219 protein-coding genes, 4 tRNA genes and 1 riboswitch (2 of these 224 running past the window's edge) are annotated in these 227306 nt (G+C 63.1%); of the genes, 118 read left to right on the plus strand and 105 right to left on the minus strand.

What is annotated here, in order from left to right; translation table 11 throughout:
- From OEG81_RS13055 to OEG81_RS13090, 8 genes are all read right to left on the minus strand, one after another.
- Positions 1 to 2143, minus strand: partial view of an SbcC/MukB-like Walker B domain-containing protein gene (locus OEG81_RS13055; RefSeq protein ID WP_264129687.1) — the 5' portion only. 1313 nt of this gene lie to the left of the window's left edge; only the first 2143 of its 3456 coding nucleotides appear in the window; the start codon lies at positions 2141 to 2143; its stop codon lies beyond the left edge, outside the window.
- A complete protein-coding gene (locus OEG81_RS13060) occupies positions 2140 to 2805 on the minus strand; it encodes a DUF4194 domain-containing protein (protein WP_264129688.1) in 666 nt (221 codons plus the stop codon). Before OEG81_RS13060 ends, OEG81_RS13055 begins: the two co-directional genes overlap by 4 nt.
- A complete protein-coding gene (locus OEG81_RS13065) occupies positions 2805 to 4286 on the minus strand; it encodes a Wadjet anti-phage system protein JetA family protein (RefSeq protein ID WP_264129689.1) in 1482 nt (493 codons plus the stop codon). Before OEG81_RS13065 ends, OEG81_RS13060 begins: the two co-directional genes overlap by 1 nt.
- Entirely contained in the window at positions 4268 to 5098 is an 831-nt protein-coding gene (locus OEG81_RS13070; protein WP_264129690.1) for a helix-turn-helix transcriptional regulator, read from the minus strand. Before OEG81_RS13070 ends, OEG81_RS13065 begins: the two co-directional genes overlap by 19 nt.
- A gap of 856 nt (positions 5099 to 5954) precedes the next feature.
- Positions 5955 to 6317, minus strand: a complete 363-nt coding sequence (locus OEG81_RS13075) for a DUF2149 domain-containing protein (RefSeq protein WP_264129691.1) — start codon at positions 6315 to 6317, stop codon at positions 5955 to 5957.
- Positions 6314 to 6916, minus strand: coding sequence for a MotA/TolQ/ExbB proton channel family protein (locus OEG81_RS13080; protein ID WP_264129692.1), 603 nt, complete (start codon positions 6914 to 6916; stop codon positions 6314 to 6316). The genes OEG81_RS13075 and OEG81_RS13080 overlap by 4 nt, the downstream gene beginning before the upstream one ends.
- A gap of 1 nt (position 6917) precedes the next feature.
- Positions 6918 to 7586 carry a hypothetical protein gene (locus OEG81_RS13085; protein ID WP_264129693.1) on the minus strand — a complete coding sequence of 223 codons (669 nt, stop codon included), beginning with the start codon at positions 7584 to 7586 and terminating at the stop codon, positions 6918 to 6920.
- Complete coding sequence (locus OEG81_RS13090) at positions 7583 to 12379, minus strand: cobaltochelatase subunit CobN (protein WP_264129694.1); 4797 nt, start codon at positions 12377 to 12379, stop codon at positions 7583 to 7585. The genes OEG81_RS13085 and OEG81_RS13090 overlap by 4 nt, the downstream gene beginning before the upstream one ends.
- Before the next feature lie 71 nt (positions 12380 to 12450).
- Here OEG81_RS13090 and OEG81_RS13095 point away from each other — a divergent pair, with 71 nt between their 5' ends.
- The 8 genes from OEG81_RS13095 (at position 12451) to sodC (ending at position 20685) form a co-directional block, all read left to right on the plus strand.
- Positions 12451 to 14730 carry a TonB-dependent hemoglobin/transferrin/lactoferrin family receptor gene (locus tag OEG81_RS13095; RefSeq protein WP_264129695.1) on the plus strand — a complete coding sequence of 760 codons (2280 nt, stop codon included), beginning with the start codon at positions 12451 to 12453 and terminating at the stop codon, positions 14728 to 14730.
- Positions 14731 to 14876: 146 nt separating this feature from the next.
- Positions 14877 to 15920: a metal ABC transporter solute-binding protein, Zn/Mn family gene (locus OEG81_RS13100; protein WP_264129696.1), complete on the plus strand. Its 1044-nt coding sequence runs from the start codon at positions 14877 to 14879 to the stop codon at positions 15918 to 15920.
- Positions 15921 to 15984: 64 nt separating this feature from the next.
- Positions 15985 to 16611, plus strand: coding sequence for a DUF1007 family protein (locus tag OEG81_RS13105; RefSeq protein WP_264129698.1), 627 nt, complete (start codon positions 15985 to 15987; stop codon positions 16609 to 16611).
- Entirely contained in the window at positions 16611 to 17585 is a 975-nt protein-coding gene (locus OEG81_RS13110) for a nickel/cobalt transporter (RefSeq protein ID WP_264129699.1), read from the plus strand. Before OEG81_RS13105 ends, OEG81_RS13110 begins: the two co-directional genes overlap by 1 nt.
- 303 nt (positions 17586 to 17888) lie before the next feature.
- Positions 17889 to 18506 (plus strand): hypothetical protein, encoded by a 618-nt coding sequence (locus tag OEG81_RS13115; protein WP_264129701.1) that lies wholly within the window; start codon positions 17889 to 17891, stop codon positions 18504 to 18506.
- Between the two features lie 112 nt (positions 18507 to 18618).
- Positions 18619 to 19287, plus strand: coding sequence for a 7-cyano-7-deazaguanine/7-aminomethyl-7-deazaguanine transporter (locus tag OEG81_RS13120; RefSeq protein ID WP_264129702.1), 669 nt, complete (start codon positions 18619 to 18621; stop codon positions 19285 to 19287).
- Positions 19284 to 20012, plus strand: a complete 729-nt coding sequence (queC, locus tag OEG81_RS13125; RefSeq protein ID WP_264129703.1) for a 7-cyano-7-deazaguanine synthase QueC — start codon at positions 19284 to 19286, stop codon at positions 20010 to 20012. The genes OEG81_RS13120 and queC overlap by 4 nt, the downstream gene beginning before the upstream one ends.
- Positions 20013 to 20163: 151 nt before the next feature.
- The gene (sodC, locus tag OEG81_RS13130; RefSeq protein WP_317135382.1) at positions 20164 to 20685 is read left to right on the plus strand and encodes a superoxide dismutase [Cu-Zn] SodC; all 522 of its coding nucleotides are present in this window, start codon (positions 20164 to 20166) and stop codon (positions 20683 to 20685) included.
- 24 nt (positions 20686 to 20709) lie between these two features.
- Here sodC and OEG81_RS13135 read toward each other — a convergent pair whose 3' ends face one another.
- A complete protein-coding gene (locus OEG81_RS13135) occupies positions 20710 to 21189 on the minus strand; it encodes a VOC family protein (protein ID WP_264129706.1) in 480 nt (159 codons plus the stop codon).
- A 228-nt stretch (positions 21190 to 21417) separates the two neighbouring features.
- On the opposite strand from OEG81_RS13135, the gene OEG81_RS13140 reads away from it, so the two are divergent.
- On the plus strand, positions 21418 to 21828 hold the full coding sequence (locus tag OEG81_RS13140; protein ID WP_264129707.1) for a RidA family protein: 411 nt from the start codon (positions 21418 to 21420) through the stop codon (positions 21826 to 21828).
- 42 nt (positions 21829 to 21870) lie between these two features.
- Here the strand turns inward: OEG81_RS13140 and OEG81_RS13145 are convergent, their stop codons facing one another.
- Entirely contained in the window at positions 21871 to 22821 is a 951-nt protein-coding gene (locus OEG81_RS13145) for a LysR substrate-binding domain-containing protein (RefSeq protein WP_264129708.1), read from the minus strand.
- Between the two features lie 116 nt (positions 22822 to 22937).
- Between OEG81_RS13145 and OEG81_RS13150 the strand changes: the two genes are divergently transcribed.
- The 4 genes from OEG81_RS13150 (at position 22938) to OEG81_RS13165 (ending at position 27540) form a co-directional block, all read left to right on the plus strand.
- On the plus strand, positions 22938 to 23717 hold the full coding sequence (locus OEG81_RS13150; RefSeq protein ID WP_264129709.1) for an enoyl-CoA hydratase/isomerase family protein: 780 nt from the start codon (positions 22938 to 22940) through the stop codon (positions 23715 to 23717).
- A 3-nt stretch (positions 23718 to 23720) separates the two neighbouring features.
- Positions 23721 to 24944: a CaiB/BaiF CoA transferase family protein gene (locus tag OEG81_RS13155; RefSeq protein WP_264129710.1), complete on the plus strand. Its 1224-nt coding sequence runs from the start codon at positions 23721 to 23723 to the stop codon at positions 24942 to 24944.
- Positions 24945 to 24985: 41 nt separating this feature from the next.
- Positions 24986 to 25975, plus strand: coding sequence for a tripartite tricarboxylate transporter substrate binding protein (locus OEG81_RS13160; protein WP_264129711.1), 990 nt, complete (start codon positions 24986 to 24988; stop codon positions 25973 to 25975).
- 188 nt (positions 25976 to 26163) lie between these two features.
- Positions 26164 to 27540, plus strand: a complete 1377-nt coding sequence (locus OEG81_RS13165; RefSeq protein WP_264129712.1) for an amidase — start codon at positions 26164 to 26166, stop codon at positions 27538 to 27540.
- Between the two features lie 120 nt (positions 27541 to 27660).
- On the opposite strand, the gene OEG81_RS13170 is transcribed toward OEG81_RS13165, so the two are convergent.
- The 5 genes from OEG81_RS13170 to OEG81_RS13190 form a co-directional block, all read right to left on the minus strand.
- Positions 27661 to 28227 (minus strand): ureidoglycolate lyase, encoded by a 567-nt coding sequence (locus OEG81_RS13170; protein WP_264129713.1) that lies wholly within the window; start codon positions 28225 to 28227, stop codon positions 27661 to 27663.
- A 73-nt stretch (positions 28228 to 28300) separates the two neighbouring features.
- Positions 28301 to 29590 (minus strand): TRAP transporter large permease, encoded by a 1290-nt coding sequence (locus OEG81_RS13175; RefSeq protein ID WP_264129715.1) that lies wholly within the window; start codon positions 29588 to 29590, stop codon positions 28301 to 28303.
- Positions 29591 to 29593: 3 nt separating this feature from the next.
- Positions 29594 to 30217 carry a TRAP transporter small permease subunit gene (locus tag OEG81_RS13180; protein ID WP_264129716.1) on the minus strand — a complete coding sequence of 208 codons (624 nt, stop codon included), beginning with the start codon at positions 30215 to 30217 and terminating at the stop codon, positions 29594 to 29596.
- A gap of 32 nt (positions 30218 to 30249) precedes the next feature.
- Entirely contained in the window at positions 30250 to 31284 is a 1035-nt protein-coding gene (locus tag OEG81_RS13185) for a TRAP transporter substrate-binding protein (RefSeq protein ID WP_264129717.1), read from the minus strand.
- 83 nt (positions 31285 to 31367) lie between these two features.
- Positions 31368 to 32048: an RraA family protein gene (locus tag OEG81_RS13190; protein WP_264129718.1), complete on the minus strand. Its 681-nt coding sequence runs from the start codon at positions 32046 to 32048 to the stop codon at positions 31368 to 31370.
- A 123-nt stretch (positions 32049 to 32171) separates the two neighbouring features.
- Here OEG81_RS13190 and OEG81_RS13195 point away from each other — a divergent pair, with 123 nt between their 5' ends.
- Positions 32172 to 33077: a LysR family transcriptional regulator gene (locus tag OEG81_RS13195; protein ID WP_264129719.1), complete on the plus strand. Its 906-nt coding sequence runs from the start codon at positions 32172 to 32174 to the stop codon at positions 33075 to 33077.
- Between the two features lie 36 nt (positions 33078 to 33113).
- Positions 33114 to 33953: an isocitrate lyase/PEP mutase family protein gene (locus tag OEG81_RS13200; protein ID WP_264129720.1), complete on the plus strand. Its 840-nt coding sequence runs from the start codon at positions 33114 to 33116 to the stop codon at positions 33951 to 33953.
- Positions 33954 to 34020: 67 nt separating this feature from the next.
- Here OEG81_RS13200 and OEG81_RS13205 read toward each other — a convergent pair whose 3' ends face one another.
- Complete coding sequence (locus OEG81_RS13205) at positions 34021 to 34821, minus strand: AraC family transcriptional regulator (RefSeq protein WP_264129721.1); 801 nt, start codon at positions 34819 to 34821, stop codon at positions 34021 to 34023.
- 133 nt (positions 34822 to 34954) lie between these two features.
- Here OEG81_RS13205 and OEG81_RS13210 point away from each other — a divergent pair, with 133 nt between their 5' ends.
- The 4 genes from OEG81_RS13210 (at position 34955) to OEG81_RS13225 (ending at position 37189) form a co-directional block, all read left to right on the plus strand.
- Positions 34955 to 36124 carry an MFS transporter gene (locus OEG81_RS13210; RefSeq protein ID WP_264129722.1) on the plus strand — a complete coding sequence of 390 codons (1170 nt, stop codon included), beginning with the start codon at positions 34955 to 34957 and terminating at the stop codon, positions 36122 to 36124.
- 46 nt (positions 36125 to 36170) lie between these two features.
- Positions 36171 to 36244, plus strand: a tRNA-Cys gene (locus tag OEG81_RS13215).
- A gap of 100 nt (positions 36245 to 36344) precedes the next feature.
- Positions 36345 to 36986 carry a carbonic anhydrase gene (locus OEG81_RS13220; RefSeq protein ID WP_264129723.1) on the plus strand — a complete coding sequence of 214 codons (642 nt, stop codon included), beginning with the start codon at positions 36345 to 36347 and terminating at the stop codon, positions 36984 to 36986.
- A 68-nt stretch (positions 36987 to 37054) separates the two neighbouring features.
- The gene (locus OEG81_RS13225) at positions 37055 to 37189 is read left to right on the plus strand and encodes a hypothetical protein (protein WP_264129725.1); all 135 of its coding nucleotides are present in this window, start codon (positions 37055 to 37057) and stop codon (positions 37187 to 37189) included.
- 303 nt (positions 37190 to 37492) lie between these two features.
- Here the strand turns inward: OEG81_RS13225 and OEG81_RS13230 are convergent, their stop codons facing one another.
- Positions 37493 to 38473, minus strand: coding sequence for a DMT family transporter (locus tag OEG81_RS13230; protein WP_264129726.1), 981 nt, complete (start codon positions 38471 to 38473; stop codon positions 37493 to 37495).
- A 220-nt stretch (positions 38474 to 38693) separates the two neighbouring features.
- Here OEG81_RS13230 and OEG81_RS13235 point away from each other — a divergent pair, with 220 nt between their 5' ends.
- From OEG81_RS13235 to OEG81_RS13260, 6 genes are all read left to right on the plus strand, one after another.
- Positions 38694 to 39347 (plus strand): methionine ABC transporter permease, encoded by a 654-nt coding sequence (locus OEG81_RS13235; RefSeq protein WP_264129727.1) that lies wholly within the window; start codon positions 38694 to 38696, stop codon positions 39345 to 39347.
- A gap of 108 nt (positions 39348 to 39455) precedes the next feature.
- A complete protein-coding gene (locus OEG81_RS13240) occupies positions 39456 to 40091 on the plus strand; it encodes a DUF2946 family protein (RefSeq protein ID WP_264129728.1) in 636 nt (211 codons plus the stop codon).
- 61 nt (positions 40092 to 40152) lie between these two features.
- Positions 40153 to 40740, plus strand: coding sequence for an NUDIX hydrolase (locus OEG81_RS13245; protein ID WP_264129729.1), 588 nt, complete (start codon positions 40153 to 40155; stop codon positions 40738 to 40740).
- A 12-nt stretch (positions 40741 to 40752) separates the two neighbouring features.
- The gene (gene aat / locus OEG81_RS13250) at positions 40753 to 41493 is read left to right on the plus strand and encodes a leucyl/phenylalanyl-tRNA--protein transferase (protein ID WP_264129730.1); all 741 of its coding nucleotides are present in this window, start codon (positions 40753 to 40755) and stop codon (positions 41491 to 41493) included.
- Positions 41494 to 41533: 40 nt separating this feature from the next.
- Positions 41534 to 42268, plus strand: a complete 735-nt coding sequence (locus OEG81_RS13255) for an arginyltransferase (RefSeq protein WP_264129731.1) — start codon at positions 41534 to 41536, stop codon at positions 42266 to 42268.
- A gap of 7 nt (positions 42269 to 42275) precedes the next feature.
- Positions 42276 to 43313 carry a quinone-dependent dihydroorotate dehydrogenase gene (locus tag OEG81_RS13260; protein ID WP_264129732.1) on the plus strand — a complete coding sequence of 346 codons (1038 nt, stop codon included), beginning with the start codon at positions 42276 to 42278 and terminating at the stop codon, positions 43311 to 43313.
- A gap of 138 nt (positions 43314 to 43451) precedes the next feature.
- Here OEG81_RS13260 and phaP read toward each other — a convergent pair whose 3' ends face one another.
- On the minus strand, positions 43452 to 44030 hold the full coding sequence (phaP, locus tag OEG81_RS13265) for a TIGR01841 family phasin (RefSeq protein WP_264129733.1): 579 nt from the start codon (positions 44028 to 44030) through the stop codon (positions 43452 to 43454).
- Positions 44031 to 44370: 340 nt separating this feature from the next.
- On the opposite strand from phaP, the gene OEG81_RS13270 reads away from it, so the two are divergent.
- On the plus strand, positions 44371 to 45351 hold the full coding sequence (locus OEG81_RS13270) for a tripartite tricarboxylate transporter substrate binding protein BugD (protein ID WP_264129734.1): 981 nt from the start codon (positions 44371 to 44373) through the stop codon (positions 45349 to 45351).
- An 80-nt stretch (positions 45352 to 45431) separates the two neighbouring features.
- Here the strand turns inward: OEG81_RS13270 and OEG81_RS13275 are convergent, their stop codons facing one another.
- The 4 genes from OEG81_RS13275 to OEG81_RS13290 form a co-directional block, all read right to left on the minus strand.
- Positions 45432 to 46271 (minus strand): DMT family transporter, encoded by an 840-nt coding sequence (locus tag OEG81_RS13275; protein ID WP_264129735.1) that lies wholly within the window; start codon positions 46269 to 46271, stop codon positions 45432 to 45434.
- Positions 46272 to 46315: 44 nt separating this feature from the next.
- The gene (locus tag OEG81_RS13280; RefSeq protein ID WP_264132596.1) at positions 46316 to 47038 is read right to left on the minus strand and encodes an IclR family transcriptional regulator; all 723 of its coding nucleotides are present in this window, start codon (positions 47036 to 47038) and stop codon (positions 46316 to 46318) included.
- 154 nt (positions 47039 to 47192) lie between these two features.
- Positions 47193 to 47999 (minus strand): competence/damage-inducible protein A, encoded by an 807-nt coding sequence (locus OEG81_RS13285; RefSeq protein ID WP_264129736.1) that lies wholly within the window; start codon positions 47997 to 47999, stop codon positions 47193 to 47195.
- A 17-nt stretch (positions 48000 to 48016) separates the two neighbouring features.
- Positions 48017 to 48820 carry an EI24 domain-containing protein gene (locus tag OEG81_RS13290; RefSeq protein ID WP_264129737.1) on the minus strand — a complete coding sequence of 268 codons (804 nt, stop codon included), beginning with the start codon at positions 48818 to 48820 and terminating at the stop codon, positions 48017 to 48019.
- 58 nt (positions 48821 to 48878) lie between these two features.
- On the opposite strand from OEG81_RS13290, the gene OEG81_RS13295 reads away from it, so the two are divergent.
- A complete protein-coding gene (locus OEG81_RS13295) occupies positions 48879 to 49277 on the plus strand; it encodes a thioredoxin family protein (RefSeq protein ID WP_264129738.1) in 399 nt (132 codons plus the stop codon).
- Here OEG81_RS13295 and OEG81_RS13300 read toward each other — a convergent pair.
- The 3 genes from OEG81_RS13300 to OEG81_RS13310 all read right to left on the minus strand — a co-directional run bounded on the left by OEG81_RS13300 (position 49274) and on the right by OEG81_RS13310 (position 51921).
- The gene (locus OEG81_RS13300) at positions 49274 to 50659 is read right to left on the minus strand and encodes a DEAD/DEAH box helicase (protein WP_264129740.1); all 1386 of its coding nucleotides are present in this window, start codon (positions 50657 to 50659) and stop codon (positions 49274 to 49276) included. The genes OEG81_RS13295 and OEG81_RS13300 overlap by 4 nt on opposite strands.
- A gap of 198 nt (positions 50660 to 50857) precedes the next feature.
- The gene (locus OEG81_RS13305) at positions 50858 to 51193 is read right to left on the minus strand and encodes an AzlD domain-containing protein (protein WP_264129741.1); all 336 of its coding nucleotides are present in this window, start codon (positions 51191 to 51193) and stop codon (positions 50858 to 50860) included.
- Positions 51190 to 51921: an AzlC family ABC transporter permease gene (locus OEG81_RS13310; protein ID WP_264132597.1), complete on the minus strand. Its 732-nt coding sequence runs from the start codon at positions 51919 to 51921 to the stop codon at positions 51190 to 51192. Before OEG81_RS13310 ends, OEG81_RS13305 begins: the two co-directional genes overlap by 4 nt.
- Before the next feature lie 97 nt (positions 51922 to 52018).
- On the opposite strand from OEG81_RS13310, the gene OEG81_RS13315 reads away from it, so the two are divergent.
- The 4 genes from OEG81_RS13315 (at position 52019) to OEG81_RS13330 (ending at position 54795) form a co-directional block, all read left to right on the plus strand.
- Positions 52019 to 52939, plus strand: a complete 921-nt coding sequence (locus tag OEG81_RS13315; RefSeq protein ID WP_264129742.1) for a branched-chain amino acid transaminase — start codon at positions 52019 to 52021, stop codon at positions 52937 to 52939.
- A 46-nt stretch (positions 52940 to 52985) separates the two neighbouring features.
- Entirely contained in the window at positions 52986 to 53198 is a 213-nt protein-coding gene (locus OEG81_RS13320; RefSeq protein ID WP_264129743.1) for a zinc-finger domain-containing protein, read from the plus strand.
- 73 nt (positions 53199 to 53271) lie between these two features.
- Complete coding sequence (locus OEG81_RS13325; RefSeq protein ID WP_264129744.1) at positions 53272 to 53694, plus strand: YybH family protein; 423 nt, start codon at positions 53272 to 53274, stop codon at positions 53692 to 53694.
- A 9-nt stretch (positions 53695 to 53703) separates the two neighbouring features.
- Complete coding sequence (locus OEG81_RS13330; protein ID WP_264129746.1) at positions 53704 to 54795, plus strand: YheT family hydrolase; 1092 nt, start codon at positions 53704 to 53706, stop codon at positions 54793 to 54795.
- 55 nt (positions 54796 to 54850) lie between these two features.
- Here OEG81_RS13330 and OEG81_RS13335 read toward each other — a convergent pair whose 3' ends face one another.
- From OEG81_RS13335 to OEG81_RS13355, 5 genes are all read right to left on the minus strand, one after another.
- The gene (locus OEG81_RS13335) at positions 54851 to 56368 is read right to left on the minus strand and encodes a M48 family metalloprotease (protein ID WP_412034068.1); all 1518 of its coding nucleotides are present in this window, start codon (positions 56366 to 56368) and stop codon (positions 54851 to 54853) included.
- Positions 56369 to 56387: 19 nt separating this feature from the next.
- Positions 56388 to 57251: a cytochrome c oxidase assembly protein gene (locus OEG81_RS13340; RefSeq protein ID WP_264129747.1), complete on the minus strand. Its 864-nt coding sequence runs from the start codon at positions 57249 to 57251 to the stop codon at positions 56388 to 56390.
- Positions 57252 to 57280: 29 nt separating this feature from the next.
- On the minus strand, positions 57281 to 57616 hold the full coding sequence (locus tag OEG81_RS13345; protein WP_264129748.1) for a hypothetical protein: 336 nt from the start codon (positions 57614 to 57616) through the stop codon (positions 57281 to 57283).
- A 313-nt stretch (positions 57617 to 57929) separates the two neighbouring features.
- Positions 57930 to 58922, minus strand: a complete 993-nt coding sequence (locus OEG81_RS13350) for a sodium:calcium antiporter (RefSeq protein ID WP_264129749.1) — start codon at positions 58920 to 58922, stop codon at positions 57930 to 57932.
- Positions 58923 to 59024: 102 nt separating this feature from the next.
- A riboswitch (yybP-ykoY riboswitch) is annotated at positions 59025 to 59123 on the minus strand.
- A gap of 50 nt (positions 59124 to 59173) precedes the next feature.
- Complete coding sequence (locus tag OEG81_RS13355; RefSeq protein WP_264129750.1) at positions 59174 to 59611, minus strand: NINE protein; 438 nt, start codon at positions 59609 to 59611, stop codon at positions 59174 to 59176.
- Between the two features lie 80 nt (positions 59612 to 59691).
- Here OEG81_RS13355 and OEG81_RS13360 point away from each other — a divergent pair, with 80 nt between their 5' ends.
- The 7 genes from OEG81_RS13360 to OEG81_RS13390 all read left to right on the plus strand — a co-directional run bounded on the left by OEG81_RS13360 (position 59692) and on the right by OEG81_RS13390 (position 65265).
- Entirely contained in the window at positions 59692 to 60861 is a 1170-nt protein-coding gene (locus OEG81_RS13360) for an FAD-dependent monooxygenase (RefSeq protein ID WP_264129752.1), read from the plus strand.
- Between the two features lie 41 nt (positions 60862 to 60902).
- A complete protein-coding gene (dusB, locus tag OEG81_RS13365; RefSeq protein WP_264129753.1) occupies positions 60903 to 61955 on the plus strand; it encodes a tRNA dihydrouridine synthase DusB in 1053 nt (350 codons plus the stop codon).
- A complete protein-coding gene (locus tag OEG81_RS13370) occupies positions 61952 to 62191 on the plus strand; it encodes a helix-turn-helix domain-containing protein (RefSeq protein ID WP_264129754.1) in 240 nt (79 codons plus the stop codon). Before dusB ends, OEG81_RS13370 begins: the two co-directional genes overlap by 4 nt.
- Positions 62192 to 62215: 24 nt before the next feature.
- Positions 62216 to 63808: a bifunctional phosphoribosylaminoimidazolecarboxamide formyltransferase/IMP cyclohydrolase gene (gene purH, locus OEG81_RS13375; protein WP_264129755.1), complete on the plus strand. Its 1593-nt coding sequence runs from the start codon at positions 62216 to 62218 to the stop codon at positions 63806 to 63808.
- Positions 63808 to 64350, plus strand: coding sequence for a crossover junction endodeoxyribonuclease RuvC (ruvC, locus tag OEG81_RS13380; RefSeq protein WP_264129756.1), 543 nt, complete (start codon positions 63808 to 63810; stop codon positions 64348 to 64350). Before purH ends, ruvC begins: the two co-directional genes overlap by 1 nt.
- An 18-nt stretch (positions 64351 to 64368) precedes the next feature.
- Entirely contained in the window at positions 64369 to 64944 is a 576-nt protein-coding gene (ruvA, locus tag OEG81_RS13385) for a Holliday junction branch migration protein RuvA (protein ID WP_264129757.1), read from the plus strand.
- A 117-nt stretch (positions 64945 to 65061) separates the two neighbouring features.
- A complete protein-coding gene (locus OEG81_RS13390; RefSeq protein ID WP_264129758.1) occupies positions 65062 to 65265 on the plus strand; it encodes a heavy-metal-associated domain-containing protein in 204 nt (67 codons plus the stop codon).
- A gap of 763 nt (positions 65266 to 66028) precedes the next feature.
- Here the strand turns inward: OEG81_RS13390 and OEG81_RS13395 are convergent.
- Entirely contained in the window at positions 66029 to 67000 is a 972-nt protein-coding gene (locus OEG81_RS13395; RefSeq protein WP_264129760.1) for a threo-3-hydroxy-L-aspartate ammonia-lyase, read from the minus strand.
- Between the two features lie 136 nt (positions 67001 to 67136).
- Between OEG81_RS13395 and ruvB the strand changes: the two genes are divergently transcribed.
- Entirely contained in the window at positions 67137 to 68204 is a 1068-nt protein-coding gene (gene ruvB, locus OEG81_RS13400) for a Holliday junction branch migration DNA helicase RuvB (protein ID WP_264129761.1), read from the plus strand.
- Between the two features lie 38 nt (positions 68205 to 68242).
- Here ruvB and recQ read toward each other — a convergent pair whose 3' ends face one another.
- From recQ to OEG81_RS13415, 3 genes are read right to left on the minus strand one after another with little or no spacing between them, the layout of a single operon-like run.
- Positions 68243 to 70060 carry a DNA helicase RecQ gene (gene recQ / locus OEG81_RS13405; protein WP_264129762.1) on the minus strand — a complete coding sequence of 606 codons (1818 nt, stop codon included), beginning with the start codon at positions 70058 to 70060 and terminating at the stop codon, positions 68243 to 68245.
- A 2-nt stretch (positions 70061 to 70062) separates the two neighbouring features.
- Positions 70063 to 71208, minus strand: coding sequence for a hypothetical protein (locus OEG81_RS13410; protein ID WP_264129763.1), 1146 nt, complete (start codon positions 71206 to 71208; stop codon positions 70063 to 70065).
- A 53-nt stretch (positions 71209 to 71261) separates the two neighbouring features.
- Positions 71262 to 73049 carry a ClcB-like voltage-gated chloride channel protein gene (locus tag OEG81_RS13415; protein ID WP_264129764.1) on the minus strand — a complete coding sequence of 596 codons (1788 nt, stop codon included), beginning with the start codon at positions 73047 to 73049 and terminating at the stop codon, positions 71262 to 71264.
- 107 nt (positions 73050 to 73156) lie between these two features.
- Here OEG81_RS13415 and OEG81_RS13420 point away from each other — a divergent pair, with 107 nt between their 5' ends.
- Positions 73157 to 73858: a response regulator gene (locus OEG81_RS13420; protein ID WP_264129765.1), complete on the plus strand. Its 702-nt coding sequence runs from the start codon at positions 73157 to 73159 to the stop codon at positions 73856 to 73858.
- 8 nt (positions 73859 to 73866) lie between these two features.
- Entirely contained in the window at positions 73867 to 75306 is a 1440-nt protein-coding gene (locus tag OEG81_RS13425) for a sensor histidine kinase (protein WP_264132599.1), read from the plus strand.
- Here OEG81_RS13425 and OEG81_RS13430 read toward each other — a convergent pair.
- Both OEG81_RS13430 and OEG81_RS13435 read right to left on the minus strand, forming a co-directional pair.
- Positions 75303 to 76352, minus strand: a complete 1050-nt coding sequence (locus OEG81_RS13430; protein ID WP_264129766.1) for a cytochrome d ubiquinol oxidase subunit II — start codon at positions 76350 to 76352, stop codon at positions 75303 to 75305. The two genes, OEG81_RS13425 and OEG81_RS13430, sit on opposite strands and share 4 nt — an antisense overlap.
- Positions 76349 to 77689, minus strand: a complete 1341-nt coding sequence (locus OEG81_RS13435) for a cytochrome ubiquinol oxidase subunit I (protein ID WP_264129768.1) — start codon at positions 77687 to 77689, stop codon at positions 76349 to 76351. Before OEG81_RS13435 ends, OEG81_RS13430 begins: the two co-directional genes overlap by 4 nt.
- 111 nt (positions 77690 to 77800) lie before the next feature.
- Here OEG81_RS13435 and OEG81_RS13440 point away from each other — a divergent pair, with 111 nt between their 5' ends.
- The 4 genes from OEG81_RS13440 (at position 77801) to minE (ending at position 81616) form a co-directional block, all read left to right on the plus strand.
- Positions 77801 to 79567, plus strand: a complete 1767-nt coding sequence (locus tag OEG81_RS13440) for a glutamine--tRNA ligase/YqeY domain fusion protein (protein ID WP_264129769.1) — start codon at positions 77801 to 77803, stop codon at positions 79565 to 79567.
- A gap of 54 nt (positions 79568 to 79621) precedes the next feature.
- Positions 79622 to 80419, plus strand: a complete 798-nt coding sequence (gene minC, locus OEG81_RS13445; RefSeq protein ID WP_264129770.1) for a septum site-determining protein MinC — start codon at positions 79622 to 79624, stop codon at positions 80417 to 80419.
- A 113-nt stretch (positions 80420 to 80532) separates the two neighbouring features.
- The gene (gene minD, locus OEG81_RS13450; RefSeq protein ID WP_264129771.1) at positions 80533 to 81348 is read left to right on the plus strand and encodes a septum site-determining protein MinD; all 816 of its coding nucleotides are present in this window, start codon (positions 80533 to 80535) and stop codon (positions 81346 to 81348) included.
- 1 nt (position 81349) lies between these two features.
- Positions 81350 to 81616, plus strand: coding sequence for a cell division topological specificity factor MinE (gene minE, locus OEG81_RS13455; protein WP_264129772.1), 267 nt, complete (start codon positions 81350 to 81352; stop codon positions 81614 to 81616).
- A 107-nt stretch (positions 81617 to 81723) separates the two neighbouring features.
- Here the strand turns inward: minE and OEG81_RS13460 are convergent, their stop codons facing one another.
- From OEG81_RS13460 to ettA, 3 genes are all read right to left on the minus strand, one after another.
- On the minus strand, positions 81724 to 81951 hold the full coding sequence (locus OEG81_RS13460; RefSeq protein WP_264129773.1) for a glycine zipper 2TM domain-containing protein: 228 nt from the start codon (positions 81949 to 81951) through the stop codon (positions 81724 to 81726).
- A 115-nt stretch (positions 81952 to 82066) separates the two neighbouring features.
- Positions 82067 to 82609 (minus strand): isochorismatase family protein, encoded by a 543-nt coding sequence (locus OEG81_RS13465; protein ID WP_264129775.1) that lies wholly within the window; start codon positions 82607 to 82609, stop codon positions 82067 to 82069.
- A 22-nt stretch (positions 82610 to 82631) separates the two neighbouring features.
- The gene (gene ettA / locus OEG81_RS13470) at positions 82632 to 84305 is read right to left on the minus strand and encodes an energy-dependent translational throttle protein EttA (RefSeq protein ID WP_264129776.1); all 1674 of its coding nucleotides are present in this window, start codon (positions 84303 to 84305) and stop codon (positions 82632 to 82634) included.
- 154 nt (positions 84306 to 84459) lie between these two features.
- Between ettA and OEG81_RS13475 the strand changes: the two genes are divergently transcribed.
- A complete protein-coding gene (locus tag OEG81_RS13475; protein WP_264129778.1) occupies positions 84460 to 84972 on the plus strand; it encodes a hypothetical protein in 513 nt (170 codons plus the stop codon).
- Between the two features lie 15 nt (positions 84973 to 84987).
- Here the strand turns inward: OEG81_RS13475 and OEG81_RS13480 are convergent, their stop codons facing one another.
- Complete coding sequence (locus tag OEG81_RS13480; RefSeq protein WP_264129780.1) at positions 84988 to 85923, minus strand: glycosyltransferase family 2 protein; 936 nt, start codon at positions 85921 to 85923, stop codon at positions 84988 to 84990.
- 148 nt (positions 85924 to 86071) lie between these two features.
- On the minus strand, positions 86072 to 86200 hold the full coding sequence (locus OEG81_RS13485; protein WP_264129781.1) for a hypothetical protein: 129 nt from the start codon (positions 86198 to 86200) through the stop codon (positions 86072 to 86074).
- A 144-nt stretch (positions 86201 to 86344) separates the two neighbouring features.
- On the opposite strand from OEG81_RS13485, the gene uvrA reads away from it, so the two are divergent.
- The 6 genes from uvrA (at position 86345) to OEG81_RS13515 (ending at position 95604) form a co-directional block, all read left to right on the plus strand.
- A complete protein-coding gene (uvrA, locus tag OEG81_RS13490) occupies positions 86345 to 92074 on the plus strand; it encodes an excinuclease ABC subunit UvrA (protein ID WP_264129782.1) in 5730 nt (1909 codons plus the stop codon).
- Between the two features lie 14 nt (positions 92075 to 92088).
- A complete protein-coding gene (gene pabB / locus OEG81_RS13495) occupies positions 92089 to 93330 on the plus strand; it encodes an aminodeoxychorismate synthase component I (RefSeq protein ID WP_264132600.1) in 1242 nt (413 codons plus the stop codon).
- Entirely contained in the window at positions 93302 to 93937 is a 636-nt protein-coding gene (locus tag OEG81_RS13500) for an aminotransferase class IV (protein WP_264129784.1), read from the plus strand. Before pabB ends, OEG81_RS13500 begins: the two co-directional genes overlap by 29 nt.
- Positions 93938 to 93998: 61 nt before the next feature.
- Positions 93999 to 94703, plus strand: coding sequence for a glutathione S-transferase N-terminal domain-containing protein (locus OEG81_RS13505; RefSeq protein ID WP_264129785.1), 705 nt, complete (start codon positions 93999 to 94001; stop codon positions 94701 to 94703).
- A gap of 34 nt (positions 94704 to 94737) precedes the next feature.
- Entirely contained in the window at positions 94738 to 95127 is a 390-nt protein-coding gene (locus OEG81_RS13510; RefSeq protein ID WP_264129786.1) for a DUF6152 family protein, read from the plus strand.
- Positions 95128 to 95130: 3 nt separating this feature from the next.
- The gene (locus OEG81_RS13515; RefSeq protein ID WP_264129787.1) at positions 95131 to 95604 is read left to right on the plus strand and encodes a DUF6644 family protein; all 474 of its coding nucleotides are present in this window, start codon (positions 95131 to 95133) and stop codon (positions 95602 to 95604) included.
- 12 nt (positions 95605 to 95616) lie between these two features.
- On the opposite strand, the gene OEG81_RS13520 is transcribed toward OEG81_RS13515, so the two are convergent.
- Positions 95617 to 96171, minus strand: a complete 555-nt coding sequence (locus OEG81_RS13520; RefSeq protein ID WP_264129789.1) for a ribonuclease — start codon at positions 96169 to 96171, stop codon at positions 95617 to 95619.
- A 141-nt stretch (positions 96172 to 96312) separates the two neighbouring features.
- On the opposite strand from OEG81_RS13520, the gene OEG81_RS13525 reads away from it, so the two are divergent.
- A complete protein-coding gene (locus OEG81_RS13525; protein WP_264129790.1) occupies positions 96313 to 96951 on the plus strand; it encodes a VOC family protein in 639 nt (212 codons plus the stop codon).
- Between the two features lie 136 nt (positions 96952 to 97087).
- Positions 97088 to 98347, plus strand: a complete 1260-nt coding sequence (locus tag OEG81_RS13530; protein ID WP_264129791.1) for a putative Na+/H+ antiporter — start codon at positions 97088 to 97090, stop codon at positions 98345 to 98347.
- 39 nt (positions 98348 to 98386) lie between these two features.
- Here OEG81_RS13530 and OEG81_RS13535 read toward each other — a convergent pair whose 3' ends face one another.
- Positions 98387 to 99379 carry a GlxA family transcriptional regulator gene (locus tag OEG81_RS13535; protein WP_264129792.1) on the minus strand — a complete coding sequence of 331 codons (993 nt, stop codon included), beginning with the start codon at positions 99377 to 99379 and terminating at the stop codon, positions 98387 to 98389.
- Positions 99380 to 99509: 130 nt separating this feature from the next.
- Here OEG81_RS13535 and OEG81_RS13540 point away from each other — a divergent pair, with 130 nt between their 5' ends.
- Entirely contained in the window at positions 99510 to 100136 is a 627-nt protein-coding gene (locus tag OEG81_RS13540) for a cysteine hydrolase family protein (protein WP_264129793.1), read from the plus strand.
- Positions 100137 to 100161: 25 nt separating this feature from the next.
- Here OEG81_RS13540 and OEG81_RS13545 read toward each other — a convergent pair whose 3' ends face one another.
- From OEG81_RS13545 to OEG81_RS13555, 3 genes are read right to left on the minus strand one after another with little or no spacing between them, the layout of a single operon-like run.
- Positions 100162 to 100800, minus strand: a complete 639-nt coding sequence (locus OEG81_RS13545) for a PQQ-binding-like beta-propeller repeat protein (protein ID WP_264129794.1) — start codon at positions 100798 to 100800, stop codon at positions 100162 to 100164.
- Between the two features lie 58 nt (positions 100801 to 100858).
- Positions 100859 to 102079 carry a helix-turn-helix domain-containing protein gene (locus tag OEG81_RS13550; protein ID WP_264129795.1) on the minus strand — a complete coding sequence of 407 codons (1221 nt, stop codon included), beginning with the start codon at positions 102077 to 102079 and terminating at the stop codon, positions 100859 to 100861.
- A gap of 39 nt (positions 102080 to 102118) precedes the next feature.
- Positions 102119 to 102250, minus strand: a complete 132-nt coding sequence (locus OEG81_RS13555; protein WP_264129796.1) for an entericidin A/B family lipoprotein — start codon at positions 102248 to 102250, stop codon at positions 102119 to 102121.
- 264 nt (positions 102251 to 102514) lie between these two features.
- Between OEG81_RS13555 and OEG81_RS13560 the strand changes: the two genes are divergently transcribed.
- The gene (locus tag OEG81_RS13560) at positions 102515 to 103312 is read left to right on the plus strand and encodes a PhzF family phenazine biosynthesis protein (protein ID WP_264129798.1); all 798 of its coding nucleotides are present in this window, start codon (positions 102515 to 102517) and stop codon (positions 103310 to 103312) included.
- Between the two features lie 54 nt (positions 103313 to 103366).
- On the opposite strand, the gene OEG81_RS13565 is transcribed toward OEG81_RS13560, so the two are convergent.
- Complete coding sequence (locus OEG81_RS13565) at positions 103367 to 104263, minus strand: tRNA threonylcarbamoyladenosine dehydratase (RefSeq protein ID WP_264129799.1); 897 nt, start codon at positions 104261 to 104263, stop codon at positions 103367 to 103369.
- A 187-nt stretch (positions 104264 to 104450) separates the two neighbouring features.
- Between OEG81_RS13565 and OEG81_RS13570 the strand changes: the two genes are divergently transcribed.
- The 5 genes from OEG81_RS13570 to purU all read left to right on the plus strand — a co-directional run bounded on the left by OEG81_RS13570 (position 104451) and on the right by purU (position 108396).
- Entirely contained in the window at positions 104451 to 105101 is a 651-nt protein-coding gene (locus tag OEG81_RS13570) for a gamma-glutamylcyclotransferase (protein WP_264129801.1), read from the plus strand.
- Positions 105102 to 105194: 93 nt separating this feature from the next.
- Entirely contained in the window at positions 105195 to 105827 is a 633-nt protein-coding gene (gene pdxH, locus OEG81_RS13575) for a pyridoxamine 5'-phosphate oxidase (protein ID WP_264129803.1), read from the plus strand.
- A 21-nt stretch (positions 105828 to 105848) separates the two neighbouring features.
- Entirely contained in the window at positions 105849 to 106370 is a 522-nt protein-coding gene (locus tag OEG81_RS13580; protein WP_264129804.1) for a flavin reductase family protein, read from the plus strand.
- A gap of 35 nt (positions 106371 to 106405) precedes the next feature.
- Positions 106406 to 107509, plus strand: coding sequence for an NAD(P)/FAD-dependent oxidoreductase (locus OEG81_RS13585; RefSeq protein ID WP_264129805.1), 1104 nt, complete (start codon positions 106406 to 106408; stop codon positions 107507 to 107509).
- 38 nt (positions 107510 to 107547) lie between these two features.
- Positions 107548 to 108396 (plus strand): formyltetrahydrofolate deformylase, encoded by an 849-nt coding sequence (gene purU / locus OEG81_RS13590; RefSeq protein ID WP_264129807.1) that lies wholly within the window; start codon positions 107548 to 107550, stop codon positions 108394 to 108396.
- Here the strand turns inward: purU and ggt are convergent.
- Positions 108393 to 110171 carry a gamma-glutamyltransferase gene (ggt, locus tag OEG81_RS13595; RefSeq protein WP_412034146.1) on the minus strand — a complete coding sequence of 593 codons (1779 nt, stop codon included), beginning with the start codon at positions 110169 to 110171 and terminating at the stop codon, positions 108393 to 108395. The two genes, purU and ggt, sit on opposite strands and share 4 nt — an antisense overlap.
- 56 nt (positions 110172 to 110227) lie before the next feature.
- Positions 110228 to 111118 carry a LysR substrate-binding domain-containing protein gene (locus OEG81_RS13600; protein WP_264129809.1) on the minus strand — a complete coding sequence of 297 codons (891 nt, stop codon included), beginning with the start codon at positions 111116 to 111118 and terminating at the stop codon, positions 110228 to 110230.
- 149 nt (positions 111119 to 111267) lie between these two features.
- Between OEG81_RS13600 and OEG81_RS13605 the strand changes: the two genes are divergently transcribed.
- The gene (locus tag OEG81_RS13605; protein ID WP_264129810.1) at positions 111268 to 112965 is read left to right on the plus strand and encodes a thiamine pyrophosphate-binding protein; all 1698 of its coding nucleotides are present in this window, start codon (positions 111268 to 111270) and stop codon (positions 112963 to 112965) included.
- Positions 112966 to 113044: 79 nt separating this feature from the next.
- On the plus strand, positions 113045 to 114238 hold the full coding sequence (locus OEG81_RS13610) for an acyl-CoA dehydrogenase (protein ID WP_264129811.1): 1194 nt from the start codon (positions 113045 to 113047) through the stop codon (positions 114236 to 114238).
- A 110-nt stretch (positions 114239 to 114348) separates the two neighbouring features.
- Here OEG81_RS13610 and OEG81_RS13615 read toward each other — a convergent pair whose 3' ends face one another.
- The 5 genes from OEG81_RS13615 to OEG81_RS13635 all read right to left on the minus strand — a co-directional run bounded on the left by OEG81_RS13615 (position 114349) and on the right by OEG81_RS13635 (position 120363).
- Positions 114349 to 114798, minus strand: coding sequence for a MaoC family dehydratase (locus tag OEG81_RS13615; RefSeq protein WP_264129812.1), 450 nt, complete (start codon positions 114796 to 114798; stop codon positions 114349 to 114351).
- Positions 114799 to 114880: 82 nt separating this feature from the next.
- Entirely contained in the window at positions 114881 to 116152 is a 1272-nt protein-coding gene (boxA, locus tag OEG81_RS13620) for a benzoyl-CoA 2,3-epoxidase subunit BoxA (RefSeq protein WP_264129813.1), read from the minus strand.
- Between the two features lies 1 nt (position 116153).
- Positions 116154 to 117581 carry a benzoyl-CoA 2,3-epoxidase subunit BoxB gene (gene boxB, locus OEG81_RS13625; RefSeq protein WP_264129815.1) on the minus strand — a complete coding sequence of 476 codons (1428 nt, stop codon included), beginning with the start codon at positions 117579 to 117581 and terminating at the stop codon, positions 116154 to 116156.
- A 51-nt stretch (positions 117582 to 117632) separates the two neighbouring features.
- Positions 117633 to 119291 (minus strand): 2,3-epoxybenzoyl-CoA dihydrolase, encoded by a 1659-nt coding sequence (gene boxC / locus OEG81_RS13630; protein WP_264129817.1) that lies wholly within the window; start codon positions 119289 to 119291, stop codon positions 117633 to 117635.
- Positions 119292 to 119466: 175 nt separating this feature from the next.
- Complete coding sequence (locus OEG81_RS13635) at positions 119467 to 120363, minus strand: helix-turn-helix transcriptional regulator (RefSeq protein ID WP_264132601.1); 897 nt, start codon at positions 120361 to 120363, stop codon at positions 119467 to 119469.
- A 170-nt stretch (positions 120364 to 120533) separates the two neighbouring features.
- Here OEG81_RS13635 and OEG81_RS13640 point away from each other — a divergent pair, with 170 nt between their 5' ends.
- The 8 genes from OEG81_RS13640 (at position 120534) to OEG81_RS13675 (ending at position 128040) form a co-directional block, all read left to right on the plus strand.
- A complete protein-coding gene (locus tag OEG81_RS13640) occupies positions 120534 to 121019 on the plus strand; it encodes a DUF4863 family protein (protein ID WP_264129818.1) in 486 nt (161 codons plus the stop codon).
- Between the two features lie 63 nt (positions 121020 to 121082).
- Positions 121083 to 122630, plus strand: coding sequence for a benzoate-CoA ligase family protein (locus OEG81_RS13645; protein ID WP_264129820.1), 1548 nt, complete (start codon positions 121083 to 121085; stop codon positions 122628 to 122630).
- A gap of 9 nt (positions 122631 to 122639) precedes the next feature.
- Positions 122640 to 123464 carry an alpha/beta fold hydrolase gene (locus OEG81_RS13650; RefSeq protein ID WP_412034069.1) on the plus strand — a complete coding sequence of 275 codons (825 nt, stop codon included), beginning with the start codon at positions 122640 to 122642 and terminating at the stop codon, positions 123462 to 123464.
- Positions 123465 to 123529: 65 nt separating this feature from the next.
- Positions 123530 to 124687: an ABC transporter substrate-binding protein gene (locus tag OEG81_RS13655; RefSeq protein WP_264129821.1), complete on the plus strand. Its 1158-nt coding sequence runs from the start codon at positions 123530 to 123532 to the stop codon at positions 124685 to 124687.
- A gap of 13 nt (positions 124688 to 124700) precedes the next feature.
- Positions 124701 to 125582 (plus strand): branched-chain amino acid ABC transporter permease, encoded by an 882-nt coding sequence (locus OEG81_RS13660; RefSeq protein WP_264129823.1) that lies wholly within the window; start codon positions 124701 to 124703, stop codon positions 125580 to 125582.
- A gap of 3 nt (positions 125583 to 125585) precedes the next feature.
- Complete coding sequence (locus OEG81_RS13665) at positions 125586 to 126587, plus strand: branched-chain amino acid ABC transporter permease (RefSeq protein ID WP_264129825.1); 1002 nt, start codon at positions 125586 to 125588, stop codon at positions 126585 to 126587.
- The gene (locus OEG81_RS13670) at positions 126584 to 127333 is read left to right on the plus strand and encodes an ABC transporter ATP-binding protein (protein WP_264129826.1); all 750 of its coding nucleotides are present in this window, start codon (positions 126584 to 126586) and stop codon (positions 127331 to 127333) included. The genes OEG81_RS13665 and OEG81_RS13670 overlap by 4 nt, the downstream gene beginning before the upstream one ends.
- Complete coding sequence (locus OEG81_RS13675; RefSeq protein WP_264129828.1) at positions 127330 to 128040, plus strand: ABC transporter ATP-binding protein; 711 nt, start codon at positions 127330 to 127332, stop codon at positions 128038 to 128040. Before OEG81_RS13670 ends, OEG81_RS13675 begins: the two co-directional genes overlap by 4 nt.
- 83 nt (positions 128041 to 128123) lie before the next feature.
- Here the strand turns inward: OEG81_RS13675 and OEG81_RS13680 are convergent, their stop codons facing one another.
- The 7 genes from OEG81_RS13680 to OEG81_RS13710 form a co-directional block, all read right to left on the minus strand.
- The gene (locus OEG81_RS13680) at positions 128124 to 129161 is read right to left on the minus strand and encodes an L-threonylcarbamoyladenylate synthase (protein ID WP_264129830.1); all 1038 of its coding nucleotides are present in this window, start codon (positions 129159 to 129161) and stop codon (positions 128124 to 128126) included.
- Complete coding sequence (locus OEG81_RS13685; protein ID WP_264129831.1) at positions 129158 to 130342, minus strand: 5-(carboxyamino)imidazole ribonucleotide synthase; 1185 nt, start codon at positions 130340 to 130342, stop codon at positions 129158 to 129160. Before OEG81_RS13685 ends, OEG81_RS13680 begins: the two co-directional genes overlap by 4 nt.
- Before the next feature lie 61 nt (positions 130343 to 130403).
- Entirely contained in the window at positions 130404 to 130931 is a 528-nt protein-coding gene (purE, locus tag OEG81_RS13690) for a 5-(carboxyamino)imidazole ribonucleotide mutase (protein ID WP_264129832.1), read from the minus strand.
- A 79-nt stretch (positions 130932 to 131010) separates the two neighbouring features.
- A complete protein-coding gene (locus OEG81_RS13695) occupies positions 131011 to 131892 on the minus strand; it encodes a phosphoribosylaminoimidazolesuccinocarboxamide synthase (RefSeq protein ID WP_264129833.1) in 882 nt (293 codons plus the stop codon).
- Positions 131893 to 132018: 126 nt separating this feature from the next.
- Entirely contained in the window at positions 132019 to 133083 is a 1065-nt protein-coding gene (gene fba, locus OEG81_RS13700; RefSeq protein ID WP_264129834.1) for a class II fructose-bisphosphate aldolase, read from the minus strand.
- A gap of 100 nt (positions 133084 to 133183) precedes the next feature.
- Positions 133184 to 133825, minus strand: a complete 642-nt coding sequence (gene mog, locus OEG81_RS13705) for a molybdopterin adenylyltransferase (protein ID WP_264129835.1) — start codon at positions 133823 to 133825, stop codon at positions 133184 to 133186.
- Positions 133826 to 133843: 18 nt separating this feature from the next.
- Entirely contained in the window at positions 133844 to 135274 is a 1431-nt protein-coding gene (locus OEG81_RS13710; RefSeq protein WP_264132603.1) for an aldehyde dehydrogenase family protein, read from the minus strand.
- Positions 135275 to 135411: 137 nt separating this feature from the next.
- Between OEG81_RS13710 and OEG81_RS13715 the strand changes: the two genes are divergently transcribed.
- The gene (locus OEG81_RS13715; RefSeq protein WP_264129836.1) at positions 135412 to 136269 is read left to right on the plus strand and encodes an NAD-dependent epimerase/dehydratase family protein; all 858 of its coding nucleotides are present in this window, start codon (positions 135412 to 135414) and stop codon (positions 136267 to 136269) included.
- Positions 136270 to 136318: 49 nt separating this feature from the next.
- Here OEG81_RS13715 and OEG81_RS13720 read toward each other — a convergent pair whose 3' ends face one another.
- The 3 genes from OEG81_RS13720 to tkt form a co-directional block, all read right to left on the minus strand.
- Positions 136319 to 137512 (minus strand): phosphoglycerate kinase, encoded by a 1194-nt coding sequence (locus tag OEG81_RS13720; protein WP_264129837.1) that lies wholly within the window; start codon positions 137510 to 137512, stop codon positions 136319 to 136321.
- 104 nt (positions 137513 to 137616) lie between these two features.
- Positions 137617 to 138630, minus strand: coding sequence for a type I glyceraldehyde-3-phosphate dehydrogenase (gene gap / locus OEG81_RS13725; protein ID WP_264129838.1), 1014 nt, complete (start codon positions 138628 to 138630; stop codon positions 137617 to 137619).
- 14 nt (positions 138631 to 138644) lie between these two features.
- Positions 138645 to 140660, minus strand: a complete 2016-nt coding sequence (gene tkt / locus OEG81_RS13730; RefSeq protein ID WP_412034070.1) for a transketolase — start codon at positions 140658 to 140660, stop codon at positions 138645 to 138647.
- A 904-nt stretch (positions 140661 to 141564) separates the two neighbouring features.
- Here tkt and OEG81_RS13735 point away from each other — a divergent pair.
- Positions 141565 to 142299: a 16S rRNA (uracil(1498)-N(3))-methyltransferase gene (locus tag OEG81_RS13735; protein ID WP_264129840.1), complete on the plus strand. Its 735-nt coding sequence runs from the start codon at positions 141565 to 141567 to the stop codon at positions 142297 to 142299.
- A 118-nt stretch (positions 142300 to 142417) separates the two neighbouring features.
- Here the strand turns inward: OEG81_RS13735 and OEG81_RS13740 are convergent, their stop codons facing one another.
- From OEG81_RS13740 to OEG81_RS13755, 4 genes are all read right to left on the minus strand, one after another.
- On the minus strand, positions 142418 to 142885 hold the full coding sequence (locus OEG81_RS13740; RefSeq protein WP_264129841.1) for a barstar family protein: 468 nt from the start codon (positions 142883 to 142885) through the stop codon (positions 142418 to 142420).
- On the minus strand, positions 142882 to 144114 hold the full coding sequence (locus tag OEG81_RS13745) for a patatin-like phospholipase family protein (protein WP_264129842.1): 1233 nt from the start codon (positions 144112 to 144114) through the stop codon (positions 142882 to 142884). The genes OEG81_RS13740 and OEG81_RS13745 overlap by 4 nt, the downstream gene beginning before the upstream one ends.
- Entirely contained in the window at positions 144089 to 146383 is a 2295-nt protein-coding gene (locus OEG81_RS13750; RefSeq protein WP_264129843.1) for an NADP-dependent malic enzyme, read from the minus strand. Before OEG81_RS13750 ends, OEG81_RS13745 begins: the two co-directional genes overlap by 26 nt.
- 92 nt (positions 146384 to 146475) lie before the next feature.
- On the minus strand, positions 146476 to 147402 hold the full coding sequence (locus OEG81_RS13755) for a hypothetical protein (protein ID WP_264129844.1): 927 nt from the start codon (positions 147400 to 147402) through the stop codon (positions 146476 to 146478).
- Positions 147403 to 147490: 88 nt separating this feature from the next.
- On the opposite strand from OEG81_RS13755, the gene OEG81_RS13760 reads away from it, so the two are divergent.
- Positions 147491 to 148648 carry a pyridoxal phosphate-dependent aminotransferase gene (locus tag OEG81_RS13760; protein ID WP_264129845.1) on the plus strand — a complete coding sequence of 386 codons (1158 nt, stop codon included), beginning with the start codon at positions 147491 to 147493 and terminating at the stop codon, positions 148646 to 148648.
- Positions 148649 to 148723: 75 nt separating this feature from the next.
- Here the strand turns inward: OEG81_RS13760 and OEG81_RS13765 are convergent, their stop codons facing one another.
- Positions 148724 to 149548, minus strand: coding sequence for a transglycosylase SLT domain-containing protein (locus OEG81_RS13765; RefSeq protein WP_412034071.1), 825 nt, complete (start codon positions 149546 to 149548; stop codon positions 148724 to 148726).
- A gap of 89 nt (positions 149549 to 149637) precedes the next feature.
- Between OEG81_RS13765 and ubiD the strand changes: the two genes are divergently transcribed.
- Positions 149638 to 151182, plus strand: coding sequence for a 4-hydroxy-3-polyprenylbenzoate decarboxylase (ubiD, locus tag OEG81_RS13770; protein ID WP_264129847.1), 1545 nt, complete (start codon positions 149638 to 149640; stop codon positions 151180 to 151182).
- A 42-nt stretch (positions 151183 to 151224) separates the two neighbouring features.
- On the opposite strand, the gene OEG81_RS13775 is transcribed toward ubiD, so the two are convergent.
- From OEG81_RS13775 to dacB, 6 genes are all read right to left on the minus strand, one after another.
- The gene (locus OEG81_RS13775) at positions 151225 to 151563 is read right to left on the minus strand and encodes a hypothetical protein (protein ID WP_264129848.1); all 339 of its coding nucleotides are present in this window, start codon (positions 151561 to 151563) and stop codon (positions 151225 to 151227) included.
- The gene (locus OEG81_RS13780; protein WP_264129849.1) at positions 151560 to 151970 is read right to left on the minus strand and encodes a phage holin family protein; all 411 of its coding nucleotides are present in this window, start codon (positions 151968 to 151970) and stop codon (positions 151560 to 151562) included. Before OEG81_RS13780 ends, OEG81_RS13775 begins: the two co-directional genes overlap by 4 nt.
- Positions 151971 to 152012: 42 nt before the next feature.
- Positions 152013 to 152330, minus strand: a complete 318-nt coding sequence (locus OEG81_RS13785; RefSeq protein ID WP_264129850.1) for a DUF883 family protein — start codon at positions 152328 to 152330, stop codon at positions 152013 to 152015.
- 71 nt (positions 152331 to 152401) lie between these two features.
- Positions 152402 to 153124, minus strand: a complete 723-nt coding sequence (locus OEG81_RS13790; protein ID WP_412034072.1) for a hypothetical protein — start codon at positions 153122 to 153124, stop codon at positions 152402 to 152404.
- Between the two features lie 141 nt (positions 153125 to 153265).
- The gene (upp, locus tag OEG81_RS13795) at positions 153266 to 153904 is read right to left on the minus strand and encodes a uracil phosphoribosyltransferase (RefSeq protein ID WP_264129851.1); all 639 of its coding nucleotides are present in this window, start codon (positions 153902 to 153904) and stop codon (positions 153266 to 153268) included.
- Between the two features lie 45 nt (positions 153905 to 153949).
- A complete protein-coding gene (gene dacB, locus OEG81_RS13800) occupies positions 153950 to 155413 on the minus strand; it encodes a D-alanyl-D-alanine carboxypeptidase/D-alanyl-D-alanine-endopeptidase (protein WP_264129852.1) in 1464 nt (487 codons plus the stop codon).
- A gap of 146 nt (positions 155414 to 155559) precedes the next feature.
- Here dacB and queA point away from each other — a divergent pair, with 146 nt between their 5' ends.
- From queA to secF, 5 genes are all read left to right on the plus strand, one after another.
- On the plus strand, positions 155560 to 156600 hold the full coding sequence (queA, locus tag OEG81_RS13805; RefSeq protein WP_264129853.1) for a tRNA preQ1(34) S-adenosylmethionine ribosyltransferase-isomerase QueA: 1041 nt from the start codon (positions 155560 to 155562) through the stop codon (positions 156598 to 156600).
- Positions 156597 to 157733, plus strand: coding sequence for a tRNA guanosine(34) transglycosylase Tgt (tgt, locus tag OEG81_RS13810; RefSeq protein WP_264129854.1), 1137 nt, complete (start codon positions 156597 to 156599; stop codon positions 157731 to 157733). Before queA ends, tgt begins: the two co-directional genes overlap by 4 nt.
- Before the next feature lie 58 nt (positions 157734 to 157791).
- Entirely contained in the window at positions 157792 to 158136 is a 345-nt protein-coding gene (yajC, locus tag OEG81_RS13815) for a preprotein translocase subunit YajC (RefSeq protein ID WP_264129855.1), read from the plus strand.
- A 66-nt stretch (positions 158137 to 158202) separates the two neighbouring features.
- The gene (gene secD / locus OEG81_RS13820; RefSeq protein WP_264129856.1) at positions 158203 to 160077 is read left to right on the plus strand and encodes a protein translocase subunit SecD; all 1875 of its coding nucleotides are present in this window, start codon (positions 158203 to 158205) and stop codon (positions 160075 to 160077) included.
- A 54-nt stretch (positions 160078 to 160131) separates the two neighbouring features.
- Positions 160132 to 161067, plus strand: a complete 936-nt coding sequence (secF, locus tag OEG81_RS13825) for a protein translocase subunit SecF (protein WP_264129857.1) — start codon at positions 160132 to 160134, stop codon at positions 161065 to 161067.
- Positions 161068 to 161444: 377 nt separating this feature from the next.
- On the opposite strand, the gene OEG81_RS13830 is transcribed toward secF, so the two are convergent.
- The 5 genes from OEG81_RS13830 to OEG81_RS13850 all read right to left on the minus strand — a co-directional run bounded on the left by OEG81_RS13830 (position 161445) and on the right by OEG81_RS13850 (position 166534).
- Positions 161445 to 162518, minus strand: a complete 1074-nt coding sequence (locus OEG81_RS13830; protein WP_264129858.1) for a BsuBI/PstI family type II restriction endonuclease — start codon at positions 162516 to 162518, stop codon at positions 161445 to 161447.
- Positions 162515 to 164308 (minus strand): class I SAM-dependent DNA methyltransferase, encoded by a 1794-nt coding sequence (locus OEG81_RS13835; RefSeq protein ID WP_264129859.1) that lies wholly within the window; start codon positions 164306 to 164308, stop codon positions 162515 to 162517. Before OEG81_RS13835 ends, OEG81_RS13830 begins: the two co-directional genes overlap by 4 nt.
- A 105-nt stretch (positions 164309 to 164413) precedes the next feature.
- Entirely contained in the window at positions 164414 to 164731 is a 318-nt protein-coding gene (locus OEG81_RS13840) for an XRE family transcriptional regulator (protein WP_264129860.1), read from the minus strand.
- A 226-nt stretch (positions 164732 to 164957) separates the two neighbouring features.
- Positions 164958 to 165299, minus strand: a complete 342-nt coding sequence (locus OEG81_RS13845) for a c-type cytochrome (protein ID WP_264129861.1) — start codon at positions 165297 to 165299, stop codon at positions 164958 to 164960.
- An 8-nt stretch (positions 165300 to 165307) separates the two neighbouring features.
- Positions 165308 to 166534, minus strand: coding sequence for a sulfite oxidase (locus OEG81_RS13850; RefSeq protein WP_264129862.1), 1227 nt, complete (start codon positions 166532 to 166534; stop codon positions 165308 to 165310).
- 200 nt (positions 166535 to 166734) lie between these two features.
- Between OEG81_RS13850 and OEG81_RS13855 the strand changes: the two genes are divergently transcribed.
- The 7 genes from OEG81_RS13855 to lnt all read left to right on the plus strand — a co-directional run bounded on the left by OEG81_RS13855 (position 166735) and on the right by lnt (position 173853).
- The gene (locus tag OEG81_RS13855) at positions 166735 to 167112 is read left to right on the plus strand and encodes a hypothetical protein (RefSeq protein WP_264129863.1); all 378 of its coding nucleotides are present in this window, start codon (positions 166735 to 166737) and stop codon (positions 167110 to 167112) included.
- 142 nt (positions 167113 to 167254) lie between these two features.
- Positions 167255 to 167842, plus strand: a complete 588-nt coding sequence (locus OEG81_RS13860; RefSeq protein WP_264129864.1) for a cytochrome b — start codon at positions 167255 to 167257, stop codon at positions 167840 to 167842.
- 353 nt (positions 167843 to 168195) lie between these two features.
- Entirely contained in the window at positions 168196 to 169779 is a 1584-nt protein-coding gene (miaB, locus tag OEG81_RS13865; protein WP_264129865.1) for a tRNA (N6-isopentenyl adenosine(37)-C2)-methylthiotransferase MiaB, read from the plus strand.
- A complete protein-coding gene (locus OEG81_RS13870; protein ID WP_264129866.1) occupies positions 169776 to 170792 on the plus strand; it encodes a PhoH family protein in 1017 nt (338 codons plus the stop codon). The genes miaB and OEG81_RS13870 overlap by 4 nt, the downstream gene beginning before the upstream one ends.
- Positions 170782 to 171261, plus strand: a complete 480-nt coding sequence (ybeY, locus tag OEG81_RS13875) for an rRNA maturation RNase YbeY (protein ID WP_264129867.1) — start codon at positions 170782 to 170784, stop codon at positions 171259 to 171261. Before OEG81_RS13870 ends, ybeY begins: the two co-directional genes overlap by 11 nt.
- A 64-nt stretch (positions 171262 to 171325) precedes the next feature.
- Complete coding sequence (locus tag OEG81_RS13880) at positions 171326 to 172213, plus strand: HlyC/CorC family transporter (protein ID WP_264129868.1); 888 nt, start codon at positions 171326 to 171328, stop codon at positions 172211 to 172213.
- A gap of 5 nt (positions 172214 to 172218) precedes the next feature.
- Entirely contained in the window at positions 172219 to 173853 is a 1635-nt protein-coding gene (gene lnt / locus OEG81_RS13885; protein WP_264129869.1) for an apolipoprotein N-acyltransferase, read from the plus strand.
- 32 nt (positions 173854 to 173885) lie between these two features.
- On the opposite strand, the gene OEG81_RS13890 is transcribed toward lnt, so the two are convergent.
- Positions 173886 to 174686 (minus strand): FadR/GntR family transcriptional regulator, encoded by an 801-nt coding sequence (locus OEG81_RS13890; protein WP_264129870.1) that lies wholly within the window; start codon positions 174684 to 174686, stop codon positions 173886 to 173888.
- A gap of 113 nt (positions 174687 to 174799) precedes the next feature.
- Here OEG81_RS13890 and denD point away from each other — a divergent pair, with 113 nt between their 5' ends.
- From denD to otnI, 4 genes are all read left to right on the plus strand, one after another.
- Positions 174800 to 175774 (plus strand): D-erythronate dehydrogenase, encoded by a 975-nt coding sequence (denD, locus tag OEG81_RS13895; RefSeq protein ID WP_264129871.1) that lies wholly within the window; start codon positions 174800 to 174802, stop codon positions 175772 to 175774.
- Positions 175771 to 177039, plus strand: coding sequence for a 3-oxo-tetronate kinase (otnK, locus tag OEG81_RS13900; protein WP_264129872.1), 1269 nt, complete (start codon positions 175771 to 175773; stop codon positions 177037 to 177039). The genes denD and otnK overlap by 4 nt, the downstream gene beginning before the upstream one ends.
- Positions 177036 to 177668: a 3-oxo-tetronate 4-phosphate decarboxylase gene (gene otnC / locus OEG81_RS13905; protein ID WP_264129873.1), complete on the plus strand. Its 633-nt coding sequence runs from the start codon at positions 177036 to 177038 to the stop codon at positions 177666 to 177668. Before otnK ends, otnC begins: the two co-directional genes overlap by 4 nt.
- Positions 177669 to 177737: 69 nt before the next feature.
- A complete protein-coding gene (gene otnI / locus OEG81_RS13910) occupies positions 177738 to 178523 on the plus strand; it encodes a 2-oxo-tetronate isomerase (protein ID WP_264129874.1) in 786 nt (261 codons plus the stop codon).
- A 202-nt stretch (positions 178524 to 178725) separates the two neighbouring features.
- Here the strand turns inward: otnI and OEG81_RS13915 are convergent, their stop codons facing one another.
- The 3 genes from OEG81_RS13915 to OEG81_RS13925 all read right to left on the minus strand — a co-directional run bounded on the left by OEG81_RS13915 (position 178726) and on the right by OEG81_RS13925 (position 181608).
- Entirely contained in the window at positions 178726 to 180003 is a 1278-nt protein-coding gene (locus OEG81_RS13915) for a TRAP transporter large permease (RefSeq protein ID WP_264129875.1), read from the minus strand.
- A gap of 33 nt (positions 180004 to 180036) precedes the next feature.
- Positions 180037 to 180531 (minus strand): TRAP transporter small permease, encoded by a 495-nt coding sequence (locus OEG81_RS13920; RefSeq protein ID WP_264129876.1) that lies wholly within the window; start codon positions 180529 to 180531, stop codon positions 180037 to 180039.
- 87 nt (positions 180532 to 180618) lie between these two features.
- Positions 180619 to 181608 carry a TRAP transporter substrate-binding protein gene (locus OEG81_RS13925; RefSeq protein ID WP_264129877.1) on the minus strand — a complete coding sequence of 330 codons (990 nt, stop codon included), beginning with the start codon at positions 181606 to 181608 and terminating at the stop codon, positions 180619 to 180621.
- 337 nt (positions 181609 to 181945) lie between these two features.
- Between OEG81_RS13925 and OEG81_RS13930 the strand changes: the two genes are divergently transcribed.
- The 5 genes from OEG81_RS13930 to OEG81_RS13950 all read left to right on the plus strand — a co-directional run bounded on the left by OEG81_RS13930 (position 181946) and on the right by OEG81_RS13950 (position 183050).
- Positions 181946 to 182021: transfer RNA gene (locus tag OEG81_RS13930), tRNA-Ala, on the plus strand.
- A gap of 101 nt (positions 182022 to 182122) precedes the next feature.
- Positions 182123 to 182198 (plus strand) — tRNA-Glu (locus OEG81_RS13935).
- A 29-nt stretch (positions 182199 to 182227) separates the two neighbouring features.
- Positions 182228 to 182304, plus strand: a tRNA-Asp gene (locus OEG81_RS13940).
- A 174-nt stretch (positions 182305 to 182478) separates the two neighbouring features.
- Complete coding sequence (locus OEG81_RS13945; RefSeq protein ID WP_264129878.1) at positions 182479 to 182757, plus strand: type II toxin-antitoxin system RelE/ParE family toxin; 279 nt, start codon at positions 182479 to 182481, stop codon at positions 182755 to 182757.
- Positions 182757 to 183050: a HigA family addiction module antitoxin gene (locus OEG81_RS13950; RefSeq protein WP_264129879.1), complete on the plus strand. Its 294-nt coding sequence runs from the start codon at positions 182757 to 182759 to the stop codon at positions 183048 to 183050. The genes OEG81_RS13945 and OEG81_RS13950 overlap by 1 nt, the downstream gene beginning before the upstream one ends.
- Before the next feature lie 279 nt (positions 183051 to 183329).
- Here OEG81_RS13950 and OEG81_RS13955 read toward each other — a convergent pair whose 3' ends face one another.
- The 3 genes from OEG81_RS13955 to OEG81_RS13965 all read right to left on the minus strand — a co-directional run bounded on the left by OEG81_RS13955 (position 183330) and on the right by OEG81_RS13965 (position 188291).
- Positions 183330 to 184235 (minus strand): hypothetical protein, encoded by a 906-nt coding sequence (locus tag OEG81_RS13955; RefSeq protein ID WP_264129880.1) that lies wholly within the window; start codon positions 184233 to 184235, stop codon positions 183330 to 183332.
- On the minus strand, positions 184235 to 185803 hold the full coding sequence (locus OEG81_RS13960; RefSeq protein ID WP_264129881.1) for a hypothetical protein: 1569 nt from the start codon (positions 185801 to 185803) through the stop codon (positions 184235 to 184237). The genes OEG81_RS13955 and OEG81_RS13960 overlap by 1 nt, the downstream gene beginning before the upstream one ends.
- A gap of 199 nt (positions 185804 to 186002) precedes the next feature.
- Complete coding sequence (locus OEG81_RS13965) at positions 186003 to 188291, minus strand: NADP-dependent malic enzyme (protein WP_264129882.1); 2289 nt, start codon at positions 188289 to 188291, stop codon at positions 186003 to 186005.
- Positions 188292 to 188425: 134 nt separating this feature from the next.
- Between OEG81_RS13965 and OEG81_RS13970 the strand changes: the two genes are divergently transcribed.
- The 4 genes from OEG81_RS13970 to OEG81_RS13985 all read left to right on the plus strand — a co-directional run bounded on the left by OEG81_RS13970 (position 188426) and on the right by OEG81_RS13985 (position 191969).
- Positions 188426 to 189412: a LysR substrate-binding domain-containing protein gene (locus tag OEG81_RS13970; RefSeq protein WP_264129883.1), complete on the plus strand. Its 987-nt coding sequence runs from the start codon at positions 188426 to 188428 to the stop codon at positions 189410 to 189412.
- Between the two features lies 1 nt (position 189413).
- Complete coding sequence (locus OEG81_RS13975) at positions 189414 to 189836, plus strand: DUF3293 domain-containing protein (RefSeq protein WP_264129884.1); 423 nt, start codon at positions 189414 to 189416, stop codon at positions 189834 to 189836.
- Between the two features lie 221 nt (positions 189837 to 190057).
- Positions 190058 to 191098 carry a biotin synthase BioB gene (bioB, locus tag OEG81_RS13980; protein WP_412034147.1) on the plus strand — a complete coding sequence of 347 codons (1041 nt, stop codon included), beginning with the start codon at positions 190058 to 190060 and terminating at the stop codon, positions 191096 to 191098.
- 22 nt (positions 191099 to 191120) lie between these two features.
- A complete protein-coding gene (locus OEG81_RS13985; protein WP_264129886.1) occupies positions 191121 to 191969 on the plus strand; it encodes a DMT family transporter in 849 nt (282 codons plus the stop codon).
- Here OEG81_RS13985 and OEG81_RS13990 read toward each other — a convergent pair.
- Together OEG81_RS13990 and OEG81_RS13995 are read right to left on the minus strand one after the other, a co-directional pair.
- Positions 191901 to 193241: an MFS transporter gene (locus OEG81_RS13990; RefSeq protein WP_264129887.1), complete on the minus strand. Its 1341-nt coding sequence runs from the start codon at positions 193239 to 193241 to the stop codon at positions 191901 to 191903. The genes OEG81_RS13985 and OEG81_RS13990 overlap by 69 nt on opposite strands.
- A gap of 27 nt (positions 193242 to 193268) precedes the next feature.
- On the minus strand, positions 193269 to 193775 hold the full coding sequence (locus OEG81_RS13995; RefSeq protein WP_264129888.1) for a peroxiredoxin: 507 nt from the start codon (positions 193773 to 193775) through the stop codon (positions 193269 to 193271).
- Between the two features lie 169 nt (positions 193776 to 193944).
- On the opposite strand from OEG81_RS13995, the gene OEG81_RS14000 reads away from it, so the two are divergent.
- The 6 genes from OEG81_RS14000 (at position 193945) to glp (ending at position 197395) form a co-directional block, all read left to right on the plus strand.
- Positions 193945 to 194340 (plus strand): hypothetical protein, encoded by a 396-nt coding sequence (locus OEG81_RS14000; protein ID WP_264129889.1) that lies wholly within the window; start codon positions 193945 to 193947, stop codon positions 194338 to 194340.
- Between the two features lie 94 nt (positions 194341 to 194434).
- On the plus strand, positions 194435 to 194932 hold the full coding sequence (moaC, locus tag OEG81_RS14005) for a cyclic pyranopterin monophosphate synthase MoaC (protein WP_264129890.1): 498 nt from the start codon (positions 194435 to 194437) through the stop codon (positions 194930 to 194932).
- Entirely contained in the window at positions 194910 to 195164 is a 255-nt protein-coding gene (locus OEG81_RS14010) for a MoaD/ThiS family protein (protein WP_264129891.1), read from the plus strand. The genes moaC and OEG81_RS14010 overlap by 23 nt, the downstream gene beginning before the upstream one ends.
- 3 nt (positions 195165 to 195167) lie before the next feature.
- A complete protein-coding gene (locus OEG81_RS14015; protein ID WP_264129892.1) occupies positions 195168 to 195671 on the plus strand; it encodes a molybdenum cofactor biosynthesis protein MoaE in 504 nt (167 codons plus the stop codon).
- A 7-nt stretch (positions 195672 to 195678) separates the two neighbouring features.
- Positions 195679 to 196197: a molybdenum cofactor biosynthesis protein B gene (gene moaB, locus OEG81_RS14020; RefSeq protein ID WP_264129893.1), complete on the plus strand. Its 519-nt coding sequence runs from the start codon at positions 195679 to 195681 to the stop codon at positions 196195 to 196197.
- The gene (gene glp / locus OEG81_RS14025; protein ID WP_264129894.1) at positions 196190 to 197395 is read left to right on the plus strand and encodes a gephyrin-like molybdotransferase Glp; all 1206 of its coding nucleotides are present in this window, start codon (positions 196190 to 196192) and stop codon (positions 197393 to 197395) included. Before moaB ends, glp begins: the two co-directional genes overlap by 8 nt.
- On the opposite strand, the gene mobA is transcribed toward glp, so the two are convergent.
- Genes mobA through OEG81_RS14040 form a run of 3 tightly spaced genes read right to left on the minus strand, consistent with a single transcriptional unit; the run spans position 197368 to position 200269 of the window.
- Complete coding sequence (mobA, locus tag OEG81_RS14030; RefSeq protein ID WP_264129895.1) at positions 197368 to 198045, minus strand: molybdenum cofactor guanylyltransferase MobA; 678 nt, start codon at positions 198043 to 198045, stop codon at positions 197368 to 197370. The two genes, glp and mobA, sit on opposite strands and share 28 nt — an antisense overlap.
- Positions 198042 to 199142 carry a GTP 3',8-cyclase MoaA gene (gene moaA / locus OEG81_RS14035; protein WP_264129896.1) on the minus strand — a complete coding sequence of 367 codons (1101 nt, stop codon included), beginning with the start codon at positions 199140 to 199142 and terminating at the stop codon, positions 198042 to 198044. Before moaA ends, mobA begins: the two co-directional genes overlap by 4 nt.
- 20 nt (positions 199143 to 199162) lie before the next feature.
- Positions 199163 to 200269, minus strand: coding sequence for a helix-turn-helix transcriptional regulator (locus tag OEG81_RS14040; protein WP_264129897.1), 1107 nt, complete (start codon positions 200267 to 200269; stop codon positions 199163 to 199165).
- 195 nt (positions 200270 to 200464) lie between these two features.
- On the opposite strand from OEG81_RS14040, the gene OEG81_RS14045 reads away from it, so the two are divergent.
- The 7 genes from OEG81_RS14045 to OEG81_RS14075 all read left to right on the plus strand — a co-directional run bounded on the left by OEG81_RS14045 (position 200465) and on the right by OEG81_RS14075 (position 208322).
- Complete coding sequence (locus OEG81_RS14045) at positions 200465 to 200965, plus strand: formate dehydrogenase subunit gamma (protein WP_264129898.1); 501 nt, start codon at positions 200465 to 200467, stop codon at positions 200963 to 200965.
- Between the two features lie 3 nt (positions 200966 to 200968).
- The gene (locus OEG81_RS14050; RefSeq protein WP_264129899.1) at positions 200969 to 202540 is read left to right on the plus strand and encodes a formate dehydrogenase beta subunit; all 1572 of its coding nucleotides are present in this window, start codon (positions 200969 to 200971) and stop codon (positions 202538 to 202540) included.
- Positions 202541 to 202551: 11 nt separating this feature from the next.
- The gene (fdhF, locus tag OEG81_RS14055) at positions 202552 to 205470 is read left to right on the plus strand and encodes a formate dehydrogenase subunit alpha (RefSeq protein WP_264129900.1); all 2919 of its coding nucleotides are present in this window, start codon (positions 202552 to 202554) and stop codon (positions 205468 to 205470) included.
- 9 nt (positions 205471 to 205479) lie between these two features.
- On the plus strand, positions 205480 to 206340 hold the full coding sequence (gene fdhD, locus OEG81_RS14060; RefSeq protein WP_264129901.1) for a formate dehydrogenase accessory sulfurtransferase FdhD: 861 nt from the start codon (positions 205480 to 205482) through the stop codon (positions 206338 to 206340).
- Positions 206337 to 206600, plus strand: a complete 264-nt coding sequence (locus OEG81_RS14065) for a formate dehydrogenase subunit delta (protein ID WP_264129902.1) — start codon at positions 206337 to 206339, stop codon at positions 206598 to 206600. Before fdhD ends, OEG81_RS14065 begins: the two co-directional genes overlap by 4 nt.
- Before the next feature lie 168 nt (positions 206601 to 206768).
- Positions 206769 to 208169 carry an OFA family MFS transporter gene (locus OEG81_RS14070; RefSeq protein ID WP_264129903.1) on the plus strand — a complete coding sequence of 467 codons (1401 nt, stop codon included), beginning with the start codon at positions 206769 to 206771 and terminating at the stop codon, positions 208167 to 208169.
- A gap of 12 nt (positions 208170 to 208181) precedes the next feature.
- On the plus strand, positions 208182 to 208322 hold the full coding sequence (locus OEG81_RS14075) for an MFS transporter small subunit (RefSeq protein WP_264129904.1): 141 nt from the start codon (positions 208182 to 208184) through the stop codon (positions 208320 to 208322).
- Positions 208323 to 208412: 90 nt separating this feature from the next.
- Here OEG81_RS14075 and OEG81_RS14080 read toward each other — a convergent pair whose 3' ends face one another.
- Positions 208413 to 208874, minus strand: coding sequence for a universal stress protein (locus OEG81_RS14080; protein WP_264129905.1), 462 nt, complete (start codon positions 208872 to 208874; stop codon positions 208413 to 208415).
- A gap of 93 nt (positions 208875 to 208967) precedes the next feature.
- Positions 208968 to 209309, minus strand: a complete 342-nt coding sequence (locus tag OEG81_RS14085) for a TIGR01244 family sulfur transferase (RefSeq protein ID WP_264129906.1) — start codon at positions 209307 to 209309, stop codon at positions 208968 to 208970.
- A 47-nt stretch (positions 209310 to 209356) separates the two neighbouring features.
- On the opposite strand from OEG81_RS14085, the gene OEG81_RS14090 reads away from it, so the two are divergent.
- A complete protein-coding gene (locus OEG81_RS14090; RefSeq protein WP_264129907.1) occupies positions 209357 to 209947 on the plus strand; it encodes a GNAT family N-acetyltransferase in 591 nt (196 codons plus the stop codon).
- Here OEG81_RS14090 and OEG81_RS14095 read toward each other — a convergent pair.
- Positions 209944 to 210789, minus strand: coding sequence for a ChbG/HpnK family deacetylase (locus OEG81_RS14095; RefSeq protein ID WP_264129908.1), 846 nt, complete (start codon positions 210787 to 210789; stop codon positions 209944 to 209946). The genes OEG81_RS14090 and OEG81_RS14095 overlap by 4 nt on opposite strands.
- A 24-nt stretch (positions 210790 to 210813) precedes the next feature.
- On the opposite strand from OEG81_RS14095, the gene OEG81_RS14100 reads away from it, so the two are divergent.
- A complete protein-coding gene (locus OEG81_RS14100) occupies positions 210814 to 211203 on the plus strand; it encodes a GtrA family protein (RefSeq protein WP_264129909.1) in 390 nt (129 codons plus the stop codon).
- On the opposite strand, the gene OEG81_RS14105 is transcribed toward OEG81_RS14100, so the two are convergent.
- Positions 211163 to 212797, minus strand: coding sequence for a glycosyltransferase family 39 protein (locus OEG81_RS14105; protein ID WP_264129910.1), 1635 nt, complete (start codon positions 212795 to 212797; stop codon positions 211163 to 211165). The two genes, OEG81_RS14100 and OEG81_RS14105, sit on opposite strands and share 41 nt — an antisense overlap.
- Positions 212798 to 212863: 66 nt before the next feature.
- Complete coding sequence (locus OEG81_RS14110; RefSeq protein WP_264129911.1) at positions 212864 to 213853, minus strand: glycosyltransferase family 2 protein; 990 nt, start codon at positions 213851 to 213853, stop codon at positions 212864 to 212866.
- A 250-nt stretch (positions 213854 to 214103) separates the two neighbouring features.
- Here OEG81_RS14110 and OEG81_RS14115 point away from each other — a divergent pair, with 250 nt between their 5' ends.
- The 3 genes from OEG81_RS14115 to OEG81_RS14125 are packed head-to-tail and all read left to right on the plus strand — an operon-like array spanning position 214104 to position 216159.
- The gene (locus tag OEG81_RS14115; protein WP_264129912.1) at positions 214104 to 214508 is read left to right on the plus strand and encodes a group III truncated hemoglobin; all 405 of its coding nucleotides are present in this window, start codon (positions 214104 to 214106) and stop codon (positions 214506 to 214508) included.
- Positions 214501 to 215703, plus strand: coding sequence for an NnrS family protein (locus OEG81_RS14120; protein ID WP_264129913.1), 1203 nt, complete (start codon positions 214501 to 214503; stop codon positions 215701 to 215703). Before OEG81_RS14115 ends, OEG81_RS14120 begins: the two co-directional genes overlap by 8 nt.
- Before the next feature lie 3 nt (positions 215704 to 215706).
- Positions 215707 to 216159, plus strand: coding sequence for an RrF2 family transcriptional regulator (locus OEG81_RS14125; protein ID WP_264129914.1), 453 nt, complete (start codon positions 215707 to 215709; stop codon positions 216157 to 216159).
- A gap of 1110 nt (positions 216160 to 217269) precedes the next feature.
- Here OEG81_RS14125 and OEG81_RS14130 read toward each other — a convergent pair.
- The 8 genes from OEG81_RS14130 to OEG81_RS14165 all read right to left on the minus strand — a co-directional run.
- A complete protein-coding gene (locus OEG81_RS14130; protein ID WP_264129915.1) occupies positions 217270 to 217710 on the minus strand; it encodes a MarR family transcriptional regulator in 441 nt (146 codons plus the stop codon).
- Positions 217711 to 217760: 50 nt separating this feature from the next.
- On the minus strand, positions 217761 to 218960 hold the full coding sequence (serA, locus tag OEG81_RS14135) for a phosphoglycerate dehydrogenase (RefSeq protein WP_264129916.1): 1200 nt from the start codon (positions 218958 to 218960) through the stop codon (positions 217761 to 217763).
- 121 nt (positions 218961 to 219081) lie between these two features.
- On the minus strand, positions 219082 to 220878 hold the full coding sequence (locus OEG81_RS14140) for a gamma-glutamyltransferase family protein (protein ID WP_264129918.1): 1797 nt from the start codon (positions 220876 to 220878) through the stop codon (positions 219082 to 219084).
- 19 nt (positions 220879 to 220897) lie between these two features.
- Positions 220898 to 222406 (minus strand): ABC transporter substrate-binding protein, encoded by a 1509-nt coding sequence (locus OEG81_RS14145; RefSeq protein WP_412034073.1) that lies wholly within the window; start codon positions 222404 to 222406, stop codon positions 220898 to 220900.
- 21 nt (positions 222407 to 222427) lie between these two features.
- Positions 222428 to 224278, minus strand: a complete 1851-nt coding sequence (locus tag OEG81_RS14150) for a dipeptide ABC transporter ATP-binding protein (RefSeq protein ID WP_264129919.1) — start codon at positions 224276 to 224278, stop codon at positions 222428 to 222430.
- A 22-nt stretch (positions 224279 to 224300) separates the two neighbouring features.
- Entirely contained in the window at positions 224301 to 225179 is an 879-nt protein-coding gene (locus OEG81_RS14155) for an ABC transporter permease (RefSeq protein ID WP_264129920.1), read from the minus strand.
- Positions 225176 to 226120 carry an ABC transporter permease gene (locus OEG81_RS14160; RefSeq protein ID WP_264129921.1) on the minus strand — a complete coding sequence of 315 codons (945 nt, stop codon included), beginning with the start codon at positions 226118 to 226120 and terminating at the stop codon, positions 225176 to 225178. Before OEG81_RS14160 ends, OEG81_RS14155 begins: the two co-directional genes overlap by 4 nt.
- An 84-nt stretch (positions 226121 to 226204) precedes the next feature.
- Positions 226205 to 227306, minus strand: the 3' portion of a protein-coding gene (locus OEG81_RS14165; protein ID WP_264129922.1) for an ABC transporter substrate-binding protein. 413 nt of this gene lie beyond the right edge of the window; 1102 of the gene's 1515 nt are visible here — the last part of the coding sequence; its start codon lies beyond the right edge, outside the window; it ends in the stop codon at positions 226205 to 226207.

Below are 227306 nucleotides of genomic sequence, written 5' to 3' on the forward strand. Positions count from 1 at the left end.
CCTCTTCCACGCCGAGGCGTACATAGTCCTCGTCCGCCGCCTCCTTCAATAGCTCGGTTTTGTTGACAACCTCATGGCGGGCCTCGGCCATGGCGCTCCATGCTTCACCCACGTACTTCAGGGCGGACTCTTCGTGAGCCGCCTGCCGCAGTACGTCAACCAATCCGTTCAATGCCCGCTCTTGGACTTCTAAATCCCGAATTTTCTTCTGCGCACGCGCCAACTCATCTTGAACCGCGCTACGGTAGTTGGTGCTGCTAGCACCAATCCGGAACTGGGTCGGCGATACGGGGCGTAACCGCTCGATTTCGCCACCAGACACCAGCATTCCATCTGTGGTGAGGGTACGTTGCCCGGCAAGCGCCTCGCTGTCGCTTGATGCGCAGCGCAAATCGCCGAACTGGCGCTGCAGATAAGCGACAGCTGCCGGATTGTCGCCGTCGATGAGCCCGGCGACAGAACCCTGCTCGAACCGCTTACCAAGAGCTTGGCGGCTTTCCATGGCAATCTTGGCGCCATAGACAGCCTGTGAACCCGTAAGGCCACGGTAAATGCGGAAAGCATCCTTCTCCTGGTCGGCAGAAACCAGCAGCGCCTCCATGTTACGCTTCAGGTACGCCTCAATGACCGGTTGCCAATCTGGATCGATAATGCGTACCAGGTCGCAAACCGGCGTTGCTTGAATGCCATGATCCCCCAGTTCTGTAAGTAGCCGCTGAACCTCGGACGAGAGCGGAGGCCGGCCTGCTCGAACACGCTTCAGGCTCTCCTGGGCTTGCCGCTCCGCCTCGCGTGCGTCATCGAGGCTCCGCTTGAGCACCCCGCCTTGACTGAACAACTCCTTGAATGCAGCCTGCGCCGTCTTGAGCGCCGGGCGTAGTGCTGCTACGACCTCCTCCCGAGCTATCGCGTCCTCGGCCACTTGGCTCCGTAACTGATCCATTGAACTCGCCGCCGCTTGTAGTTCGGACGTTTGCACCTTTAAGAAATCAGATCCCACAGCCTCATTTAACGCTCGTCGCACCAACTGAATGTTATTGACGATCTCAGTACGCTTTGCCTGTGCGCGGCCCTTCGCAGCCTGGATTGAGGTCTGCAGTGCGCCATAGTCCTTGTGAGCCGCATGCGCCTCGCGCTGTACGCGTGCCCGCTCTGCAGCTGCCTTCGCCTCGTTGGCCTCGTTCTCCAAGGAAGACTCCTTGGCCTCACAGTCCTGCACGGCTTGCGCCGCGTTTTCCGTGGCGATGAGAGCCTGCTCCAGCGCTTCGCCCGCTACTTGGGCGGCAGCCGTCTTCGAGAGAGCATTCCAGGTCACGGCGCGTTGGGATTCATCCGATGCCTTTTCGTATTCGATGCCGACGCGCTCACCGTCAGCGATCTTGGCCTCCACTTGCGCGACCATTTCCGCCAAACGCCGAAAAGATTCAGTGACCTCCTTGAACTTTTTGATGTTCGTGGGTCGAGCCTCCAGCACGTCATTGCGGACAATCTGATCGACCGGTTTATCGAAACGCATGCGTAGGGCGAAGCGAAAAGCGCGGCTGAAAGCTTCCGGTGCTGGGGCGCTACCGGCGGAGCCTCGCAGAGCCAGCAAGGCCGCTCGGATGTACCGCTCAGAATCAGTGTAGAGCGGATCCTGACCTGAAACCTTGGAGCGCTCGATTAGCTGGTGCCGGAACGTCGCCCAGGTCCGCGGCCGCTGCTCGCCATCGACCATCTCGAGATGATCGCCTAGAGACAGCTCAACATCTGGCAGAATGTAGCGCCCCTGCACATCATGACCATCCCGGTCGGCAGAGGCATACAGGCACACCCCCATGGACAGCGGAGCGCCGGTTTCGGTATCCCGCCAGATCAGAGTGATATAAGTTGTCGCGTTGTCACGCGCCCGATGCTCCGGGCTCTCGCCATACTGCCCGAGACAATAAGCGCGCAACGAACGGGTCGTCGCCTGTTCATCAGCCTGCGCATTGAGCGCGACCAGGCGGCTATTGGCGCCGAGCATGGCAATTTGCACCGCATCAAGCAGCGAACTCTTGCCGCTGCCGTTCGGACCAAAAATACCCGTGATTTCTCCTAGCTGAACATCCTGCTGCTCGAAGAGGAAGAACTGCACCACCCTGATTCGCTCGAGATACTTCATTCTTGGCTCTCCCCTTCTTCCGCAACCGACGTGACAGCTTCTGGTTCGTCGTTTGCAGAAGCAACGGCCTTGAACTGCACCAGGCGCGCCAGCGCAGCCTCGCCCAGCACGTCGGCTATCGCCGGTCGAATGACCACCGCATAGGGTTGGCCTGCCATATCCTCGCCGTCGTCAAGACCGTGGTCCTCAGACTTCTTGGCGATACCCCAGCGCTTCATGGTTTCCATCAAGGAGTCCAGCTTTCCCTTGGTGGGCAGCTCTTTGCCAGACATTAGGCGATATTTCTCGGCCAACTCCACGAGGTCGCAGAGCACCTCACCGCCTTCGGTCAGTTGCCCGATGCTGGCCGCTTCGTCGTAAATCGCGCGCAGGACCAGTGCAAAAACCGTCTGTGCAATGGAAGCGGTCCCAGCCTTCGCGTGCTTGGGTAGGGCGTAGGCATAGCGCAATTGGCGGTTCACCTGAACATCAATGCCCAGCGGCACCAGCGCCTGCCGGAATTCACGCTCGTAGCGCTCAATCATCCAATAGGCTGTGCGGCTGTGACGGTCGGCGTAGTAGAGCACCTGCTCAACAGCAAGCCGGTAAGCCGTCATCTCGAGCTCTTCGCTCGTGTGCTGATCATCACTCCGAGATGCCAGTAATTCCCAGTATTGGCTCATCAAGCTTTCTCCGTTGGCGCTTTGCGCCGCTCAATGGTGAAGGGACGCCCCGCAATGAGCGTCCGGTCGGTGGCGGCGGCGTCCGCCAACGTCACGCGAAACCCCTTCGCCATGGCCGTGGCCGAGAGCTGCAATCTCCGGCTATCGGAGCTCATGGTCAAACCAAGCCCTGCCAAGGCCTGATAGGCTCGAACGTCGGCGATGGTGCCCAACGCGAGACTGTTGCTATTCACTTGATCGGCGCCCGCGAGACGGCTAACCACGAACTCTGCGAGCTTGAGTGGCGTCATGCTCCGGGCTTCCCGGGCGCGAAGCATGACGTGGGCCCTAGCGATCTGAGCATCCGACGGACGCTCGCGTCGCAGACTCGATGGCGGCGCCCGACTGACTGTCTTTCGCGGCTCTGCAAGGCGGTCGCCGCTGATCATGTCGCCAGACGGGAATGGATCGCTTACCGCAGGGAGATTTCCCGCTAGGGCAGTGGCGATAGCTTGTTTGACCAAGTGATCCACAGGCCGCAGCGAACGCAGCCGGTAGTCAAGATAGGCCAGCGCACGACGGTTGGCGCGACGGATCTCGTCGTCGAGTCGGTCGAGGTATTCGTCGATTCGATTCAGTTCAAGAAGGCGATGAATGTCCTTTTCGAAGAGGAGCTCCGCTTTGTGGCGATCGCCAGCGCAACGCTTCGTCTCATACCAAGTGATCAACCGCAGCCGGTGGCTTTCCGTCGAGGACAGTTCCTCCACGGCCCGGATGATTTGTCGGCGGCGCGACAGAGGGTGCTCTTTGGTGCGCAGCTCGCGGTAGTCGCCAATGAACACCTGCTCGATGTAGTCGCTGAAGAAGCGCCGAACGTACTCGGCCGTGGTGGTCTCACGTGCAAGAGCCTCCATGATGTCGCGGATGTTCGTTCCGGTATTGCGCACATGTTCGAGGAGGTGGCGTGCCTGCTCGGAGGTTTCACTCAGCGTATCACCGTCAGCCTTACCTTCGACGACCTGCTGGATGTTAAGGTCGATGGAGCGGATCTTTCCGGACAGGAATACGGGTCCGGTCTCGGCGAATGACACCAGGATTGTCAGGAACTGGTTGACCGTCGGCCGCATCGTGACGCGCTTCTCGACACCATGTTTCTCCAGGCGAAACCAGCCAGCCTCTTCGAAACGGTGGAAGACCTGGATGGCGCGAATGTTGATGGGGGTTTCCGGTGAGTCGCCATCCTCGGTTTCCCAGATGTCCTGGGTAAGCAGCTCGTCCTCAATGTCCTGCACGATCTCGCGCACTGAGAAGCCTTGACTGGGTGGCAGAGGAGCATCAGGGCCAAAGCGTTTCTCGTGCAGACGGCAAAGCAGGGCCCAGTAGCGATGTCGGTTGGCTGAGGCAAGTGGTGCGAAAAGCCGGTCGGGCAATCGCTCAAACAAGAGTGTTGCCGCCGTCGCACCGGTGCGATGCAGTGCTGGCGTCAGGTGGGAAATAGCCAAGGCTTTACCTCCTCAAGGTTGGCTACCGCCAACTGGTAGTCCGGTGGAAGTTGCTTCTTAACATCAGTCGCCACGCGCGCATCCTGGATGAAGTAGCTCACCAGGGCTCCACGGCACGTTTGCACCCGTGCAGCAGTGTTCCCGAAGTATTCAAAGCGGATTAGCGACTCCTGCTCGGGCGTCAGGTCCGGGTGAGCAATAAGTCGCACTGGGACGCTGGTTAGCCAGGCCTTGTCGTTCTGTTCACCTTGGATCGCAGATGCCGATAACAGTTTGGCATTAACAATCCGGCCCAGCGCATAGTCTCGGAAATCCTGTCGAACGTCGCAATAAGCGCGCACATGCCAACGGCGGCCAGCTCGAATCAGACTGTGTGGAGAGATAGTCCGTTGATGCGGCTCGGGATGCTGCATGGATCGGTAAGTCAGTTGAATGGCCCGACCTTGCCGGATCGCCTCGGAAATGATGGCAAAGTGCTGCGGGGACGGTGTCGAGAGATCGGGAAATGCGGCCAAGAGACCGCCTTCGCCTAGGGTGCCCTCGGTGGCCGCATACGGCATGCCAACGAGCGCCAGGTATTTAGCTAGAGAGGTGGCATCCTCGAATCGTCGAGGATCGGCGATGCGCCAGGCTTTGTATGTTTCCGGCGTCGCATGGAAGCTTCGAGTCCTTGTGTCCCAGACAAGCCATTCCGGATGCTGCTCACGGAGTTCCCGAATCCAAACGCTGGCCCAGTTGGAACTGATGCCAAAGAGATCCATCAGCCGTCCACGATTCAAACGCCCCTCCCAGATTAGGAGAAGCTTGAGCATCGTCAGTCGTTGATGTGGTGTATCGCTTTTTCCAACCATACCTTAAAGAGTATCATACTTTTTTAAGTACTATACGTAACAGCCCATAGACGCCATAAGCCAGATGCACAAGCCGCTCTGGACATAGTAGGCAGCGAGCTTGGGAGACACGCCGAACGACTCCAGCGTGACGAAATCCAATAGCGTGCACGAGGAAGCTCAGTCTGCAATCGCTTGATTAGATAACGACTTAAATTTCTAGCCATTTACGAAACATGCTGCATTTTCTAATCACTCGTCAGAGGAATACAGAATTTTCACGGAGATTCGCATTTTTCTGGAGTTTGGCATCCAAATTCAACCATGCACTTCGCTGCGGGGCTTGCAATGTCTGACCAGCAAACCTCATATTGTCGGCGGACGGCCGTCGCCAGCAACCGTAATATGGCGCACCGATATCATCGCTGATCTCGCTGCTCAGCCACGCTGGATGTTGATGCAGCAAGTGAGTACTTTGTCTCCCCTCCTCCGCGCAGGTTGAAATAGTGCCGAGCAGAGCCTCAAATCAAAATGAAGGAACGACTGTCAGTAGCCTTGGTGACCCTCAATAGATACTGCGTTCTAGAAATGATGTACTATCTCTTCCGATGGGTACAGGAATGGGCTCACCAGTCTTTTGAAGAGCAGAAAAGAACCTTGTAAACCAAGGGAATAATTGGACTTTCGTGTTCCCGTTTCCCGCTCCAAATTCTTAAAAAAGCCCAGACTTCGGTCTGGGCTTTTTTATTGAATGGCGGCTTTCCAATCGGCTTCACAGTACGCCGAACGATAACGGCCTATACACAGAAATCCAGGCCCAGTATCAATCTCGTAGTCTCTATTCGTCCGTCGGACGCGACTGGCTATCCGGCACATAAACAATCTCCCCGCTTTGCAGCCGGTAAGCCGTACCCACACGTTCGCCCTGGCGGTTGCCCGCCTGAGCGTCGCCGGCTACGTATCGGCTGACCACGCCGCCCTGGCGAGTGATGATTTCCATATCGGACTTACCGGGATTCTTGACCATGGTGAAGTCCTTGGATGTGAGCAGATCGGCCATCTTCAGGTTCGAGACCAGGGCGATCATGAGGGCCAGCGCAAAAACCAGCGCCACATCGAATAGATTGATCAGAAATCCCAGCGGATCCATATCATCGCTGTCTGCACCCGTACCGCGCAGTATGGAACGGCGCCGGCTCATGCCTTTTCCCGCAGTTTGCTGCTCAGGAATTCCAGCAGAGACAGATCATCGAGCGCCCAGCGGCTGGCGCTCTGGTGCAGCAGGAATCCCATCGCGCCGATCACCAGGCCGACGACCGTCGTCGCAAAGGCGACCTCCATCTTGCGCGCGAGCAGACTGATGTCGCCCGCGGCCAGGCCCACCAGCGCCGGACCGAGCGGAATCAAGGTGCCCATGAGTCCCAGCAAGGGCCCGATCCGGGTCATGCTGCGGTATAGCGCCAACTGCCTGTCCGTGCCCAGTTCAAACTCGGTGATCACCCGCTCGTGCCAGGCCGCGTCGGCGGGCGCCTGCCGCAAGGCGGCCGCTGCGCGTTGCAGCGGCTGGCCGGAGGCCCGCCCATCTTCGAGCGCCTCGATGAGCATACCGATGCCCGCTTCGGGCAGATGGCCGTCGGAGCCCATGCCGATGCGGCGGCGCCACCGCAACCGATCCGACCAGCGGCCATAGTATCCGCCCGTGGCCAGCAAGCCGCGCGCGAGCAGATAGAGGATGGCGACCACGACCGGCACCTGCAGGGCGGCGGCAATCCAGGAAAGGGTTTGTATCAACTGTTCCAATTCATCGATTCCAAGTAGAGCGGCGCTGCCAGAACCAGCCCAGCGCCATGAAGACAAGTACGGCGGCGGCCACAACGCCTAATCGCGCCCACATGGCTGGCATGGGATCCGCAGGTAGCGCTTGCGCGGGCCTGGCCAGCCAAAGTCCGATGGCCGCCTGCGCGATGTGCAGCACAACTCGCAGCCCCGAGCGCATCAGCCGGTCCGGCAACAGCCAACGCAGCAGGCAGGCGCTCGATACAAACAAGCCGGCGAATGCCATGGCGCAGATCCATGACACAAGGTCGTAGTCCAGGCCATCGACCGCCAGCATGGCCGCCACCTGCCCGAAAAACAGGACGGCCAGCAAGGACGGCGGCGGGCATGCGCCCACGATGCGCCACTTCAGGCCCGCCCCGTCCTGGGCAACGGCCAGCGCCTGACCGCCAAGGACGAGCGCTTCGAGCAGCAACAGCGCCGACAGATCCAGTCGCCTTTGCGGATCGGACACCCAACTGACCACTTCAGCCAGGCTGGTTCTGCCGGCCACTTCGCCCGTCATCAGCACGCCTCCGCCCATCGCCACCGCCAGCATCATCAAGCCGCGTGGGCGCAGCGCCGACATCTGTGCCGCGGCCAGCACCAGGCATACGGCGGCAAGCACGAGCACGAAAAGCTGAACCAGATTCAAGCGTCCCTCCCCGCAACGGCGTGGCGCCAACGTACCCAGGCAATTACCGCCGCCAGCATCAACAGCAGGCCAAGCACGGCGCTCGCGGGAATGGCCGGCCCCCGCCAGGCGGGCGGGGTTTCCGCGGATTTCGTCTTCGTGACGGGGCTTGGTTCCAGGCCTGCGTCCCGCTCCGCTGGCGACTGCCCGGCGGAACCGCCTTCCTTGCTCAAGACCACGCCCTTGTCGATGTCGATCAAGGCGCCCTCATTGGCCTGCTGCAGGCTGTCCTCGTAGGGCTGGCGCTGCGCGGCCTCGAGCTGCTGTGCAATGAATGCACGCAGTGCCCGGTTATCATTGACGAACCCGGTGCCGCTTGCGCCAAAACGCGAGACCAGATCGGCATGCAGGTTCGCCACTGAGCGCAGCACCCGCTCGCCGGGCTGCCAGTACCCCTTGCGCGCCGTCTCCAGCATTACCGCCGTCATCTCCTGCAAGGCGTAAGGATTGGTTTTCTCGAAGAAGGCATGCAGCCCGAGGTTCTGCGTATCTTGCACGTAGGTCTGGTAGAGGGCATCCCATAGCGTGGGCCGGATGACCGAAGGCTTCATCACATTCCAGCCATACACATTCCTGAAGGTTTCAGCGAACGTCTCGGCCGAGGACGCCCCGCCCTTGGTCATGGCTTCTATATACGCCGGATTGAGCAAGGTGGCACGCGCCTCGACGGCGATCGCGGCGCCCGCTTCGCGCACAATCGGGCGCGAGGGGTTGCGCAGGTCGCTGAAGTACGCCGCCGGGTCTTTGCCGGTGACTTCGCGCACCGCCAGGTTCAGCCCGCCCATGAACTCGTAGACGTGATCGAGCGAGATAGGCCCCCAGGTATTGGATTGCAGCGGCTGGATCACCATGTCGGTGCCGGCCAGCGCGGCCTCGAAGACGCCGGGCCGAAAGGCTCCCCACAGATCTCCTTCGCCAAACGCCGCGCCCATGTTGTTCAGGTAGGTGTGTGCCACCTGCGAGGCGTCCCGCCAGCGGTCTCCTGCCTCGACCATGCCCATGATGCCCGTGCCATAGCTGCCATTGACTCCACCGAAAACCCGGACCGAGGCAAAGCGCCGGGCATCCATCGGCGACAGGCCCCGGTCCTTGAGTTCGCGTTCCACGGCCCGAACGCCCTGCGCCACCGCGTTGTCCTCATCGCGCGCGCCGGCCGCCAGTGCCACGGCCTGGTTGATCAGGTACAGGCGCGATGCCGCCAGATCACGCAACTGGCCCGAGGTCTGCACCACCACATCGATGCGCGGGCGCGCGAGCTCGGCTTGCGGGACCAGGCGCAGGCTGGCGATACGGCCAAAGGGATCGCGCACCGGCTCCACTCCCAGCAGATAAAGGATTTGCGCAAGCGCCACGCCCTCGGTCTGGATGAAGTCGCCCGCCCATAGCGTGAAGGCCACTTTCCGGGGCCAGGCGCCATCGTGCCCCGCCCGATGCTCGGCAAGCAACTGGTCGGCCAGGCGCACGCCCACCCGCCAGGCCTGTTCGGAAGGCGTTTTCTCGGCATCGATGGAAAACAGATTGCGGCCGGTGGGCAGCGCGTCGGGATTGGCAATCGGATCGCCGCCCGATGAAGGCGGCGTAAACCCGCCGGCCAGCGCATTGTCCAGCGCGGCAAGCTCGCGCGCGGGGCTGGCCGCAAGCAGCTTCTGATAGCCCGGAATGGCGGCCAGGCGGTCGCGCAAAGTCAGCACTGCTTGCGCAAACGCGCGTTCACGCTCTTCACGCCGGGCCAGCTCGTGCTCCAGCTCGTGCTCCAGCTCGCGTTGCATTCCTTCCAACGCAGGCAGTGCTCCCGTCAGACGGGTTTTCAGGTCTTCCGGCAGCGTCGGCGCTTCGCGCCAAAAGCGGATGGCGGCAAGCGTATCGCGCAGTTGCGCCTCGTCCATGGAGGCCGTCCGCTGGGCCAGCTGCTGTCCGCTCATGCGTTCAAGCCTGGGCAGTTCGGCCCGCGCACGCTCGGCCAGGGCCTGGCGCTGTTGCCCAGCCTGCTTCTGCGCACGGGCCAGTATGGCCGGATCGTTCAGCAAGTCCAGCACCTTGGCGCGTGCCGAATCGGCGCGCATGGCCAGCAGCAAGGCCCGCACATCGCTGTCGGTGGCGATATCCAGCCCCCGCGCCATCGCCGGAATGGCGCGCGCCACGCTGCGCGCTTTCTCCAGCGCCTGCGGATCGAGCGTGCGCATCGCCTGCTTGAACTTTTTATCGGACCGCAGCGCCAACAGGAACGCACGCTTTTCCGGATCGGACGCGGCGCGCACCAGGTGGCGCAGCAAGGTGCCATCATCCGTTGCGGCTTGCATGCGCTGCGATGCGCCATCGGACGAACGCGACGCGCCCAGGTTCATGAAGCCTTTGACAAGATCCTCATCGCTGGGCTTTTGTTGCGCGTGCTCCCAGGCCTGGGCGCGTCGCAGTTCGGAATCGCTGACAACGCGCGCCAACACCTGTGCGGACTCGGCCCCTGCCGCACTGGCCTGAGTGATCAGCGCATCGGCCCGGCCGCGATAGTGCTCGGCCAACCATGCGGCGCTGTCCAGCTGCGCGCGCACGGCCACCCCGCGTGCCACATCGAGCTCGGCCAGCGCCTGGATCAGGGCATCCCGCCCCATGAGACGCGCCGAGGCGCGCTGGTCGTCCAGCGCATACGCGACGCCCAGCGTATACAGTCCGGCGGTGATCTTGGCATGCTCCAGGGTTTCCACGTGGTCCGCCAGCTTATGCAATTGATCCACGCTCCAGGCCGCGTCCGCCGGAAAACCCAAGTCCTCGTGCAGCGTGAGGGCTATCGCCTGGCGCTGCGTATCCTTGGCGTACTCGGCCTTCAGCGCCGGGCTCTCGGCGTGGTCCCAGGCTTGCAGCCGGTCGGCCAGCTGCTTGGCCCCCCCCTGCGCCCCGCCCTCGCGGAAGGCCGGCGTCAGATGCGAGACGATGGTGGCGTAGCTGCGCCGCTTGGCAATGATGGCCTCGCCCACATTGCCCATGGTGTACAGATAGATGTGCGGCGTTTGCCCGATCAGGGCATCGGGCCAATCGTGATCGGACAGGCCCACTTGCTTCCAGGGAGTGAACTCCAGGCTGCCATGGGTGCCGAAGTGCATGATCGCGTCGGCCTGGAATACGTTGCGCGTCCAAAGATAGGAAGCCAGGTATGGCCAGGGCGGCGCCAGATTCGTGCCATGCACGAGCTTGAACGTGTCGTCCCCGATACCCGGCAAGGGTTGCGGCAAGAGCACGATATTGCCCAAGGGAACACGCGCCACGGCGACCTGATCATCCACACGCAGATAGCTGCCTGGCGCAGGACCGAATTGCTTGGCGGCCTGGTCGCACAACGATTGCGCGATACTCGCGCCGCACCACGTTTCCAACTGTGCGGCGGATACCAGCGCCGGATGCGAATGGCGCGCGAAGGCCGCGAAGTCGCCCTTGGCGTAGGGGCCGATATTCGGTCCGCGCTGCTGAAGCAGCCGGGCAAACCCCTGAACCGTATCGGGCAATCCCTCGATACGGTAGCCTTGTGCCTTCAGATGCTGGAGCAACGCATACAGGGACGGCACCACCTCCAGGTCGCCCGCGGTCAGTGCGCTTTGACCCGGTCCCTTGTAATAGTAGATCGCCAGTTTCTTCTGGTCATTGGGCGTGTTCTTGAGCGCCACCGTACGCCGCACGAGACTGGCAAAACGCGCCAGTCGCTCGGGCAAAGCCCGAAAAACCTTCAAGCCGTTCGCATCGCGCGCCTGCGCCGCGATCACCATGGGTGCAATCGCGCCATCCAGTTCCGGCAGCGTCACCGACATGGTCAACAGCCCGCCATCGTAGCTGCGCTGGTCGCGCTCCCAGTCGCTTTGCTCATCGAAAATGGTCAAGGGCGCGAATAGCGGAACATTGCGCCGGGCCAGCCACGCTTGCGCTTCATCGGCCTGCCCAAGGGTCAGCCGCCCATGAGGCATGTACATCACCGCCGCCGGATCCACCTGCTGCAAGAGCGCCAAGCGACGGCCCACCGCCGAGATGGGCACCACATTGAAGCCTTTGGCCTCAAATGCCCGGATCACCGCATCGACGTGTTCGCGATTGGCATTGAAGGGACCGGGCACACTGGTCAGCAGAGCCAGGCGCGGCCGGCCCGCTTGCCAGCCCGGCTGAGCCTGGCGCCATGCCCGAAAGGCCGCAAAGTCGGTAAACACCGCCGTCTCATCCAGGCCAAAGAACACGTCCCTGGGCATTTCCTCGGGAGACTGCACGGCAGCGGAAAAAAGAGGCTTGCCATCGAATATGCGGCGCGCATAGTTCAGCAGCTGCGCATAGTTTCGCCGTCCCCCGTTACGCAGGTAGCCCGACACGGCATCCAGGTCAGCGCCTTTAAGGTTGCTCACATCGTGGCGCGGGTCGGTCGCGCCATCCACGTAGACAGGCGCATCCGAGGCGCCCATCGCACGCAAACGCGCCAGCTGCGCCTCGCCCAGCTTCAGGCCCCGGCCAAAGACAAGCGCCAGGTCGTAGCCTCCAATGCTGTCCAACTGCTCCGTTTTCAGCGCCTGCACGCGGACGAGAACGTTCGGGCGCGCCTGAATGATGCGCGCGGCCTGAAAGTCCGGATAGTTCACCAGCACCACGCGCGTCGGCGCGAGCCAATAGTGCCAGACGGCGCCCAACAGGCTCAAGAGCAGCACCGCCACCACACCATACCTGATCGCGCGGCGAGAGCGCGGCCATAGCGCCGCCCATCGATCAAGCCATCTCGTTCGACTCATGATTTTTCTTTTCACCATCAATAATGTGATGTTATAACATATCATTTTTTAACACACTCTTACGGCCTCACATGATTCGATCCCACCACTGGACGCCTCTTGCACTGGCGCTTGCCGGCGCTTTCTCACACGGTGCGCATGCGCAAGACAGCCCCTTTTCCCATGCACAAACGTCCACGACACACACAGCGCAACTAGCCCCCGTAGTGGTCACCGCCACCCGCCAGTCAACCGAAGCCTTGACGACGCCGGCCACCATCAGCGTCATCGACCAGGCGCAGATGCAGGAAAACCTTGTCACCGATTTCGGCGAACTTTTCCGCTACGAGCCGGGCATAGCCGTCAAGCGCGAGCCGCGAGGCCGAGGCGGGGAAGCGGGGATTGAAGTGCGTGGCATCGGCGGACAGCGCCTGGCAATGCTGGTGGATGGGGTGAGGCTGCCCAATGGCTACGCAGCCGCGGGCGCCAATCTGGGCCAGCTCAAGCTGGATCCGGCTTCGCTCTCGCGCGTGGAAGCCTTGCGCGGTCCGGCATCGAGCCTGTACGGCAGTGACGCGCTGGCCGGTGTCGTGCTGTTCCGCACCCTGTCTCCAGCCGACTTTCTGGATGATGCACGCAACTTCGCAGGCAATGCCTCGATCGGCTACGACGGCGCCGATAACAGCCGCTCGGCCACCGCGAACCTCGCATTTCGCGCCGGTCCCACGCAGAACCTGATCTCGGTGGCCGCTCGCGAAGGCCATGAACTGGAAAACAACGACACCAGCGCCGTGCCCAATCCGCAAGACTTCCGACAGCAGAACGTGCTGCTCAAATCAATCTTCGATCTGGGTGCGTCACAAACGCTCACGCTGACCGGCGAGCACTACACGCAAAGCGTCAAGACGGACCAGGACTCGCTTGCCGGGCCGATCGCCGGGGGCACACGCATCAACCGCAGCACGGCGGACGACGACAGCACGCGTTCGCGCCTGGGGCTGGCCTACCGCTGGGATGCCCGGGCCGGATGGTTTGATACGCTGAAAGCGCAGATCGACTATCAGCGCAGCACCAGCAAGGAACGCACGGCCGAGCGTCGTCAGCCGCCGGGCGCATCGCCGGTCCTGCTGCGCGAAACCCTGCTCTCGTACCGCGAACCGCAATGGTCGGGCTCGTTTCAGCTCGACGGCCACGCGGCGACCGGCGCCCTCGCCCATCGCTGGGTGGCGGGCGTTGACCTGCTGTCCAAATCGATCAGCTTCTACAACGATGCCAACCAGCGCATGGCCGCCGGAGGCGCCTCCACCAAGGTGATCGACGGCGACGTCTACCCGCGCAAGATCGCGCCGGACACCGATGTACGCAATATCGGTGTATTCCTTCAGGACGAGATCGCTTTTGGCGACGGGCGCTTGAAACTCACACCCAGCCTGCGCTACGACTATTACAAGCTATCGCCCAAGCCCGATGCCGAGTTTGCCAACGTCAACGTGGCCAACAGCGAGCCGGTGGGTTTATCCAAAAGCGCGCTTACGCCGCGCTTGGGGCTTAGTTACGAATGGCGCCCAAGGCAAGTCGTCTATGCCAACTATGTCACCGGTTTCCGGATGCCCACCTATGATCAATTGAACCGGATCGGCCAGGTGCCCGTGGCCACCTTCATCCATGATTTCATTCCTGCTCCAGACCTCAATCCCGAGCGCAGCCGGGGGGTGGAACTGGGCATTCGCGGCGAGTCCGAGCTGGGCACATATGAATTGACGGGGTATTACAACCGATACAAGGATTTCATCGACACCCAGATGATCGCCTATATCCCCCCTGGGGCAAGCGGTGGTCCACGCGCCATCCGCCGCTTTCAGTCGCGCAATATCGGCGAGGTCGAAATCTATGGCATCGAGGCCAAAGGCTCGCTGTCGCTGAACCCATGGCTCGACAGCAAAGACCGATGGCGCCTGATAGGCGCAGCCCAGTGGTCGATGGGCAATGACCTGAGCAACGACCAGCCTTTGAATAGCGTGCAGCCCTTCAGGCTGGTCGCGGGCCTGGCTTGGGATGCCGCGGGCGGCGGATATGGCGCCCGGTTGACCAGCACCTTGGTCTCAGCCAAAAAACGGGTCAACAAAGATTTGACGCAAACCGGCCCCACCGCCCCGGTGCCCTTGACCACCGCCGGCTACACGACGGTTGATATGACTGGCTACATGCGCCTGGGCAAGCAGGCCACGCTCAATCTTGCAGTGTTCAATCTCTTTGACCGCAGATACTACGATTGGTCGAGGGTCAGCGGCTTGACCGGCAACGACGCCCGACTTGCCGCTTACACTTCGCCGGGGCGAACGATCTCGGCGAATCTGCGGATGGAGTTCTAAGAAGAAAAGAATGGGGCCGCGTGCCGGACGCTGTCGTGCAATTCGATGACAGCTTCGCAATTCAGGCACACCGAGCGGCTCTGTATTGATATGTTATAACGTTTCATATAAGCTTTTATAACTCTGCGATCGAAGAAAGGCATCCCATGTTCAAATCAACAAAGCGTGCCAGTATGGCCGGCCTTGCCGCGCTGGCCTTACTGGTGTGGCCGCAAGCCAATGCTCACGAACTGCACGTCGTCTCCACGTTTTCCATCATCAGCGATTTCGCCAGGAACGTGGGTGGCGAGCGGATCACCCTGACCACATTGGTCGGTCCGAGTGGCGACGCTCATTCGTATGAACCCAAACCGACTGACGCGGTAGCCATCGGCCAGGCCGACGTGGTGCTGGCCAATGGCCTGCACTTTGAAGGCTTTCTTGACCGCTTGGTCCGTGCATCGGGCAGCACGGCCCCGGTAATAACACTTACCCAAGGTGTCGAGCTGCTGCGCAATACCGAGGAAGAAAATGACGGTCACGGCGAGCATGGCCACGATCACGGTCACGACCACGATGACCATGAACATGGCCCGCAGGATCACGCGGAAGAACCAGCCAGCTCACACGATCACGGCCATGAAAAGAAGCATGCCCATCACCATCACCATCACCACGGCGAGTATGACCCGCATGCCTGGCAGTCTGTGCGCAATGCGCAGATTTACGTGAACAATATCGCCGAGGCTTTCTGCGCCGCCGATGCGGCCGGTTGCCCAAGCTACCGGGCGAATGCCAGAACATACGATGAGAAGCTGCGGGCGCTGGACGCCGAGCTTGAAGTCACCGTGGCGCAAATCCCTGCCGCCCAACGCACGATCATCACTTCGCACGATGCCTTCGGCTATCTGGGACGCGCATACGGCCTTCAATTTCTGGCTCCACAAGGCGTCAGCACCGAATCAGAAGCCTCCGCCGCGGGCGTCGCCTCATTGATACAACAGATCAAGGACCAGAAGGCATCGGCCATCTTTCTTGAAAACGTCAGCAATCCTCGGCTGATCCAGCAAATAGCCAACGAGATGGGCATGAAGATTGGCGGCAAGCTCTATTCCGACGCCTTGTCAGCAGCGGATGCCCCCGCCTCTACCTATATCGACATGATGCGGCATAATGTCAGTACGATTCGGGACGCCGCCCTGGGGCGATGAAGGCCCGGAAACCGCTCAATCCCGATCGAAACTCAACTCAGGCCAATCGCAAGACCCACACCACGTGAATAGACCACTCGCTGCGCTGGCTTTAGCGCTTGCGCCGTTCAGCCTGCACGCCCACCCGCATGCCTGGATCGACGTGCGAAGCACGGTCGTCCTGTCGGCCGAAGGGCTGATCACCGCCATTGAAGAGGAATGGCTGTTCGATGACCTGTACAGTGCGGCCATCCTGGAAGGCCTGAGGGAAGACAGCCCTGAGAAAAAAGCCGTGGTGAGTGACTTTGCCGCCGAGGTCATCGACAATCTGGGCCCGTATGGCTATTTCATGCGCATCACAGCCAATGGCCGTCCGATCAGATTGAATACCGTTACCCAGTTCAAAAGTGAAATGAAGGGCGAGCAGTTGCAGTTGTCTTTTACCGCCCCGCTGGCCCAGCCCGTAGACCCCCTGCGCGATGACGTCGGCTTCTCCGTGTACGACCCCACTTATTTCATTCAGATGACGCATCGGCCGGAAGAGCCGCCAACCATCAGGAGCGATAAACAATACCCTTGCCGGGCGCAGGTGGTACCGCCCAATCCGACCGCGGAAGACATTGCACGGGCGTTCGCCCTGGACCGTGGCGCGACGCCCGAAGAGGGCCTGGGCGACCTTTTCGCGGAAAAGGTGCATATCCAATGCGACTGATGCGCGGACCCTCTGTGCGCGTACTGGCCATTTGTGCACTTGCGGGCGCGCTGTCGATTCTCATGTGGGGGTTGCTGAACCATTATGCCGTGTGGAGCAGGCTTCTGGCCTGGGTCATGACCACGCAGGCCGCGTTGCACCAGAAGCTCGCCTGGACCATACGCCTGGTGGCCGAGCATGGCTGGACGGCAAGCTGGCCGCTCATCGGCATCAGCCTGCTCTACGGTATCTTCCATGCCGCCGGGCCGGGGCACGGCAAAGCGGTGATCGCGACCTACCTGGGTACAAGCAGTACGCGGCTGCGCCGTGGCCTGTTCCTGTCGATCTCGTCGGCCATTGTTCAAGGCCTGGCGGCGGTGGTGCTTGTGGAAGTCGCGGCGAACGTGCTGGGCTACACATTGCGGCGCACCCATGGCGCCGCCGGCCAGTTGGAAAACGTCAGCTTCGCCCTGGTTGCGCTGCTGGGCTCGGTGCTGGCCCTGCGCAGTGCCAGAGGGCTGTATCGCCGCTGGCGCCAATTCAAACGAAACACGGGCTCCTTATTTTCAAGCGGCGGCGGATTGCAGGCATACTGTGCGGAGTGCGGCGGCCCGCATCAACTGACTCGCGAGCATCTGGATCAAGCCCTGACCTGGCGTACCGCGATCCCCATCATCCTGGCGATCGGGATGCGGCCTTGCACCGGGGCAATACTCGTGCTGCTTGTCGCCCATTCGTTCGGCTTGCGCTGGGCCGGCATTGCCGCCGTGCTGGCCATGTCGCTCGGTACGGCTGCAACCGTGAGCCTGCTGGCCACCGCCACCGTGTCGTTTCGGCATGTGACGCTGCGATATTTCCAGCACGGCCGTGCCGCTTCGCATCGCGCGGGGTTTGTTTTCGACCTGCTGGGCCTGCTTGGCGGAGCGGCAATTGGCCTCATGGGAGCCGGCCTTCTCCAGCAGGGGCTGAACACCGCTCCGCATCCGCTTTTGTAGCGTGCCAAGTCCGGCTGGCGGGTCCACGGTACGCGGTTTGCTGCTTCTCCGCAAATCTGTTGGCGACCCGCCTTTCCCAGATGTCCGGCGCCGCCACACTGATACAATCCATCGCAACGGCGCCGGCCATCTGAAACCAGGCCAGGATCGAGACCAAGCTGCCCATGCGGAAAATCGCGAGTTGTCTAATATCAATATGATGCATGTCCGGTCCTGCGCTTCAGTTCACAAGGGCCCAAACTCAGGTTTGGGCTCTTTGTTTTGCGCGCGCCAATTTCCTTGGACGATGAAAGGACGCAGGCAATGAACATTGCATTGATTCTGTTGATGATTGTTGTGGCCTGGCGAGTGCTGTGCCTGCGTTACCAGCGCACGCACATTGCCTTGCTGGGGCGGCATTTGGCCGGCTTCCAGCTTGAGCGCCACATGGAAACGCTGACGCAGGGCTATACCCGCGCCATCCACGAGAAAGCTGAAACACGCCAGATACAGGTGCTGGAAACCTTCGCCCAGACTGAACGCACTGTGGCGGCCCAAGTTCAGTCGCTGGCCGACGCGATGCAAAAGGAAAGCGCACAGGCCGCCAGCATCGGCTCGCTCCCGTTCTGCGTGCCTTATGCCGAACTTTTTCTTCCCAATCTGACGCGGGATTTCCGTGAGTTGCTGCGTATCCATGCAATCGGATTGCGCCATGTGGTGGACAACGAAGACAGCCTGGATATCAAGAACCGCGCCTACCACCTTTCGGCTGAGCTGTATCTGCTGCAGCACAGCTGCCACTGGTTTTGCAAATCCCGTGGCGTGGCCGATACGCGGCTGGCGCTGCGGCATCAAGTCACCCACCAGAAAGTGCTGGAATCGGTGTCGGCCACGACCCGCTCGGCTTATCTGCGGTGGCTGGGGGATGCCAATGAGCGGTAGCCGATCGGCGTCGAACTAGGGCGGGCCAAGCCGGCGCGTTCAAACACGGCGTATAATGCGTCTTGCATTTCCTTCATGGGTTCCCTAACCCCATCCATCAAAAAGGTCCATCATGACATCCGCCTCCGCCCCGCAATCGCGGGTATCGTTCTACCTTGCCTTGCTGGTAGCGTTTCACGTCCTCATCATCATCGCCAGCAACTACCTGGTGCAGCTGCCCATCGACCTGTTCGGTTTTCACAGCACCTGGGGCGCCTTCAGCTTTCCCTTCATTTTCCTGGCCACCGACCTGACCGTGCGCCTGATCGGCAAGGCCGAGGCACGCAGCGTGATCGCGCGAGCGATGGTGCCGGCGCTGATCGCCTCCTACACCGTGTCGGTCCTCTTCCATGAAGGCCGCTTCAATGGCTTCGACGCACTGGGCGAATTCAACACCTTCGTGTTCCGCATCGCTTTCGCCAGTTTCGCCGCCTATGTGCTGGGCCAGTTGCTGGACGTACAAGTCTTCGACCGCATGCGCCGCAGCTATGTGCGCTGGTGGGTGGCGCCGGCGGCCGCTTCCGTATTCGGGCAGGCGCTGGACACGGTGGCCTTCTTCGGCATTGCCTTCTGGCGCAGCAGCAATCCCTTCATGGCCGAGCATTGGGGCGAGATCGCCGTCGTGGACTACGTCATCAAGCTGGCGGTCAGCCTGCTGCTGTTCGTGCCCATGTACGGTGTCGCCCTGAACGCCATCACCCGTGCCATGAAGCGGCGCACTGCCGTGTTGGCCGGGGCATGACCGCATCGGGGCGAACCCATCGCCGCGCCCTGGTCCTGTTCTCCGGCGGCCAGGATTCCGCCACCTGCCTGGCCTGGGCGCTGACACATTACAGCCATGTCGAAACCCTGGGCTTCGACTACGGCCAGCGCCACCGGGTGGAGCTGGACTGCCGCGCCACGCTGCGCCGCCGCATGGCCGAACAGCAAGCCGATTGGGCGGTACGCCTGGGCGAGGATCATCTGCTGAATGTGGACGTGCTGGGGCAGTTGGGATCGTCGGCGATGACGGACGACATCGCCATCGCCATGCAGGCCGACGGCCTGCCGAATACGTTCGTACCGGGCCGCAATCTGTTGTTCTTCACGCTGGCGGCCGCCCTGGCCTATCGGCGCGGGCTGGACGTGCTGGTGGGCGGCATGTCGCAGACGGATTATTCCGGCTACCCCGACTGCCGCGACAATACGCTGAAAGCCCTGCAGGTGGCGCTGAGCCTGGGCGTGGATCGCCCGCTAACATTGGAAACCCCATTGATGTGGCTGGACAAGGCGGACACCTGGGAATTGACGCAGCAATTGGGCGGCGTGCCACTGGTGGAATTGCTGCGCACGGAAACCCATAGCTGCTATCTGAACCAACGCGATACTTTGCATGCCTGGGGCTATGGCTGCGGCGGCTGCCCGGCTTGCACGCTGCGCGAACAGGGATACCGGCTATGGCTGTCGCGGCGGCTGGCTTCCTTCTGAAACGACACTGACGGCCTCTCGCCGGCCCCACGCTCCTGGGCGCCGCCGGCTCGGCGGGCATGGGGATTGCTGCCTTGCTGCTTTCTAGTCTTGCAGCCCTTCCCTAAATGCGCCAACCATGGCGCCGCATCCCTCCCAGGAGAAATCGATGATGAAATTGCTTGTACGCATGGCGGCCGGCGCCTTTTTCTGCACGGCAAGCCAGGCCTATGCCGATATCACGGTGAACATGCACGAGGCCACCGACAAGGGAGCGGGGAAAGCCCTGGGCGCCGTCACCATTTCCGAATCGCAATATGGCCTGGTATTCACGCCCAAACTCACCGGCTTGTCTTCGGGTGTCCACGGCTTCCATGTTCATGAGAATCCCAGTTGCGATGCCGCCGAAAAAGACGGGAAAATGACGCCGGCCCAAGCAGCCGGAGGGCACCTGGACCCCAAGAAAACCGGCAAGCACGGTTTGCCCTGGGGCGACGGCCACCTGGGCGACCTTCCCGCGCTTTACGTCAACGAGGATGGGACGTCGGACATTCCCGTGCTCGCCCCGCGCCTGAAACTGGCCGACGTAAAGGAGCGGTCGCTGATGATCCACAAAGGCGGCGACAACTATTCCGATCATCCGAAACCGCTGGGCGGCGGCGGAGCACGCATGGCTTGCGGCGTCATTGAATAGCGCCGGCGAGGCGGCATCGGAAACTCAGCCGCGCCAGGCCGCCTTGATCGTATCGATGTCGATCTTCCTCATGCTCATCATGGCGTCGAACGCGCGCTTGGCCGCTGCGCGGTCAGGATCCGTGATCGCGGCCGTCAAGGCACGGGGCGTGATCTGCCACGACAGCCCCCACTTGTCCTTGCACCAGCCGCAGGCGCTTTCCTGACCGCCGTTTTCGACGATCGCATTCCACAAGCGGTCCGTTTCGGTCTGGTCGTCGGTCGCCACCTGGAACGAGAATGCTTCGTTGTGCTTGAACGCCGAACCTCCGTTCAAGCCCAGGCAAGGAATGCCCATGACGATGAACTCGACCGTCAGGACGTCGCCCTGCTTGCCCGAGGGGTAATCGCCTGGAGCGCGATGGACAGCCAGCACCGCGCTATCCGGAAATGTCTCGGCGTAGAAAACCGCGGCATCCAATGCGGCGCCGTCGTACCAGAGGCAGACTGTATTCTTGCTGGCCATGCTTATCCTCGTGAGTTTGGAACAGACGCTCAATTCTAGCCGTGCAGAGGGCCGAACCAATTCAGGAATTTGTATACCGGGGAAGCGAGCCATGGCCCGCAAACGTTCATTGTTCTTCCTTCATGAACAGTGATGACGGAATTTTCCCGTTTATTCGGATTGCATAAACCTTTACAGTCTTCATTGTCGACGCCGGCCCGGCTTCGACGCACTAATGGAGATTGGTACATGGCAACTCGCAAGGTCGTTTTTCCTCCTCGACGCCAGGCCCTTTATGAGCGGAACCGCTATTCGCCGGCAATCAAATCCAATGGATTCCTGTTCGTCTCGGGGCAGGTCGGCAGCCGCGAAGACGGTGCGCCGGAGCCCGACCTGGAAGCTCAAGTCAGGCTCGCATTCGACAATCTGAATGCCATCCTGAAAGCGGCGGGCAGCTCGTTCGACGATGTGGTCGATGTCACCGTCTTCATGGTCGATCCCGAATCGAAGTTCGAAACAATCTGGAAAGTCGTGCCGGAATACTGGGGCGACGCACCTCATCCGACACTGACGGCGGTGGGAGTAACCTGGCTCTACGGCTTCCAGTTCGAAATCAAGGTGATCGCCAGGCTGTCCGACGAGGAAGGGCAAAAAGAATAATGGCGCACCATAGCATGGGATTACGCGGCGCCGGGCCTGTGCTTATGGACCGGCTTCAGCGGGGGCAGGCCGGCCCAGCCAATTGGCGCGCCATCGTCCCTTCTCGATGGCGCCAAATATCAGTTCTTCCAGCAGCCCATAAACACGCTCGGCGGCGGGCGACATGGGAAGAAGCCTGGATCTGGACAGGTACACCGTTCGACTGAGCCGTCCGCCTTCAATTTCAGCCACATCCAGGGCGGTAGCCGAGACGTGTTCATCCATCGCACAGGAAGGAAGTATCGTATAGCCGAGACCGGCACGCACTGCGGCGATCAACAAATTCGGCGCATTGATTTCCGCCACCACATCCGCCTTGAGCCCTTCCGCCGCGCATATCCGCTCGATCTCTTCGCGTATACCGTTAGGACGGCTGAGCAGCAGCAGCGGCAAACGGGCCACTTGCGCCATCGTACAGCGCGTTTTGCCGTCGAGCGAACCTTCCGGCCCGACGAGCTGCAGCGGCTCCGAGACAAGAGGCTTCATCAAGAGGCCGCCGGTGGTCGTGTTGTCGAATGCGATGGCCACGTCAAGCTTGCCCTGCGCAAGAAGCTGGGCAAGCATGGAGCTTGGCCCTTCGATTATTTCCAGTCGAATGGACTTCAGATTGGCGCGCACTTCACGCAAAAGCGGCAAACCCAGCAAGGTCGCCATGGTCCATGGCAAGCCGACCGTTACGGGCCCGGCAGGCCCGGCATCGGCTTGCGCGGCAATCAGATGAGTTGTCTCTATCTGCTTCAGCACCGATTTCGCCTGTTGATAGACGGCCTGCCCTACTTCGGTCGGGGTCACGCCGCGCACGCTGCGGACGAGCAATTTAACGCCCAGCTCCTCTTCCAGCCGATTGATCTGCTGGCTGAGCGCCGGCTGCGCAACATGCAAAGCCTGCGAAGCGCGTGACAGGCTGCCGGCCTCGACGATGCACACGAGGTATTTCAGCTGTCGCAGTTCCACTGTTTCTCCTTGGGCCGACAGGGGCTATATAGAACGGTTATAGCGGTAGACGCATTTCATATTTTACGAGGCGTCTCGGTATCCCTATAGTCGGAAGCTTACCAGGAGGATCGCCAGTGAATGGACGAATTGTGGTGCAGCGGGACGGGCACGTCGCAACCATCACCATAGACAACGAAGCCAAGCGCAACGCCATGACGCAGGCCATGTGGATAGAGATGGGGGATGCCGTACTTGCCCTTTCCAGGGACATGCCAGTGCGCTGCCTGGTGCTGCGCGGCAAGGGAACGCAGGCCTTTGGCAGCGGCGCCGACATCGATGAGTTCGAAAAAATACGATCAAGCAAAGAGCAAGCCATTGAATTCGGCAAGCACGGGCATCGGGCCATGCACGCATTGCGCGATTGCCCCATCCCCACTATTGCCGCCGTGCGAGGCATCTGCGTAGGCGGAGGCCTGGAGCTGGCGGCGGTATGCGACTTTCGCATCGCCAGCACAGCCAGCCGCTTTGGCGTGCCCATCGCCCGCCTGGGCGGCGTACTGGCTTACCCCGAGCTTGAAGGGCTGCTGCGCCTCGCGGGTCCGCAACTCACTCTGGAACTGCTTCTGGAAGGAAGGTTGATGGATTCGGCCGAGGCGTATGAAAAGGGATTGGTCACACGCGTTTTTCCGGAAGACGGCTACGAGGCCGGCCTGCAGAGGATCGTGGACAACATAGCGGCGGGAGCGCCCTTGTCGGCCCGCTGGCATAAGAAATTCGTGGCCAGACTGCTTCAAGGCTCGCCGCTCAGCGAAGCCGAGCTGAATGAGGGCTATGACTGTTTCGACACGGATGACTTCAAGGAAGGATATCGGTCTTTTCTGGCCAAGCGGCCTCCGCTATTCAAGGGAATATAGAAGATGGAAGAAACCTCGGTTCACAAAGGCCCGCTGGCCGGACTGCGCGTCGTCGAATTGGCTCATGTCATGGCGGGTCCGGTGGGCGGACTGATGCTGGCGGACATGGGCGCTCAGGTCATCAAGATCGAGAAGCTTCCGGGCGGGGACGATACCCGCCGTACCACGCCTCCCGCCATCAATGGAGAGTCCGCTTCCTTCATGATCCTGAACCGCAACAAACGAGGCGTTGCCGTGGATTTGAAGGCGGAGGAAGGCAAGGAGTTCGTCAGGCGCCTGATCGGACAGGCGGACGTCGTGATCGAAAACTACCGGCCGGGCACCATGGAGAAAATGGGCTTGGGCTATGACGCGCTTCAGGCGCTCAATCCCGGCCTGGTGTACTGCAAGATCACGGGGTTCGGGCTCACCGGCCCTTACGCGCAGCGCGCCGGCTACGATCTTATCTCTCAAGGCATGTCGGCGCTGATGAGCCTGACGGGCGAAGGTCCGGGCCGCCCGCCCGTCAAGGTGGGCGTGCCTGTTGGAGACGTGACCGCCGGCATCCTGGCGGCGACAGGCGTACTGGCGGCCTACATCGAACGCCTGCGCAGCGGACGGGGCCAATACATCGATACATCGCTGATGGAAGCATCTCTGGTTCATACTTACTGGCCGGCCGCCATGGCATTGGCCACGGGGCACTCTCCCGGACCGATGGGGTCGGCCCACCCGGTCGCAGCGCCCTACCAGGCTTTCCCGACTCAAGATGGCTGGCTCAATATCGGCGCCATCAGCAAGGCCACATGGGTCGGCGTTTCAGAAGTGCTCGAATTGCCGGGCCTGCTGACGGACGAGCGCTTCAAGGATAACGCCGGCCGCATGGAGCACCTGGATGCTCTGGTAAAGCTCATCTCGGACGTCCTGCAAACGCGGCCCACCGAACATTGGGTGCAGGCCTTCGAGCGAGCCGGCGTACCGGCGGGGCCCGTGAAAAACATCCGGCAGGCGCTGGACGATCCGCAAACCAGGGTGCGCGACATGGTGATCAAGGTGGATCACCCGGTGGCGGGCGAGATCGACGCCCTGGGATTGCCCATCAAGTTCTCGGGCGGCAACGGGGTGACGCGGCGCGGCGCGCCGCTGTATGGCCAGCACACCAGGGAAGTGATGGCGGAACTCGGCTATACCGACACCGAGATCATGCAGCTCATACAAGCGGGCGTGGTGCACGCACACTCGAACTAACGGCCGCAAGGCATCATAATCAATAACATGAAGGAGACACCATGAAGATTGTCTACAAACCCTTAGTCAAGCCATTCCTGGCCACGGCCTTCGCGGCGCTCGCCGTGCTCGGACTGGCCGGGCCGGCTCAGGCGGCATGGCCGGAAAAACCCATACGCATCGTGGTGCCGTCATCGCCGGGCGGCAGCGCGGACGCCGTGGCCCGCATGCTGGGCGACCGCCTTTCCCGGACCCTGGGCCAACCCGTCCTGGTGGACAACAAAGGCGGCGGTGGCGGCAACATCGCCACGGACGCCGTCGCCACGGCGGCGGCCGACGGGTATACGCTTTTGCTCACGGGGAACAACCACAGCGTCAATGTTTCCTTATTCAATCCGGCTCCATACGCGCTGTCGGATTTTGCGCCCGTTGCCGAACTCACCCGGGGGCCCTCGGTATTTGTCGCGGCCAATAACGCTCCGTACGACACTCTGGGCCAGCTCATCGCGGCGGCAAAGGCGGAGCCCGGCACGATCCCGTTCGGAAGCCCGGGCATCGGCCTGCCCAGCCACATTGCATTCGAGATGTTTGCCCACACGACAGGCATCAAGATGATCCATGCGCCGTATCGAGGTTCGGGCCCATCGCTGTCGGATGCGATCGGAGGACAGATTCCCATTGTGACGGCAACACTTGCCGCCGCGATGCCTCACATCAAGGCCGGCAAGCTGAAAGCCCTGGCGGTAACCTCGGAGCAACGCTGGCCCAGCCTGCCTGACACGCCCACCGTTGCAGAGACGATAGGAAAGCCTTTTCAGCATCTGACCTGGCTCGGCGTATTGGCCCCCCAAGGCACACCGGCAGAGGTCGTCACGCGTTTGAATACGGAAATAAACATCGTCCTGCAGGATCCCGGCATCAGGGAAACGCTGGCCACCCTGGGCACGAATCCCGTGGGCGGATCCAGCGCCGCATTCGACAGCATGATCGAAGAAGAAGCCAAAATGGCCGCAACACTGATCCGGAACACCGGGATAAAGGCCGGCAAGTAATGGCGGGTTCGGCATCATGGAACAAATGCGGCGTGTGGTGATAAATATAAACACCCGCTTTGATCCAAATTTTTTTCGTCCCGATTCTGCGTTTCCATGTACCCTCATCGTTGATTTCCGGGTTCCGCATGCGCGTCGCCGCCTGCGGAACAGATTAAGAAACATAGCCAATGACATGAGGTACTTCGATGACTTTTTTCCTGGACGCACTGGACAATTGCCGGAGCCATGAGCCGGCCGCCGAAAGGGATGCAAAGGCCGTCGACCGGATGCAGGCCATCCGTACGCGCAACACATCCATACGTGCTTTTGTCCATGTTGCCGATTCCCCGGTTCTTGACCATGCCGCTCAGGCCAATCCCGCCTCGCTGCTGGCCGGCGTTCCAATCGCCGTCAAGGACTTGATCGATGTCGCCGGCATGCCGACGCGCCTGGGCAGCCGCGCCGTTGCGCGCGTGGCGACCGGGCATGCGCCGGTCATCGCCTCGCTGCTCAAGGAAGGCGCAGTGATCGCCGGAAAAAGCCACACCACGGAGTTCGCCATGAGCGGATGGGGCGTCAGCCCGTTGGGCCGTCCGCTCAACCCCATCGATGCAGGCGATGAATACTTCCCGGGCGGTTCCAGCAATGGCTCGGCTTCCGCCGTGGCCTCCGGGCTGGTGCCGGCTGCCCTGGGTACGGATACGGGCGGCTCGGTGCGCATTCCGTCTTCCTGGTGCGGCATCACCGGCCTGAAGGGATCTCCGGGCTGGGTCAGCACCCAAGGCGTGGCGGCGCTCAGCCAAAGCTTCGATGTCGTGGGCCCGATGGCCCGCAGCGCCGACGACGCCGGGCGGGTGTATCGCGCCATGCTGCCGGCCGCGCGCCGGAAGGCATTCGAGGAAGAGTTGGAAAGGGCTGCGCGGGGGCAGTTGCCCACGCTGGTGTTTCTTGACGATGCCAGCCTTGGCAGCCTGGATCCGGAAGTGCTGGCGGCCTACCGCGCGAGCCAGGCGCACTGCGAACGACTGGGCTTCCCCACGGAAACGAAGTCGATCACTTTCGGCTTTGCCGAGATGGCCGGAATCTGGGCGGGCATCTCATCGGTCGAAGGCTACCTGAACAACAGGATATGGGCCGACGATCCCCTGGCGCCGCTCGAGGACGGAGCACGCAACAATCTCCTTCAGGGCGGCAGGATCGGCCTGGAGGAATATTTCTCTTTGCTCAATCGCGCCCGCGGTTGCCGCGAACACATGGAGGGCCTGCTCATTCCCGGCCGCCTGCTGCTCGTTCCAACAACCAGCACGGCCGCGACACGGCTCGCCGAATTCGACGGCCAGCGGACACTGGGCATCTATACACGCTTCGTCAATCTGATCCAGGGCTGCTCGATTGCCGTGCCGAACGGCTTCACCGCGGATGGACGCCCCACATCCATGCAGTTCGTTGGTTCCCACGGACGGGACGCGGCTATCGTGCATGCGGCCACTTACTGGCAAGCGCATACGGATTGGCATGGGAAGGCTACGCAGCTGCATGCCGAACAGATGAAAAATCTGCCGAACCAGCCATCACGGCCCTGATCGGGCAAGCATCCAAAATTTCGCGGGCGGCCTTTCCATGGAAAAGCCGCCCGCGTTTGTTCCAAACCCTGGCAGCCGCTGAACAGAAACGGCTTGCCTGTGCGGAAATGCCTTCGGGGTCTACGCCGACCCGGGATCCCTCACTAGAAACCGGGTTTGATGCGTACGCTCGAAATCGATGAAGTCCGTTTGGGTAGGCTTGGGTCCGCCAGCCAGATGGCGTTCAATTTCGCGCTGGGTGCCGCAGTCGGTGATGAATGCCAGGTCGATGTAGTCGGCGCCGACGGGAAATCGCGCCAGCGAGTGCCACACATTGCGCCACAACAGCACACCATGGTTCCCCTCTATATGGAAGGCCCGGACATCTTCGGGAGAGAAGCTCCCATCGTGCCCGTCTATTCCGACCACCATGATGAAGGGGGTTCCGCCAAGGGGGAAGAAGCACTGTGTCACCTGCAAGTGCTTTTCCATTACCGAGAACTCGCGTCCCTTGTCATGATATCGGTTGAACATGACCTGCGGCGGCGTACCCGATTCGAAGGGCAGGCTCCAGGACTCGACCGCCCCGGATGCCAGGCTTGCGGCGACATTCTCCGGACGGCGGACAATTCTTCCGTAAGGAGCGAAAGAAGCGTCGTCCGCACTCTCGCAACGAAGCGTCATGGCGATAACGCTGCTTGATTCCATCACACATCTCCTGAAATGACAGATAAGTAAAAATTGAAATCCGGATATCCTGATCCACGGCTTGCGGCCGCTGCTACGACACCGACATCTGCGACGGCAGCCAGAGCGCCAGTTCAGGCGCAAGCAGCATCAGCCCCAGCATCAACAGCAGAATCAGGCAGAACGGCAATGCGCCATAGATCACGTCGATGAATTTCCCTTCCCCCCGTATGCTGTGCACCACGAAGAGGTTCATGCCGAATGGAGGTGTCAGCTGCCCCATTTCGCAAAGAAGGATGAGCATCACGCCGAACCAGATCGGGTCGAATCCCATGGCAATCACGATAGGCACGGTCAGCGGCGCCGTCGTCACCAGCATGGCCAGGGTATCCATGAAGCAGCCCAACAAGATGTAGAACAGGATGATGGCCAGCATCGTTCCGATGGGTGACAGCTCCAGTCCGGTGACGAAGTCCACCAGCATGGTGGTCAGGCCGATCGAGGACAGGATGAAGTTGAGGAAGAAGGCGGACAGTGTGATCAGGATGATCATTCCCGTCGTGCGCATGGTCGATTCGAATGCGCGGCTGAGCGTGGCCATGTTCAGCGCCCGCTTGTACCAGGCGAGCAGCAGCGCCGCAATCACCCCCAAGGCCGCCGATTCGCTGGCGGTGGCGATTCCGCCATAGATCACGCCGATCACCAGCACAAAGATAAGCAGGGGCGGCACCAGATGCGGCAGGCTCTGCATGCGCTCGCGCCATGTCACGGAGGAACGCTTTCCCGCCAGCCGTGGACGCAACAGGCAGGCGCCGATGATCAGCAGCGTGAACATCCCCGTCAGCACAATGGCCGGCATGGTGGCGGCCAGATAGAGCTTGGGCACGGACACGTTTGCGATCAGCGCATAGACGATCATGTTGATCGACGGCGGTATCAGGATCCCCAGGGTGCCGCCGGCGGCAATGGAGCCCAGGAACAGCGGCGCGTTGTAGCCCGCCTTGCGCTGTTCCGGCAATGCCAGTGTGGAGATCGTGGCGGCCGTGGCCACGCTGGAGCCGCTGGTTGCGGAAAACAGCGCAGATGCGCCGATATTGGCATTCATCAGGCCGCCAGGCAGCCACGATACCCATTTGGACACTGCGCCATACATGCGTCCCGCCACACCTGAACTGACCAGCAGTTCTCCCATCAGGACGTACAGCGGAATGGCAACCAGCAGGAACTCGGCGCTGGAACCCCAGGCCAGCTCCCCGATGGCATTGGTAAGCGGCAGCGGAGAAAACAGCTCGGAAAGGGCAATTCCAAGAACGCCGACACTGGCGGCGGCGGCAACGCTCAATGCCAACAGGCCCAGCAAGAGTGTGATAGTGGTCGTCAACATGGCTTATTTCTCCTGAGCGGCCTGATGCGAAAGTGCGGGATCCGCCTTCTGTTCCATCTGGACCTCTTCGCTGATTTCCTCCTCGACCGAATTGATGCCGATGAGTCTGCCCACTTCACGCGGCCTGCGCTTGGCCAGCAGCCACAGCGAGCAGGCAAACAGCACCACGATCGTCACCATGAAGAACGCATAGCCGGCGAACCACATCGATTGCGGGATCCATTGCGGAACCTGCAAAGGCGTGTTCGAAATGGCATTGAATGAAATGGAATCCATCAACACCTGCCAGGCATGATAGGTAAGGACGCCAATGAAGACGCCCATGCATGCCATGGCGAAGAGATCGAGCGCGATGCGGATTCCGCCGGGCATATGCGTATAGACGACATCCACGCGGATATGCGAACGGCGCAGAAGCGTGATGGGGAATGCCCATGCGCTGACGATTGCCAGGACGTAGCCTGCAATTTCGTCGGCTCCGCCCAATGACCAGCCCGCGAACTTGCGCAGCAACAGATCGACCACGATCAGCGTGGACGAAACGATCAGGCAGATTCCACCCACCCAGGTGCCAAAGCCGGCCACCTTGTCCAATGCGCGCACCGGCGCCAGGGTTTGTCGTTTCACAGGTATTCCTCCATCAAGACGCAGCCCCCGGTTCAACGAAGGGAGATGCCCGCCGCTGCTCCGGCAGTCTCATTCCATTGACGCACACACTCCGATCCGCAGCGCTTGCCCCACTGCTCGGCGATGTTCAACGCAATGCCGCGCAGCTCTTCCCGCTCCTGCGCGTTGGGCGCAGCGGCATTCATGCCGGCTTTCTCATGGATCTGGCATTCGCCTTTGCCGGTGTTGCAGGCCAGCGCGAAATCATTCTCCCGCTTCGTCTCATCCCAAAGCCGGTCCTCCAGCACCTGAGCCTGCTTCTGCAGCAGCGCCTGTACCGAAGGGTCCAGTTTTTGCCAGCGCTTCAAGCCGATGCCGTAGAATCCGACGGACCAGTCTATGGGCAGGTTGTACAGATTGTTCGCCACCTCGTACCATTTGGCGGCATTGCCCGAACCGATGCCGGTGACGGCGCAATCGATCACGCCCGTCTGCAAGGCCGTCACGACCTCCGCGAATGGCAAGGTTACGGTCGTTGCGCCCAGCGCATTGACATAGTCGGCCATGTTCCGGCCGCGCGTACGGACTTTGCGTCCTTTCAGATCCGCGAGCTGCGTGACGGGTTCGCGGCAGAAGAAGACCTGCGCCGTATAGGAAATCGTGGCCAGCAGCTTGATGCCGTGGCGTTCGCTCATGCGCTTGTCCAGGACGGGCCGATAGGCCTGCGCGATCTTGCGCGCGCTATCGATATCCGTCGCCATGCCGGGCAGGTCCACGCCCTCGAACATCGCGTCATCGCTGCTGACATAGGCAAACACGCCCATGCCGATGTCAATGGCGCCGGCGCGCATCAGGCGCACCACCTCGGGCCCCTTCAGGCCGCTTTCGGCCAGGCCGGCCAGGTCCGCCGTCACGCGTCCGCCGGACGCCTCGGGCAGCGTCTTCTCCCAGAATGGTTTTTCCACGGCGCCAAACGTATAGTTATGGCTGCCGCCCCCCACCACCTTGAAGTGCGTCTTGGGCAAATCCGCCGCGGCGGCGCCGAGATGAGCCGTGGCCAGCATTAGCGCGCATACTATTTTTTTCATAAAGCCTCCCCCCTGCCTACAGGCAGAACATTGAACAAAAAATCAAGGAAAATGCCGATCGGCCTCAGGCGATCGGACCCACATCAGCCCTGCGTTGATGCCATTGCAATATTCCCGTCTATAGCGGCGCGAGAGCCGACGATGTCGGGGAACTTCTCACCCGCGCGCAAGCGTGCGAGAGTCAGCTTTTCCCGCTCCTGGAAATCAATGGCCTGCCGGGCGGCCGCATGGATGCGCCCTCGCGGCAGCACCAGGACCCCATTCTCGTCGGCAAGCACCGCGTCGCCGGGATGGACCGCCACCCCGCCGCAACTGACCGGGCCGCAAAACTCGCCATCCAGTCCGAGCACGCGGGTCGTCACGATGGAAGGCCCGCGCGACCACACCGGCACGCCGTGCTGGCGCAGCTCGCCCAAATCCGTCACAAGGCCATCCACGATCAGTCCGGCCACGCCGGCCTGGCTGGCGGCATAGGCCATCGCGCCGCCGAACGCGGCCGTTACCGCCTCGCCGCAACGGTCGATCACCAGGATGTCGCCAGGCCGCACACAACCCATCGCGTAGTGCAGAATGCCGCCATCGGTGCCCGGCATGCGGACGGTAACCGCCGTGCCCGCCACCCGAAGATCCTGGCTGTGCGCCCGGATACCCGCGTCCATGAAACCGATGGTGCAGAAATGACCGACGGTCGCGGGCTCGGCGCGCGCCAGCAAGGCCAGGTCATGCGCGGGGATGGGTGCGGGTAAGGGGTGAATCAAATACATGCCGGTTGTGTCACTATAATGAAAGTAAACGAGAGAAAGCCTCAAAGTCGAGGGCAGAATATCACGCAGCCATCCACTCGGAATAATCAAAAAACCCCGCCCACTTGAGAGAAATTCCTTATCATGCGGATAACCCTAAGTCAGCTGGAAGCCTTTTACTGGGCTGCTCATCTGGGCAGCATTCATGCGGCCGCGCGGCACGTTCATTTATCCCAGCCCGCCGTTTCGGCACGGATCCGCGAGCTGGAAAACACGCTCGAAGCCAAGCTGTTCGAACGGTCCCGCCAACGGGTCACCCTGACGGAAACCGGCCTGGCTGCGCTGCGCCATGCCGAGCAGGCGCTGCACAGCAGCCGCCAGCTGGAGCACTTCCGCAAGAGCCGGGACCTGATCGGAAAGCTGCGCCTTGGGGCCGATGAGTGCTCCGCAACAGTGGGCCTTACCGCGGTCATCACCCAGTTCAAAGAGCACTTTCCCTCGCTGGAACTTGAAATCACGGTCGATGTCGGCTCGGTGCTGAACCAGAAGCTCAATGCCAGGGAACTGGACATGGCTTTGCTGACCAATCCATCCACGGGACCCGAGATCACGGACAGCTTCATAGGATGGATGCCCTTCGCCTGGGTGGCCGCGCCATCGCTGCCCATTCATGCGGATCCTTTCCGCCCGAGGGATGCGCGCGGCATGAACATTGCCACGCACTCCGCCCCATCGACACTCCATGCCGTGGTCGAAAGCTGGCTCAGCACCGGGGGCACGGAAATCCAGTCGCTCAGCACAAGCAATTCGCTGGCACTGATCGCCCGGCTGGTCGCCGCGGGCCACGCAATCGCCATCCTGCCCCTGCCCCTGCTGCAAGAAATGCTGGCGACAGGCGTGGTGCGCACATTGCCATGCGATCCGCCCATCGCACCGGCACGCTTCTACATCTCATACATGACGGCCACGCAAAGTTCGCGCATCGACTCCATCGTGGAGCTTGCGCGGGATACGCTGCTACGCCTGAGCTTCCTGACGGCCGACCGTTGAACGGCCGTTTGCCGACCAACCGCCACGAGGTGCCCTATGACCGGATTGCGCACGATCGCCCAGAAACGAGAAGATTTTTACCTGCTGCACAAAGAAGGCTGCTTCGTCATACCCAACCCCTGGAATATCGGCACAGCGCGATGCCTGGAAGACCTGGGTTTCAAGGCCATTGCCTCGACCAGTTCCGGCCATGCGCATGCAAGCGGCCTGCCGGACGGCGCGGAAAGCCTGGAGGCCGTCCTGGCTCATCTGCAAGAACTGGCCGCCTCGGTGGACATTCCGCTTAACGCGGATTTCGAGAACGGATTTTCCGACGATATCGGTCGGATGCAGGAAAACATTGTCCGCTGCGTCCAGACAGGAGTGGCCGGCCTGTCGATCGAAGACGCGCCGCAAGGCGAAGCCGCGGGCCTGTATGACTTCGACATTGCGGTGGCCCGCATCAAGGCGGCCCGGCAGGCCATCGATCGCAGCGGCGAGCGCGTACTGCTGACCGCCCGGACGGAAGGCTTCATACGCGGCGCCCCCGACATCGACGAGACCGTCCGCCGCATAAAAGCGTTCTCGGACGCGGGGGCCGATTGCCTTTATGCGCCCGGCATCAAGACCCGGGAGCACATCGCCGCGATCGTCCAGGCGGCTGGCGGCCGGGCGGTCAATTTTTTGAATCCCGTCGCCCTGGGCCATACGGTTCAGGATCTGGCCGGCATGGGTGTGCGCCGCATCAGCGTGGGTGGCTCGCTGGCGCGCGTGGCCATGGACGCCTTCCTGCGTGTGGCCCAGGACATCGCCCGTGAAGGCCGTTTCGACGGCTTTGCCGACGTGATCGGCAATGCCGACCTGAACCAGCGCTTCGGAAAGCACAGCAAGGCCTAGCCGCCAGGCTGCAAGGAAACCGCAGCGGCCGGCCGCGCCGGCTTTGCGCGGAATGGCGGGATCCGGATCAGGCCTGGTCCGGGCTGTCCGGGCGAAGCAGGGCCGGCCCCGTATCCTGATGGCCGGCCCTGAAAAATGACCGGGGCGCCTGTCCGAACAGCTTCCTGAACATCTTGCTGAATGCCGAGGCGCTGCCATAGCCCAGCTCCAGCGCAATCTGCGTCATCGTCATGCCTTGCTCGGCCAGTGCGAAAGCACGCATCAGCCGCGCCTGCTGGCGCCAGCGATTCAGGCTCATGCCGGTCTCCTTGGGAAAAAGCCTGATCACGCTGCGCTCGGACAGGCCCACGCTTTCCCCCAATTCGGCGATGGAGGCGCCGCTGGACACATCGGCAAGCAACGCTTCGCACAGCCTCAGCAAGCGTTTGTCCGACGGCAGCTTCAAGGACAAAGGCTGTTGCGCCAGTTGGCCGACTTCGTCCACCAGCACCTGCATCATCCGCCCTTCGGCGCCGTCGGGATCGTAATGCGGCGCGATGGCCATCGCGCGCAGGACCAGTTCCCGCAACAGAGGGGTAATGGCCAGCACGCGGCAAGCACCCACCTTGCCCTGCACCACGCCGGGCTGGAAATACAGGGTGCGCATCTCGACGGCGACATCCATGCGTATCGCATGCTCCGTATGCGCCGGCATCCACATTCCGTGGCTGGGGGGAATCGTCCATATCGAGCCCTTGGCCCGTATCGTCATCACGCCTTCAATCGCATAGATCAATTGGTCGCGCAAATGATGATGCGCGGCGATGACGCAGCCGGCCGGGTCGGATCGCGCCAGCGCCGCCACGTCGCGGGGCACCCGATTGGCCATGTTCGCATTGGCGTTCCGGCTGCGCGGCGGCTGAGGCGGCGCGCTCGAGGCCGTAGTTGATCTTGGCGGTTTTGGACGCATTATTGACTGTCTGGAGCAAGGCGATTTGGCCATCCTAGCGGATAATCCGGCCATGAACAATCGGCCCACACAATTCCTGTTGAACATCGGTCACGCCATCGACCATATGTTCCTTCTTATCTTCGCGACCGCGGTCACGAGCATTGCGGCCGACTTCGGCTTGCAGCGCTGGGAAGACCTCATGCCCTACAGCGTGGCGGCCTTCTTTTTCTTCGGAATCGGATCGCTGCCCGCCGGCAGGCTGGGCGACCATTGGGGGCGCCGGCCAATGATGATTCTTTTCTTCTTCGGGATGGGCGCTTCGGCCATCCTGGTCAGCGCCGCCGCGTCGCCCATACAGATGGCGCTGGCATTGGCGCTGCTGGGGTGCTTCGCCTCCATCTATCATCCGGTGGGCATTCCGATGCTGGTCCAGGGAGCCACGCGCCCGGGTTGGATCATCGGGGTCAATGGGCTGGCCGGCAATCTGGGCGTGGCGCTGGCGGCCGTGGTCACGGGCTTTCTGGTCAAGTATTTTGGCTGGCGCATGGCATTCCTGGTGCCCGGCTCCGTCAGCCTGATCTGCGGGGTGCTGTTCGCCTGGCTGGGTTCGCGCGAAGCCATGCCGCCCGCCAGGAAGAAAGCCACCACCGCCGCCCTGCCCGGCATCTCCATGGCAAAGCTGTTCCTGATCATGACCATGGCGGCCACCAGCAGCAGCCTGCTGTTCAACTTCTCGACCAGCAGCAATTACGAGCTGCTGTCAGACCGCCTGCAGCGGATTTCCCAGGATCCTGCCCAGATAGGCCTGCTGCTGGCCATCGTCTATGCCGTCGCATCGGCGACGCAGCTGATCGTTGGCCACCTGCTCGACAGGATAGCGCTCAAGGCGCTGTATCTGTCCATCATCGCCACGCAGGCGGTGCTGCTTGTGGTGTCCATGGCGCTAGACGGCTGGTCATTCTATTTCCTGCAATTCCTGTTTATGGCGGCCGTGTTCGGCGCCATTCCCTTCATCGATGCCATGATCGTGCGCTTTGTAGACGACAATATGCGGTCCAGGGTTTCGGGCATGCGCCTGGCCGTTTCCTTCGGCGCCAGTTCGCTCGCCGTCTGGCTTATCGGGCCCATCGTCAAGCAGGCCGGCTTCACCATGCTGCTGGCCGTCATGGCCGGCACCGCCCTTCTTACCCTGACGATCGTCAGCCAGTTGCCCAGAACCCCGGCCCCGGCAAAAAACTGAAGGCAACACATGGTATACTAGCTGGCTTGGCATATACGGCCAATACGGCGCAATGGCAGAGTGGTTATGCAGCGGATTGCAAATCCGTGTACCCCGGTTCGATTCCGAGTTGCGCCTCCAGTAGAACTTTTTAGCCCTACGGCCAAGCGCTGATGGGGCTTTTTTGCGCCTTTGGACAGGCGTAGAATCCAGAAGCCTCAAATAACAAAAGGAACTATACGTGTTTCCATCCAGGCTTACTTCAGGATACCAGTCATTTTTAAACGGCCGCCTCGCCCGCGAGCGGGAGCGCTATGAAGAACTCGCCAAATCCGGACAGCACCCGGAAATCATGGTCATCGGCTGCGGCGATTCCCGCGTTGCCCCCGAAACCATTTTTGACGCGGATCCCGGCGAGATATTTGTAATACGCAATATCGCCAATCTTGTCCCGCCCTGCGAACCCGATGTCGAAACCTCGTTCCACGGCACCAGCGCCGCGATCGAGTTCGGTGTAAATGCGCTGAAGGTCAAGCATATCGTTGTCCTGGGCCACGCCAGCTGTGGTGGCGTGGCTGCCTATGCCAACAATGCCGCTCCGCTGACCAAGCGCGATTTCATCGGCAAATGGATGTCGCAAATCGCGCCGGTGGCCGAACGCGTCGGCCCTCCCGCCGAAGACCGGCAAAGCTGGATCAGGGAACTCGAATGGGCCGTGGTCGGCTACAGCCTCGAAAACCTGATGACCTTCCCCGCCGTGCGCGACGCGGTGGAAGACGGATCGCTTACCCTGCATGGCGCTTATTTCGGCGTAGGCACCGGCGTGCTTTTCATCCGCGATCCCATCACCGGGCGCTTTGCCCCATACAGCGAAGGCCGATAGCGGCTCTATCCGCGGCCGCGAGCCATTGCGTCGTTTACGCCGCCCGTCCCGGGTGTTATCGTGGTTCCGTGAAATCAGGATCGACGATCGCCATCGGGATAGCCATAGGCGTTGCCATCGGCGCCGCCATGGACAACATTGCGGGTGGAATCGGTATCGGCATCGCCATCGGTATCGCCCTGTCGCTTGCCTTGCGTAAATAAGCGTAGACCGATTGCACTATGGCTGCTGCGCAGCGCATGCAATACCCTGCTTGCATGCGCTCCGCGGAATTCACCCTTCTCTGTGCCAGCTGTCGCCGGCTTTCATTGAGCGCGGCGCCAAGGCAACCGCATGCCCTGATGCTGCTGGAAGAAATACACCCGCCCTCTCATTGGGAAGGCATTCTCGAGCGGCGCTATCGCTGCACGGCATGCCGCGCCCGCTGGCGGCGCTATACAAATGTCTGCGGGGCCGATACCGTATTCGAGCCGCTATAGATAGCCTGGGCGAAAGGCTGCCCGGCCTTAGCGCCGGTCCGCGGCCCGACGATGCACCGGCCTGATGGCGGGATTTTCCGCCGTGACCCTCCAGATGCCGAAGCACACCAGCAGCAAGGCGATCGCATTCTTCCATTCCAGGATGCTTTCGTTCAGAAACAGGGCCGACAGCGCCGAGCCGAATATCGGAATCAGGAAATTGAAGATGGTGATCGTCCCGACCGGGTTGTACTTGAGCAGGATGCTCCATAGGGAGAAAGCGGCCGCCGACAGGACGACCAGATAGGCCAGCATGGCCGACGAGGCCCAGGTAAATCCCGTCAATGTCCCGCCCGTCCCGTATCCCAGCAGGATCAGCGCGAATCCGCCTATGGCCAGTTGATATCCCGTCATGACCACCGCGTCCATGCCCTGCGAGATTTTCTTGCCATAGATGGAAGCGGCCGAGAGGACAAAGGCGGCGGCCACGATGCAGCCTTCGCCCAGCAAGGTGAAGCGGAAGTCCAGTCCTTGCGTATCCAGGTTGACGACCATGACACCCGTAAAGCCGACCAGGCAGCCCAGGATGCGATTGTGGCTGAGGCGATCGTTCTTGTAGATGAAGTGCGCCAGCAATACGCTGAAGAAGGTGCCGGTTGCATTCAGGATGGACGCCTTGACGCCCGTGGTGTAGCTGAGGCCGATGTAGAAGAATATGTATTGCAAGGCCGTCTGGGCGAGGCCCAGCAAGGTCAGCTGGCCCAGGCGCCTTCCGCCCAGTCCGGTGATGCGGCGTCCTCCGAGGCGGCCCATGAGCAGCAGCACCAAGCCGGCCAAAAGAAAGCGATAGCCGGCAAATACCATCTTGCCGGCGATGTCGTCCGTGGCGATGGAGAAAAGCTCGTAGCCATTCTTGATGGCGGGGTAGGCGCTGCCCCACAGCATGCAGCACAGGGCGGCCACCAGCACGACCACCTTGCGGTTGCTGAAAACGCTGGCATCCACGCGCGTAGCGGAAAAACGACTCAAAACAACCTCAAATAAAGCTAAAAACCAAAAAACGGCCATTAACCGGCGCAACGATGGCGACATCATACATGGCGGGGCACGCGACAACGCGTGCGCGCAAGCCCGCCTGCGTCCCACCGTGTTTTTATGACTTCCAGCTATGTGGCCCGGCCGAAAATGTACTTAGAGAAGGCCGGCCCCCCTTTTACAATCGGCCTGGACCCCTCAAAGGAGCACCACCATGTCGTCGGCCATGATGACGCTTTTCATTACCTCGTTCGCCGAAACGCTGCTGATGGTCGGCGCATCCGGCCTGGCGGCGTCATTGGCCGGCATTCCCCTGGGACTGGCCCTCTACCTGGCCAACCGCCGCAGCCCCTTGCCGATATTGCGGTTGCCCCGCGCCGCCGGAGCGGCGCTGGACGGCCTGCGGAGCATTCCTTCCATCATCCTTCTTGCCGTTTCCATCCCGCTTGCTCATGGCCTGTTCGGCCAGGCGATCGGCCTGGGCGCAAGCATCATTCCCCTGGCCGTCATTGCCGTCCCCTTCGTCGCGCGCCGCGTCGAAGCCTCTTTGCATGGCGTGGACCGCAGTATCGTGGAGTCCGCCCTGATTCTGGGCGCGCGGCCTGTGCAGGTCGTTTGCAAAGTCCTACTGCCCGAGGCTTCGGCCGGCATAGCGGCGGCCCTGGGCCTGGCGCTGGCCAGCCTGGTGGGCTATTCCGCCCTGGCGGGGGCGATCGGCGGATCGGGGCTGGGCGACCTGGGCATGCGCTACGGCTATCGTGAATTCCTGCCCGGCGTCATGCTGGCCGTCGCATTCGCCCTGCTGATACTGGCCGAAGCGGCGCACTCGCTGGGCAATGCGCTGGCGCGCCGTCTGGATCGGCGCTAGCCCGCCCGCGCGGGCAACACCCGGCGGCCAGCCGCAGGCCAGTACGCTGCTGCGCAAGCGCCGCGCCCCGGCCCTATACTCGCACCATCAGGTTTCGCAAGAGAAAACATGGATGAAAACGTAGTTGCCGCGATGGCGCGCTGGCCGGACGTGCCCGATGTCTTTGGCTGGCTTTCCCTGACCGAGCGCGGCGAATGGCGCCTGCACCCCCGAGGCGATGCACTGGACGCCCACCTTGCCGCGGGCCAGGGCCTGGAACGAGGCGAGGCCATAAGCAGCCCCCCCATATTGCGCTTCATCGACCGGAATTACGGAGCCGATGAGGCGGGGCAATGGTATTTCCAGAACGGTCCGCAAAAGGTGTACGTGCGGCTGGACGCGGCGCCCTATGTCGTGCATGCAACGGGCGGGCCTGATAACGGACCGAGCCTGACGACCCACAACGGCCTGCCTGTGAACGAATTACGGGGCTGGTGGCTGGATGACGAGGGCAGGCTGTACACGCAGACCGAACATGGACCCGCCCTGGTGGCGGGGCGCGACCTGGAATCCGTGCTGTCCTGGCTGCGTGCGCCGGATGGCGGGACAGCGCTGGAATGGCTGGAAGCCCGGCCGTGGGCCGCCGCGGATGTCCTCACGGTTGAATGGGCCGGGATCCCGGAACCATCGGCCGAACTGCGCTTCTGCCCGGCCCGCGCCATACCCGGCACCCTTGGCTTCGTCGCCCGGCCGCGTCCCGCCTGACGCCGGGCGGCGCCTTACGTGTCCGACCGACACGCCGGCGTGATTTGGTTAGAATCACTCCATGACATCGCACGCCCCCAATTTCTATTTTCCCGCTCCGCGCACGCAGAAGTTCTGCAGCCAGTGCGGCACGCCGATCGAGCTTTTCATTCCGCCCGATGACAACCGGATGCGAGCCGTGTGCAACAACTGCGGAGCGGTGCATTACCAGAATCCCCGCAATGTCGTGGGCGTGCTGCCGGTATGGGAAGACAAGATCCTGCTGTGCCGCCGCGCCATCGAGCCGCGCTACAACACCTGGACCTTACCGGCGGGTTTCATGGAGCTGGGCGAAACCACGGCCCAGGGCGCCATGCGCGAAACCCAGGAAGAGGCGGGAGCGCAGATCCGCCTGGGTCCGCTGTATACGGTGATCGACGTGCCGCATGCCGAACAGGTGCATTTTTTCTACCTGGCCCAGGTGCTCAGCGAAGAACTGTACCCCGGCCCGGAAAGCCTGGAAGCCGCCTTCTTCAGCATTCAGGACATTCCCTGGCGCGAGCTGGCCTTCCGCACCATCATCACCACCCTGGAACACTATGTCGCCGACAGCAAGACCGGCGTATTCCCCTTCCATCACTACGACATCCCGGATCCGTTTCCCAAATAGGAAGGACTTCCCGTGGCAAGCTTGATCTGGCTGGACGACGCCGCGCCCTTCCCGCACCCGGACTCGGCGTTGCCCGAAGGCCTGCTGGCGGCGGGCGCCGGCCTCTCTGTAGCGCGCCTGACCGAAGCCTACAGCCAGGGCATTTTTCCGTGGTTCAACGAGGGCGACCCCATCCTGTGGTGGAGCCCCGATCCACGCATGGTCCTTGCCTGCGACGATTTCAAGGCCTCGCATTCGCTAAGGAAGAAGCTGCGCCAGGCGGCCCGTACCGAGCAGGACCCGAACGCACGGATACGCATCACGACCGACACGGCGTTTGCCGAGGTCATCGCCGCGTGCGCGTCCGTGCGCGGAACCCGGCGCGGCACCTGGATATCGCCCGCCATACAAGCCGCCTACACTGACTGGCACAAGGCCGGCGCCGCGCATAGCGTGGAGGCGTGGATGGACGGCCGGCTGGCCGGCGGACTCTACGGCGTTTGCCTGGGCCGCTTCTTCTTCGGCGAATCGATGTTCAGCCTGGCCAGCGATGCCAGCAAGCTGGCGCTGGCCTATCTGGTCGACTTCCTGCGGATGCGCGGCATCGCGCATATAGACTGCCAGCAGCAAACCAGCCACTTGTCCAGCCTGGGCGCCCGCCCCATGCCCCGCCGGGATTTTCTGACCCTGCTGGATGCGGCGCTGCGCCACGACGCGCCGGCATGGACGCCGGGACGGATCTTGAGTTCCGGCCGGCTTGCGCCCCTGGAATGAATGAAGCCATAATGACTTTCATAGCATCATCGAGCCTGCCATGAGCCATCCGACCGAGCCGGGATTCAAGACACTGCAGTTCTATTCGACAGCCGCCTACCCATGCAGCTATCTGCCGGAACTGGACGCCAGGTCGCAGGTTGCCGCCCCCACCCATCTCATCGATGCCGAAACCTATTCCGAGCTTGTGGAACAGGGTTTTCGACGCAGCGGCCTGTTCACCTACCGCCCCCATTGCGACAGCTGCCAGGCCTGCATTCCCATACGCATCGACACGCGGCGCTTCCAGCGCAATCGCACTCAACGCAAGACGTGGAACCGGCACGGCGGCCTGATCACGCGCACCCTGCCCCTGCACTGGAGCGCCGAGCATTTCGAGCTTTATCAGCGCTATCAGTGGGCCCGCCATCCCGGCGCCGGAATGGACGAAGACAGCCAGGCCCAATACACACAATTCCTGCTTACCAGCCGGGTCGATTCCAGACTGGTCGAATTCCGCCTGCCTTCGGGCCAGTTGCGCATGGTGTCCATGATCGACGTCCTGGACAGCGGTTTTTCGTCGGTATACACCTTCTTCGATCCCGAGGCTCACGGCAGCCTGGGCACCTACGGCGTCCTATGGCAACTGGATCAATGCCGCGAACTGGATCTGCCCTGGCTCTACCTGGGCTACTGGATCAGGGAAAGCCGTAAAATGGCTTACAAATCATCCTACAAACCCTTCCAGATATTGCGCAACGGCATCTGGGCCGAGCCGGAAGGCCTCATTCCGTAACTCCAACATGTCCCTTCTCTTCAATACCTATCCGCTGGCCCGCTCCGCGCTGTTCTCGCTGGATGCCGAAACCGCCCACGAACTGACGCTGTCGTCGCTGCAGAAAGCCTACGACTGCCGCCTGACCCGCGGCCTGATGGCTTCCCGGCCTGAAAAGCCACGCAACCTGATGGGCCTGCATTTCCGCAACCCCGTCGGGCTGGCCGCCGGCCTGGACAAGAACGGCGCGCACATCGACGCCCTGGGCAACCTGGGCTTCGGCTTCGTGGAAGTGGGCACGGTCACGCCCAAGCCCCAGCCCGGCAATCCCAAGCCGCGCATGTTCCGCCTGCCGCGCGCCGAGGCCCTGATCAACCGCCTGGGATTCAACAACCAGGGGCTGGATTCCTTCATCGCCAATGTGCGCCGCAGCGAATGGCGCCAGCACGGCGGCATACTCGGACTGAATATCGGCAAGAACGCCGCCACGCCCATCGAGCGCGCCGTGGACGATTACCTGGTCGGCCTGGAGGGCGTGTACCCCCACGCCGACTATGTCACCGTCAATATTTCATCGCCCAATACGCAGAACCTGCGTGCCTTGCAGGGCCAGGAAGAATTGACCGGCCTGCTGCAGCCCCTGCAAGAGAAGCGCAAGGCGCTGGCCGACCTGCATGGCAGGCGGGTTCCCATGGTCGTCAAGATCGCGCCCGACCTGAACACCGAGCAGGTGGACATCATTGCAGCCGTGTTGCCACGCCATGACGTCGATGGGGTTATCGCCACCAACACGACGCTGGCGCGCGATGCCGTGCGCGGCCTGCCCCACGCCGACGAAACCGGCGGCTTGTCGGGCCCCCCCGTACACGAACTGTCGCTGCGGGTCATCGAACGCCTGCGTGCGCAATTGGGCGCCGGCTTTCCCATCATCGGCGTGGGCGGCGTGGTTTCGGGCAAGCAGGCTCAGGAGAAGGCCGCCGCGGGCGCGGATGCCATTCAACTGTATACCGGCCTGATCTACCGGGGTCCCGCCCTTATCGGCGAGTGTGTCCGCGCCCTGGCTTGACGGGCAACGGCGCCAAAAACAAATCCCCGGGGACTCGATTCCCCGGGGATTTGTCTTGATACTTTGGGCCTGGCCACCGGCGGGTACTCCGCCAAGATCCGGGCCACCTGCCGGCCTGCGCCGGCTGACCGGCAGCGATCAGGCGGCGCGGCGTGCGCGGGAAGCCGGCTTGGCGGCAGCCTCGGCGGCGTCGGAAGCCGCTTTGAACGTCGCATTGGTGGCGGCGCTCAGGTTGGACTCGGCGGCATCCACAGCCTGGCGGGTGGCCTTGGCAACCGACTCGTAGGCGCTGTTGGCGGTGGCCAGCGACGACTTCAGCAATGCCACGGCGCCTTCGGAACCCGTGGGGGAGTTCTTGGCGATCTGGTCGATGGCGTCGGACACTTGCTGCTGGCCCTGGGCGATCTGCTCTTCGGTCAGCTTGGACAGGTCGACCTGCACACCCGAAACGATGTCGTAGACGTGCTTGCCATAGGCCAGTGCCTTTTCAGCGTTGGGCTGCACCAGGCCGGAGGTGAATGCCAGGGCTTCCTGGGCGTCCTTGACCTCGATGGCTTGCTGCGATTTCTGGGCGACTTCGTCCAGGGTGGCCTTGATGACCTTCAGGTTCAGGTCCACCAGCTTCTCGAAACCACCGAAAAAGGTGCCTTGAATGGCAAGCAGGTTGTCCAGCGAGGCTTTTTGGTTGGCCAGGACGTGTTGGGGGATTGCGCTCATGATGTTTCCTTTATAGGTGAACCGCCGCTGCGGTTCGTAATATCCGGGGACGTGCCCGGGCGTAAAAATAAAGAAGGCTAAGCAAATCACCGCATACCTGTGAAAACCTTCTATGCTGCACTGCACAAATCAAATTCTACCTGATCCAGCTCGTGAGTCAAGCTTTTTTGTTGCAATGCAACAAATCAATTGCTTCCGCCCCCCATCGCAATCCCGCATTGGGCGCAGGGTTGTTTCTAAGGGGTAAACCTAGGCGACAAGCCCGGTCTTTTGACATAGCATGCCCCCTATCCAACATTTGCTAACCACTTTTACTTTGCCAAAAGCGAAGGGAGACTCAATGAAGCATTTCACCTTTAAGTTCGGCTCGGCCCTGTTTCTAAGCACGCTGCTTAGCGCGGGGGCTGCGCAGGCCGCCGACTATCCGGACCACACCATCAACATGGTCGTGCCGTTCTCCGCGGGCGGCCCCACCGACAACGTGGCGCGTTCGCTGGCCGAAGCGATGCGTCCCACCTTGGGCCAAACCGTAGTGGTGGAAAACAAGGCCGGCGCCGGCGGCACCATCGGCACCAGCCAGGTGGCGCGCGCCAAACCGGACGGCTACAACTTCCTGTTGATGCACATCGGCTTCTCCACCGCGCCCTCGCTGTACAAGGACCCGGGCTACAACCCCAATACCAGCTTCCAGCCCATCGGCCTGGTCGTCGACGTGCCCATGACCATCATCGCCCGTTCCGACTTCCCGCCCAACAACATCAAGGAACTGGTCGACTACCTGAAGGCCAATAAAGACAAGGTATCGCTGGCCAATGCCGGCATCGGGGCCGCCAGCCATCTTTGCGGCACCATGTTCACCAACGCCATCGGCGTCGATCTGCTGACCATTCCCTACAAGGGAACAGGCCCCGCCATGAACGACCTGCTGGGCAAGCAAGTCGACGTCATGTGCGACCAGACCACCAACACCACCCAGCACATCAAGGCCGGCACAGTGAAGGCCTATGCGGTCACCAGCAAGCAGCGCGTCCCGACGCTTCCCGACCTGCCCACCATGCAGGAATCGGGCTTCAAGGACTTTGAAGTCGGCATCTGGCATGGCATGTGGGTGCCCAAGGGCACGCCCAAGCCCGTCGTCGACAAGCTGGTTTCGGCATTGCAGGCCGGCCTGGCCAACCCCGACTTCCAGAAACGCATGGCAGGCCTGGGCGCCACCGTGCTGACCGATGAAGCCAACCCCGAAGCGCTGACCAAGAAGGTCGATCAGCAAGTTCCGCAATGGGCCGAGCTGTTCAAGAAAGCCGGCTTGCAGCCTCAATAAACCGGCCCAGACCGAAAACCGCCCCGGCTTCCAAAGCCGGGGCGGTTTTTTATTGAAGATGAATCCCGCATTGGCGAACCTTAGCCACGCAAGCGCTGCTTGCTGGCCAGAACCACGGCGATACCGCCCAGCACGGCCGCGCAGGCAAGCACAATGCGCGGCGTCAAGGCTTCGTCCAGGAGTGCGACGCCGGCCAGCACGCTCAGGACCGGCACGGTCAATTGCACCGTGCTGGCCTTCAGTACCGGAAGGTGCTTCATGACGCCGTACCAGACGGCGTAGCCCAGGCCGGACGCCACTGCGCCGGACAATACGGCATAAAGCACGCCCCGCCCATCCCATTGCAAGGTTGTGGCAAAGGGTGCTGCGCAGAGCAGGCTCAAAGGAAGCGCCCGCGCAAAATTGCCCGCCGTCGTTGCAAGCGGGCCTCCCTCGCTCTTGCCCAAAAGGGAATAAGCACCCCACGCGATGCCGGCAATAATCATCAGTGCCGCGCTACCCAGCGGCGGCGCGGTGCTGCCGGGCAACAGCAAATAGACGAGGCCCACGATGCTTATGAGCAAACCGAGCATAGCCAATGCCGCCAGCCGTTCGCCCTTGGCGATGCCATACAGAAGCATGGTCAGTTGCACTACGCCGAACAATAGCAAGGCGCCTGCGCCGGCATCCATTCCAACATAAGCCAGGGAAAAGGTGATTGCATAGAGGAACAAGGCGACCGCTCCCGGCCAACTGCCGGCTCTTCGAATCGCCGTGGAACGGCACCAGGCAAGTATGCTAAGGATCAATGCGCCGCTCGCCAGCCGCAGCATGGTGAATGCCAGTGGATCGATGTGCGCGTCTTTAAGCGCCAAGCGGCACAGGACGGAATTGCTGGCAAATGCCAGCATGGCCAGGCACGTCAACAACGATATTCGCACGACGGAACCCCGTGGACGTTGATTTGCCGGCACCCGGGGCAGGCCTAGTGGTCGGCCTCGTAGCCCAGCGCTTCGGAGATCTGGGCGGCGGTGCGCAGCAAGATGGGTATCCATTCGTCGCGCATGCGTTCGGCGGGAGCGGATATCGACAGGCCCGCCTGCAACTTGCCGCTGTCATCGTATACGCCGGCCGCGATGCATCGCACGCCCAATTCCAGTTCTTCATTGTCGCGCGAGTAGCCGTGGCGGCGCACCTGGGCCAGATCGCGCTCGAGCTGGTCTGTCTGGGTGATGCTGTTGCGCGTCGTGCCGGCCAGCCCCGTGCGCATGGCATAGGCCTTGACCTGACGCGGATCGCTGACGGACAGGAACAGTTTCCCGGTGGACGTCAGGTGCAAGGGCGCCCGCCCGCCTATGGCGCGGACCACCTGCATGCCCGAACGTTCGCTCCAGGCCCGCTCTATGTAGACGATTTCATCGCCTTGCTGCAAGGACAGGTTGATGGTCTGGCCGGTAAGCTTGTGCAGTTCGCGCATGGGTTCCAGGGCGACTTCCCGCACGTTCAGCCGGCCCTTTACCAGTGAACCGAGCTCCAGCAGGCGCATGCCCAATTGATACAGGCCGCTGTCCACCCGCTCGACGTAGCGGCCCACGACCAGGTCGTTCAATATGCGATGCGTGGTGGAGGTATGCAGGCCGGTGGCGGCGGCCAGATCCTTCAGCGGCACCGGATCGGAGCGTTTGGCCAGCACGTCGAGCAGCAGCATGGCGCGCTCGAGCACTTGTATGGTGATGGCCGACGGGTTGATGGCGGGGGCGCCGTTGAAACCGGGTGAAAGCAGAGAGGATCGTGGCATAGTCTTATTTTTGACGCAACGCAACAATTCCATAATATGAAAAAACCTCCCGGTTTGGCAAGCCTTATTTTTCCGGGGGATTGAGTTGTCCGCCAACCCGCAGCACTTCGGCGCGCAGATAGTCCAGGGCTTCGGCGGCGGCCTTGGGTTCGCCCTTCACGCCCAGGTCGATATGCGGATGGCCGGTTTCACCCATGCTGGGCAGGCTGAAGGCCTTGATGCCCGGCCAGCGTTTTTCCAGTTCTTCCAATGCCGGCGTAATGCGCGATTCCGGCACCTTGAAGGCCAGGAAGGAATGCTCGACGCGGGTCACGGCGTGATGCAGGTGGCTGTAGCGCGTGTCCAGCGTCCACTCCATCATGGGCCAGGCCATGACGGGAAAGCCCGGCATGAAGGTGTGGTCCTTGATGAAGAAGCCCGGGATCTTGTTGTAGGGGTTGGGCACGATCTCCGCCCCCACGGGGAACACCCCCATTTGAAGGCGCTGCTGATTCTCGGGCAGCGACATGTCGCCACTGCCCTGGCCGCGCCGCTCGTTGTCGGCACAGCGCTCGGCGATGAGGCGCGCCGCCTCGGGATGCAGTTCCAGCCCGACTCCCAGCGCCTGGGCGGCTGCCTGGCGGGTCTGATCGTCGGGCGTGGCGCCGATGCCGCCACAGCAGAACACCGCGTCGTCTGTGGCGAAGCTGCGCGCCAGGGTCGCGGCGATGGTTTCGCGCTCGTCTGAAATGAACTCCGCCCCGCCCAGCTGCATGCCCCGCTGGGAAAGCAACTCGACGAGTTTAGAAAAATGCTTGTCCTGGCGGCGGCCCGACAGGATCTCGTCGCCGATGATGATCAAGCGCAGCCTGGTCCCCGTTGCTACTTTCATTGCACGTCCCTTCCTTGTTATTCCGTTTTTGGATCGATGACATTATGCGCCCGCAACTGCCGCAGCGCTTCCAGGCTGAAATGGGCGAATACCAGCGCGGAAAAAACCGGCAGCACCAGCCAGGCCGGCGGAAACAGATTGATGAGCGACAGGATGAAGCCGATCAGCCAGAGCTGCCGGTTGTGCCTGCGCCACAGCATGCGCCTTTCCTGCGGACTGGCGTGCTCGATGGCGGCATCGACGCGCAGCATGCGGGTGAAGGCGAAGGTCCACCAGAAGATGGGAAGCAGCACGGGCATGGGCGGGATCAGCCACAAAGGCATGGTCACGAGCCAGCCGAGGGCGAACAGCCCTCCCACCCAGATCGCATTCCAGGTTCCGACGGCGGTGGAGAACTGGCCCTGGCGCGAAAGGCCCCGGTAGTCGCGCTTTTCCAGATGGCGCAGCACGATGGGCATGACGAAGACGGCGGCGATGACCAGGCCAAGAATGCCTGACAGCGGCAGCAGTATGGCCACGGCCAGCATGGGGATGAGGTAGAGCTTGATCGAGAACAGGCCGATCGCCAGCAGCCATTGATCGACTTCGTTGATGATTTCCCAGTCGGCGGCCTGCATGTTGAGCCAGCCCGTCAGGGGCGTCCAGAATGCCCAAAGCAATATAATGGCCCCCAGCAGCGCAATGATGAAGGGCAGGAACAGCGCCGCCAGCATTTTGGGGTGGCACTGGGAAACCAGGGCGCGCTTGAAGGCCAGGCCTACCGCCGACAAGCCGGTCGGCGCGGACGGCCGAAGGCGCAAGGCAAGCTTGGAATCGCTCATAAGTAACCTTGAAATAACGACCCGACTATCATAGTCAAACCGGATGCCATTTGTCTCTATGCCAGTGTTCGATCCCATACATGACAAGCACGCGCTGCTGCATCGTCTTCAGGACGGCGGCGGCCTGACCGTGGCCTGCTATTGCGCGGCCTGGTGCGATACCTGTTCGGAGTACCGTCCGCAGTTCCAGGCGCTGGCCGAGAAATGGCCCGCCCATGCCTTCGTATGGATAGATATTGAAGAAAATCCCGAACTGCTGGGGGACGAGGATGTCGAAAATTTTCCGACCCTGTTGATACAGTCTCCCGAGGGGAACCTGTTTTTCGGCACGATGCTGCCCCACATCGGCCATCTGGACAGGCTGATCCGAAGCCTGGAAGAACATGCGCCCGTTTCGCTGAGCGGCCCCGGCCCCCTGCATGCGCTGCTGGGGCCGGCTGTCGCGAACGGAAATTAGCGCCTGCCGCCCAGCAGCACGCCCACCGACTTCCTGGGAGCGGCGGGAACCGCCTTGGGCTTGGCCGTCTCGGCCACGCCGGATGTGGCGGAAGGCACATAAGGCTTGAAGAAGAACTCGTCCACCGGCTTGGAGGAAGCCGCACCGGAGGCGTACCCGCCGCGGCGCTCGCCCCGGCCGGATACCGGCGGCCTGCGGTGAGATGCCGCCGGCAAGGCCAATTGGCCGCGGGGAATCTTGGCCTTGATGAGCTTCTCGATGTCGAGCAGATAACGCTCTTCCTCGGGCGTGAAAAATGCGATCGCCTCGCCGGTCTTGCCCGCCCGGCCGGTGCGGCCGATACGGTGCACGTAGTCTTCCGCGTTGTAGGGCAGGTCGTAGTTGATGACGCAAGGCACGCCGGCCACGTCCAGGCCGCGCGCGGCCACGTCGGTGGCCACCAGCACCTCGAGCTCGCCGGCCTTGAAGGCGTCCAGCGCCTTCATGCGGTCCAGCTGGCTTTTATCGCCGTGTATGGACTCGGCCTTCACGCCGTCGCGCACCAGCTCGCGCGCCAGGCGGCCCGTGCCTATCTTGGTGTTCGAAAAAACGATGACCTGGTTGAAGCCGCGCGACTTCACCAGATGCACGACGGCCGCGCGCTTTTCATTGCCCGACAGCGGATAGGCGATTTGCGTCACGGTATCGGCCGTGGCGTTGCGTGCCGCCACCTCGATCTCGACGGGGTTGGACAGGAAGCTGCGCGCCAGCTTGCGGATTTCGTTGCTGAAGGTGGCTGAAAAAAGCAGGCCCTGGCGCTTGGCCGGAAGCAGGCGCACGATGCGGTCCAGGTCGGGCAGGAAGCCCATGTCCAGCATGCGGTCGGCTTCATCCAGAACCAGTATGCCCACCTGGCTCAGATTCACGTTCTTCTGCTCTATGTGGTCCAGCAGGCGGCCCGGCGTGGCGATCAGGATCTCGCATCCGCGCCGCAAGGCATCGCGCTGGGGGCCGATGTCCACGCCGCCGAAGACGACGGCGGAGCGCAAGGGCGTGGCTTTGCTGTAGATGGAAACACTGGCGGCCACCTGGTCGGCCAGTTCGCGCGTGGGCGTCAGGATCAGGGCGCGCACCGGGTGGCGCGCCGGCGAGGCGCTGGTATTGGCGAACTGCATCAGCCGATGAAGAATCGGCAATGTGAACGCGGCCGTCTTGCCCGTGCCGGTTTGCGCGGCTCCCATGACATCGCGCCCGTCCATGACATTGGGCATGGCCTGGGCCTGGATGGGCGTAGGGGTGGTGTATCCGGTTTCGGCGACTGCCAAAAGAATGCTGGGATGCAGGCCGAAGCTGGAAAAAGTGACGGCGGGAGTATCGGCTTGTTTAGGTGTAGTGTCTGTCATTGAAAATGGTTTGCACCCGAATCGGGAAAATCCCGTCCGCGGCTCTCTTAACCCGGCTATTTTAACGCAGCACGGGGCGCATTCCGCCGTTGATCCCTCCAGTCCGGCCCAAGGCAGGCATAAAAGCGGCCAAGTGTCGCTAAAAGCATACGATTTGCGGCGCCGCCCCCAGGCGTGCCGATGCTGCCCGGCTGCTTGCTAGAACAGGGCCTTCAATAGCCAGTAAGCCACCATTCCGCCCACGATGATGAGCACGGTGCTGCGGGTGCGCCAGAACACCAGGATGGCGACCAGGGCGGCCACCACCTTGATGTCGAATGCGGGGCCGGCGCCGGCCCGCCATGGAAGGAGCTCCGGCACGACGATGGCGATCAGCGCGGCCGTCGGCGCATAGCGCAGGGCGCGCCTGACCGGCTCGCTCAAGGGAAGATAGTCGCCGAAAAGAAAGTAGCCGGCACGTGTCAGCACGCTGCACAGGGTCAGCAGGCCGATGACGCCCAGGATGTACAGGTCATAGTCGAGATCGCCGGTCATGCGCCTCTCCGGTGTTTCGTGTGCAGCAGCTTCTCGGTCAGCACGCCCGCGAGCACGCCGCCCGCCACCGCCGCGGCCAGGCCCATCCGCAGCGGCAAGGGCTGGCCTACCCAGGCAATGACGCCCGCCACGATCAGGCACATCGCCATGGGGCGGGTCTTGACCAGAGGAATGATGATGGCCATGAGCGCCAGGATCGCCGCAAAGTCCAGCGACCAGCTGGCCGGAATGAATGAGCCAAGGAAAATTCCCAGAAGCGAAAAGGTGTTCCACCCTATCCAGCCCGGAACGATGATGCCCAGGAAATACCACAATTGCTCCGGGCCGCCCTTTATTTTGCTGTCGCCATAGCGGGCCATGAACAATACAAACGAAATGTCGCTGGACAGGTAGCCCAGCACCAGGCGCCTGGGCCAGCGCATGTGGCGGAAATAAGGATGCAGCGCGGCGCCGAAGATGACGAAGCGGATGTTCACCACCATGCCGGCGGCGAAAATGAGCCAGAGCGGCGCCGAGGACTCGATCAGCGGCAGGGAGGTCAGCTGCGCCGACCCGGCGAATACCGTCAGCGTCATCAAGGTGGCCATGCTTTCGGTAAGTCCCGACTTGACCAGCGCGATGCCGGTGACGAAACCCCATGTGCTGGTGGCGATGAGGGCCGGAATGACGTCGACGAAACCCGCCCTGAAGCTGTGTCTTCTGGAGGCATCCGGCCACCACGAAGGAATTCTGTACCGCAACACTGCCCTGCCGCCTTGCAAGAAAAGCGTGTATTGTAAGGCTCCCGCCCTTGGTACAATCAAGCCTCATCTTTGGGAGAGCGCAATGTCGATGTCCGATCGCGATGGTTTCATTTGGTATGACGGCAAGCTCGTGCCTTGGCGCGACGCCACGACCCACGTGCTGACCCACTCCCTGCATTACGGCCTGGCCGTTTTCGAGGGCGTGCGCGCCTACGATACCGACATCGGTACCGCGATATTCCGCCTCCAGGACCACACCCGGCGCCTGTTCAATTCGGCGCATATCTATCAAATGGATATCCCCTACGACCAGGACGCCATCAATGCCGCGCAGCTGCAGGTGGTGCGCGAGAACAAGCTGGAATCCTGCTACATCCGCCCTCTGGTCTTCTACGGCTCGGAAAAAATGGGGGTCTCGCCCAAAGGCGCAACGGTCCATGTGGCCATCGCCGCCTGGCCCTGGGGCGCCTACCTGGGCGAAGAGGCGCTGCGCCAGGGCATACGCGTAAAGATCTCGTCCTATGCGCGCCAGCACGTCAACGTGACCATGCCGCGCGCCAAGCTGGCCAGCACCTACGCCAATTCCATCCTGGCCAACAACGAAGCACTGGAGCACGGCTACGATGAAGCCATCCTGCTCGATACCGAGGGCTTCGTGGCCGAAGGCTCGGGCGAGAACATCTTCATCGTCAAGGACGGCGTCCTGTGCGAACCCGAAATCGCATCGGCGCTGACAGGCATCACCCGCTCGACCATCCATACGCTGGCCGCCGACCTGGGCATACCCTTGCAGACCAAGCGCCTGACGCGCGACGACCTTTATATCGCGGACGAAGCCTTTTTCAGCGGCACGGCCGCCGAAGTGACGCCCATCCGCGAAGTGGATCGCCGGCGCATAGGCACGGGCAGCCGCGGCCCCATCACCGAGCAACTGCAAAAGGCCTTCTTCGACATCGTCAACGGCAAGAATGCCAAGTACCATCACTGGCTAAGCAAAGTCTAGAACCACCGATCACCCGAGAACAGATTCATTTTCCAGGATCCCAACCATGAGCAGCGCCCAGACACCCGCCGTCCCCAAGGACGAGACCATTTTCGTTGAAGCCAAGGATTTGCCCCTGTACTGCCCGGGGCCCAAAGCCCCTTTATGGAGCATGCATCCGCGCATATACATCGAAGTGGTCAAGACGGGCAAGGCAATTTGCCAGTATTGCGGCGCCTCCTATCAATTGAAAGAAGGCGAAAAGGTTCACGGGCATTGAAGGCCTGCGGCGCATAGCCGCCACCCATGACCGCCGCGGCATCGGGCCGCCACTTCCCTATGGTTTTCCGTCTATGTTTACAACGCCACAAGAGGCAGAGCAAGCGTTCTACGAAGCGCTGCGGCAAGCCGATCTGAACCTGATGATGCGCGTCTGGGCCGACGACGAGGAAGTCGTCTGCATCCACCCCGGCGGCATGCGCACCATCGGGCACGACGCCATGCAAAGCGCATGGCAGCAGATCTTTGCAAACGGCCCGGTAACCATTCACCCGATACGCCCCATGATCATGACCAGCGTCATGAACTCCATCCATGTACTGATCGAACAGATCACGGTCGCCACGGCCCAGGGCGAGAAGTCGGCGCACTGCTACACGACCAACATCTTCAGCAAGGGCCCCGCCGGCTGGAAAATGATTCTTCATCACGCCTCGCACGCGCCCCAGGACGCCGGACTGTTCGATCTGCAAGACCGGCCCGGCACCCTACACTGAAGGCGGGCCGTGACAGCAACGTTCGACACTTCCGCCTGTCCCACGCCGGCCTGGCTTCCTGGGGGACACCTGCAAACGCTGTATGGGGCGCTGGTTGCGCGCTATCACCGCATCGCCTTCGTGCGCGAACGCGTCGATACGCCCGACGGGGACTTCCTGGATTTCGACTGGACGGGACCGGGGCTGTTCTCCGACCGCCTTGCAAATGGCCAGGCGGCAAAGCCCGACACCCGGCTGGCCGGCACCGCGGCCCGGCGCTGGATGCAGGACGACGACTGGACAGGCACGCCCCGCGATGCCGGCACCCATGCGCTGGTGCTGTTCCACGGGCTGGAAGGCAGCAGCCGCAGCCATTACGCCCAGGCCATCGCCCAGCATTTCCGGGCGCGCGGCTGGGTCGTGGTCATTGCGCACTTCCGTGGATGCTCAGGCTTTCCCAATCGCATGGCGCGCGCTTATTATTCCGGCGACTCGGCGGACATCGATTTCATCCTGCGCACGGTAAGGCAGCGCGTGCCGGGCGCCCGCTGGCATGCCGTGGGGGTTTCCATGGGCGGCAACGCCATGCTCAAGTATCTGGGCGAACAGGCGGGCGAGCCCGCGTGGCTTGCCGCCTGTGCGGCGGTCTCGGTGCCGCTGGACCTGGTCGCCTGCGGCAACTGCCTGTCGGAATCATGGCTGGGGAAGAAGCTGTATTCGCGCTACTTCCTGAAGACGATGAAGATCAAGATGCACGAGAAGGCAAAGCGCTTTCCAGGCAACATCGATGTGCTGCGCATCAACCAGGCAAGAAGCCTGCGCGAATTCGACGATCTGTATACCGCGCCCATGCATGGCTACAAGAACGCGCTCGACTACTGGACCCGGGCATCCAGCAAGCCCCACCTGAAAAACATCGCCGTGCCCACCCTGCTGCTCAATGCCCGCAACGACCCCTTCATCCCCGAGCCGTCGCTGCCGGGCTCGCAGGATTGTTCATCGTCGATTTTGCTGCACCAGCCGGCCGAGGGCGGCCATGTGGGATTCGTCACCCATCCCTTCCCCGGTCACATAGGCTGGCTGCCGGCGCGGCTGGCGCGCTTCTTCGAGACCGGCACGTAAGCCCTCGCGGCCTTGTCGCGCAGCCGCCGAAGACGGGCATGCGCCGAGCGGCACGCTAGGATGACTTGAAGCGCTCCAGCAGTTCGCGATCCGATTTCAGGCGCTCCTTGAGCGTGCGTATCTGCACATCGAGTTCGGACTGCACATAGAAGTCTTTGCTCATGCCGCGCGCCTGCTGCAATTGCTCTACGGCGGTCGGCAGGGCGCCGGTCAATTCATAATAAGAAGCCATGGTGCGCCGCGCCGCCACCTTCTGCCCCAGCCGCTCCTGGCTTTGCGCCTGCAATTGATAGAGCCGCGGCAATTCGGGCCACTGTTTGATCCGCTGCGCCAGGAAGGTCACGGCCTCCTGGTCCCGTCCGGTTTTCTGCATGGCGTCGACGCGCGCCAGGGCGATGCCCTGGCTGTCGGGCCAACGCTCCCACGCGGCCTGGGCCTGCGCCAAGGCCTGGACCTGGTCCCCCTGCGCCAACGCCAGGGCAATGGACAAAGCGGCGATTTCCGGCGAGTTGCGGCCGCCTTCCCGGGCCTGGTCCAGCGCCTGGCGGGCCGCCGGCAGGTCTTTCTTCTGCCAGTCGGCATAGGCCAGGCCATACCAGGCGGCCGATTGCTCCACGCCGCTTGCCTGTCGCGCATCCAGCTGCAGTTTTTCCATGGCCAGGCGCAGCGCCTGGCTGCTGTCGCGGGCCTGTGCTACGCGCAGCTTGGCGCGAACGTACCAGAACGTGTCCGTATCCCGGTGGTGCACGGCGGGCAGTTCGCTGACGCGATTCTGGATGTCGGACATGCGCTGTATGGACAAGGGATGGGTGCTGGTGTAGCCACCCCCACCCATGCCTTCGTTCAGCCGCGAGGCGTTGCTGAGCTGATTGAACATGCGGACCATGCCCCCCGGATCGAAGCCGGTCTTGCGCATCATCTCGAACCCGGCCCGGTCCGCCTCCTGCTCGGCCTGGCGTGAAAAACCCAATTGCCGGTCGACGGCCGCGGCCTGGCCGAAAGCGGCCACGCCCATGGCCAGGTCGCCACTGCCCGACAAGGCGGCCAGCAGCGCGGCCGCAAGCGCCGCCATCATGACGCCGCTGCTCTGCGAACGCTGCGTCATGCCCCGGGCGATATGCCGCTGGACGACGTGCCCGATTTCGTGGGCGATCACCGAGGCCAGTTCGGATTCGCTTTGCGCCGCGACCACCAGGCCGCTGTTCACGCCGATATAGCCGCCCGGCAGCGCAAAGGCGTTGATCTGCGCATCGCGCACGCCGAACACCGTGATGTGCTGCGGCGAACCGCCCGGCGCATGCGCCGCCAGCCGCCGCCCCATGTCGGTCAGGTATTGGCTTACGTCGGGATCGGCGATATAGGTGGGATCGCGCCGCCCCTGCTCCATGATGGCGTCGCCCAGGGTGCGCTCCAGCGCGGGAGAAAGCTCGGCCGACGACGCCGACCCCATGCTGGGAATACCCATGGGCTGCGCCGCCAGGGGCATGGACCAGACCGCCATGGAGGCGGCCAGGCCGGCACACAGCAAACGGGAGCGGAACGTGATGCGTAAGGAAGGTCTTGCGGCGGTCATGTGTCCGTGGCGAAGGGAATCAGGTGGCTGAAATAATGGCGGCCTGCTTGGCCCGCTTGATGTCCTGCTTGTTCGGCAAGCGGTTCCTGGCCGACAGGCGCATGAGCGTGGCCAGCGCGAACAGCAGTCCGAACACTTCGACGAAACCGGCCAGCACCCACATGGTCAGTCCGCCGATGGCCTGGTCGGTCACCGCCGTCATGCCGGGTATGGCGCGGCCGCAAAGGTCGAAGATGGGGTACAGGTCGTGCTCGGTGAACGTGATGACGGCGCCCACCACCATCTGGGGAACCATGGTCACCACCGGCGAAATGATGCGGCCGCCCGGCGACAGGACCGCGGGCGGGCTGGGCCGGCGATCGAGAATGAGATTCCAGTACATGAAGCCGCTGATGACCACGGACCAGTTCATGAAGCGGTACAGGCGCCAGTCCAGCATGGAATAGAACTGGACTGTGGGAATCAGGAAGCCGATGACCAGGACCACGAACAGGAAAGGGACGAGGTATTTGTTGGTCAGGACCGCTTCCAGGCCGCGCCCCGCGGCGCTGGCGCGGAAATCGCGCAGGCGCAGGCGCCACGACATGGGCAGGCCCGCCCGCAATACCTGGCCCGGGTAGGCGCCCATGATCAGCAAGGGCCCCAGGTGATGCAGCACCAGGTGCTGGAGCCGGTGGATGAAGAACATGCGCTCGGCGTAGTAGTCGATGCGCGTATGCAGGGACAGGTACAGGAAGACCAGGCCGATCCAGAAAAAAGCCTGCCGCGTCTTGCTGACGCGGTGCACCCGGGTTCCGCGCACGAACAGGCAGATGCCCATGAAGAACATCAGCAGCAGCGTTGGAGAAAATTCCCAAGGCGTAAGCCAATCGATCAAATTCATGGGGCAAAATCCAGTAAGCGCGAACGGGCCTAGTTTAAAGCAATATGGCGGCGGTCACCCCATTGCACCTGATGCACGCCGGGAAAGGAACTAAGCTGGCGCGCCTGCGACATCAGCACCGAACGGAGCTCGGGCGGGCATTTGATGGTGACGCAGGCCCGGGCCAGTCCTTGCTGCTGAGCCCGGTCGACGGACATCGCCGCCACGCTCAGGCCGGCCGCCTCGAAATCGAGATAGATCTGCTTGCGGACGTCGGCCAGCACATTGTGCGGACAAACCACGGTAAGCCGCGATACCGGGCTGGGAATACGGGTAGGTGCCGTTTGGACGCCGGCACGGCGCAAAAACAAATTGAATAGACGCATAAAAACCCCCACTGTATTTATGCGCGCCGCAAGCGCGGCGCAAGAATCTGTCACTACATGAGCGACGGATTCAGCACTTGAAAAACGACGGGAGTCTGAATGCCATGCATTCGATTCGACTGCCACGCCCTTGAAAACCAGGGCGTGGCGGAAGCTGTGCTTGGGTGTAGCCTGCTAGCTGCCTAGACGCGCCTGGAGATGAATGAGCCGATGCAAGATCGGCTGCTACTATCGCCGGGGTCGGAATTCACCGCACAGCTCCTATAAAATGAACAGCCTGTATTGTAACGTCCAAGAACACTAGGGACAACCCTTAGGCCGCGAAACGCAGCACGACGAAGACGGCGAACAACACATAGAAGCCGCTGACGCCGGCCAGCGTGGGGACGCGCATGGCCCCGCGCCGGAAGCCCAGCCAGAGCATGCCCACGCTGAGCATGGTCAGCCCGCCGGCCACCAGCAGCGGCGTATCCAGCAGCCAGGGCGTCATGAAGATCGCCATGGCGCTGGGTATGGTGGCCTGTATCATCATGGCGCCTGAAATATTGGCCAGGGCCAGCCTTTCCTTGCCCTGCCGGACCCAGATCAGCGCGTTCATGATTTCAGGAAGCTCGGTGGCCACGGGGGCCAGCAGCAAGGCGGCCATATGCGGCGCCATGCCCATCCAGCCGCCTATGGCTTCGATCTGCCGCACGAACACATGGGAGGCGGCGGCGATCGCCGCCAGGGCCAGCAGGGTCTGGACCAGCGCCCAGCCCATGGATGGATTGCCCGGCCGCAGCTTCAGGGGCTCCAGCTCCTCCATGATCATCGCGCCCTCGTCGGCGCTCAGCTCCCGCTTGACGTACACGGCATACACCAGCAGGAACAGCACGCCCAGCCAGGGCTTCCAGGCGAAGACCAGCAGTCCCAGCGCAATCTTCACGACAAAGATGCCCAGGAACCAGGCCTGATCCCGGGCCAGCCGGCGCTGGTCGGCATTGATGGTACAGGGCAGTCCGCTGCGGGCTTTGCGCCAAAGGATGAAGCCCACCACCGCATAGGCCAGGGTGGCAAGGACTAGGGGGCCGCCCAGGGCCGCGCCGACGCCGATTTCCTTTTGCTCGGGCGTGTTGCCGAAAACCACCGCGACGAAGGTGACGGCGCTTTCGGGCAGCGCCGTGCCGAAGGCGGCCAATATGGTGCCCACGGCGGTCGCACCCAGCTTCAGACGGCAGCCCACCCATTCGACGCCGTTGACGAAGAATTCGCAGGCAAGGTAGATGGCGACGGCGGAGGCAATGAACAGGAACAGGGTGAGCAGCATAGGGAATCAGGCCGGGCGTACGATAACCAAGGCGCATTGAAACGCCCGCCCGGCAAAAGGCGGCGCTCAATGGCCAAAGGTCTCGCCTGATTCTGGCAGCGCGGCTGCCGCAACCGCTTGCACCATAGTGAAGGTTCACCAAGTATGTTGATGCAAGCCCCCCGGCAATGCCGGGGCTGGCTACTCCCCGATGACGGAAAGAAGTGGCATTCTATCAGATAAGCCGGGCGCGGCGGGCAGGCCGGCTCTTGCTAGTAAACGTAGCCGTCCAGCCAGCCCATGGCGGTATAGACATGCATCACGATCAGGGCGATGCCGAACACCAGGACGGTGCCGCCGAAGAAGGTGGTGGCGATGGCGGCCAGGACGGCATTCCAGCCTGTGCGGTTCACGCGGCCGGACCCGGGGTTGTACTTGGCATCGAACCATTCATCCGGCTTCAGCGCGAACACAAGGGCTTCGATATAGCCCTCGGTGACCGGAACGATCAGGAGCAGGAAAGCGGGGTTGTCCCACCATACCGGATAGAACTGGGCCAGTACCAGCATCGCCACGGAAAACGCCGTGAACAGCCAGGCCCGGGGCCGGCCCACATACCACCAATGGGCGCCGAACACGCCCAGCAGGCAGGCCAGCCAGGCGGCGGCGGCCTTGCTTCGATGGCGGGCGGGAGTGGTAAATTGCGTCATGAGCTACCTTGTTGGCCATTTCGGGCTGCGCGCCCCGGAACCTTACAATCTTGCGCATTGTAGTAGAGCGGGGAACACCCATGGATATGCCCACATACGATATCGCCATCAGTGGCGCCGGCCCCGCGGGCAGCGCACTGGCCCTGGCGCTGGCCCGGAAGTCCCCACGGCCGGAGCGGATCGCGCTGATAGGCCGGCGCTTTGCGGCATCCCGCGGCCCGGCGGCCGAGAAGGCCGGCATGGCCATAGACCCGCGCACCCTGGCGCTGAATCATGGCAGCCGCATACTGCTGGAACAACTGGCCGCCTGGCCTGCGGCATCGGCCGATATCCGTACCGTTCATGTTTCGCAGGCCGGCCGCCTGGGACGCAGCCTGATCCGGTACGATGAGCTGGGGGTGCCCCGGCTGGGCAGCGTGGTGGGCTACGACGACCTGCTGTACAGCCTGCACGCGGCGCTTCTGGACAGCGGCGTGAGCCTGATCGAAGCCACGCCCACGCAGACCCTGGCAGCGGGACAGGTCGAATTCGACCTGGGCTCGAGCCGCCTGCGCAGCGCGCTGGCCGTGCAGTCCGACGGCATCCGGCCCCAAGGGATAGAGCGCCGCTACCGTCAATCCGCCGTGCTGGCCACGGTTCGAGCCCTGCGTCCCCGGCAGGCTTGGGCGTTCGAGCGCTTCACCCGGAACGGCCCGCTGGCCATCCTGCCCCATCCCCACGGCGATGACCTGTACGGTGTCGTATGGTGCTGTCCGCCGGCCGAGGCCGAGCGCATCCGGTCCCTGGACGATACGGACTTCGCCCGGGCTCTTTACGCCATGTTCGGCAGCCGCCTGGGGCATTTCCAGCCCCTGGGCGAGCGGCATGTGTTTCCCCTGAGCATGCACGCGGGCCCCTCGTTGATCAATGCCCGCTGCGTGGCCGTCGGCAACGCGGCCCAGACCTTGCATCCTGTGGCGGGGCAAGGCCTGAACCTGGGCCTGCGCGACGTGGCTCAACTGGCGCAGGCGCTGTCGCCCTGGCTGGCCCGGCCTGAAAGCGATCCGGCCGGCCTGCTGGCGCAGTTCGCCCGCCAGCGCAGGCCGGACCGCTGGCTGACCGCCGGCATCACCGATTTTCTGCCCAGGGTGTTCGCCACCGGCAATCCCCTGGTCGAGCATGCCGGCGGCCTGGCCCTGCTGGCGCTGGACATACTGCCTCCCTTGCGCGATCCGCTGGCCCGGCACCTGCTGCAGGGCTTGCGTACCTGAGCCTGCGGCCGGCCAAGTGAATCGGGGGTTAAAATCCCCCGATGCGCATCGGCTCCTGGTCCCTTCCCAACCCTGTTTTCGTCGCGCCCATGGCGGGCGTGACCGATCGCCCCTACCGCAAGCTATGCAAGGCGCTGGGGGCGGGCTATGCCGTGTCCGAGATGGCGGCAAGCAACCCCCGGCTCTGGGACAGCGTAAAGACCTCCAGGCGGCTGAACCACGATGGCGAGATCGACCCCATCGCCGTGCAGATCGCCGGATCGGACCCGGAAATGATGGCGGAGGCCGCCCTATTCAACGTCAAGAAAGGCGCCCGCATCATCGACATCAATATGGGGTGCCCGGTAAAGAAGGTATGCAACGTGGCCTCGGGCTCGGCGCTGCTGCGCGACGAGAACCAGGTCAGCCGCATCCTGCGCAGCGTGGTCGACGCCTGCGCGCCCCTGGACGTGCCGGTCACCCTGAAGACGCGCACCGGCTGGGACCGCGAATCGCGCAATGCGCTGCGCATCGCGAAAATGGCCGAAGACATCGGCATCGCCGCCCTCATCCTGCATGGCCGGACCCGCTGCGACCTGTACCAGGGAGAGGCGGAGTACGATACGATACGCGAGGTAAAACAGGCGGTAACGATTCCGGTCGTTGCCAATGGGGATATCGATAGTCCCGAAAAAGCCAGATCCGTACTAGAGTACACAGGGGCCGATGCGGTCATGATCGGAAGGGCCGCGCAGGGACGCCCCTGGATCTTCCGGGAGATCAGCCATTACCTGGCCAGCGGGCGGCATTTGCCGGCGCCAACCTACGGCGAGTTGCGCGACTGCCTGCTCGATCACCTGGAAGACCATTACCAGTTTTACGGGGAATTCACTGGCGTGCGGTCGGCGCGCAAGCATATAGGCTGGTATCTGGCCGACATGCCCGACGCCGGGGAATTCCTGCCGCGCATCAATCAAATAAGCAGCACCCGCGATCAAGCCCTGGCCATAGAGCAATGGTTTGACCGCCATCCACCCAACGAGCCTATCATGGCCAGGGCCGCCGGGGCCCGCCGCGCCGGTACGCCACAAAACATCGACACCTTAGGATCATGAGTAAAACTAACCCCCTGGAACAATCGGTACGCGACCAACTTGAACGCTACTTCACGGACTTGGGCGACTCGGAACCGCGCGATATGCTCGCCATGGTCATCAGCTGCGTCGAGCGGCCGGTTCTGCAAGTCGCCCTTGAACAATCCAAGGGCAATCAATCCAAGGCCGCCGAGATGCTGGGCATCACCCGCAGCACCTTGCGCAAGAAACTCCTGGCGCACAACTTGCAACCCTAATTCAAAACCCTAGGCTTTATTTTCATGAAAATCCAGACCGCCCTTATTTCGGTTTCCGACAAAACCGGCATCGTTGAATTCGCCCAGGCCCTGGCCCAGCGCGGCGTGCGCCTGCTGTCCACAGGCGGAACCGCCAAGCTGCTGGCCCAGGCCGGGCTGGACGTGACCGAGGTGGCCAGCCATACCGGCAGCCCCGAAATCCTCGATGGCCGCGTCAAGACGCTGCACCCCAAGATACATGGCGGCCTGCTGGCGCGCCGGGACAGCGCCCAGCACCTGAAGACGCTGGAAGAGCACGGCATCGACCGCATCGACCTGCTGGCCGTGAATCTGTATCCCTTCCGCGAAACCATCGCAAAGCCGGACTGCACTTTCGCGGATGCCGTCGAGAACATCGATATCGGCGGCCCGGCCATGCTGCGCGCCGCCGCCAAGAACCATGGAACGCCCGAGGGCGGCGTAACGGTGGTCATCGACCCGGCGGACTACGCCCGCGTCCTGGCCGACATGGACGGCCCGCAGGGCCAGCCATCCTACGGCCTGCGCCTGGAGCTCGCCACCAAGACCTATGCCCATACGGCCGCCTACGACGGCGCCATCGCGGCCTACCTGAGCAGCCTGGCCGCGACCGAACCCGAGCAGGACGCGCAGCCCGCGCGCGACGCCTGGCCGCGTACCCTGACCGTGCAAATGCGCCAGCACCAGGTCCTGCGCTACGGCGAGAATCCGCATCAATCCGCCGCGTTCTACGTGGATCAGCCCGTGGGCGCCGGCCTGCTGGGCAGCTATCGCCAGCTGCAGGGCAAAGAGCTGTCCTACAACAACATCGCCGACGCCGACGCGGCCTGGGAATGCGTGCGCAGCTTCCAGGCCAGCGCCTGCGTCATCGTCAAGCATGCCAACCCCTGCGGCGTGGCGCTGGGCGACGGCCCGCTGCAAGCCTACCAGCAGGCCTTCAAGACCGACCCCACCTCTGCCTTTGGGGGAATCATCGCCTTCAACCGCCCGGTGGACGCCGCCACGGCCGAGGCCGTCAGCGGCCAGTTCGTCGAAGTACTGCTGGCGCCCGAATACTCATCCGAAGCCCTGGCCGTGTTCGCCGCCAAGAAAAACGTGCGTGTGCTGCAAGTGCCCCAGGGCGATGCGCGCAACGCCTTCGACATCAAGCGCGTCGGCGGCGGCTGGCTGGTGCAGAATCCCGACGACTACCAGGTGCCTGAATCGGATTTCAAGATCGCCACCAAGCTGGCGCCCACCGAGCAGCAGATGCGCGACCTGATGTTTGCCTGGAAAGTCGCCAAATACGTCAAGTCCAACGCCATCGTTTTCGTGGGCAATGGCATGACCCTGGGTGTGGGTGCGGGCCAGATGAGCCGCATCGATTCCGCGCGCATCGCCTCCATCAAGGCGGAGAACGCCGGCCTGAGCCTGTCCGGGTCGGCCGTCGCCTCGGATGCCTTCTTCCCCTTCCGCGACGGCCTGGACGTCGTGGCCGAGGCCGGCGCCACCTGCGTGATCCAGCCCGGCGGCAGCGTGCGCGACGACGAGGTCATCGCGGCGGCCGACGAGCGGGGCATCGCCATGGTGCTGACCGGCGCCCGGCATTTCCGCCACTGATGCGCGTCCTCGGTATCGATCCGGGCTTGCGGCGCACCGGCTACGGGGTCATCGATGTCCGGGGCGCCCACCTTGCCTACGTCGCCAGCGGCACCATCGTGGTGCCCGCCGACCAGCCGCTGGCGCAGCGCTTGAAAGTCATCCTGGACAACATCCGCGAGGTCGTGCAGGCCACGGAGCCCTCGGTGTCGGCGCTGGAGAAGGTCTTCGTCAACACCAACCCCTCGTCCACCCTGCTGTTGGGCCAGGCGCGGGGGGCGGCCATGTGCGCGCTGGCCGACAGCATGCTGGACGTGCATGAATACACCGCGCTGCAAATCAAGAAATCGGTGGTAGGCAACGGCCACGCCGCCAAGGAGCAGGTGCAGAAAATGGTTCAGCACCTGCTGGGCCTCAGCGGGCTGCCGGCCGCCGATTCGGCCGACGCCCTGGCCTGCGCCATCTGCCATGCCCATTTCCATCCATTGGCCAGGCGCCTGCAAGCCACAGGCCTGATCGCCACGGGCGGCGGGCGCGTGCGCGGCGGCCGCCTGCTGGACTAGTGTAAAGAGGACAACGCCATGATCGGTCGCATAAGCGGCATACTTCTGGAAAAGACCCCCCCTGTCGTCTGCATCGACGTCGGCGGTGTCGGCTACGAAATCGACGTGCCCATGAGCACGCTGTACAAGCTGCCGGACACCGGCACCCAGGTCAGCCTGTACACCCACCTGACGGTGCGCGAGGACGCCCATACGCTTTACGGTTTTTCGTCGGCCAACGAGCGCAGCGCCTTCCGCGCATTGATCAAGGTCACGGGCATCGGCGCGCGCACTGCGCTGGCCGTGCTTTCAGGCATGACGGTCGACGAATTGGCCAGCGCCATCACCCAGCAGGAAACAGGCCGCCTGACGCGGGTTCCGGGCATAGGCAAGAAAACGGCGGAACGGCTGTTGCTGGAACTGCGCGGAAAGCTGGGCGCCGATCTGGCGCATGCGCCGGGCACGCCTTCAGCCGGCCGCGACGACATCCTGAACGCGCTGCTGTCGCTGGGCTATTCCAGCAGCGAAACGCAGGCGGCCTTGAAAGGCCTGCCCGAAGGCGTGGAAGTGGCCGAAGGCATACGGCTGGCGCTCAAGTCGCTGGCGCGGGCCTAGGATCGCAAGCAACGGGATCCGGCTTGAAAGTTTGCGGCCGCCCACGTTCCGGGGCTTGACCTTCCAACGATGGAAGGGTTTACCGTGTCGTTTTAGCACCTTTGCATGAGACTGAAAATGATCGAATTCGATGTACAAGACATGACCTGCGGGCATTGCGCCGGCACCATCACCGCAGCCGTTCAAAAAACAGCGCCCGGTGCCACGGTGGACATCGACCTGGCCAGCCATTCGGTTCGGGTTGATGGGGCCGCTGACGCGGGGTTGGTTGAACGGACGATCCGGGAAGCCGGCTATACGCCGCAGCTCAAATCCCGATAAGGAGGGTGGGCAAGACGCACGTAGCGTATTCTTCTGACGCGTGCCGGGTGGCGGGGGCCGGCCTTGCTCCTCGTGGCCGGTTCGGCGCCCTGCGCGCCGAACACCGCTGCGCCTGGCTCCTTCGCCCCTTCGGGCTACGTTCGCCGACGGCTCGCTCGGCCCCGAAAGTCGCCGCGTCCGGCCCCCGCCGCCACCCGGCACGCTGCGGTGTTTTACGTTAGAGGCGCCGCTGGGGTGGTTTTTGTGCTTGGCCTTTTTATGCGGCGCTCCATGCAGCTGAAATAGGTCTTGCGCCGTCCCGGCCTCGCGCGCCTGCCGCGCGGGCCGGGACATTCGGACTTGACGGATGATCCATCGTCAACGTGCCCATCGCCTCGACGGTATCCGTCGCCCTACCTGCGTCCATCCCCGACCGGTGTCCGTCGCCAGCCATGCTGCCAAGGCACAGCCGGTGGGCAGGGGACGGGCGACGTTAGAGCAAGCCGCCGCAGCTGCTTTGCGCCGGGGGCGTAAGAGGGCGCGCATGTTTGAGCCGGCAATCAGCCCACAGGCGGCTGATTGCCGGCGAGTTCGCGCCCGGCCCCCGGCGCAAAGCGGCTGCAAGGGAACCCCGAAGGGGCGCAGCGATAGAAGCCCGGCCCCTGCCCACCGGCTGTGCCGGTTTCATAACCCGACGCCACACATTCACAACCATAGCCACTTACAGGCTTATAAAGAGAAAGTGCGCACAAACACCCGAACCAAAAACGCGCTGAAAATCGAACTAGACCTTGGCCTGCAAATACCCGGCATAGGCCGATAAATCCACATTGCCGCCACTAAGCAGCACCCCCACCCGCTTCCCTTTGATGGGAGCCAGTTCGTTGAACACCGCCGCCGCGCCCAGGCAGCCCGTGGGTTCGACCACCATTTTCATCCGCTCGGCAAAGAATTGCATGGCGCCCATGAGCTGCTGGTCGCTGACTGCGAGAATATCGCGGACATGCCGCTGGATGATAGGAAAGGTCAACTGGCCCAGCGCCAGCGTCAGCGCACCGTCGGCGATGGAGGTGGGCGGATCTATCTTCACGATGGCGCCCGAACGCAAGGACTGCCGGCCATCGTCGCCGGCCTCGGGCTCGACGCCATAGACCTCGCAATCGGGGCTGATGGCATGCGCGGCCAGCAGGGAGCCGGACAGCAGGCCGCCGCCGCCCAGCGGAATGAACAGCGCGTCCAGCCCGCCTACATCCTCCAGCAACTCCTTCACCGCCGTGCCCTGCCCTGCGATGACGTCGGGATGATCGAAAGGCGGAATCAGGGTCAGCCCATGCTTCTCGACTAATTCGCCCGCCACTTGCTCGCGATCCTGGGTGAGGCGATCGTAGCCGACCACGCGCGCGCCGTAGCCCAGGGTGGCCGCCTTCTTGGCCGCCGGCGCGTCATTGGGCATGACGATGGTGGCGGAGACGCCCAGTATCCGGGAAGCCAGGGCGATGGCCTGGGCATGGTTGCCCGAGGAAAAGGCGATGACGCCCGCCTTGCGCTGCTCCTGCGACAGATTGGCCACCGCGTTGTAGCCGCCGCGGAACTTGAACGCCCCGATGCGCTGGAAGTTCTCGCATTTGAAGAACACCTGGGCGTCGAGCCGCGCGTTGAGGGTTTCCGAGGTCAGCACCGGGCTGCGGTGGGCCGCGGCGCTCAAGGTATTGCTGGCCCTGATCACATCCTCGTAAGTGGGTAGCCTGGCGCTCATAGTCCGTCCGTTATATAAAATTGGAAAAGTGCGGACTGCATCCGCAAGTCGAATTATGCTGCAATCGCGCCGGAACCGCGCCAACGCCACAGAGTAGAGTACGATAACTACTGTAAATATAATCAGCACGACTTCCATGGCCATCCATTCCGACTCCCTGACCAGCCTTTCCCCCGTCGAACGCATCGTCGCGCCGCAAAGCGCTTCGCCGAACGAAGAATCCATCGAACGGGCGCTGCGTCCCCGCGAACTCCAGGAATACATCGGCCAGCATCGCGTGCGCGAACAACTTGAAATCTTCATCAAGGCGGCGCGCAACCGCAACGAGGCGCTGGATCACGTCCTGCTGTTCGGCCCTCCGGGCCTGGGCAAGACCACGCTGGCCCATATCGTGGCGCACGAAATGGGCGTGCAATTGCGGCAAACCTCGGGACCGGTGCTGGAACGCGCCGGTGATCTGGCCGCCCTGCTGACCAATCTGGAAAAGAACGATGTGCTGTTCATCGACGAGATCCATCGCCTGTCTCCGGTGGTCGAGGAAATCCTCTACCCCGCCCTGGAGGATTTCCAGATCGACATCCTGATCGGCGAGGGGCCGGCCGCGCGTAGCGTCAAGATCGATCTACAGCCCTTCACACTGGTGGGCGCGACCACCCGGGCCGGCATGCTGACCAACCCATTGCGCGATCGTTTCGGCATCGTATCGCGCCTGGAGTTCTACAGCGCCGACGACCTGACGCACATCGTCACGCGCAGCGCCGGCCTGCTCAATGCCCATGCCACGCCCGAAGGCGCGGCCGAGATCGCCCGCCGCGCGCGCGGCACGCCGCGGATTGCGAACCGCCTGCTGCGCAGGGTGCGCGACTATGCCGAGGTCAAGGCCGACGGACGTATCGACGCCCAGGTCGCCGGCGCCGCGCTGGCCATGCTGGAGGTCGATCCGCAAGGCCTGGACCTGATGGACAGGAAGCTGCTGGAAGCCATCATCCACAAGTTCGACGGCGGACCGGTGGGCGTGGACAGCCTGGCCGCGGCCATCGGCGAGGAACGGGACACCATCGAGGACGTGATCGAACCCTTCCTGATTCAACAGGGATATCTGCAGCGCACGCCGCGCGGCCGCATGGCCACACAGACCACCTGGCGGCATCTGGGCCTGACACCGCCCAAACCGCCCAGCGCAACCCCCGATCTGTTTTCCTGAAGGCGGCCGCGCCTGGCTTCCCGCCTTCACCCCCAGCCCTAATCCCGCACGCAGCGCAGTATCTCTTCGCCGTAGGCTTCCAGCTTGCGCGCGCCGACGCCGCTGATGCCGCCCAGGTCGTCCATGGTAGCCGGGCGATTCATGGCGATTTCCCGCAAGGTCGCGTCATGGAAAATGACGTAGGCGGGAACGCCATGGCCGCGCGCGACCTCGGAACGCCAGGCACGCAAGTTCTCGAAGCGCTGCTGCGCTTCGGGCGGAAGGACGATGCCCGCGTCCTTTCCACGCGCGCTGGCGGACCTGGAACTACGGGCCTTCTTCTCGGGCTCGCGGCGGAACATCAGCGTGCGTTCGCCTTTCAGCACTTCCCGGCTGCCGTCGGTCAGCGCCAGCGTGCCGTAGCCCTCGTGATCCACCGCAAGCAGGCTCTGGGCCAGCAACTGGCGCAATACGCCGCGCCATGCCTGCTCCGACAGGTCGGCGCCTATGCCGTAGACGGTCAGGCTTTCGTGGTCGTATTGCTTGACGCGGTCGGTCAGCTTGCCCCGAAGTATGTCGATAAGATGCCCCGCGCCGAAACGCTGGCCGCGTTCGCGCCACAGGCGATATACGGCGGACAGGATCTTCTGCGCGGCCACCGTGCCGTCCCAGGCCTGCGGCGGCTCCAGGCAGGTGTCGCAATTGCCGCAAGGCGCGATCTCCTGGTCGAAGTAGGCCAGCAGGCGCTGGCGCCGGCAGTTCACGGTTTCGCACAGGCCCAGCATGGCGTCCAGCTGTGCGCCCAAACGTCTTCTGAACGCGTCGTCGCCGGCGGATTCGTTGATCATGCGCCGCTGCTGCACGACATCCTGCAGGCCATAGGCCAGCCAGGCCGTCGCGGGCTGGCCGTCGCGCCCCGCGCGTCCGGTTTCCTGGTAATAGCCCTCGACCGATTTCGGCAGATCGATGTGCGCGACGAAACGCACGTCGGGCTTGTTCACCCCCATGCCGAAAGCGATGGTGGCGACCATCACCACCCCTTCCTCGCGCAGGAAGCGGGCCTGGTTGCCGGCGCGCACCGCCGCGCTGAGACCCGCATGGTAAGGCAGGGCCGGAATGCCGTTTTCGCACAGGAACTGAGCGGTTTCCTCGACCCTGGCGCGGGACAGGCAATACACGATGCCGCAGTCGCCTTCATGCTCGGCCTTGATGAAGGCCAGCAATTGGCGCCGGACCTCGTTCTTCTCGATGATGCGATAGCGGATGTTGGGCCGGTCGAAGCTGGCCACGAAATGCGGCGCTCCGTTCAGCTCCAGGCGGTCGGCGATCTCGCGCCGGGTCGCCGAGGTGGCCGTGGCGGTCAGGGCCAGGCGCGGCACCTGCGGCCACCGCTCGTGCAGCAGCGACAGGCCCAGGTATTCGGGCCGAAAATCATGGCCCCATTGAGATACGCAGTGGGCCTCGTCGATGGCGAACAGCGACACCCTGCCTTGCGACAGCAGGTCCAGACATCGATCGGTCAGCAGGCGCTCGGGCGCCACATAAAGCAAATCCAGCTCGCCGGCCAGGAAGGCCTGCTCCACATCGCGCGAGGCGCGCCAGTCCTGGGAGGAATTCAGGTAGGCGGCGCGCACGCCCAGTTCCAGCAAGGCGTCGACCTGATCCTGCATGAGGGCGATGAGCGGCGAAATGACCACGCCCGTGCCCGGACGGACCAGTGCGGGAATCTGATAGCAAAGCGATTTCCCGCCGCCGGTGGGCATGAGGACCAGGGCATCGCCCCCTTGCACCACGTGCTCGATAATGGCTTGTTGATCGCCGCGAAAGGACTCGTAGCCAAAGACGCGCTGCAGTGTTTCCAGTGGAGAAGTGGTCATGCTCAATAAATCGGGACGGAGAATCGAATACCTATATCATAGTCGCCGCTGACCAGCTCCCGCTTCGCATCCAGCCCGATACGCAGGTTCGGGCTGTACCAGAACTGCTGGCCCACGCCGAAACTGCGCCGCGTATTGCCGGTGGCCGAGTATTCGTTTTCGTAGTTGCCGCTGACGTCGCCCCAACGCCCCAGCGGCACCGTCGCGGTCCATTTCTGGCGTATGCCGCCCGGCGACGCCTGGCCATCGCGGTAGCGGCTGAGGTCGGTAAAACCTTCGGTATGCCGTTCATTCAGCCAGGTAATCTGCAAATCGTCCAGCACGTCGACCGTATAGGCCGCCTGATAGCGCCAGCCCTTGTACAGGCCGTAGCTGGCACGGGCCACGCCGGCGCTCCAGACGCCCCAGCGCGTATGGTAGTTTCCGCCCAGGCCGGATGTGACCATGTCAGGGGCCAGCTCCAGCTGGGACTCCAGGGTGAATTCCGGTGACAGGCCATAGCGCAACACCGTATTGCTGGCGGTCGGTCCGTAAGTCAGGTCGTTCGGGTTGCTGTCCGAAGAGTGGTCCAGCGCGCCGATGGACATGGAATACTGCCAGGTCTGGCCGTCGCCGGATGCGGCCAGCGACGATTGCGAAATGCTGACGCCGCCCAGGCGGGCGGAATTGCCCCAGGTGGGGACGGCGATCTCTTCATTGCCCAGGGTTACATCCAGGCCCTCCTTGCTTGAATAGCGCCAGTTGCTGGCGCCCAGCGTCCAGGGCGTGTCGTCCTGCCGGGCTAGCCAAGGCGACCGCAAGCGGCGCGCCGGCCGCTGCCAGCCCCGCGCGCCCCGCAGCCCCGGCGATGCTCCGGATACGCGTTGCCGGCGCCAGGCTGCCGCATCGTCCTTGTCCCTGAAGAAGCTATAGGGGATGTCCGGCGCAACCGTTTCCTGGCCGGCATAGGGCATGCCGGAAAACATGGGCTCGGTGCCCGGCGTATCGGACAAGGGCCGCGGCGGCTCGACGGAAATCTGCGGAGCGGCAAAGACCTGGACAGGCGCCAACTGACGAAATTGTGGACCGGCCGCCCAGGCGGGGCGCCAGGCCGGCGCACACGCCAGGCCGGCGCTGCAAAGCAGCGCGGCTATGCGGGTACGATCCATAAACCAAAAAAACATCGACAATCAATCGTCCTATCCGATCGACGCAAAAAACGTCAGCGCGGACGCTTGCCCGCGGAAAAGTCCAGCATGGCCTCGCCGCTGGCGTCCAGGGATTTCTTGATGGCGCTGTACTTTTCAAGCAGCGCCGACTTGTAGACCACCCCAAGCAGCCTGGGCTGTTCTTCGCGGCTTACCACCGGCAGGCGCTCGCCCCGGAACTGGATGAAGTAATCCTGCGCCTGGTCCAGCGTCATGTCGGGGTGCAGCGTCTTGACGAAATCCAGGCGCACGACCTCGCCCGCCCGCTTCTGCTGGATATCGCTCTCGCTCAACAATAAACTAGTCAGGTCCTGCTGGGCAATGACGCCCTGGTAAACATTGTTTACATCCACGACATACAGGTATTTGACCGGGTACTCCAGGAACTGCTGCAAGGCCTCCCGTACGGGCGCCTCCGTGGAAACCACCGTGTCGGCCGGCCGGACCAGGTCGCGGATCACCGTATGCCTCAACTGGTTGCGCAGCGCAATGTCCCGCTCGCGGACCGCCGTCACGTCGTACATGGCGACTTCGGCCACGGCCCGCGACACGAAATAGGCCACGACGCCGGCCAGCATCAGCGGCAGGACGATCTGGTAGCTCAGGGTCATCTCGAAGATCATCAGGATGGCCATCAGGGGCGCGCTGGTCGCAGCCCCCAGGAAGCTGCCCATGCCGACCAGCGTGTACATATAGACCTGGGCCTGCATGCCGGGCCAGAAATACGCCACCACCATGCCATACAGGGTGCCCAGGGCGGCGCCCACGAACAGGGCCGGCGTGAACACCCCGCCCACGGCGCCGGAGCCCGCCGTCAGCGCCGTGGCAACGACCTTGCACACCAGGAAAAGCACGACGGCCTGCCAGCCCCATGGCGCATGCAAAAGGGAATGCACCACGCTATAGCCGTTGCCCGCCACTTCGGGAATGGCGATCAGCAGCAGTCCCAGCAAAAGCCCGCCCAAGCCCAGCCGGGCGGGCAGCGGCAGCCCGGTCCGCTGGAACTGCCGCTTGGAATAATCCAGGAACTTCAGGAAAAGCGGCGCGCCGACTCCCGCGATCGCGCCCAGCAGTATGAAAGGCAATACCTCCGTGCCCGGAATCTGCGGCATGCCGGCCATGGCGTAGGTGGTCTGGTAATGCCCGGTCATGCGCATGACGATGTTGGCCGACGCGGCCGCAACCAGCAGCGGCCCGAAACTTTGCATGCTCATGGTGCCGATGACGATCTCGGCCACGAACAGGGCGCCCGCTATCGGCGCCCCGTAAGCGGACGCCACGCCGGCCGCCGCGCCGCAGGCCACCAGCAGTCGCAGGCGCGCCGTCCCGAAATACGTGAAGCGGCCTATCGCCGAGGCGGCCAGCGAGGCCAGGTGCACCATGGCGCCCTCGCGCCCGATGGAGCCGCCCGAGGCCACCGTGCACAGCGAGGACAGCGACCGCAACAGGCCCTGGCGTATGGACAGGCGCCCATCGCCGATGGCCACCGCTTCCATGTAGTCGGAATTGGCGCGAGCCTTGATCTTCTTCGACGCCCACAACAGGGCGCCGGCCGCGATGCCGCCGCACAGGGGGAACAGCAGGCGCCCGTACCAGGGCAGGCCGCGCATCACGCCGACGATGGAGCCGCTTTCGCCGGTCACGACGCGCTGTATGAAGTGCATGGCTTCATGGAAAGCGATGGTGGCGAAGGCCCCCAGAATGCCGACCAGCACGGCCCAGCAGAGCATGGCGGGCAGGTCGGACAGCCATGAATAGCCGGCCAGGCGGCGGCGCACCGACTGCACGGGATTACTGATCATGCGCATCCTGTAGTGAGTATGTCGTGAATCATGGCGGGCCTCATACCTATTTCAATCCATTTCCAGGCGCTTGCCAGGCGCCGGGCCAAGCGGCAAACTGGCGACCTATGGAAACCCCTCTTGTCAAAGTACTGGTTGTCGACGACGATCCCGCTCTGCGGCATCTGCTGGCCGACTATCTTAACCGCCACAACTACGACACCTTGCTGGCGCCCGACGCCAGCGACCTGGCGACGCGCATTCAGCGGTATTCGCCCGATCTGATCGTACTCGACCGCATGATGCCTGACGGCGACGGCGCCGAGGCCTGTCGCCGCCTGCGCCAGCAAGGCGAAGACATTCCCGTTATTTTACTGACTGCGCGCGACGAGACCGTGGACCGCGTCATAGGACTGGAAGCCGGGGCCGACGACTACCTGGGCAAGCCCTTCGACCCGCGCGAACTGCTGGCGCGCATCGAAGCCGTGCTGCGCCGCAAGAAAGGCGCTTCGGCGCTGAACAAAGACAAGCCGGTGGCATTCGGGCCGTTCGTGTTCAACCCCGTCACGCGGCAGCTTTCCAAAGACCAGGACATCATCCGGCTGACGGGCGGCGAAGTGAACCTGCTGGAAGCCCTGGTCAGCAACCCGGGCAAGCCGCTGTCCCGGGACCGGCTGCTGGCCATGGCGCGCGACGACGACGAGGGCGAACGCAACGACCGCGCCATCGATATCGCCATATTGCGGCTGCGCCGCGCCATCGAGGACGACCCCAAGCAGCCGCGCTGGATACAAACCGTATGGGGCGTGGGCTACCGGTTCTCGCCTTGAGACTGAAAATTTCCATGCTTCGTTCATTGCTGCCCCGTTCGCTGCGCGCGCGACTGCTGCTTTTCACGCTGGGCACCATCCTGCTGGTGCAGGCCGCCACCTTCGCCACGGTGTCCTATTACCGCAAGAAGTTCACCGAAGAAGTCGCCGTCGAGTTCACGGCGACGACGATACGCACGCTGCGCGCCTCGCTGGCCGAGATCCCCGCCGAAGAACGCGCCGAGTTCGTGCGCAACGCTTCGCAGAACGAGTGGCGCTTGTGGTCGCGCAGCCTGCCTTCGGATGCCAGCCTGGAAGGCCGCGCCGCCGAGGCGCGTATGCGCCACGATCACCGGCATCCGCCTCCTCCGCCCCCCCCGGGCGATATACGCAACAATCTGCGGACCTTCGTCCAGGCCCTGAACAAGCGGCTGGACGATGGAACGCGCGTGGCCCTGTCACGGGGCCCGGAACCCCGGATTTATATTTCACTCCTGTCGGAACCCGAAGTGGAGGACATGCGCTATAACCGCGAATGGCTGGTCATTCCGCTGGATCGCATCGCGCCGCCCGTGGCGACCCCGATGATACTGGTCTGGCTGACGGGGATGGGCTTCTTCCTGCTGTTCGCGGCGGCATTCTCATGGCACATCACACGGCCCCTGACGCGGCTTGCCAAGGCGGCCGACCAGCTGGCGGCGGGGCAGCCCCAGCGCGTCGTGCCATCCGGGCCCAGCGAAACCCGCATTCTTGGCGAACGCTTCAACGCCATGCTGGACACGCTGGCCGAATCCAGCGCCGTCCAACGCACCCTGCTGGCCGGCCTTCCCCACGACCTGAAAGGGCCTTTATCGCGCATGTGGCTGCGCATCGAAATGGTCGACGACCCTACCTTCCAGGAAGGCATGCGCAAGGATGTCCAGGACATGCAGCGCATGGTCAATCAGTTCATCGGTTTCGTGCGCGGCTCCGATCCCGGCTCCTACCAGTTCTCGCCGCTGGAGCTCGGCGCCTGGCTGGAGGAGCAGGTTTCCGCCTGGGAAAGCGCCGGCAGCCCGGTGAAGTTCGCGCAAACGAACCGGCGGCCCTTGAACCTGAACGCCGATAAAGTCGCGCTGGGCCGATTGCTGGACAACCTGATCACCAATGCCCTGAACCACGCCGCGCCCCCCGTGGAGATCGCTCTGGATACCGAGCCGGGCATGGCGGTCATTACCGTGGCAGACCATGGTCCGGGCATCAGCGCCGAACGGCGCGCCGAAGCCCTGCGGCCCTTCTCGCGGCTGGACGATGCGCGCACCCGCACCGGTTCCGTGGGGCTGGGCCTGGCCCTGGCCGATGCCATCGCCCGCGCCCACGGAGGCAGCCTGGCACTGGACGAAGCCCAGGGAGGCGGCCTGGCCGTGCGCATCCGCCTGCCGCTGGAGCCGGCCGACGCCGAGGCGCCCGATCGGAAAGCGCCGGCTTAGCCGTCGAACTCCGGCGGCGTGGGCGGTATGGACAGGCCGAACATGCGCCAGTACACCCATATGTTGAAGATCAGCGCGACCGGCAAGGCGATGATGGTGCCCGACAGGACCAGCCGCAATGAATCGACCGACGCGGCGGCATCCCAGATGGTGATGTCGTCCAGCACCAGGTAGGGAAAAAAGCTGTACCCCAGGCCGCCCAGCACCGCCAGGAAAATCAGCAGCGTCATGGCAAAGGGCAGCGCCGTCGTCCGATAGCTGCTGTTGATCATGCGCTGCAGGCACATCTCGATGGAGACGAAGCAGATCAGCAGGAAGCCCCACAAGGCCACCACCACGGGCCAATGCGGGCCGTCGCTCCATTTGAGAAAGACCCCCGCGTTGGCGAAGGCCAGCACCACCGACACGCCGACAGCCCCCGCCGCCGACCAGCGCACCGCGCGCCGGCCCCACATGACGGCGCGCGCGCGCAATTCACCGGCCACGCGCATGATGAGCCAGGCCGCGCCCAGCAGGCAGTAAGCGGCCACGGCGCATAAGCCGATGAACAGGGAGAACCACAGGTAGCCCGATTGAGTCTCGTACGACACCACCACCTGCGCCAGCAGAAAGCCATGCGCCACCGCGGTCAGCAGGGAACCGAAGGCGAAACCCAGCAGCCAGCGGGACTGCAATTCCTGGGGAGCCCGCAAGCGCATCTCGAACGACACCGAACGCAGAAGGACGCCCAGGGCCAGCACGCACAGCGGCAGATAGAGCTCGCCCATGACGCTGCCCCAGGCATTGGGAAAGGCGGCCACGAACAAGCCCAGGCCCAGGAACAGCCAGAACTCGTTGGCATCGCGCCAGGGGCTCAGCAGGGAGAGCATGCGCGGGCGCAGTTCCGCCGGCGCGAACAAGGCCAGGCACCCCACGCCGACGTCAAACCCATCGAGCACCGTGCCGGCGACGATGATGGCGAAGAACAGGCCCATGAAGACCAGGGGCATCCAGAAGGCAGGATCCTGGGCGCCCAGGCCGAGCGCGACCGCCAGTGAATCGATCATGCCCGCCCCCGTCTTCTGGCGATCGGCACGACCCCGTAGCGAGCAATATGCCGCAGCATCTGGAAGAATCCGGCCAGGAACAACAGATAGAAAACCATGTAGCCCACGTAGCCGCCCAGCACAACGTCGAAGGCCGTGTCGCCCGCTATCTCGCTGACCGTTACCGTGCCGTTGACCGCATAGGGGAAGGCCCCCAGCAGCACATAGGCCAGGCCGGCCAGCAGCATGATCCAGCCCGAGAACGTCATGCCCATGAGCACGTGCCGCCAGGCCACCGAAAAAGCGCCCGGATCGTAGTGGATGCGCCGTGCCCGCCAAAGGGTAAGCCAGGCGACCAGTGCCATGCACAGGCCCACGGCCACAGCCAGCCTGAAGGACCAGAAGGTGAGCGCCACCGGCGGCGTCATGCCCGCGAACTGGTCCAGGCCGCGCAATCTGCCTTCGGCGTCCCGCCCCAGCCAGGCATCGCCGGCCCGGCGCCACAGCCAGGCCGCCCGATTCTCGGCGCTGGCCGCATCGGGCCAGGCGAACAGGACCAGATCGGGCGGTTCCCCGCTGCGCCAGTAAGCGGCGGTGGCCGCGGCCTTGGCCGGCTGGTATTGCGCCGTCATGCTGCCGGCTCCGGCCACCATGACGCCCTGCAGCAAGACGCCGGCCGCAACGATCCAGATGGCCGTCCTGAACACCAGCCGCCCGCTTTCATCTATGGGGCGGCGAAGGGTCTGCGCCGTGACGATGCCCAGCATGAGGAAACCGGTCGTCAGGGCGCTGGCCAGCACGAACAGCCCCGCATACCAGGGCAGCGCGGGATTGAACAGCACGCCGGACCATGCCGTGACCTGATAGCGGTCGTCGAGCATGACCGCTCCGGCCGGCGTATGCATCCAGGAAAGCAGGACGATCAGCCAGAAGGACGACACGGCGACCCCCAGGGCCACCATGAAAACGATCAGGGCATGGGCTCTTTCGGACAAATGCCTTTGTCCGAAAAGCATGGCGCCCAGGAAACAGGACTTGAAGATAAAGGCGGAAAGTATGCCGGCAGCCAGCAAGGGCCCGGCGACATTGCCGATCTTGTCCATGAGCTTGGGCCAGAGGCTTCCGAACTGTATCAGCACGGGCAGGCTGGAAGCGAAGCTGAGGATGAAGGCCAGCGCGAAAACCCGCACCCAGAAGCGATAGGCCGCGATCCAGGCAGCATGATCCGGCCCGAACGAGCGCAGCTTGAAATACAGCAACACCCAGGCCAGGCCCAGCTCGATGACAAGAAACAGCAACATGAACGCCAGGCTTGAAAAGAACTGGATCTGCGTCAGCCACAGTGTCGAGTAGGTCATAATGAGCGCTAGTTTAGAGCCAGTTCGCGATTTGTAAACCCGATGGGCAAGCAAATAACGCTGAACGTGGCAAAATGCTTACTTCGCTCGACAATTCCCCGCTTATCCCGTATGACCTCTGTACCCGCGACCGCTCCCGTCTCCAATTTCCTGCGCACCATCATCGATAACGACCTGGAGCAGGGCCGCTATGCGGACAAGCGCTGGGCGGGAAAACCCGGGCCGGCCTCCGTGCAGCAGCAGGGCGGCATCGACCCGGCGCGCATCCGCACCCGTTTCCCGCCCGAGCCCAATGGCTATCTGCACATCGGGCACGCCAAGAGCATCTGCCTGAACTTCGGCCTGGCGCGCGACTATCAGGGCGCATGCCACCTGCGTTTCGACGACACCAACCCTGAAAAAGAAGAAGACGAATATGTCCATGCCATCATCGACATGGTGAAATGGCTGGGCTTCGACTGGAATTACGGCGAAGAGCACAACGGCTACTTCGCCAGCGACTATTTCGGCTATATGTATCAGTTCGCCGAGGCGCTGGTGCAGGCCGGCCTGGCCTACGTCGACGAGCAAAGCGCGGATCAGATGCGGGCAACGCGCGGCACCCTGACCGAAAAAGGCACGAACTCGCCCTGGCGCGACCGGCCCGCCCAAGAATCCCTGGCCCTGCTGCGCGAAATGCGCGACGGCAAGCATCCGGACGGCAGCATGGCGCTGCGCGCCAAGATCGACATGGCCTCGCCCAATATCAATTTGCGCGATCCGGTGATGTACCGCATCCGCCACGTGGCCCACCACCGCACGGGCACGGACTGGTGCATTTACCCCATGTATTCCTGGGCGCACCCGGTCGAGGACGCGCTGGAAGGCATCACCCACAGCATCTGCACCCTGGAGTTCGAAGACCAGCGCCCCTTCTACGACTGGATACTGAACCAGCTGGCCGACCTGGGGCAACTGGCCCGTCCCCTGCCCCGGCAGCACGAATTCGCCCGCCTGCACCTCAGCTACGTCGTGACCAGCAAGCGCAAGCTGCTGGAACTGGTGCGCGAAGGCCATGTTAACGGCTGGGACGATCCGCGCATGCCCACCCTGGCGGGATTGCGCCGCCGCGGCTACACGCCCTCGTCGATACGGCTGTTCTGCGAGCGCCTGGGCGTGTCCAAGGCCGACTCCCGCATCGACTACAGCATCCTGGAGCAGGCCTTGCGCGACGACCTGGACCCCAAGGCCGAGCGCCTGGTGGCGGTGCTCGATCCCGTCAAGCTGGTCATCACCAATTACCCCGAAGGCCAGACCGAACTGTGCCATGCGCCGCGCAATCCCCATGACCCGGACGCCGGCATGCGCGAGTTCCCCTTTGCGCGGGAACTGTTGATCGAGCGCGACGATTTCCGCGAGGATCCGCCCAAGAAGTACTTCCGCCTCTTCCCGGGCAATACCGTGCGGCTCAAGTACGGCTACATCGTCCGCTGCACCGGCTGCGTCAAGGATGCGGACGGCAACGTCACCGAGGTCCATGCCGAATACCTGCCCGATACCAAAAGCGGCACACCCGGCGCGGACGCGGTCAAGGTCAAGGGCAATATCACCTGGGTCAGCGCGGCCCATGCCGTACCCGCCGAGGTCCGCCTCTACGACCGGCTGTTTTCCGATCCGCATCCCGACGCCGGCGACAAGAACTTCCTCGACGCGCTGAACCCCGCCTCCTGCACCACCGTGCAGGCCTGGCTGGAGCCCGGTGCCCAGGCCGCTCCCGAAACGCGCTGGCAGTTCGAGCGCCTGGGCTATTTCGTCGCCGACCGCGAGACATCCACCATCGAGAAGCCGGTCATCAATCGCGCCATCACGCTCAAGGACTCCTGGGCGCAGCAAAAATGAACAAGGGCAGGCGCCTCGCGCCGGATATGTAATTTTCTATTAGCGGACAATGAAGTGAGCGACTCTTCTTCCGGCCGGAAAGGCCAGTTGGCACTGGATTTCAAAAGCGCCACGCTGTATGCCGTACGCGTCGTGCTGCACAGCCACGACGCCGCCGAGCTGTCGTCGGCGCTGGAACAGCGCATGAAGGACGCGGGCTCGTTCTTCGAGAACGAACCGGTGGTGATCGATGCGAATCAGATCGAACAGGCCATAGACTGGCCCGCCCTGCTGGACGCATTGCGGAGGCACAGCCTGCATCCGGTGGGCGTGGTGGCCGAGGGAGCCAACCTGAAGGCCGCCCAGGCGCAGGGACTGACCGCCGTGGACCTGGCCAACCCTGTTCCGCGTCCGGCCAGCACGCCCGCACCGGATCAGGAAGTGCCGGTCGTTGCGCCGCCCGCGGCCGGCGATGAAAAACCGGCCGGCGCCGCGCCGCCTCCCCAGGAGACGGCTCACGTCCCTTCCGACATCGCGCCCGCCGCCATGGTCATCAATCGCCCCCTGCGGTCGGGACAGCGCATCTACGCCCGCAATACCGACCTGATCGTCATCGGCGTGGTCAGCCAGGGCGCCGAGGTGATCGCCGACGGCAACATCCATGTCTACGGCCCCTTGCGCGGCAAGGCCATGGCCGGCGCCCGGGGAGATGCCACGGCCCGCATCTTCACCACCCAGCTGGATCCCGAACTGCTGGCCATTGCCGGCGTGTACCGGGTCATCGAAACCCAGCTGGACAAAACCTTGCGCAATCAGCCCAGCATCGTGCACCTCGATGGCGACATCCTGCGCATGACCCCGCTGGGCCAATGACGGATATCTTTTGTTGCCAAGCCGGGCACGAATTAGCGCCGGCTTAGGCTGTTTTGATGCAGTTTTGCATTACGATTACGTGATTTACAAAAACCTAAAGGAATTCTAACGTCATGGCGCGAATTGTTGTGGTGACTTCCGGCAAAGGCGGGGTGGGCAAAACGACCACCAGTGCGAGCTTCTCTTCCGGGCTGGCGATGAAAGGCCATAAAACCGTGGTTATCGATTTCGACGTCGGCTTGCGCAACCTGGACCTGATCATGGGCTGCGAACGGCGGGTGGTCTACGACTTCGTCAACGTCATCCAGGGCGAAGCCACGCTGAACCAGGCGCTGATCCGCGACAAGCAGCTTGAGAACCTGTTCATCCTGCCCGCATCGCAAACCCGCGACAAAGACGCACTGACCCGCGAAGGCGTCGAAAAGGCGTTGAACGACCTGGCCGACATGGGTTTTGAATACATCATCTGCGATTCGCCCGCCGGCATCGAAACCGGCGCGCTGATGGCCTCGTATTTCGCCGACGACGCGCTGGTCGTGACCAACCCCGAAGTCTCCTCGGTGCGCGACTCCGACCGCATCCTGGGCATACTATCGGCCAAGTCCCGGCGCGCGGAAAAAGGCGAAGAACCCATCAAGGAGTACCTGCTGCTCACCCGCTACAACCCCAAGCGCGTCGCCGAAGGCGAAATGCTCTCGCTGAAAGACATCGAGGACATCCTGCGCATCAAGCTGATCGGGGTGGTGCCGGAATCCGAAGCCGTGCTGCAGGCTTCGAACCAGGGCATTCCGGCCATCCATCTGCGCGACAGCGACGTCGCCATCGCCTACCAGGACGTCGTGGCGCGCTACCTGGGCGAGGAGAAGCCGCTGCGTTTCGTCGACTACGAAAAACCCGGCCTGTTCAAGCGCCTTTTCGGAGGGAAATAACATGTCCTTCCTATCCTTTCTGCGCGGCCAGAAGAAAACATCGGCCAGTGTCGCCCGCGATCGCCTTCAGCTTATTCTCATCAACGAGCGCGGCGACGGCGTAACGCCCGATTACCTGCCCCGCCTGCAAAAAGAGCTGGTCGAGGTCATTTCGCGCTATGTCAAGATCGATCCCAACGACATCAAGGTCAATCTGGAGCGCCAGGACTCCCTTGAAATCCTCGAGGTCAAGATCGAAATGCCCCAGCCGGAAGGCGGCCAGGGCTGATCCGCCAGGCTCGGCCCGGGCCGCCGGCCCATCCCGTTGCGCCAGCGACAGGCCGCCCATAAAAAAACCGCTGCGCGATGCAGCGGTTTTTTTTATTCGGCTCGTGCTTAGCGGTTCTTGCCCACCTGATCGCCGATGACGCCGCCAATGGCCGCGCCCCCCACCGTACCCAGGATGCCGCCTCCGGTGATCACCGCACCGGCGACGCCGCCCAGGCCCGCGCCCGTCACGGCGCTTTTCTGGCGGTGGCTCATGTTGTCCCAGGACGAACAACCGCCCAGTGCCAGGGCAAGGATTCCGACGGCGGTCAATTTACCGAGAGTTGCTGATGTCATTTTTCGATCTCCAAATAATGCGAGCGACACGCTAAAGTAGCCGATAGTCCAGGTCCCAGGCAACACCTGCGCACATGGGCTTGTGAACGTGCGAAACAGTTGTATCAGGATGAGCTCAGGACGACTTGACCAGGGCGAGGACGTCCCTGAATTGCGGATGCGAGGGGGTTTCCAGCCACTCGAACATGGCCATTTCAGCGCTTATCTGCTCCAAGCCATGGTGATTCCAGCGGTTTTGCGCCGCAAGGAGATCGGCGGGGCGCCGGGAGCCGATGCAATCGGAAACCAGGATAGGGCCAAGGCCCTGGCGCGCCAGGCCCAGGCCGGTTTGTAACACGCATACATGGGCCTCGGTGCCGATTAACAACACGTTGGTTCGGCGCTTGGGCATTTCCTGCAGGAAATGCGTTTCGCGCGTGGCATCGAAGTGCGTCTTGTGGATCACGTGATCGACCCATGGCCGCAGGACCGGGCTGGTCTCGCCGATTTTATCGGCGCAATGCTCGGTCGCGACCACGGGCACCCCCAGCAGCTGGGCCGCCTTCACCAGGCGCAATGCGCCCTGCAACAAGGGCTCATGTCGGTCGATGGCGGGCAGCAGCGATGCCTGCATGTCGACCAGCAGGATCATGGAATCGTGAGAGCTCAGGACAGGCATGGGGCGGCTTCCGGAACACGGGCTATTTCAGTGCTTTATACCGCAAACGCCGCGGCTTGGCACCCTCTTCGCCCAGCCGGCGCTTCTTGTCGGCCTCGTATTCCTGGTAGTTGCCGTCGAAGAACACGACCTGCGAATCGCCCTCGAAGGCCAGGATGTGCGTGGCGATGCGGTCCAGGAACCAGCGGTCGTGGCTGATGACCATGACGCTGCCGGCGAACTCCAGCAAGGCGTCCTCCAGGGCGCGCAGGGTCTCCACGTCCAGGTCGTTGGACGGCTCGTCGAGCAGCAGGACGTTGCCGCCCGCGATCAGCGTCTTGGCCAAGTGCAGGCGCCCGCGCTCGCCGCCCGACAGCTTGCCCACCACCTTGTTCTGGTCGGCTCCCTTGAAATTGAAGCGGCCCAGGTAGGCGCGCGACGGCATCTCGAAGCGGCCCACCGTCAGGAGATCGGCGCCGTCGGACACGGCGTCGAACACCGTCTTGTCGTCGGGCAGGGACTCGCGCGACTGGTCCACGAAGGCCAGCTTCACGGTCTTGCCCAGCTTCACCGAGCCCGAATCCGGCTGCTCCTTGCCGGCGATCATGCGGAACAGCGTGGACTTGCCGGCGCCGTTGGGGCCGATGATCCCGACGATGGCGCCCGCGGGTATCTTGAAACTGAGGTTGTCGATGAGCAGGCGGTCGCCGTAGGCCTTGCTGACGTTCTCGAACTCGATGACGTCATTGCCCAGGCGCTCGGCCACGGGAATGAAGATTTCCTGGGTTTCGTTGCGCTTCTGATATTCGTGCGAGGAAAGTTCCTCGAAGCGGGCCAGGCGCGCCTTGGCCTTGGCCTGCCTGCCTTTGGGGTTCTGCCGCACCCATTCGAGCTCTTTCTTGATGGTGCGCTGGCGGGCCGATTCGGACGCCTCTTCCTGCTTCAGCCTGTCGTCCTTCTGCTCGAGCCAGGAACTGTAGTTGCCCTTCCAGGGAATGCCGTAGCCGCGATCCAGTTCCAGTATCCATTCGGCCGCATTGTCCAGGAAGTAGCGGTCGTGGGTCACGCCCACCACCGTGCCCGGGAACTTGCGCAGGAACTGTTCCAGCCATTCCACGCTTTCGGCGTCCAGGTGGTTGGTGGGCTCGTCCAGCAGCAGCATGTCGGGCTTGGACAGCAGCAGGCGGCACAACGCCACGCGGCGTTTCTCGCCGCCCGAGAGATTACCGATGAGCGCATCCCAGGGAGGCAGGCGCAGCGCATCGGCGGCGATTTCCATCTGGTGCTCGATGTCGTCGGCGCCCGTCGTGGCGGCGGCGGCGATGATCGCTTCCAATTCGGCCTGCTCCGTCGCCAGCTTGTCGAAGTCGGCATCGGGCTCGGAGTAGGCGGCATACACCTCGTCGAGCCGCTTGCGGGCGGAAAACAGCTCTCCCAGGCCTTCCTCGACCGACTCGCGCACCGTGTGCTCCGGATTCAGCACGGGCTCCTGGGGAAGGTAGCCGATCTTGATGCCCGGCATGGGAATGGCTTCGCCCTCGATCTCGCGGTCCAGGCCCGCCATGATCTTCAACAAGGTCGACTTGCCCGAGCCATTCAGGCCCAGCACGCCAATCTTGGCGCCGGGGAAAAACGACAAGGAGATGTCGCGCAGTATCTGCCGCTTCGGCGGCACGATCTTGCCGACCCGATTCATCGTATATACGTATTGAGCCATAACAGGAAAAACAAAGAATGAATGGATAAAGGCCCGATTGTAGGCGCTACAGGAAAACCGTGGCATGACGCGCGGCCTCACGCGCTTCGAAACCACTTTGGGCGCGGGGCCCGATGCCTTAGAATATCGAATACGTTTTTTTCTTTTGACTCACATGTCCAGCCAGCAAGCCCCACAACTCGTCTTCACCGCCGAAGAACTCGACCTACTGGGCCGCAGCGCCGACGCGCTGAGCGCCTACATGGGCAAGCCCGTTCTGGCCGAAGTCATCGATGCCGGGGAAACCGGCTTCGAATGGGTGGTCTTCGGTGTGCCGCTGGACATCCAGGACGACCCGGGCGACCACGTGCTCGTGCAGATCGGCGGCGATGGGGCCAAGCTCATCGGCAACACCGGCGGCATGATCATCGCCGACGGCGACGTGTTCGATTGCGAATACCTGTGGGCCATCCAGCTGTCCGACCTGGAAGGCGTGCGCTTCATCAAGGTGAACCAGGAAGGCGAGGAAATCGCCTGGACCGAGAACCTGCGCGACATCCTGCCCTTCATCATGAACGACGAGCCGGCCGCCGACGACGATCCGGACGACGACAGCTACGATGACGACGACGATCGGGATGACGACATCTACGGCTCCGACTTCGACCCGCCCCGCACCCTGCACTGACGCGGCCGGCCGCCGCTAAGCCGTCTGCGCCCTGACGCGATCGCGCACGTACAGCATTGCGCCCACGGGCCACATCAGGCCCACCAGCGTACAGGACGCCATGCCCCTCAGCCTGTGCCCTTTGGGCAGCGTCTGCCTGCTGTGCCGCAGATGCAGCGAAAAGCGCGTGTAGCGCGCCGCCGCCATCAGGAAAGTCTGCGGCTGATAGCGAAACCAGGGCAGGCATTCCACCACGGTGTCCTGCGCCAGCAGCCACAAGCCCAGGGCGTGCTGCTGGCTTTCCCTGGCCTGCTGGGTCAGGGAATCGGGGCTGTCGTGATACACCCTGAACACCTGATTGACGAAGCGGGTCAGGTAACCGGCCCGCGCGATGGCGCGCCAGACCAGGCTTTCGGGGACGAAGCCCGCGATCTCTTCGGGAAAGGGAAACTGAAGCAGCACATCGGTGCGCAGGCAGCCGAATTTTTCGCCTTTTACGTGATACTTGAACGTCATGTCCAGCGCCGTGGCATCGAAGACGTCGCGCGGAAACATATCGCCCACGATGTGGCCATCGGGCTGAGCGCACAGGCCGGTGATGGCGACGAAGCGTGAACGGTCCCGAGGCGGGATCTCGCTCCAGACCAGCGCCATCGTGTACAGGGCATTGGCATCCAGGCTGTCGTCGCTGTCCAGCGCCACCACCAGTTCGCCGCTGGCCTTGCGGACGCCGCGGTTGAAGGCAGTCTTCTTGTGCTGGTTTTTCTGCCACATGTAGTGGATGGGAAAGCTGGCCTCCTGCTGCCAGCCCATGACCATGGCGCGGGTGCTGTCGGTGGAGCCGTCGTCGACGATCACCCACTCGAAGTCCTGGAAAGACTGTTCACGCAAGGATGAATACACTCTTTCCAGTGTGTGCGCCCGGTTATAAGTGGGCGTCACAACCGTAAAAAGATGGCGCCAGGTGGACATGTCGTTTTCTTTGGGTCTATTTTGACTATTGCGGTCATCATAGGCCAAAAAAAAACCGCAGACCCGGTATCTGCGGTTTTCTTGCCATACTAACGTTTTGACACAAAGGTGTCATCAAGCTGCATGAATGCGGCCTGGCAGCGCTGCTTCAGGCGCGCTTTACCTTTTCCAGCATCTTGAAAACGCCTTTGGGCGCGCGCACGAAAAGGCGCTTGAATGCCTTGCCAAGGCAACGGCGTTCAAGGGTGTTGCGACGCGTACGTTTGATTTCTGCCATGATGATCTCCGATCTTTGCATGCAAGGCTCGCAAACACGCGGCCCCTAAAAATTCAGTCAACCCGTGATTCTACCTCAAAACAATCCCCCGACACAAAAACGGGGATGCCGGGTAGCCTCCGGCAGAACGATTATCATATCGCCATGAGCTCACGTATCCGCATCTTCGGCGCACGCCAGAACAACCTCAAAAACCTCGATGTCGACATCAACACCGGTGAACTGCTGGTCGTTACCGGCGTATCCGGATCGGGCAAAAGTTCGCTGGCCTTCGACACCCTTTACGCCGAAGGCCAGCGGCGCTACGTGGAAACCTTCTCGCCCTATGCGCGCCAGTTTCTGGACCGCATGGACAAGCCCAAGGTCGAGCGCATCGACGGCATTCTGCCAGCCATTGCCATCGACCAGGTGAACCCGGTGCGCAATTCGCGCAGCACGGTCGGCACCATGACCGAGCTGAACGACCACCTGAAGCTGCTGTTCGCACGCCTGGGCCGGCTCTACTGCCAATGCTGCGGCCGGCGGGTGCAGCGCGACAGCCCCGAATCAATCCAGCAGCAGCTGGCCGCGCTTTCGCAGTCCGGCGATCCCCGGCTGGTGATCACCTTCCCCATTGTGATCCCCTCGAACTACACCGAGGAAGAGGTCCGCGGCTTCCTGGACCAGCAGGGCTATACGCGCATCCACCACGAAGAGACCCGGCTGCATACGCCGCCGGCTCCCAAGGGAAAAGGGAAAGGCAAGCGCGCTGCCAAGGCCGAGAAGCTGCGCGTCCTGCATGTCGTGCAGGATCGCTTCCGCTATGGCACCGCCGAGCCGCAACGCGTGATGGAAGCGCTGGATGCGGCGCTCAAGCAGGGCGATGGCCATGTCACGGTCTACGCCATGCCCGAGTCCTCCGACGAGAGCGGCGCCGAAACCGCGTGGCGCTTCAGCAACCGCCTGCATTGCGCGAACTGCGACATCGAGTACAGCACGCCCCTGCCCAGCGCCTTTTCCTTCAATTCCCCGCTGGGCGCCTGCGAGTCCTGCCGCGGCTTCGGCCGCGTCATGGGCATAGACTATGGCCTGGTCGTGCCCGACGAGAAAAAGACCTTGCGCGGCGGCGCCATCAAACCCTGGCAGACCAACAGCTACAAGGAATGCCAGGCCGAGATGGAGCAATACGCCGGCGCGGCGAATGTGCGGCTGGACACGCCCTGGGAAGCCCTGGAGGAACGCGAGAAGCGCTGGGTCATCGACGGAACGCCGGACTGGAAGGGCGGCGCCAACGCCTGGAAAACCCAGTGGTACGGCGCGCAGCGCTTCTTCGACTGGCTGGAATCGCGCGCCTACAAGATGCATGTGCGCGTCCTGCTGTCGAAGTACCGCAGCTATACCCCCTGCCCCGCCTGCGGAGGCGCACGGCTCAAGCCCGAAGCCACGCTCTGGCGCCTGGGCGGCGATACCCGGGCGGACGGCGACGGACGCTATCCGCGCTTCATGCCGGTCAATGCCGACTGGAGCCGCGAACTGCTGGACTCCCTGCCAGGCCTGTGCATACACGACCTGATGCGCCTGCCCATCGAGCGCGTCCGCGACTATTTTCTGGACATCAGCTTCGGCGCCAGCCTGGACGCCGCCATCGAACTGCTGCTTACCGAAGTGCGCACGCGTCTTAAATTCCTGTGCGACGTCGGCCTGGGCTATCTGTCGCTGGACAGGCAAAGCCGTACTTTGTCCGGCGGCGAGGTCCAGCGCATCAACCTCACCACCGCCCTGGGCACTTCGCTGGTCAACACCCTGTTCGTGCTGGACGAGCCGTCCATCGGCCTGCATCCCCGCGACATGCATCGCGTGGTGGAGGTCATGCATCGCCTGAGGGCCAACGGCAACACGCTGGTTGTCGTGGAACACGATCCGCAGGTCATGGTTGCCGCCGACCGCATCCTGGACATCGGCCCCGGGCCGGGCGAACGCGGCGGACAGATCGTCTTCGACGGCACACCGGCGCAATTGCGCCAGGCCGACACCCTGACCGGCCGTTACCTGGGCGACCGCCTGCGCGTAGAGGCCCCACGCCCCATGCCGGTGGCCGCCAACACGCCCCGCCTGCTTCTGGAGGGCGTACGGGCCAACAACCTCAAGAACGTTTCCATATCCATTCCCCTGGGACGCCTGGTCTGCGTCACCGGCGTATCGGGCTCGGGCAAATCCACCCTGATACAGGATGTGCTGCACCCGGCCATACTGAAGCATCAGGGCAAGCCAACCGAATCGCCCGGCGAGCACGACCGCCTGCTGGGCGCGGAGCAACTGGCCGAGGTCGTCATGGTGGACCAGACGCCCATCGGCAAGACGGCCCGCTCCAATCCGGCCAGCTATGTGGGCGCCTTCGATGCCATACGCAAGCTCTTCGCGCAGGCCACGCTGTCCAGGGAGCGCGGCTATACGGCCGGCACCTTCAGTTTCAACACCGGCGACGGGCGCTGCCCGACTTGCGGCGGCACCGGCTTCGAGCACGTCGAAATGCAATTCCTGTCGGACGTCTATCTGCGCTGTCCGGACTGCGACGGCAAGCGCTTCCGCCCGGAAATCCTGGAAGTCAGGGTGGAACACCTGGGGCGCAGCGCATCGATCGATGAAGTTCTGGAAATGACCATCAGCGAAGCCCTGGATTTCTTCAGCGGCCTGCGCGACGTCCAATGGGGCCTGGCGCCGCTGGCCGACGTGGGCCTGGAATACGTGCGCCTGGGCCAGCCGGTGCCGACGCTGTCCGGCGGCGAAGCCCAGCGGCTGAAACTGGCCGGCCACCTGGCCAGCGCGGCGCGCGACGGGATATCCACCGCCAAGGTCGCCCGCAAGGGCAGCCTGTTCCTGTTCGACGAGCCCACCACCGGCCTGCACTTCGATGACGTGGCCCGCCTGATGCGCGCCTTCCGCAAGCTGCTGGCCGCCGGCCATTCCCTGCTGATCATCGAGCACAACCTCGACGTGATCCGTGCCGCCGACTGGCTGATCGACCTGGGGCCGGAAGGCGGCGACGCGGGCGGCCAGGTCGTGGGCACGGGCACGCCCGAAGACCTGATGCGGATTCCGGAATCTCATACCGGCCAGGCGCTGGCCGACTACACCAGCGCCATCGTCTACGAAGACAAATCGCAGCAGGCGCGCTTGCTGGCCGAGCCGGCCCGCAACTACGGCGACACGGGAACCCCGCTGCAAAGCCTGCTGAAACGCGGCCGCTCGGCGGCGACCAGCATAGACATACTCAATGCCCGCGAACACAACCTCAAGGGCGTGAACGTAAGCATTCCGCGCGACACCTTCACCGTCATCACGGGCGTCTCGGGCTCGGGCAAGTCCACGCTGGCCTTCGACATCCTGTTCAACGAGGGCCAGCGCCGCTACCTGGAGTCGCTGAACGCCTATGCGCGAGCCATCGTCCAGCCGGCGGGCAAGCCCGACGTGGACGCGATCTACGGCATACCGCCCACGGTCGCGATCGAGCAGCGCACCAGCCGCGGCGGCCGCAAGTCCACCGTAGCCACCATGACGGAGATCCATCATTTCCTGCGCCTGCTGTATGTGAAGCTGGGCACGCAGATGTGCCCCGACTGCATGGTTCCGGTCGAGCCGCAAAAGGCCGAGCAGATCGTTGCGCAGATACTGACGGACTACCGGGGCCGCCATATCGGCATCGTGGCGCCCCTGGTCAGCGCCCGCAAAGGCTATTACACCGACCTGGCCAAATGGGCGGCGGGCAAGGGTCACACGCACTTGCGCGTCGACGGAGAGTTCATTCCCGTTGCGCCGTGGCCGCGGCTGGACCGCTACAAGGAACACACCATAGAACTGCCGGTGGCCGACCTGCTGGTCGACCCCCGGCATGAATCCGAATTGCGCGAAGCCGTACGCAGCGCGCTGGAGCATGGCCAGGGCAGCTTCAGCGTGCTGCTCGACCTGACGCCGGAAGGCGCCGCATCGCTGGACGAGCGGCGCACGGCCGAACCCCGCTCCGCCCCGGAACAAAAGCATTTTTCGGTCAAGCGCGCCTGCCCAAGCTGCGGCACCAGCTTTCCCGAACCCGATCCCCGCATGTTCTCGTACAACTCCAAACACGGCTGGTGCACCGCCTGCTTCGGCACCGGCCTGCAACTGACCGGTTTCGACGCCGAGCAGACCGGCGAGGAAACCGCCTGGAACGCCTGGTACGAAGGCAACAGCGAAACCTGCGCCGCCTGCCACGGCGAACGGCTGAATCCCGTGTCACGCGCCTTCCGCTGGCGCGACCGGTCCATTGCCGAACTGGCGGCGCTGCCGGTGTCGGATGCGCAGGCCTTCTTCACCGGACTGGTCAGCCGTGGCCGCGAAGGCGAGATCGCCCGCGACATTCTTGCGGAAATCCAGGGCCGCCTGAACTTCATGCAGCAAGTGGGCTTGGGCTACCTGGCGCTGGACCGCGCCGCCCCCACGCTTTCGGGCGGCGAAGCGCAGCGCATACGCCTGGCGGCCCAGCTTGGCTCCAACTTGCAGGGCGTGTGCTACGTGCTGGACGAACCCACGATAGGGCTGCATGCGCGCGACAACCGGATCCTGCTCGATGCGCTGGCCGCGCTGGAAGGCCACGGCAACACGCTGGTGGTCGTCGAGCATGACGAAGACACCATACGGCGCGCCTCGCACATCATCGACATCGGCCCCGGCGCCGGCGTGCGGGGCGGCATGGTGGTGGCGCAAGGCACGGCGCAAGACCTGATGGACAACCCTGCCTCGGTCACCGGACGCTATCTGAAGAAGCCCTTGCCGCATCCCTTGCAGGCCCGCCGCCCCATCGACGGCGATACCGGCATGATCAGCGTCGAGGGCGCGCACCTGCACAATCTGCGCAATGTGGCGGCCAGCCTGCCCGTGGGCCGGCTCAGCGTCGTCACCGGCGTATCCGGATCCGGCAAGTCCACACTGGCCCGCGATGTGCTGCTGGACAATCTGGCGCAAGCCGTGTCGCAGCGCAAGGCGCCCGCATGGCACGGCTGCGTCGGCATTTCGGGATGGGAACACATAGACCGCGTGCTGGAGGTCGACCAGACCCCCATAGGCAAGACGCCCCGCTCCTGCCCGGCCACCTATGTCGGCTTCTGGGACGACGTGCGCAAGCTGTTCGCCGACACTCGCGATGCGCGCGTGCGCGGCTGGACGGCGGCCCGCTTCTCCTTCAACACCGGTGAAGGACGCTGCCCGGTCTGCGAAGGCCAGGGCATGCGCACCATAGAAATGAGCTTCCTGCCCGACGTGAAGGTGCTGTGCGACGGCTGCAACGGCGAACGTTTCAATCGCGATACGCTGAACGTGACCTGGCGCGGCAAGAGCGCCGGCGAAGTCCTGAAGATGGAAGTGGATGAAGCCGTGGAGTTCTTCGCGGCGCATTCCAGGATCTCGCGCATACTGCAACTGATGCAGGACGTGGGACTGGGCTACCTGACGCTGGGCCAGCCTTCGCCCACCCTGTCGGGCGGCGAGGCGCAGCGCATCAAGCTGGTCACCGAACTGGCCAAGGCCAGGCTGACCGACGGCGTCATCAAGACCGGGCGGGCCTCGCGCATACCGCACACGCTGTACGTGCTGGACGAGCCCACCGTGGGCCTGTCCATCGCCGACGTCGAAAAGCTGATCCACGTACTGCACCGCCTGGTCGAGGCGGGCAATACCGTCGTCGTCATTGAGCACAACCTGGACATCGTCGCCGAAGCCGACTGGGTGCTGGACCTGGGCCCCGAGGGCGGCAGCGGCGGCGGGCGGCTGGTGGCGCAAGGCACGCCCGAACACATCATCGGCCTGAGAGCCAAATCGCACACCGGCGCGGTCTTGCACGATTTCCTGGAAGCCGCCGGTTGAGCCCGTCAATGCCCATGCTTTGCCGCTATGAAAACCGGCTGACGGGCCAGGCGCTGGAACTGGACGGTTTCGTCCGCCGCATCGCCGCGCATGCGGCGGATGAACTGCCCGCCGCCTTCCGCCAGATCGCCGATGCGCAGAAGCAAGGCTGCTGGATCTCGCTGCTGCTGGACTATGAGCTGGGCGAATGGCTGGAGCCGGCCCTCTCCGAATCCGGCCCCGCCGCCGCTCATGGGAATCCGCCGGCGGCAGGCGGGCCGGCCCGGACCATCGAGGCCCCACAACGGCCGCGCCTGGCCGCCTTGGTGTTTCAGCGGGCGCGTGAAGCTCCTGTGTGGGGACCGCCCGAATCCGCCGGACCGATTTCCTTGCGCAGCCGCCCCCTGATCGACAAGCGCCGCTATCTTGAACACATCGCCGGCCTGCGCGCAAGCATAGGGCGCGGCGAGCTGTACCAGGCCAACTACACCTTCCCCATCGCCCTGGAGAGCTCGGCGCCGCCGCGCGACCTCTACCGGCACATCGCGGCCAGGCATCCCGCCGCGCATGCGGCCTACATCGAAGACGGCGCACGCAGCATCCTGTCGTTCTCTCCGGAGCTGTTCGTGGCTCGCCAGGGCGCCACGCTGACCGTGCGCCCCATGAAAGGCACGGCACCGCGCCATATCGATCCCGTGCTGGACCGGCAGGCCGCGCAAGAGCTGCTGGGCAGCGAGAAGAACCGCGCCGAGAACCTGATGATCGTCGACTTGCTGCGCAACGACCTGGGGCGCCTGGCCACGCCCGGATCAGTCCAGGTCACCGATATGTTCACCCTGGAGCGCTATCCCTCCGTCTGGACCCTGACGTCCACTGTTACGGCCCAGGCGCCCCAAGCCGGCCTGGAAGACCTGCTGCGCGCCTTGTTCCCTTGCGGTTCGATCACCGGCGCGCCCAAGATCGCGGCGATGAACGCCATCAGGTCGCTGGAGGCTTCGGCGCGCGGCATTTACTGCGGCAGCCTGGGCTGGCTGGCACCCAGCGGCGATTGCTCGCTGAATGTGGCCATACGGACGATAGAAATGAAGGACGGGCGCAACGGCATATTCGGCGTGGGCGGCGGCATCGTCCACGACTCCCGGGCCGAACTGGAATGGGAGGAGTGCTTGTGGAAAGCGCGCATCCTGGATACCGGTTCCGCGGCGGATCCGGACACGCTCCCGACTTCCTCCAGCACCTGGACACGCCATGGACTTGCAGAATATTCAGCTGATTGAAACCATGCGCGTCGAAACCGGACGGCGCATTCCGCTGCTGGCGGGCCATCGCCGGCGCCTGGAGGCATCGTGCCTGGCGCTGGGCCATGCCTTTCCGGGCGGGCCCCTGGATGCCGCCATCGAGGAATGCCTTGCGGGCCTGGACCCGGATATCGTCCATCGCCTGCGGCTGCTGGTCGGCATGGACGGCGAGTTCTCGCTGGAAGCCAACCCGCTTCCTCCCACGCCGGCACCCGTACGGCTGCGCCTGTCTTCCGCGCCGCTGCAAACCGATGCCGTGTGGCTGCGGCACAAGACCACGCGGCGGCCCTGGTATGCGCAGGCCCAGGCATGGCTGGAGCGGCATCCCGAATTCTTCGACGTCGTGTACTGCAACGACAGGAACGAGGCCTGCGAAGGCAGCCGCAGCAATATCTATGTCAGGGACGCCTCGGGCGCCTGGCTGACGCCGCCCGTATCCTGCGGCCTGCTGCCCGGCGTCCAGCGCCAGGCTTTGCTGGACCAGGGCTTGGCGCGCGTCGCCGCGCTCAGCCGGCGCGACCTGGAAAACGCGCCCGCCCTGCGCGTGTCCAACGCCCTGCGAGGCTGGTTGGACGCCGCGCTATAGCTCTTTCGGCGCCACGGATTTATGGTTATCCTGTATGCAGAGACCCAACCGAAGGACATGCATGCCCGATCTATCCGCTTTTCCCATCACCCGCAAATGGCCGGCCCGGCATCCCGAGCGCATCCAGCTGTATTCGCTGCCCACGCCCAATGGCGTCAAGGCCTCGATCATGCTCGAGGAAACCGGCCTGCCCTACGAGCCCCATCTGGTCAGCTTCGACACGAATGACCAGACTTCGCCGGAGTTCCTTTCCCTCAGCCCCAACAACAAGATTCCCGCCATCCTGGATCCCGATGGGCCAGGAGGCAAGCCGCTGCCGCTGTTCGAGTCGGGCGCCATCCTGATCTACCTGGCCGAGAAATCCGGGCGATTCATGCCGGCCGACGCCGCCGGACGCTACGAGACCATACAGTGGCTGATGTTCCAGATGGGCGGCATAGGCCCCATGTTCGGGCAGTTGGGCTTCTTCCACAAGTTCGCCGGCAAGGACTACGAAGACAAGCGTCCGCGCGACCGCTACGTGGCCGAATCGAAGCGACTACTTGGCGTGCTGGACAAACAGCTCGACGGCCGCGACTGGATCATGGGCGACAGCTACACCATCGCCGACATTGCCATCTTTCCCTGGGTGCGCAACCTGATCGGCTTCTATGGCGCGGGCGAACTGGTGGGCATACAGGACTTCCACAATGTAAGCCGGGTGCTCGATTCGTTTTTAAGCAGGCCGGCCGTGGCGAAGGGGCTGGACATACCCAAGCGCGGCTAAGCCGGTTTCCACCGAAGCGTCAAAGGGGGTCATCATGTCTAATCGATTGTTGTCCGTCACCACAGGAGGCTTGTTCGCTTCCTGCCTGTTCCTGTCCAGCGCCTGGGCGCATCACGGCTGGGAATGGGCCGAAGCAGAACAGATGGAGCTTACGGGCACCGTGAAATCCGTTGCAATCATTCCGCCCCACCCCCGCCTGGACGTCGAGACACCGAACGACGGCGTGTGGCGCATCGAACTGGGCAATCCCTCGCAGACCAAGCGGGCGGGATTCGTCGAAGGATCGGCCAAGGTTGGCGACACCATCACCGCCACGGGCAATCGCGCCAAAGATCATGGCGAGAAGCGCATGAAAGCGGTACAGATCACCGTGAATGGCAAAACCTACGACATCTACCCCGACCGCATCAGGAAGGCGAAATAAGCCATGGCATGGATGGAGTGGCTGGCCGGCCTGCCGCCGTCTTTGCTGCTGCAACAATCGGGCACGGCTTATCTGCTCGTGAATGCCGCCCATATCGTCTTTCTGGGCGTGCTGGTGGGATCCATTGTTTCGCTGGACTTGCGCCTGTTGGGGGCAGGCCGGTCGCTGCCCTTGAACCTTGTCGGCCCCTTTCTGTCGCGGATGGCGGCCGGCGGCCTGGCGCTGGCGATACTGACCGGTTTCTGGCTGTTCATTACGCAACCCGGCGAATACATCGGCAACACGGCTTTCCTGGTCAAGATGGCGCTGGTGGCGGCCGGTGTGCTGAATGCCTTGTGGCTGGGCGCCAGCACGGCCTGGCGCCAGGCGCTGCTGCCCGACGCCGCCGTGCCCGCCATTGTGCGAGTGCAGGCGCTTGCATCGCTGATGATCTGGCTTGCCGCCGTTCTGGCTGGCCGGTGGATCGCTTTCCTGTAGCGTTGACGGGCGCTAGGCGCCCGCTTCGGTGTGGCGAATCGACGTGATCACGATGCCGTCGGCATCGGCGTAGAGCCAATCGCCCGTGCGGATGGCGTGGCCATGCAGCATGAGCTCGCCGCCGGCACGCGCGGGCGGCATGCTTGCTGGCCGGTTCGGCACCGCGGCCAGCGCGTGCACGCCCACCGGCATCCGGGCCAGTACCTGGGTATCACGCACATAGCCGTGCATCAGCACGCCGCTCCAGCCGTTATGCACGGCCAGCGCCGCCATGCGGTCGCCCAGAATCGCGCAGGCTCCGACGGCCGTGGCATCCACCACCAGCACCCGCCCCAATCCGGGCTCCGTCAGAATCGCCGCAAGCGAACAGCCTTCGCTCGGACAAGCGCCCGGTACCGCCAGTATCGGCCCGAAATACCAGGGCCGGCCACCGAACGATCGATAAACGGGCGGCAGCACGCGCAAGTTGAGCGCCGGCGTGCTCAAGGCCCGGTCGCAAAGATCGGCGGTGGTCCAGGTGGCATCGGGAGCGTCGTGATAACTGGGAGGCGTGAAGGTCTGATTCATTCCGTCGGCAAAAAATGTGAAGTCGAATACGGCTGGCGCTAGTATATTGCCTCTGTGCATGGCCGGCAGCAGGCTATGCTAAGGTTTGCCGCAGCTGACGCGCCCCGGCGTCATGAAGCCCCAAGGAGGTCCGGACCGGCCATGCTTCGTTCTCATATCGATCATCTCGTCGTGACGGCGCCCACACTCGAACAAGGCGCAGCCTATGTGGAAAATGCAGTGGGCATCGTCCCGCAAGTGGGCGGTGAACATCCGCGCATGGGCACCCACAACCTGGTGCTCAGGCTGGGCGCCGACGTCTATCTGGAAGTCATCGCCGTCAATCCGAAAGCGCTGCCGCCCGATCGCCCGCGCTGGTTCGAGCTCGATGGCTCGCCCCCGACGCCGCGCCTTGCGACATGGGTCGCCCGCAGCAACAGCATCCATGACGCCTGCACGGCGTCGCCCGTGCCGCTGGGCCACGTCGAAGCCATGACGCGCGGGCAGCTGGAATGGAGCATCACCCTATCCGAAGACGGCAAGCTGCCTCTGCAAGGCATTGCGCCAGCCCTAATACAATGGCGGGGCCAGGCTCACCCGGCCGCCGCCATGCCGGACATGGGCTGCGCACTGATCCGGGTCGATGCCTTTCATCCGGAGGCCGGGTTGGGCAACCGCATGCTTGAAAGCATCGGTTTCGACGGGGTGCTGCGCATGCTGCCTGCGCCGGCCGGCATCGCGCCCCACCTGGTCGCCTACATCCAGACGCCGTCGGGACCGCGTCAACTGGGCGGGACGTAGGCGCCGCAAGCACGGCGGCGGGAGTCGCCCTCCTGGCGGCTCATACGCTATACTCCAACGCGGGTGTTCACACATTGGGGTGTGGCAGGTTTATGCGATGGTCGGGCCGCCACGCGGTTTTCACACGACCCGATCCATGAACACACCCTCACTTATCCAGATCATTGGCGCCACCCTGTTCGGCCTGGCCGTCCTGCACACCTTTTCCACCAAATACTTCGAACGCCTGGCCCATACCCAGCCTCGCCATGCCGGCATCTGGCATCTGCTGGGCGAGGTCGAAGTGGTTTTCGGTTTCTGGGCCATGGTGCTGATGCTCTTCATGTTCGGCATCAACGGCAAACAGGAGGCAACGGCCTATCTGGAATCCCGCAATTTCACCGAACCCATGTTCGTCTTCGCCATCATGGTCGTGGCGGGCACACGGCCCATCCTGCAGCTGGCGGGCTCAGCTGTGCGGCTCATCGCTCACTACCTGCCCCTGCCTCAAGGCATGGCGCTTTACTTCCTGGTCCTGGCGTTTGTGCCCTTGCTGGGATCCTTCATTACCGAGCCCGCCGCCATGACGCTGGCCGCGCTGATGCTGCGCGATACCCTGTTCTCCCGCGAGGTTTCCAACAAACTCAAGTATGCGACCCTGGGCGTCCTGTTCGTCAATGTATCCATAGGCGGCACCCTGACCCCATTCGCGGCGCCGCCCGTGCTGATGGTTGCGGCCAAGTGGAACTGGGACATCTGGTTCATGATTTCCAATTTCGGATGGAAAGCCGCCATCGCCGTGCTGCTCAATGCGGGTTCGGCCATGCTGCTGTTCCGGCGCGAGCTGGGCCATATGGGGGCCCGGCCGCAAGATCGGAGCGGCTCCTTGCCCGCCGCGGTCATTCTGATCCACTTGATTTTCCTGATCCTGATCGTGGCCTTTGCGCACCACCCTCCCGTATTCCTGGGGCTGCTCCTGTTTTTCCTGGGATTCGCCACCGCGTACCAGCGGCACCAGGATCCGCTCATTCTCCGGGAGGCTTTATTGGTCGCCTTCTTCCTGGCCGGCCTGGTCGTCCTGGGGGGATTGCAGCAGTGGTGGCTGGAGCCAGTGCTGATGGGCATGGATGCGAACGCGGTTTTCTTCGGCGCCACGGCCCTGACCGCCATCACCGACAATGCCGCGCTGACCTATCTTGGCTCCCTGGTGGAAGGCCTGAGCCTGGACTTCAAGACGGCGCTTGTGGCCGGCGCCGTTACCGGCGGCGGCCTGACCTTGATCGCAAATGCGCCCAATCCCGCCGGTGCGGCGATACTGAAGGAGAAGTTCTCCCACAATGCCATCCAGCCCTTGGGGCTGCTGATCGCGGCGCTGCCGCCAACCCTGGTTGCAGTCCTGGCCTTTCGCTTGCTGTAGGATCTGGCCCGAAAGGCGGGCAGCCGCGGGAAGCCGGCATCAAGCCGCTTTTGCCTGTGGATTTCCGCGAAAGAGCTTCCGGTATGCGGCCGGTGTCGTTTTAAAAACCGCCCGAAAGTGTTGCCTCAGCGAAAGCGCGGACCCGAAGCCCGCCTGCTGAGCCACGACATCGATGGATGCGTTGCCCGATTCGAGCATGCGTTGCGCATGCGCCAGCCGCTGGTTCAGCAGCCATTGCTTGAACGAGGTGCCCGTCGCCTGGCGGAAACGGCGTGTGAAGTTGCGCCGGCTCATCGCGGCGCGCCCGGCCAGCGAATCCAGGCTGTGGGCTTGCTCCAGGTGACGCTCCACCCACTGCAGCACCTCGGAGAATCGGCTGTCGCTGCGGGATACCGGCAGCGGCCGCTCGATGAATTGGGCCTGCCCGCCCTGACGCTGCGGCGCAACCACGAGCTGGCGAGCCACGCGATTGACGGCTTCGGCGCCACACAGCCGGCGCAACAGATGCAGGCAGCAGTCCAGGCCGGCCGCGACGCCGGCGGACGTCAGGACATCGCCCTCGTCCACATAAAGCACGTCGCGATTGACGTTTACTTTGGGGTAGCGCCTGGATAAGGCTTCGGCATAAGCCCAGTGGGTCGAGGCGGACTTGCCGTCCAGCAGGCCGGCCTGGGCCAGCGGAAATGCGCCAAGGCACAAGCCCATGATTCGCACGCCCTGGGCGTGGGCACGGCGCAGCGCTTCGATCAGGATGGGCGGCGCCTCGCGGCAATCGTCATGCCAGGTGGGCATGATCACGATATCGGCCTCCTCCACCGCCGAAAGACCATGCTTGACGGCGATGTCGAATCCGGCCGACGTGCTCATGACCGGCTGTTCGAAGGCGCAGACGTCCACCTGGAAAGCCGGCGCCGCCGAATCTGCCTGCCTGGATCCGAAGACCAGGCAGGGAACCGACAGGTGAAACGGGGTCATGCCGTCAAACGCGATGACGGCCACTTTGTATCGATCAGGCTGGGTGAATGTACGCATGGCCCGATATTATCGTATATATGCCTTCGGGCCAATGTCTTTCCACATAGGACGAACGGACAATAGGACCCATCAGGTGGCAGGCCCTGATTCGAAATCATCCGCCCGCCCATTTACTCAGGAGAGCATTATGTCTGTATCCCCCCGCCGCGCCTTGCTTGTCATCGACGTGCAGAATGAATACATCACCGGAAATCTGCTGATCGAGCATCCGCCCGTGGAGAACTCTTTACAAAACATCGGCATTGCAATGGATGCCGCCCGCGCGGCAGGCATTCCCGTCATTGTCGTGCAGCACGACGCCCCCAAGGACTCGCCCCTGTTCGCCCAGGGATCCGATGCCTGGCAACTGCATTCCACGGTTGCGCAGCGCCCGGCGGACCATCGGATAAACAAGAAGATGGCCAGCGCATTCACCGATACCGACCTCGCCCAATGGCTGGCGGATAAAAGCATCGACACACTGACCGTGGTGGGCTACATGACGCATAACTGCGATGCGGCCACGATTTATCATGCATCGCATGACGGGCTGAACGTGGAGTTCCTCGGGGACGCGAGCGGATCGCCGTCGTACAGGAACTCGGCCGGCAGCGCCAGCGCCGAGGAAATACACCGGGTATTCAGCACCGTGTTCCACTCCAGCTTCGCCGCCGTCGCCACGACCCGGGACTGGATCGCCGCCGTGAACGAAGGCCGCAAGATCGAGCGCGATAATATCTATCTGTCCAATCAGCGAACGAAGACAGGGGCCTGATTCACGCAAGCGTGCTCGCCGGCGGCTACCTGACAGGCTGTGGCCGGCGAACCGTCCTGACCACCCCAAGGTCTGCGCCGCCGCAGAAGAACAAGTCCCGGCCATCGGACTCGAGGCCCGATACGGCCGCTCCGGGCGGCATCTCCAGTATTTCCAGGACTTCTCCCGTCGAGGCATCGACCCGTCTCAGTTCACTGGCGCCGTCTTCCCAGGTGCCGTGCCAGAGATCTCCGTCCACCCAGCTGACCCCGGTGACATGGCGGTTGGACTGGACGCTGCGTAATACGGCTCCCGTTTCCGGATCGATCTGATGGATCTTGCGTTCCCGGTACTGTCCCACCCATAAGAAGCCTTCGGCCCAGGTCAGGCCCGAGACCTGGCCGTCAGGCGCCGGTATCGTTGCAAGCACGCGACCCGTATCAGGGTCGATTTTCCGGATGCGGCCCTTAGCCATCTGGAACAGATGTTTGCCATCGAAGGCGGTTCCGGCGTCGGCGGGAACGTCGATGGAACGCAACACTCTTCCGCTGTCGGGGTCGAGCGCATTCATTCGTCCATCCGTGGCAAACCAGACTTGCCGCCCATCATAGGTGACTCCGTGTATGCCCTCGACATCTGGAAGAGGCCCATATTCGCGAGTGACTTCAGCGCTTGATGTGTGCATGTTTTCAATCCTCAAGTAGTGTGGGGTTCATTCAAATACGAACCAGCCAAACTACACACTAGCCGATCGACATCGCGTCCGGGAGTAACAAAGCTGTCGTGAATCCCGGAACGGGGCAGGCAATCCAGCGGCGAGCGCGCCCCCTTCCAAACGGCTGCACCCTGCCCGATGCCGTCAATGCGTCGAGCTGCCTCTGCACGGTGCGCTGGCTGGCGCCAAGCGCAAGCGCCAGGGCCGAACTGGACCAGGATTCGCCGTCGGCCAGGAAAGCCAGTACCGCCGCATGCCGTTCCTCCACCGGCCTGGCCAGCACGGCGACGTCGCGCGCCCGGCGAGGCTCCAATGCAAAACCCCGTTTCGTCGCCCTTACATCGGCCAAAGCCCGAAGTTCCGCACGCAGGCGCCCCACTTCGACGCGCAGGCGTGCGCGATATGAATCATCGGCGGTCCTCGCACGGAAAATCCGCGCAACCAGCGTATCCCGCGACACATCGTGGGGCCATGCCTCCCCCAGCGCACGAGCAAGCGCAAACAGCACCGGACGCCGTACGAGCGAGACGGTTTTACCGGCGTCGCGCACGACATACCGGAACGCATCCAGGACCAGCGCCTCGGACTCCATGAGCGCTTCGACTTCACCGAGCCGCAATGAGCGCTCGAGTCCGCTGCGCATCAAGCGCGCTGCCGGCGCGTTCAGGACTTGAAGCGTATTGTCCACCTCCGCCGTCAGCGCAGGGATGCCCGCTCTTTGCGCCGCGCGCCCGGCCCGGTCCAGCGCGGCATGCGCCGCGGCCGCCTTCAGGTGCCGCATCTGGATGCCGGCGGAGATCAGTTCGTGGATGGCCGTCATCGACGGCGGGAAGGACGCCGGATTCAACTGATCGAGCTTGCGCTCAGCCTCGTCGGGGTGTCCCAGCAGCAGAAGGCGGCGGGCTTCGAGATAGCGCGCATAGGCGGCATTGGCCTTGTCGCCATGCGCCTCGAGCGTCGCCCGCGCCGCGTCGAGAGACTTCGCCGCCCAGTTCAGCTCGCGCGAAGCCAGTGCAATATCGGCTTCGGCGACGACGCATCTGGCACGAGCGACGGCCTGCCGTGCGCCGAAAGCGCGCATCGCCCTGCGCAAGAGCATTCTGGCACGGCTGAAGTCCCCCAACTGGGCCAGGGCAATTCCTCGAAGCGCAAGCGCAGGCGCATCGTCGCGCAAAGCGACCCGATCAAGGGCACCCAGAGGGTCGCCCGCCGCCAGCGCATGCGCCGCAGCCGAGATCATCGAATCCATCAGCCTCCCATAGATCGCGGCTACGGCACGCGGGTTCCGCTAGCCCGCCTTCTCCTGGATCTTTTCCCCCCCGCGCTCGATGTCCTGCCCGGCGCCGCGGAAGGTATTGCTGCATCCGGCCGCAAGCGCCGCCAAAAGCAACATCGATAGCAAAATCCGCATTTTTTTCATGTCGTTCTCCTGAGCAAGGCCACCGCCTTGCGGAATCACCCGCCTTGGCGGCCGGGCCTCGATGCCCCAGCAAATTCCGGACCCGCCGCCCGTGGCGGCGGGTCCAGGGTCCGCTCCCCGTTTTCTCCTGCTGCATCCCGCCTTTGCCTGAGCTATGCTAAGGCTTGCACAGCCCCTCATCGAGAGGACATGGCCCGTCATGCTCCATTCGTACACCGATTCTATCGCCATTGTTCCCGATACTCCGTCCGTATCCCGCCCATCATGAAACTGACCATATTCCATATCGATGCATTCACCGACACACCCTTCAAGGGCAACCCGGCCGCCGTGGTGCCCCTGAATACCTGGCTGCCCGAAGCCGATATGCAAGCCATCGCGACCGAAAACAATCTTTCCGAAACCGCGTTCTTCGTGCTCGATGCCAACGGCAAGTTCCACATTCGCTGGTTTTCGCCCATGACCGAGATCGCGTTTTGCGGGCACGCCACACTGGCCAGCGCCTATGTGTTGTTCAGGCATCAAATGGCCGCATCGCCAGTGACGTTCTGGGCCAAGGCTGTCGGAGACATCGTCGTTGTGCAAGGCGACGACGGGCTTATCGAAATGAGCTTCCCGAATCGTGAGCCATCGCCCCTGGCCGCCGCGGACATTCCCCCTGCGCTGAAAGAAGGCCTTTCCATCGCGCCGCTTGAAGTCCTGAAGAACCAGCAGGCCTATATTGCCGTGTACGGCCGCCAGGACGATGTCCTGAATGTCGTGCCGGACCTGCAGCGTCTGAAAGCCTTGGCGCCGCTGGACGTGGCTGTCACCGCTCCCGGCGTCCAGCATGATTTCGCATCGCGTTATTTCTGGCCGGCGAACGGCGGCGACGAGGATCCGGTCACCGGATCCATCCATGCCGGCCTGGCGCCCTACTGGGCCCGGCGCCTGGACCAGCCTTTGCTGACCGCCTTGCAGGCATCCCGCCGGGGCGGCTTGCTGACATGTCGAGTCGAAGGCGACCGCGTGTATGTGTCGGGCTCTTGCGTGCAGTACCTGGAAGGCACGATCGAAGTCTGAGTCTTCGATGAAGCCGTATCGGGGTGGAACATCCACATCCCCGAACCGCTGGCCTCAGGCCGTGAACCGCCCGGTCAGCAGCCAGTGCAAGGCTTCGTTGGCCGCCGCCATGCCCATGGTGGCCGTAACGGTCACCGCCGAGCCATAGCCCGCGCAGGACAAGCCCTGCAAGGCCGCGGCCTGCGGCGCCTGGGCCGCCATCTGTCCCAGTTCCTGCCTGCCATCGGCCATTCCGGCCATCGGGTCCCGCCCATCCGCTTTGCCGCCGGCACCCAGCCAGTGCGCCGGCAGCAAGGCCGGCTGGTCGAGCCACAAGGCCCGCACGCCCATTCTGGGCACGCGCTTGCGCACTTTGCCGGCCTGATCCGACGCCTTGGGATAACGGTGCTGGCGCCTCAGCGTATTGCGCAGCTTGGACAGCAGCGCATCGTTGACGGCGGCCGAGAGATCGCCGGCGCGCAGGGCCAGCGGGTTGGTCTTGCCGCCCGCGCCGCCGCACACCACGATGGGTATGGACCGGCGCTTCGCCTCCAGGATCATGGCGATCTTGGCGAGGGCCTGGTCGGTGCAATCGATGACAAGCCGGGTGTCGGCCGGAATGAGCTCTCCGACGTTGTCCGGGCTGACGAAATCGTCGATCATCGCCACCCGGCATCCCGGATTGATGCCATGCACGCGCTGGGCCATGGCCACCACCTTGGCCTGCCCCAGGGTTTCGGTCAAGGCGTGCAACTGGCGGTTGACATTGGATTCGGCGATATGATCGAGATCGATCAGCCCCAGCGCGCCCACCCCCGAACGGGCCAGCGCTTCCGCGCACCAGGACCCCACGCCGCCTATGCCCGCCACCGTCACATGGGCGGCGCCCAGCCGCCCAAGGCTGTCCGGGCCGTACAAGCGCTCGAGGCCGCCGAAACGGCGCAGGGTATCGGGAGGAAAGGCATCGGACATGTCGGGCTCGGGAATCGATGGGATGGATCGCCGGCGCACTATCGGTAAGCGGCGGGGCCAGAAAAGAAGTTTACCGTACGCCCCGCCGGCGTACTGCCTAAAAGCGACAGACGGCACAAACGATCGGGCGGACGCCCCGGACTGCCGTAAAATAAGGCGTGCATTCGCGCCAGGAGCCGCCCGCAAAGTGAACACCGTTTTTTCGCCCGACCCCCATCCCATCCCCGCCCCCGGCAGTTTCCGCCTGCTTACCGAAGCCGAACGACACGCCTCCCTGCAACAATCGCTGGCTGGCTGGAAGGCCGATGAAGACATCTGGGTTTACGGCTACGGCTCCTTGATCTGGCGACCGGAGTTCGAGTTCACCGAAAAGCGCGACGCCCTGCTCCATGGCTATCACCGCGCCCTGTGCCTCTGGTCGCGCGTCAACCGCGGCACACCCGACCAGCCCGGGCTGGTGTTCGGCCTGGATGCCGGAGGCTCCTGCCGGGGCATGGTCTACCGCATTCCGGCCTGCGATGTGCCCGGCACCATGGAAGCGCTCTGGCGGCGCGAGATGCCCAGCGGCGCCTACATCCCCAAATGGCTCAGCTGCCGCACCGGCCATGGCCTAGTCACGGCCCTGGTCTTTACCATGAACCGCAACACCGATGCCTACGTGCGCGGCCTGCCCACCGAGCGCCTGATCCATATCGTGCGCAATGCCCATGGCAGCTATGGGCCCTGCGTGGAGTATGTGCTGGAAACGGCGCAGGCCCTGAAGCAGTCGAATATCCATGACAAGCGGCTGCAAGCCTTGGTGGGCGAGCTGCGCAGTTCACTGGCGGGCGGCGCCTGAGCCCGCGCCGCCGCGCCGGCCGACGGCGCGACGGCCGCGAAGCTTGCGCGCAAGCGAGTAAACTATGGCTTAATCACTTTTATCCTTGCCGCCATGTCCGTTGCCGATATCCGCCAGCAGTATGAAAAGTTCGAATTGCTTGAAGCGTCTCTGGCCGCCACGCCGCTGGAACAATTCACCCTGTGGTTCGGCGAAGCGCTGAAAGCGCAGGTGCCCGAGCCCAATGCCATGACGCTTGCCACCGCCACGCCGGCCGGCCGGCCATCGGCACGCATCGTCCTGCTCAAGGGCTTCGACGAGCGCGGACTGGTGTTCTTTACCAATTACACATCCCGCAAGGGCGATGAGCTGGCCCGGAACCCTCACGCCAGCCTGCTTTTCTTCTGGCCGGAGCTCGAACGCCAGGTGCGCCTGGAAGGCGCCGTCGAAAAAGTATCGGCGGCCGAGTCCGACGACTACTTCCACAGCCGTCCCCTGGGTTCGCGCATCGGCGCCTGGGTGTCGCCTCAAAGCCAGCCCATCACGCGCGCCGAGCTCGAAGCCCGCAATGCCGCCCTGACCGAATCGCTGGGCGCCGAGCCGCCCCGGCCCGAGCACTGGGGCGGCTATCGGCTCTCGCCCGATTACGTCGAGTTCTGGCAGGGTCGCCCGTCGCGCCTGCACGACCGCCTGGTATTCCAGCGCGGCCCGGACAAGCAGTGGTCGCGCATGCGCCTGGCGCCCTGATCGCGCTGCCGGCTTCACTTTATGACAGCGACCCCACCCGATTTCGATTCCCGCTTCTTCCGATCGGCGCTAGGCCGCTTTGCGACCGGCGTGACCGTCATCACCACCGAAACCGCCCAGGACCCAAAGCCCGTGGGGCTGACGATCAGCTCCTTCAATTCCGTGTCCCTGGATCCGCCCATGATACTGTGGACCTTGTCGAAGAAAGCGTCATCGCTGGCGCATTTTCTGCAAACCCGCCGCTATGTGGTCCATGTGCTGGCGGCGCCCCAGCTGTCCCTGGCCAAACGTTTTGCGCAAGGTCCCCAGGCCGAGCGCTTCAAGGGGCTGGCGTTGGCGCGGGCTCCGGGCGGCACGCTGATGCTGGATGCGGCCGAATGCGCCGCCTGGTTCGAATGCTACAACCTGACCCAGCACGACGCGGGAGATCACACGATTTTCATCGGCCAGGTGGAACGTTGCCATCGCAACTTCGGCCAGCCTCTGGTTTATCATGCCGGCGACTTTGATCTAACCCCTTCGACCGAACCGCTGTCCGGCTGAGACCGGCCGGCGTATTCTTTTTGATGTAGAAAACTATGGCAGCAGATATAGACTGTGTCGTCCTGGGAGCGGGCGTTGTAGGCCTGGCCGTGGCCCGTGAATTGGCGCTCGCCGGACGGGAAGTGCTGGTGGTGGAGGCGACCGAAGCCATCGGCACCGGCACCAGCTCGCGCAATTCCGAAGTCATCCACGCCGGCATCTACTACGCGCTGGACAGCCTGAAAGCCAGGCTATGCGTCAGCGGCAAGGAAATGCTCTACGCCTATTGCGCCGAGCGCGGCATACCGCACAAGCGGCTGGGCAAGCTCATCGTCGCGGCAACGCCGGAACAAAGCGCCAAGCTGCAGCAGATCGCCGACCAGGCCGCCCGCAATGGCGTCACCGACCTGTACCGCATCAGCGGGGCCGAGGCGCGCGAACTGGAGCCGGCGCTGGTGTGCGACGCGGCGCTGGTGTCGCCCTCCACCGGCATCATCGACAGCCACGCGCTGATGCTGGCCCTGCAGGGCGATGCCGAGAACCACGGCGCCCAATGCGTCTTCCACACGGAATTCAGCGCGGGCCGCATCCTGGATTCGGGCGAATTCCACCTGGAGTTCAAAGGCGACGAAGCCATGGAGCTGACCGCGAATTGCGTCATCAACTCCACCGGACTGTCGGCGCCCATGACGGCGCGCAAGCTGCTCGGACAGCCGGAAGCACTGATACCGCCGGCCTACTTCTGCAAAGGCAACTACTTCACGCTGGCCGGCCGCTCGCCCTTCGGCCGGCTCATCTATCCCATGCCCAACGAGGCCGGCCTGGGCGTGCACCTGACCCTGGACATGGGCGGCCAGGCCAAGTTCGGCCCCGATACGGAATGGGTGGACCACGAAGACTACACACTGGACGCCCGCCGGGCCGACGCTTTCTACGAGGCTGTGCGCAGCTATTGGCCCGCCCTGCCCGACGGAGCGCTGAACCCCGGCTACACCGGCATCCGGCCCAAGATCGTCGGCCCCGGATCGCCGGCCGCCGATTTCATCATCGCCGGCCCTTCGTCCCACGGAGTCCCCCAACTGGTCAACCTGTTCGGCCTGGAATCGCCCGCCCTGACGGCATGCCTGGCGATTGCGCAAACAGTCAAAGCCTCTTTGTAGTTCCCCGCTCAGTACAAGACACCCCCGCTGCATCCCACATGAACGACTATATCCTAACCCTCTCCTGCCCGGATCGCACCGGCATCGTGCATAGCGTCAGCAGCTGGCTGCTGGACCTGCACGGCAACATCATCGACGCCCAGCAGTTCGGCGACCTGGAAACGCAACGCTTTTTCCTGCGCGTCCATTTCGTGCTGCCCGAGCCGACCGACGTCCCCGCCCTGGAAGCCTCTTTTTCCTCCGTGGCGGCCAGGTTCGGCATGCAGGCCAAGATCTACGACGCGCGGCGCAAGAGCCGCCTGCTGATCCTGGTCAGCCGCCAGGGCCATTGCCTGAACGACCTGCTGTTCCGCACCCACAGCGGACAGCTGCCGGTGGAGATCGCGGGCATCGTGTCCAACCATCCGGACTTCGCCGGGATGGCTCACGCCTATGGCATCCCCTTCCATCATCTGCCGGTGAATGCGGATACGCGCGCAGACCAGGAGCAGCAGATACTGAATATCGTGGACAAGGAGAATGTCGACCTGGTCGTGCTGGCGCGCTATATGCAGATACTGACGGACAGGCTGTGCAAGGCGCTGTCGGGCAAGGCCATCAATATCCATCACAGCTTCCTGCCCAGTTTCAAGGGGGCCCGCCCCTATCATCAGGCGCACGCGCGGGGCGTGAAGATCATCGGCGCCACGGCGCATTACGTGACCGCCGACCTGGACGAAGGCCCCATCATCGAGCAGGACATCGAACGCGTGGATCACGCCATGAGCGCCCATGACCTGACCCAGGTGGGCAGCGATGTGGAGTCCCTGGTCCTGGCGCGCGCGGTGCGTTCGCATGTGGAGCACCGCATCCTGCTGAACGGCCAGCGCACGGTGGTCTTCCGCTAGCCTCCGACGGCCACGCCTTCGCGCCGCGGATCCGCTCCTCCCTCCAGGCCGTCGGGCGTCAGCACGATGCCCTGCAGGCCGCTGGGAAAATCGACTTCCCGCACTTCATGCCCCATGGCCCGCAAGGCGGGAGCCAGGCCAGGCAGCCGGCCTTTTTCCAGCTCGGTAAAACGATTCCGGCTGCCGTAGTTGGGCAAGTCTATGGCCTGTTGTATATCCAGGCCCCAATCCAGGACGCCCAGCAGGGTTTTTGCCACGTAGTTGATGATGGCCGCCCCGCCGGGCGAGCCGATGGCCATGAAGGGCTTGCCGTCCTTGAGCACGATCATGGGCGCCATCGAACTGCGCGGCCGTTTCAGGGGTTCCAGGCGGTTGGCCACCGGCTTGCCCTGCTCATCCACGCCCGACAGCGAAAAATCCGTCAGCTGGTTGTTCAGCAGGAAGCCATCCACGAAAATCTTGCTGCCGAAAGCCGTTTCGATCGAGCTGGTCATGGACACCACATTGCCCGCCCGGTCCACCGCCACGACATGACTGGTGGACGGCAGCTCGGGGGAATCGTCCTGGCCCCGTATCGCCTTCAAGCCCACCGGATCGCCCGGCGGCGCTCTTCCGATGGTGGCATCCGCTTCGATCAGCCCCGCCCGCAGGGCCAGATAGCGCCGGTCCAGCAAGACTTTTACCGGCACGTCGATGAAATCCGGGTCGGCCACGTATACATCGCGGTCGGCGAATGCCAGCTTGCCCGCCTCGGAGAAGTAATGAACCGCCTCGAGCGAGGTGGGCGGCAAACGGGCAATCGGCGTATGCGACAGGATTTCCAGCATCTGGATCACAGCCAGCGGGCCTGAACTGGGCGGCGGCATGCCGCACAGCGTATAGGCCTTATAGGGCGCGCACAGCGGCGGGCGCGCTTTGGCCCGATAGGCGGACATGTCGGCCAGACTGAGGTCGCCGGGCACGGCATGCGAGGCGACCGCGCCGACGATGTCCCGCGCCGCCTTGCCCTCATAGAAGGCTTGCGGCCCGTCCCGTGCAATGCTGCGCAGCAAGGCCGCGAACGCGGGGTTCCTCAGGATATGGCCGACAGGCCATGGCCGGCCTTGTGCATCGTAGAAATAGGCGGCGGCCGCCGCTTGCTGCCGCAAAGCCTGGTTGTCCTCCAGCAAGGCATGCAGTCGCGGGGACACCGGAAAGCCCTTCTCGGCCAGATCGATGGCGGGTTGAAGCAGGCTGGCCCAGCTTGCCCGGCCATGCCGTTCGTGCATCAGTCCCAATACCGCCACCACGCCCGGCACGCCCACAGACCGCCCGCTATTGACGGCATCCCGGAAGGGAATGGCCTTGCCGTCCTTCATGAAACGATCACTGTGCGCAGCGGCGGGCGCCGTTTCACGGCCGTCGTAGGACTGCACCACGCCTTGCTTCGAGTCGTAGCGGACGACAAAGGCGCCGCCGCCGATTCCCGAAGACTGCGGCTCGACCAGGTTCAATACCATCTGCGCCGCGATCAGCGCATCGGTGGCGCTGCCGCCCTCGGCCAGAATGCGGGCGCCGGCCTGGCTGGCCAACGGATTGGCGCTGCTGATCATGTAGTCACGTGCGCGCGCAAGACGGCGCTCGCCCAGCCCGGTGCCGGCTTCAGGCTGGAAGTCCTCCTTCGCCTGAATGAGGCCGGCCTCGCCGGCGTCCAGGGGCGGGGCCGCGAAGACGGGCCAGACGCAGGCCGCGGCCAGCAGCAGCGCCACGCCGCACCCCAAGGCCTTGCTTCCCATGGCGGCCAACCCGCCTGCGGGCCGGAGCGAGGGATTATGGATCATGTTCTCCTCCATCATGGTTGTGTGATGCCGGCCAGCCATGACTCGAAGGCGATCAAGGCCTCACTGCGTTCACTGGACACCGGATAACTGAAGAAGTAGGCGTCGCTGACGGCCAATACGCCGGGAGACGGTGCAACAAGGCTGCCACGGGCCAGTTCGTCCTGCGCCAGGAAGCGCGGAACCAGGGCGACGCCCAATCCGGCCCGGACGGCCGCCAGCGTCATGGTGAACAGTTCATAGCGCGGACCGGCGCTCATCGACGGCAGGTATTCCTTGCCTTGCGCCTGATACCACTGGCGCCAGGCATCGGGCCGCGACAGCATGTGCAAGTGTGTCAGGCCATCCAGGGCGCGCAGCGGATCCGCAGCGTCCGCCACCAGCTCCGGAATGCAGACCGGCAGCAGCTCCTCCTCGTCGAACAACTTTATGCCCGCCGTCTGCGGCCAGATCTGCGCTGCGTGGTAGATGGCCGCGTCGAAGGGATGATCGTTGAACTGGAAGGGCAGGGTCCGCACGGACAGGCTGACCGCGATATCGCCATGCAGGCGCTGGAAATCGGGCAGGCGCGGCACCAGCCAGGTGGTGGCCAGGGTGGGCAGCACGGCGATGTGCAGGCTGCGGCCCATGCCCGAGCGCGACACCAGCCCGAAGGTGTCCTTCTCGAGTTGCTCCAGGTGATGGCGCACGCGCGCCGCGTATTCCGCGCCGGCCTCGGTGACGGCAACGCGCCGGCGCACCCGGGTCAGCAGCTGCACCCCCAGCCGCTCCTCCAGGCCGGTGACCTGGCGATAGACCGCGCTGTGAGTCAGCGACAGCTCTTCGGCCGCCCTGGAAAAAGAACCCAGGCGCGCCGTGGCCTCGAAAGCCTGCAGCGCGCCCAGATTGGGTATGCCATTTCTCATGGACTGATCTTAGTGCAATGCCCGCGCCGGCGGTAGAATCGACGGCGACGGATGTTGATCGGCGTCTTGCATACTATGCATAATAGGCAAGACATTGTGCAATTTTATCAATTGCGTTGTGCAGCCAACGCACATTATTCTCGAACCTTATGAAAGCAAGCTCACACCCCACCCCGCGCCCCCGCCTGGGCGGCCATATTCTTGTCGATCAACTGGCGGCGCAAGGCGTCAAACACGTTTTTTGCGTTCCCGGGGAAAGCTACCTGGCCGTATTGGACGGATTGCACGACGCTTCAATCCAGGTCACGGTATGCCGTCAGGAAGGCGGCGCGGCAATGATGGCCGATGCCCACGGCAAGCTTACGGGCGAACCCGGCATCTGCATGGTCACACGCGGACCCGGGGCCTCCAATGCCCTGGCCGGTGTGCACATTGCCATGCAGGACTCCACGCCCCTCATTCTTTTCGTCGGCCAGATCGAGCGCGGCATGCGCGAACGCGAGGCCTTCCAGGAAATGGACTATCGCGCCGTGTTCGGCACGCAAGCCAAATGGGTCACCGAAATCGACCAGGTCGAGCGCATACCGGAAATCATTTCGCGCGCCTTCCATGTAGCCACATCGGGACGCCCCGGTCCGGTGATCATCGCCTTGCCCGAGGACATGCTGGTGGAGTATGCCGAAGTGGCCGATGCTCCCCATTACGAAGTGCCCGAAACAGCGCCCACCCCGCAGCAGATGGAAGCCCTGGCCGCGCAATTGGCGCAGGCTCGCAAGCCCATCGCCATCCTGGGCGGCACGCGTTGGGACCAAGAAGCCGTGGATCAGTTCGCAGCCTTCGCCGAGCGCCATCGCTTGCCGGTAGCGGTGCAATTCCGCCGACAAATGCTGTTTTCCACCAGCCATCCCTGTTTTGTGGGCGACGTGGGCCTGGGCGGCAACCCGGCGCTGATGCAATACATCAAGGATGCCGACCTCATTCTGCTGGTGGGCGGCCGCATGTCGGAAATCGCCAGCCAAAGCTACACCTTGCTGGACATACCCGTACCGGCGCAAACCCTGGTGCATGTCTACCCCGATCCGCTGGAACTGAACCGCGTCTACCGCGCGGACGTGGCCATCAATGTATCGCCGATATCCTTTGCCCAGTCCGTTGCCGCCCTTCAGCCCGCCGGCCAGCCGGCATGGTCGGGCGAGCTGGATGGCATGCGGGCCAGCTACCTGGCCTGGACCGATCCGCAGAAAATCAAGCACCCCGGCGCCTTGCAGATGGGCCAGGTCATGAGCTACCTGCGCACAGCCCTGCCCGACGACGCCATCATGTGCAATGGCGCGGGCAACTATGCCACCTGGCTGCACCGCTTCCATCCCTTCCAGCGCTACGGCACCCAGTTGGCGCCCACTTCGGGTTCCATGGGTTACGGGCTGCCCGCCGCCGTCGGTGCCAAGCGCATCGATCCGTCGAAAACCGTGGTGTGCTTTGCCGGCGACGGCTGTTTCATGATGCATGGCCAGGAGTTCGCCACCGCAGTGCAGTACAAGCTGCCCATCATCGTGCTGCTGATCGATAACGGCATGTACGGCACCATACGCATGCACCAGGAGCGCCACTACCCCGCGCGCCCGTCCGCCACAGCGTTGCAGAATCCCGATTTCGCCGCCTACGCACAGGCCTTCGGCGGCCATGGCGAACGCGTCGAAACGACCGAGCAGTTCGCTCCCGCCTTCGAACGAGCCCTGGCCAGCGGCAAACCAGCCATACTGCACTGCCTGATCGATCCCGAAACCATTTCGCCATCGACCACCTTGCAGAAGATTCGCGAACAGGCCCTGGCGGCCCAGTCGTAAACGAAACGCATAGCCTGGCCGGAACCGCCGGCCAGGCTGTCTTCCATCTTTGTATCCATTTCTGAACCGGAGCATTCCTATGTCGGCAGCCCCCTCCTTCCACTGGCAAGACCCTCTTTTGCTGGACACCCAGCTTACCGAGGAAGAGCGCATGGTGCGCGACGCCGCCCAGGCCTACGCCCAGGACAAGCTTGCAACCCGAGTCCTTGAGGCCTTCCGCCACGAGAAAACAGACCCCGCCATCTTTTCCGAAATGGGTGAATTGGGCCTGCTGGGCGCCACCATTCCCGAAGAATACGGCGGCGCCGGGCTGAACTATGTCAGCTACGGCCTGATCGCCCGCGAAGTCGAACGCATCGATTCGGGCTACCGCTCCATGATGAGTGTGCAGTCCTCGCTGGTGATGGTGCCCATCAATGAATTCGGCAGTGAAGAACAGAAGCGCAAATACCTGCCCAAGCTGGCCAGCGGCCAATGGATAGGCTGCTTCGGCCTGACCGAACCCAACCATGGCTCTGATCCCGGCAACATGGAAACACGTGCAGTCAAGACCAGCGACGGCTACCGGATCAGCGGCAGCAAGATGTGGATTACCAACTCGCCCATCGCCGACGTATTCGTGGTGTGGGCCAAGGTGGTCGGCGGAGACGACGACGGCAAGATCCGCGGCTTCATCCTGGACAAAGGCATGAAGGGCCTGTCGGCTCCCGCCATCCATGGCAAGGTTGGCCTGCGCGCCTCCATTACCGGCGAAATCGTCATGGACGAGGTCGAGGTCGGCGCCGAGCAGATGATGCCCAAGGTCAGCGGCCTGCGCGGCCCCTTTACCTGCCTGAACTCGGCGCGCTACGGCATTGCCTGGGGCGCCTTGGGCGCAGCCGAGGCCTGCTGGCACACCGCCCGCCAGTACACCCTGGACCGCAAGCAATTCGGCCGTCCGCTGGCCGCCAACCAACTGATCCAGAAGAAGCTGGCCGACATGCAGACCGAGATCACCCTGGCACTGCAAGGCTGCCTGCGCCTGGGCCGCATGAAGGACGAGGGCACGGCGGCGGTGGAAATCACCTCCATCATGAAGCGTAACTCTTGCGGCAAGGCGCTGGACATCGCCCGACTCGCCCGCGACATGCTGGGCGGGAACGGCATCTCCGATGAGTTCGGCGTGGCCCGCCACCTGGTCAACCTGGAAGTCGTGAACACCTACGAAGGCACGCACGATGTCCACGCCCTGATCCTGGGCCGGGCCCAGACCGGACTGCAGGCCTTCTTCTAAGGCCGCGCCGGGCGCAACGCCGCAAGCAACAAGGGCTGCCCGCGGGCAGCCCTTGTTGTATCCATGACGCTTAAACGAATAATGCAGTGTCCGTTTAAGCGAACAGGGCACTAGCTGGCCGTCGGCGCACCCAGATCGAACAGGCTGGTTGCCTCGACCTCGAGCACCTGCTCGTCACGCTGATTGAACACCCGCCACGACCAGCGCATGATGCCCAGGTCGTCGCGCGTGGACGAAGTGCGAACGGAGTCCACCGTGGCTTCAAGCCTTACCGCATCGCCGGGGCGCACCGGAAGCAGCCAGCGCAAACGCTCCAGCCCAGGCGAACCGAAAGACTCGGAGTCGTACAAAGCGGAGTCAACCGCCATGCGCATGGCCAGGCTGCAAGTGAGCCAGCCACTGGCGATCAACCCTCCCCAACGCCCCTTCTTCGCATGTTCTTCGTCGACGTGGAACCACTGCGGATCGTACGACCTTGCGAAATCCAGCATTTGCTGCTCGTCGACGACGATAGGCCCATGCTTGATCACCATTCCAACCTTGAACTCGCTAAATTTCATGGCAAAACCCGACAATTTCTCTGACTGGTAAGCCAAGAAGTTTAACCCTAAAGGCGATATGGGGTTTTCTCAAGTATTGTCCTCAATAGGTCTCGAAATGCAGCCGTCCTTGCGATTTCAATTGGGCGTGGAGTTCCGCCCACGGCCTGCCCGCATCCGACACCACGGCCTCGAGCGCTTGCAGCACTCCGTCTTCCATCCCTTTCAGGCCGCATACATAGATACAGGTGCTCTCGCTTTCGAGCAGCGGCAGCACATCGGCGGCCCGTTCACGGATCAGGTCCTGGACGTAGCGCTTGGGCCGGCCCTGTTCGCGCGACAAGGCCAGGTTGATATCGATGAAGTCCTTGGGCAGATTCATGAGCGGGCCGAAATACGGCAGTTCGCGCTCGGTTCGCGCGCCGAAGAACAGCATGAGCCTGCCCTTGAATGCGTCTTCCTTGAGCAGGCGCCGGCAGCGCTCGGTCATGGCCCGCATGGGCGCCGAGCCCGTGCCGGTGCAGATCATGATGATGTTGGCATCGGCCTGATTGGGCATCAGGAAGGTGTTGCCGAACGGGCCGATGATCTTGACCGTGTCGTTCTTCTTCAGGTCGCACAGGTAGTTGGAGCACACGCCCGCAGCGTCCTTGCCGTCGTAGTCGGTGGTGACCCGCTTCACGGTCAGCGACAGGTTGTTGTAGCGCGGCCGTTCGCCGTCGCGCGGGCTGGCAATGGAGTACTGGCGCGCATGGTGCGGGCGCCCCGCCCCATCCGTGCCGGGCGGAAAGATGGCGATGGACTGGCCTTCCAGCACGGGAAACGATGTCGTGCCGAAGTCCAGGACGATGTGCCGGATGTCGCTTTCGGTATCGTCGCCGGTTACGCGATAGTTGCCGACCACCGTCGCCGTCACGGGATTCTTGTGGGTGTACAGGTTGACGTAGGGATGCGCCGCCGACCAGGGAGGTATGCTGGACCCGGCCGCCGTCGAAGGCATGCCTTCCAATGGCGAGATCTCGTCCAGCGCGTCCGCCTGGACGGCCTCTTCAGCTTGTGGGTCCGCCGGAGTTTCGCCACCCGCCATGCCGTCGGGGATGTCCTGCGCCGCAGGCAGCACATCCCAGCCGAACTGGTCCTGCATCGAGTAAGCCTGGTCGGACAAGACCTTCAGCCAGTTGTCGATCGCGCCCGTGGGACAAGGCGGCACGCAGGCCATGCAATGATTGCAGATGCCGGGGTCGACCACGTAGTTGTTTGCATCGTGCGTGATCGCGTCGATGGGACAGGTCTCTTCGCAGGTGTTGCACCGTATGCAGATCTCGGGATCGATGAGGTGCTGATTCAGCACCCTGGACGGTATGGGCGCATTCATGTCAGTTGAAGCGGATGTACTCGAAGTTGATGGGCTGGCGGTTGACGCCGATGACCGGAGGAGCGATCCAATTGGCGAACTTGCCCGGCTCCACCACGCGCCCCATCAGCGATGCGACGAATGCGCGGTCTTCCGGCGTGGGCAGCCATTCGTGCTCGTGCGCCTTCCATTGTTCTTCGCTCAGCACGGTTCCCTCGGGAGAGACGCGGATGCCGGCCAGGGTGCCGATGCGGCGATTGAAGGCCTTGTGCGGCACTTGCAGGCGGAAGGCGATGCCGTTCTTCTCCAGCACCTTGTTCCAGCGGCCCACGCCGGCCATGGAGTCCTTGATGAAATCGTCGCGCAGCACTTCGTTCAGGGCGTTGAGCATGGGCACTTCGATTTCGCGCAGTTGCCCGTTGACCACCTCGAGCACGCGGTAGGTGTCGTTCTTCAGGACGTGGTCGTCCGTGCGCTTGCCCTCTTCATACCGGCCCTTCAGGCCGGAACTGTAGAAAATGGCCGCATTGGAGGACTGGTCGGCGCCGAACAGGTCTATCGTCACGCTGTAGTGGAAGTTCAGGTAGCGCTGGATGGTGGGCAGATCGATGACGCCGGCGGCGCGCAAGGCGGCCGGATCCTCGGTCTTGAGCTGGTTCATGACCTCGGCGGTGCGCTGCAGAACACGCGACACGCCCGATTCGCCCACGAACATATGATGGGCCTCTTCGGTAAGCATGAACTTGGTGGTGCGGGCCAGAGGATCGAAGCTGGACTCGGCCAGGGCGCACAACTGGAACTTGCCGTCGCGATCGGTGAAATAGGTGAACATGTAGAAGGCCAGCCAGTCGGGCGTTTTTTCGTTGAAGGCGCCCAGGATGCGCGGGCTGTCCTCGTCGCCGGAATTGCGCTGCAGCAGGGCATCGGCCTCTTCGCGGCCGTCGCGGCCGAAGTAGCGGTGCAGCAGGTACACCATGGCCCACAAATGGCGGCCCTCTTCGACGTTGACCTGAAACAGGTTGCGCAAGTCGTATTGCGAAGGCGCGGTCAGGCCCAGGTGGCGCTGCTGCTCGACCGAGGCAGGCTCGGTATCGCCCTGCGTGACGATGATGCGGCGCAGGTTGGCGCGATGCTCGCCTGGCGCGTCCTGCCATACGTCGCGGCCGATGTTCTCGCCGAAGTGGATCTTGCGGCTGCCGTCCTGGGGCGCCAGGAAGATGCCCCAGCGGTAGTCCGGCATTTTCACGTGGTCGAAGTGGGCCCAGCCGTCCGGCTGCACGCTGACGGCCGTGCGCAGGTAGACGTCGAAATTCTGGGCGGCCTCGGGGCCCATTTCCTGCCACCATTGCAGGTAGTTGGGTTGCCAGTGCTCCAGCGCGCGCTGCAAGGCGCGGTCGCCCGACAGATTCACGTTGTTGGGTATTTTTTCCGAATAATTGATGCCTGACATGTCTGCTCTCCTAGGGGATGTTCCGTTCCTTATGCGTCGCGCCAAGAGGCCCTAGACGCGGTTCCAGTCGAAGCTGGCCTGCTCGCCCTTGCCGTACAGCTTGAGCGCGCCCTTTTCGCCGGCGGCGTTGGGACGGTTGAAGATCCAGTTCTGCCACGCCGTCAGGCGCCCGAATATGCGGGTCTCCATGGTTTCAGCGCCGCCGAAACGCAGGTTGGCCTCCAGGCCCGTCAGCGCATCCGGCGAAAGCGCCCTGCGCTCTTCGAGTGCAATCCGGATCTCGTCGTCCCAATCGATGCTGTCGGGCGAGAAGGTGACCAGGCCCAGCGATTCGGCTTGTCGCGCGGAGATCATGTCGCCCATGGCGCCACGGATCGCATCAAGAGGCTCGGATTCTTCATAGAAACGACGGTTCAGCCGGCTTTGGCCGTTGACCATGGGGTAATGGCCCAGATTCATCTCGCTGACCGCGATCTGCGCCGGCCGGGCGGCATCCGGATCGTCCAGCATATAGCTGCGATCGCAAGCCAGCGCCAGTTCAAGCAAGGTACCCGCAAAGCAGGAGCCTTCCTCGATCAGGGCGAACATCGAGCGCGAGCTGACATCCAGCCTGGCCAGCGTGCGGCGCAGCATGCCCAGGGTTTCGCGGACCAGCCAATGGCCCGCATGACGCTGCAGGGTCTGATCGCTGTCCAGGACCAGGGCCGGATCTCCGCTGGTCTTGAATACCCAGCTGCCGATATCCAGTTCGTTGGTGCGCAGATGCAGGATGGCGTCATCCAGCTCGCGGGCCAGTTGCAGGGGCCACCACGCGTCGCCCTGCGCCACGATGCCGTCGATGTCCTTGGGCGCGGCCGCCTCGGGCCCGCGCACCGTCCAGGTGGCCAGCCGCTTCTCGCGGTCTATCTTTACCTGAACGTATTTGTAGTCGATGCCGCTGCTGGAATCGACCCGCTGCAAGGGTGTCAGGCTGATGCCTTTGGCATCGGCCGGGCGGTCGCTTTGCGAGGCGAGTTCGGCGGCCCGTCGCCCGACCTCTTCCTGGAACTGCGCGGGCTTGATGATCTGATCGACCAGGCGCCAGTCCTTGGCGCGCTGGCCGCGCACGCCCTCGACCAGGGTGCAGAAAATGTCGGCGTGGTCATGGCGCACCTTGCGCTTGTCGGTCACACGCGTCAGGCCGCCCGTGCCCGGCAGCACGCCCAGCAGGGGGACCTCCGGCAAGGACACTGCCGAGGAGCGGTCGTCGATCAGCAGGATTTCATCGCAGGCCAGCGCCAGCTCGTACCCGCCGCCCGCGCAGGCGCCATTGAGCGCCGCCACGAATTTCAGGCCGCTGAACCGGCTGGAGTCTTCGATGCCGTTGCGGGTTTCGTTGGTGAATTTGCAGAAGTTCACCTTCCATGCATGCGAGGACAGGCCCAGCATGAAGATGTTGGCGCCCGAACAGAAAATACGGTCCTTCAGGCTGGTGACCACCACCGTGCGGACTTCGGGATGCTCGAAGCGTATGCGCTGCAGGGCGTCGTGCAATTCGATGTCCACGCCCAGATCGTAGGAGTTCAGCTTGAGCTTGTAGCCCGGACGTATGCCGCCGTCTTCCGCCACGTCCATGGCCAGCGTCGCAACGGCGCCATCGAAGGACAGCGTCCAATGCCGGTACTGGGAAGGGTCGGTACGGAAATCGACGTGCGTGCTGGCTTCGGTCATGAGAGGGTCCCTGATTTGAAACTGAAGAATACTGCCTGCCCTGAGGCCTTGCATGCATAATATTGCAGATAAAATTCAGTGTCAATAAAACATGCATGAAAATGCATTTCATGGCGCGCCTGCCGATACATCGGAACACCCCGGGGTGACCGCCTTTTGCGTGTGAGGGCGACGGCTAGGCCGCCAGGCTGGCCGCCTCGCGGACATGTGTGCGCAGTCCGTCGAAGCATTGCTCCAGAGTGACGTTGCTGGTGGAGCAGATCCAGTCGGCCTTGGCGTAAAAGCCCTCGCGGCTGGCCAGGATGCGCTTCAGGTCGGCCATGGCTTCATTGTTGCCGGCCATGGGGCGGAAGTCGCCTTGCGCCATGACGCGCTGCATGTGCTCTTCGGGGCTGGCCTTGACCCAGACCGTATAGCAATGGGACAGCATCAGATTCATGGTGGCCGGTTCCGAAACCAGCCCGCCCGGCGTGGCCAGCACCATTTCCGGGTAAAGCTGCAAGGTTTCCTCAAGGGCGCGGCGCTCGTAGCGGCGATAAGCGGTAGGCCCGTACAGGCTGTGAATTTCCAGGATGCCGCAACCGGCGACGCGCTCGATTTCCGCGCTGAGCTCGACGAAGGGATAGCCGATATCGGCAGCCAGCAGACGGCCCAGCGTGGACTTGCCGGCGCCGCGCAGGCCGACCAGGGCGATCTGACGCATGCGGTTGCGGCGTCCCGACGAAACCGGGTCGTCGAAGAGCCGCATCAGCGCTTCGCGCGCCTGCTGCAATTCCTGTTCGGACCGTTTTTCCAGTAATTCGCGGATGAGCAGCCATTCGGGGCTGGCCGTGGTGACGTCGCCCACCAGCTCCGCCATGGCGCAGTTGAAGGCATGGGCGATCTGCCGCAGCACCAGGACGGATACATTGCCCACGCCCAGTTCCAGGTTGGCCAGGTGGCGTTCGGAGACGCCCGCTGCCCGCGCCAGCTCTTTGCGGGTCATGCCGCGTATGGCACGCATGCGCCGGACGCGTTCGCCCAGGGAGGCCAGATAAGGGTCTGCGCCGTTGGAGGAGTCGAGCAGGGCCACGGCCGCTTTCCGATCCAGCAATTTCTTTTTCACCCAGAAAAACCCTTAGCTATCAATGAACATGCATTATAGTGCTTGACTTGCCAGAACAAAAGCCCTAATTTCCACCCTGTAGCGGCAAAAGTTGACATGCATCAAGATAGATCGACGCGCATTACAAGGACCCGGCCATGAGCGGCACAGAAGCATTCCAGCAATTGATCCAATCGCTTACCCGCGAGATCGGCGCACGCCCGCTCGACGCGGCGCTGCAGGCCGACCTGCGGCGTCTGTTTCCCTATGAAGGCGAGGTATGCCAGCGCATACTCCAGGCCTGCAAGCAGGGCATGGAAGAGGGCTGGATGTGCAAGTATGAACAAGGCGGCATACGCTATGGCCGCGTCATCAAGCCGGGCCCCGAACTGCACGGCTATTCGGTCGACGTCGTTGAAATGAACGACGTCGCCGGCCCCGAGCACCGCCACCCCCTGGGCGAGATCGACCTGATCATGCCGCTGGAAGGCCAGGCCCTGTTTGACGGCGCGCCGGCCGGCTGGCTGGTCTACGGTCCCGGCACGGTCCACCGCCCTACCGTCAGCCAGGGCCGGGCGCTGATCCTGTACCTGTTGCCCGAAGGACAAATCGAATTCACCCGGCAAGCGGGCGGCCAACACTGAACAGCGCGCCCGCCGCGCCACCCGCCATGCGGGCACACCATAAAAAAACTTCCGGAGACCCACATGCAAGCCTGTCCGACCGAGCTGAACTTCGCCGCTCACCTTGTGCAAATCAATGCCGCCAGGGCGGACAAGCCTGCCTACATCGACGACCGGCGCAGCCTGAGCTATGGCGAACTGGCTGCCGGAATCGCCCGCTTTGCCGGCCTGTTGCAGAACCTGGGCATCCGGCGCGAAGAGCGCGTTCTGCTGCTGATGCACGATACCGTCGATTGGCCCGTGGCTTTCCTGGGCGCCCTGCACGCCGGGGTGGTGCCCGTGGCCGTCAACACCCTGCTGACGTCCGACGACTATGCCTATATGCTGCGCCACAGCCGCAGCCAGGCGGTGTTCGTATCGGGAGCGCTGCTGCCCGTCTTGCAGCAGGCCATGTCCGGCGAGCATGACGTCAAGCACGTCGTGGTGTCGGAAGCGGTCGACGAGCTGCCCGCGGGCGCGCATGAGTTCCAGCAATTGATGGCGCAAGCCGAAGAGCGGCCCGCCTGTCGCACGGCGGCCGATGAAGTCGCCTTCTGGCTTTATTCCTCGGGTTCGACCGGACAGCCCAAGGGCGTGATTCATACGCATGCCAACCTGTGGTACACGGCCGAGCTCTATGGGAAGCCCGTGCTGGGCGTCAAGGAAGGCGACACGGTGTTTTCCGCTGCCAAGCTGTTCTTTGCCTACGGCCTGGGAAATGGGCTGACTTTCCCGCTGTCGGTGGGCGCCACCACGGTCCTGATGGCCGAACGCCCCACGCCCGATGCGGTGTTCAAGCGCCTGACGCAGCATCGCCCCACCGTATTCTGCGGCGTCCCCACCTTGTACGCCAGCATGCTGGCTTCGCCCGGGCTGCCCGCCCGCGACAGCGTGGCCCTGCGCATCTGCGCTTCGGCCGGCGAAGCGCTGCCCAAGGACCTGGGCAACCGCTTCCTCCAGCATTTCGGCTGCGACATCCTGGACGGCATCGGCTCCACCGAGATGCTGCATATTTTCCTGTCCAACCAGCCCGGGCGCATACGCTACGGCACCACCGGCCAGCCGGTGCCCGGCTACGAGGTCGACCTGCGCGACGAGCATGGCCAGAGCGTTCCCGTGGACACCATCGGCGACCTGTACATCAGGGGCCCCAGCGCCGCCCTGATGTACTGGCACAACCGGTCGAAATCGCAGGAGACCTTCCAGGGCCACTGGCTGAAAAGCGGCGACAAGTACACCCGCGACGCCGATGGCTACTACACCTACGCCGGGCGCAGCGACGACATGATCAAGGTCAGCGGCCAGTATGTGTCGCCCATCGAAGTCGAAAACACGCTGGCCCAGCACGACGCCGTGCTGGAGGCCGCGGTCATCGGCGTGGCCGACGGCGATGGCCTGATGAAAACCACCGCCTATGTCGTGCTGCGCAACGGCGGGGCGGGCGATTCCGCCATCGAACACGAATTGCAGGCTTACGTAAAACAGCACCTGGCGCCTTTCAAGTATCCTCGCAGTATTCATTTCATCGACGACCTGCCCAAGACCGCCACCGGAAAGATCCAGCGCTTCCGCCTGCGTCAACTGAACAAATAGACCCGACCCATGAATCAAGCCATCGCCGACCCCGCCATCCAGCTTGTCCCGGTACACGCCATGGGCCGCGACATGACGATCGAATGCCAGTGGATCGCGCCGGACAAGACCGAAGGCGACCTGCTGGTGTTCCTGCACGAGGGGCTGGGATCGGCATCGATGTGGAAAGACTGGCCCGCCCGGCTCTGTGCGGCCGCCGGCTGCCGCGGCCTGGTCTTTTCGCGCTATGGATACGGCAACAGCACTCCGCGCCCCCATGATGAAAAGTGGCCCGTCGACTTCATGCACATTCAGGCGCGGGACGCCCTGCCGGCGCTCTTCCAGGCGCTGGGCATCGACGGCGAGCGCCCCATTCTGTTCGGCCACAGCGACGGCGGCTCCATCGCCCTGCTGTATGCCGCCATGTATCCGGAACGGGTCAAGGCCATTGCCGTGGCGGCGCCCCACATCTTCGTGGAAGACATCACCATTTCAAATATCGAACAGGCGCGCGTCGCCTACCTGACCACCAGCCTGCCGGAAAAGCTGGGGCGCTACCACCAGGATCCCGACTCCGCCTTCTGGGGCTGGAACGACATCTGGCTGAATCCCGGCTTCCGCGCCTGGAACATCGAGTCCTTCCTGGACAGGATCGCCTGTCCCGTGCTGGCGATACAAGGCGAAGGCGACGAATACGGAACCCTGGACCAGATATACGGCATACGGCGCCTGGCCCCGCAAACCGAATTGTGCGTCATTGCGGACTGCGGCCATTCGCCACACCGCGACCAGCCCGACACGGTGATCGGCGCCGTAAGCGCCTTCATGGGCAAACTCAATTCGCGCCATCCCTGATTTACCGCCACACCGCGCATTGCGCATAATGCAGTCATTTTTATAAAAACCGAAGGAGCAGACAAATGAAACATGTATTCACAGGCGCCGCCATGGCGACCGCGCTCGCCCTGGCCAGCGGCAGTGCCCTGGCCAGCGTCAAAGTGGGCTTCATGCTGCCCTACAGCGGCACCTACGCCGCCCTGGGCCAGGCCATTGAAAACGGCTTCAAGCTTTATGTGAAGGAGCAAGGCGGCAAGCTGGCCGGCCAGGAGCTGGAATACTTTCAGGTCGACGACGAATCCAATCCGTCCAAGGGGCCGGACAACGCCAACCGCCTGATCAAGCGCGACCAGGTCGACGTATTGGTCGGCACCGTGCACTCGGGCGTGGCCATGGCGCTGGCCAAGGCCGCCAAGGATTCCGACACCACGCTGATCATTCCCAATGCCGGCGCCGACGCCATCACCGGGCCGCTGTGCAGCAAGAACATTTTCCGCACCTCGTTCTCCAACTGGCAGCCCTCGTATGCCATGGGCCCCGTTGCCGCCGAGAAAGGCTACAAGACAGCCGTCACCATTACCTGGAACTACGCGGCAGGCAAGGAAGCCATCGCCGGCTTCAAGGAATCGTTTGAAAAGCACGGCGGCAAGGTCGTGAAGGAACTGACCCTGCCCTTCCCCAACGTCGAATTCCAGCCCCTGCTGACGGAAGTCGCCTCGATCAAGCCCGACGCGGTCTTCACCTTCTTCGCGGGCGGCGGCGCAGTGAAGTTCGTACAGGACTATGCGGCCTCGGGCCTGGGCAAGACCGTGCCGCTGCTGAGCAGCGGCTTCATGACGGACGGCACCCTGAAGGCGCAGGGCGAATCGGCCCAGGGCCTGTTCACCACGCTGCACTATGCCGATGGGCTGAACACGCCGCGCGACAATGCCTTCCGCGAAAACTACTCCAAGAACTACCCCGACATGCAGCCCGACGTCTATGCCGTGCAAGGCTATGACGCCGCCCAGCTGCTGGCCGCGGGCCTCGAGGCGGTCAAGGGCGATGTCTCCAAGAAGGAAGCGATGCGCAGCGCCATGAGCAGCGCCACCATCGACAGCCCGCGCGGCAAGTTCACCCTGTCCAAGGCCAACAACCCCATCCAGGACATCTACCTGCGCCAGGTCAAGGGCGAGCAGAACCTCAGCCAGGGCGTTGCCATCAAGGCGCTGGCCGATCCGGCCCGCGGCTGCCGCCTGTAAACGGAGAGGCTTCGTGGACCCGGTCATATTCCTGATCCAATGCCTGAATGCGGTGCAGTACGGCCTGCTGCTGTTCCTGGTGGCAAGCGGACTGACGCTGATATTCGGCATCATGGGCATCATCAACCTTGCCCATGGCAGCTTCTATATGATCGGGGCCTACATGGCCTTCGCGCTGCAGCCCGTGGTCGCCCAGTATGCGGGCGGAGGCTTTCTGGTCACCGTCCTGCTCTGCCTGCTGCTGGCCATCCTTCTCGGCTATTTTCTTGAATGGGCCTTCTTCAGCTTTCTGTACCGCCGCGATCACCTGCAGCAAGTGCTCATGACCTACGGGCTGATCCTGGTGTTCGAGGAATTGCGCAGCCTGGCCGTTGGAAACGACGTGCACGGCGTCTCGCCGCCGGCCTGGCTGGCGGGCTCGATCGCGTTGGGCGACGTCATGACCTATCCGGTCTACCGGCTGTTCATCTCCATTGTCTGTCTGGTGGTCGCCGGCCTGCTGTACTGGGTGCTGGGCCGCACGCGGCTGGGCATGATGATACGCGCGGGCGCCAGCAACCGGGAGATGATCAGTTCCCTGGGCATAGACATCAACCGCCTGTACCGCATCGTGTTCGCCATCGGGGTCGCTCTGGCGGCACTGGCCGGCGCCATCGCCGCGCCGGTCTCGTCGGTCTACCCGGGCATGGGCAACAGCGTGCTCATCATCTGCTTCGTCGTAGTGGTCATCGGCGGCATCGGCTCCATCAAGGGCGCCTTCCTGGCCGCCATGCTGGTGGGCTTCGTCGATACCTTCGGGCAGGTCTTCTTCCCCAGCATCGCCGGCGTGCTGGTGTACGTTCTGATGGCGGGCATTCTTCTTTTCAGGCCCGAAGGGCTGTTCAAACAAGGCTGATTCATGCAAGCTACCTTGCGCTCTTTTTGCATGGCCGGGCTGCTGTGCCTGTTCGCCCTGTTTCCGCTGGTCGCCAATGATTATTACATCAGCCTGGCGATCAAGATCATGATTTACTCCATCTTTGCGCTCAGCCTGCAATTGCTGGTGGGCGGCGCGGGCCTGGTCAGCCTGGGCCATGCCGCATTCTTCGGCATCGCGGCCTACGCCACCACGCTGCTTTCCCCCGAATCGGGGCCGGGCAACCTGCTGTGGCTGTTGCCGGCCGCCATGATCTGCGCGCTGGCGTATGCGCTGTTGACGGGCGCCCTGGCGCTTCGCACCCGCGGCGTCTACTTCATCATGGTGACGCTGGCCTTCTCGCAAATGGCCTATTACGTCTTCCACGATACCGACGTGGGCGGCGGCAGCGACGGGATCTACCTGTACTTCAGGCCCGAACTGCGGCTGGGCGATAGCGTGCTGCTGAATGTCGACAGCCCGTACAGCTTCTTCCTCTTCACCCTGGCCTGCCTGGTTCTGGTCTGGGCCTTCCTGGCCATGCTGATGCGCTCGCGCTTCGGCGCGGCGCTGACCGGCATCCGCGTGAATGAACAGCGCATGCGCAGCGCCGGATACTCCACCTTCAATTACAAGCTGGTGGCCTATGCCCTGGCCGGCGCGCTGGCCGGCGTCAGCGGCCTGCTGTACGCCGCCAAAGACGGCTTCGTCAACCCCGAACTGCTTGCCTGGGAACAATCGGGCCTGGTGCTGCTCATGGTGATCCTGGGCGGCAGCGGCCGCCTATGGGGCGCCATCCTGGGCGCGGTCGGCCTGACGCTGCTGCAAGAAGCCTTCCAATCCCAGGCCCTGTTCGGCGACTGGTCGGCCCACTGGCATCTGACCTTCGGCCTGTCCATCATCGCGCTGGTGGCCCTCATGCCCAACGGCCTGATCGGCATGCAGGCGCAATGGCGCGGCCGTCCGCGACGGGCCTCCGCCCCTTCTCCCAGGACGAAATCATGACAGACGTGCTCCTGTCGGCCAGAAACATAAGCCGCCGCTTTCGCGGACTGACCGCCCTCGACCAGGTCTCGCTGTCCCTGGCGCGCGGCACCGTGCATGCCGTCATCGGCACGAATGGCGCCGGAAAATCCACCCTGGTCAGCGTGCTGGCCGGCGAGCTGGCGCCCAACGAAGGCAGCATCTTCCTGCATCGCCAGGAAGTCACGTCCTGGCCGCAGCCGCGCCGCGCCCGCGCGGGCCTGGGACGCAGCTATCAGCGCACCACCATTTTCCCGTCGCTCACGGTGCATGAGAACTGCCGCCTTGCCGCGCAAGCCAGGCATCAGGCCTTCTGGAACTGGGCCTCCCCGGCCAGCGGCTGCCGGCTCAGCAATGAAGCGGCCGATCAGGCCATTTCGCTGGCGGGCCTGGAGCATGACGCGCGCCAGGTGGCCGGATTGCTGTCGCATGGCCGCAAGCGCCAGCTCGAGATCGCCATGAGCCTGGCCACCGCGCCCAGCGTGCTGCTGCTGGACGAGCCGCTGGCCGGCATGGGCCCGGAGGAAACCGAAAGAATGCTGGACCTGCTGGCATCGCTGAAAGCCGGGCATGCCGTCCTGCTGGTCGAGCACGACATGGATGCGGTCTTCAGGGTGGCCGACGAGATCACCGTCATGGTCAATGGAAAAGTCATCGCCCATGGGGCGCCGCAGGCCATACGCGACAATCCCGATGTGCAGGCGGCCTACCTGGGAGACGGCGAATGAGCCCCCTGATCATGGCCGATGCGGTGCATGCGCATTATGGCGAAAGCCATGTCCTGCAGGGCGTCAGCCTGCGTATCGGAGCCGGTGAATCGATCGGCCTGCTCGGGCGCAACGGCATGGGAAAAAGCACCCTGATACGGACCATCATGGGACACGTTCCGGCGACCGGCGGCACCATTACCGTACGCGGCAGGGACTGCACGCGTTCGGCGCCCCACCAGGTGTCGCGCCTGGGCGTGGCCTATGTGCCGGAAGGCCGGGGAATATTCCCCAACCTGAATGTGCGCGAGAACCTGCAGGTGGCCGCCCGCCGCGGTTACGACGGCCGGAACGACTGGACCTACGAACGGGTGCTGGATACCTTTCCCCGCCTGTCCGAGCGCCTGGATCATGGCGGGCAGCAGTTATCGGGGGGCGAGCAGCAGATGCTGGCCATCGGCCGCGCCCTCATGACCAATCCCGATGTGCTGATCCTGGACGAAGCCACCGAGGGGCTGGCGCCGCTGATCATTGCCGAGATCTGGCGCATCATCGCGGCCGTGCGCGGAACCGGCATGTCGACCCTGATCGTGGACCGGAACTACCGCAAGGTGCTGGCCCACACGGACCGCTGCGTGGTGCTGGAAAAAGGCTGCCTGGTCGAGGCGCAGGACAGCGCCGCCCTGGCCGAGCGTCCCGAAACACTTATGCGCTATCTGGGTGTTTAAGGCCCCGTCCATGTTGCCTGCATCGCCAGCCCGTTGCCGGCCGGCGCAGCGTCCGTTTCAGCGCTGACAGGCCCCAGTCCGCGTTACGACGGCTCGAAGGCCGCGGCCGCGCGGCCTATGCGGTCATTCACCGCCTGCCAGGCAATGCCGCGTGGCGGCCGTTCCATCAGGATGCGGGCATAGCCCTGCTGGTCCAGGCGGCGCAGCAGGGAATAGAGTTCGCGGGCATACGCAGCGGGATCGTCCGGGCACTCCAGCCAGTCCACCTGCTCCATAGCGGGTCCCGCATGGCCCGGAAACACCACGGCCGCCGTGCGTCCCGAGACGGGTTCGGCCGCGGCTTCCAGCAGGCGGTCCAGCGCTTGCAGCAGCAAGGGCGTGCGAGGCGCGTAGTGCGCCTTGAGCGAGCCCGAGACCTGCGGCGCCGCCGCATCCGGCCGGGCCGGCTCCACGCCCAGCACCTCGGCGATCTGCGCGGCCGATATATGGCCGGGACGCAGCAGCACCGGACCGATACCCTGACCGGTGCGCGACACATCGACGATGGTGGATTCGATGCCCACCTGCGCGGGCCCGCCTTCCAGCACCATCAGATCGGCCGGCCCCAGATCGGGAAATTCCGAATGCACATGGGCGGCATGGGTGGGCGATACCTGACCGAACTTGTTGGCCGACGGCGCCGCGACGCCGCCTTGTCCGTTGGCCTTCAAACGCGCGAATTCCCTTAGCAGCGCCTGCGCCACCGGATGCGACGGACAGCGCAGCCCCACGCTGTCCTGCCCGCCGCTGACGGCGGCGGGGATATGGGCGGCCCGTGGAAGAATGAGCGTCAGCGGTCCGGGCCAGAATGCCTGGATCAGGGCGCGCCCCTGAGCGGGTATCGACGCCGCCCAGTAGCCGATATCGGCTTCGGGCGCCACGTGGACGATGACCGGGTGATTCGAAGGCCGGCCCTTGGCCCGATAGATGCGGGCGATGGCCTCGGGGTTCTCGGCGTCGGCGCCCAGGCCATAGACAGTCTCGGTGGGAAAGGCCACCAGACCTCCGGCCGCGAGGCGCTGCGCGGCCTCGGCCAGGAGCAGGGTCGTATCGGACGGCACCGGCATGGCTGGCGTGCTCATGCCTGGAATTCTATGCCCAGTATGTGCGCCACCTGCGCCGCGGCCTCGCGGGCCTGCTCCAGCGTCTGGCCCAGCACATTCACATGCCCCATCTTGCGCCCCCGCCGCGCTTCCGCCTTGCCGTACAGATGCAGTTTGGCGCCGGGCACCGCAAGCACCCGGGCCCAATCCGGTTCGCGCTTTTCGCCGCTGGTCGGGTCGAACCAGACATCGCCCAGGATGTTCAGCATGACGACCGGGGACAGGCAGCGGGTATCGCCCAAAGGCAAGCCCGCCATGGCCCGGACCTGCTGCTCGAACTGACTGGTGACGCAGGCGTTCATGGTGTAGTGCCCGCTGTTGTGGGGGCGCGGCGCGATTTCGTTGGCCACCAGGCTGCCGTCGTTCAGCACGAAGAATTCCACGCACATGACGCCCACGTAGTCCAGCGCCTGGGCGATGCGCTGCGCCGCCTCGGCCGCCATGGCCGCAAGTTCCGGAGCCAGCAGCGAGGCATCGACCGTCGAGATCGCCAGAATGCCCTCGCGGTGCTCGTTCTGCGCCGAGGGGTACAGCACAGTCCGTCCGTCGGCCCCGCGCGCCATGACCACCGACAATTCGCCGGCCAAAGGCAGCATGGCTTCCAGCACGCATTCGGCTTGCTTGAACTGCGCGAATGCCGCCTGTGCTTCCTCGCGGCTCTTGACGCGCGCCTGTCCCTTGCCGTCGTAACCCAGGCGGGCGACTTTGAGTATGCCCGGGAACAGCTCATCCGGCGCCGCGGCGATGTCCTCCGCCCCGTGTATGGGCGCATAAGGAGCAACGGGCACGCCCGCGCCCTCGATGAAGGCCTTTTCCCGTATGCGGTCCTGGACCACGGCCACCGCATCGCCCGAAGGGCGTACGGCCGAGCGCAGGGCGAGGGTGCGCAGGCTTTGTGCAGGCACGTTCTCGAACTCGGTGGTGACGGCCTTGCAGCGGGCGGACAGTTGCTCCAGTCCCGCGCTGTCTTCATAGCCGGCCCGGATGTGCAGCTCGGCCACCGCGCCGGCGGGGCTGTGCTCGTCCGGGTCCAGCACCGCCACTTTGTAGCCCAGGCTTTGCGCCGCATGGCAGAACATGCGCCCCAGCTGCCCTCCTCCTATCATGCCCAGCCAGTCTCCCGGCAGGATGGCGGCAAAGGAATCGGAAGCGTCGTTCATGGGTGGGAACCTGTCGTCAAAAGGCGAAAAGAGGATAGCGGAAATCGAACTGTGCGGGCCGCTACATGGTTACGTGAGGAGGAACGACCATGGCCCTGGCCGCCTCGGTCTGCCGCGCGCGAAACGCCATCAACCTCTGCTGCAGGGCCGGGTCGGTCGTGGCCAGGCAGGCCACGGCATGCAGGGCCGCATTGGCCGCGCCCGCTTCGCCGATGGCGAAGGTGGCCACCGGCACCCCTTTGGGCATCTGCACGATGGACAGCAGGGAGTCTTCGCCACGCAGGTATTTGGACGGCACCGGCACGCCGAACACCGGCACCGGAGTCAGCGCCGCCATCATGCCCGGCAGGTGCGCCGCGCCGCCGGCGCCCGCAATGATCGCGCGCAGGCCGCGGCCGGCCGCCTGTGCGCCGTAGTCCACCATGTCGAGCGGCATGCGATGCGCCGATACGACGCGCATCTCGTGGGCGATGCCGAATTCCTCCAGCATGGCGGCCGCATGCTTCATGACGTCCCAGTCGCTGGACGAGCCCATGATGATGCCCACCACCGGCGCCGCGCCGTCGTTGCCCTGTTTCGGATCGGTCATGTGAAATTCAGCCATATAAATGCAAAGAGTCCCCAATGGACTCTTTATTGTACGGGCTGCCGCGCAATGCGCGCGGCGCTCATGCCATCAGGCGGTCGGCCGCCTCGCGGTACTTGGCCGCCGTTTTCTCAAGGACCTCGGCCGGCAGCTTGGGGGCGGGCGGCGTTTTATCCCAAACCTGGGTTTCCAGCCAGTCGCGCACGAACTGCTTGTCGAAGGACGGCGGGCTGATGCCGACCGCATAGCCCGAGGCCGGCCAGAAGCGCGAGGAATCGGGTGTCAGGACTTCGTCCATCAAGTGCAGCTGGCCCTGCTCGTCAAGCCCGAACTCGAACTTGGTGTCGGCGATGATGATGCCCTTGCCCGCCGCGAACTGCGCCGCTTCGGAATACAGCTTCAGGGTGACGGCGCGGATTTTCTCGGCCAGGTCCTGGCCGATCTGGCCCACCACGTAATCGAAATCCACGTTCTCGTCGTGCGAACCGAATTCCGCCTTGGCCGCCGGCGTGAAAATGGGCTCGGGCAGACGGCTGGCCTGCTGCAGGCCTGGCGGCAGGGCAACGCCGCAAATGCCGCCCGTGGCCTGGTAGTCTTTCCAGCCCGAACCGATCAGGTAGCCGCGCGCCACGGCTTCCACCAATATGGGTTTCAGGCGCTTGACCACCACGGCCCGGCCGGCGACCTGATCGCGTTCATCGGCGCCGACCACGTCCGCCGGATCGATGCCGGTGGAGTGATTGGGAAGGATGTGGGCCAGCTTCTTCAGCCAGAATTCGGTGAGCTCGGTCAGCACCTGCCCCTTGCCGGGGATGGGATCGTCAAGAATGACATCGAAGGCGGAAATCCGGTCGGACGCCACGATCAGCAGCTTGTCATCGCCCACCGCGTACATGTCGCGCACTTTTCCGCGAGCGATCAAAGGCAGCGATTTGATGCTTGATTGATGTAGAGCCTGAACCACGATGTATCCTTGAAAAAAGAACCGATGCCCTCGATGGGGCGCTTGCGCCTTGAAGCGGGCCGGCAGCAAAAAATCCCGTCGGCGCCATGCCGGACGGGATGAAGGCTAGGCCCGGAAGCAGCGCATTTATTGAACGACTTGCGCCAATTCGCCGCCGGCGTAGCGCTTGGCCATCTCGGCCAGAGACACCGGCTTGATCTTGCTGGCATTGCCGGCGGTGCCGAACTGCTCGTAGCGCTGCTTGCAGATTTTCTTGGCGGCTTCGCGGGCGGGCTTCAGGTATTCGCGCGGATCGAACTTGCCGGGGTTCTCGGCCATGAAACGGCGAATGGCGCCCGTCATGGCCAGGCGGATGTCGGTGTCGATATTGACCTTGCGGACGCCGAACTTGATGGCTTCCTGGATTTCCTCGACCGGCACGCCGTAGGTTTCCTTCATGTCGCCGCCGAACTCGCGGATCTCGGCCAGCAATTCTTGCGGCACGCTGGAACTGCCGTGCATGACCAGATGGGTATTGGGCAGGCGGCGGTGGATTTCCTTGATGCGGGAAATGGAGAGGATGTCGCCGGTGGGCTTGCGGGTGAACTTGTAGGCGCCGTGGCTGGTGCCGATGGCGATGGCCAGTGCGTCCAGCTGGGTGTGGCGGACGAAGTCGGCGGCCTGCTCGGGATCGGTGAGTAACTGCTCCATGGTCATGGTGCCTTCGGCGCCGTGGCCGTCTTCCTTGTCGCCCTTCATGGTTTCAAGCGAACCCAGACAGCCGAGCTCGCCTTCGACGGTCACGCCCAGCTTGTGTGCCATTTCGACTACCTGGCGGGTGACGTCAAGGTTGTATTCATACTCGGCGATGGTCTTGCCGTCGGCCTGCAGCGAGCCGTCCATCATGACGCTGGAAAAACCCAGGTCGATGGCGCCCTGGCAGACGGCGGGCGACTGGCCGTGATCCTGGTGCATGACGACGGGAATGTTGGGATAGCTTTCGACCGCGGCCTGGATCAGGTATTTCAGGAAGCCTTCGCCGGCGTATTTGCGGGCGCCGGCGGATGCCTGCATGATCACCGGGCTATCGGTCTCAGCGGCGGCTTCCATGATCGCTTGAACTTGCTCAAGGTTGTTGACGTTGAACGCGGGTATGCCATAGCCATTCTCGGCTGCGTGGTCGAGCAGCTGGCGCATGGAAACAAGGGCCATGAAAAGACTCCTGAAATCAATTAATAAGGGTTCCGCTCATTTTACCCGAATGTACAGGCCGGCCAGCCGCCGCTGGTATCGATAGGATACAGATCCCTTCTTAATTTGTACGCGCTGTCGGCCGAATGGCGGATTTGGGCCGGAAGGCCTTGACGATGTCCTCGCGGGTTTCAATATACGGCCCGCCGATCAGGTCGATGCAATACGGCACCGCCGCGAAGATTCCCGCCGTCAGCACTTGTCCGTCGGGGCCTTTCAGGCCTTCCAGCGTTTCCTTGATGGCCTTGGGCTGGCCCGGCAAGTTGATGATCAGCGCGGCGTGATCCGCCGTCTCCCGTATGACGGCCACCTGGCGCGACAAGATCGCGGTGGGCACGAACTTCAGGCTGATCTGGCGCATCTGCTCGCCGAAACCGGGCATTTCCCTGGTGGCGACGGCCAGAGTGGCTTCGGGGGTCAGGTCGCGCCGGGCCGGGCCCGTGCCGCCGGTGGTCAGCACCAGGTCACAGCCCAGCACATCGACGAGATGCACCAGGGTGGCGGAAATCTGTTCCGGCTCGTCGGGAACCAGGCGCGCGGCGACCTGAGGCGCCCGCGTCAACGCGCCATCCAGCCACGATTGCAGGGCGGGTATGCCCTGGTCTTCGTATGTTCCGCTGGCGGCGCGATCGGAAATGGATACCAGGCCCACGAGCAATTGATCGGGGTGCTGGCGGACGAGAGGGGCTTGAGGCAAAGACATGGCGCTTCCGGTTGAGGGTTAATGCTTGATGGCAATCGTCTTGACGGTGGTGAAGCCATACAAGGCTTCGAAGCCCTTCTCGCGGCCGTAGCCCGACTGCCCCGTGCCGCCGAAAGGCAGCTCGACGCCGCCGCCCGCGCCATAGTTGTTGATGAATACCTGTCCCGAGCGGACGGCCCGCGCCATGCGCAGCTGCCTTGCGCCATCCTGCGTCCAGATGCCGGCCACCAGGCCGAAAGGCGTTCCGTTGGCAATGCGCAAGGCATCGGCCTCGGTCTCGAAGGGAATGGCGGCGAGCACGGGGCCGAAGATTTCCTCCTGCGCCAGGCGGTGCGCCGGCGGGACGTCGCCCAGCAGCACAGGAGTTTGATAGAAGCCGCCCTGGGGCGCATTGGGATCGAGCATCCCTTGCGCGACGAGCGAGACGCCGGACTCTTCAGCCTCCGACAGAAACCGCTTCACGCGCGCCTGCTGCTTTGCATTGATCAAGGGCCCGCAATCCGGATCGTCGCCGGCGGGCCCCGTGCGCGTGCCCCTGAACAGCTCGGACAGCCGCCCGATCACATCGGCATAGATGGCGCGCTGCACCAGCAGTCGGCTGCCCGCCGAGCAGGTCTGCCCGGCGTTCTGGATGATGGCGTTCAACAGCACCGGCAAGGCGGCTTCGATGTCGGCGTCGGAAAACAGAATCTGCGGCGACTTGCCTCCCAGTTCCAGCGTAACGGGCGCAAAGTGCCCCGCCGCCGCCAAGGCTACCTGCTGGCCGGTCTGCGGCGAACCGGTGAATGAAATATGGTCGATGCCCGGGTGCGCCGACAAGGCGGCGCCCGCCTCGATGCCCAGGCCGGTGCAGATGTTCAGCGCCCCGGCGGGCAGGCCGGCCTCCATGGCAATCTCGGCCACCTTCAGCAGCGACAGGCAGGCATCCTCGGCCGGCTTGACCACGCAGGCGTTGCCGGCCGCCAGCGCCGCCCCCACACTGCGCCCAAAAATCTGCAAGGGGTAATTCCAGGGAACGATATGGCCAGTCACCCCGTGCGGCTCGCGCAGGGTCAGCACCGTGTAGTCACGGGGATAGGGAATGGTCGAGCCATGCAGCTTGTCGACCGCGCCGGCGTAGAACTCGAAATACCGCGCGACGGCGGCGGCGTCGGAGCGGGCCTGGCGCATCGGCTTGCCCGTGTCCTTCGACTCGATCCGGGCCAGCTCCTCGTGGTTGTCCTGCAAGGCGCGGCTGACACGCAAGAGCAGCCTGCTGCGTTCGGCGGGCGCCATCCTGCCCCATGCGCCCTCGAAGGCCGCACGGGCGGCCCGAACGGCCACGTCGATGTCGGCTTCACCCGACCGGGCGATCTCCGCATAAAGCAGCCCGTTGGATGGATCGATAACCGGCACGGTCTGTCCCGCCAGCGCGCTTACCCATTGATTGGCAATGAAATTCTTGTGCATCATGGCATCTGTCCCGTAGTGATTGGCTTGCATGCGGCCGTGGCGCTCGTATCGCGCGCTTTCGATATTGGCGTCCCTGCTGCCGGCTTTCCGAATTGTTATTCTACGATGAAGGCCTTATTTGATTGCACACGAAGATGAATACTGAGAAACGCCGCATACTGCTGGCCGGCGGCGGGGACCTGTGCCGCCGCACTGGAGATATCCTGCTTGCCCAAGGCCACGATGTCTGGGCCTTGCGCCGGCACCCGCCCGCCGACGATACGGCCGGCCTGCGCTGGCTGGCCGCCGATCTGAGCCAGGCCGCCACGCTGGCCGCCCTGCCGGGCGGCATCAGCCATGTGCTTTACGCCGTGGCGCCGGGCGAGCGCAGCCCGCAAGCCTACCGCTCCGTGTTCCTGGACGGCGCCGCCAACCTGCTGGCGGCGCTGAACCATGAGGCCCTGCGGCGTTTCGTGTTCGTTTCGTCGTCCGCGGTGTATGGCGCCAGCGAAGACTGGGTCGATGAGGATACGCCGGCCCGGCCGCAAGGGTATAACGGCGAAATAGTGCTGGAAGCCGAGAATCACCTGCGGCGGAGCCTGGGCCGCAAGGCCGTGACACTGCGTCTGTCGGGGCTATATGGGCCGGGCCGCACGCAATTGCTGGACAGGCTGCGCCAGGGCCGGGCCGCCGTCATCCAGGATCCGCCCCATTGGACAAATCGTATGCATATTGAGGATGCGGCGCGCGCCTGCGCCCATTTGCTGATGCTGGACGGAGCACAGCCGTGCTATGTGGGCAGCGATGACAGGCCCATGCCCATGGCACAGTTGTATGACACCTTGGCCGACATGCTGAGCGCGCCTCAGCCACCCAGGACCGACACCCCGAGGATCGCGGCCGGCAGCAAGCGGCTGTGCAATGCGCGCCTGAAAGCCAGCGGCTTCGCGCTGCGCTGGCCCGACGCCATCGAAGGCTATCGGGCCCTGATCGAGGCAGGGGATGCGCGATAAGCCGCTGTCAATCTACAGGTCTTCGCGCTAAGCGGCCAACCGCTCCGGCCTAATCCCGCGCGCGCTGCTGCAGGATCTCCACGGCGGGCAATGTCCGGCCTTCCAGGAACTCCAGGAAAGCGCCGCCGCCGGTGGAGATATAGCCCACCTTGTCCTCGATGCCGTATTTGGCAATCGCCGCCAGCGTATCGCCGCCGCCCGCAATCGAAAAGCCGTCCGAATCGGCAATGGCCTGCGCCACCACCTTGGTGCCGTTGGCGAAGGCGTCGAATTCGAACACGCCGACCGGACCGTTCCAGACTATGGTGCCCGCCTGCTTCAGAATGCCGGCCAGCTGCTGCGCGGTATCGGGACCGATATCCAGGATCTGGTCGTCGCCGGCCACGTCGCCCGCCGCCTTCACCGTCGCGGCCGCGGTCGCGCTGAACTCCTTGGCGCAGACGACATCCGTCGGAATCGGCACAGCGGCGCCGCGCTTTTTCATCATCTCGATGACGGCGCCGGCCTGATCCACCTGGTCGGGCTCCGCCAGCGACTTGCCTATGGGCAGGCCGGCCGCCAGCATGAAGGTGTTGGCAATGCCGCCGCCCACCACCAGCTGGTCGACCTTGCCGGCCAGCGCCTGCAGGATGGACAGCTTGGTCGAGACCTTGGAGCCGCCCACAATGGCCACCAGGGGGCGCTTGGGATTCTCAAGCGCACGGCCCAGGGCATCGAGTTCGGCTTCCAGCAAAGGGCCCGCGCAGGCCACCGGGGCAAAGCGCGCCATGCCCTGTGTGGTGGCTTCGGCGCGATGCGCGGTGCCGAAAGCATCGTTGACGTAGACGTCGCACAGCGCCGCCATCTTGCGCGACAGTTCGGGATCGTTCTTTTTCTCGCCCACATTGCAGCGGCAGTTTTCCAACAGGACGACCTGGCCCGGACCGACCTGCACACCGTCCACCCAATCGCCACGCAATTCGACGGGCATGCCCAGCAGCTCGGACAGCCTGCGCGCCACCGGCGCCAGGGTATCGGCGGGAGCCACCGTGCCTTCGGTGGGGCGTCCAAGATGCGAGGTGACCATGACGGCCGCGCCCGCGTCCAGCGCCATGCGTATGGCCGGCACCGAGGCGCGGATGCGGGTGTCCTCGGTGATTTCGCCGTCCCTCAAGGGCACGTTCAGATCCGAGCGGATGAATACGCGTTTGCCCGAAAGCCCGCCGGAGGCAGCCAGGGAAGAAAGAGTTTTGATGGTAGACATGATATGAGCGGCTCTTAAGGAATGGAACAGACACGGCAAGGGCGGGTTGCCCCGCCCTTGCGTGGGAGACTGGGCGACAAACCCGTGCTCCTGGAAAAACCGGCTTACTTGGCCGACATCAACGCGACCGTGGTATCGAGCATGCGATTGGAGAAGCCCCATTCGTTGTCGTACCAGGAAGACACCTTGACCAGGGAACCCGACACCTTGGTCAGGCCCGCGTCGACCGTGCTGGAAGCGGGATCGTGGTTGTAGTCCACTGACACCAGCGGTTCCTCGTTGTACTGCAGGATGCCTTTCAGGGGACCGCTTTCGGCGGCGGCCTTCAGGATGCCGTTGACTTCTTCGACGCTGGTGTCGCGCGCCGCCACGAAGGACAGATCAACGATGGAAACATTGATGGTGGGGACCCGGATGGCATAGCCGTCCAGCTTGCCGTTCAGTTCGGGCATGACCAGGCCCACGGCCGACGCGGCGCCGGTCTTGGTGGGGATCATGCTGTGCGTGGCCGAACGGGCACGGCGCAGGTCTTCGTGATAGACGTCGGTCAGGACCTGGTCGTTGGTGTAGGCGTGGATGGTGGTCATCAGGCCATTGACGATGCCCAGCTTCTCATGCAAAGGCTGGACCAGCGGAGCCAGGCAGTTGGTGGTGCACGATGCGTTGGAGATCACCGTATCACTGGACTTCAGCACGCCATGGTTCACGCCGTAAACGATGGTGGCATCGACGTCTTTGCCGCCGGGAGCCGAGATAATGACTTTCTTGGCGCCGCCCTTCAGGTGCGCGCTGGCCTTTTCCTTGCTGGTGAAGAAGCCTGTGCATTCCAGCACGACGTCGACGCCCAGCTCGCCCCAAGGCAGGGCCGAAGGGTCGCGATTGGCCAGGACGCGGATCTTGTCGCCATTGACGACCATGTAGTCGCCGTCGACCGTCACCTTGCCGGGGAACTTGCCGTGTGCCGTATCAAAGCGCGTCAAGTGGGCATTAGTATTGGGGTTGCCCAGGTCGTTGATGGCCACGATCTGAATATCGTGCTTCTTGCCGTCTTCGTAGTGTGCCCGCAAAATATTGCGCCCAATACGGCCATAGCCGTTGATCGCCACGCGTATCGTCATTATTGCTCTCCTGTTTATAAAACCTGTTCGACGGCTGCAGCGACGTGCTCGGCCGTCAAGCCAAAATACTTGAACAATGCACCGGCCGGCGCGGATTCGCCGTAGGTGTCCAAACCGACCACGGCGCCATCCAGGCCGACGTATTTGTACCAGCCGGCGGTAACGCCCGCCTCGACGGCGACGCGCGGCATGCCCTTGGGCAGCACGCTCTCGCGCCATTGCGCGTCTTGCGCATCGAACACATTGGTGCAAGGCATGGACACCACGCGGACCGCGATCCCCTTGGCGGCCAGCTGTTCCTGCGCACCCAGGGCCAGGGCCACTTCGGATCCCGTGGCAATGATCACCGCGCGGGCGTCCTGCGCGTCGCGCAGCACGTAGCCGCCGCGGCTGATGCCTTCGATGGCCTGCGCGTCGCGCGCCACGAAAGGCAGGTTCTGGCGCGACAGCAGCAAGGCGCTGGGACCGCCATCGCGCACGTCCATGCCCACGCTGGCGGGACGCTGAATGGCGTAGGCCCAGGCCGCCGCCGTTTCCGTGGTGTCGCAGGGGCGCCAGACATGCAGGTTGGGGATCAGGCGCAGGCTCGCGGCATGCTCGACCGACTGGTGGGTGGGGCCGTCCTCGCCCAGGCCGATGGAGTCGTGCGTGAACACGTGCACCACCCGCTGCTTCATCAGCGCCGCCATGCGCAGGGCATTGCGGGAGTAGTCGGAAAAGGTCAGGAAAGTACCGCCGAAGGGCAGGTAGCCGCCATGCAGGGCCACGCCGTTCATGACGGCGGCCATGCCGAATTCGCGCACGCCGTAGTTGATGTGGCGGCCGAAGCGCAGATGCAGGTCGCCGGCGCGCACGGGCTCGACGCCCTTCCAGTCGGTCAGGTTGGAGCCGGTCAGGTCGGCAGACCCGCCCAGCATCTCGGGCAGCATCTCGACGAAAGCGGTAATGGCCAGCTGCGAGGCCTTGCGGGTGGCGACGGTCTCGGCCTTCTGGTTGGTGGCGTCGACAAAGGCGCGTGCGCGCTCGGCGAAGTCGCCGGGCAGCTCGCTCAGCATGCGGCGCTGAAACTCAGCGGCTTCGACGGGATAGGCCTTGGCGTAGGCATCGAACCGCGTTTGCCATTCGCCCTGCTGCTGTTGTCCTTTTTCCTTGCCGTCCCAATAGGCGTAGATTTCGGCGGGAATATCGAAGGCGGGGTAAGGCCAGTTCAGCGCCTGGCGGGTGGCCTGGATTTCGTCCCCACCCAGCGGAGCGCCGTGCACCTTCTCGGTGCCGGCCGCATGGGGAGCGCCCTTGCCGATGACGGTGCGGCAGCAGATAAGAGTGGGGCCTTTGCCTTGGCCGGCCAGCTTCTGGGCCTGGACGATGGCGGCATCGACGGCTTCGATATCATGACCGTCGACATCGCGCAGCACGTTCCAGCCGTAGCTTTCAAAACGCTGCGGGGTGTTGTCGCCGAACCAGTTTTCGACGCGCCCGTCGATGGAGATGCCGTTGTCGTCGTAGAAGACGATAAGCTTGGACAGCTTCAGCGTGCCGGCCAGCGAGCAGGCTTCATGCGAGATGCCTTCCATCAGGCAGCCGTCGCCCACGAAGGCATAGGTGTAGTGGTCGACGATGGCATGGCCGGCGCGATTGAATTCCTGGGCCAGCAGGGCTTCGGCCAGCGCCATGCCGACGGAGTTGGCCAGCCCCTGGCCCAGGGGGCCGGTGGTGGTCTCGATGCCGGAGGTAATGCCGACTTCGGGATGGCCGGGTGTGCGGGAATGCAGTTGCCGGAAGTTCTTGAGCTCTTCGATGGGCAGGTCGTAGCCGGTCAGGTGCAGCAAGGCATAGATCAGCATGGAGCCGTGGCCGTTGGAGAGCACGAAACGGTCGCGGTTGGCCCAGGTGGGATCGGCGGGGTTATGGCGCAGGTGGCGCGTCCATAATGCCTCGGCAATATCGGCCATTCCCATGGGGGCGCCGGGATGACCCGAATTGGCTTGTTGAACCGCATCCATGGCCAGGGCGCGTATAGCGTTGGCCATGGACGAATCTTGGGCAGGCGTAAGGCTCATTGAAGACTCGCAAGAGGGCTGGGTCCGCGTGGCGCGGCCGACCCTCGTCATTGAAGGTTTACAAAGCCTCTGATTTTACCACCGGGGGGTGTATCTGTTATTTACCGCGATTGCGGTAGGGCTTATGGCTTGTTGAGATCAGGAAAGGCTCGCGGGGAGTGAGGGCTGTGCCGGGCTAACGCGCCAGCGGCCCTGGCTTTGCCAGGGCTTCCCGCGCAGCCGAACAGCGCGGGGGCGGCCGCGAACTCGCGCGTCGTACAGCCACTGGCTGTACGAAAACGTCGCGCTCAGACAGCGCGGCCTTGCATCCCCCGCGCCGTCCGACCGCGCGGCGCTGCGCAAACCGCCCGGCACAGCCCTCACTCCCCGCGAGCCGACACAGGCCGGCTCAATAGCGGAGAAAAACGCCAGCCGAAGCCAAATCCAAACCCTCTTCCCGAGTGCGATTTCGTCTCATTTCTGCTTCAAGGCTCGGGGGGCTTGGCCTGGGGCTGGCGGTTCACGGGCAAGCCGCGCCGGCCCAGGAAACGGGGATGCAAGTGCGCGGCTGTTTGAGCCCGGGCTTATGGACGGCCGGGGGCCGTCCATTCGGGCGAGTTCCGCGCACGCCCCGTTTCCTGGGCCGGTGCGGGTAGTCACGGCGCAGCCGGGACCTTGCTCGTCTAGCCAGCCCCAGGCCAAGCCCCCCGAGCCGTTCAACAAAAAACACCCAATAGCGAAACAAAAAAACCGCAACACCTCAGTAATAAAAAAGCGAAGCAAATCATCAGAAAAAAGACGTCAGCACAACACCCACCTTGACCATAGCCGCATCGGACAATACGCCATAAAGTATGATGCCCTCACAGTCGTCCGCAGACAGCCCCCTCACCATATGGCCATCCCCCGATTCTTCTGCCCCACGCCCCTGGCGGCCAACACCACCCTCGAGCTCCCTGACGCGCTTGCGCACCATGCCATACGTGTCTTGCGCCTGAAGCCGGATTCAGACATCGTCCTCTTCGATGGCAAGGGCGGCCAATACAGCGCGAAGCTCATCATCGACGGAAAGCGCGGCCACGCCGCCCTGGGCGAACACGATCCCGTCGAAACCGAACTCGACGGCCGCATCACCCTGGTCCAGGGCATACCCTCCGGCGACAAAATGGACTGGATCATAGAGAAAGCCGTTGAACTGGGCGCCGTCCGGGTCGTTCCCATCGCCGCTCGCCGTAGCGTATTGCAGCTGACCGGCGACCGCCTCCGCAAGCGGCTGGAACACTGGCGCCGCATCGCCCAGGCCGCCAGCGAACAAAGCGGCCGCAACCGCATCATGGACATCGCCGAACCGTGTTCACTGGACCATTACCTGGCCAGGGACATGACCGACGCCGCAGCCACCCTCTTCTGCCATCCCGACAGCCCATGCAGCCTGGCTCAGGCCCTGCAGGCACAACAGACGGAACTCGCCCTGTTGGTCGGCCCCGAAGGAGGATGGTCGGATGAGGAACAGGATCTGGTGGCGCGCTGCAAGCTGACCGGCGTCAGCTTCGGCAAGCGCGTCCTGCGCACCGAAACCGCGGGGCTCGCGCTGATTGCGGCCGTCAGCGCCCTGCAAGGCTGGAGCTAGACGGCAGCGGATTTCCCGTGGCACTCATGCCGCAGTGCTGACGTCGCAAAAATGAAAAATACCGTCAAAAGCGCTTAGGGCTCATGCCTGTATCGAGGAGTGGCCGCAACAGTGTCAGCTACTCTTCCCGGCCGCCCGAATAAGGCGTGGGTTCGACGCCGGGCTCGGGGTCGGGATGCTTGCCCGCATGCTCGACCGCAAAGGCGAAGCGCCTGTCATTGTTCGAGGCGAATTCAACGACATCGGCGCACACCCCCAGGATGGCGTCCGAATCATCCGCCAGCGCGGGATCGCCCGAATGCAGCTTGTAAAACCATAGGAACAGGCCGTTCTTGTGATCCAGTACCGTGTCGCACAGGCAGTCATACAAGGCGTCGAGATTCCCGCCGAAGTATTCCGGGAAATCCACGGCTTTCACCACCGCGCGCAACACGGCGGACCGGCTGCGAGCCCGATCGCAATCAACAACGAAGGCGCTGATGCCCGCTGTCCGGGCCGCACTGAGCGCCTCGTCCTGAGAGACGACGGACGCATCGATCAAACCGCCTTTTTGCAATTTTTTTTGCAATGACTGCGCTTGGCTCATGGGGGCGCCTCCTTGAAAAACGCTTTTACTTCCTCAGCACGACTCATGCCATCGGCCCGCCCCAGGCGTATCAGTTCCTGGGTATAGCCGGCCTCGAACAACAAATACGAAATCAGTGCACCGCCGTTGCCCATTTTGGGCCCGGAAGCCGACGATACACCAAGGACGCGGAAAAGGGTACGAGCAGCGCGCGGCATCTGATCCAGATGCGCCAGCGCCATCTCGTCCAGGGAGCGGCTGGGAGTCACGACAAAAGTGCTTACCGGGCGCAGCGACTGGCTTTTTAATACATTTACCGGCAATTGCGCAAGCAACTCATTGATGCGTTGCATGCGTTCCACATCCATGGACAGGCTGTCCAGAAATATATTGGATAAGGCGTGGCCTCCGATTTGCGCGAGCGTCGGGTAACCGGGCTTGGTCTCTTTTTTCTCGGGGTGCGTGTCGTCCTTGTAGCCGGTGCCGATGACCAGGATCTTCTTCGCCCCCAGATGGATGGCCGGACTCATGGGGGCCAGCTGCCGCATGGACCCATCGCCGCACCACAGCCCCTGCCCGCCGATCAGCATCGACTGCGCCGGAAAGATAAAGGGCAATGAGCTGGAGGCCAGCAGATGATCCACGCCTATCTTGGACGGCACCGCCTGCCGCAACGACCGCTGCCAGGGCTTGATCGTCCCCTTGGATTGATAGAAGGTGATGTGCTCGCCCGTGGTGTATGCCGTGGCGGTGATGGCCAGCGCACGCAGGGCGCCATCCGACAGATTGCACTCCAGCTGTTCGAAGTTCAACGTCGCGGACAGCAGCTCGCCCAGCGGCTGATTATCCAGCAGGGAGCGCGGCTGCCGGCTGCGCATGTCGGGCATCAGCCAGCCGATGGCCAGCATGGCGAACCAGCGCAGGCCCGTGCGCAGCAGGCGGGCCGCATCGGCGTGATACACCGTGCCCGTTTGCAGGCTGCCCCACAACTCCTCCAGCCGGTCCGTGGCCGTATGCGGATCCTGCGCGTGGCATGCCAGGGCGCAGGCATTGATCGCCCCCGCGGACGTCCCGCAAATGATATCGAAGGGATTGGCGAAATCCGGCGAGCGATCCGGGTCGAGCACGTCGAGAATGCCTGCCAGGACGCCTACCTGGTAGGCCGCCCTGGCCCCGCCTCCCGTCAGCACCAGGCCGACGGGTTCGCTGCCGGCGCCGGGCCGCTCAGGTGCCGCGCGGTGTGTTGGCATCGAGTACGGTGAGCGCCGCCATGTTGACGATGCGGCGCACGGTGGAACTGGACGTCAGGATATGGACCGGCGCATTCGCGCCCAGCAGGAAGGGCCCCACCGCCACATTGCCCCCTGCCGCGGTCTTGAGCAGGTTGTAGGCGATATTGCCCGAGTCCACATTGGGGCAGATAAGCAGATTGGCCTCGCCGTGCAGGCTGGTCGACGGCAATATGCGCCGGCGCAGGGACTCGTCCAGCGCGCAGTCGCCATGCATTTCGCCGTCGATCTCCAGTTCCGGCTCGCGTTCGCGGACGATGGCCAGGGCTTCCTGCATCTTGGCTCCGGACGCGGAGCTGCCCGTGCCGAAGTTGGAGCGCGACAGCAAGGCGACCTTGGGCTCCATGTTCAGGCGGCGCATTTCCGCGGCGGCCGCGAGGGTGATCTCGGCCACCTGCTCCGCATTGGGATTGTCGTTGATGTGGGTGTCGGCCAGCGCGATGGTGCGTTCGGCCAGCAGCAGGATATTCATGGCGGCGTAGGTCTTTGCGCCGGGCACCTTGCCGATGACTTCATCGATGAAGCGCAAGTGGTCCGCATACGCCCCCACCGTGCCGCAGACCAGGCCGTCGGCGTCGCCCAGGCGCAGCATCATGGCGCCGATCAGGGTCAGCCGGCGGCGCATTTCGACGCGCGCCATTTCCTTGCTGATCCCTCGGCGGCACATGATTTCCCAGTACGTGGTCCAGTACTGATGGAAGCGCTCGTCGTAATCGGGGTTGGTGACTTCCACGTCCTCGCCCAGCCGGATGCGCAATCCGAATTTCTTGATGCGGTCCGCCAGCACGGCGGGGCGCCCCACCAGGATGGGACGGGCAAGCTTCTCGTCGACGACGATCTGCACCGCCCGCAGCACGCGCTCTTCTTCGCCTTCGGTGAACACGATGCGTGTCTTGCCGCCGTCGCGCACCAGCTTCTTGGCTGTCGAGAACAGCGGCTTCATGAAGGAACCCGAGCGATACACGAACTGCTGGAGCTGCTCGGCATAGCTTTCGATATCAGCCAGCGGCCGCGTGGCCACGCCGTCCTCCATGGCCGCCTTGGCCACGGCGACCGCGATGCGTACGATCAGGCGCGGATCGAAGGGCTTGGGAATGAAGTATTCAGGCCCGAACGACACGCCATACGTGCCATAGGCGGCGGCCACGACATCGTTCTGCTCTTCCTGGGCCAGCTTGCAGATCGCCAGCACGGCGGCCTTTTCCATGCCGCGCGTGATCGTGGTGGCGCCGACGTCCAGCGCACCGCGAAATATATAGGGGAAGCACAGAACGTTGTTGACCTGGTTGGGGTAGTCGGAGCGTCCGGTGGCCATGACCACGTCGTCGCGCGCCGCATGCGCGTCTTCGGGCAGGATCTCGGGATTGGGGTTGGCCAGGGCCAGGATGAGCGGCCGGGCCGCCATCCGGGCGACCATCTCGGGCTTGAGGACGCCTCCGGCGGACAAGCCCAGGAACACATCGGCGCCGTCGATGATTTCGCCCAGGGTGCGCGCGGACGTTTCCTGCGCGAAACGCTGCTTGTCCGGATCCATGAGCACCGTGCGGCCCTTGTAGACCACGCCTTCGATGTCGGAGACCCAGATGTTTTCCAGCGGCAGGCCCAGGTCGACCATGAGGTCCAGGCAGGAGAGCGCGGCGGCGCCCGCGCCCGACACCACCACCTTGACCTTGGCGATGTCCTTGCCGACCACCTGCAGGCCGTTCAGGAAGGCCGACGAAACACAGATGGCCGTGCCATGCTGGTCGTCGTGGAAGACGGGAATGTTCATGCGCTCGCGCAGCTTGCGCTCGACCGTAAAGCACTCGGGCGCCTTGATGTCTTCCAGGTTGATGCCCCCGAAGGTGGGCTCCAGTCCCGCGATGATCTCCACCAGCTTGTCCGGGTCGGTTTCATTGATCTCGATGTCGAAGACATCGATGCCGGCGAACTTCTTGAACAGCACCGCCTTGCCTTCCATGACCGGCTTGGAGGCCAGCGGACCGATGTTGCCCAGTCCCAGCACCGCCGTGCCGTTGGTGATCACACCCACCAGGTTCCCGCGCCCCGTGTAGCGGAAGGCGTTTTGCTCATTGGTGACGATTTCTTCGCAAGCGGCCGCCACGCCGGGGGAATAAGCCAGGGCCAGATCGCGTTGATTGGACAATTGCTTGGTCGGCGTGACGGATATTTTCCCGGGGCGGCCGTGCTCGTGGTATTCCAGGGCGGCTTTGCGAAGCGTTTCTTCCATGATGGACTCGAGTGTGTGAAATTAAATAGACGCTCATTCTAGTCCCTTGCCACAGTTTGGAACATGAAAGCGCGCCGGGGCCGCGCCGCTTTTTATATGTCCTGGCCCGGATAGGGAAAAAGATCGGAGGGGTCGAAAAACCCCTTGACCTGGGTATCCAGATCGCCCGCCTGCGCCGCAAGATCGCATGCGGCCGCCCGGCCGGACGTGTAGCGGTCGGCGTAGGCCGGTTCAGAGCCGGGCTGGGCCGACTGCTCGTCGATGACCACCCACTCCACCCAGCCCAGGTCGCCCCCATGGCCCAGCAGCAGGTGCGCCAGGTTGACGGTTTGTCCGGCCGCGGGCAGCAGCGCATCAAGGCGATAGCGCGCCGGCCACAGGCGGTTGCGCGTGCAAGCCTGGGCATCGGCGCCGGCGGCCAGTTGAAATAGAGAGGGAACCAGCCGCTGCAGGCGAGCTCCCTGCAGCGGCTTCTTGTTGCTTTCGCCAAATGGCCCGAGGCTGACACTGGAGCCGTCGGCCAGCATGACGGACGCATGCGCCACCCCGGACCGGGCGGTCTGGCCCGCCGGCCAATCGCACAGGCTGCGGTCGGCCAGCCACGCCGCCACGGTGATGTGGCAGGGCAGGTCGGCAAACTGGGCCAGGCCCGCCGCCTCGAGCTCACCCAGCAGGCAGCCCGGCTGGACGAACCACTTGCTGCTTCCCGGCTCCAGCCGCTGGCAATTGCCCAGATCGCGCCCCGGTTCGACCCACAATACCGGCCGCTCATCCAGCCGGGCGGAATGCGGCACCCCATCCAGCGCCAGCACCACCTGGTATTCGGCGCACAAGGCCCGGGCCTTGTGCACATCGGAGGCCTGCTTGGGCACCAGCCGGGCGCGGCCGGGGCCATCGCCCTTGTCGAACTCGAAAAACGTACCGGAGACCGCATTGCGGAGACGCTGGCAAAAAGCGTCCCAAGGAGTCTGGGTAGCGCGTCGCCCGGTCAGGAAAGCGCGGCGGGACGAGGACTGCATGTCTGGATTCCTTTGTACCTGTTGCAAATAAAAGACCGTGGAGAGGCCCACCCATTACAATCGTGCTTTTGCCCGAGATTTTCGCCTTATGCCCCGACTTGCCAAGCGTACCGAACAAGTGATGCCATTCTACGCTGTGGAGCTGTTCAAGCAGGCCAGCGCCCTGAATGCGCAGGGTCGCGACATCATCAGCCTGGGAATAGGAGAACCCGATTTTACGGCTCCCGCCCAAGTCATCGAAACCCTGAATCGCGCCGCCCAGGCGGGGCTGAGCGGCTACACGCCGCCGGCCGGCATCGGCACGCTGCGCGACGCGATTGCCCATTACTATGCGCAGCAGTTCGGCGCGGCCGTCGACCCCGAAAGGGTGATCGTCACCTCGGGCGCCTCGGGGGCGCTGCTGCTGGCCGGCATGGCCCTGATCAACCCCGGCGATGAAATCCTCATGCCGGATCCCTCTTATCCCGCCAACCAGAACTTCATTACCGGATCGGGCGGCATACCCCGATTGATCCCCTGCTCGGCCGAACAGCGCTTCCAGCTTGGAGCCGAGGACATACGCAAGCATTGGGGCCCGGCCACCCGCGGCGTGCTGATCGCCTCGCCCAGCAACCCCACCGGCACGACCATCGCCCGGGAAGACCTGAAGGCGCTGATCGAGGAAGTCCGGCAGCGCGACGGCTTCATCATCATGGATGAAATCTACCTGGGCCTCTACTATGGCGACGCGCCCCAAAGCGCGCTGACGCTGGACGACAACATCGTCGTCATCAACAGCTTCTCCAAGTATTTCCACATGACGGGCTGGCGCCTGGGCTGGCTGATCGTCCCTGAACACATGATTGCGGCGGTCGAGAAACTGGCGGCCAGCCTGGCGATCTGCGCGCCCGCCCTGGCCCAGCACGCGGCATTGACCTGCTTCGAACCCGAAGTCATGCGCATCTATGAAAACCGGCGCCTGTCGTTCAAGGAAAGGCGCGACTACCTTTTGCCCGAATTCGAGCGCCTGGGCCTGCACGTTCCGGTCGCACCCGACGGCGCGTTCTATATCTATGCCGACATCCGCGCGCACAGCCAGGACAGCAGCGATTTTTCGCACAGGCTGCTGCATGAAGCGGGGGTGGCGGCCGTGCCGGGCCTGGATTTCGGACCGGCGCATGCGGCGCACAGCATGCGTTTTTCCTATGCCACGGGGCTGGATCGCCTCAAAGAGGCCATAAGCCGCATCGAGCGCTTTCTGGCCTGATTCCAGCGGCGCAGCCGGAAAACCGGGCTCCGATGCGCTGCTGCGCGCCCGGATGCCTGGCGGGCAAACAGCACCCTATCGCCGCACGGGAATGCCCGAAGCCAGGGCGATGCGCCGCCATTCGGCGATGACCTTGGCGCCATAGCCGCCGTCGGTGGGGCCGGTGGCGCCCACATAACAGGCCAGGCCGCCTTCCACCGAGCCGCGCCGCTTTATGCAGTCGTACAGTATCTGGACGCCGACGCGCATGTTCGCAATGGGATTCAAGGCGGCCATGGCTCCGTCGCTGAACGCCTCGAATTTGTCTTTATGGACACTGGTCATCACCTGCATCAGGCCCTGGGCGCCCACATGGCTTTCCGCATAAGGGTTGTAGCGCGATTCGATGGCAATGACCGCCAGGATCAGCTGCGGATCCAGCGCCTTTTCCTTGCCCACGACAAACGCCGTGTTGACCAGGGCGCCGGCCACGCTATGGGCAATCTTGTATTTCCGGGCGATATAGCTGCGCAGCGCCTGGGCCTGGCTATTGGTCAGTCCCGCCGCATGCCGCCCCGCTTGGGACGCCTTCAGCGCGCGGCTGAAGCTGATCAGGCTTGCCGCGCCCGACGCCACGGCATCGGCGGGGACGTCCTGGACGGTATCGCCGTCCGCCAAAGCGCCGCCGGCGAACGAGGCCAGCATGTCCTGCTTGAAGTCGTCGGGGCGCAGGGCGATGATCAGCGCCTCATGGATTTGCCGAGCCTGCTCGCGCAGCGAAGGCACGGCCACGCTCAGCACCACCGTGACCAGCACGGCGATACCCAGGTATATTGCACAGACGTGCACGAACTCGCTGACCTGGTAACCGGCTGTGCGCATGGAGCGACCCATGACGCTTTCGGAACCCATGACCGCCATTGCACCCCTTCCCAATAAAATAAAGAAGGTCGATGTTAACCTTCTCTGCCCGGAAATGTAATCCGACAGTAACCTGATGGCCTGATTCTGTGAAATACCGTGATTTAAGAGACTTTATCGCCCAGCTCGAAGCCAAAGGCGAACTGAAGCGCGTGACGCACCCCGTCAGCACCGATCTGGAAATGACCGAGATCAGCGACCGCGTGCTGCGCGCCGAAGGCCCCGCCCTGCTTTTCGAGAACGCCCTGCACAATGGCCAGCCGGCGCAGATGCCGGTGCTGACCAATCTGTTCGGTACGCCGCGGCGCGTGGCCTGGGGCATGGGGGCGGAAGAAGTCGGCGCACTGCGCCAGACGGGCGAACTGCTCGCGTCCTTGCGCGAGCCCGAGCCGCCGCGCGGCTTGCGCGATGCCCTGGCGACGGTCTCCATGCTCAAGGCCGCGCTGTGGGACATGAGTCCCAAGACCGTCAAGGGCGCGGCCTGCCAGGACGTCGTGCTGGAAGGCGATGACGTGGACCTGAACCGGATTCCGCTGCAACGCTGCTGGCCGGGCGACATCGCCCCCCTGCTGACCTGGGGCCTGGTGATGACGCGCGGGCCGAATGCCAGGCGGCAGAACCTGGGCATCTACCGTCAGCAACTGATCGGCCGCAACAAGCTCATCATGCGCTGGCTGTCGCATCGCGGCGGCGCCCTGGATTTCCGGGACCATGCACTGGCCCATCCGGGCAAGCCCTTCCCCATCGCCGTGGCGCTGGGCGCCGACCCCGCAACCATACTGGGCGCGGTCACGCCGGTTCCCGACAGCCTGTCCGAATATCAGTTCGCGGGCTTGCTGCGCGGCTCGCGCACTGAAGTGACCAAGGCGCTGGGCAGCGACCTGTCCGTGCCGGCCTTTGCCGAGATCGTCCTGGAAGGCCATATACTGCCCTCGTCGGACAGCCGAGCCATGCGGTCCGTGCCGCCCGAAGGTGTCGCCGCGCCCGAGGATACCGGGTATGAAATGGCGCTGGAGGGCCCCTATGGGGACCATACCGGCTATTACAACGAACAGGACTGGTTTCCGGTCTTTACCGTCGAGCGCATCACCATGCGCCGCGATCCCATCTACCATAGCACCTACACCGGCAAGCCGCCCGACGAGCCCGCCGTCCTGGGCGTGGCGCTCAACGAAGTCTTCGTGCCGCTGCTGAAACGGCAATTGCCCGAGATCGTGGATTTCTACCTGCCGCCCGAAGGTTGCAGCTATCGCCTGGCGGTGGTCTCCATGCGCAAGCAGTACCCGGGCCATGCGAAGCGCGTGATGTTCGGCCTATGGAGCGTTTTGCGCCAGTTCATGTACACCAAGTTCATCATCGTGGTCGACCACGACGTGGATGTCCGGAACTGGAAGGAAGTCGTATGGGCCATGACCACGCGCATGGATCCGGTCCGCGACACGGTCCTGGTCGAGAATACGCCCATCGACTACCTGGACTTCGCTTCGCCGGTTTCGGGCCTGGGCGGGAAGATGGGCCTGGATGCCACAAACAAGTGGCCGGGCGAAACCCAGCGCGAATGGGGCACGCCCATAGAAATGGACGCCTCCGTCAAGACGCGCGTAGACGCCATCTGGAGCGAGCTGGGCTTGTAACCGGCCAGCACGGCTGCCGCCGCAAGGATTCACCCTGCGGCGTCAGTCGTCCTTGCGGCTCATGCGGGCCACCTGCCAGCTGAGCAGCAAGCCCGCCCCGATGCGCCACCAGCGCCGGCGCTTGCCGACCCCGCCCAATACGGCCGACACACTGGACGCAAGCAGCGGATAGCGGCGCGTCAGCGTCAGGGCCTGGAATATCCAGTCGCTGGGAGACTTGCTCGAGGCTCGGGGGAAAACGCTGCGCAGCAACCCGCGCGGGGTGAAGGCCACGCCCAGGTTCTGGACGCTTCGCGCCATGCTTTGCCGCTCCAGCGCGGCGCGGGCGCGCAATAGCTCGATTTTCAGGGCGCGTTCCTTGGCCGGCGAAGTTGGCTTCATGGCAAGTCCTTGTTGGCAGGCCAATCGGAATGCGGGGGATCGCGCAGGCGCTCCACCAGCATCAGGTCGCGGCGCAATTCGTCAACGGTGGCCGAAAAAGGCATGGGGGAAAACAGCAGCTTGCGCCGCACAGCCCAGAAAAGGCCAAGCCCCAGCACGGCGTACAGCAAGGCCAGGAAGCCCAGCGCCAGATAGCGCTGGTCCGTCGGCCAGAAATACAGCGCCACCGCGATCGAAAACACCAAGGCGGCCAGGGTCAGGAACAACAGCGCCCCGAAGGCCAAGCCCAGAATGGCGATGAGATTCGCCTTCTGCTCGGAGGCCTCGAGCGAAAACAGCTCGAGGCGGGTGCGCACGATGGAAAGCAAAGTGCAGGCCAGGTCGCCTACCGATTGTCGAAGCGCCATGGTTCGCCCTTTTTACAGTGGATGAGTCTGCAGCGTCGCCACCTAGCGGCGGCAGATCAGTGCGCCGATCAGCACCCCGGCCAGGCCCGCCATCCCGATGGCCTGCCAGGGATTGTCGTGAACATAGTCGTCGGTGGCCCGCGCCGCCCGGCGCCCGCGCTCCAGCAAGGCGTCTTGTGTATCGTACAGCGCTTCGCGCGTGCGCTTGAGCGAACGCATCGCGCTTTCGCGCAATTCGGCGGCCTTGTCGCCCGTTGCCTCAGCCGCCTCGCGCAGCAGCTTCTCGGCATCGTCCAGGCTTTCCTTGACGCTGTCGATGAATTCCTCTTCGCTTGCTTGAACACTTTTCTTTGTCGCCATGATCAGCTCCTAAATCGAGAGTCGGTTAACACATTACAACGGTACAACTACAACCCGAGATCGACACACGGCTACTCGAGCCGGGTGACCTCGACCAGCGACTCGACGCCGCTTTGAACACTTTCCTGCTTCATCACCATATGCACGTCGGGGCAGAACCAGTCGGTGACCGACGACGTCATGCCGGGCACCGGCAGCACCAGGCCGTTGAACGAGGCCTGGATCGGTTCCGTGCGGCGCGTATAGCGCACCGGCCAGCACGATTGCTCGCCCGCCGCAGTTTGCATGGCCTGGCGTTCGCCCACGGTTTTCTGCCCGGTATGGACAACGATAGGCTGCGTCTGGACGGCCTTCTTGTCAAGATTGATCTGGAAGCGCAAAGCGGGAAACGTCTGGCCGGCCCGCGTGATGGGCTCGCCGTAGGCGAACAGCCCCAGCATGCGCAAATCGAATTTGCCGTTCACCGGTTCGCGCTTGCCCTGGGCGTCGCGCCGCTCGAAAGTGGCCTGGCCGTTCCTGACCGCCATCCAGTAATCCACCGACGACTTGCCGGGCGGCAGGCCCATCAGGCCGAAGGTGGCCGTGCCCTGCACCCGGGCTTCGCAATCGCTGCCCTGCTTGCGGACTTCGGAAAAAGCCAGATCCGCGCCGAGCTGCATGCCGCCCGAGCCGCTCAGCTGCGCCTGGCCGCCGTTGTGCATGAAAGGCGCCTGGCACAGGCCTGCCAGGGCCGGGCTTCCCGCCAGACCCAGCATCAAACCCGCGAGACCCCAACACCACCGTGGACAACGCATAGACAACGCCTGAGTAATATGCCGAACTTTCATACTACCTTATTTGCACGCGGCACTCCCGGCTTTTAACGATGAAACGTTAGAAATCATGTACGACGGTTACAGCGGCGCTCGGCCCCGGCAGTCACCCACGCATGCGCATCAGAGGACTTTTTGCCGCGTGCCGAAAATACGGTCGCCGGCATCGCCCAGGCCAGGAATGATGTAACCGTCCTCGTTCAGGTGGCTGTCTATCGACGCCGTGTAGATATGCACGTCCGGGTGGTGTCTTTCGACGGCATCGATGCCTTCGGGCGCCGCGACCAGCACCAGTGCGCGGATGTTCCGGCAACCGGCCTTCTTCAGCAGGTCTATGGTGGCCACCATGGAACCACCCGTGGCCAGCATGGGATCGACGATCAGGGCCAGGCGCTGATCCAGCTGGCCCACGAGGCGCTCGAGATACGTCTGGGCTTCCAGGGTTTCCTCGTTGCGCGCGATGCCCACGGCGCTGACCTTGGCGCCGGGTATCAGGCTGAGGACGCCGTCCAGCATGCCGATGCCGGCCCGCAATATCGGGACCACGGTCACCTTCTTTCCCGCCAGCTTTTCGACGTTCAGGGGCCCGGACCAGCCTTCGATGCTGGACGGCTCCAGGGGCAGGTCTTTCGACGCTTCGTAAGTGAGCAAGGCGGCGATTTCCTGCGCCATCTCGCGGAAATTCTTGGTGCTCAGGTCGGCTCGGCGCATCAGGCCCAGCTTGTGGCGTATGAGCGGATGGCGAATTTCATGTATGGGCATGGTACTTCCTTGACAAAGACCTTATATAAGATTGATGAGCGAAGGCTAACGGGCCGCCAGCCAGGCAACCAGAGCGTCGTCGAAGGCGCGCACGGCCGCGGAGCGATCGTCGTTGACGAAGCTGACCAGAATATAGCGCTTGCCGCTGGCTCCCAGCACATAGCCCGCCAGCCCGCGCACGTCGCGCAAGGTCCCCGTCTTCAGGTGCGCCATGCCACGGGTTTCATCGTCGCGCAATCGGCGCCGCATGGTGCCGTCGACGCCCGAGATCGCCAGCGAGGACATGAATTCCGGCATGAGCGGCGAGCGCCAGGCGGCCTCCAGCATGCCGGCCAGCCCCTGTGCCGTCAGCCTGCCGGTGCGCGACAGCCCCGCGCCATTGTCGATGACCCAGCCGCGGGTGTCCACGCCCTGGCTTTTCAGAACGGCCAGCAGCGCGGCGGCGCCGGTCTGTGTGGTGGCGCCCGGCCCGAGCTTCTCGGCGCCCAGGGTCAGGAGCAGGGTGCGCGCCATCACATTGTTGCTTTGCTTGTTGATCAGGCGAATGGTGTCCGCCAAGGATTCCGAGTCGCGCGACACCACCGGCATCAAGCCCGCCGGCATTCTGCCGTCCCGCAGGCCCTTGGCCAGGGTGCCGCCCAGTTCCTTCCACAGCATCTGGAACAAGGCGGAAAAGTATTGAGGCTGGGACAGGGCCAGCCGATATACGCTGAACTCGCCGCAGGAACCGGCCGCGGTGCCGCTGAGCCGTACGACGATATCGCGGCCGGACGCCGCCACCTGCGTTCCGATCGAAGGCGAACCGGGGCAGACCGCGTCGCTCCATTTGATTTCGCCGTCGATGCGCAGGCCCTGCACGGGCGGATCGATGATGGGCACCCATTTGCGTGCCTGGCGATCGGGCTGGAACAGCAGGCGCACGGCACCCAGGCCCACCATCATGGTGTCCGGGCTGGCGTTATAGGGGCGATCGGGTGCGCCGTCGAACTCGCCGGGATCGCTCGCGACCTGGCCGAACATGGACCGGTCCACCACGACTTCGGACAAATTCTTGATGCCGCGCAGGCGCAGCTCGCGCAACAGCCCCCACAGCTCTTCCACGGTCAGCAAGGGGTCGCCGCCGGCCTTCAGATACAAAGGGCCAGCCAGCGTGCCATAGGCGTCGACCCGTCCGCCGTCCTTGGCGAAGAAGGCCGTGTTCCAGGTGTAGTCGGGGCCCAGGCCCGACAAGGCCGCCCAGGTCGTGACCATTTTCATGACGGAAGCCGGGTTGCGCGGCTCCGAGGCATTGACGGAAATGAGCGGCGGGCCGCCTATCTCCTGCACGTACAGCGACATCGAATTGGCGGGAAGCCGCGTCGCCCGCCACGACTTCTCCAGGTCGGCCGGGAGGTTCTGCGCAAGCGCGCTTCCGGCGGAAAAAAAGGCCAGCGCCCCAGCCAGGACCGCGCGGCGAAGCCACGTGCCCCGTACACGAGTCCGGCCCTGCGGCGTCAGCAAGAATGACATGGTGCGGCTTTCCTGAAAAAGCATCAGCATAACCAAAGAAGGCCCTTTCCGTATGGGGCTCGAGCAGAAAATCGTCGCCGCGGCTTAAAATACCGGCACAAAATTCATTAAGGACGCATGCCGCGCCCTCCTCCTAGACTTCCGACGTGAACCCTGATCTCGAACTTTCCCAGTTCAATTATGAGCTGCCGCAGGAGCTTATCGCCCAATCGCCCGCCACCCGGCGCGTCGACAGCCGCCTGCTCCATCTGGATAGCCAAGGCGCGCTGCGCGACCGGCAATTCATCGATCTGCCCAGCCTCCTGAAGCCCGCGGACCTGCTGGTGTTCAACGACACCCGCGTCATCAAGGCCAGGCTGCTGGGACAAAAGGAAAGCGGCGGCAAGGTCGAAGCGCTGGTCGAACGCATTACCTCGGCCACGACGGCGCTGGCTCATATCAAGGCCAGCAAATCGCCCAAGCCCGGCAGCCGGCTGAGCCTGGCCGATGGCGCATTTTCCGCCACCGTCCTGGGCCGCCAGGGCGAATTGTTCGAGATCGAGTTTCCCGAGCGGGTTCTGGACCTGCTGGATCGCCATGGCGCAACGCCGCTGCCTCCCTATATAGAGCATGCCGCGGGGCAGGACGACGACGAGCGCTACCAGACGGTGTATGCGCGCGAGCCGGGCGCGGTCGCAGCCCCCACGGCGGGCCTGCATTTCGACCAGGACATGCTGGCCCGGCTGGCCGACCTGGGCATAGGCCAGGCCTTCGTTACGCTGCATGTGGGCGCGGGAACCTTTCAGCCCGTGCGCACGCAGAAGCTCAGCGAACACATCATGCATGCCGAACGCTACAGCGTCCAGCCCGAAACCATCGAGAAGATAAAGGCCACGAAGGCGGCCGGAGGCCGCATCGTGGCCGTCGGCACCACCAGCGTCCGGGCGCTGGAATCGGCCGCTCCGCATGCCGACGCCGACGGGGTCATCGAGGGCGACACCCGGCTTTTCATTACACCCGGATACAAATTCGCCTGGGTGGATGCCCTGATCACCAACTTCCACCTGCCCCAATCCACCCTGCTCATGCTGGTTTCAGCCCTGGCGGGCATGGAACCCATACAGCGCGCCTACGCGCACGCCGTCCAATCCCGGTATCGCTTCTTCAGCTACGGCGATGCCATGTTCATAGAATCCGCCCAGCAATGACCGGTTTACAGTTCAAGCTTTTGGCCACCGACGGCGCCGCGCGCCGGGGCCAGATCACCCTTAATCACGGCGTCGTCCAGACGCCCATCTTCATGCCCGTAGGCACTTACGGCAGCGTAAAAGCCATGCTGCCGCATGAACTCGACGAGGTCGGCGCGCAGATCGTCCTGGGCAATACCTTCCATTTGTGGCTGCGCCCCGGCACCGACGTCATGGAAAAGCACGGCGGGCTGCATGGTTTCATGCAATGGAACAAGCCCATTCTGACCGATTCGGGCGGTTTCCAGGTCTTCAGCCTGAACGGTTTGCGCAAGATCACCGAGGAAGGCGTCAAGTTCGCTTCGCCCATCGACGGTTCGCGGCTGTTCCTGACACCCGAGGAATCCATGCGCATCCAGCGCGCGCTCAATTCCGACATCGCCATGGTGTTCGACGAGTGCACGCCCTACGCCATCGACGGCCGCCCGGCCACCGCCGAAGAGGCCGCCCAGTCCATGCGCATGTCGCTGCGCTGGGCCCGCCGCTCGCGCACCGCCTTCCATGAACTGGGGAATCCCAACGCCCTGTTCGGCATCGTCCAGGGCGGCATGTACGAGCATCTGCGCGACGAATCGCTGGCCGGCCTGCTCGACATCGGCTTTGAAGGCTACGCCATAGGAGGGCTGTCGGTGGGCGAGCCCAAGGAAGACATGATGCGCATCCTGGCTCATGTCACGCCGCGCCTGCCCGCCGATGCGCCGCGCTACCTGATGGGCGTGGGCACGCCCGAAGACCTGGTCGAAGGCGTCAGCCGGGGCGTGGACATGTTCGATTGCGTCATGCCCACCCGCAATGCGCGCAACGGCTGGCTGTTTACGCGCTACGGCGACATCAAGATACGCAATGCGCGCTACCGCGACGACACCCGGCCGCTGGACCCTTCCTGCGCCTGCCATACCTGCGGGCACTTTTCGCGGGCCTACCTGCACCACCTGCAACGGGCCAATGAAATCACCGGATCCCGCCTGAATACCCTGCATAATCTGCACTTCTACCTGGCCATCATGCAGGAAATGCGCACAGCCATCGAGGCCGGCCGTTTCGAGCAGTGGCGCGAAGAATTTGCCCGCGACCGGGCCCGCGGCATCGAATAGGCAAGATATCGCTACAATACAGAGTTAACCAAAAAATACCACCTCAGGAGTACACCCAATGGCCGCTATAGAAACACTGAAACTGATCACCGCCCAGGCCGCCCCCGGCGGAGAGAACGCCCTGATGGGAATGCTGCCCATCATCCTGATGTTCGTGATCCTTTATTTCCTGATGATCCGTCCGCAAATGAAGCGTCAGAAAGAACACCGCAACATGGTCGCCGCCCTGGCCAAGGGCGACGAAGTCATCACGACCGGCGGCCTGCTGGGCAAGGTGACCAAGGTCAGCGACAGCTACATCACCGTTGAAATCAGCATGCTGGGCGACAAGCCGGTGGAAACCGTGGTGCAGCGCACCGCCGTCACCTCCATCCTGCCCAAGGGCACCATCAAGGCGCTCTGATCCCATGATGCGCGCGCTCCGGATCGCCGTCCGGGGCTTTTCTTCGCTTTAGCCTGTTGATCGACAATGAATCGCTATCCTCTCTGGAAGTACATCACCGTACTGGCAGCCCTGGTCATAGGCCTGCTTTACACGCTACCGAATTTTTTCGGGGAATCGCCTGCGGTTCAGGTAGCCGGCGCAAAGTCCACCGTCAAGGTCGACAACAACGTGCTGACCCGGGTCGAAGACATACTGAAGCGCAGCGACATCACCTCCACCGGCGCCTATTTCGAACAAAACGGGCCCGTCGGCACGGTCCGCGTGCGGTTCGAATCGACCGATGTCCAGCTGCGTGCCAAGGACATCATCGAAAAGGCGCTTAACCCCGACCCGTCCGACCCCGATTACACGGTGGCGCTGAACCTGCTGCCGGCATCGCCGAACTGGCTGTCCTCGCTGGGCGCCCATCCCATGTACCTGGGCCTGGACTTGCGCGGCGGCGTGCACTTCCTGCTGCAGGTCGACATGAAAGGCGCCCTGACGGGCCGCTACGATTCCATCGCCAGCGACGTGCGCAACGTCCTGCGCGAAGCCAAGATCACCACCGCCGGCGTCGAACGCAGCGACCTGTCCATCGTGTCGGCCTTCAGCAGCGCCGATGCGCGCGACCAGGCCGCCTCCGAACTGCGCCGCGCCATGCCCGACATGCTATTCACGAACAGCGGCGAGAACGGCGGGCAGTTCACCCTGACCGGCAAGCTGACCGAGCTGGCCGTTACCCAGGTGCAGACCAACGCGCTGAAACAGAACATCACCACGCTGCATAACCGCATCAACGAGCTGGGCGTGGCCGAACCCATCATCCAGCAGCAAGGCGCCGACCGTATCGTGGTCCAGTTGCCCGGCGTGCAGGACGTGGCCAAGGCCAAGGAAATCCTGGGCCGCACCGCCACCCTGGAAATCCGCATGGTCGACGACTCGCCCAGCGCCATGGCGGCGCTCAGCGGCGGTACCGTGCCCTTCGGCCTGGAGCGCTACACCGACCGCGACGGCCGCCCCCTGCTGCTGCGCCGCCAGGTCATCCTGACCGGTGAGAACCTGCAGGATGCCCAGCCCGGCCGCGACCAGCAGACCCAGCAGCCCTCGGTCAACCTGACCCTGGACTCCAAAGGCGCGCGCATCTTCCGCGACGTGACCCGCAACAACATCAACAAGCGCATGGCCATCGTCCTGTTCGAGCAGGGCAAGGGCCAGGTCGTGACGGCGCCGGTCATCCGCAGCGAAATCCCCGGTGGCCAGGTGCAGATCACGGGCAGCATGTCGGCCCAGGAAGCGGCCGACACCGCCCTGCTGCTGCGCGCCGGCGCGCTGGCCGCGCCCATGGAGATCATCGAGGAACGCACCATAGGCCCCAGCCTGGGCGCCGACAACATCAAGCAGGGCTTCGACGCCACGCTGTACGGCTTCATCGCCATCGCCATCTTCATCATCATCTACTACCACCTGATGGGCGCATTCTCGACCATCGGACTGACCTTCAACGTGCTGCTGCTGCTGGCCATCCTGTCCATGCTGCAGGCCACCCTGACCCTGCCCGGCATCGCCGCCATCGCACTGACGCTGGGCATGGCCATCGACGCCAACGTGCTGATCAACGAGCGCATACGCGAAGAATTGCGCAATGGCGCCACGCCGCAACAGGCCATACACTTGGGCTTCGACCGCGCCTGGGCCACGATTTTCGACTCCAACCTGACCAGCCTCATCGTGGGCGTCGCCCTGCTGGCTTTCGGCACGGGTCCGATACGCGGCTTCGCCGTGGTCCACTGCATAGGCATCCTGACCTCCATGTTCTCGTCGGTCGTCGGCGTGCGCGCGCTGGTCAATCTGTTCTACGGCAACAAACGCCGCTTGCAAAGCATTTCGATCGGCCAGATCTGGAAACCCGAAAAAAAATAATGCAGTCGCCGGCGGTTCACACCGCCGGCGCAGACCAACTACAGGCATAGCAACATGGAATTTTTTCGTATTCATCGCACCATCCCGTTCATGCGGCATGCGCTGGTGCTCAACCTGATCAGCCTGATCACCTTTGTTGCGGCGGTGGTGTTCATTCTTTTGCGGGGCTTCCACCTGTCGATCGAGTTCACCGGCGGAACGGTCATGGAGGTTCATTACCAGCAGGCCGTGCAGGTGGACGACGTGCGCAACTCGGTGCAAAGCCTGGGCTACACCGATTTCCAGGTGCAGAACTTCGGCACCTCGCAAGACATCATGATCCGCCTGCCCTCGCGCGACGGCGAAGACGCCGGACAGCAAAGCGAAAAAGTGATGCAGGCGCTGAAGCAGCAGCACGCCGATGTGGAGCTGCGGCGCGTCGAATTCGTAGGCCCGCAAGTCGGGCAGGAACTGCTGCACAACGGCTTGATGGCCCTGCTGTTCGTGGTGTGCGGCATCCTGCTTTACCTGGGCTTCCGCTTCGAGTGGAAGCTGGCGCTGGCCTGCGCCATCGCCAACTTGCACGACGTGGTGATCATCCTGGGCTTTTTCGCCTTCTTCCAGTGGGAGTTCTCGCTGTCGGTGCTGGCCGGGGTGCTGGCGGTGCTGGGCTATTCGGTGAACGAATCCGTGGTGGTGATGGATCGTATCCGCGAAAACTTCCGCAAGCAGCGCAAGATGGCGGTGTCCGAGATCATCGACCTGTCGATCACGCAGAACATCTCGCGGACCATCATCACGCACGGCTCGACCCAGATGATGGTGATGTCGATGTTCTTCTTCGGCGGCCCCACGCTGCATAATTTCTCGCTGGCGCTGACCATCGGCATCTGGTTCGGCATCTATTCGTCGGTGTTCGTGGCGGCGGCCATCGCGATGTGGCTGGGCGTGAAGCGCGAGGACCTGGTGAAGCAGGTCAAGAAGGAAGATCCGGCGGCGGAAGTGATGTAACTATTGCTTGGGCCAGAATTCCGGTTTAAGGTTAAGGAAGAGCCCGCCTGGATTTGAATTCTGGCGGGTTCTTTTTTGCTTTCTTTGACTGTTTCTATCGTTGCTGTATCTGAGTTCTTAAGACGGCTGCAGAAGTCGGCTTTTGGCTGTTCATAGGCTTGCTTCAACTCATCGGTGGTCAAGGCCAGAATTGTTAGTTTTCCTATGCGGGTACATAAAAATACTTCAGTGGCATCAACTGCTTGGTTACCGTATCAGTCTCTTGATAGTTAGCCATATAGACGCCCAGCGTCTCCTCGAATCATCCACATGGCTGTCATGAAACTAAGTTCCTCTTTTACTTCGAACTAGGCCGCAGTTACCCCTGCATCAACGATTTATCGCAACTGGGATAATTTCTTCTGACTATCAGAGCGCAGCATAATGATGTTAACTGGTTCAGATGCAAACCACACGAACGAGTCCCAGGCCAAATTATGTGCAAGCCCCCGATACGGGCTGGCGCTTCGGTCGGAAAATGCAGTCACGTATGCCAAGTGCTCGGTTTCAAATCCAGCTTCAAGCGCAATCGCTTCCAAAGCTTCTTTGCGCTGTTGGCTTATAGGACCGTCGGTGTGGACCACCTCAACGAAGACGACCAGAATATCGCCGCTTGCCGGACTAAGGTCAACCAGAATCACATCCGGAAGGCTCTTGGACTGGTCAATATGCAAATGCAATGCATGGACGAGCGTCGGGTCGATAACCTTGTTGGCACTTTCGGACAACCACAGTACCGCTGGTTGTACCAAAAAATAGCGCGAGAATTGTTCGACGACAGCCTTGGTGATACGCGAGCTTTCGCCGGGCGCCAAGGTTATGGCACTTCCGCTGGGGAACACCACCGGAACACGATCAGTAGAGGCTACTGCGTTATTTCGGATGATTGTTGCCCGCGCCATTGCCGCCGCGGACAGAAAACGGAGTTGCCAATCGCTTATGGCGGCCGCTAGGAATTCACCTTGTATTGATTCGTCAAACAGTGCGGAAAACTCGGGCTGTAAGGCATACTTCGGTCTAGATGAAGTGGTTGGAATCCCTGGGCGCTCAATAACAGCCTGATTTGGAATGAGGCCTCGCGCGATATTTTCGTCTCGAATTTGCTCGCGTGAATTGACGGCATACCATGCCTTCGGCGAGCGCTCTTTCTTCTTGTTTGAATGCATGTAAACACACCATGCTTCACGCTCAGCATGGCTGGAAAGCGCCAGTTGAGTATCGGACATATCGACAACCTGACTTGGCCGTATCCATCGATTGCTGCCATGTATGGCACCACAATAAATCATGGTCAACACCGTTTTCGCTGTTGACTCCCGGATGCAATATTGTCGGTTTTCGACGCCTTCTGGAAATATCAGAGGCAAGCGTTCAGTTACTGTGCTTAAGGCTGGAACAGCTGGCCACGTCATTCACGTATTCCATAAAAGCGCCCGATTGCGTTCTGAATAGTAGCTTGCGTGGCTTGGCTTTGTATCAGGATCTGGAGCTGCTTCATTTGGTGCAAGGTCGGCAAAGGCAGCGCATTGAGCTCATATGCAGAGACGGCAACGCTGCCACTGATGCAACGGAATGCAGCATCCGCAGGGACGGAATTCAGTAGCATTGCAATGGTTTCGGGCGTGATGTCCGGGTCGGAAACAGTTGGATAAATAGCATTGACGTGGTTCTCGATGACAGCCGCGCCGTGCTTGACCAGAAAGTCTGTTGGCAGAACGGCGCATACCAAACGTCGGGCCTGCTCTTTGGAGGTCGTACGCTGAACCAACACACACGACGTTTTGGTCAGCAAATGAGGCTGACTATCCAGCACCTCGATAGCGGGAGCATGATTTTTCTTCGCAGCGGAAAAGACGAACTTTGCAGAGGCGATGGATTCCGCCCAAATCAAGGGATAGACGTTTTCACCCTTGATTGCTGATTTTAACTGGGCCTTATGCCGATTCCAGACCAACGGCCCAGTGGAGACGCCATAACCAATATCAGAAAGCCGCGTCTCCATCTTGCGCAAATCTTGGAAAAAAGATGCTTGTTGTTCCGAGCGCGGTAACAGCCATGGGCCACCGTTCTCATCGAGTCTGTACTTTCCGATTAATGTTGCTTCGGCCTTGTCGTGAGCGCCAGTGATTACGTTCGAGACCACGACGGGCGATGGCTGTGCATGCTTGCGGTAGGACGTCAGGGCCGTTTCCTGCAAAACATCATCAAAAACCCCGTCCCGACCAAATACGATATCTATGGCATGGGCAGGCGCTTGAGCACATAGCAAGGCACGCAATGCCTTGAAGTATTGTCCGCCTAGGAACGACGTTGGCGTGACATAGGCTATAACCCCATCGGGCTTGCACAAATGCAAGGCCAAGTCGGTAAATACACCATACAGATTGGCATGTCCATAAAGACTTCGTGAAAACTTTTGGCGCAAAGAATCAGAAAGTGTGACCCTGCCATAGGGTGGATTACCAATCACCAAATCAAACGTGCCGAAGGCATCATCCAAATCCAGCGAATCACCGACATTCACGACTGACGATGTCCGTTTCCCGCTGGTGATGACCAAGTCCAGCAAGGTGACTTCCAATAAGACCTCAGACATCCACGCAGCAAAAGCGTCTATTTCACTACCACGCAAGCGCGCGGTTATCCGCCGCAGTGTCAATTCCGGGCTGCCTGCGGGCGCTGCTTTTAGCATCCGGGCCGCCACTGGGGCAAGAAATGCTCCGCCGCCACATGACGGATCGCAGGCGCTGTGCTTGGCCGGATCGAATCCGGCTGCTACGGCTAGGTCGATCAAGCGTTCTGACAATGAAGGTGGTGTGTAAAACGCGCCAAGGGCCGAACGCATCGATTCCGGCAACATCACGGTGTACACACTGCCGATCAGATAGCCCGCATCAGCGGCGGGAAACTGGGCAACAAGTGCTCCAATTTCCGAAGCCAACTTCATTGCTATGGGATCAAGCCCAGTAGTTCCGAAAGGAGGGGATTTAATCTTTAATTGCTTTCCTTTGGCGTGAACTACTGTATCCCAATAGCCACATACCATCGAAACACAAAAAACTTGCACCAATGCCAATCTACCGGGCTCTGCAAGCCCTTCCGCATAGCCGCGGGCCATCGATTTCATGGCGAGATACTGCTGCTTCGGGTCGTGAAAGGTGTCGAGCGACTGTTGTAGATTAAATTGCGGAATCGCACCCATAGTTTGCCTCGCATAAGTTACCGAATAGCCTTGCATCCATTTTAACTGTATATAACAACAGCATACAGGGGCCTGTGCTTTGTTGCCTATAAGCGATACAGCCCGCTATTCCGATACAACCTCCTTCGGTTCCGGTGCGAACAAATCCAAAATTGTCTGCTTGCTGCCCCCGAAACGCCCTTTCGCAGCGCCGCCACGCGGCTTTTTCGGAGCAATTTCGATATCGAACAAAACGGCGCGAAAATCTATTTTTTGCTCGCCCATCTCACCCAGTAGCGCAGAAATCACCGCTAAGTGCGACGGAACCTCTCCCTTCTTAGCGCAGTTAGTGATCGAGTTATGGTTCATTTTTATAAGTTCGGCAAACTCGCGAATGCTTAACCCGGCCTTTCCCAACTGTCGACAAAACTCTTTGTATGTCATGGCGTAAATCATACTCAAAAATGCGTCGCACATACAACAATTTCTTAATGAAATAATCGTATGTGCATTTAAAACAAATTAATGTGTTTTTCTCATCGAAACACATTAATTTATGCCTATTTCTATTTAGTTAGAACAGACAGATGTAAATTTGCATCTTTAACGCAAAAAAGCCCGCGAGGCGGACTTTCCTGCTTACTGCTTGACGGACCCAAGGTCTAGCTGCTTACTTTCCGCCGCCCGTCGCGTGCACGACATAAGCCGCTATGGCATCCATGGAGGCTTCGTCCAGGGTATCGGCAAAGGAAGGCATGACGCCCATGCCTTCCTGCAACACCTTTTTGATGCGCGCCGCATCGGGCTTGAGTTCGTCAAGGTCCGGGCCGATGGCCCCGCTTGCCCCGGCGTCGCTCAGGGTGTGGCACACCGCACAGGCAGGCACGGCGCCCGTCATGAACAGAGCCTTGCCCTTCTCCAACTGCTGGGGGTCGGCGCCCTCCGCCCAACTGGCCCCCGCCATGCCCATCCATAACAAGCCTGCTGCGGCCGATAACGCAAAACGCTTCATTTCTTTCCTTAGGCGACCTTGACCACCACCATGTGGTCGCGCCAGCTGTTGTTGATGTAGCCGCGATTGTTTTCGCGGCGCTCTTCGGGCTGGGTGTCGCCAGCCTCGTTGGTGGCCCGGCAGGCCAGCTCATGCGTGCCGGCGGCCAGATCGGTGCTGAAGACAAATTCACGCCAGGCATACTTGCCCAAATCTGGACCCACGAACTCCGCCTTCTGCCAATCCTTGCCGCCATTGACCGAGACCTCGATGGACTTGGCCGCGGTCATCCCGCCCATGGCAACGCCGCTGATCTGCACACGCCCCGCCGGAATGGTTTGATCGGGGTCGGACGGATAGTTGATCCAGGATTTGACCGGCATTTCCCAGATGGAGTCTTCGCTTGGGCTGGGCTTGCCGCCCACCGGTGTCCACCGATAGCTGGTTTGCTGTATCTTGGCCGGCGACTGTTCTTTGGTGAAGGCCAGGTGCTTGATGTATTTGATGGAGTTCACGCCCGTATAGCCGGGCACGATCATGCGCAAGGGCCCGCCATGCGCCAGCGGCAGGGCCTGGCCGTTCAGCTCCCACGCCAGAATGGCGTCCTCGATGGCCGAAATCGGCACCGAACGCTCGACTCTGATGGTATTGGGATCCAGTCCTTGCGGAATCGCTTCGCCGCCCGTGCTGGTCATGTAGACCATCCCGTCCGCCATGCCTCCCACCGCTTCCAGCACGGCCTTGACCGGCACGCCGGCAAAAATCACGCAACCGGCGGCGCCCACCGTCCATTGCGTGCCGCTGGGCTTATGGGGAAACCAGGCCCGGCCGTTGCCTGAGCATTGCAGGACCATGGGTACGGCCGTCAATCCCAGCTTTTTAAGCTCGGCCACGGTGAAGCTGCGCGGCTTGGCAACGCCGCTGACCTCCAGCGTCCAGCTGTCGGGCTCTTTGACCATGCTGGCATCGGTGGGCGGCGCGACATTATTACGGACGAACAGGCGGTCAATGGGCGTGATGACGCTGTTTCCAAAGGCCGTTCGCCGGGTTTCTATCGTGTTCGCGCTATGAACGATCATACTGTCGGCGTCTTTCCAGCTGGCGTAGCCGGGCAAGGGCTTGGCGGCCGAGCCGCCCGCGCCGGGGTCCGCGGCACCGGTATCGGCGTGCGCCGGACCGCCCAAACCAGCCAAAGCTACAACGCTACCGGTTGACACCAGCATGCGGCGACGGCCTGCATTAGTCAGTTTTTCCATGTCTTCCTCCTGTTGAGAGACTAGCCTTATATTATTGAATCATATATTTATATTTTTGAGTTATATCATAGCCCTAATAAGCAAAGATCAATTAGTCTGGTGTCGTATCGTGCTATCCCACAGTTCCGCAAGCAGGCTTATTTTGTTAATAATTCTATTTGTGTAATATTGTTTCCGTCTTAGGCTTGTTAGAGGAAACAATGAATAAAGTCGTTTATGTAGAAGCTTTCTTTAAGCCAGTAGGAAAAACCCGAACCGTAAAGGTGCCTACCGGCCAGAAAACTAAAGGATTCTTTGGCGGGCAAAAAGACGTTGTACGCAAAGAAGAGCGCTGGGAACAAACCGGCTGGTCCGATTGCGAGATTGATGGCGCTCGGCTCGCCGACGACGTAAGTCAAGCCATCTCAGAATTGAACAAGGGTGGGTATGAAGTCGTTTCCGTTTCCGATATTACGTCTGGACAGTACAACTGGGAATATAAAAAAGGTGGCGGCGGCCATCAAACCGGAGGGTGGGGCTACGGCTATGGCTACGGTTACAGCATCACTGAAGGCGTAATGATTATTGCAAAAAAATGAACTTGTACGGAAAGTCGATTGCCAGTGAATTCTCTGACTGTCTACTAAAAAGCAAATATTGAATCGACCTTGAAGCGTAAACTGGAAGCGTACGCCTCTTGCACGTTTTCATCCTATTTTCGATACGACCATCAAAGTCTCTATGAACGATTCACACTATCCTTTGTCGGTCCGGCGATTCCACTGGCTTGTATTTGTTCTTCTTACCTTGGTCCTTATCCTGATCTACGCGCACGGCTGGTCCCCCAAGGGCTCGGCCATGCGCGCGGTATTCAAATGGGCTCACATCCAGTTTGGCATAGCGATTCTGCTGATGATGATCCCGCGGATTATGGCGCGTCTGCGTGGTGAACGTCCCCGCATCGCCCCGCCACCGCCCTCATGGCAGCAGTGGCTGGCCCGTATTGTGCAATTTGCGCTGTACGCCTTATTGTTTGCCGTGCCGCTGCTTGGCATCGCCAACCGCCTGTGGTCGCCCAGCGACTGGAATTTTCTCGGCATCGCGCTGCCACATGTACCAGTGACCGACAAGGCATTTTCAAAACAGCTTGAAGACATCCACGGGACGCTCGGAAATGTATTGATGTACCTGGCTGGCGCCCACGCCGCCATTGGATTGGCGCATCACTTCATACTGCGCGACAGCGCGCTACGGGCCATGCTGCCTTTCTGGGGCAACGCGAATACCGCAGGCTCTGCGGAAACCAACACAAATAGCGCAAACCCCTGAACCAGGGGAAGCGTCGCAAATCAAGCTCTTTCATTCTCTCTCATGCAGCCGCAGACCGGGCCGCATGGCGATTCCGGCGGTAGGCGTGCGCCGCGTGCTTCCGAAGGGAAGGCGGGGGACGTCGTCGGCCGCTGTCTGACCGGAGCGAAGCGCAGGGAGTTCGGCCGACGCCCACCTGGACGAGGAAGACGCGGAAACAAGCACGCCGTGCCGGAATCGCCATGCGGCCCCGCCTGCGGCGTCAACGGAAGACAGACCAGGGACGACAGAACGCGTAGGAAAAACAGAGTTAACGGTACAATAAGCCCTTTACATTTCAGCCCCCGGGATATACACCCGTTACGGCGATCATCATGCAAGAAATCACCATCAAGCGGCCTGGCACCGCCTCTGCGGCCACGCCTGCAAAGCCATCCGCCTTCCTGTTGCCCGAAGAGCCTACAGCGTCCACACAACAGGCGGTTGAAAGCGCAGGCCAAATATCCGGCACGCTGCTGATCCCTGAAGAGCCCGAAGCGTCGACAGCACTACTGCTTCCTGAAGAGCCCACCCCAGCCGGGCAGGCACAGGCATCCAAAACCCCGACCGCCGCCAAGACCCGCAAACTCTTCATCCGCACCTTCGGCTGCCAGATGAACGAATACGATTCGGACAAGATGGCCGACGTATTGCGTGAGGATCAAGGCGTCGAGATCACCCAGAACCCGGACGAAGCCGACATCATCCTTTTCAACACCTGTTCCGTGCGCGAGAAAGCGCAGGAAAAAGTGTTCTCGGACCTGGGGCGGGTGCAGCACCTGAAGCAGAGCAACCCCAACCTCATCATCGGCGTGGGCGGCTGCGTGGCCAGCCAGGAAGGCGAAGCCATCATCAAGCGCGCCTCCTACGTCGACGTGGTGTTCGGGCCGCAGACCCTGCACCGCCTGCCGCAGCTTATTGCGCAGCGCCGCCAGTCGGGCCGCTCGCAGGTCGACATCAGCTTTCCCGAGATCGAGAAATTCGACGCCATGCCGCCGGCCCGCGTCGAAGGCCCTGCAGCCTTCGTCTCCATCATGGAAGGCTGCAGCAAGTATTGCAGCTTCTGTGTCGTGCCCTACACGCGCGGCGCCGAGGTATCGCGCCCGTTTGACGACGTGCTGATGGAAGTTGCCGACCTGGCCGACCAGGGGGTGAAGGAAGTCACCCTGCTGGGCCAGAACGTGAATGCCTACCGCGGCCCCATGGGCGATGGCCCCGAGATCGCCGACTTCGCGATGCTGCTGGAATATGTGCATGAAATTCCCGGCATCGAACGCATACGCTACACCACCTCGCATCCCAAGGAAATGACCTCGCGGCTGATCGAAGCGCACGGTTCGCTGCCCAAGCTGGTGCCCTTCCTGCACCTGCCTGTGCAGGCCGGCAGCGACACCATCCTGGCGGCGATGAAGCGCGGCTACACGACGCTGGAGTTCAAGTCCATTGTGCGGCGGCTGCGCGCGGTGCGTCCCGACATGACGCTGTCGTCCGATTTCATTGTCGGCTTCCCGGGCGAAACCGAAGCCGAGTTCCAGAAAACCCTGGACCTGATCCGGCATGTCGGATTCGACCAGTCCTTCTCTTTCGTCTATTCCCGCCGGCCCGGCACGCCCGCCGCCGACCTGGACGACGACACGCCCAAAGAGGTCAAGCTGGAGCGCCTGCATCGCTTGCAGGCCCTGATCAACGAACAGGCCAATGCCATCAGCCAGTCCATGGTGGGCGGCATTCAGCGCATCCTGGTCGAAAAGCCCTCGCGGCGCGATCCCAATGAACTCTCGGGCCGCACCGAGAACAACCGCATCGTCAACTTCGTGGGCCAGCCGCGCCTCATCGGCCAGATGGTCGACGTGCGTATCACGCATACCATGACCAATTCCCTGAAGGGTGAAATCGTGATCAGCGGGGAACGCGCATGACGCGAACCGCTCAAGGCAAAAAAGGCCCCGTCACCGTCAAGCTGGATGGCGACAACACCCATCTGGCCAATCTGTGCGGGCCGCTGGATGAAAACCTGCGCCAGATCGCCGATGGCTGGAATGTCAGCCTCAGCCGGCGCGGCGATCATGTGTCGATCACGGGCGAGCAGGCGAAAGCGGCCGCCAAGGCGCTCCAGTGGTTCCATCGGCGCGCCGTGCACAAGGCCTTGTCGGTGGACGACATCCAGTTGGGTATGGTCGAACTGGGCGCCGGGCGCCCGCAGGTATCCGGGGAAGCCCCCGCCGAGCCGGCCGCCCTTCCGGAAATCCCCCCGGTCGACGATCAGAGCCTGAACCTGCGCACGCGGAAATCCGACCTGCGCCCGCGCACGCCGCGCCAGCGCGAATACCTGAACCATATTTTGCGGCACGACATCACCTTCGGCATCGGCCCCGCCGGCACGGGCAAGACCTGGCTGGCCGTGGCCTGCGCCATCGATGCGCTGGAGCGCGAAACCGTCCAGCGCCTGGTGCTGACGCGCCCCGCCGTGGAAGCGGGCGAGCGGCTGGGCTTTCTGCCGGGCGACCTGGTGCAGAAGGTGGATCCTTACCTGCGCCCGCTCTACGATGCGCTCTACGACCTGATGGGCATCGAGCGCGTGCAGCGCCTGTTCGAGAAGCAGACCATAGAGATCGCGCCGCTGGCCTATATGCGCGGGCGCACGCTGAACCATGCCTTCGTCATCCTGGACGAGGCGCAGAACACGACTCCCGAGCAGATGAAGATGTTCCTGACCCGCATCGGCTTCGGCAGCAAGGCGGTGATCAACGGCGACCCTTCGCAGGTGGACCTGCCGCGCGGCCAGGCCAGCGGCCTGCTGCATGCGGTCGACGTCCTGGAGTCGGTGCAGGGCATCGCCACCACCCGCTTCACCAGCCGCGACGTGGTGCGCCATCCGCTGGTCGCGCGCATCGTGGATGCCTACGAAAAAGCCGGCGACCATGTCTCCTGATCTGTCCCTGGTCGTTCAGTACGCCACGGCGGCCGACCAACTGCCTCGCTGGCGCCTGCGCCGCTGGGTGCTGCACGCCCTGCGCGGCATCGCCCGCGCGGACGGCCCCGAGGCGGACGCCTTGCGCGCCGTCGTCCTGACCCTGCGCCTGGTGGACGCCGACGAAGGCCGTCGCCTGAACCGCGAGTTCCGCGGCCGGGACTATGCCACCAATGTGCTGACCTTCGAATACGGCACCGGCCCCGACGGCACGGCCAGCGGCGACGTGGTGCTGTGCGTGCCCGTTTTGCACAGCGAAGCGGCCGAGCAGGGCAAGCCGCTGCTGGATCATGCCGCCCACCTGACCGTGCACGGCGTCCTGCATGCGCTGGGCTACGACCATATCGACCCCGACGAAGCCAGCACCATGGAAGCGCTGGAAGTCGAGATACTTGGAAAAATGGGCATCGCCGACCCCTACCAGGCCTGAGGCCGCGCACCCGGGCGGGTATTTTCGGTTATGCTAAACCCTCCTGTATCAAGTCCCTTGGACAATGCCAGAACCTAGCTCATCAGACGCCGAGCCCCGCCCGGCAAAAAACGCATCGAAATCCCTGTTTGGACGGCTCACCGCATTCATGCGGCCATCGGAGCCCGAAGACCGCGAAGACATCAAGGCTGTGCTCGAAGCCGCCCACGACCGGCAGGTGCTCGACGGCGAATCCTACGCCATGATCTCCGGCGCCCTTGAAGTGGCCAACCAGACCGTGGCCGACATCATGGTGCCGCGCTCCAAGATGGATATGCTGGACATCAGCAAGCCGCTGTCCGAAGTGCTGCCGGAGATCATCGAAACCGGCCACTCGCGCTTTCCGGTCTATGAAGACGACCGTGACAACATCGTGGGCATCCTGCTGGCCAAGGACCTGCTGCTGTCCATCACCAACCCGGCCATCGACCTGCGCCCGCTCGTGCGCCCGGCCGTATTCATTCCCGAAACCAAGCGCCTGAACGTGCTGCTGCACGACTTCCGCAGCAGCCGCAATCACCTGGCCATCGTCGTCGACGAGCATGGCGGCATCTCGGGCCTGGTTTCCATGGAGGACGTCCTGGAGCAGATCGTCGGCGACATCGAGGACGAGTACGACGAGGACGCCGAGAAAACCATATTCCAGACCGGCACGAACAGCTGGCGGGCCATGGGCATTACCGAAATCGACATTTTCAACCGCAGCTTCAACACCGACCTGCCGCACGACGACTACGACACGCTGGGCGGCTGGCTGGCGGCGGAGCTGGGCCGCATCCCCCGGCGCGGAGACAGCATCAGCCATCAAGGCCTGAACATCACCGTGGTGGGAGCCGATGCCAAGCGTGCCCTGTGGCTGCACATCAAGCACGACAGCGCCGATCCGCTGGCCCCCGCCGGCGCCAGCGAGTAAATCCCTTGAGCATTCCTACACCGAGCCGCCATACCCCCTGGCATGCCGGCCTGGCGCTGCTGGGCGCGGTCCATGCCCTGTCGTTCGCGCCCGGCCCCCTGCCTCATTGGGTACTGCCCTTCGTGCAGATCTTCGCCCTGGCCATCCTGGCCTATTACGTCTTTCGCGCCGGCACCGTCCGCCAGGCCGCGCTCGGCGGCTTCCTGTTCGGCGCCGCGAACTTCGCGGTGGGCCTTTACTGGCTTTATATCAGCATGCACGACTATGGCGGCATGGCCGCCCCGTTGGCGGGCGCCGCTGTGCTGCTGCTGGCGGCGGGCCTGGCGCTGTTCACCACGCTGGCCACCGCGCTGGCTCGCTGGCTGGCGGCCGGTCATCTGCGTAATTTCTCGAACTACCGCTGGCAATTGCTGGCGGCCGCCATCTGGGCATCGAGCTGGACGCTGGCCGAATGGCTGCGCGGCACCCTGTTTACCGGCCTGCCCTGGCTGAACATAGGCTATGCCCACGTGGAAGGGGTGCTGGCCCCCTGGGCGCCGGTGCTGGGCGTGTATGGACTGGCGTGGCTGGCCGCTTTTGCGTCGGGCGCCATCGCCCTGCTGGCTTGCGCCAAGGACACCGAGAACGACGCCAAGGCGGCGGTGGCCGTGGGCCTGGCCATCGTCAGCGGCCTGATCGGCATTGCGCTGGGCCACATCGCCTGGTCGCAACCCCTGGGCACGCCGATGATGGTGCGCCTGGTGCAGGGCAACGTCCCCCAATCGGAAAAATTCGATCCCAGGCTTATCGAACAGGGCATCGCCACCTATATGCGGCTGGCCGCCCTGCCGCCCAAGCAGGCCGCCGACGCCCCCGACCTGATCGTCCTGCCCGAGACCGTGATGCCGGTGTTCCAGGACGCCATTCCTGCGCAAAGATGGCGACAGTGGCTGGACATCGCCCAGACGCGCGATGCCCGCATCCTGATGGGCATCCCGCTGCACGACCGCGTCGACGGCGGGGAGCGCTACACCAACAGCGCCATCGCCTTCGATGGCGGGACATCGCTGGATGCGCTGCGCGCCGGACAGCCCGGCATGCGCTATGACAAGCATCATCTGGTTCCCTTCGGCGAATTCGTCCCACCCGGCTTCCGCTGGTTCGTTGACGCCATGCGCATCCCGCTGGGCGACTTCAATCGCGGGGCTCCGCGCCAGGACCTGTTCCGGATAGGCGATCAATTCGTGGCGCCCGACATCTGCTATGAAGACGTATTCGGCGAGGAAATCATCCAGTCCGTGCGCCCCAGCCCGACATACGGGCCCGGGGCCAGCGTGCTGGTCAATCTCAGCAACCTGGGCTGGTTCGGCGACTCGTGGGCATTGCGCCAGCACTTGCAGATTTCGCGCATGCGGGCCCTGGAAACGGCGCGGCCCATGATACGCGCCACCAATACCGGCATGACTGCCGCCATCGATCCGAACGGAGTTGTGCGCGCCGCACTGGACCCCATGGTCAAAGGCGTGCTGGACGTCGAAGTCCAGGGCATGCAGGGCCTGACGCCTTATGTGCGCTGGGGCAATATCCCCGTGCTGGCGTGGTCCGCGCTGCTGTTGCTGCTGGGGTTCGGCTTGGGCAGGCGCCGGCCTGTTCAAGCCTGATCCGAAGATCCGGCCGGGTGGCGTTTGGCTGCCTACTGCTGATCGGCCCGCTCGTCGTGGTTCATCGAGAGGCTGCGGGCCACGCGGGTGACATCGGCCGTCCAGAAGGATTCGTCGGCCGACTGCAGGCGTATCGCCGCGTGCTCGACGTGATTCAGCGCCGCCGCGCGCGCCGCCTCGGCATCCCCTTTTGAAATGGCCTCCATGATGGCGGCATGCTCGGCCTGCACCTGAAGGCTGAAGTCGTCGCGGCGCGCCTCGTTGTTGCGCGTGACATGGATGGCGCTGCGCACATACTGGCCAAGAAAGGACAACAGCGACGTGAACAAGGGATTGCCGCTGGCCTGCGAAATGGCCGTATGGAAGGCGACGTCCTCGTCCACGCCATCCCCGCCCGCGCGCTCCGCCTTCTTGATATTGTTGAAGGCTTTACGGATGCGCGCGCGCTGCGCATCGGTGCACCGCTCGGCGGCCAGGGCGGCCATCTCGCCCTCGATGCCCCGGCGCAATTCAATGACGCGCAATACCGCCTGCAGGGAGTCGTGAAGATCGATATTCAGCCTGAACGGCCGGGCCACATTGGGTTCGAGCACCCGGGTTCCGCTGCCCTGCCGGGAACCCACCAGCCCTTCGGACTTCAGCCGTGAAATCGCTTCCCGGATGACGGTCCGGCTTACGCTGAAACGCTGGGCCATATCGATTTCAGAGGGCAGGCGCGAATGGACCGGAAAGGTATTGTCCCTGATTTCCCGCATCAAGACCTGGGTCACCTGGTCGGCCAGGGTGCCGTTTTTCTTTGCCGATTTTTTGCCGGATCCGGTCAAGCCATCCATGAATACACCCGTGTTTTTATCAGTATGTTGCGGTCGTTCATTATGTTGACATGATACAGATTAATCCATAAACTGATAAGCAATTTGTATGACAACATTTAGCGAGCCATAACATGCACATCGCCATTACAGGCGCGGCCGGCTTCCTGGGAAGCAAGCTGGCCAAACAATTATTAGCCCAAGGCTCGCTCACCGGGCGCAGCGGCCAGCCGGAAAAAATTTCGCGCATCACGATGGTCGACATCGCCGCGCCGGCCGGCTTCTCGGACCCTCGCATCGACGTACTGGTGGGCGACATTTCCGACCCCGCCATCATCGCGCGGGCCATCACGCCCGACACGCAAAGTATTTTCCATCTGGCCGCCATCGTCAGCGGACACGCCGAAGTCGATTTCGACCTGGGCATGAAAATCAACTTCGATGCCACGCGCCAGATCCTGGAGCGCGCCAAGTCGCTGGGCACCAAGCCTCGCGTGGTCTTTACCAGTTCGGTGGCCGTCTTTGGCGGCGAACTTCCCGAAACCGTGCCCGACACGCTCAGCCCCGTGCCGCAAAGTTCGTATGGCGCGCAAAAGGCCATGGGCGAACTCATGGTCAACGATTTCAGCCGCAAAGGCTATATAGACGGCCGCATCCTGCGCATGCCCACCATATCCGTGCGGCCCGGCGCCCCCAACAAAGCGGCCTCCAGCTTTGCCAGCGGCATCATCCGCGAACCGCTCAACGGCCAGGAAGCCGTGTGCCCGGTCAACGGCGATACGCGCATGTGGCTCATGTCGCCGCGCCAGGCCATCCGCAACCTGATACACGGGCACGAACTGGACGCCAGCCGCTTTGAAGCCAGCCGCATCCTCAGCCTGCCCGGCCTGTCCGTAACGGTGCGTGAAATGGCCGATGCGCTGACCGACGTAGCGGGCGGCGAGGTCGCTCAGCGCATACAATGGCGCGAAGACGAAGCCGTGAAACGCATCGTCAACTCCTGGCCCGGAAACTTCGAAGCCACACGCGCCAAGGCGCTGGGCTTCACCTCCGACACCAACTTCAGCGATATCATTCGCGCCTATCTGCAAGACGACAAGACACCATGAGCATACTGCTGGGCTGCATTGCCGACGATTTCACCGGAGCCACCGACCTGGCCAGCATGCTGGTGCATGCGGGCATGCGCACGGTACAGACAATAGGCATACCCAAAGAACCGGTGCCCGACGGCACCGACGCCGTGGTCATTGCCCTGAAGTCGCGCACCACGCCCGCCGAGCAGGCCGTGGCCGAATCGCTGGCGGCACTGCAATGGCTGCGCGACGCAGGCTGCCGCCAGACCTATTTCAAGTACTGTTCCACCTTCGACTCGACCGATAAAGGCAATATCGGGCCTGTCGCCGAAGCGCTGATGGCCGCGCTCGATACGCCCTTCACCATCGCCTGCCCCGCCTTTCCGGAAAACAAGCGCACCATATTCAAGGGCCACCTGTTCGTGGGCGATGTCCTGCTTGCCGAGAGCAGCATGCGCCACCATCCCCTGACTCCGATGCACGATTCCAATCTGCAACGGGTCCTGCAGCGGCAAACCACCAAGAAAGTCGGCCTGATCGAGCACGGCACCGTCGCCGCCGGAGCGCAGGCCATCAAGCAGCGCATGGAAGCCCTGAAGGCCGAAGGCGTAGGCATGGCCATCGTCGATGCCATCTCCAACGACGACCTGCTGCAGATAGGCGCCGCCTGCGCGGACCTGCCCCTGGTCACCGCCGGCTCGGGCATCGCGCTGGGCCTGCCGCAGAACTTCCGCGCGCAAGGCCTGCTTAATGCACAGGATGCTGCAAGCGACCTGCCCGAAACGCAAGGCTTGCGCGCCATCGTCTGTGGCAGTTGTTCGCAGGCCACTCAGGCGCAGCTGGCCGACGCCGTCGAGCGCGGTACGCCCGCCTATGCCATCGACCCCCTTCGACTGGCCGCCAATGAAGACCAGGTGGCCGAAGCCATGGCCTGGGCCGAACCCTTGCTCGGCCAGGGGCCGGTCATCGTCTATGCAACCGCATCCCCCGACCGCGTCAAGGTAGCCCAGGAAAAGCTGGGCGTGGATCGTGCGGGAGCGCTGGTGGAAGAAGCCCTGTCGGAAATCGCCAAACGGCTCGTCCAGGCGGGCGTGCGGCAGCTGATCGTGGCGGGCGGCGAAACCTCGGGCGCTGTGGTCACCGCGCTGGACGTGCGCAGCCTGCGCATCGGCCCCACCATCGACCCGGGTGTGCCCTGGACAGTCAGCCTGGGCGCCACGCCCATCGCGCTTGCCCTTAAATCGGGCAACTTCGGCGCCACCGACTTCTTCACCAAGGCCTGGAGCCAACTGCCATGAGCGAGTCCCGGCTGCGCGAGGAAATCTGCCGCTTCGGCGCCTCTTTGCATCAGCGCGGGCTGACCGCCGGAAGCAGCGGCAACATCAGCGTGCGCACCGACGACGGCTGGCTGCTGACGCCCACCAACAGCTCCCTGGGCGCGCTGGATCCCGCGCAGTTGTCCAAGCTGGACTGGAACGGCAAGCTGCTGTCCGGCGCACCTCCTTCCAAGGAGGCCTTCCTGCATCGCGCCATGTACGAAGAACGCGCCGGCGCGGGCGCCATCGTCCACCTTCATGCCACGCATTCGGCCGCCGTATCGTGCATGTCGGGCTTGAACCAGTGCGACTGCATACCCGCGCTGACGCCCTATTTCGTCATGAAGATAGGCAAGCTGCCCCTGGTTCCCTACCACCGGCCCGGCGACCCCCACCTGGGCGACGCCATACGCGGCCTTGCCGCCAAGCACAGCTCCGTCCTGCTGGCCAACCATGGGCCGGTCGTATCTGGCACGACCCTGGAGTCCGCCGTGTATGCCATGGAAGAGCTCGAGGAAACCGCCAAGCTCTTCCTGCTGCTCCAGGGCCACAACCCGCGCGTGCTGACCGCGGAGCAGATCGAAGAGCTGAAAACCGTATTCAAGCTGTAGCGCATCGCGGCGGGCGCGGCCATGGCCGCCGGTCCGCAATCATTGAACAACGTTCATATCGGAATAACCATGCCCAAACTTGCCGCCAACATCACCATGATGTTCAACGAGCTGCCCTTCCTGGAGCGCATCCAGGCATCCGCCCAGTCCGGCTTCAAGGCCGTTGAATTTCTGTTCCCCTACGACTTCGAGGCACAGGACATCGCCGCCGAACTGAAGCGCCATGCGGTCAAGAATGTGCTGTTCAACATGCCGCCGGGCGACTGGGAAGCCGGCGAGCGCGGCATTGCCGCCTTGCCGGGCCGCGAACAGGAGTTTCGCGACGGCGTGGCAAAGGCCATTGCCTATGCGCAGGCGCTCGGAACGCCCAACGTGCACGCCATGGCCGGCTTGTTGTCCGCCGATGCCGACCTTGTCCAGTGTAGGGCCACCTTCATCGAGAATCTGAAGTACGCCGCACAGCAGTGCTCCGCGCATGGCATCACCTTGCTGATCGAGCCCATCAACCACCGCGACATGCCCGGCTACTTCCTTGGCCGGCAGGACCAGGCCCATGCCATACGCGAAGAGGTCGGCGAGCCCAACCTGAAAGTGCAGATGGATTTTTACCATGTGCAGATCATGGAAGGCGATATCGCCATGACTTTCCGAAAATTCCAGCCGCATGTGGGCCACATACAGATCGCCGGCGTACCCGAGCGGCACGAGCCCGATACCGGCGAAGTCAACTATGCCTACCTGTTCGGCCTGCTGGACGAGCTGGGCTACGACGGCTGGGTGGGATGCGAGTACCGGCCGGCCAACGGCACGGTGCAGGGCCTCGGCTGGATGAACAGTCTCGCAGGGAAAAAGTAGGAAAGGCCAAGACGATAAGCACGGGCCCCGCGGGGCCCGTTTTTCTTGCTCCAGCGGAACACATCGACGCCCCGATCCGCAGCCTGGCTGGGTCAAGTTCGCGTGTTCGAGCCGGAGACGGCAGCCGGGCAAACGGCGCTCCGGCATCTCCGGACGCAAAAAAAAGCGGCTTGCGCCGCTTTTTTCATGCCCTCGATCAGTATCAGCGCGCGTACACCAGATCGCGCAGGAACAGCGACAAGGACGGGAAATAAGTGATCACCATCACGCAGCCTAGGATGACCAGCACAAAAGGAATGAGTTTCGTAATGATCTTGTCCAGCGATACCTTGGCCACGGCGCAGGCCGCGAAAAGATTGACCCCAAAAGGCGGCGTAATCATGCCCATGGCAAGGTTGACGACCATGATGGTCCCGAAATGCACGGGATCGACGCCGAACTTCATGGCCACCGGCACCAGGATGGGCGCAAGCACGATGATGGACGCCGACGTCTCGATGAACATGCCGATGATGAACAGTGCGGCATTGACGCCTAGCAGAAACAGGGTGGAACTGGTCAGGTTTTCGGCCAGGAAGTTGCCTATCATGTCGGGCACCCCGGCGCGGGTCAGCATGAAACTGAACAAGCCCGCATTGGCGATGATGAACATGATGACGGCCGATGAAATCACCGACTTCTTCAGCACCGCCATCAAATGGGCCATTTTTATCTGGCGGTAAATGAAGGCGCCGACGATCCAGGCATAGAACACCGCCACCACCGACGCTTCGGTCGGCGTGAAGATGCCGCCGTAGATCCCGCCGAGAATGATGACCGGCATCAGCAAGGCCAGGCCGGCATGGCTGGTGGCGCGCCAGACGGCCATTCTTCCCACGCCGTCATCCTTGCCATAGCCGTGCCAACGTGCGTAGATCAGCGTGAATATCATCAGTACGCCGCCTATCAGTATGCCCGGCCCGATGCCCGCGATGAACAGTTCGCCAATGGACACTTCCGCGGAAACGCCATATAGGATCATGGGTATGGACGGGGGGATGATCACGCCCAGCTCGGCCGACGTGGCCTGCAACGAAGCCGCATAGCTGACCGGATAGCCGTGCTTGACCAGGGCCGGGATGAGGATGGCGCCGATGGCGAAGGTGGTGGCGACCGATGACCCCGAAACGGCGGCAAAGATCATGCAGGTCAGCACGCAGGTGGCTGCCAGCCCGCCCTGCACGCCGCCCACCAGGGATTTGGCGAATTCCACCAGCCGCTGGGAGATCCCGCCCGCCTCCATCAGATTGCCGGCCAGGATGAAGAAGGGAATGGCCGCCAACGGAAACTTGTTGATGGAGTTGAAGATTTCCTTCACCGCCACCAGCATATTCGCTTCGGCGACGACGATGCCGACCACGCTGGCCAGCCCGATGGATACTGCGATGGAGACCGAGATCGCGAAGCAGGCGATCATCGTGATAAGCATGGCTGACGTCATATTTGTTGTCTTCTTCCAGGCGTTGTCGCGGGATTACTGGGCTGTTTCCAGTTCTTCGTGGCGGGGATCCAGGTAATTGCCGATGACGCCCACCATGGCGAAAACAGAGCCTACCGGCAAGGCCACGAAAGCCCAGAACATGGACATGAACTCCAGGCCGATAATGGTCTGGACCTTGCCGCGCTGGGCGTAGTCCCATCCATACCAGGCAATGACAATCAGCAAGGCCAGCGACAGAATGGTGATCATGGCGTCCAGCACCCTGCGGAAACGAGGCGGCGCCGTCCTGTGCATCAGATCCACGGAAATCATGGAGCCGTAGCGGAACGCCGCGGGAATTCCCAGAAACACCATCCATATCAGCGATATGCGCACGATCACTTCGCTCCATTCCGACGGAAGTTCGAATACGAAGCGCATCAGGACCTGCAACATGCCCATGCTGGCGGCGACGACCAGCATCAGGCAGGCGAGCCATATCGATAACGTAGTCAGGCGGCGTTCAAAGTTGAGGAAGGCTGTTTTCACGGTTTTCCTTGAGGAAAATGTGTGAGGACGATGGAACGGCAGACACAGAAACGCCCCATATCCATGGGGCGCTCTCTATGCACGACTTTATTTTGCGGCGCGGATCCTGTCCAGGTTTTCCTTGCCGAACTGCTTGTTGAAGTCGGCCATGATGGGTTCCAGCGCTGCCTGGAATTGAGCCTTGTCTATGGTCTCGACCACTTCCATGCCCTTGCTGCGCAAATCAGCCACCGCATTCTTCTCATCGGAATCGATGCGATCCCGGTTGGCCTTCACGCCGATGCGCGCCGCCTCGATGAAAGCCTTCTTGTCCTCATCCGACAGCTTGTCGAAGGCGTCCTTGTTCATCAGGTAAACGCCGGGGGAATAAACGTGCCCCGTCAGCGTCAGGTATTTTTGCACCTGATCGAACTTGGATGCCGTGATGACCGACAGCGGGTTTTCCTGCCCGTCCACGGTACCCTGCTGCAGCGCGGTGAAGACCTCGCTGAACGCCATGGGCGTGGGGTTGATGCCGAATGCCTTGTAGGCCTGGATGTGCACGGGGTTTTCCACCGTGCGCATCTTCAGTCCTTGCATGTCCGCCGGAACCTTGATGGGATGCTTGTTGTTCGTCATGTGGCGGAAGCCGTTTTCCGCCCATGCCAGCGCCTTGAAACCCTTGGGCTCGAACTTCTTCAGCATCTCGTCGCCGATGGGGCCGTCCAGCACGCCGCGCGCATGCGCGTAATCGGTAAACAGATAGGGCACGTCCAGAATCTTCACTTCGGGCACGAAGTTGGGAACGGGGCCGCTGGAGGTCCAGGTCAGTTCCTGCGTACCCATCTGCACCGACTCCATCGCTTCACGCTCGGCACCCAGGGAACTGGCGTAGAAGGTCTTGATGACATAGCGGCCGTTGGTCAGCCGTTCGACTTCCTTGGCGAAGGTGTCGATGGCGACACCCTGGTGTGAATTCTGCGGCGACGAGATGCTGATGCGCATCACCGTCTGCGCCGATGCGCTGCTGCCCAGGCCAATCCCAGCGGCCATGACGGACAGCATGAGCCCAATGGTAGTACGGCGGAAAGTGTTCATTTTGTCTCCTGGATAATTCGATTCATTCGATTATTGATGGGCCACCGGCTCCTGCCAGTGACGACCGACGTGTAGATCATCCTTTATGGATGATCTTTGTTAATCTGTATTACAACATATGTAATACAACTTTCGCAACCAAATAGATGGGTGTATAAATGGTTGCCATACAGCCTTGGCCGCCCTGGGGCGTCGCATGGCAAGACGGCACTCTGATCGACCGGCCAAAGTATGGTTCAAGCATCTTTTTTTGATCGATTGAAAAAATACCGAGGCCGACTTGCACACATTTTTTTTTTAGTGCATAATCTCGCTTCTTCGCTAGACATTCCACACCGGGGGTATAGCTCAGCTGGGAGAGCGCTTGCATGGCATGCAAGAGGTCAGCGGTTCGATCCCGCTTACCTCCACCAGTCAAACGAAGAAAGCCGATGATGGCTGTAGTAAACAGCGTGTTTCAATGAAATACGCGGCGTATTGAATATGCTACAATGCGCAGCTTGATTTTTGTCCTGTCCCCTTCGTCTAGAGGCCTAGGACACCACCCTTTCACGGTGGGTACAGGGGTTCGAATCCCCTAGGGGACGCCAGTTTTCCTGGCTATGCAGTACACCGCTGCGGAGCGGTAGTTCAGTTGGTTAGAATACCGGCCTGTCACGCCGGGGGTCGCGGGTTCGAGTCCCGTCCGCTCCGCCAAAGAATTCAAAAAAAGCACTTACACTATGTAAGTGCTTTTTTTTCGCCTTGGTTTTTATTTTAAAACTAAAACCCCTTCATTCCGTTTTTTAGTTGCGCACCGCGCTAGCACTCCATGTTGTCTCTAGCTGTATTCCCATTGATTCGTGATGCGCAACACACTACAATAACCCTATGATCAAGAGCTTTCGGCACAAAGGCCTTCGTCGGTTATTCGAGGCAGGCAACGCATCCGGCGTTCAAGCAAGCCATGCCAAACGCCTTCGCCTACAACTGTCTGCCCTTAATACCGCTCAGACCATCGAAGACATGGACATTCCGGGATTTAGACTCCATCCCCTCAAGGGCACAATGAAGGACCGCTGGTCAATCACCGTCAACGGAAACTGGCGCATTACCTTTGAGTTTGAAGACGGAAATGCCTACGTATTGGACTATGAGGACTATCACTGATGAACATGCACAATCCGCCCCACCCTGGTGAATTTATCTCCGGCATCTATCTTGAGCCCAACAATATCAGCGGGCGCGAACTTGCTCAAGCACTTGGCGTAGCCGCCTCTACCCTCAGCCGGGTACTCAACGGCACTTCTCGTGTTACCCCTGAAATGGCACTTCGCCTTTCCAAGGCACTTGGACGCAGCCCAGAAAGCTGGCTGTCTATGCAGGACGCTCATGATCTGTGGCTAGTTCGCCGGCACGTTAATTTGCAAGATATCGACAAACTCCGATTCGCCATGGCCTAGTACCCTTGGTTTCCAACTTTCCTCATATCGGTATCTAAGCCAGTCGTGCAAGAAGAGGCCAGGGTCGTCTACGTTGCCAAGTTTACCAATGCCGTTTCAATAACTGGACTGTCACGCCGGGGGTCGCGGGTTCGAGTCCCGTCCGCTCCGCCAAAGAATTCCGTGGAAAAAGCGCTTACCTCTCGTAAGCGCTTTTTTTTCGTCTTGATGTATGTTGCGGGGTTTGGTTTTTATTCCAAAGCTCTGCGTTCCTATATTGCAGGGCTATAAGTTCCGGCCTCAAAAAATGTAGAACGCCCCCAGCCCCGCGAGCGCAACCCACCCAACCGCCAGGATTGCGGCAACGATTTTCAATCGACCGATACCCCGTAGCGCGTGAAGCCGGCTATCCTCCAGCTGCACGCCCAGGCCATCGATCTGCAGCCGCAAACCGTCCAGGGCGCTCTGAATATCCTCTATATTCTGCTCACGAAGCAAGTCCGTCCGGCTGTTTTCCCGCAGTTCCTCGGTCAGCGCCTGGATGGCTTTTCCATGTTCTTCGAGAACCTGCTTTTTCTGATCGAAAGCTTTATCCAAGTCCGATAAACGCGCTGCCTTCAATTCCAATCCGGCCTTGATGTTGCTGATGGCTTCCTGGCTTTGATGGATCTGAATCGACTTATCCGACAATGCGGATTTCAGGCCCGCGATCTCTTCCGACCTGAGATCGAACTCGATGCGCAGCACTTCAATACTTTGCTGGTTCAGGGCGATCTTGTCGAGCGTCGACTTTGATCCGTCCAGTATCTTCACAAAGATATCATGCGCTTTGTCCGCGAACTGCCTTCCCGTATCCGACAAGCGCTGGTAGCGGCCATTGCTGTCTTTCCATCCATTGCGAAAACGCTGCTCCATCTCGCCAATCACGGCGGCCAGAAAAGAGTAGCTCATGGTATTGAGGGTGATCACTTCCTGGATCAACCCGAGCATCATCCCATTGATCTTGTTCTGCGACTGGGAAATATCGACCAGGTCCGAGCTCGAACTGGAAATCAAGCTTTTAAAGAGGCCGCGGTTTTCTATCTCGGAGACTTTGCCTTTGCCCTCTTCTATGCAGTTTTCAATGTCCTTGATGACGCTGAGAAAATCCGTCGCGACCATTCCGGGGGTTTTGTTATTGGCGAGAACCAGCTGCTGCGTTTCCATCAGATCCTTCCCAACAGGTCGTCCAGTGCGTTGACGGAGTCTTGATACGCGGATACGCTCTTGTCCGCCTTCCGGCCGCTATCCTGCACGGCAACGGCACTTTCGGCGAACTGCAGCCTCAGGGTCTGGGCCGTTACGGTCATGTTTTCATACGCCGCATCCAGCATGAGGACCGTCTGCTTGATCCGCAGGAAGCCGACCGTTTGGCCTCGGTGGACATCCGCCATCTGCTTGTTGCGAAAAGCCACTGCATCCTTGATGCGGTCAAAAGCCAGGATAGTGAACAGCGCCAATGTGCCCGTAAGGATCCCCGTGATCACCGGCGCCACTTCTGCGGCAAAGGTGGCAAACAGGGGCACGCTTTCCAATGCCTTTTTGATCGCCTCCTCCAGGGCCAAACCCAAGCAGGTGACCACGGCTGCTGAAAGCAAGCGGAATACTTCAATAGCGATATCTCCGCTGCTCATGCCCGGAGAGGGCGAGACGATCACCTTGACGGCGCGCACTATGGCCAACACCGCCTCGCGGATCAGCGATACGATGTTCTTTGCCGTGGTGACGAACGAGTTGATGATCAAGGTCAGTAAAGTGGAGACGAATCCGCTTAACCCGGCACTGGCCCCCTCTTTCAGGTATTCGGCCCACTTTTCCCTTAAGCTGCGGAAGCTTTCCTCGAGACGCGCCCGCAGCAGATCCATGAGGGATCGGGCGCCATTCAGCCCCTCGCGGACCAGGTAGCGGACATCGTCAATAAGGCCTTGCACCACATCTTTCAAAATCAAGCCGAGTATCTGGCGCAGGGCCAGCCGGCCAGCCGCCTTGCCCCCCTCCAGCATGACTTCCTTGCCTTGTTTGACCAGCACGGCTTTTTTCTGGGTCTTGTCGACGGCATTCCTGGCTTCCTGGTATTTTTGCTTCAGAACCCCCTCGTCTAGGGCATAGTAGGCCGCATTGGTCTGGCTGGGATCCTGGGCGTTGGGCTGCGCCGCCCACTCCATCAAGTCCTTGTCGTTCTTGGAGGAATTCATGTTGAAGGCGGTCAACACCACGTTTTCATCCTGCGTCGCGGTTTCCACACGCTGCTCCCGGGTCTGGGCCAGGTGGCCACGGGATGAACGCTCCACCTCGCTGGCGGAAACCACATGATCGCGGGCCGCTATGCGCGGTCCCACCGGCAACTCGCTTCCCGGAGCCCGATATCCATCGTAATATTTGCCGTCTTCGCTTTTCATGTCGGGGAAGCGCTCATCCAGCCGCTGGTCGTAGTCGGTCCGATCGAACTTGCTTTCGTTCGCCTTGCGCCAGTTTTCGTAGCGTTCCGCATCGGCATCGTTCGCAACCACGCCCTTTTCAAAATTGCGCACGCTGGTTACCGCGCCGCCGTCGCGATCCTGAAACATGCTGCGGCTAAGGCCAAAGGGGCCGATGAGCTGATCGATCAGCATACTTTGGAAGCTTTCGACAAATTGCTTCTGCTGTCCGGAGTTCGGCGTGCTATTGATCTGCTGGAGCAATGCTTCCACCTGATCATCGATATCGATAACCAAGCTGTCTCCGACTGTTTTCATTTATGGTTCCTCAAGACTTGGCCATGGGGTGTCGCCCACGCTGGAAATCCGGGCATGACCTGCGTGCGGAGCCGAGTGTATACGAATCTGCGGGGACACGGCAGGCCCCTCGAAACAAGCGGGCCATCACACGGCCGCGTCCGACGACCATCGCCGCCCCGCCTCTCCATGAGGCCGGACGGCGCGACCCTGGGATGGTCTAATTGCCGCGGTTGGCGTCAATCACCGTCAGCGCCGCCATGTTGATGATGCGCCGCACGGTGGAACTGGTGGTCAGGATGTGCACGGGCGCATTGGCGCCCAGCAGGAAGGGGCCCACCGCCACATTGCTGCCCGCCGTGGTCTTGAGCAGGTTGTAGGCGATGTTGCCGGCGTCCACGTTGGGGCAGACCAGCAGGTTGGCGGCGCCTTTCAACCTGGACGTGGGCAGTATGCGCGAACGCAGGGCCTCATCCAGGGCGCAGTCGCCGTGCATCTCGCCGTCGATCTCCAGCTCGGGGGCGCGCTCTTGCACCAGCTCGAGCGCCTGCCGCATCTTGGAGCCCGACGCCGAGCTGCCGGAACCGAAGTTGGAGCGCGACAGCATGGCCACCTTGGGTTCCAGGTCCAGCCGGCTCATTTGCTCGGCCGCCGCGATGGTGAACTCGGCGATCTGCTCGGCGGTCGGGTCGTCATTGATATGGGTATCGACCAGGGCCACCGTGCGCTCGTCCAGCAGCAGCACGTTCATGGCGGCATAGGTCTGGGCGCCGGGCTTCTTGCCGATGACCTGGTCCACGAAGCGCAGGTGGTCGTGATACCCGCCCACGGTTCCGCATATCATGCCGTCGGCATCGCCCAGGTGCAGCATCATGGCGCCGATCAGGGTCAGCCGGCGGCGCATTTCGACGCGCGCCATTTCCTTGGTGATGCCCTGCCGGCACATGAGTTCCCAATACGTGGTCCAGTATTGATGAAAGCGCTCGTCGTATTCGGGATTGGTGACCTCCACGTCCTGGCCCAGGCGCAGGCGCAAGCCGTATTTTTCAATGCGGGACAGCAGGACTTGCGGCCGCCCCACCAGGATGGGGTGTGCCAGCTTTTCGTCGACGATGACCTGCACGGCCCGCAGCACGCGCTCTTCCTCGCCCTCGGTGAAGACGATGCGGGCCTTGCCGCCGTCGCGCACCAGTTGCCGGGCCGCCGAGAACAGCGGCTTCATGAAGGCGCCGGAGTGGTAGACGAAATGCTGCAATTGTTCGGCATAGGCGTCCAGGTCCGGTATGGGACGCGTTGCCACGCCGCTTTCCATGGCGGCCTTGGCCACGGCCACCGCGATGCGCACGATCAGGCGCGGATCGAAGGGCTTGGGAATGAAGTAATCGCGGCCGAAAGACACGCCATAGGTGCCATAGGCCGCAGCCACGACTTCGTTCTGCTCTTCCTCGGCCAGGCCGGCGATGGCATGGACCGCCGCTTTTTCCATTTCGCGCGTGATCGTGGTGGCGCCGACGTCCAGCGCCCCCCGGAACACATAAGGAAAGCACAGTACGTTGTTGACCTGGTTGGGGTAGTCGGAGCGTCCGGTGGCCATGACCACGTCGTCGCGCGCCGCATGGGCCGCGTCGGGAAGGATTTCGGGATGGGGATTGGCCAGGGCCAGGATAAGCGGGCCGGCGGCCATCCGGGCGACCATGTCGGGCTTGAGGACGCCCCCGGCCGACAAGCCCAGGAACACGTCGGCGCCGTCGATGACTTCGCCCAAAGTGCGCGCTTCGGTCTTTTGCGCGAAACGCTCTTTCTTCGGGTCCATCAGGGCTTGCCGGCCTTCGTAGACCACGCCTTCGATATCGGTCACCCAGATGTTTTCGACAGGCAGGCCCAGGTCCACCAGCAGCTCCAGGCAGGCCAGGGCGGCGGCGCCCGCGCCGGACGCAACGAGCTTGACCTTGGAAAGATCCTTGCCGACGACTTTCAGGCCATTGATGACGGCGGCGGACACCGTGATGGCGGTGCCGTGCTGGTCGTCGTGGAAGACGGGAATGTTCATGCGCTCGCGCAACTTGCCTTCCACGATGAAACACTCGGGCGCCTTGATGTCTTCCAGGTTGATGCCCCCGAAGGTGGGCTCCAGCCCCGCGATGATCTCCACCAGCTTGTCCGGATCGGTTTCATTGATCTCGATGTCGAAGACATCGATGCCGGCGAACTTCTTGAACAGCACCGCCTTGCCTTCCATGACCGGCTTGGAGGCCAGCGGACCGATGTTGCCCAGTCCCAGCACCGCCGTGCCGTTGGTGATCACACCCACCAGGTTCCCGCGCCCCGTGTAGCGGAAGGCGTTGAAGGGGTCGGCCGCGATTTCCTCGCAGGCGGCGGCCACCCCCGGCGTATAGGCCAGGCCCAGATCGCGCTGGGTGACCAGGGGTTTGCTGGCATTGACCGAGATTTTGCCGGGCGCGGGAAATTCGTGATAGTCCAAAGCCGCCTGCCGATCTGACGTACTCATAATCCTAAGTTCTCCTGGCTGCGCACCATGCGCATGAATGATGGGGCCATTCTACGCAGCAAACATAACCATATAATTTTAAATTCATATCATCGTATAATATTTAACTTATATCTATTTATTTTCAATTGCTTATGACCGACTTCGATTCCGTTGACGTGGTCCGAAAACTGACCGCCAGGCTGAAGATGCGCCATTTGCAATTGCTGCTGCGCATCCGGCAGCACGGATCCCTGACGCGGGTGGCCGAGGAAATGTCCACCAGCCAGCCCGCCGTCACCAACGCGCTGGCCGAGGTCGAAAGCATGTTCGGCGCGCCGCTGTTCGATCGCTCCGCGCGCGGCATGTCGCCCACGGCGCTGGGCGAGGTCGCCCTGGCGCGCGCCCAGGCCATGATCAACGACCTGGGAAATCTGGTGCGGGACATGGAAACGGTTGCCTCGGGCAATGCCGCGCACCTCCATATCGGCGTCATTCCCTTCATTTCCGGGCAGATGCTCTCCACCGCCGTGCAGCACACCCTGCCCGAAGGCGGCGGGCGGCTGACCCTGACCATACATGAAGGAACCAGCGATCAATTGATGCAGCAGCTGCGCGATCACACGCTGGATATCGCCGTCGGCCGGCCTTCGACCGCCGTGAATATCGATCAGCTGGAATTCGAAGCTTTGTACGACCAGCAGCCACGCCTGGTGGCGGGCCGGCGGCTTGCCGCGCAATTGGGCCGGCGCCGCCTGAACTGGCGGCAACTGGCCAGGCTGGACTGGATACTGGGCGCCCCGGGCACGCCCATACGGGAACAGGTCAGCGACATCTTCCTGAAAGCGGGGGTTGCGCCGCCCGCGCCCATCATCGAAAGCTATGCCACCAAGCTCATGGGCGAACTGATCGTTTCCAACGATCAGGCCGTATCCATCGTGCCGGCCGACATCGCCGACGAACTCGTGCGGATCGCCGGCGTGGCCATCGTTCCCTATTCTTTCGACTGGACCTTGCCGCCCATTGCGCTCTTCACGCGCCGGCAGGGGCCTCAGCCCGAAGCCGTACGGATGTTCGCCCGCGCCCTGCGCGTGGCCTGCAAGCAAGCCCCCCACATCAAGGAACGAGAGGCCCAGTACTGAAATGCGCGCCGACATCCCCGACTCGATCGCCCAGGCCTTCCACGAAGCCCGCTATCTGGTGTTCGCTCCCGCCGGCACCATCACGCTGCGCATCGGCCAGCACAGCCTGGCGCTGCAATCCCTGATGGCGGCACGGGCGCGCGACTCGCTGGCCATACTGACCGCCTACAACCCCGGAGCCAGGCAGGCCGGCATCGCCGCCAACCACCGCGCGCAACGCGCCCTGCTGAAAGACGCCTCGGCATTGGGCCTGCCCTGCTTCTACGGCAGGAACCTAGCGGAAGACGAGAACGGTCCGGCGGAACCCACCGTAGCGATATTGGGCGCCCTTTACCCGGAAAGCTGCGGACTGGCCAGACGATATGGGCAGCTTGCCTTTGTGTTTGCCGGCAGTTCGGCGGTGCCGGAACTAATATGGTTGTGACCTAAGCAAGCGCGACCCGAGAGCCCGATCACGTCCGTCACAACAGGAAACAAAATAAAAGCCAGGCGCTTTCATCCGGCCTTCATGATCGAATAATAATAAATTAAGCGAAATTATGGACATTAGCCGACAATTTCCATCAATTTAAAGGATGAAGACAACAACAAGGTTCTTGCCCTTCTCCTGGCGCACACCTACCATGCGGCCATTATCGTTTACCTATCGACATTGCCGTGCCGCCTGAAGCATCGAAACCCGCCCTTCCCTCCGCCTCGAACTGGACTGTTCGGCGCATCCTTGCTCTGTACGATCTGCCCCTGCTCGACCTGTTGATGCAGGCCCAGGATATCCATCGCAAGCATCACGAAGCCAACACCGTGCAGCTTTCCAGCCTGCTTTCGGTGAAAACCGGCGCCTGTCCCGAGGACTGCGCCTACTGTCCGCAATCGTCCCGCTACGATACCGCTGTCGAGGACGAAGCCCTGATGCCGCTGGAAGAGGTGTTGCAAGCCGCCCGCCAGGCCAAGGACAGCGGCGCGCAGCGCTTCTGCATGGGCGCCGCCTGGCGCTCGCCCACCGCGCGTCAGGTGGATGCCATCGTGGACATGGTGGCCGCGGTCAAGGCCATGGGGCTGGAAACCTGCGTCACGCTGGGCATGCTGAAGGACGGGCAGGCCGAGCGCCTGCGCGACGCGGGCCTGGACTACTACAACCACAACCTGGACACTTCGCCGGAGTTCTACGGCAGCATCATTTCCACCCGCAGCTATCAGGACCGGCTGGATACGCTGGCGCGGGTCCGCGCCGCCGGCGTGCATGTATGCTGCGGCGGCATCGTGGGCATGGGCGAATCGCGCGGCGAGCGGGCGGGCCTGATCGCCCAGCTGGCCGGCATGTCGCCCCATCCGGAATCGGTGCCCATCAACAACCTGGTCAAGGTGCCGGGGACCCCGCTGGCGGGAACGCCCGACATCGATCCCTTCGAGTTCGTGCGCACCATCGCCGTGACGCGCATCGCCATGCCTGCTGCGGTCGTCCGGCTCTCGGCCGGCCGCGAGGCAATGAGCGATGAGCTCCAGGCCTTGTGCTTCATGGCGGGCGCCAACTCCATCTTCTACGGGGACAAGCTGCTTACCACGGGCAATCCGCAGGCGGTCCAGGACAAGCTTCTATTCCAGCGCCTGGGCCTGCGGCCCGCCGCCGATGCCGCGTCCGCCGAAGCCGGGAACGGCGCCGAAACCGAAATTCAAACCGCACACTGAACCCACCCGAGACCGATCAAGAATGTATACCCTGATTACCAGCATTGCGTGCAGCGTCGCCGTATCGGTGCTGCTGAAGATCGCCCGCCGCCGGAACCTGCAAATAGACCAGGCCATCGCGGTGAACTATGTGGTGGCCGCCAGCCTGTGCCTGCTCATATTGCGGCCGCAGCCCGCGGCGCTGCTCAATCCCAGCACGCCGTGGTGGGTGCTGATCGCGCTGGGCGCGCTGCTGCCCACCATCTTCCTGGCCATGGCGGGCGCCGTGCGCCATGCGGGCATCGTACTGAGCGACGCCGCCCAGAGGCTGTCCCTGTTCATCCCCTTGATCGCCGCCTTCATCCTCTTTGGCGAGGCCGCATCCGGCAGCAAGCTGGCCGGCATCATCGTGGCGTTGACCGCCCTGGGCTGCCTGCTGTTCCGGCCCAGGCCGCAGGAGGGATCCGGCGAAACCGGAAAGACCATCGCCCTGCTGCTGGCGGTGTGGGTGGGCTACGGCACGATAGACATTCTGTTCAAGCAGATGGCCAAGAGCGGCGCGGTGTTCTCCAGCAGCCTGTTCGCCGCCTTCACGCTGGCCGGCATCCTGATCTTCGTTTACTTGATCGCCAAGCGCAGCGTTTGGCAACGGCGCAACGTCGTGGCCGGCGTCGTCCTGGGCTTGCTGAACTTCGGCAATATCTATTTCTACATCCGCGCGCACCAGGTCTTTCCCGAGAACCCGACATTGGTCTTCTCGGCCATGAACATCGGGGTCATTTCGCTGGGCACCCTGGTCGGAGCGGGATTCTTCAAAGAGAAGCTACGCTGGGTCAACGTGCTTGGCATTGTTCTGGCCATCGCCGCCATCGTCATCCTGATTCCCCGCTGACACCTCTTCTTCGACCGGCTCGAACGATACGTCGCTTTCCACATCGACCCGGGGATCCAGGGCCGCGACGACGTTCGAGCTTTGCAGGCTGTCGGACATGGGCACGAAGTGGGTGGGCGCGTCCTGGCTGAGGTTGGCCCCGGTGACGCGCTGAGGCCGTATCACGGCGACCAGCACGGCCGCGCAGGCGGACACGAAGACAAAGTACATGCTGACCTCGAGCTCGCGCATCAGCAGGCCGGCCAGCAAAGGCCCCACACAGGCGCCCAGGCCGTAAACCATGTACAGGATGGCGCTCAGGCCCACCCGACGCTCCTGATCGACGTTGTCGTTGGCAAAGGCGGCGCCCAGGGGGTACAGCGTGAACTGCAGCACCCCGAACGCGCAGGAAAACAGCAGCAGCGCCCAGAAGGGAAACACCCACCAGCCCCACAACGGCACGGCCAGCAGGAACAGGATGCACGCATTGACGCGTATCATGCCGACGCGGCTGATGCGGTCGGCCAGCCAGCCCAGCGGCCACTGCGCCAGCAGGCCGGTCGCCACGGAAGCGGCCAGGAAGACCGCCACCTGACTGTTGGACAGGCCCTGCTTCAGGGCATACACGGGCGCCAGGCCGTAGAAAGCGCCGGTCAGCGTACCGGCCACGAACAGGACGGTCAGCGACATGGGCACGCGCGCCACGTAATACTTGACCTGTATGGGGGCCGGCACTTGCAGCGCCGGGTGCAGGCGGCGCGTCAGGGCAACGGGCACCAGGCACAGCGCCGAACACATGGCGGCGAAAATAAGCGGTTCGTAGTTGAGCGTGGGGAACAGCGTCAGGGACAACTGGCCCAGCACAGTGCCCGTGCTGGAAAACACCATGTAGAAGGCAAAGACGCGGCCGCGCTGATGGTTTTCGGTCTGTTCGTTCAGCCAGCTTTCGATCACCATGAATTGGGTGACCATGGCGATGCCGGCAATGAAGCGGAACCCCAGCCATATCCACAGATTGTCCAGCAGCGCCAGGACCAGGACGGTGATCGTGACGATGGCGGCGGTGGCCGCATAGGCGCGTATGTGGCCCACCTGTATGATGATCTTGTGGCCGATGCGCGCGCCGAACACCAGGCCCAGGTAATACACGGCGATCAGGCCGCCGACCCAGAGTTCGGATACGGACTGCGCCGTCAGGCGCAAGCCCATATAGGTATTGAAAAGCCCGGAACCGACCAGCAACAGCAGGGTGGCAAGATAAAGCGAAGAAAACGCCGCCAGCATTTGTATCATGGGTGATTCCGAACTTTGCAGCCAGGCTTAGCCCAGTTGTTCCAGCAGGGTCTTCGCGTCGCTGACCTCGTACTGGCCGGCCTTCTCGATGTTCAGCTTCTTGACCACGCCGTCTTCCAGGAGAGCGGAATAGCGCTGCGAACGCACGCCCATACCTCTGGCCGTCAAGTCCAGTTCCAGGCCCATCGCCCGCGTCCAGTCCGCGCTGCCGTCGGCCATCATGCGAACGCGGCCGTTCACGCCCTGGTCGCGTCCCCAGGCGCCCATGACGAAGGGGTCGTTGACCGCCACGCACCAGATCTCGTCCACGCCCTTGGCCTTCAGTTGATCGTGCAGCTCGACATAGCCGGGCAGATGCTTGGCGGAGCAGGTCGGCGTGAATGCGCCGGGCAGGGCAAACACGGCAATCGTCTTGCCCTTGACCAGATCGGCCACCTGGAAATTATTGGGTCCGATGGCGCAGGATTCGGTGGCCGTTTCAATGAATTCGCCCAGTGTGCCGTCGGGCACCTTATCGCCAACCTTGATAGACATGGTGTTCTCCGTTTTTATTGAAGGGATGCAGAAGCCTCAATCATACGATGCCCGGGCTTCCCATGTTGCCGGGCTGCACAGCCTGAAACAACTGCATACTTTTCCTTCATGCTGCCGCAATGATTCTGCCCCACAATGCATCATCGACACGCCACCAAGGGGAGCCGATTTGATACTGCCTAAATTATCCGCCGCCATACTGGCGATGGGCATGCTGGGAAGCGCCTACGCCGCCTCCAGCCTGGAACGCGATATTTCCCTGGACCAGTGGGTCATGATGTGCGGCGCCGCCAACGGAGCGGCCGACGCCGCCGGGGCCAATCCGCTGGAGCGGCAGGCCCATAGGCTGAACGTCCGGGAACACCTCATGCGCTATGCCCTGGAACAGGGGCTGACCCTGCATGAGTTCGACGCCTTGTTCGACCAGGGTGTCATCGAGGGCAAGCGGCTGCTGGCCGGAGGACGCAGCATCGATCCCGGCAAGCTGCAATCGCTGATGCAAGGCTTCCTGCGCGATACGAACATCCCCTACCAGGACGTCAGGAATGCGCTAAGCGCCGTTTGACGAGGCCTTCCGGCCCTGGCTGCCGCCGGGCATCTGCCGGAGTGCAATTGCGTATATCATAAGACCATCGCCAAGCCAGCAGGTCCATGACGCAATGAGCAATTCCTTTTCCGACACACCCGCACTCAGCCACCTGGACGAAACCGGGCGGGCGCGCATGGTCGACGTCGGCGGCAAGGCCTCCACCTTGCGCACGGCCGTGGCCGAAGGCATAGTACGCATGAGCCCGGCGGCCTACCGCCTTCTGTCCGCCCGGGAAAACGCCAAAGGCGAAGTCCTGAACACCGCCAGAGTGGCCGGCATACTGGCCGCCAAGCGCTGCGCCGAGCTCATCCCCCTGTGCCACAGCCTGCCGCTCAACTTCGCCGGCATCGAATTCCAGCACGATGATGCCTCGTACAGCATTACCGTCAAGGCAACGTGCAGCACCGACTACAAGACCGGCGTCGAGATGGAGGCCATGACGGCATGCAGCGTCGCGGCGCTGACCATCTACGACATGTGCAAGGCGGCCGACAAAGGCATCGTTCTGGAAAGCATACGGCTGCGCTCTAAATCCGGAGGAAAAAGTGGCGAATGGCACAACGATTAACGTCCTGTATTTTGCGCAGGTCGCCGAGTTGACCCGGGTGCGGCAAGAGAGCTGGCCGCTGCCCGCCCCCATCCGCGGCTCCGCCTGGCTTTCGGAACTGCAGGCGCGCTATCCGCAGCTGGCGCCCGCGACACGGCTGAAGCTGGCCGTCAACCAGTACCACGTCACGCACGACTGCCTCATACAGCCGGGCGACGAGCTGGCCGTCTTCGAGCCCGTTACCGGAGGCTAGATCGTGAGCGTTGAAACCCGGGCCGCACAGGGCCAAGGCAGGGTCCTCGTGCAAGAGGCGGACTTCGACGCGGGCGCGCTGCTGGGCGAACTGCGCGAGCGCGTGGCCGGCAAGGCCGGCGCCATCGTCAGCTTTACCGGCTATGTTCGCGACTATGCCGACAGCGCCCCCACGCAGTCCCTGTATCTGGAGCACTACCCAGGCATGTGCGAGCGCGAGATCGAAGCGCTGTGCGCAGGCGCGCAGGCGCGCTGGAATGTCCAGGACTGCCTGGTGGTCCACCGTGTGGGCGAATTGCGCAACAGCGACCAGATCGTCTTTGTCGCCGCCGCCAGCGCCCACCGCGGCGACGCTTTCAGGGCCTGCGAATACATCATCGACGCCTTGAAGACGCGCGCCCCATTCTGGAAACGCGAAACACTCGCCAACGGCGAGCGTTTCTGGGTGCAGCAAAAAGACGCCGACGCCGCCAAAACCGCGCAATGGGACAACCCCACCGAAACCTGAGACCCCTATGAGCAAAGCCGACACGAAGAAGCCGCCCGTTTCATTGAACTGCGCCGTCCTGACCATTTCCGATACGCGCGACGCCGACAGCGACACCTCCGGCGATTATCTGTCGGAAAGCCTGCTGGCTGCCGGCCACCGCTGCGCCAAGCGCGCCATCACCCCCGGAAACCTGTACCAGATACGCAGAATCATCAGCGAATGGATCGCCGACGACGCCATACAGATCATCCTGACCAACGGCGGCACGGGCTTTTCGCACAACAAGTCCACGGCTGCCGCCATCACACCCTTGCTGGACCAGGTCATTTCCGGCTTCGGCGAGCTGTTCAGGCATTTGTCCTATCTGGAAATCGGCAGTTCCACCTTGCAGTCCGACGCCTTCGCGGGTGCTGCGAACAATACCCTGGTATTTTGCATGCCCGGCTCCACCGGCGCCTGCAAGACGGCCTGGGAAGGCATCATCAAAGAGCAACTGGACAGCACGCACCGTCCTTGCAATTTCGGCACCCACTACCATGCTTGATTTCGATTCGGCGCAGACGCGCCTGTCCACGGCGGGCAAGCCGCCCGCCATCACCGAAGTCTGCCCTTTGCACCAGGCCGCGGGCCGTGTATTGGCGCAAACACTGTTTGCCACGCTGGATCTGCCGCCCGCCGACAACAGCGCGATGGACGGCTACGCCATACGCCATGCCGACTACGCGCCCGGCAGGCCGCTGCCGGTGCAGCAGCGCTGCTATGCCGGCGAACGGCCCGAAGCGCTCGAGCCCGGCCATGCGATACGCCTGTTCACCGGCAGCCTTGTGCCCGCGGGCGCCGACACCATCGTCATGCAGGAAGACGGCGTTGAAAACGACGACAGGTTTGAAATAAGCAGGCCCCCCGTCCTTGGCGCCCATGTCCGGCTCCAGGGCGAGGACGTGCGCGAAGGCGATCAGCTGCTGGCCAAAGGCACGCGCCTGGGCGCGGCCGAGATCGCCCTGCTGGCTTCTCAAGGCTATGCCCAGCTTACCGTTTACGCGCCCCTGAGAGTCGGCATACTGACGACCGGCGACGAACTGGTCAGCCCAGGCCAGCCGCGCGCCGACGAGCACATCTACAACTCCAACGGCCCCATGCTGGCCGCCCTGGTCGAACAGATGGGCGCCAGCGTGGCGCACGTACTGCATGCGCGCGATACGCGGGAATCCTTGCAGGAGGCCTTTGCCATCCTGCTGCGCGACTGCGACCTGGTCCTGACCGTGGGGGGCGTCTCGGTGGGGGAAAAGGACCTGGTCAAGCCGACCATAGAGCAGTTGGGCGGCGTCCTTGACCTGTGGCGCGTCTGCATGAAGCCCGGCAAGCCGGTCGCCCTGGCGCACATCGACGGCAAGCCCGTCGTTTGCCTGCCGGGCAATCCCGTTTCAGCCTATGCCGTGTTCGCCCTGCTGGTCACGCCCCTGCTGCGCAGCATGCAAGGCCGCACGCAGGTCATGCCCGCCGTCCAGTACGGCATCCTGGCTTCCGACCGCGTATTCAATGAAAAACGCGACGACTTCCTGCGCGTCCAGGCTTCTTTCGAGCCGCAGGGCCAAACCACGCTGACACCGTATGGCCAACAGGGTTCGGGCATCATCAGTTCCCTGCCCTGGGCCAGCGGCCTGGCCAGGATTCCGGCCAATACCGCCATGCGCAACGGCGATACGGTCGCCTACTACGACCTGGCCCGTTGGCTGGCCTGAGCGGCCCGCCGCAGGTCTTCGGGCGTATTGATGTTGAAGAAGGCGTCCGGGCCGGGATCGAAGAATACCGGCACCGCCGCGTGCCGCTTCTGCCATAGCTGAACCTTGCGGTCGCCCGCTTCCAGATAATCCCGCAAGCTGCGCGCCAGGCTGGCATGCACCACCATGCACAAGGGATGGGCACGCCCGCCGCCCTCGGCGCTGCCCGGCCTGTCGGGCGAGCTGGCCACTTCCCACGCCGGATCGGCCGTGCTGGCATAGGCGATCAATGCGCCCGCCTCGTCGGCGGCACGCGCCAATCGCGCCACCATGTCGGCGGGCAGATTCAGGACGTCGACGGGCATGACCGCCAGCCAGGGCGAGGATGAAGCGGCCAGGGCGCTTGCCACCCCCGACAGCGGCCCCAGGTCGCTGCCCAGCGCAGGATCGTCGGCCAGGACGCGGCCGTAATCCGCATAGTCTTCCAGATGGCGGTTGGCGCTGACCAGCAGGGCCCCCACCTGCGGCGCCAGGTAGCGCTGCGCATGTGCAACCAGCGGAGCGCCGTCCAGGCCGAGCAGGCCCTTGTCGATGTCGAGTCCGCCGCCCTGCATGCGCCGGGCCCGGCCGCCGGCCAGTATCAATCCGGTAATGTGCGCCCGCGCGATCATCCGCCGATGTAGCTCATTTCGATTTTCTTGCTGTGCATCGTTTCGCGTCCACGCAATTCGGAATAATGGTCGCCGCGGCCTTCCCAGATCGCGGCGATGCGCGCGGCGATGTCATCGTCGCCGGCGCCGCCGCGCAACAGGGAACGCACATCGTAGCCCTGGCTGGCGAAGAGACAGAGAAACAGTTTGCCTTCGGGCGAAAGGCGCGCGCGCGTGCAGTCTCCGCAAAAAGGCTGGGACACGCTGGTGATGAGGCCGATCTCGCCGGCCCCGTCGGCATAGCGCCAGCGCGCTGCCACCTCGCCACGGTAGGCCGGCTCGGCGGATTCCAGGGGAAACTCGGCCGCGATGCGCTGCAGGATCTCGGCGCCCGTCAATACCTCGGACAGGTTCCAGCCGTTGGTGGCGCCGACATCCATGAACTCGATGAAGCGCAAAATGTGGCCGGTTCCGCGAAAATACCGCGCCATGGGAAGTATCTGGTCATCGTTCAAGCCTTTGCGCACGACCATATTGACCTTGACGGGCGCCAGGCCAACGCGCGCCGCTTCGGCTATGCCGCGCAGCACGGTCCGCACGCCGACCCGGCTGTCGCTCATGCGCTCGAACTGGCGTTCGTCCAGGGCATCCAGACTGACCGTGACGCGCGACAGCCCGGCCTGCTTGAGCGCCGCGGCTTTCTTTGCCAGCAGGGTGCCGTTGGTCGTCAGGGTGACGTCCACCGGCTCGCCTTCCGGCGTGCGCAAGCCCGACAGCATGCCGACCAAGACTTCGATGTCTTTGCGCAGCAGCGGCTCGCCCCCGGTCAGGCGCAGCTTGCGCACGCCCTGCTGCACAGCCACGTGCGCAATGCGCACGATCTCCTCGAAGCTGAGCAATGCCGAATGGGGCATGAAGGCGTAATTGCCGTCGAACACTTCGCGCGGCATGCAATAGGTGCAGCGAAAGTTGCATCGGTCGGTGACCGAAATGCGCAGGTCCCGCAGGGGCCGGCGGCGCGCATCCAGCAAGGGTTCGCCCGGCTTGCGAAGAGCGCTCGGGCCGCCAGGGGGAACCGCAAGGCGACGATCGTCCGCCAGAAATATCACTTTGCTCATGAACTTATCATACCCCCGCCTCAGGTCTTGATGGCGGCCATGATGGCCGGACCGAATGCTTCTTCCAGCGTCTGCACCTGGCCCATGTGGGTGGCATCGTAGCCCACCAGCTGCGACACATAGGCCTGATACTGCTCGCCGCTCATCAGGTCGAACAGGCGCTGCATTTGCGGGGTTTCCAGCGTATCGCGATGGACGGCGAAAAAGTAGCGCTCCTTGACCAGCGGTATGAAGGCCAGACCGCAGCGCCAGGCGGCCGTTTCCACGCCGATGCCCACATCGGCCATGCCGCTGGCAATATGCGCGGCAATGGCCATGTGGGTGAATTCGCTGCTGTCGAAGCCCTGGACTTTCGTGGTGTCGATATCAAGCTGAGCCAGCATCAGGCCGACCAGGAAACGCGTGCTGGACCCGATCTGCCGGTTGACGAAACGCACGTCCGGATTGATGAGGTCGGCCACCGACTTGATGCCCTTGGGGTTCTCCGGCTTGACGAACAGGCCGGTGTTGCGCACCGCCAGGTGGATGAGGCGATGCTTGTCGGGGTTCAGCCAGGCGCTGTAGCGCTTGATGATGGGCAGTTCGTATTCACCTTCGGACACCTGGAAGCCGGCCAGATCGCATTCGGCGCGATCCAGCGAAGCCAGCGCCTCGATGGCGGTGCGATAGCGCAATTCCAGCGGCGACATGTCCATGCCGTTGGCCAGCTGCATCAGGCCTTCCACCGCAAAACCGTGGCTGGCATGCAGGCGCAGGCGCTGCTGGCTTTCCGGGTACAGCCGTTCGAGCTCTTCCTGCAGCTCGGACGCCATGCTTTCCAGCGTGGGCATCAGGCGCGCGTCCACGCGCCGATTCGCCCAGATGAGATGCTGGCCGAAGTTCGTCAGCTTGGTGCCCTGCCGCCGCGACGTTTCGATGAGCGGCGCTTCGAATTCCTTTTCGGCGTTGCGCAAAATGCCCCAGGCATGGCGGTAGGAAAGCCCACAGGCCCTACAGGCTCCGGCAATGTGCCCGGTGGCGTCGATGGCCGCCAGCAATCGCAAGACCTCGCTTAGCGCAAGCACCGTGCCGCTGGGTTTTTCGAGCACCCATTCGGAGCTCAACCGCGCCTTGAATTTGTACGTCATTTGTCGCCCGCCACTGTTCTAATATGTTTTCGATTTCCTATTTGGAAATTCTTTATATGTCTATTTTTTCCTATTGATTGATCGGCTTATCGCGAGTAGATTACCTCAAATACAGAATAAATATATATGCAAAATTAAACATATAAGAGACAAATATCAATAGAGCTCGCGCTCGCCATCATCGAGGGAAAGCGTATGCATACGCCGCAAGACAGCAGTGAATTCAACCCGTCCGACGAGACCGTGCAGCAGGCGGTCAGGCAGTCGCTGCAACGCTACGAAGGGCAGAAAGGCAATCTCCTGCCGGTGCTGCATGCCGTCCAGCACGAATTGGGCTATATACCGCCCAGCGCCGTTCCGCTGCTGGCGCAGGCCCTGCAGCTCTCGCGCGCCGAAATACACGGGGTCATCAGCTTCTATGCCCATTTTCGCGACCAGCCGGCGGGCGCTGTCGTCCTGGAGGTCTGTAGGGCCGAATCCTGTCAGGCCATGGGCTCCGACGCCCTGGCCCAGCATGCCAGCCAGCGCCTGGGCTGTGAATTCCACGCCACGACGCCCAATGGCGCCGCCACGCTGGAACCGGTCTACTGCCTGGGCCTGTGCGCCCAGTCGCCCGCGGTCATGATCAACGGCCGGCCGCATGCGCGCATGACCCCCGAAAAACTGGATCGCTTGCTTCAGGCCGAGGGGGTATAAGACATGGACGCCGCCATCACCCTGTTCGTACCCAAAGACAGCGCAGCAATTGCCGTGGGGGCCGATGACGTCGCCTCGGCCATCGCACGCGAAGCCGCAAGCCGCGGACTCTCCGTCGACATCGTGCGCAATGGCTCGCGCGGCCTGCTGTGGCTGGAAACCCTGGTCGAGGTGGAAACGCCCCAGGGCCGTGTCGCGTATGGGCCCGTCGAGCCCGCCGACGTGCCCGGCCTGTTCGACGCCGGCTGGCTGCAAGGCAAGCCGCACACGCTGGCCCATGGCCTCACCGAAGAAATTCCCTACCTGAAGAACCAGGAGCGCCTGACTTTCGCGCGGGTCGGCATCACCGACCCGCTATCGCTGACCGACTATCGGGCGCATGAAGGCTTCAAGGGCCTCGAGGCCGCGCTGGCCATGGCGCCCGCCGCCATCGTCGATCAGGTCGTCGACTCCGGCCTGCGCGGGCGGGGCGGCGCGGCCTTTCCCACCGGCATCAAATGGAAAACGGTGCTGGCCGCCGAAGCCGATCAGAAGTACATCGTATGCAATGCCGACGAAGGCGACTCCGGCACGTTCTCGGACCGCATGCTGATGGAAGGCGACCCCTATGCCCTGATCGAAGGCATGGCCATCGCCGGCCTCGCCGTGCAGGCCACCTACGGCTATATCTATGTGCGGTCCGAATATCCTTACGCCATCGCCGCGCTGGAAGCCGCCATCGCCTGTGCGCGCGACGCCGGCTGGCTGGGCGCCAGCATACGCGGCAGCGGCCGCGCCTTCGACCTTGAGGTGCGCTGCGCGGCGGGCGCCTATATCTGCGGCGAAGAAACCTCGCTGCTGGAAAGCCTTGAAGGCAAGCGTGCGCTGGTGCGGGCCAAGCCGCCACTGCCGGCCGTCAAGGGCCTGTTCGGCAAGCCCACCGTCATCAACAACGTGATCTCGCTGGCATCGGTGCCCATCATCCTGGCGCGCGGCGCCGCTTTCTACCGCGATTTCGGCATGGGCCGTTCGCGGGGAACCCTGCCCTTCCAGCTTGCGGGCAATCTGCGGCACGGCGGCCTGGTCGAGAAAGCCTTCGGCCTTACCCTGCGCGAGCTGCTCTACGACTTCGGGGGCGGCAGCGCCAGCGGCAAGCCTTTGCGCGCCGTCCAGGTGGGCGGACCGCTGGGCGCCTACCTGCCCGAATCGCAATGGGGCGTCCCGCTGGATTACGAAGCCTACGTCGGCATCTCGGCCATGGTCGGCCACGGCGGACTGGTTGCTTTTGATGAAACCGTCGACATGGCAAAAATGGCGGAGTACGCCATGGAGTTCTGCGCCATCGAATCCTGCGGCAAATGCACGCCCTGTCGGATCGGCGCCGTGCGCGGCGCCGAAGTCATCGACAAGATACGCCATAACGAACAACGCGAAGCCCAGGTCGTATTGCTGCGCGATCTTTGCGACACCATGCTGGCCGGTTCGCTGTGCGCCCTGGGCGGCATGACGCCCTATCCGGTTCTTTCGGCGCTCGAACACTTCCCCGAAGACTTCGGCCTGCCCGCCCACCAACCCGCAAGCACGCAAGCGGCCTGACGGAGACCACCATGCTAGAAACAGTCATCAAGCGCGATCGCGATTTCGGCACCCCGGCATCGACCAGCACGCAGATGGTTCGCGTAACCATAGACGGCACCGACATGAGCGTGCCGGCCGGCACCTCGGTCATGCGCGCCGCGGCCGAAGCCGGCATCAACATTCCCAAGCTCTGCGCCTCCGACAACCTGGAAGCCTTCGGCTCCTGCCGCCTGTGCCTGGTGCAGATCGAAGGCCGCAAGGGCTATCCCGCCTCGTGCACCACGCCGGTCGAAGAAGGCATGGTCATCTGGACGGAAACGCCGAAGCTGCACGAGCTGCGCCGCGGCGTCATGGAACTGTATATTTCCGACCATCCGCTGGACTGTCTGACCTGTCCCGCCAACGGCGATTGCGAGCTGCAAGACATGGCCGGCGTCGTCGGCCTGCGCAATGTGCGCTACGGATTCGACGGCGCCAATCACCTGAACGACACCGCCGACCTGTCCAACCCCTACTTCGCCTACGATCCGTCCAAATGCATCGTGTGCAGCCGCTGCGTGCGCGCCTGCGACGAAGTCCAGGGCACCTTCGCCCTGACGATCACCGGCCGCGGCTTCGACTCCCGGGTTACGGCCGGCCAGAACGACAGTTTCCTGGATAGCGACTGCGTTTCCTGCGGCGCGTGCGTGCAGGCCTGCCCCACTTCCACCCTGATGGAAAAAACCGTCATCGACCAGGGCCAGGCCGAGCACTCCATCATCACCACCTGCGCCTACTGCGGCGTGGGCTGCGCCTTCAAGGCCGAAATGAAAGGCCAGGAAGTCGTGCGCATGGTGCCCTGGAAAGACGGCCAGGCCAACCGCGGCCATTCCTGTGTGAAAGGCCGCTTCGCCTGGGGCTATGCCACGCACGAAGACCGCATGCTCAAGCCCATGATACGCGGCGATATCTCCGAGCCCTGGCGCGAAGTCAGCTGGGAGGAAGCCATCTCCTATGCGGCATCCGAACTGAAGCGCATACAGGCCAAGTACGGTCGCGACTCCATCGGCGGCCTCACTTCGTCGCGATGCACCAACGAAGAGACCTACCTGGTCCAGAAACTGGTGCGCGCCGCCTTCGGCACCAACAACGTCGACACCTGCGCGCGGGTCTGCCACTCGCCCACCGGCTACGGTCTTAAAACCACGCTGGGCGAATCGGCCGGCACCCAGACCTTCGATTCGGTCATGTTCACCGACGTGGTCATCATCATGGGCGCCAACCCCAGCGCCGCACACCCGGTATTCGCCTCGCGCCTGAAGCGCCGCCTGCGCCAGGGCGCCAAGCTGATCGTCATCGATCCGCGCCAGATCGAATTCGTCGACGCGCCCCACGTCAAGGCCGACTATCACCTGCCGGTCAGGCCGGGCACCAACACCGCCGTGCTGACCGCCATGGCCCACGTCATCGCCACCGAGGGCCTCATCGACGAAGCCTTCGTCGATGAACGTTGCGAAGCGCCGGCCTTCCAGCAATGGCGCGACTTCGTCTCGCTGCCCGAGAATTCGCCCGAAGCCATGGAATCGGTCACCGGCGTGGCGGCGGCCGACCTGCGCGGCGCGGCCCGGCTGTTCGCCACCGGTGGCAACGGTTCCATCTACTACGGCCTGGGCGTCACCGAGCACAGCCAGGGGTCGACCACCGTGATGGCCATCGCCAACCTGGCCATGGCCACCGGCAACCTGGGCAAGGAAGGCGTGGGCGTGAATCCGCTGCGCGGGCAGAACAACGTGCAGGGCTCCTGCGACATGGGTTCCTTCCCGCACGAACTGCCCGGCTACCGCCACATATCCGACGACACGGTGCGCCGCCAGTTCGAGCAGGACTGGGGCGTGACCCTGCAGCCCGAGCCCGGCCTGCGCATACCGAATATGTTCGACGCCGCCATCAGCGGATCCTTCAAGGGCCTGTACTGCCAGGGCGAGGACGTCGTCCAGTCCGACCCCAACACCCAGCACGTGGCCAAGGCGCTGGCGTCCATGGAATGCATCATCGTCCAGGACATCTTCCTGAACGAAACGGCCAAGTATGCGCATGTATTCCTGCCCGGTTCGTCCTTCCTGGAAAAGGACGGCACCTTCACCAATGCCGAACGGCGTGTATCGCGCGTGCGCAAGGTCATGGAGCCCAAGTCCGGAATGGGCGACTGGGAAGTCACCTGCGCCCTGTCCAACGCCCTGGGCTACCCCATGAACTACAGCCATCCGTCCGAGATCATGGACGAAATCGCCCGGCTGACCCCCACCTTCCAGGGCGTCTCGTTCAAGAAGATCGACGAGATGGGCGGCAGCGTGCAGTGGCCTTGCAACGCCGATGCGCCCGACGGCACGCCCATCATGCACGTGGACGAGTTCGTGCGCGGCAAGGGCCGCTTCATGATCACCAAGTACGTGCCCAGCGACGAGCGCAGCACCCGCAAATACCCGCTGCTGCTCACCACGGGCCGCATCCTGTCGCAGTACAACGTGGGCGCCCAGACGCGGCGCACGCCCAATGTGCTGTGGCACAGCGAGGATCTGCTCGAGATCCATCCGCAAGATGCCGAGGACCGCGGCATACGGGAAGGCGACATGGTGGCGGTGCAAAGCCGCTCGGGCGAAACTGTATTGCGCGCCAACGTGACCGAACGCGTGCAGCCGGGCATCGTCTACACCACCTTCCACTTTCCCGAATCCGGCGCCAACGTCGTTACCACCGACAGCACCGACTGGGCGACGGACTGCCCCGAGTACAAGGTCACGGCCGTGCAGGCGCGGCTGGTGACGGGGCCCTCGCAATGGCAGGCGAAATGGTCGCGCTTCAGCGACATCCAGCTTTCCCTGCTCGAGCAGCGCCAGCGCGATCAAGAGGCGGCATCGGCCGCCGCGGAGACGCCGAAGACGGCGCCCGTGCTGAGCCCCCAGGAATAAGGAAGCAAGATGAAGCCCGCCGGCCTGTCGCCCCCTGAACCGCAAGCCGCCGCCCCGGCGGGCAGCCGCTTGCGGCGGGTGCTGCGCGCCGGGGCGCAAACGCCCAGCCGCGACGAGACCGACCTTGTCGCGCAAGAGGTTCCGGTGGCGCTGGAATACAACGGCATCGGCCACGCGACCTTGCTGGCCTCGCCCACCGACCTCGAAGATTTTGCCTTCGGCTTCTCGTATACCGAAGGCATCATCCGCTCGGCCCGCGACATCTATGGCGTGGACATCGTCGAGCGCCCCGAAGGCATCATCATTCAGGTCGACATGGCCAGCGCCTGCCTGAATCAACTGAAGCTGCGCCGGCGCAGCCTGGCCGGACGCAGCGGCTGCGGGCTGTGCGGCATCGAAAGCCTGGACGAGGTTCGCCGCGACCTGCCCGCCCTGCCGGCGCCGCCGCAGCCGTTCTCCGCCGCCGCCATTTCAGCGGCGGTCGACCAGTTGCGGGCGCGGCAGCCGCTGCACCTGGCCACGGGCGCCACGCACGCCGCCGGCTGGGCCGGCCCCGATGGAAACATACGGCAGGTGCGCGAGGACGTGGGCCGGCACAATGCGCTGGACAAGCTCATCGGACACCTGATCCGCAACGCGCAGGACACGGCGCGGGGCATCGCCGTCATTTCCAGCCGGGCCAGCTTCGAAATGGTCCAGAAGACCGCGGCGGCGGGCATTCCCGTGCTGGTCGCGGTATCGGCGCCCACCAGCTACGCCATCCAGATGGCCGACGAACTGCATGTCCTGCTGGCCGGGTTCGCGCGCGGCTCGCTGTTCACCGTCTACAGCCATCCCGAATACCTAAGCATTCCAGGGAGCCCTACTTGAACAACATCGCACACCTGATCAGTCTGGCCAATCGCATAGGCCAGTTCTTCGAATCCTTCCCCGACCGCGGCGAAGGCATAGAAGGCATCGCCAACCATATACAGAAGTTCTGGGAACCCCGCATGCGCACCGCCATGCTGAACTTCCTTGAAGCCCAGCCCGACGGGCAGCTCGGTGAGACAGGCCTCAGCGAAATCGCGCTGCAGGCCATCAGCCAAAACAGGGAACGACTGACACCAAAAATGCCGACGACCGCTTAATTTTCCATCACTCAGCTTCATGCACAGCGCATCGGGTTTTCGTCCGATGCCGGGAGTCTTTTTGCCTTTTTTCAACACAGGAATCGCTCGAACCCGCCATCCGGCTTTTCTTTCCACTTCTGCACAAACGTAATACAGACTGCGCCAACGCAGTCGAAAGGAGACAACATGAGTACCCATTCTGCAGATCACGGCTTCTTCAGCAAAGAGCGCATAACCGCTCCGCCGGGCTTCAATCGATGGATGATCCCTCCGGCGGCGCTGGCGGTTCATCTATGCATAGGACAGGCCTACGCCTTCTCGGTGTTCAACAACCCGATGACCAAGCTGCTGGGCATCACCGAGTCCGCTCCGGGCGACTGGGACCTTCCCACCCTGGGCTGGATATTCAGCCTGGCCATCTTCTTCCTGGGGCTGTCCGCGGCCTTCGCCGGTAAATGGCTGGAGGAAGTGGGCCCGCGCAAAGCCATGTTCGCCGCCGCTTGCTGCTTCGGTGGCGGCTTCATGGTGGCGGCCATCGGGATATCGCTGCACCAGATATGGCTGGTCTATCTGGGCTATGGCGTGCTGGGCGGCGTGGGCCTGGGCATAGGCTACGTATCGCCGGTGTCCACGCTGATCAAATGGTTCCCGGACAAGCGCGGCATGGCCACAGGCATGGCCATCATGGGCTTCGGCGGCGGCGCCTTCATCGCCTCGCCCATGTCGGTGGCGCTGATGAAGCACTTCAGCTCGCCCACTTCGGTAGGCGTGGTCCAGACCTTCGTCGTCATGGGCGCCCTGTATTTCTGCTCGATGATGATAGGCGCCTTTGCCATACGGATTCCCGCCGCCGACTGGAAACCCGACGGCTGGACTCCGCCGGCCAACCAAAGCGCCATGATCTCCCGCAACCACGTGCATATCGACCAGGCCCTGAAGACCCCGCAGTTCTGGCTGCTGTGGTGGGCGCTGTGCCTGAACGTCACGGCGGGCATCGGCGTGCTGGGCCAGGCATCGGTCATGATCCAGGAAAGCTTCAAGGGCGCCATTACCCCGGCCGCCGCCGCGGGCTTCGTGGGCGTGATGTCGCTGGCCAACATGCTGGGCCGTTTTTTCTGGTCGTCGGTCTCGGATTACGTAGGCCGCAAGAATACCTACTCGATCTTCTTCGTGCTGGGCACGGCGCTGTATTTCGGGGTGCCCGGCATGGGTTCGGCCGGCAACGTGGCTCTGTTCGTGCTGTTCTACTGCATCATCATCTCGATGTACGGCGGCAGCTTCTCGACGGTTCCCGCTTACCTGGCCGACCTGTTCGGCACCCGCTATGTGGGCGGCATACACGGACGCCTGCTGACTGCCTGGGCCGCCGCCGGCATCTTCGGCCCGACACTGGTGAACTACATCCGCCAGTATCAGGTGGATCACGGCGTGCCCGCGGCGCAATCCTATACCGCCACCATGTACTTGATGTCCGGCCTGCTGGTCATCGGTTTCATCTGCAATATGCTTGTCCGTCCGGTTGCCGCGCGCCACCACATGGGCAACGAACAGCAAGGCCAGATGACGCCGGCCATGGCTACCAAATAAGGGAGATTCACTATGGAAAACACCACCAGCACCACAGCCGTCCGCTCGACGACCTCGCCCATCCTGCTGATTATTTTCTGGCTGTATGTGGGCATACCCCTGGCCATCGGCGTGTGGGAAACGCTGCTGAAGGCCGCCGCCCTGTTCAAGTAGGGCCGGCGTCATCGAGCTGCAAAAAAACCCGCCTGTTTACAACAGGCGGGTTTTTGCATGTGCCCTAAGCAAGAAATGCCGGGCGGCGCCCTAGGCCGATTCCTTGACGCGGTATACGAGTACAGCGGTTTTGGCCAGGCTGAGCACCTTGATGGTCACGCTGCCCAGCAAAAGCCGTGACAAGCCGCTGCGGCCATGGCTGCCGATGAAGATGAGGTCGCAGCCTTCTTCTTCAGCGGCCTGCACCAGGCCGTCGGCCACGTTGAAATTGGATACTGCCTTGGCCTTGGCCTTGACGCCCGCGGTTTCAGCGCGGTCGAGCACCGCCTTCAGGTATTTTTGCGCCTGTTCCTGGGCGGTCTTGTCGTAGTCTTCGTCGGTGATGGCATAGGCGGCGGCCATGCCATCGAAGCCGACCGTGGCGGCAAACGGCTGGGTGACATACAGGGCGACGATTTCCGCGCCTGTTTCCCGTGCAAAGCAGACACCCTTGTTGGCAGCTTGCGCCGACAGAGCCGAGCCGTCGGTTGGAATAAGTATTTTCTTGAACATAGGGTTGGCTCCCAATCGGTAGTGAGGTGCCAACAGCTTAACCCCAACCGCCGTGAAAAAACAGTCGGTATATACGCGGGGTTTTGATCTGCATCAAAGAGAGCGGGCTGCGTTGAACAGATGCGTGCAGCGCGTGCCCGTGCGGCAGTAGGCCAGCACCGGCGCGGGCAGGTCTTTGAGAAGCCGGGCGAACTTGACCACGTCGTCCTGGGTCATGGCCCCACTGACCACCGGTTGATACTCGACCGCCAGGCCGGCCGCGCGGGCCGCCGCCATGACCTCGGACGAGGCGGGCTGGTCTGGGCCGCCTTCGAGGTCGGGCCGGTTGATGATGACGCTTTTGAAGCCGGCGTCGGCCACGGCCTGCATGTCGCCGGCGGACAATTGAGGTGCAACGGCGAAGGTTTCGGTAAGCGGGTTGATGGGTACTGACATGGGAAGCTCCGGATGTTTATACTTGCGATTCGATTAAGGAAAATAGTATGACCAGCGCCTCCGCAGTGCAAGCCCCCGCACAGGTGTCCAGCACCGACGGACCGGCGCGGGGCCGGCTGCTCGTACGCGACGCGCAAGCCGACGACATGGCCCAGGTGCAGCGTATATACGCCCACCACGTATTGCACGGCACGGCCACTTTCGAGGAAACACCGCCCACGCTCCAGGAAATGCGGGAAAGGCGCGAAAAAGTGCTGGATCTGGGCATGCCCTACCTGCTTGCGGAACTGAACGGCCGGGTCGTGGGCTACTGCTATGCCTCGCCATACCGGCCGCGCGTCGCCTACCGGTACACCATCGAAGACTCCATTTACCTGGAAGACGGCCAGTCGGGCAAGGGCCTGGGCAAAGCCTTGCTGTCCACCCTGATCGAGCGCTGCGAGCAAGGCCCGTGGCGGCAGATGATCGCCGTCATCGCCGGCCACGACAACCAGGGTTCCATCGGCCTGCACCGCAGCCTGGGCTTTGCCCATGCCGGCACCCAGGCCGCCACCGGCTTCAAGTTCAATCAGTGGATCGACGTCGTCTTCATGCAGCGGGCGCTGGGCGAGGGCAGCGGCAGCAAGCCCGCCGGCTAGCGCCCCGCCGCGCTTGAAGGCCCGGCGCCGCGTGCCGGGTCCAGGACGATCCCGTACTCTTTCAGCCAGCCGCCCACCGCATCGCTGCGCAAGACCTGGAATTCCGCAAACCGCTGCGCGCCCAGCCCGTCGCCCGCCAGTGCCTCGCCGGCCGGATGGCACATGATCGCATCGCCCTCTTTCGCCAGGCTCAACCAGTGACGCAGCAAGCCCGCATAGGCCGCTTCCCCGCCCTGGAAGCCGTACACCCCCAGGAAGCGCCGATTCAGCCCGAAACCCCGGTTGCGGGCCATGCGGCCGAAGCGGCGCGCTCCCAGCACGTCGATGATGCGGGCCTTCAGGCGCAGGGCCGCCGGCAGGCCGGTCAAGGTTGCGCTGCGGGTGTAGCGCAGCCACGGGCGCGCATCGGCATAGCGCCGCTCGAGCTCCGCCAGCAGCGTGCCCCGTATCTGCGGAAACTGGTGCACGTGCTGGTGGCCGTCGACGAAATCAGGACGCCGCCCCATCGCGTCCTCGAATGTGTCCAGCTGGCTTGCGATCTGGGCCTGTATACGTCCCGGATCCAGGCGGCGCAACCAGGTGCGCGCAATCAGGGCCGGCACGGGCAGATACAGGCCGGGCTGCCCCATCGACTCTGTGAAATTCAGGTGCAATCCCGTTTGCAGGCCGGGACACTCCAGCAAGAGAGGTGCGCTGGCCGAAAACGAGGGCCCCAGCGACAGGCAGCTGGTGGCATTCAGGCGGCCCGATCGCGCCAATTCCAGTATGCCGGCATCGATGGCCGGATTCATGCCAAAATCGTCGGCGCAGATCACAATACGCTTTTGTTCAATTTCGGGCACCCGCTCTCTCCGGAAACAATAACGATGCAAAAACTCGTACGGCAACTGGCCTGGTTCATCGCCGTGGGCTGCGCCGCCGCCGCCACCCATTGGCTGGTGGTTGTCGCCGTCGTGTCGGCCGGCGGACTGGCGCCGCTGGCCGCCAACGTGGTCGGCTGGCTGGTGGCCTTCTGCGTATCGTTCGCGGGCCATTTCCAGCTTACCTTCAAGCACCACAAGGCTCCTGTGGCCCGGGCGGCCCGGCGCTTCTTCGCCGTATCGGCCCTGGGCTTCGCCGTCAATGAACTGGCCTATGCCTGGCTGCTGCGCGCCACCAATCTGCCCTACGACATCCTGCTGGCCCTGATTTTAATCGCGATAGCCGGCATGACCTTCATTCTCGGCCGGCTTTGGGCATTCCGGCACAAAAGCTGAGCGGCCCGCCCGCGGGCACATACCAGGCCCGCAGATTGCCGTCCTCGACTTCGGCCTCCATGGCTTTCAGGAAGCCATAGCGTTCATGGCTGCCGGAATCGCCGATCAGCCACAGGCCGACCACATGGTTGGTGCACAGCTTGGCCGTAAGGTCTTCGGGCGAAATCAGCAGGCGGCTGCCGGCCTCCGGCTCGAACTTGCCGGCATCGTAAAGTTCGCGGCGCCAATTGTCGGTATGCTTGAGTTCGGGATCGTCCCACCGGGACACGACGAACGACGTCTTGCCCGCACCCAGGTAAAAATCCAGATCGTAGCGAAAGCGTTCCAGCATCACGGTCTTGTCCGACGGCTGGTAGTGGGCCTGCAGCTTCTGGGCCAGGCCTTTCGTGCCCGGCTGAGGCCAGCCCACCATCACCACCACGGCCGTGGCGCATATGGACAGCGATACGATCAGCGACACCATGAACGCCTTCAAGGCGCGTCGCCCATCGTTCGCCTCCAGGCGGGCGGCGAAGGTCTCGGCAATGAAGTATGCCAGGGGGGCCAGCGCGGGCAGGATGTAGCCGACCAGCTTGGAATTGGGCAGCGAGAAGAAGATCAGCACGACCAGCAGCCAGGACAGCATCAAGCCCCGCAAGGCGGCATGCCGGGGATTTTTCCAGTAGGCCCTGTTGGCCAGCCGCCACAAATGCACGGACCAGGGCAATGTCAGGCCCAGCAACACGGGCCCATAGAACCAGAAGGGCCGGGCATTGTTGAATCCCTTCTCGAGAAAACGCTCGAAGTGCTGATAAACGATGTAGTAGTCCAAGAAGCCGGGATAGCGCTGCTGCATGGCGATCATCCAAGGCACGGCCAGCAGCAGGAAGACCGCGATGCCGGGCAGCCATAGCATGCGCAGCATCGTATCGAAGCGCCGGCGTCCAAGCAGCCAGAAGAACACGATGCCGCCGGGCAGCACCACCCCTATCAAGCCCTTGGCCAGGAAGCCCGCGGCGGCCAGCGCATAGGCAAGCGCCAGGGAAGCGCGGTAGGCCTGGCCTTGCTCCAGGCGGAACACGGCGGTGGCACCGGCAATGACGGTTGCCGTGATGATGCCCGCAACCGTCATGTCCAGGTTGGCGTAGTGGGATGCCCCGAACAGCAAGGGCGCCGACATCAGTATGAAGGCCGCCAGCACGGCCACCCGCTGGTTGACCTGGGCCTTCAGGAACCAGAACAGCAAGGTTACGGTCATGGTCGCGCCGGCGACGGAAGCCAGGCGGGCCGACCACTCGTTCACGCCGAAGACGTTGAGCGAGAGGGCCGTCAGCCAGTAAAACAGCGGCGGTTTGTGGAAAAAGGGCAGACCGTCCAGGCGCGGCACGGTGTATTGATTCGCGCTGAGCATGTTCCAGGCAACGCCGACGTAGCGGCCCTCATCGGGAAGCAGCAATGGATACAAGCCTGTGGTGGCGCCGAGCCATACAAAGGCAATGGCGCAAACCACCCAGGTCGATTGCACATTGAGCATATTGGACACTGACTGTAACAACCCGCCCGTATGGTGTTCCGGCCGGGCCTGCCCCGGCAGTGTCGCTTCTTGAGTTTGCATGATCGAGTGGAAAACTGCTCTAGAGGGTAAGGACGGCGGTAAAGAAAGACGTGGACGACATGCCGGCTAGCGGGCCCGGGCCGGCGCGTCGGCGGGCAAAGGCGCTGTGCTTCGCGCCAGGCCTTTGCCGCATTGCTGGCGGACCAGGTAGACCGGACGGTGCTTGACCTCGCCGAAAATGCGCGCGATGTATTCCCCCAGCACGCCCACGGAAATGAGCTGGACGCCGGCAAAGAAAAGGACAACGGTGATCAGCGAGGCCCAGCCCTGAACAGGATCGCCGAACATCCAGTAGGTGACGACGATGAACAGGCCGTAGGCGAACGACAGCAAGGACAGGCAGATTCCCACCAGGCTCAGCATGCGCAAAGGCCAGGTGGTGAATGCCGTGATGCCATCGATGGCAAAACGGAACAGCTTGAACGGCTTGAACGTGGATTTGCCATACAGGCGCTCGGGAGGCGAATACAGCATGGGTTCGGCCTTGAAGCCCACCCAGGCGAACAGCCCCTTCATGAACCGGTTGCGTTCGGGCAGGCGCAGCAGCGCGTCGACCACCATACGATCCATCAGCCGGAAATCGCCCGCGTTCTCGGGCACCTGCAGCCCGCCCGACGTACGCATCAGCTTGTAGAAGAACCGTGTGCCCATGCGCTTGAACAAGGATTCGTCATGGCGTGTGGCGCGCACCGCATAAACCATCTCGGCCCCCTCCTGCCAGCGTTCCAGCATTTTCGGAATCAGCGCGGGGGGGTGTTGTAAATCTGCATCCATGCAGACCACAACCTGGCCGAGCGCGGTCTCCAGACCGGCGGTCAAGGCGGCTTCCTTGCCGAAATTCCGGGAAAGCTGCACGTACAGGATTTCGGAATGCCGGGATGCCCAGTCTTGCATGGTGGCGGGCGTCCCGTCGGTGCTGCCGTCGTCCACCACCAGGATTTCGTAGGTGATGGCCAAGGAGTCCAGGACCGCTATAAGCTGAGGCAACAATACGTTTAGATTGGCTTCCTCATTCAGGCAGGGAATCACGCAGGTGAGCGTGGTTGGATGGGGCATGGACAAAAGACGTAGTAAATTCGTGACCGAATCAAAACACGGGCCGCGTGAAATTCGCGTCGAATAAATATTACAAAATGCAGCAAGCGCAAATAATAGCGTAAAACCTCGGTTTGCCGTTAGTGCTATATACCCTGACATTGACGATCGTGACGAATTTTTATAAGATTACTTTTAAATAAATCTTTACTGAGCCGTGTGCATTGAGCGCCGGTCCATTCATGCCTTGCCCGGCAGGATACGCTTCCTTATGACCCGATCCGAACTCTGTACCGAAGAAGAAATAAAAACGCTGGTTTACGGGTTCTACGACCGCGTACGGGCCGATGCGCTGCTGGGCCCGGTCTTCAATCAACATATTCACGACTGGGACACGCACCTGGGCATCATGGTCCGGTTCTGGTCCTCGCTGCTGCTGAGCACCGGGTCTTATAGCGGCACGCCCATGCCCAAGCACATCGCCCTGCCCGGCCTGAATGCCGACATGTTCACCCAATGGCTGGCGCTGTTTCACGAAACGGCGCAAGAACTCCCGAACCGCCCCTTCGCCGAACGCGCCGAGGAATTCGCTCACCGCATCGCACGCAGCCTGTGGTTCGGATACCAGATGAACAATGAACCCAATCGCATGCCCACGGAGCTTGTCCATGGCTGAACTGCTGCACATACAGGAAAACAGGTCAGGCGCCGCCGGGCCCGACATGAAGGCTTTCCTGAGCCTGGGCTTCAGGCCGCTGTATATCGCAGGTTGCGGCTGGGCTCTGATTTCCCTGCTCATCTGGATCTTCGCGCCGCAATTCATCGGGCAGACGCTGGGCGGGGTGGCGTGGCATGCCCATGAGATGCTCTGGGGCTTCATCGCCACCATCGCCGTCGCTTTCCTGCTGACCGCCAGCGCCACCTGGACCGGATTCAACCCGCTTAAAGGCGCAGGCCTGGGAGCCATCGTCGCGCTATGGCTGATCGCGCGCATCGGCTATCTGTTCGGCGGCGAAATCGGCACCCACATTGCCTGCGCCAGCGAGCTTGCCTTTTTCGTGATCAGCGCGGCATGCCTGATGCGGGTCATGGTCAAGGGTAAAAGCCGGCGCAACTACGGCGTACCGCTGCTGGTGCTGGGCCTGGGAGCGGCCAACGTGCTGTACCTGCGCGCCGCCCTGGACGGCAATTACATCCTGCTCATGCAGCGTTTCGACCTGGGCATGATCTGCATGGCCGTCATCGCCCTGCTCATCGGGCGCCGGGTCATCCCTTTCTTTTCCATGCGCATGGTGCCCGGCCTTGCCTTGCCCATGCAGGTTCGCAGCGGCCAAGCCCAATTGGTCGTCAGCGTGATCGCCATTGCCCTGGGCCTGGCCGGTCTGGCTTTGCCCATGGCGGCCGCGCTGGCCCTGGTCGGCGCGGTCAGCCTGTGGCAGGTGCTGCGCTGGAAGCCGCTGGCGGTGCTGCACAAGCCCATGCTCTGGATACTCTATCTTGGTTATGCCGCCATGGGCCTGGGACTGCTGTTCGCGGCCTGGCACACCAGCGGCCTGGCCACCGGCGTCCTGGCTCGCGCAGCGGTGCATGTGCATATCATCGGCATGGGCGGATTCGCGGTGCTGATCATCGGCATGGTGACCCGGACGGCGCTGGGCCACCTGGGCCGCCCTCTGGCCCTGGACGGCAGCATGCTGGCCAGCTACTACCTGATGATCGCCGCCGTCGTACTGCGCCTGGGCGCCCTGTGGCCAAGCAGCGGCAGCCTGTGGCTGCTGCGCGCGGCGGCCCTGAGCTGGATGGCATGCATGGCCCTTTACCTGTGGCGGTTCGTGCCCATGCTGATCCGTCCACGCCACACGCCGGGGTAATCCATGCGCCTGACTACCATGACCGATTACGCGATGCGCCTGCTGATGTACGTGGGCAGGCATCCCGACCGTCTGTGCACGATCGCCGAAATCGCGCAGTCCTACGGCATTTCCGAGCCGCACCTCATGAAGATCACGCACAGGCTTGCGCAGCGCGGCTGGCTGGAGACCGTGCGCGGCAAGAATGGAGGCATGCGCCTGGCACGCCCTCCGCATGAAATCAACCTGGGTGCGGTGGTGCGCGATACCGAAAACGACCTGGCGCTGGTGGAATGCTTCGTGGCCGGAAACGCCTGCACCCTGAGCGGCCATTGCGGCCTGACGGCCATCATCGACGGCGCCCTGCAGCAGTTCATGCAGCATCTGGACCGCTATTCGCTGGCCGACATACTGCCCGAGCCGGCGCAGAGCGCCACGTCCACCATGCACTTCGTGGAGCGGGCCGAGATCAGCTAAGGGAAAAGGGCATCAACAAGACACTAGAGCATTTTCGGTTCAGGTGTTTACATGTTTCGAAGCGCTGCGTCGGACAGGTGCCACGAACGCTACCTCTGCGCCAAACTTGCTCTCGTACACGCGGGCGGGGTGGGGGTGAAGGCCGTTGGGCCCGCGTGGCCGGTTCGGCGCCCCGCGCGCCGAACATCGCATCGTCTTGCTCGTCCGCCCATGCGGGCTGCCTTCGCCTACGACGCGCTCGGCCCCGAAGAGCCCGCCGGCCTTCACCCCCACCCCGTCCGCTGCATCTTGGAATAGTGCCTGGCTGTTGGGGCATCTTGGGTGCTTGGCCTTTTTGCGTTTCGTGATCTTCAGTTAGAAAGACGTTGTGCGCTCGCCCTGGCGCGGCCCGCCAGCCGGGCCGCCTGGGGCTTCGGACTGTGATCCTCGTGGCGTTGCTTGATGAGGGCGGCAGGTAAGGTGCCCTTGGGAATGCCTCTTGGCGCCTTCTGGTGCTCGTGTGCCAGGGTCTGCCTCTTTCAAGACGCTCATAGGCCCGAACACAACATTACGGATACCCTCGGTGAGTGAGGCCAGCCACCGCCGACGCAGACAACCAGGCTTGCCGCATAGGGGGGTTGCCAAGGCATGGGGCTTCGCACTTCTTACGAAATGGATAGTGAGGTATACCCGCGTATAAGAGCCGATGGCTGGGCTACAAGCATCCTGAATAGGACACGGAGGAATCGCAGGTATACGAAACCTGGCTTGCTCAAACCCGACTGCGCGCTGCCATTCCAACCCAAAGGGGCCATCGTGCCAACAGTGAAACATGCCTCATTGTCGCAGTGCGGCGGGGCTCGGGTGGCGGGCCGGGCGACTTGCGGGGCCGAGCCAGTCGTACGCGAAGGCAGCCCGGACGGGCGGACGAGCAAGACGAAGCGGTGTTCGGCGCGACGGCGCCGAACCGGTCACGTGGAGCGGGCCTGCCACCCGAGCCCCGCCGCACGTCAGAAGAAGCAAGCAGCAGTTCAAATGAACAAGGGATTCACGCGAACAAGCATGCATAACCACCCCGTCGATGACGATGGGAAAAGTCCATATTATGCTTGTATTTAAATCAAAAATACTCTAGCTGCTGAAATGACGCAGCAGCTTGGTCAGCAAAGGCCGAACCGCGCGCAACTCTTCAAGATGAACATTGGACAGAGCCGCCAGTTTTTCGTCGGCCAGCGGCGTCAGCATGACCCGCACGCGGCGCCGATCGTCGGGGTCCCGGAATCGATACACCAGTTCCATGCGCACCAGGCGGTTGACCAATTCCACCGCGCTGTGGTGGCGGATCAACAACTGCTCGGCGATATCCCCCACACTGGGCGCGGCATCGGCGCTCATGGCCTTGATCACCAGCAGCGCCTGGTGTTGCTGCGGCATGAGCCCCGCGGCGGCCGCCGCCGCTTCGCTGAAGGCGCTGAAGCGGCGCAAGGTAAAGCGGAACAAGGCCAGCGCTTCGTAATCGGCGCGGGTCGGGCTCCCATCCTTGCTGTTGGAGGGGTTGTTGTAGGAAGTCACTGGGCCTGGTCAAACACGGATGAAGGCGGCCGCGCCGGCCGCCGGGCAAGTCAGGCCAGGTTGCAGCGCACCGTTATGGGGTGCGCGCGCAATACCGACATGACGGTATCGTCGACCTTGCCTTCGACATCGGAAATAACATAACCGATCTGCCCGCGCGTCTGCAATTGCTGGCTGACGATATTCAGGCCGTGCTCGGCCATCAGGTTGCTGAGCGTGCCCATGGCGCCCGGCAGGTTGCGGTGCACGTGCAGGATGCGGGCGGTGCCGGCCGCTTCCTGGTAGGGAATTTCCGGGAAGTTCACGGCGCCCTTGGTCGTGCCGCTCAACACGAAGCGAACCAGCTTTTCGGCCACTTCGCGGCCGATATTCTCTTGCGATTCCTGGGTGCTGCCGCCGATGTGAGGCGTAAGAATGACGTTGCGCATGCCGATCAAAGGGCTGGCCAGGGGCTCGTTGACGCTTTTCGGCTCGACGGGGAAGACGTCGAGCGCGGCGCCGGACAGATGCCCCGAAAGCAGCGCCGCGTGCAAGGCGTCGATGTCCACGACCGTGCCCCGCGATGCATTGATGAGTATCGCGCCCGGCTTCATGGCCGCAATGGCCTGTGCATCCATGATGTTCTGGGTGGATTTTCCCCCCGGAACGTGCAGGGTGACGATGTCGGACTGCCCCAGCAGCTTCTTCAGCGAGGCACTGGCCCTTGCGTTGCCCAGCGGCAGTTTTGCTTCGACGTCGTGGAAGATGACGCGCATGCCGGCCGCTTCAGCCAGGGTGCCGACCTGCGAACCGATGTTGCCGTAGCCGATGATGCCCAGCGTCTTGCCGCGCGCCTCGAAGGCGCCTTCGGCGGACTTGTCCCAATGCCCCTGATGCACCCTGTCGTTCTTTTCAGGGATGCGGCGCAGCAGCAGGATGGCCTCGCCCAGCACCAGTTCGGCAACCGAGCGCGTATTGGAGAACGGCGCATTGAAGACCGGAATGCCGCGCATCATGGCCGTTTCCAGGTCCACCTGATTGGTGCCTATGCAGAAACATCCAATGGCGCGCAAGTCGGGCATGTCCGCCAGCAAGGCGGCATCGAGGTGGGTGCGTGAACGGATGCCGACCAGTTGCGCGCCGCGCAGGGCTTCGCGCAAAGCGTCGGGCTGGAGCGCCGACGCATGCGTCACGACATCGTCCAGGCCCGCGGAGGTGAATATTTCCTTGGCGCTGGGGTGGATGTTTTCAAAGAGGACAATGCGAGTCATTAATAATCCCGGGGAAGCAACGATAAACGGTTATTGTGGACTATTTTAGGACTGAATGCCCCCGTGTCCATTCCGGGCAAAGGGATTTGCGCATTGTGAAACAGCGGGATGCGGGGCGGAATCAGCGCCCCGCGGCGTAGGCCTGGATCAGCCGCGGCGAAGCCGCCGCGTGCAGCAGGCCATCCGCATCGCGCGATGCCGCCGTCAGCCGGCCTATGCTCCAGTCCGGCGACTCTTCAAGCCGATGCCCCCGGCGGCGCAAGTCATCCAGTACCTGCGCCCCCACCGCCGTCTCGATGGTGATGTTGCCCGGCTTGCGGCCGCGCGGATAGAAGGAACTGGGAAAATGCTGCGTATGGAACATGGGAGCGTCGATGGCCTCCTGCAGGTTCATGCCCTGATGCAGATGGCGCAGGAAAAGAATCAGTTGCCATTGCTCCTGCTGGTCCCCGCCGGGCGTGCCGAAGATCATATAGGGCCGGCCGTCGCGCAGCAGCATGGTCGGGCTCAGCGTGGTGCGCGGGCGCTTGCCGGAGGCCAATGTGCCGGGCATGCCCTCTTCCAGCCAGAACATCTGCGCGCGGGTGTTCAGCCCGAAACCCAGTTCCGGGATCACCGGCGAAGACTGGAACCATCCGCCCGACGGCGTGACGGTAATCATATTGCCCCAGCGGTCTATGGCGTCGATATGGGTGGTGTCGCCCCGCTTGGCGGACAACAGCGGGTTGGCGCGGTCCATGGCGGAAAGCAGGCTGCCGTCGTTATGGCGGGACAGGCGGTCCAGGACGGCCTCGACCCGCGCCACCTGGGCCTCGAAACCCGGCACGAGACCCGGCCGCAGCTCGTTGGAGGCCTGCTCGCCGATCAGCCCGCTGCGCTCGCGGTTGTACTCCCGGGAGAGCAGCGCCTGCATGGGTACGTCGACGAAAGCAGGATCGCCGTAATAGGCCTCGCGGTCGGCGAACGCCAGTTTCATGGCCTCGACCAGCAGATGGATGAAGCGCGGATCGCCATGTTTCAAGCGGGCGATGTCGGTGTGTTCCAGCAAGGCCAGGGTCTGGAGAAAAACCGGCCCCTGGCTCCAGGGCTGCGTCTTGGCCACGGTTGCACCGCCATAGCCATGCAGCAGCGGCTCTTCGTAGCCGGCGGACCAGCCCGCCAGATCCTGCCCGTTCAGGACGCCCTTGTGCGGCGTGCCGCTTTCGTCCATGACCTCGTTGCCCGATACGAAGCGATCGATCGCCTCGGCCACAAAGCCCTGGTAGAAGGCCTTGCGGGCCGCCTCGATCTGCCGTTCACGATCGCCGCCGGCGCTTTCCGCCTCGGCCAGCACGCGCTCCCAGGCCTGGGCCAGCGCCGGGTTGCAAAACAATCGGCCGGCCTGCGGCACCGCCCCCTTGGGCAGGTATACCTGCGCCGAGGTGGGCCACTGGGTTTCAAAAAATTCTTTCAGGCCGGCAATGGTGTTGGATACCCGCGGCAACAGAGGGTGGCCGTTGCGCGCGTAATGGATGGCGGGCTCCAGCACGTCCCGCAGCGACATGCTGCCATGGTCGCGCAGCAGTATCATCCAGGCGTCGAAAGCGCCCGGAATCACCGTCGCCAGCAGGCCGTTGCCCGGGATGAGCTCCAGGCCCTGCGACCGGTAATGCTCGAGTGTCGCGCCCGCGGGGGTTGCGCCCTGCCCGCACAGCACCTGGACCTTGCCCGTGCGCACGGAATGGAAAATACCCGGCACTTCGCCGGCCGGCCCCACCAGGTGGGGCTCGACCACGTGCAGCGTAAAGGCGCTGGCCACGCAGGCGTCGAAGGCATTGCCGCCGCGCTCCAGCATGGCCATGCCCACCGCGGTGGCCAGCCAGTGCGTGGAAGTCACGACACCGAAGGTGCCGGTAATTTCTGGACGGGTCGTGAACATGGTGAGAAACCGCCTATTCCTATTGTTTGGCCAGGGTAACGCCTTTCAGGCGGATGAGGCCATCGGGATAGGGCACGAAGCCCTGCACCCGCTTCTGCAGGCCGAAGGTCCAGGGCAGGTAAAAGGTGTAGACGATGGGCCGCTTCTCCTGCATCTGCTGGAGGAATTGGGAATACAGCTGCTTGCGCTTGCCTGTGTCCAGCTCCTGGCGGGCTTCCATCAGCAGGTCGTTCATGGCCTGGTCGCAGAATTTCCCATCGTTCAGGCTGCCCTTGCAGGCAACGTACTGGAATATATTGCCGCTGGGGTCGACCCGGCCCGACCAGCCGGCCTGTGCGAGCTCGAAATCGCCGCGGGCCATGGTCGATTGCAGGGCCGCGAACTCCATGGGCCGCAATGTGATGTCGAAGCCCGCCTCGCTGCCCATGGCCTGGATCAGCTCGAAGACCTGCTGCATGATGGTGTTGTTGCCGAAGGAGATCTCGACCTTGACGCGGTCATGGCCCGCCGCCTTCAGCAGCGCCTTCGCCTTTTCGACGTCGCGGCCCTTGCGCTCCATGCTTTTGTCGTAGGCGAAGCTGGCCGGCGGGAAAGGCTGGAAGGCCGGCTGGTACAGGCCCATGCCGACAACCTGGTTGATGGCGTCCTTGTCTAGCGCCAGATCGAAAGCCTGGCGCACACGCGCGTCTTTCGCGAAGGGATTGTCGGCGCGCGGGCCGTTGGCGAAATTGATCGAGATGGCCTGGAAGCCCAGGCCCGTTATCGGCATGAAGGCCAGCTTGGGATCGCTCTTCACGGTCTCGACATCGCTGGGCGCGACACGCTCTATGATGTCCAGCCCGCCGGATCGCATATTGTTCAGGCGCACCGTTGAATCGGGCACGGGGCTGAAGCGGACCGCATCGAAATGGTAGTTGGCGGCATCCCAATACTGGGGAAATTTTTCCAGCGTGATGTGATCGTTCTGGACCCGTTCCTTGAATCGGTAGGGGCCGGAGCAGACCGGATTCTTGCCCGGATCCTTGTCGAAGCTGGCCGGCGACTGCATCATGCCCGCGCGATCCGAGAGCTGCGACAGGAAGGAGGCGTCGGGCTCCGATAAATGCAGGATGATCGTGGACGGATCGGGCGCCTCGACCCGCTCCAGCGTTGCCAGCTCGCTCTTGCGGTTGCTGTCGGGCAGGGTCTTGGCCCGATCCAGGTTGGCCTTCACCGACGCCGCGTCCATGGGCGTGCCATCGTGATACACCACCTTGTCGCGCAAGGTCATCTTGAGCGTCTTGCTGTCCTGCCATTCCCAGGCCGTGGCCAGTTGCGGCACGAACTCCAGCTTGGGAGTGATGTCGACCAGCTTGTCGCACAGCGAAGCGAACACGATGCGGCCGACGAAGGTGCGGGCGCGCGCGGGATCGAGCTGGTCCGGATCGTCCTGCAGCCCTATCCGCAGCGTCGTCTGCGCCGCGGCGGCACCCGAGAGAACCAGGCTTGCGGCCAGAGCCAGCTTGAACATCGTCTTGTGCATGATCATTCTCCGAAATAAGCCAGCACTTCAATAGACACCGACGGCATGGCGGGCGACGAAATGGCCCTCGCCCACCTGGACCAGCGGCTGAACCTGCGGCGCGTCGCTGACATGGCGCACCACGCTGGGGATTTCGTCGACCAGCAGCGAATGCTGCCTGTGGCGGTAGCTGGGGTCGGCCACTGGAACGGCCGCCATCAGCTTCTTCGTATAGGGATGCTGCGGGTTCTCGAACACGGCGCGGCGCGGACCTATTTCGACCACCTGGCCCAGGTACATCACCACCACGCGATGGCTGATGCGTTCGACCACCGCCATATCGTGCGAAATGAACAATATCGCCAGGCCCAGCTCGCGCTGAAGGTCGAGCAGCAGATTGACGATCTGCGCCTGTATGGAAACGTCCAGCGCCGACACCGACTCGTCGGCGATGATGATCTTGGGATTCAGCGCCAGGGCGCGCGCGATGCAGATCCGCTGGCGCTGCCCGCCGGAAAATTCATGCGGATAGCGGTCTATCATCTCGGGCGCAAGTCCGCATTTCTCCATGAGCCAGGCGACGCGCCGCTCGGCTTCGCGCCCCTTGGCCACGCCATGGATGAGCAGCGGCTCCATGATGGAATACCCTATCGTCACGCGCGGATCCAGCGAGGCGAAGGGATCCTGGAAGATGAACTGTATGTGCCGGCGCAAGGCCTGCATTTCGTTGCCGCGCAACAGGCTGATGTCCTGGCCCTGGAAGGTGACCTTGCCGCCCCGTATGCGCTCCAGCTGCGCCAGCGAGCGCCCCGTGGTGGTCTTGCCGCAGCCCGATTCGCCCACCACCGCCAGGGTCTCGCCCGGGTACAGGTCGAAACTGACCTGCTCCACGGCATGCACCCGATGGCTGACCCGGCCGAACACCCCGGTGGCGATGTCGAAACGGGTGGTCATCTTGTCCACTTTCAGCAGCGGGTCCTGGTCGTAGCGCGCCGTGCGGGCCTGCGGGGCGGCCTGCATCGGAGCGCCACCCTTCTGCGCCATGTCCAGCAAGGCAAAGGGCGCCGGCTGGTCGCTGCCTTTCATGGAACCCAGCCTGGGCACCGCCGAGAGCAGGGCGCGTGTATACGGATGCCGCGGATCGCCGAAGAGCGCATCGGAATCGTTCTCCTCGACCTTGTCGCCCCGGTGCATCACCATGACCCGGTCGGCCACTTCGGCCACCACGCCCATATCGTGCGTGATGAAGATCACGCCCATGTCCATGTCCTGCTGCAATTGGCGGATCAGCTGCAGGATCTGCGCCTGTATCGTGACGTCCAGCGCCGTGGTGGGCTCGTCGGCAATCAGAACCTGCGGCCGGCACGACAGCGCCATGGCAATCATGATGCGCTGGCGCATGCCGCCGGAAAGCTGGTGGGGATAGCGCCCGCGCACCGCCTTCGCATCGGGAATGCGCACGACCTCCAGCAGCCGCAGGGTCTCGGCCAGTGCCGCGGCGCGGTCCATGCCCTGGTGCAATTGCAGCGCCTCGGCGATCTGGTCGCCCGCCGTGAAGCTGGGGTTGAGCGAGGTCATGGGCTCCTGGAAGATCATGGCGATGTCGGCGCCGCGCACCGTGCGCATCTGGGCTTCGGTCGCGGCGGCCAGGTCCAGCACGCTGCCATCGCGGCGGCGCAGCAGGATGTCGCCCCGCACGATGCGGCCGTTGCCGAACTCGACCAGCCGCATCAGCGACAGCGAGGTGACCGACTTGCCCGACCCCGATTCGCCCACGATGGCCAGGGTCTCGCCCCTGCCCACATGGAAAGACAGGTCGCGCACCGCCTCGACGGAGCGCTCCGGCGTCGTAAATGCAACCGTCAGGCCGCTTACCCGTATGACATCTTGTTCATTCATTGCGTGCATGGCTAGACAGGCCCTAATGCTCTTGCCGCGGGTCCAGCGCATCGCGCAGCCCGTCACCCAGAAGGTTGAACCCGAAAACCACCAGGAAGATGGCCGAGCCGGGGAAGATGGACATCCACGGCGCCTGGGTCATGAAATTCTTGGCGGTGTTCAGCATGGATCCCCAGGAGGGATTGGGCGGCTGCAGGCCCAGGCCCAGGAAGGACAGGCTGGCCTCGGCGATGATGGCGCTGGCAATCATGATGGTGGCCTGCACGATGAGCGCCGGCATGACGTTGGGCAGGATATGGCGCAGGATGATGCGCGTGTTCGACGCGCCCAGCGAGCGGGTGCTTTGCACATAGTCTTCGTTCTTGATCGCCAGCACCTGCCCGCGCGCCAGCCGGATGAACAGCGGCGCCGCCGACACCCCGATGGCGATCATCGCGTTGACCAGGCTGGGCCCAAGGAAAGCGGCCAGGGCGATGGCCAGTATCAGGAAGGGAATGGACAGCAGCGCCTCGGTGGCGCGCGAAATGCAGCCGTCGACCAGCCCGCCGAAATAGCCGGCCAGCAGGCCGAACGGCACGCCCACCCCCAGGGCGATCAAGACGGAGCACATGCCCGCCAGCAGCGAAGCGCGCGCGCCATAGACCATCCGGCTTAGAATGTCGCGGCCCAGTTCGTCGGTGCCGAACCAGTGCATGGCCGAGGGCGCCTTGCGTATGGCGGTGAAACTGACCTGCGCCGGGTCGAAGCCCACGATCAGCGGGGCGAACACCGCCACCAGCACGAAGAACACGACGATGGCCGCGCCCAGCATGGCCGAGGGGCTGCGCTTGAATTTGGACCAGGATCGGCTGCGGCGACGTTCGAACGCGCCCTGCGCGGCGGCGGGGGCATGGGAACTCATGAATACCTCAGGCGCGGATTGATCAGGATGTACAGCACGTCGGCCAGCAGGGTCAGCACGATGAAGCCGACCGCGATGCACAGCACCACGCCCTGCACCACCGCATAGTCGCGGTTGAAGACCGCATCGACCAGCAGCTTGCCGAAGCCCGGTATGCCGAAAATCTGCTCGGTGAGCACCGCGCCCGCCAGCAGCTCACCGAACAGAATGGTCACCAGGGTGACGATGGGCATCAGCGCATTGCGCAGCGCATGGCGCAGCACCACGATGCGCTCGGACGCCCCCTTGGCGCGTGCGGTGCGCACGTAATCGGCGCTGAGCGCCTCGAGCATGGCGGAACGGGTATGGCGCATCAGGTAGGCGGCGATGGCCGTGGACAGCACCAGCGCCGGCATCAGCATGGTTTTCATCGACAGCCAGAAATCGCGGCCCGGCGGCACATAGCCCGAGGCCGGCAGCAGCCTGAACTGCACCGAAACGATCATGATCAATATGATGCCCAGCCAGAAGTTGGGTATGGACATGCCCGACAAGGCAAACAGATTGGCGCCGAACTCCACCCGCGTTCCCTTTCGGACCGCCGCCAGGATGCCCAGCGGTATTCCGACCAGGATGGCGAAGAACATGGCCATGATGGCCAGCTGTATGGTGACGGGCAGCTTCTGCGACACCAGCGTCGTGACGGGAATGTCGGTGCGCAGCGATACGCCCAGATTTCCCTGGCCGACCTCTTTGATCCAGGCGACATACTGGACCGGAAGGGGATCGTTCAGGCGGTATTTCTCGCGCAGGAAATCCAGCACGGCGGGATCACGCTCTTCGCCGGCCATGGCCAGCACCGGGTCGCCCGGCAGTATCTTCTGCAAACCGAATATCACGATCGACACCAGTATCAGCGTGGGTATGGCTACGATGACACGGCGCAAAATAAGCTTGAGCATGCAATGGAATCCTGGCTTGCGTGAAACGATGCGCCCGCCCCGGGGCGGCGGCCAGGGGCCGGGCCCGGGGCGGTGTGCGGAGAATCACCCCTTGGAGAAGGACACCCCCTGAAGCCGGATCATGCCGTCCGGGAAAGGCTCGAAGCCCTGAACCTTCTTCTGCACGACGAAAGGCCACGGCTGATAATAAATATACATGCTGGGCAATTCGTCCTGCAATATCGTCTGCGCCTCGTCGTAGACGGCTTTGCGCTTTTCCTGGTCGGAAATCGTGCGCGCCTTGCGCAAGATTTCGTCGACCTTGGGATTGCAGTATTTGCTGTCATTCAGCGTGCCCTTGCAGGTCACGAACGAGAAGATATTGCCATCGGGGTCGACCCGGCCCGACCAGCCGCGCATGTCCACCTGGAAGTTGCCCTTGGCCGATTCGGCCAGCATGGCCGCGTACTCGGTGGGGCGCAAGCTGAGCTGGAAGCCCGCCTGTCCGGCCATGGCCTGCACCATTTCGGCCGTGGAGGCCTCGATGGTGTTGTTCGCGAAGGTGAGCTGGGCCTGCACGGTTTCCATGCCCGCCTCTTTCAGCAAGGCCTTGGCCTTGGCGATATCGGGCTTGACCACGGGAAACTTGTCGCTGTGGTAGGGGCTGGCCAGCGGAAAAGGCTGCTGCGCCGGCGGGAAGATGCCGCCCCCGATCACTTCGCCGATGGCGGCGCGGTCTATCGTCAGTTGGAAGGCCTGGCGCACCAGCTTGTTGCTGAAGGGATTGTTCTTGGCGCCCTCCCCATTGTTCACGTTGAACATGAACTGGCGGAAACCCAGTCCGGTGACCGGCTTGAATACCAGCCCCGCGTCCTGCTTGATGGCGGGAACATCGCTGGGATTGGCCCGCTCGAGAATATCTATGCCGCCCGATTTCAGGTTGGACAGGCGCACCGTGGAGTCGGGTATGGCAAAGAAGGTGACCTTGTCGAAGGCGTAATCCTTGGCGCCATAGTATTTGTCGAATTTTTCCAGGACGATGCGGTCATTCTGGACGCGCTCCACGAACTTGTACGGCCCGGAGCACACCGGATTGCGGCCCACGGCCGAGGCGCTGTCCTCGCCCGCGAAGCTCTTGGGGGACAGCATCATGCCGGCCCGGTCCGACAGCTGCGCCAGCAGGGGCGCATCGGGCTGCTTTACGTTG

Source organism: Pollutimonas sp. M17, assembly GCF_025836975.1.
Classification (GTDB): domain Bacteria; phylum Pseudomonadota; class Gammaproteobacteria; order Burkholderiales; family Burkholderiaceae_B.

Bases quoted from the DNA above. Each gene is read 5' to 3' on its own strand.
- OEG81_RS13060 (WP_264129688.1), bottom strand. From the start codon at position 2,805: ATGAGCCAATACTGGGAATTACTGGCATCTCGGAGTGATGATCAGCAC.
- OEG81_RS13070 (WP_264129690.1), bottom strand. From the start codon at position 5,098: ATGCTCAAGCTTCTCCTAATCTGGGAGGGGCGTTTGAATCGTGGACGG.
- OEG81_RS13075 (WP_264129691.1), bottom strand. From the start codon at position 6,317: ATGAGCCGGCGCCGTTCCATACTGCGCGGTACGGGTGCAGACAGCGAT.
- OEG81_RS13090 (WP_264129694.1), bottom strand. From the start codon at position 12,379: ATGAGTCGAACGAGATGGCTTGATCGATGGGCGGCGCTATGGCCGCGC.
- OEG81_RS13095 (WP_264129695.1), top strand. From the start codon at position 12,451: ATGATTCGATCCCACCACTGGACGCCTCTTGCACTGGCGCTTGCCGGC.
- OEG81_RS13100 (WP_264129696.1), top strand. From the start codon at position 14,877: ATGTTCAAATCAACAAAGCGTGCCAGTATGGCCGGCCTTGCCGCGCTG.
- OEG81_RS13110 (WP_264129699.1), top strand. From the start codon at position 16,611: ATGCGCGGACCCTCTGTGCGCGTACTGGCCATTTGTGCACTTGCGGGC.
- OEG81_RS13115 (WP_264129701.1), top strand. From the start codon at position 17,889: ATGAACATTGCATTGATTCTGTTGATGATTGTTGTGGCCTGGCGAGTG.
- OEG81_RS13120 (WP_264129702.1), top strand. From the start codon at position 18,619: ATGACATCCGCCTCCGCCCCGCAATCGCGGGTATCGTTCTACCTTGCC.
- queC (WP_264129703.1), top strand. From the start codon at position 19,284: ATGACCGCATCGGGGCGAACCCATCGCCGCGCCCTGGTCCTGTTCTCC.
- sodC (WP_317135382.1), top strand. From the start codon at position 20,164: ATGAAATTGCTTGTACGCATGGCGGCCGGCGCCTTTTTCTGCACGGCA.
- OEG81_RS13135 (WP_264129706.1), bottom strand. From the start codon at position 21,189: ATGGCCAGCAAGAATACAGTCTGCCTCTGGTACGACGGCGCCGCATTG.
- OEG81_RS13140 (WP_264129707.1), top strand. From the start codon at position 21,418: ATGGCAACTCGCAAGGTCGTTTTTCCTCCTCGACGCCAGGCCCTTTAT.
- OEG81_RS13155 (WP_264129710.1), top strand. From the start codon at position 23,721: ATGGAAGAAACCTCGGTTCACAAAGGCCCGCTGGCCGGACTGCGCGTC.
- OEG81_RS13160 (WP_264129711.1), top strand. From the start codon at position 24,986: ATGAAGATTGTCTACAAACCCTTAGTCAAGCCATTCCTGGCCACGGCC.
- OEG81_RS13165 (WP_264129712.1), top strand. From the start codon at position 26,164: ATGACTTTTTTCCTGGACGCACTGGACAATTGCCGGAGCCATGAGCCG.
- OEG81_RS13170 (WP_264129713.1), bottom strand. From the start codon at position 28,227: ATGGAATCAAGCAGCGTTATCGCCATGACGCTTCGTTGCGAGAGTGCG.
- OEG81_RS13175 (WP_264129715.1), bottom strand. From the start codon at position 29,590: ATGTTGACGACCACTATCACACTCTTGCTGGGCCTGTTGGCATTGAGC.
- OEG81_RS13185 (WP_264129717.1), bottom strand. From the start codon at position 31,284: ATGAAAAAAATAGTATGCGCGCTAATGCTGGCCACGGCTCATCTCGGC.
- OEG81_RS13190 (WP_264129718.1), bottom strand. From the start codon at position 32,048: ATGTATTTGATTCACCCCTTACCCGCACCCATCCCCGCGCATGACCTG.
- OEG81_RS13195 (WP_264129719.1), top strand. From the start codon at position 32,172: ATGCGGATAACCCTAAGTCAGCTGGAAGCCTTTTACTGGGCTGCTCAT.
- OEG81_RS13200 (WP_264129720.1), top strand. From the start codon at position 33,114: ATGACCGGATTGCGCACGATCGCCCAGAAACGAGAAGATTTTTACCTG.
- OEG81_RS13205 (WP_264129721.1), bottom strand. From the start codon at position 34,821: ATGGCCAATCGGGTGCCCCGCGACGTGGCGGCGCTGGCGCGATCCGAC.
- OEG81_RS13210 (WP_264129722.1), top strand. From the start codon at position 34,955: ATGAACAATCGGCCCACACAATTCCTGTTGAACATCGGTCACGCCATC.
- OEG81_RS13235 (WP_264129727.1), top strand. From the start codon at position 38,694: ATGTCGTCGGCCATGATGACGCTTTTCATTACCTCGTTCGCCGAAACG.
- OEG81_RS13240 (WP_264129728.1), top strand. From the start codon at position 39,456: ATGGATGAAAACGTAGTTGCCGCGATGGCGCGCTGGCCGGACGTGCCC.
- OEG81_RS13245 (WP_264129729.1), top strand. From the start codon at position 40,153: ATGACATCGCACGCCCCCAATTTCTATTTTCCCGCTCCGCGCACGCAG.
- OEG81_RS13255 (WP_264129731.1), top strand. From the start codon at position 41,534: ATGAGCCATCCGACCGAGCCGGGATTCAAGACACTGCAGTTCTATTCG.
- OEG81_RS13260 (WP_264129732.1), top strand. From the start codon at position 42,276: ATGTCCCTTCTCTTCAATACCTATCCGCTGGCCCGCTCCGCGCTGTTC.
- phaP (WP_264129733.1), bottom strand. From the start codon at position 44,030: ATGAGCGCAATCCCCCAACACGTCCTGGCCAACCAAAAAGCCTCGCTG.
- OEG81_RS13270 (WP_264129734.1), top strand. From the start codon at position 44,371: ATGAAGCATTTCACCTTTAAGTTCGGCTCGGCCCTGTTTCTAAGCACG.
- OEG81_RS13280 (WP_264132596.1), bottom strand. From the start codon at position 47,038: ATGCTGCTGCTCGACGTGCTGGCCAAACGCTCCGATCCGGTGCCGCTG.
- OEG81_RS13285 (WP_264129736.1), bottom strand. From the start codon at position 47,999: ATGAAAGTAGCAACGGGGACCAGGCTGCGCTTGATCATCATCGGCGAC.
- OEG81_RS13290 (WP_264129737.1), bottom strand. From the start codon at position 48,820: ATGAGCGATTCCAAGCTTGCCTTGCGCCTTCGGCCGTCCGCGCCGACC.
- OEG81_RS13295 (WP_264129738.1), top strand. From the start codon at position 48,879: ATGCCAGTGTTCGATCCCATACATGACAAGCACGCGCTGCTGCATCGT.
- OEG81_RS13300 (WP_264129740.1), bottom strand. From the start codon at position 50,659: ATGACAGACACTACACCTAAACAAGCCGATACTCCCGCCGTCACTTTT.
- OEG81_RS13305 (WP_264129741.1), bottom strand. From the start codon at position 51,193: ATGACCGGCGATCTCGACTATGACCTGTACATCCTGGGCGTCATCGGC.
- OEG81_RS13315 (WP_264129742.1), top strand. From the start codon at position 52,019: ATGTCGATGTCCGATCGCGATGGTTTCATTTGGTATGACGGCAAGCTC.
- OEG81_RS13320 (WP_264129743.1), top strand. From the start codon at position 52,986: ATGAGCAGCGCCCAGACACCCGCCGTCCCCAAGGACGAGACCATTTTC.
- OEG81_RS13325 (WP_264129744.1), top strand. From the start codon at position 53,272: ATGTTTACAACGCCACAAGAGGCAGAGCAAGCGTTCTACGAAGCGCTG.
- OEG81_RS13335 (WP_412034068.1), bottom strand. From the start codon at position 56,368: ATGACCGCCGCAAGACCTTCCTTACGCATCACGTTCCGCTCCCGTTTG.
- OEG81_RS13340 (WP_264129747.1), bottom strand. From the start codon at position 57,251: ATGAATTTGATCGATTGGCTTACGCCTTGGGAATTTTCTCCAACGCTG.
- OEG81_RS13345 (WP_264129748.1), bottom strand. From the start codon at position 57,616: ATGCGTCTATTCAATTTGTTTTTGCGCCGTGCCGGCGTCCAAACGGCA.
- OEG81_RS13350 (WP_264129749.1), bottom strand. From the start codon at position 58,922: ATGCTGCTCACCCTGTTCCTGTTCATTGCCTCCGCCGTCGCCATCTAC.
- OEG81_RS13355 (WP_264129750.1), bottom strand. From the start codon at position 59,611: ATGACGCAATTTACCACTCCCGCCCGCCATCGAAGCAAGGCCGCCGCC.
- OEG81_RS13360 (WP_264129752.1), top strand. From the start codon at position 59,692: ATGGATATGCCCACATACGATATCGCCATCAGTGGCGCCGGCCCCGCG.
- dusB (WP_264129753.1), top strand. From the start codon at position 60,903: ATGCGCATCGGCTCCTGGTCCCTTCCCAACCCTGTTTTCGTCGCGCCC.
- OEG81_RS13370 (WP_264129754.1), top strand. From the start codon at position 61,952: ATGAGTAAAACTAACCCCCTGGAACAATCGGTACGCGACCAACTTGAA.
- purH (WP_264129755.1), top strand. From the start codon at position 62,216: ATGAAAATCCAGACCGCCCTTATTTCGGTTTCCGACAAAACCGGCATC.
- ruvC (WP_264129756.1), top strand. From the start codon at position 63,808: ATGCGCGTCCTCGGTATCGATCCGGGCTTGCGGCGCACCGGCTACGGG.
- ruvA (WP_264129757.1), top strand. From the start codon at position 64,369: ATGATCGGTCGCATAAGCGGCATACTTCTGGAAAAGACCCCCCCTGTC.
- OEG81_RS13390 (WP_264129758.1), top strand. From the start codon at position 65,062: ATGATCGAATTCGATGTACAAGACATGACCTGCGGGCATTGCGCCGGC.
- OEG81_RS13395 (WP_264129760.1), bottom strand. From the start codon at position 67,000: ATGAGCGCCAGGCTACCCACTTACGAGGATGTGATCAGGGCCAGCAAT.
- ruvB (WP_264129761.1), top strand. From the start codon at position 67,137: ATGGCCATCCATTCCGACTCCCTGACCAGCCTTTCCCCCGTCGAACGC.
- recQ (WP_264129762.1), bottom strand. From the start codon at position 70,060: ATGACCACTTCTCCACTGGAAACACTGCAGCGCGTCTTTGGCTACGAG.
- OEG81_RS13410 (WP_264129763.1), bottom strand. From the start codon at position 71,208: ATGGATCGTACCCGCATAGCCGCGCTGCTTTGCAGCGCCGGCCTGGCG.
- OEG81_RS13415 (WP_264129764.1), bottom strand. From the start codon at position 73,049: ATGATCAGTAATCCCGTGCAGTCGGTGCGCCGCCGCCTGGCCGGCTAT.
- OEG81_RS13420 (WP_264129765.1), top strand. From the start codon at position 73,157: ATGGAAACCCCTCTTGTCAAAGTACTGGTTGTCGACGACGATCCCGCT.
- OEG81_RS13430 (WP_264129766.1), bottom strand. From the start codon at position 76,352: ATGATCGATTCACTGGCGGTCGCGCTCGGCCTGGGCGCCCAGGATCCT.
- OEG81_RS13435 (WP_264129768.1), bottom strand. From the start codon at position 77,689: ATGACCTACTCGACACTGTGGCTGACGCAGATCCAGTTCTTTTCAAGC.
- OEG81_RS13440 (WP_264129769.1), top strand. From the start codon at position 77,801: ATGACCTCTGTACCCGCGACCGCTCCCGTCTCCAATTTCCTGCGCACC.
- minD (WP_264129771.1), top strand. From the start codon at position 80,533: ATGGCGCGAATTGTTGTGGTGACTTCCGGCAAAGGCGGGGTGGGCAAA.
- minE (WP_264129772.1), top strand. From the start codon at position 81,350: ATGTCCTTCCTATCCTTTCTGCGCGGCCAGAAGAAAACATCGGCCAGT.
- OEG81_RS13460 (WP_264129773.1), bottom strand. From the start codon at position 81,951: ATGACATCAGCAACTCTCGGTAAATTGACCGCCGTCGGAATCCTTGCC.
- OEG81_RS13465 (WP_264129775.1), bottom strand. From the start codon at position 82,609: ATGCCTGTCCTGAGCTCTCACGATTCCATGATCCTGCTGGTCGACATG.
- ettA (WP_264129776.1), bottom strand. From the start codon at position 84,305: ATGGCTCAATACGTATATACGATGAATCGGGTCGGCAAGATCGTGCCG.
- OEG81_RS13475 (WP_264129778.1), top strand. From the start codon at position 84,460: ATGTCCAGCCAGCAAGCCCCACAACTCGTCTTCACCGCCGAAGAACTC.
- OEG81_RS13480 (WP_264129780.1), bottom strand. From the start codon at position 85,923: ATGTCCACCTGGCGCCATCTTTTTACGGTTGTGACGCCCACTTATAAC.
- OEG81_RS13485 (WP_264129781.1), bottom strand. From the start codon at position 86,200: ATGGCAGAAATCAAACGTACGCGTCGCAACACCCTTGAACGCCGTTGC.
- uvrA (WP_264129782.1), top strand. From the start codon at position 86,345: ATGAGCTCACGTATCCGCATCTTCGGCGCACGCCAGAACAACCTCAAA.
- pabB (WP_264132600.1), top strand. From the start codon at position 92,089: ATGCTTTGCCGCTATGAAAACCGGCTGACGGGCCAGGCGCTGGAACTG.
- OEG81_RS13500 (WP_264129784.1), top strand. From the start codon at position 93,302: ATGGACTTGCAGAATATTCAGCTGATTGAAACCATGCGCGTCGAAACC.
- OEG81_RS13505 (WP_264129785.1), top strand. From the start codon at position 93,999: ATGCCCGATCTATCCGCTTTTCCCATCACCCGCAAATGGCCGGCCCGG.
- OEG81_RS13510 (WP_264129786.1), top strand. From the start codon at position 94,738: ATGTCTAATCGATTGTTGTCCGTCACCACAGGAGGCTTGTTCGCTTCC.
- OEG81_RS13515 (WP_264129787.1), top strand. From the start codon at position 95,131: ATGGCATGGATGGAGTGGCTGGCCGGCCTGCCGCCGTCTTTGCTGCTG.
- OEG81_RS13520 (WP_264129789.1), bottom strand. From the start codon at position 96,171: ATGAATCAGACCTTCACGCCTCCCAGTTATCACGACGCTCCCGATGCC.
- OEG81_RS13525 (WP_264129790.1), top strand. From the start codon at position 96,313: ATGCTTCGTTCTCATATCGATCATCTCGTCGTGACGGCGCCCACACTC.
- OEG81_RS13530 (WP_264129791.1), top strand. From the start codon at position 97,088: ATGAACACACCCTCACTTATCCAGATCATTGGCGCCACCCTGTTCGGC.
- OEG81_RS13535 (WP_264129792.1), bottom strand. From the start codon at position 99,379: ATGCGTACATTCACCCAGCCTGATCGATACAAAGTGGCCGTCATCGCG.
- OEG81_RS13540 (WP_264129793.1), top strand. From the start codon at position 99,510: ATGTCTGTATCCCCCCGCCGCGCCTTGCTTGTCATCGACGTGCAGAAT.
- OEG81_RS13545 (WP_264129794.1), bottom strand. From the start codon at position 100,800: ATGCACACATCAAGCGCTGAAGTCACTCGCGAATATGGGCCTCTTCCA.
- OEG81_RS13550 (WP_264129795.1), bottom strand. From the start codon at position 102,079: ATGGATTCGATGATCTCGGCTGCGGCGCATGCGCTGGCGGCGGGCGAC.
- OEG81_RS13555 (WP_264129796.1), bottom strand. From the start codon at position 102,250: ATGAAAAAAATGCGGATTTTGCTATCGATGTTGCTTTTGGCGGCGCTT.
- OEG81_RS13560 (WP_264129798.1), top strand. From the start codon at position 102,515: ATGAAACTGACCATATTCCATATCGATGCATTCACCGACACACCCTTC.
- OEG81_RS13565 (WP_264129799.1), bottom strand. From the start codon at position 104,263: ATGTCCGATGCCTTTCCTCCCGATACCCTGCGCCGTTTCGGCGGCCTC.
- pdxH (WP_264129803.1), top strand. From the start codon at position 105,195: ATGTCCGTTGCCGATATCCGCCAGCAGTATGAAAAGTTCGAATTGCTT.
- OEG81_RS13580 (WP_264129804.1), top strand. From the start codon at position 105,849: ATGACAGCGACCCCACCCGATTTCGATTCCCGCTTCTTCCGATCGGCG.
- OEG81_RS13585 (WP_264129805.1), top strand. From the start codon at position 106,406: ATGGCAGCAGATATAGACTGTGTCGTCCTGGGAGCGGGCGTTGTAGGC.
- purU (WP_264129807.1), top strand. From the start codon at position 107,548: ATGAACGACTATATCCTAACCCTCTCCTGCCCGGATCGCACCGGCATC.
- ggt (WP_412034146.1), bottom strand. From the start codon at position 110,171: ATGGGAAGCAAGGCCTTGGGGTGCGGCGTGGCGCTGCTGCTGGCCGCG.
- OEG81_RS13600 (WP_264129809.1), bottom strand. From the start codon at position 111,118: ATGAGAAATGGCATACCCAATCTGGGCGCGCTGCAGGCTTTCGAGGCC.
- OEG81_RS13605 (WP_264129810.1), top strand. From the start codon at position 111,268: ATGAAAGCAAGCTCACACCCCACCCCGCGCCCCCGCCTGGGCGGCCAT.
- OEG81_RS13610 (WP_264129811.1), top strand. From the start codon at position 113,045: ATGTCGGCAGCCCCCTCCTTCCACTGGCAAGACCCTCTTTTGCTGGAC.
- OEG81_RS13615 (WP_264129812.1), bottom strand. From the start codon at position 114,798: ATGAAATTTAGCGAGTTCAAGGTTGGAATGGTGATCAAGCATGGGCCT.
- boxA (WP_264129813.1), bottom strand. From the start codon at position 116,152: ATGAATGCGCCCATACCGTCCAGGGTGCTGAATCAGCACCTCATCGAT.
- boxB (WP_264129815.1), bottom strand. From the start codon at position 117,581: ATGTCAGGCATCAATTATTCGGAAAAAATACCCAACAACGTGAATCTG.
- boxC (WP_264129817.1), bottom strand. From the start codon at position 119,291: ATGACCGAAGCCAGCACGCACGTCGATTTCCGTACCGACCCTTCCCAG.
- OEG81_RS13640 (WP_264129818.1), top strand. From the start codon at position 120,534: ATGAGCGGCACAGAAGCATTCCAGCAATTGATCCAATCGCTTACCCGC.
- OEG81_RS13645 (WP_264129820.1), top strand. From the start codon at position 121,083: ATGCAAGCCTGTCCGACCGAGCTGAACTTCGCCGCTCACCTTGTGCAA.
- OEG81_RS13650 (WP_412034069.1), top strand. From the start codon at position 122,640: ATGAATCAAGCCATCGCCGACCCCGCCATCCAGCTTGTCCCGGTACAC.
- OEG81_RS13655 (WP_264129821.1), top strand. From the start codon at position 123,530: ATGAAACATGTATTCACAGGCGCCGCCATGGCGACCGCGCTCGCCCTG.
- OEG81_RS13665 (WP_264129825.1), top strand. From the start codon at position 125,586: ATGCAAGCTACCTTGCGCTCTTTTTGCATGGCCGGGCTGCTGTGCCTG.
- OEG81_RS13670 (WP_264129826.1), top strand. From the start codon at position 126,584: ATGACAGACGTGCTCCTGTCGGCCAGAAACATAAGCCGCCGCTTTCGC.
- OEG81_RS13675 (WP_264129828.1), top strand. From the start codon at position 127,330: ATGAGCCCCCTGATCATGGCCGATGCGGTGCATGCGCATTATGGCGAA.
- OEG81_RS13680 (WP_264129830.1), bottom strand. From the start codon at position 129,161: ATGAGCACGCCAGCCATGCCGGTGCCGTCCGATACGACCCTGCTCCTG.
- OEG81_RS13685 (WP_264129831.1), bottom strand. From the start codon at position 130,342: ATGAACGACGCTTCCGATTCCTTTGCCGCCATCCTGCCGGGAGACTGG.
- purE (WP_264129832.1), bottom strand. From the start codon at position 130,931: ATGACCGATCCGAAACAGGGCAACGACGGCGCGGCGCCGGTGGTGGGC.
- fba (WP_264129834.1), bottom strand. From the start codon at position 133,083: ATGGCCCTTGTTTCCATGCGCCAGCTGCTCGACCACGCAGCCGAGAAT.
- mog (WP_264129835.1), bottom strand. From the start codon at position 133,825: ATGTCTTTGCCTCAAGCCCCTCTCGTCCGCCAGCACCCCGATCAATTG.
- OEG81_RS13710 (WP_264132603.1), bottom strand. From the start codon at position 135,274: ATGCACAAGAATTTCATTGCCAATCAATGGGTAAGCGCGCTGGCGGGA.
- OEG81_RS13715 (WP_264129836.1), top strand. From the start codon at position 135,412: ATGAATACTGAGAAACGCCGCATACTGCTGGCCGGCGGCGGGGACCTG.
- OEG81_RS13720 (WP_264129837.1), bottom strand. From the start codon at position 137,512: ATGTCTACCATCAAAACTCTTTCTTCCCTGGCTGCCTCCGGCGGGCTT.
- gap (WP_264129838.1), bottom strand. From the start codon at position 138,630: ATGACGATACGCGTGGCGATCAACGGCTATGGCCGTATTGGGCGCAAT.
- tkt (WP_412034070.1), bottom strand. From the start codon at position 140,660: ATGGCCAACGCTATACGCGCCCTGGCCATGGATGCGGTTCAACAAGCC.
- OEG81_RS13735 (WP_264129840.1), top strand. From the start codon at position 141,565: ATGGCCATCCCCCGATTCTTCTGCCCCACGCCCCTGGCGGCCAACACC.
- OEG81_RS13740 (WP_264129841.1), bottom strand. From the start codon at position 142,885: ATGAGCCAAGCGCAGTCATTGCAAAAAAAATTGCAAAAAGGCGGTTTG.
- OEG81_RS13745 (WP_264129842.1), bottom strand. From the start codon at position 144,114: ATGCCAACACACCGCGCGGCACCTGAGCGGCCCGGCGCCGGCAGCGAA.
- OEG81_RS13750 (WP_264129843.1), bottom strand. From the start codon at position 146,383: ATGGAAGAAACGCTTCGCAAAGCCGCCCTGGAATACCACGAGCACGGC.
- OEG81_RS13755 (WP_264129844.1), bottom strand. From the start codon at position 147,402: ATGCAGTCCTCGTCCCGCCGCGCTTTCCTGACCGGGCGACGCGCTACC.
- OEG81_RS13760 (WP_264129845.1), top strand. From the start codon at position 147,491: ATGCCCCGACTTGCCAAGCGTACCGAACAAGTGATGCCATTCTACGCT.
- OEG81_RS13765 (WP_412034071.1), bottom strand. From the start codon at position 149,548: ATGGCGGTCATGGGTTCCGAAAGCGTCATGGGTCGCTCCATGCGCACA.
- OEG81_RS13775 (WP_264129848.1), bottom strand. From the start codon at position 151,563: ATGAAGCCAACTTCGCCGGCCAAGGAACGCGCCCTGAAAATCGAGCTA.
- OEG81_RS13780 (WP_264129849.1), bottom strand. From the start codon at position 151,970: ATGGCGCTTCGACAATCGGTAGGCGACCTGGCCTGCACTTTGCTTTCC.
- OEG81_RS13785 (WP_264129850.1), bottom strand. From the start codon at position 152,330: ATGGCGACAAAGAAAAGTGTTCAAGCAAGCGAAGAGGAATTCATCGAC.
- OEG81_RS13790 (WP_412034072.1), bottom strand. From the start codon at position 153,124: ATGCGTTGTCCACGGTGGTGTTGGGGTCTCGCGGGTTTGATGCTGGGT.
- upp (WP_264129851.1), bottom strand. From the start codon at position 153,904: ATGCCCATACATGAAATTCGCCATCCGCTCATACGCCACAAGCTGGGC.
- dacB (WP_264129852.1), bottom strand. From the start codon at position 155,413: ATGTCATTCTTGCTGACGCCGCAGGGCCGGACTCGTGTACGGGGCACG.
- tgt (WP_264129854.1), top strand. From the start codon at position 156,597: ATGACCGGTTTACAGTTCAAGCTTTTGGCCACCGACGGCGCCGCGCGC.
- yajC (WP_264129855.1), top strand. From the start codon at position 157,792: ATGGCCGCTATAGAAACACTGAAACTGATCACCGCCCAGGCCGCCCCC.
- secD (WP_264129856.1), top strand. From the start codon at position 158,203: ATGAATCGCTATCCTCTCTGGAAGTACATCACCGTACTGGCAGCCCTG.
- secF (WP_264129857.1), top strand. From the start codon at position 160,132: ATGGAATTTTTTCGTATTCATCGCACCATCCCGTTCATGCGGCATGCG.
- OEG81_RS13830 (WP_264129858.1), bottom strand. From the start codon at position 162,518: ATGACGTGGCCAGCTGTTCCAGCCTTAAGCACAGTAACTGAACGCTTG.
- OEG81_RS13835 (WP_264129859.1), bottom strand. From the start codon at position 164,308: ATGGGTGCGATTCCGCAATTTAATCTACAACAGTCGCTCGACACCTTT.
- OEG81_RS13840 (WP_264129860.1), bottom strand. From the start codon at position 164,731: ATGACATACAAAGAGTTTTGTCGACAGTTGGGAAAGGCCGGGTTAAGC.
- OEG81_RS13845 (WP_264129861.1), bottom strand. From the start codon at position 165,299: ATGAAGCGTTTTGCGTTATCGGCCGCAGCAGGCTTGTTATGGATGGGC.
- OEG81_RS13850 (WP_264129862.1), bottom strand. From the start codon at position 166,534: ATGGAAAAACTGACTAATGCAGGCCGTCGCCGCATGCTGGTGTCAACC.
- OEG81_RS13855 (WP_264129863.1), top strand. From the start codon at position 166,735: ATGAATAAAGTCGTTTATGTAGAAGCTTTCTTTAAGCCAGTAGGAAAA.
- OEG81_RS13860 (WP_264129864.1), top strand. From the start codon at position 167,255: ATGAACGATTCACACTATCCTTTGTCGGTCCGGCGATTCCACTGGCTT.
- miaB (WP_264129865.1), top strand. From the start codon at position 168,196: ATGCAAGAAATCACCATCAAGCGGCCTGGCACCGCCTCTGCGGCCACG.
- OEG81_RS13870 (WP_264129866.1), top strand. From the start codon at position 169,776: ATGACGCGAACCGCTCAAGGCAAAAAAGGCCCCGTCACCGTCAAGCTG.
- ybeY (WP_264129867.1), top strand. From the start codon at position 170,782: ATGTCTCCTGATCTGTCCCTGGTCGTTCAGTACGCCACGGCGGCCGAC.
- OEG81_RS13880 (WP_264129868.1), top strand. From the start codon at position 171,326: ATGCCAGAACCTAGCTCATCAGACGCCGAGCCCCGCCCGGCAAAAAAC.
- OEG81_RS13890 (WP_264129870.1), bottom strand. From the start codon at position 174,686: ATGGATGGCTTGACCGGATCCGGCAAAAAATCGGCAAAGAAAAACGGC.
- denD (WP_264129871.1), top strand. From the start codon at position 174,800: ATGCACATCGCCATTACAGGCGCGGCCGGCTTCCTGGGAAGCAAGCTG.
- otnK (WP_264129872.1), top strand. From the start codon at position 175,771: ATGAGCATACTGCTGGGCTGCATTGCCGACGATTTCACCGGAGCCACC.
- otnC (WP_264129873.1), top strand. From the start codon at position 177,036: ATGAGCGAGTCCCGGCTGCGCGAGGAAATCTGCCGCTTCGGCGCCTCT.
- otnI (WP_264129874.1), top strand. From the start codon at position 177,738: ATGCCCAAACTTGCCGCCAACATCACCATGATGTTCAACGAGCTGCCC.
- OEG81_RS13915 (WP_264129875.1), bottom strand. From the start codon at position 180,003: ATGACGTCAGCCATGCTTATCACGATGATCGCCTGCTTCGCGATCTCG.
- OEG81_RS13925 (WP_264129877.1), bottom strand. From the start codon at position 181,608: ATGAACACTTTCCGCCGTACTACCATTGGGCTCATGCTGTCCGTCATG.
- OEG81_RS13945 (WP_264129878.1), top strand. From the start codon at position 182,479: ATGATCAAGAGCTTTCGGCACAAAGGCCTTCGTCGGTTATTCGAGGCA.
- OEG81_RS13950 (WP_264129879.1), top strand. From the start codon at position 182,757: ATGAACATGCACAATCCGCCCCACCCTGGTGAATTTATCTCCGGCATC.
- OEG81_RS13955 (WP_264129880.1), bottom strand. From the start codon at position 184,235: ATGGAAACGCAGCAGCTGGTTCTCGCCAATAACAAAACCCCCGGAATG.
- OEG81_RS13960 (WP_264129881.1), bottom strand. From the start codon at position 185,803: ATGAAAACAGTCGGAGACAGCTTGGTTATCGATATCGATGATCAGGTG.
- OEG81_RS13965 (WP_264129882.1), bottom strand. From the start codon at position 188,291: ATGAGTACGTCAGATCGGCAGGCGGCTTTGGACTATCACGAATTTCCC.
- OEG81_RS13970 (WP_264129883.1), top strand. From the start codon at position 188,426: ATGACCGACTTCGATTCCGTTGACGTGGTCCGAAAACTGACCGCCAGG.
- OEG81_RS13975 (WP_264129884.1), top strand. From the start codon at position 189,414: ATGCGCGCCGACATCCCCGACTCGATCGCCCAGGCCTTCCACGAAGCC.
- OEG81_RS13985 (WP_264129886.1), top strand. From the start codon at position 191,121: ATGTATACCCTGATTACCAGCATTGCGTGCAGCGTCGCCGTATCGGTG.
- OEG81_RS13990 (WP_264129887.1), bottom strand. From the start codon at position 193,241: ATGATACAAATGCTGGCGGCGTTTTCTTCGCTTTATCTTGCCACCCTG.
- OEG81_RS13995 (WP_264129888.1), bottom strand. From the start codon at position 193,775: ATGTCTATCAAGGTTGGCGATAAGGTGCCCGACGGCACACTGGGCGAA.
- moaC (WP_264129890.1), top strand. From the start codon at position 194,435: ATGAGCAATTCCTTTTCCGACACACCCGCACTCAGCCACCTGGACGAA.
- moaB (WP_264129893.1), top strand. From the start codon at position 195,679: ATGAGCAAAGCCGACACGAAGAAGCCGCCCGTTTCATTGAACTGCGCC.
- glp (WP_264129894.1), top strand. From the start codon at position 196,190: ATGCTTGATTTCGATTCGGCGCAGACGCGCCTGTCCACGGCGGGCAAG.
- mobA (WP_264129895.1), bottom strand. From the start codon at position 198,045: ATGATCGCGCGGGCGCACATTACCGGATTGATACTGGCCGGCGGCCGG.
- moaA (WP_264129896.1), bottom strand. From the start codon at position 199,142: ATGAGCAAAGTGATATTTCTGGCGGACGATCGTCGCCTTGCGGTTCCC.
- OEG81_RS14040 (WP_264129897.1), bottom strand. From the start codon at position 200,269: ATGACGTACAAATTCAAGGCGCGGTTGAGCTCCGAATGGGTGCTCGAA.
- OEG81_RS14045 (WP_264129898.1), top strand. From the start codon at position 200,465: ATGCATACGCCGCAAGACAGCAGTGAATTCAACCCGTCCGACGAGACC.
- OEG81_RS14050 (WP_264129899.1), top strand. From the start codon at position 200,969: ATGGACGCCGCCATCACCCTGTTCGTACCCAAAGACAGCGCAGCAATT.
- fdhF (WP_264129900.1), top strand. From the start codon at position 202,552: ATGCTAGAAACAGTCATCAAGCGCGATCGCGATTTCGGCACCCCGGCA.
- fdhD (WP_264129901.1), top strand. From the start codon at position 205,480: ATGAAGCCCGCCGGCCTGTCGCCCCCTGAACCGCAAGCCGCCGCCCCG.
- OEG81_RS14070 (WP_264129903.1), top strand. From the start codon at position 206,769: ATGAGTACCCATTCTGCAGATCACGGCTTCTTCAGCAAAGAGCGCATA.
- OEG81_RS14075 (WP_264129904.1), top strand. From the start codon at position 208,182: ATGGAAAACACCACCAGCACCACAGCCGTCCGCTCGACGACCTCGCCC.
- OEG81_RS14080 (WP_264129905.1), bottom strand. From the start codon at position 208,874: ATGTTCAAGAAAATACTTATTCCAACCGACGGCTCGGCTCTGTCGGCG.
- OEG81_RS14085 (WP_264129906.1), bottom strand. From the start codon at position 209,309: ATGTCAGTACCCATCAACCCGCTTACCGAAACCTTCGCCGTTGCACCT.
- OEG81_RS14090 (WP_264129907.1), top strand. From the start codon at position 209,357: ATGACCAGCGCCTCCGCAGTGCAAGCCCCCGCACAGGTGTCCAGCACC.
- OEG81_RS14100 (WP_264129909.1), top strand. From the start codon at position 210,814: ATGCAAAAACTCGTACGGCAACTGGCCTGGTTCATCGCCGTGGGCTGC.
- OEG81_RS14105 (WP_264129910.1), bottom strand. From the start codon at position 212,797: ATGCAAACTCAAGAAGCGACACTGCCGGGGCAGGCCCGGCCGGAACAC.
- OEG81_RS14110 (WP_264129911.1), bottom strand. From the start codon at position 213,853: ATGCCCCATCCAACCACGCTCACCTGCGTGATTCCCTGCCTGAATGAG.
- OEG81_RS14115 (WP_264129912.1), top strand. From the start codon at position 214,104: ATGACCCGATCCGAACTCTGTACCGAAGAAGAAATAAAAACGCTGGTT.
- OEG81_RS14120 (WP_264129913.1), top strand. From the start codon at position 214,501: ATGGCTGAACTGCTGCACATACAGGAAAACAGGTCAGGCGCCGCCGGG.
- OEG81_RS14125 (WP_264129914.1), top strand. From the start codon at position 215,707: ATGCGCCTGACTACCATGACCGATTACGCGATGCGCCTGCTGATGTAC.
- serA (WP_264129916.1), bottom strand. From the start codon at position 218,960: ATGACTCGCATTGTCCTCTTTGAAAACATCCACCCCAGCGCCAAGGAA.
- OEG81_RS14140 (WP_264129918.1), bottom strand. From the start codon at position 220,878: ATGTTCACGACCCGTCCAGAAATTACCGGCACCTTCGGTGTCGTGACT.
- OEG81_RS14145 (WP_412034073.1), bottom strand. From the start codon at position 222,406: ATGATCATGCACAAGACGATGTTCAAGCTGGCTCTGGCCGCAAGCCTG.
- OEG81_RS14150 (WP_264129919.1), bottom strand. From the start codon at position 224,278: ATGAATGAACAAGATGTCATACGGGTAAGCGGCCTGACGGTTGCATTT.
- OEG81_RS14155 (WP_264129920.1), bottom strand. From the start codon at position 225,179: ATGAGTTCCCATGCCCCCGCCGCCGCGCAGGGCGCGTTCGAACGTCGC.
- OEG81_RS14160 (WP_264129921.1), bottom strand. From the start codon at position 226,120: ATGCTCAAGCTTATTTTGCGCCGTGTCATCGTAGCCATACCCACGCTG.